This is a genomic window from Pedobacter frigidisoli (assembly GCF_004331675.1).
In the GTDB taxonomy this organism is placed as follows: Bacteria; Bacteroidota; Bacteroidia; order Sphingobacteriales; family Sphingobacteriaceae; genus Pedobacter; species Pedobacter frigidisoli.
In genome coordinates this window covers 115,343-345,755 of the sequence record NZ_SJSN01000004.1, presented here as the reverse complement: position 1 = coordinate 345,755, position 230,413 = coordinate 115,343, and the positions used below count along the sequence as shown (strand labels likewise).

Annotated in this window: 204 protein-coding genes and 9 tRNA genes (1 of these 213 only partly in view); 109 read left to right on the top strand and 104 right to left on the bottom strand. The window is 36.4% G+C overall.

Annotation, left to right across the window (positions count from 1 at the left end):
• A partial coding sequence (tnpC, locus tag EZ449_RS07190) for an IS66 family transposase (RefSeq protein WP_131557279.1) occupies positions 1–1,158 on the top strand: 1,158 nt, incomplete at its 5' end.
• 569 nt (positions 1,159–1,727) lie between these two features.
• A complete protein-coding gene (locus tag EZ449_RS07185; RefSeq protein ID WP_205942955.1) occupies positions 1,728–2,594 on the top strand; it encodes an IS110 family RNA-guided transposase in 867 nt (288 codons plus the stop codon).
• A gap of 307 nt (positions 2,595–2,901) precedes the next feature.
• Here the strand turns inward: EZ449_RS07185 and EZ449_RS07180 are convergent, their stop codons facing one another.
• The 4 genes from EZ449_RS07180 to EZ449_RS07165 form a co-directional block, all read right to left on the bottom strand.
• Positions 2,902–3,480 carry a DUF5063 domain-containing protein gene (locus tag EZ449_RS07180; RefSeq protein ID WP_131557278.1) on the bottom strand — a complete coding sequence of 193 codons (579 nt, stop codon included), beginning with the start codon at positions 3,478–3,480 and terminating at the stop codon, positions 2,902–2,904.
• Between the two features lie 129 nt (positions 3,481–3,609).
• Positions 3,610–3,846 carry a tyrosine-type recombinase/integrase gene (locus EZ449_RS23465; RefSeq protein ID WP_394347124.1) on the bottom strand — a complete coding sequence of 79 codons (237 nt, stop codon included), beginning with the start codon at positions 3,844–3,846 and terminating at the stop codon, positions 3,610–3,612.
• Complete coding sequence (locus tag EZ449_RS23270) at positions 3,819–4,463, bottom strand: tyrosine-type recombinase/integrase (protein WP_131557277.1); 645 nt, start codon at positions 4,461–4,463, stop codon at positions 3,819–3,821. Before EZ449_RS23270 ends, EZ449_RS23465 begins: the two co-directional genes overlap by 28 nt.
• Positions 4,460–4,813 carry a hypothetical protein gene (locus tag EZ449_RS07165; protein ID WP_131557276.1) on the bottom strand — a complete coding sequence of 118 codons (354 nt, stop codon included), beginning with the start codon at positions 4,811–4,813 and terminating at the stop codon, positions 4,460–4,462. Before EZ449_RS07165 ends, EZ449_RS23270 begins: the two co-directional genes overlap by 4 nt.
• 239 nt (positions 4,814–5,052) lie before the next feature.
• On the opposite strand from EZ449_RS07165, the gene EZ449_RS07160 reads away from it, so the two are divergent.
• On the top strand, positions 5,053–5,397 hold the full coding sequence (locus EZ449_RS07160) for a single-stranded DNA-binding protein (RefSeq protein WP_131557275.1): 345 nt from the start codon (positions 5,053–5,055) through the stop codon (positions 5,395–5,397).
• A gap of 50 nt (positions 5,398–5,447) precedes the next feature.
• On the opposite strand, the gene EZ449_RS07155 is transcribed toward EZ449_RS07160, so the two are convergent.
• The 7 genes from EZ449_RS07155 to EZ449_RS07125 form a co-directional block, all read right to left on the bottom strand.
• Positions 5,448–7,496: a TonB-dependent receptor gene (locus EZ449_RS07155; RefSeq protein WP_131557274.1), complete on the bottom strand. Its 2,049-nt coding sequence runs from the start codon at positions 7,494–7,496 to the stop codon at positions 5,448–5,450.
• Positions 7,497–7,573: 77 nt separating this feature from the next.
• Positions 7,574–8,896, bottom strand: coding sequence for a PQQ-dependent sugar dehydrogenase (locus EZ449_RS07150; protein ID WP_131557273.1), 1,323 nt, complete (start codon positions 8,894–8,896; stop codon positions 7,574–7,576).
• A 133-nt stretch (positions 8,897–9,029) separates the two neighbouring features.
• Positions 9,030–9,602, bottom strand: a complete 573-nt coding sequence (locus tag EZ449_RS07145) for a hypothetical protein (protein ID WP_131557272.1) — start codon at positions 9,600–9,602, stop codon at positions 9,030–9,032.
• An 8-nt stretch (positions 9,603–9,610) separates the two neighbouring features.
• Positions 9,611–10,702 carry a tetratricopeptide repeat protein gene (locus EZ449_RS07140; protein WP_131557271.1) on the bottom strand — a complete coding sequence of 364 codons (1,092 nt, stop codon included), beginning with the start codon at positions 10,700–10,702 and terminating at the stop codon, positions 9,611–9,613.
• 107 nt (positions 10,703–10,809) lie between these two features.
• A complete protein-coding gene (locus EZ449_RS07135; protein WP_225872248.1) occupies positions 10,810–12,150 on the bottom strand; it encodes an ankyrin repeat domain-containing protein in 1,341 nt (446 codons plus the stop codon).
• Positions 12,151–12,167: 17 nt separating this feature from the next.
• On the bottom strand, positions 12,168–13,367 hold the full coding sequence (locus tag EZ449_RS07130; protein ID WP_131557269.1) for an ankyrin repeat domain-containing protein: 1,200 nt from the start codon (positions 13,365–13,367) through the stop codon (positions 12,168–12,170).
• On the bottom strand, positions 13,364–14,569 hold the full coding sequence (locus EZ449_RS07125; protein ID WP_131557268.1) for an ankyrin repeat domain-containing protein: 1,206 nt from the start codon (positions 14,567–14,569) through the stop codon (positions 13,364–13,366). Before EZ449_RS07125 ends, EZ449_RS07130 begins: the two co-directional genes overlap by 4 nt.
• Positions 14,570–14,929: 360 nt before the next feature.
• Between EZ449_RS07125 and EZ449_RS07120 the strand changes: the two genes are divergently transcribed.
• Positions 14,930–17,149 carry an NADP-dependent isocitrate dehydrogenase gene (locus EZ449_RS07120; protein WP_131557267.1) on the top strand — a complete coding sequence of 740 codons (2,220 nt, stop codon included), beginning with the start codon at positions 14,930–14,932 and terminating at the stop codon, positions 17,147–17,149.
• A 245-nt stretch (positions 17,150–17,394) separates the two neighbouring features.
• Here EZ449_RS07120 and EZ449_RS07115 read toward each other — a convergent pair whose 3' ends face one another.
• Together EZ449_RS07115 and EZ449_RS07110 are read right to left on the bottom strand one after the other, a co-directional pair.
• On the bottom strand, positions 17,395–18,366 hold the full coding sequence (locus EZ449_RS07115) for a glycoside hydrolase family 43 protein (protein ID WP_131557266.1): 972 nt from the start codon (positions 18,364–18,366) through the stop codon (positions 17,395–17,397).
• Positions 18,367–18,496: 130 nt separating this feature from the next.
• The gene (locus EZ449_RS07110; RefSeq protein WP_131557265.1) at positions 18,497–18,982 is read right to left on the bottom strand and encodes a YcxB family protein; all 486 of its coding nucleotides are present in this window, start codon (positions 18,980–18,982) and stop codon (positions 18,497–18,499) included.
• Positions 18,983–19,318: 336 nt separating this feature from the next.
• Between EZ449_RS07110 and EZ449_RS07105 the strand changes: the two genes are divergently transcribed.
• Entirely contained in the window at positions 19,319–19,729 is a 411-nt protein-coding gene (locus tag EZ449_RS07105) for a hypothetical protein (RefSeq protein ID WP_131557264.1), read from the top strand.
• A gap of 103 nt (positions 19,730–19,832) precedes the next feature.
• On the opposite strand, the gene EZ449_RS07100 is transcribed toward EZ449_RS07105, so the two are convergent.
• The 4 genes from EZ449_RS07100 to EZ449_RS07085 form a co-directional block, all read right to left on the bottom strand.
• Positions 19,833–20,342, bottom strand: a complete 510-nt coding sequence (locus tag EZ449_RS07100) for a hypothetical protein (RefSeq protein WP_131557263.1) — start codon at positions 20,340–20,342, stop codon at positions 19,833–19,835.
• 2 nt (positions 20,343–20,344) lie between these two features.
• Positions 20,345–22,177 (bottom strand): DNA polymerase III subunit gamma/tau, encoded by a 1,833-nt coding sequence (locus tag EZ449_RS07095; RefSeq protein WP_131557262.1) that lies wholly within the window; start codon positions 22,175–22,177, stop codon positions 20,345–20,347.
• 98 nt (positions 22,178–22,275) lie between these two features.
• Positions 22,276–22,812 (bottom strand): hypothetical protein, encoded by a 537-nt coding sequence (locus tag EZ449_RS07090; RefSeq protein ID WP_131557261.1) that lies wholly within the window; start codon positions 22,810–22,812, stop codon positions 22,276–22,278.
• Positions 22,813–22,839: 27 nt separating this feature from the next.
• Entirely contained in the window at positions 22,840–23,712 is an 873-nt protein-coding gene (locus tag EZ449_RS07085; RefSeq protein ID WP_131557260.1) for an AraC family transcriptional regulator, read from the bottom strand.
• Positions 23,713–23,885: 173 nt separating this feature from the next.
• On the opposite strand from EZ449_RS07085, the gene EZ449_RS07080 reads away from it, so the two are divergent.
• From EZ449_RS07080 to rplI, 4 genes are all read left to right on the top strand, one after another.
• Positions 23,886–24,482, top strand: a complete 597-nt coding sequence (locus EZ449_RS07080; RefSeq protein WP_131557259.1) for a hypothetical protein — start codon at positions 23,886–23,888, stop codon at positions 24,480–24,482.
• A gap of 456 nt (positions 24,483–24,938) precedes the next feature.
• Positions 24,939–25,295: a 30S ribosomal protein S6 gene (rpsF, locus tag EZ449_RS07075; RefSeq protein ID WP_131557258.1), complete on the top strand. Its 357-nt coding sequence runs from the start codon at positions 24,939–24,941 to the stop codon at positions 25,293–25,295.
• Positions 25,295–25,558, top strand: coding sequence for a 30S ribosomal protein S18 (rpsR, locus tag EZ449_RS07070; RefSeq protein WP_010599582.1), 264 nt, complete (start codon positions 25,295–25,297; stop codon positions 25,556–25,558). The genes rpsF and rpsR overlap by 1 nt, the downstream gene beginning before the upstream one ends.
• Positions 25,559–25,571: 13 nt before the next feature.
• Positions 25,572–26,015 carry a 50S ribosomal protein L9 gene (gene rplI, locus EZ449_RS07065; RefSeq protein ID WP_131557257.1) on the top strand — a complete coding sequence of 148 codons (444 nt, stop codon included), beginning with the start codon at positions 25,572–25,574 and terminating at the stop codon, positions 26,013–26,015.
• 130 nt (positions 26,016–26,145) lie between these two features.
• On the opposite strand, the gene EZ449_RS07060 is transcribed toward rplI, so the two are convergent.
• Positions 26,146–26,850, bottom strand: a complete 705-nt coding sequence (locus EZ449_RS07060; protein WP_131557256.1) for an SDR family oxidoreductase — start codon at positions 26,848–26,850, stop codon at positions 26,146–26,148.
• A gap of 135 nt (positions 26,851–26,985) precedes the next feature.
• Between EZ449_RS07060 and mtgA the strand changes: the two genes are divergently transcribed.
• Positions 26,986–27,708, top strand: coding sequence for a monofunctional biosynthetic peptidoglycan transglycosylase (gene mtgA, locus EZ449_RS07055; RefSeq protein ID WP_131557255.1), 723 nt, complete (start codon positions 26,986–26,988; stop codon positions 27,706–27,708).
• A gap of 70 nt (positions 27,709–27,778) precedes the next feature.
• Here mtgA and EZ449_RS07050 read toward each other — a convergent pair whose 3' ends face one another.
• The 3 genes from EZ449_RS07050 to EZ449_RS07040 all read right to left on the bottom strand — a co-directional run bounded on the left by EZ449_RS07050 (position 27,779) and on the right by EZ449_RS07040 (position 31,070).
• Positions 27,779–30,196: an AsmA family protein gene (locus EZ449_RS07050; RefSeq protein WP_165499715.1), complete on the bottom strand. Its 2,418-nt coding sequence runs from the start codon at positions 30,194–30,196 to the stop codon at positions 27,779–27,781.
• A gap of 101 nt (positions 30,197–30,297) precedes the next feature.
• Positions 30,298–30,585, bottom strand: coding sequence for a YciI family protein (locus EZ449_RS07045; RefSeq protein ID WP_131557253.1), 288 nt, complete (start codon positions 30,583–30,585; stop codon positions 30,298–30,300).
• 5 nt (positions 30,586–30,590) lie between these two features.
• Complete coding sequence (locus tag EZ449_RS07040; protein WP_131557252.1) at positions 30,591–31,070, bottom strand: ABC transporter ATPase; 480 nt, start codon at positions 31,068–31,070, stop codon at positions 30,591–30,593.
• Positions 31,071–31,120: 50 nt separating this feature from the next.
• Between EZ449_RS07040 and EZ449_RS07035 the strand changes: the two genes are divergently transcribed.
• Positions 31,121–31,591, top strand: coding sequence for a hypothetical protein (locus EZ449_RS07035; protein WP_131557251.1), 471 nt, complete (start codon positions 31,121–31,123; stop codon positions 31,589–31,591).
• A gap of 160 nt (positions 31,592–31,751) precedes the next feature.
• Here the strand turns inward: EZ449_RS07035 and EZ449_RS07030 are convergent, their stop codons facing one another.
• Positions 31,752–32,540 carry a (Fe-S)-binding protein gene (locus tag EZ449_RS07030; protein WP_131557250.1) on the bottom strand — a complete coding sequence of 263 codons (789 nt, stop codon included), beginning with the start codon at positions 32,538–32,540 and terminating at the stop codon, positions 31,752–31,754.
• 101 nt (positions 32,541–32,641) lie between these two features.
• Entirely contained in the window at positions 32,642–33,937 is a 1,296-nt protein-coding gene (locus EZ449_RS07025) for a (Fe-S)-binding protein (protein ID WP_131557249.1), read from the bottom strand.
• Positions 33,938–34,164: 227 nt separating this feature from the next.
• On the opposite strand from EZ449_RS07025, the gene EZ449_RS07020 reads away from it, so the two are divergent.
• Positions 34,165–34,237, top strand: a tRNA-Phe gene (locus EZ449_RS07020).
• Between the two features lie 126 nt (positions 34,238–34,363).
• Positions 34,364–34,436, top strand: a tRNA-Phe gene (locus EZ449_RS07015).
• A gap of 85 nt (positions 34,437–34,521) precedes the next feature.
• Here EZ449_RS07015 and EZ449_RS07010 read toward each other — a convergent pair.
• The 3 genes from EZ449_RS07010 to EZ449_RS07000 form a co-directional block, all read right to left on the bottom strand.
• Positions 34,522–34,593: transfer RNA gene (locus tag EZ449_RS07010), tRNA-Cys, on the bottom strand.
• Between the two features lie 153 nt (positions 34,594–34,746).
• Positions 34,747–35,172, bottom strand: coding sequence for an SRPBCC domain-containing protein (locus tag EZ449_RS07005; RefSeq protein WP_131557248.1), 426 nt, complete (start codon positions 35,170–35,172; stop codon positions 34,747–34,749).
• A 153-nt stretch (positions 35,173–35,325) separates the two neighbouring features.
• The gene (locus EZ449_RS07000) at positions 35,326–35,487 is read right to left on the bottom strand and encodes a DUF2256 domain-containing protein (RefSeq protein WP_131557247.1); all 162 of its coding nucleotides are present in this window, start codon (positions 35,485–35,487) and stop codon (positions 35,326–35,328) included.
• Positions 35,488–35,682: 195 nt separating this feature from the next.
• Between EZ449_RS07000 and EZ449_RS06995 the strand changes: the two genes are divergently transcribed.
• Complete coding sequence (locus EZ449_RS06995; protein WP_131557246.1) at positions 35,683–37,290, top strand: S41 family peptidase; 1,608 nt, start codon at positions 35,683–35,685, stop codon at positions 37,288–37,290.
• A gap of 48 nt (positions 37,291–37,338) precedes the next feature.
• Here the strand turns inward: EZ449_RS06995 and EZ449_RS06990 are convergent, their stop codons facing one another.
• Both EZ449_RS06990 and EZ449_RS06985 read right to left on the bottom strand, forming a co-directional pair.
• Positions 37,339–37,941: an LEA type 2 family protein gene (locus EZ449_RS06990; RefSeq protein ID WP_131557245.1), complete on the bottom strand. Its 603-nt coding sequence runs from the start codon at positions 37,939–37,941 to the stop codon at positions 37,339–37,341.
• A 116-nt stretch (positions 37,942–38,057) separates the two neighbouring features.
• A complete protein-coding gene (locus EZ449_RS06985) occupies positions 38,058–38,345 on the bottom strand; it encodes a hypothetical protein (protein ID WP_131557244.1) in 288 nt (95 codons plus the stop codon).
• A gap of 99 nt (positions 38,346–38,444) precedes the next feature.
• Here EZ449_RS06985 and EZ449_RS06980 point away from each other — a divergent pair, with 99 nt between their 5' ends.
• The 6 genes from EZ449_RS06980 to EZ449_RS06955 all read left to right on the top strand — a co-directional run bounded on the left by EZ449_RS06980 (position 38,445) and on the right by EZ449_RS06955 (position 43,678).
• Positions 38,445–38,927: a GNAT family N-acetyltransferase gene (locus EZ449_RS06980; RefSeq protein WP_131557243.1), complete on the top strand. Its 483-nt coding sequence runs from the start codon at positions 38,445–38,447 to the stop codon at positions 38,925–38,927.
• Between the two features lie 94 nt (positions 38,928–39,021).
• On the top strand, positions 39,022–40,029 hold the full coding sequence (locus tag EZ449_RS06975; RefSeq protein ID WP_131557242.1) for a sensor histidine kinase: 1,008 nt from the start codon (positions 39,022–39,024) through the stop codon (positions 40,027–40,029).
• Entirely contained in the window at positions 40,029–41,231 is a 1,203-nt protein-coding gene (locus EZ449_RS06970; protein WP_131557241.1) for a serine hydrolase domain-containing protein, read from the top strand. The genes EZ449_RS06975 and EZ449_RS06970 overlap by 1 nt, the downstream gene beginning before the upstream one ends.
• Positions 41,232–41,242: 11 nt before the next feature.
• Positions 41,243–41,971, top strand: a complete 729-nt coding sequence (locus EZ449_RS06965) for a LytR/AlgR family response regulator transcription factor (protein ID WP_131557240.1) — start codon at positions 41,243–41,245, stop codon at positions 41,969–41,971.
• A 361-nt stretch (positions 41,972–42,332) separates the two neighbouring features.
• Positions 42,333–42,800: a pyrophosphohydrolase domain-containing protein gene (locus tag EZ449_RS06960; RefSeq protein ID WP_131557239.1), complete on the top strand. Its 468-nt coding sequence runs from the start codon at positions 42,333–42,335 to the stop codon at positions 42,798–42,800.
• Positions 42,801–42,820: 20 nt separating this feature from the next.
• Positions 42,821–43,678, top strand: a complete 858-nt coding sequence (locus EZ449_RS06955; protein ID WP_131557238.1) for an alpha/beta hydrolase — start codon at positions 42,821–42,823, stop codon at positions 43,676–43,678.
• Between the two features lie 9 nt (positions 43,679–43,687).
• Here the strand turns inward: EZ449_RS06955 and EZ449_RS06950 are convergent, their stop codons facing one another.
• Positions 43,688–44,407 (bottom strand): SDR family NAD(P)-dependent oxidoreductase, encoded by a 720-nt coding sequence (locus EZ449_RS06950; protein WP_131557237.1) that lies wholly within the window; start codon positions 44,405–44,407, stop codon positions 43,688–43,690.
• Between the two features lie 405 nt (positions 44,408–44,812).
• Here EZ449_RS06950 and EZ449_RS06945 point away from each other — a divergent pair, with 405 nt between their 5' ends.
• From EZ449_RS06945 to EZ449_RS06915, 7 genes are all read left to right on the top strand, one after another.
• Entirely contained in the window at positions 44,813–46,150 is a 1,338-nt protein-coding gene (locus EZ449_RS06945) for an arabinose isomerase (RefSeq protein WP_225872247.1), read from the top strand.
• Positions 46,151–46,260: 110 nt separating this feature from the next.
• On the top strand, positions 46,261–47,355 hold the full coding sequence (gene rhaT / locus EZ449_RS06940; RefSeq protein WP_131557236.1) for an L-rhamnose/proton symporter RhaT: 1,095 nt from the start codon (positions 46,261–46,263) through the stop codon (positions 47,353–47,355).
• Between the two features lie 26 nt (positions 47,356–47,381).
• Positions 47,382–49,502 (top strand): bifunctional aldolase/short-chain dehydrogenase, encoded by a 2,121-nt coding sequence (locus tag EZ449_RS06935; protein ID WP_131557235.1) that lies wholly within the window; start codon positions 47,382–47,384, stop codon positions 49,500–49,502.
• A gap of 328 nt (positions 49,503–49,830) precedes the next feature.
• Complete coding sequence (locus tag EZ449_RS06930; protein WP_131557234.1) at positions 49,831–51,114, top strand: sugar isomerase; 1,284 nt, start codon at positions 49,831–49,833, stop codon at positions 51,112–51,114.
• A 15-nt stretch (positions 51,115–51,129) separates the two neighbouring features.
• The gene (locus tag EZ449_RS06925; protein ID WP_131557233.1) at positions 51,130–52,509 is read left to right on the top strand and encodes an FGGY-family carbohydrate kinase; all 1,380 of its coding nucleotides are present in this window, start codon (positions 51,130–51,132) and stop codon (positions 52,507–52,509) included.
• 46 nt (positions 52,510–52,555) lie between these two features.
• On the top strand, positions 52,556–53,587 hold the full coding sequence (locus EZ449_RS06920) for a GntR family transcriptional regulator (protein ID WP_131557232.1): 1,032 nt from the start codon (positions 52,556–52,558) through the stop codon (positions 53,585–53,587).
• 48 nt (positions 53,588–53,635) lie between these two features.
• The gene (locus EZ449_RS06915) at positions 53,636–57,019 is read left to right on the top strand and encodes a DEAD/DEAH box helicase (protein ID WP_131557231.1); all 3,384 of its coding nucleotides are present in this window, start codon (positions 53,636–53,638) and stop codon (positions 57,017–57,019) included.
• Between the two features lie 370 nt (positions 57,020–57,389).
• Here the strand turns inward: EZ449_RS06915 and EZ449_RS06910 are convergent, their stop codons facing one another.
• Positions 57,390–58,190, bottom strand: coding sequence for an NAD(P)-binding domain-containing protein (locus EZ449_RS06910; protein WP_131557230.1), 801 nt, complete (start codon positions 58,188–58,190; stop codon positions 57,390–57,392).
• 268 nt (positions 58,191–58,458) lie between these two features.
• On the bottom strand, positions 58,459–59,040 hold the full coding sequence (locus EZ449_RS06905; RefSeq protein WP_131557229.1) for a thymidine kinase: 582 nt from the start codon (positions 59,038–59,040) through the stop codon (positions 58,459–58,461).
• A 122-nt stretch (positions 59,041–59,162) separates the two neighbouring features.
• Between EZ449_RS06905 and EZ449_RS06900 the strand changes: the two genes are divergently transcribed.
• On the top strand, positions 59,163–60,350 hold the full coding sequence (locus EZ449_RS06900) for a hypothetical protein (RefSeq protein WP_131557228.1): 1,188 nt from the start codon (positions 59,163–59,165) through the stop codon (positions 60,348–60,350).
• Between the two features lie 131 nt (positions 60,351–60,481).
• Here EZ449_RS06900 and rodA read toward each other — a convergent pair whose 3' ends face one another.
• From rodA to purH, 6 genes are all read right to left on the bottom strand, one after another.
• Positions 60,482–61,744: a rod shape-determining protein RodA gene (gene rodA / locus EZ449_RS06895; RefSeq protein WP_131557227.1), complete on the bottom strand. Its 1,263-nt coding sequence runs from the start codon at positions 61,742–61,744 to the stop codon at positions 60,482–60,484.
• 1 nt (position 61,745) lies between these two features.
• Positions 61,746–63,755 carry a penicillin-binding protein 2 gene (gene mrdA, locus EZ449_RS06890; protein ID WP_131557226.1) on the bottom strand — a complete coding sequence of 670 codons (2,010 nt, stop codon included), beginning with the start codon at positions 63,753–63,755 and terminating at the stop codon, positions 61,746–61,748.
• A complete protein-coding gene (locus EZ449_RS06885) occupies positions 63,755–64,270 on the bottom strand; it encodes a rod shape-determining protein MreD (RefSeq protein WP_131557225.1) in 516 nt (171 codons plus the stop codon). Before EZ449_RS06885 ends, mrdA begins: the two co-directional genes overlap by 1 nt.
• Complete coding sequence (mreC, locus tag EZ449_RS06880) at positions 64,263–65,102, bottom strand: rod shape-determining protein MreC (RefSeq protein WP_131557224.1); 840 nt, start codon at positions 65,100–65,102, stop codon at positions 64,263–64,265. The genes EZ449_RS06885 and mreC overlap by 8 nt, the downstream gene beginning before the upstream one ends.
• 76 nt (positions 65,103–65,178) lie before the next feature.
• On the bottom strand, positions 65,179–66,201 hold the full coding sequence (locus EZ449_RS06875) for a rod shape-determining protein (RefSeq protein WP_131557223.1): 1,023 nt from the start codon (positions 66,199–66,201) through the stop codon (positions 65,179–65,181).
• A gap of 1,070 nt (positions 66,202–67,271) precedes the next feature.
• The gene (gene purH, locus EZ449_RS06870) at positions 67,272–68,798 is read right to left on the bottom strand and encodes a bifunctional phosphoribosylaminoimidazolecarboxamide formyltransferase/IMP cyclohydrolase (RefSeq protein WP_131557222.1); all 1,527 of its coding nucleotides are present in this window, start codon (positions 68,796–68,798) and stop codon (positions 67,272–67,274) included.
• A 273-nt stretch (positions 68,799–69,071) separates the two neighbouring features.
• Between purH and EZ449_RS06865 the strand changes: the two genes are divergently transcribed.
• Positions 69,072–69,419, top strand: coding sequence for a hypothetical protein (locus tag EZ449_RS06865; protein WP_131557221.1), 348 nt, complete (start codon positions 69,072–69,074; stop codon positions 69,417–69,419).
• A gap of 278 nt (positions 69,420–69,697) precedes the next feature.
• Positions 69,698–70,072: a response regulator gene (locus tag EZ449_RS06860; RefSeq protein ID WP_131557220.1), complete on the top strand. Its 375-nt coding sequence runs from the start codon at positions 69,698–69,700 to the stop codon at positions 70,070–70,072.
• 155 nt (positions 70,073–70,227) lie between these two features.
• On the opposite strand, the gene purN is transcribed toward EZ449_RS06860, so the two are convergent.
• Entirely contained in the window at positions 70,228–70,806 is a 579-nt protein-coding gene (gene purN / locus EZ449_RS06855) for a phosphoribosylglycinamide formyltransferase (RefSeq protein ID WP_131557219.1), read from the bottom strand.
• A 243-nt stretch (positions 70,807–71,049) separates the two neighbouring features.
• Between purN and rpsT the strand changes: the two genes are divergently transcribed.
• From rpsT to EZ449_RS06790, 13 genes are all read left to right on the top strand, one after another.
• Positions 71,050–71,304 carry a 30S ribosomal protein S20 gene (rpsT, locus tag EZ449_RS06850; RefSeq protein WP_010603296.1) on the top strand — a complete coding sequence of 85 codons (255 nt, stop codon included), beginning with the start codon at positions 71,050–71,052 and terminating at the stop codon, positions 71,302–71,304.
• 73 nt (positions 71,305–71,377) lie between these two features.
• Complete coding sequence (gene radC / locus EZ449_RS06845) at positions 71,378–72,076, top strand: RadC family protein (protein ID WP_131557218.1); 699 nt, start codon at positions 71,378–71,380, stop codon at positions 72,074–72,076.
• A 210-nt stretch (positions 72,077–72,286) separates the two neighbouring features.
• Positions 72,287–73,123: an endonuclease/exonuclease/phosphatase family protein gene (locus EZ449_RS06840; protein ID WP_131557217.1), complete on the top strand. Its 837-nt coding sequence runs from the start codon at positions 72,287–72,289 to the stop codon at positions 73,121–73,123.
• An 11-nt stretch (positions 73,124–73,134) separates the two neighbouring features.
• Entirely contained in the window at positions 73,135–73,905 is a 771-nt protein-coding gene (locus EZ449_RS06835) for a prolipoprotein diacylglyceryl transferase (protein ID WP_131557216.1), read from the top strand.
• Entirely contained in the window at positions 73,898–75,292 is a 1,395-nt protein-coding gene (locus tag EZ449_RS06830) for a radical SAM protein (RefSeq protein WP_131557215.1), read from the top strand. Before EZ449_RS06835 ends, EZ449_RS06830 begins: the two co-directional genes overlap by 8 nt.
• 193 nt (positions 75,293–75,485) lie before the next feature.
• Positions 75,486–75,680 carry a hypothetical protein gene (locus tag EZ449_RS06825; protein WP_131557214.1) on the top strand — a complete coding sequence of 65 codons (195 nt, stop codon included), beginning with the start codon at positions 75,486–75,488 and terminating at the stop codon, positions 75,678–75,680.
• A 318-nt stretch (positions 75,681–75,998) separates the two neighbouring features.
• Entirely contained in the window at positions 75,999–78,398 is a 2,400-nt protein-coding gene (pheT, locus tag EZ449_RS06820; RefSeq protein WP_131557213.1) for a phenylalanine--tRNA ligase subunit beta, read from the top strand.
• A gap of 31 nt (positions 78,399–78,429) precedes the next feature.
• Positions 78,430–78,720 carry a hypothetical protein gene (locus tag EZ449_RS06815; RefSeq protein ID WP_131557212.1) on the top strand — a complete coding sequence of 97 codons (291 nt, stop codon included), beginning with the start codon at positions 78,430–78,432 and terminating at the stop codon, positions 78,718–78,720.
• A 34-nt stretch (positions 78,721–78,754) separates the two neighbouring features.
• Positions 78,755–79,045: a cell division protein ZapA gene (locus EZ449_RS06810; RefSeq protein WP_056092867.1), complete on the top strand. Its 291-nt coding sequence runs from the start codon at positions 78,755–78,757 to the stop codon at positions 79,043–79,045.
• 304 nt (positions 79,046–79,349) lie between these two features.
• Complete coding sequence (gene rny, locus EZ449_RS06805) at positions 79,350–80,921, top strand: ribonuclease Y (RefSeq protein ID WP_131557211.1); 1,572 nt, start codon at positions 79,350–79,352, stop codon at positions 80,919–80,921.
• A 392-nt stretch (positions 80,922–81,313) separates the two neighbouring features.
• Positions 81,314–81,829, top strand: a complete 516-nt coding sequence (locus EZ449_RS06800; protein WP_131557210.1) for an Mpo1 family 2-hydroxy fatty acid dioxygenase — start codon at positions 81,314–81,316, stop codon at positions 81,827–81,829.
• A 150-nt stretch (positions 81,830–81,979) separates the two neighbouring features.
• Positions 81,980–84,748, top strand: coding sequence for a TonB-dependent receptor (locus EZ449_RS06795; RefSeq protein ID WP_131557209.1), 2,769 nt, complete (start codon positions 81,980–81,982; stop codon positions 84,746–84,748).
• A gap of 36 nt (positions 84,749–84,784) precedes the next feature.
• Positions 84,785–86,296: an Ig-like domain repeat protein gene (locus EZ449_RS06790; protein WP_131557208.1), complete on the top strand. Its 1,512-nt coding sequence runs from the start codon at positions 84,785–84,787 to the stop codon at positions 86,294–86,296.
• Between the two features lie 72 nt (positions 86,297–86,368).
• Here EZ449_RS06790 and EZ449_RS06785 read toward each other — a convergent pair whose 3' ends face one another.
• Complete coding sequence (locus EZ449_RS06785) at positions 86,369–86,683, bottom strand: hypothetical protein (RefSeq protein WP_131557207.1); 315 nt, start codon at positions 86,681–86,683, stop codon at positions 86,369–86,371.
• 145 nt (positions 86,684–86,828) lie between these two features.
• On the opposite strand from EZ449_RS06785, the gene EZ449_RS22605 reads away from it, so the two are divergent.
• Positions 86,829–86,981, top strand: coding sequence for a hypothetical protein (locus EZ449_RS22605; protein ID WP_165499714.1), 153 nt, complete (start codon positions 86,829–86,831; stop codon positions 86,979–86,981).
• Here the strand turns inward: EZ449_RS22605 and EZ449_RS06780 are convergent.
• The 4 genes from EZ449_RS06780 to EZ449_RS06765 form a co-directional block, all read right to left on the bottom strand.
• Positions 86,978–87,253, bottom strand: a complete 276-nt coding sequence (locus EZ449_RS06780) for a hypothetical protein (RefSeq protein ID WP_131557206.1) — start codon at positions 87,251–87,253, stop codon at positions 86,978–86,980. The two genes, EZ449_RS22605 and EZ449_RS06780, sit on opposite strands and share 4 nt — an antisense overlap.
• 131 nt (positions 87,254–87,384) lie before the next feature.
• Positions 87,385–88,563, bottom strand: coding sequence for a hypothetical protein (locus EZ449_RS06775; RefSeq protein ID WP_317130426.1), 1,179 nt, complete (start codon positions 88,561–88,563; stop codon positions 87,385–87,387).
• Between the two features lie 148 nt (positions 88,564–88,711).
• A complete protein-coding gene (locus tag EZ449_RS06770; RefSeq protein WP_131557205.1) occupies positions 88,712–89,527 on the bottom strand; it encodes a lysophospholipid acyltransferase family protein in 816 nt (271 codons plus the stop codon).
• A 407-nt stretch (positions 89,528–89,934) separates the two neighbouring features.
• Positions 89,935–90,114 (bottom strand): hypothetical protein, encoded by a 180-nt coding sequence (locus EZ449_RS06765; protein WP_131557204.1) that lies wholly within the window; start codon positions 90,112–90,114, stop codon positions 89,935–89,937.
• Between the two features lie 208 nt (positions 90,115–90,322).
• On the opposite strand from EZ449_RS06765, the gene EZ449_RS06760 reads away from it, so the two are divergent.
• On the top strand, positions 90,323–90,673 hold the full coding sequence (locus tag EZ449_RS06760) for a response regulator (RefSeq protein ID WP_131557203.1): 351 nt from the start codon (positions 90,323–90,325) through the stop codon (positions 90,671–90,673).
• Positions 90,674–90,959: 286 nt separating this feature from the next.
• Here the strand turns inward: EZ449_RS06760 and EZ449_RS06755 are convergent, their stop codons facing one another.
• A complete protein-coding gene (locus EZ449_RS06755; protein ID WP_131557202.1) occupies positions 90,960–92,711 on the bottom strand; it encodes a lysophospholipid acyltransferase family protein in 1,752 nt (583 codons plus the stop codon).
• 175 nt (positions 92,712–92,886) lie between these two features.
• Between EZ449_RS06755 and EZ449_RS06750 the strand changes: the two genes are divergently transcribed.
• Positions 92,887–93,702 carry a ComEA family DNA-binding protein gene (locus EZ449_RS06750; protein ID WP_165499713.1) on the top strand — a complete coding sequence of 272 codons (816 nt, stop codon included), beginning with the start codon at positions 92,887–92,889 and terminating at the stop codon, positions 93,700–93,702.
• Positions 93,703–94,156: 454 nt separating this feature from the next.
• Complete coding sequence (locus tag EZ449_RS06745) at positions 94,157–95,308, top strand: acyl-CoA dehydrogenase (protein WP_131557200.1); 1,152 nt, start codon at positions 94,157–94,159, stop codon at positions 95,306–95,308.
• A 135-nt stretch (positions 95,309–95,443) separates the two neighbouring features.
• On the opposite strand, the gene EZ449_RS06740 is transcribed toward EZ449_RS06745, so the two are convergent.
• Positions 95,444–95,818 (bottom strand): hypothetical protein, encoded by a 375-nt coding sequence (locus EZ449_RS06740; protein WP_131557199.1) that lies wholly within the window; start codon positions 95,816–95,818, stop codon positions 95,444–95,446.
• A 170-nt stretch (positions 95,819–95,988) separates the two neighbouring features.
• Here EZ449_RS06740 and rpsU point away from each other — a divergent pair, with 170 nt between their 5' ends.
• The 21 genes from rpsU (at position 95,989) to EZ449_RS06635 (ending at position 115,250) form a co-directional block, all read left to right on the top strand.
• Complete coding sequence (gene rpsU, locus EZ449_RS06735; protein WP_025143268.1) at positions 95,989–96,183, top strand: 30S ribosomal protein S21; 195 nt, start codon at positions 95,989–95,991, stop codon at positions 96,181–96,183.
• Positions 96,184–96,340: 157 nt separating this feature from the next.
• A complete protein-coding gene (locus tag EZ449_RS06730; protein WP_131557198.1) occupies positions 96,341–97,225 on the top strand; it encodes a tyrosine-type recombinase/integrase in 885 nt (294 codons plus the stop codon).
• A gap of 14 nt (positions 97,226–97,239) precedes the next feature.
• Positions 97,240–97,587, top strand: a complete 348-nt coding sequence (hpf, locus tag EZ449_RS06725; RefSeq protein WP_131557197.1) for a ribosome hibernation-promoting factor, HPF/YfiA family — start codon at positions 97,240–97,242, stop codon at positions 97,585–97,587.
• Between the two features lie 231 nt (positions 97,588–97,818).
• Positions 97,819–97,891: transfer RNA gene (locus EZ449_RS06720), tRNA-Thr, on the top strand.
• Between the two features lie 37 nt (positions 97,892–97,928).
• A tRNA-Tyr gene (locus EZ449_RS06715) sits at positions 97,929–98,011 on the top strand.
• An 88-nt stretch (positions 98,012–98,099) separates the two neighbouring features.
• Positions 98,100–98,172: transfer RNA gene (locus EZ449_RS06710), tRNA-Gly, on the top strand.
• Positions 98,173–98,252: 80 nt separating this feature from the next.
• A tRNA-Thr gene (locus EZ449_RS06705) sits at positions 98,253–98,324 on the top strand.
• 125 nt (positions 98,325–98,449) lie between these two features.
• Positions 98,450–99,637 carry an elongation factor Tu gene (tuf, locus tag EZ449_RS06700; RefSeq protein ID WP_131557196.1) on the top strand — a complete coding sequence of 396 codons (1,188 nt, stop codon included), beginning with the start codon at positions 98,450–98,452 and terminating at the stop codon, positions 99,635–99,637.
• Between the two features lie 80 nt (positions 99,638–99,717).
• Positions 99,718–99,788, top strand: a tRNA-Trp gene (locus tag EZ449_RS06695).
• A 108-nt stretch (positions 99,789–99,896) separates the two neighbouring features.
• Positions 99,897–100,094: a preprotein translocase subunit SecE gene (gene secE / locus EZ449_RS06690; RefSeq protein WP_025143264.1), complete on the top strand. Its 198-nt coding sequence runs from the start codon at positions 99,897–99,899 to the stop codon at positions 100,092–100,094.
• A 9-nt stretch (positions 100,095–100,103) separates the two neighbouring features.
• Positions 100,104–100,643 carry a transcription termination/antitermination protein NusG gene (gene nusG / locus EZ449_RS06685; RefSeq protein ID WP_131557195.1) on the top strand — a complete coding sequence of 180 codons (540 nt, stop codon included), beginning with the start codon at positions 100,104–100,106 and terminating at the stop codon, positions 100,641–100,643.
• Between the two features lie 144 nt (positions 100,644–100,787).
• Positions 100,788–101,231 (top strand): 50S ribosomal protein L11, encoded by a 444-nt coding sequence (gene rplK, locus EZ449_RS06680; protein ID WP_131557194.1) that lies wholly within the window; start codon positions 100,788–100,790, stop codon positions 101,229–101,231.
• 20 nt (positions 101,232–101,251) lie between these two features.
• Complete coding sequence (rplA, locus tag EZ449_RS06675) at positions 101,252–101,950, top strand: 50S ribosomal protein L1 (protein ID WP_131557193.1); 699 nt, start codon at positions 101,252–101,254, stop codon at positions 101,948–101,950.
• 2 nt (positions 101,951–101,952) lie between these two features.
• Positions 101,953–102,474, top strand: a complete 522-nt coding sequence (gene rplJ, locus EZ449_RS06670) for a 50S ribosomal protein L10 (protein WP_131557192.1) — start codon at positions 101,953–101,955, stop codon at positions 102,472–102,474.
• Between the two features lie 63 nt (positions 102,475–102,537).
• The gene (gene rplL / locus EZ449_RS06665) at positions 102,538–102,915 is read left to right on the top strand and encodes a 50S ribosomal protein L7/L12 (protein ID WP_131557191.1); all 378 of its coding nucleotides are present in this window, start codon (positions 102,538–102,540) and stop codon (positions 102,913–102,915) included.
• Positions 102,916–103,072: 157 nt separating this feature from the next.
• The gene (gene rpoB, locus EZ449_RS06660; protein ID WP_131557190.1) at positions 103,073–106,876 is read left to right on the top strand and encodes a DNA-directed RNA polymerase subunit beta; all 3,804 of its coding nucleotides are present in this window, start codon (positions 103,073–103,075) and stop codon (positions 106,874–106,876) included.
• Between the two features lie 90 nt (positions 106,877–106,966).
• Complete coding sequence (gene rpoC, locus EZ449_RS06655) at positions 106,967–111,253, top strand: DNA-directed RNA polymerase subunit beta' (RefSeq protein WP_131557189.1); 4,287 nt, start codon at positions 106,967–106,969, stop codon at positions 111,251–111,253.
• 203 nt (positions 111,254–111,456) lie between these two features.
• Positions 111,457–112,248, top strand: coding sequence for a glycoside hydrolase family 16 protein (locus tag EZ449_RS06650; RefSeq protein ID WP_131557188.1), 792 nt, complete (start codon positions 111,457–111,459; stop codon positions 112,246–112,248).
• Positions 112,249–112,339: 91 nt separating this feature from the next.
• Positions 112,340–112,651: a DUF3467 domain-containing protein gene (locus tag EZ449_RS06645; protein ID WP_131557187.1), complete on the top strand. Its 312-nt coding sequence runs from the start codon at positions 112,340–112,342 to the stop codon at positions 112,649–112,651.
• A 77-nt stretch (positions 112,652–112,728) separates the two neighbouring features.
• Positions 112,729–113,952 (top strand): OmpP1/FadL family transporter, encoded by a 1,224-nt coding sequence (locus EZ449_RS06640; protein ID WP_131557186.1) that lies wholly within the window; start codon positions 112,729–112,731, stop codon positions 113,950–113,952.
• Between the two features lie 11 nt (positions 113,953–113,963).
• Positions 113,964–115,250, top strand: a complete 1,287-nt coding sequence (locus EZ449_RS06635; protein ID WP_131557185.1) for a G-D-S-L family lipolytic protein — start codon at positions 113,964–113,966, stop codon at positions 115,248–115,250.
• 54 nt (positions 115,251–115,304) lie between these two features.
• Here EZ449_RS06635 and miaA read toward each other — a convergent pair whose 3' ends face one another.
• The 4 genes from miaA to EZ449_RS06615 form a co-directional block, all read right to left on the bottom strand.
• Positions 115,305–116,213, bottom strand: coding sequence for a tRNA (adenosine(37)-N6)-dimethylallyltransferase MiaA (gene miaA, locus EZ449_RS06630; protein WP_131557290.1), 909 nt, complete (start codon positions 116,211–116,213; stop codon positions 115,305–115,307).
• A gap of 73 nt (positions 116,214–116,286) precedes the next feature.
• The gene (locus EZ449_RS06625; RefSeq protein ID WP_131557184.1) at positions 116,287–116,931 is read right to left on the bottom strand and encodes an IS1096 element passenger TnpR family protein; all 645 of its coding nucleotides are present in this window, start codon (positions 116,929–116,931) and stop codon (positions 116,287–116,289) included.
• Between the two features lie 97 nt (positions 116,932–117,028).
• Positions 117,029–118,483 (bottom strand): CCA tRNA nucleotidyltransferase, encoded by a 1,455-nt coding sequence (locus EZ449_RS06620; RefSeq protein WP_131557183.1) that lies wholly within the window; start codon positions 118,481–118,483, stop codon positions 117,029–117,031.
• Between the two features lie 83 nt (positions 118,484–118,566).
• Positions 118,567–119,133, bottom strand: coding sequence for an L-threonylcarbamoyladenylate synthase (locus tag EZ449_RS06615; protein ID WP_131557182.1), 567 nt, complete (start codon positions 119,131–119,133; stop codon positions 118,567–118,569).
• A 193-nt stretch (positions 119,134–119,326) separates the two neighbouring features.
• On the opposite strand from EZ449_RS06615, the gene EZ449_RS06610 reads away from it, so the two are divergent.
• The gene (locus EZ449_RS06610; protein ID WP_131557181.1) at positions 119,327–119,887 is read left to right on the top strand and encodes a DUF4136 domain-containing protein; all 561 of its coding nucleotides are present in this window, start codon (positions 119,327–119,329) and stop codon (positions 119,885–119,887) included.
• Between the two features lie 6 nt (positions 119,888–119,893).
• Here EZ449_RS06610 and EZ449_RS06605 read toward each other — a convergent pair whose 3' ends face one another.
• Positions 119,894–121,099 carry a glycosyltransferase family 4 protein gene (locus EZ449_RS06605; protein ID WP_131557180.1) on the bottom strand — a complete coding sequence of 402 codons (1,206 nt, stop codon included), beginning with the start codon at positions 121,097–121,099 and terminating at the stop codon, positions 119,894–119,896.
• A gap of 15 nt (positions 121,100–121,114) precedes the next feature.
• Positions 121,115–121,933, bottom strand: coding sequence for a 2,3,4,5-tetrahydropyridine-2,6-dicarboxylate N-succinyltransferase (locus tag EZ449_RS06600; RefSeq protein ID WP_205942954.1), 819 nt, complete (start codon positions 121,931–121,933; stop codon positions 121,115–121,117).
• A 182-nt stretch (positions 121,934–122,115) separates the two neighbouring features.
• On the opposite strand from EZ449_RS06600, the gene EZ449_RS06595 reads away from it, so the two are divergent.
• Positions 122,116–122,514: an RNA-binding S4 domain-containing protein gene (locus EZ449_RS06595; protein ID WP_131557178.1), complete on the top strand. Its 399-nt coding sequence runs from the start codon at positions 122,116–122,118 to the stop codon at positions 122,512–122,514.
• Here the strand turns inward: EZ449_RS06595 and EZ449_RS06590 are convergent.
• The 3 genes from EZ449_RS06590 to EZ449_RS06580 form a co-directional block, all read right to left on the bottom strand.
• Positions 122,511–123,281 carry an EcsC family protein gene (locus EZ449_RS06590; protein ID WP_131557177.1) on the bottom strand — a complete coding sequence of 257 codons (771 nt, stop codon included), beginning with the start codon at positions 123,279–123,281 and terminating at the stop codon, positions 122,511–122,513. The genes EZ449_RS06595 and EZ449_RS06590 overlap by 4 nt on opposite strands.
• Positions 123,282–123,333: 52 nt before the next feature.
• The gene (locus EZ449_RS06585) at positions 123,334–123,816 is read right to left on the bottom strand and encodes a nucleoside deaminase (protein ID WP_131557176.1); all 483 of its coding nucleotides are present in this window, start codon (positions 123,814–123,816) and stop codon (positions 123,334–123,336) included.
• Positions 123,817–123,882: 66 nt separating this feature from the next.
• Entirely contained in the window at positions 123,883–124,482 is a 600-nt protein-coding gene (locus EZ449_RS06580) for an OmpH family outer membrane protein (protein ID WP_131557175.1), read from the bottom strand.
• 523 nt (positions 124,483–125,005) lie between these two features.
• Here EZ449_RS06580 and gyrB point away from each other — a divergent pair.
• Both gyrB and EZ449_RS06570 read left to right on the top strand, forming a co-directional pair.
• Positions 125,006–126,964: a DNA topoisomerase (ATP-hydrolyzing) subunit B gene (gene gyrB, locus EZ449_RS06575; protein WP_131557174.1), complete on the top strand. Its 1,959-nt coding sequence runs from the start codon at positions 125,006–125,008 to the stop codon at positions 126,962–126,964.
• Positions 126,965–127,101: 137 nt separating this feature from the next.
• Positions 127,102–127,557 (top strand): hypothetical protein, encoded by a 456-nt coding sequence (locus EZ449_RS06570; protein ID WP_131557173.1) that lies wholly within the window; start codon positions 127,102–127,104, stop codon positions 127,555–127,557.
• A gap of 144 nt (positions 127,558–127,701) precedes the next feature.
• Here the strand turns inward: EZ449_RS06570 and EZ449_RS06565 are convergent, their stop codons facing one another.
• The 7 genes from EZ449_RS06565 to mdh form a co-directional block, all read right to left on the bottom strand.
• Positions 127,702–128,628: a bestrophin family protein gene (locus tag EZ449_RS06565; protein WP_131557172.1), complete on the bottom strand. Its 927-nt coding sequence runs from the start codon at positions 128,626–128,628 to the stop codon at positions 127,702–127,704.
• A 25-nt stretch (positions 128,629–128,653) separates the two neighbouring features.
• Positions 128,654–129,151, bottom strand: a complete 498-nt coding sequence (locus EZ449_RS06560) for a hypothetical protein (protein ID WP_131557171.1) — start codon at positions 129,149–129,151, stop codon at positions 128,654–128,656.
• Positions 129,152–129,574: 423 nt separating this feature from the next.
• Positions 129,575–130,930 carry a sensor histidine kinase gene (locus tag EZ449_RS06555; RefSeq protein WP_131557170.1) on the bottom strand — a complete coding sequence of 452 codons (1,356 nt, stop codon included), beginning with the start codon at positions 130,928–130,930 and terminating at the stop codon, positions 129,575–129,577.
• Positions 130,930–131,607 (bottom strand): response regulator transcription factor, encoded by a 678-nt coding sequence (locus EZ449_RS06550; protein ID WP_131557169.1) that lies wholly within the window; start codon positions 131,605–131,607, stop codon positions 130,930–130,932. The genes EZ449_RS06555 and EZ449_RS06550 overlap by 1 nt, the downstream gene beginning before the upstream one ends.
• Positions 131,608–131,775: 168 nt before the next feature.
• Entirely contained in the window at positions 131,776–132,315 is a 540-nt protein-coding gene (locus EZ449_RS06545; RefSeq protein ID WP_131557168.1) for an SRPBCC family protein, read from the bottom strand.
• Positions 132,316–132,604: 289 nt separating this feature from the next.
• Positions 132,605–133,030 carry an aspartyl protease family protein gene (locus EZ449_RS06540; RefSeq protein WP_131557167.1) on the bottom strand — a complete coding sequence of 142 codons (426 nt, stop codon included), beginning with the start codon at positions 133,028–133,030 and terminating at the stop codon, positions 132,605–132,607.
• Positions 133,031–133,188: 158 nt separating this feature from the next.
• Positions 133,189–134,127, bottom strand: coding sequence for a malate dehydrogenase (mdh, locus tag EZ449_RS06535; RefSeq protein WP_131557166.1), 939 nt, complete (start codon positions 134,125–134,127; stop codon positions 133,189–133,191).
• 244 nt (positions 134,128–134,371) lie between these two features.
• Here mdh and EZ449_RS06530 point away from each other — a divergent pair, with 244 nt between their 5' ends.
• On the top strand, positions 134,372–134,827 hold the full coding sequence (locus tag EZ449_RS06530; protein ID WP_131557165.1) for a lipocalin family protein: 456 nt from the start codon (positions 134,372–134,374) through the stop codon (positions 134,825–134,827).
• 136 nt (positions 134,828–134,963) lie between these two features.
• Here EZ449_RS06530 and EZ449_RS06525 read toward each other — a convergent pair whose 3' ends face one another.
• On the bottom strand, positions 134,964–136,100 hold the full coding sequence (locus EZ449_RS06525; RefSeq protein WP_131557164.1) for a carboxypeptidase-like regulatory domain-containing protein: 1,137 nt from the start codon (positions 136,098–136,100) through the stop codon (positions 134,964–134,966).
• A 422-nt stretch (positions 136,101–136,522) separates the two neighbouring features.
• Positions 136,523–136,966 (bottom strand): hypothetical protein, encoded by a 444-nt coding sequence (locus EZ449_RS06520; RefSeq protein WP_131557163.1) that lies wholly within the window; start codon positions 136,964–136,966, stop codon positions 136,523–136,525.
• Positions 136,967–137,420: 454 nt separating this feature from the next.
• Here EZ449_RS06520 and dnaE point away from each other — a divergent pair, with 454 nt between their 5' ends.
• From dnaE to EZ449_RS06490, 6 genes are all read left to right on the top strand, one after another.
• Entirely contained in the window at positions 137,421–141,854 is a 4,434-nt protein-coding gene (gene dnaE / locus EZ449_RS06515; RefSeq protein ID WP_131557162.1) for a DNA polymerase III subunit alpha, read from the top strand.
• Between the two features lie 165 nt (positions 141,855–142,019).
• Entirely contained in the window at positions 142,020–142,340 is a 321-nt protein-coding gene (trxA, locus tag EZ449_RS06510) for a thioredoxin (RefSeq protein WP_109923776.1), read from the top strand.
• Between the two features lie 146 nt (positions 142,341–142,486).
• On the top strand, positions 142,487–143,701 hold the full coding sequence (locus EZ449_RS06505) for a PQQ-dependent sugar dehydrogenase (RefSeq protein ID WP_225872246.1): 1,215 nt from the start codon (positions 142,487–142,489) through the stop codon (positions 143,699–143,701).
• Between the two features lie 464 nt (positions 143,702–144,165).
• Positions 144,166–145,083: a DUF58 domain-containing protein gene (locus EZ449_RS06500; protein WP_131557161.1), complete on the top strand. Its 918-nt coding sequence runs from the start codon at positions 144,166–144,168 to the stop codon at positions 145,081–145,083.
• 79 nt (positions 145,084–145,162) lie between these two features.
• Entirely contained in the window at positions 145,163–145,624 is a 462-nt protein-coding gene (locus EZ449_RS06495; protein WP_131557160.1) for a redoxin domain-containing protein, read from the top strand.
• Between the two features lie 5 nt (positions 145,625–145,629).
• On the top strand, positions 145,630–146,148 hold the full coding sequence (locus tag EZ449_RS06490) for a DsbA family protein (protein ID WP_131557159.1): 519 nt from the start codon (positions 145,630–145,632) through the stop codon (positions 146,146–146,148).
• On the opposite strand, the gene EZ449_RS06485 is transcribed toward EZ449_RS06490, so the two are convergent.
• The gene (locus tag EZ449_RS06485) at positions 146,149–147,096 is read right to left on the bottom strand and encodes a chitinase (protein WP_131557158.1); all 948 of its coding nucleotides are present in this window, start codon (positions 147,094–147,096) and stop codon (positions 146,149–146,151) included.
• 330 nt (positions 147,097–147,426) lie between these two features.
• Here EZ449_RS06485 and EZ449_RS06480 point away from each other — a divergent pair, with 330 nt between their 5' ends.
• Positions 147,427–149,163: a thiamine pyrophosphate-dependent enzyme gene (locus EZ449_RS06480; protein ID WP_131557157.1), complete on the top strand. Its 1,737-nt coding sequence runs from the start codon at positions 147,427–147,429 to the stop codon at positions 149,161–149,163.
• Positions 149,164–149,384: 221 nt separating this feature from the next.
• Here EZ449_RS06480 and hppD read toward each other — a convergent pair whose 3' ends face one another.
• Together hppD and EZ449_RS06470 are read right to left on the bottom strand one after the other, a co-directional pair.
• Positions 149,385–150,515 (bottom strand): 4-hydroxyphenylpyruvate dioxygenase, encoded by a 1,131-nt coding sequence (gene hppD, locus EZ449_RS06475; protein ID WP_131557156.1) that lies wholly within the window; start codon positions 150,513–150,515, stop codon positions 149,385–149,387.
• 211 nt (positions 150,516–150,726) lie between these two features.
• On the bottom strand, positions 150,727–151,893 hold the full coding sequence (locus tag EZ449_RS06470) for a homogentisate 1,2-dioxygenase (protein ID WP_131557155.1): 1,167 nt from the start codon (positions 151,891–151,893) through the stop codon (positions 150,727–150,729).
• Between the two features lie 272 nt (positions 151,894–152,165).
• Between EZ449_RS06470 and EZ449_RS06465 the strand changes: the two genes are divergently transcribed.
• The 4 genes from EZ449_RS06465 (at position 152,166) to EZ449_RS06450 (ending at position 155,514) form a co-directional block, all read left to right on the top strand.
• On the top strand, positions 152,166–152,621 hold the full coding sequence (locus EZ449_RS06465) for a hypothetical protein (RefSeq protein ID WP_131557154.1): 456 nt from the start codon (positions 152,166–152,168) through the stop codon (positions 152,619–152,621).
• A gap of 66 nt (positions 152,622–152,687) precedes the next feature.
• Positions 152,688–153,683 (top strand): fumarylacetoacetate hydrolase family protein, encoded by a 996-nt coding sequence (locus tag EZ449_RS06460; protein WP_131557153.1) that lies wholly within the window; start codon positions 152,688–152,690, stop codon positions 153,681–153,683.
• A gap of 317 nt (positions 153,684–154,000) precedes the next feature.
• Positions 154,001–154,888, top strand: coding sequence for a flavin reductase family protein (locus tag EZ449_RS06455; RefSeq protein ID WP_131557152.1), 888 nt, complete (start codon positions 154,001–154,003; stop codon positions 154,886–154,888).
• Between the two features lie 23 nt (positions 154,889–154,911).
• Positions 154,912–155,514 (top strand): YdeI/OmpD-associated family protein, encoded by a 603-nt coding sequence (locus tag EZ449_RS06450; protein ID WP_131557151.1) that lies wholly within the window; start codon positions 154,912–154,914, stop codon positions 155,512–155,514.
• 1 nt (position 155,515) lies between these two features.
• Here EZ449_RS06450 and EZ449_RS06445 read toward each other — a convergent pair whose 3' ends face one another.
• From EZ449_RS06445 to EZ449_RS06405, 10 genes are all read right to left on the bottom strand, one after another.
• On the bottom strand, positions 155,516–156,064 hold the full coding sequence (locus EZ449_RS06445; RefSeq protein ID WP_131557150.1) for a C40 family peptidase: 549 nt from the start codon (positions 156,062–156,064) through the stop codon (positions 155,516–155,518).
• 118 nt (positions 156,065–156,182) lie between these two features.
• Positions 156,183–156,545, bottom strand: a complete 363-nt coding sequence (locus tag EZ449_RS06440; protein ID WP_131557149.1) for a hypothetical protein — start codon at positions 156,543–156,545, stop codon at positions 156,183–156,185.
• A 102-nt stretch (positions 156,546–156,647) separates the two neighbouring features.
• Positions 156,648–157,034 carry a DUF4870 domain-containing protein gene (locus EZ449_RS06435; protein WP_131557148.1) on the bottom strand — a complete coding sequence of 129 codons (387 nt, stop codon included), beginning with the start codon at positions 157,032–157,034 and terminating at the stop codon, positions 156,648–156,650.
• A 56-nt stretch (positions 157,035–157,090) separates the two neighbouring features.
• Positions 157,091–157,792, bottom strand: coding sequence for an SDR family oxidoreductase (locus EZ449_RS06430; protein WP_131557147.1), 702 nt, complete (start codon positions 157,790–157,792; stop codon positions 157,091–157,093).
• Positions 157,793–157,835: 43 nt separating this feature from the next.
• Complete coding sequence (locus EZ449_RS06425) at positions 157,836–158,198, bottom strand: type II toxin-antitoxin system VapC family toxin (RefSeq protein WP_131557146.1); 363 nt, start codon at positions 158,196–158,198, stop codon at positions 157,836–157,838.
• On the bottom strand, positions 158,185–158,352 hold the full coding sequence (locus EZ449_RS22600; protein ID WP_165499712.1) for a hypothetical protein: 168 nt from the start codon (positions 158,350–158,352) through the stop codon (positions 158,185–158,187). The genes EZ449_RS06425 and EZ449_RS22600 overlap by 14 nt, the downstream gene beginning before the upstream one ends.
• Positions 158,353–158,410: 58 nt before the next feature.
• Complete coding sequence (locus tag EZ449_RS06420) at positions 158,411–160,189, bottom strand: aromatic amino acid hydroxylase (RefSeq protein WP_131557145.1); 1,779 nt, start codon at positions 160,187–160,189, stop codon at positions 158,411–158,413.
• Between the two features lie 448 nt (positions 160,190–160,637).
• Positions 160,638–161,138 (bottom strand): GtrA family protein, encoded by a 501-nt coding sequence (locus EZ449_RS06415; RefSeq protein WP_131557144.1) that lies wholly within the window; start codon positions 161,136–161,138, stop codon positions 160,638–160,640.
• A gap of 94 nt (positions 161,139–161,232) precedes the next feature.
• Positions 161,233–162,753 carry a catalase gene (locus EZ449_RS06410; protein ID WP_131557143.1) on the bottom strand — a complete coding sequence of 507 codons (1,521 nt, stop codon included), beginning with the start codon at positions 162,751–162,753 and terminating at the stop codon, positions 161,233–161,235.
• A 135-nt stretch (positions 162,754–162,888) separates the two neighbouring features.
• Complete coding sequence (locus EZ449_RS06405) at positions 162,889–163,578, bottom strand: CAP domain-containing protein (protein WP_131557142.1); 690 nt, start codon at positions 163,576–163,578, stop codon at positions 162,889–162,891.
• Between the two features lie 138 nt (positions 163,579–163,716).
• Between EZ449_RS06405 and EZ449_RS06400 the strand changes: the two genes are divergently transcribed.
• Positions 163,717–164,913 carry a C40 family peptidase gene (locus EZ449_RS06400; RefSeq protein ID WP_131557141.1) on the top strand — a complete coding sequence of 399 codons (1,197 nt, stop codon included), beginning with the start codon at positions 163,717–163,719 and terminating at the stop codon, positions 164,911–164,913.
• A gap of 63 nt (positions 164,914–164,976) precedes the next feature.
• Here the strand turns inward: EZ449_RS06400 and EZ449_RS06395 are convergent, their stop codons facing one another.
• From EZ449_RS06395 to EZ449_RS06365, 7 genes are all read right to left on the bottom strand, one after another.
• Positions 164,977–165,741: an SDR family NAD(P)-dependent oxidoreductase gene (locus EZ449_RS06395; RefSeq protein WP_131557140.1), complete on the bottom strand. Its 765-nt coding sequence runs from the start codon at positions 165,739–165,741 to the stop codon at positions 164,977–164,979.
• A gap of 86 nt (positions 165,742–165,827) precedes the next feature.
• On the bottom strand, positions 165,828–166,232 hold the full coding sequence (locus EZ449_RS06390) for a helix-turn-helix domain-containing protein (RefSeq protein ID WP_131557139.1): 405 nt from the start codon (positions 166,230–166,232) through the stop codon (positions 165,828–165,830).
• Between the two features lie 94 nt (positions 166,233–166,326).
• Positions 166,327–171,807 (bottom strand): AAA domain-containing protein, encoded by a 5,481-nt coding sequence (locus EZ449_RS06385; RefSeq protein ID WP_131557138.1) that lies wholly within the window; start codon positions 171,805–171,807, stop codon positions 166,327–166,329.
• An 84-nt stretch (positions 171,808–171,891) separates the two neighbouring features.
• Positions 171,892–173,106: a M48 family metalloprotease gene (locus EZ449_RS06380; RefSeq protein ID WP_131557137.1), complete on the bottom strand. Its 1,215-nt coding sequence runs from the start codon at positions 173,104–173,106 to the stop codon at positions 171,892–171,894.
• A gap of 138 nt (positions 173,107–173,244) precedes the next feature.
• A complete protein-coding gene (locus tag EZ449_RS06375) occupies positions 173,245–174,117 on the bottom strand; it encodes a DUF6252 family protein (RefSeq protein ID WP_131557136.1) in 873 nt (290 codons plus the stop codon).
• A gap of 48 nt (positions 174,118–174,165) precedes the next feature.
• Complete coding sequence (locus EZ449_RS06370; protein WP_131557135.1) at positions 174,166–174,852, bottom strand: 2'-5' RNA ligase family protein; 687 nt, start codon at positions 174,850–174,852, stop codon at positions 174,166–174,168.
• A gap of 94 nt (positions 174,853–174,946) precedes the next feature.
• Positions 174,947–176,590: a glycine--tRNA ligase gene (locus EZ449_RS06365; protein ID WP_131557134.1), complete on the bottom strand. Its 1,644-nt coding sequence runs from the start codon at positions 176,588–176,590 to the stop codon at positions 174,947–174,949.
• A 259-nt stretch (positions 176,591–176,849) separates the two neighbouring features.
• On the opposite strand from EZ449_RS06365, the gene EZ449_RS06360 reads away from it, so the two are divergent.
• From EZ449_RS06360 to EZ449_RS06340, 5 genes are all read left to right on the top strand, one after another.
• On the top strand, positions 176,850–177,770 hold the full coding sequence (locus tag EZ449_RS06360; RefSeq protein ID WP_131557133.1) for a glycerophosphodiester phosphodiesterase family protein: 921 nt from the start codon (positions 176,850–176,852) through the stop codon (positions 177,768–177,770).
• A gap of 158 nt (positions 177,771–177,928) precedes the next feature.
• Positions 177,929–178,636, top strand: a complete 708-nt coding sequence (locus tag EZ449_RS06355; RefSeq protein WP_131557132.1) for an ATP-binding cassette domain-containing protein — start codon at positions 177,929–177,931, stop codon at positions 178,634–178,636.
• A gap of 3 nt (positions 178,637–178,639) precedes the next feature.
• The gene (locus EZ449_RS06350; protein ID WP_131557131.1) at positions 178,640–179,182 is read left to right on the top strand and encodes an outer membrane beta-barrel protein; all 543 of its coding nucleotides are present in this window, start codon (positions 178,640–178,642) and stop codon (positions 179,180–179,182) included.
• A 212-nt stretch (positions 179,183–179,394) separates the two neighbouring features.
• The gene (locus EZ449_RS06345) at positions 179,395–180,090 is read left to right on the top strand and encodes a porin family protein (protein WP_131557130.1); all 696 of its coding nucleotides are present in this window, start codon (positions 179,395–179,397) and stop codon (positions 180,088–180,090) included.
• Between the two features lie 107 nt (positions 180,091–180,197).
• Positions 180,198–180,866 (top strand): porin family protein, encoded by a 669-nt coding sequence (locus EZ449_RS06340; protein WP_131557129.1) that lies wholly within the window; start codon positions 180,198–180,200, stop codon positions 180,864–180,866.
• Positions 180,867–180,919: 53 nt separating this feature from the next.
• Here EZ449_RS06340 and EZ449_RS06335 read toward each other — a convergent pair whose 3' ends face one another.
• Positions 180,920–181,972 (bottom strand): alpha-L-fucosidase, encoded by a 1,053-nt coding sequence (locus tag EZ449_RS06335; RefSeq protein ID WP_131557128.1) that lies wholly within the window; start codon positions 181,970–181,972, stop codon positions 180,920–180,922.
• Between the two features lie 134 nt (positions 181,973–182,106).
• Between EZ449_RS06335 and EZ449_RS06330 the strand changes: the two genes are divergently transcribed.
• The 7 genes from EZ449_RS06330 (at position 182,107) to EZ449_RS06300 (ending at position 188,763) form a co-directional block, all read left to right on the top strand.
• Positions 182,107–182,880: a hypothetical protein gene (locus EZ449_RS06330; RefSeq protein WP_131557127.1), complete on the top strand. Its 774-nt coding sequence runs from the start codon at positions 182,107–182,109 to the stop codon at positions 182,878–182,880.
• Positions 182,881–182,922: 42 nt separating this feature from the next.
• Entirely contained in the window at positions 182,923–183,648 is a 726-nt protein-coding gene (gldF, locus tag EZ449_RS06325; RefSeq protein WP_131557126.1) for a gliding motility-associated ABC transporter permease subunit GldF, read from the top strand.
• The gene (gene gldG, locus EZ449_RS06320) at positions 183,648–185,333 is read left to right on the top strand and encodes a gliding motility-associated ABC transporter substrate-binding protein GldG (RefSeq protein WP_131557125.1); all 1,686 of its coding nucleotides are present in this window, start codon (positions 183,648–183,650) and stop codon (positions 185,331–185,333) included. Before gldF ends, gldG begins: the two co-directional genes overlap by 1 nt.
• Before the next feature lie 33 nt (positions 185,334–185,366).
• Entirely contained in the window at positions 185,367–186,491 is a 1,125-nt protein-coding gene (gene dnaN, locus EZ449_RS06315) for a DNA polymerase III subunit beta (protein WP_131557124.1), read from the top strand.
• Between the two features lie 82 nt (positions 186,492–186,573).
• On the top strand, positions 186,574–187,245 hold the full coding sequence (locus EZ449_RS06310) for a DUF4397 domain-containing protein (RefSeq protein WP_131557123.1): 672 nt from the start codon (positions 186,574–186,576) through the stop codon (positions 187,243–187,245).
• A 59-nt stretch (positions 187,246–187,304) separates the two neighbouring features.
• Positions 187,305–188,012: a DUF4397 domain-containing protein gene (locus EZ449_RS06305; protein WP_131557122.1), complete on the top strand. Its 708-nt coding sequence runs from the start codon at positions 187,305–187,307 to the stop codon at positions 188,010–188,012.
• Positions 188,013–188,079: 67 nt separating this feature from the next.
• Positions 188,080–188,763, top strand: coding sequence for a VTT domain-containing protein (locus EZ449_RS06300; protein ID WP_131557121.1), 684 nt, complete (start codon positions 188,080–188,082; stop codon positions 188,761–188,763).
• Positions 188,764–188,785: 22 nt separating this feature from the next.
• Here EZ449_RS06300 and EZ449_RS06295 read toward each other — a convergent pair whose 3' ends face one another.
• The 7 genes from EZ449_RS06295 to EZ449_RS06265 form a co-directional block, all read right to left on the bottom strand.
• Positions 188,786–189,742 (bottom strand): zinc dependent phospholipase C family protein, encoded by a 957-nt coding sequence (locus EZ449_RS06295; protein WP_131557120.1) that lies wholly within the window; start codon positions 189,740–189,742, stop codon positions 188,786–188,788.
• A 20-nt stretch (positions 189,743–189,762) separates the two neighbouring features.
• Positions 189,763–190,125, bottom strand: coding sequence for a hypothetical protein (locus tag EZ449_RS06290; protein WP_131557119.1), 363 nt, complete (start codon positions 190,123–190,125; stop codon positions 189,763–189,765).
• Between the two features lie 6 nt (positions 190,126–190,131).
• Positions 190,132–190,584 carry a DUF1569 domain-containing protein gene (locus EZ449_RS06285; RefSeq protein WP_131557118.1) on the bottom strand — a complete coding sequence of 151 codons (453 nt, stop codon included), beginning with the start codon at positions 190,582–190,584 and terminating at the stop codon, positions 190,132–190,134.
• Positions 190,585–190,590: 6 nt separating this feature from the next.
• Positions 190,591–191,682, bottom strand: coding sequence for a DUF695 domain-containing protein (locus tag EZ449_RS06280; RefSeq protein ID WP_131557117.1), 1,092 nt, complete (start codon positions 191,680–191,682; stop codon positions 190,591–190,593).
• Positions 191,683–191,693: 11 nt separating this feature from the next.
• Positions 191,694–192,926, bottom strand: coding sequence for a DUF3999 family protein (locus EZ449_RS06275; RefSeq protein WP_225872251.1), 1,233 nt, complete (start codon positions 192,924–192,926; stop codon positions 191,694–191,696).
• Positions 192,904–195,279, bottom strand: a complete 2,376-nt coding sequence (locus EZ449_RS06270) for a DUF2339 domain-containing protein (RefSeq protein WP_131557115.1) — start codon at positions 195,277–195,279, stop codon at positions 192,904–192,906. The genes EZ449_RS06275 and EZ449_RS06270 overlap by 23 nt, the downstream gene beginning before the upstream one ends.
• Positions 195,280–195,397: 118 nt before the next feature.
• Complete coding sequence (locus EZ449_RS06265) at positions 195,398–195,958, bottom strand: hypothetical protein (protein WP_131557114.1); 561 nt, start codon at positions 195,956–195,958, stop codon at positions 195,398–195,400.
• A 114-nt stretch (positions 195,959–196,072) separates the two neighbouring features.
• On the opposite strand from EZ449_RS06265, the gene EZ449_RS06260 reads away from it, so the two are divergent.
• Entirely contained in the window at positions 196,073–196,513 is a 441-nt protein-coding gene (locus tag EZ449_RS06260; RefSeq protein ID WP_131557113.1) for a DUF4395 domain-containing protein, read from the top strand.
• Positions 196,514–197,443: 930 nt separating this feature from the next.
• On the opposite strand, the gene EZ449_RS06255 is transcribed toward EZ449_RS06260, so the two are convergent.
• On the bottom strand, positions 197,444–198,475 hold the full coding sequence (locus EZ449_RS06255; protein WP_131557112.1) for an Atu2307/SP_0267 family LLM class monooxygenase: 1,032 nt from the start codon (positions 198,473–198,475) through the stop codon (positions 197,444–197,446).
• Between the two features lie 146 nt (positions 198,476–198,621).
• Positions 198,622–199,260 (bottom strand): serine O-acetyltransferase, encoded by a 639-nt coding sequence (locus EZ449_RS06250; RefSeq protein WP_131557111.1) that lies wholly within the window; start codon positions 199,258–199,260, stop codon positions 198,622–198,624.
• Between the two features lie 501 nt (positions 199,261–199,761).
• On the opposite strand from EZ449_RS06250, the gene EZ449_RS06245 reads away from it, so the two are divergent.
• The 3 genes from EZ449_RS06245 (at position 199,762) to EZ449_RS06235 (ending at position 204,367) form a co-directional block, all read left to right on the top strand.
• Positions 199,762–200,484, top strand: a complete 723-nt coding sequence (locus tag EZ449_RS06245; RefSeq protein WP_131557110.1) for a LytR/AlgR family response regulator transcription factor — start codon at positions 199,762–199,764, stop codon at positions 200,482–200,484.
• Positions 200,485–200,547: 63 nt separating this feature from the next.
• Entirely contained in the window at positions 200,548–203,652 is a 3,105-nt protein-coding gene (locus EZ449_RS06240; RefSeq protein WP_131557109.1) for a ligand-binding sensor domain-containing protein, read from the top strand.
• Between the two features lie 148 nt (positions 203,653–203,800).
• A complete protein-coding gene (locus EZ449_RS06235) occupies positions 203,801–204,367 on the top strand; it encodes a glycosyl-4,4'-diaponeurosporenoate acyltransferase CrtO family protein (RefSeq protein ID WP_131557108.1) in 567 nt (188 codons plus the stop codon).
• 251 nt (positions 204,368–204,618) lie between these two features.
• Here the strand turns inward: EZ449_RS06235 and EZ449_RS06230 are convergent, their stop codons facing one another.
• Positions 204,619–205,701, bottom strand: a complete 1,083-nt coding sequence (locus EZ449_RS06230) for an acyltransferase family protein (protein ID WP_131557107.1) — start codon at positions 205,699–205,701, stop codon at positions 204,619–204,621.
• 268 nt (positions 205,702–205,969) lie between these two features.
• On the opposite strand from EZ449_RS06230, the gene EZ449_RS06225 reads away from it, so the two are divergent.
• The 3 genes from EZ449_RS06225 (at position 205,970) to EZ449_RS06215 (ending at position 208,871) form a co-directional block, all read left to right on the top strand.
• The gene (locus EZ449_RS06225; protein WP_225872245.1) at positions 205,970–207,769 is read left to right on the top strand and encodes an FAD-dependent oxidoreductase; all 1,800 of its coding nucleotides are present in this window, start codon (positions 205,970–205,972) and stop codon (positions 207,767–207,769) included.
• A 111-nt stretch (positions 207,770–207,880) separates the two neighbouring features.
• Positions 207,881–208,579 carry a 3-keto-disaccharide hydrolase gene (locus tag EZ449_RS06220; RefSeq protein ID WP_205942953.1) on the top strand — a complete coding sequence of 233 codons (699 nt, stop codon included), beginning with the start codon at positions 207,881–207,883 and terminating at the stop codon, positions 208,577–208,579.
• A 97-nt stretch (positions 208,580–208,676) separates the two neighbouring features.
• A complete protein-coding gene (locus EZ449_RS06215; protein WP_131557106.1) occupies positions 208,677–208,871 on the top strand; it encodes a hypothetical protein in 195 nt (64 codons plus the stop codon).
• Positions 208,872–208,882: 11 nt separating this feature from the next.
• Here the strand turns inward: EZ449_RS06215 and EZ449_RS06210 are convergent, their stop codons facing one another.
• The 7 genes from EZ449_RS06210 to EZ449_RS06180 all read right to left on the bottom strand — a co-directional run bounded on the left by EZ449_RS06210 (position 208,883) and on the right by EZ449_RS06180 (position 221,252).
• The gene (locus EZ449_RS06210; protein WP_131557105.1) at positions 208,883–210,976 is read right to left on the bottom strand and encodes a fibronectin type III domain-containing protein; all 2,094 of its coding nucleotides are present in this window, start codon (positions 210,974–210,976) and stop codon (positions 208,883–208,885) included.
• A gap of 10 nt (positions 210,977–210,986) precedes the next feature.
• The gene (locus EZ449_RS06205; protein WP_131557104.1) at positions 210,987–211,589 is read right to left on the bottom strand and encodes a hypothetical protein; all 603 of its coding nucleotides are present in this window, start codon (positions 211,587–211,589) and stop codon (positions 210,987–210,989) included.
• 8 nt (positions 211,590–211,597) lie between these two features.
• Entirely contained in the window at positions 211,598–217,165 is a 5,568-nt protein-coding gene (locus tag EZ449_RS06200) for a hypothetical protein (protein ID WP_131557103.1), read from the bottom strand.
• A gap of 4 nt (positions 217,166–217,169) precedes the next feature.
• Positions 217,170–218,840: a hypothetical protein gene (locus EZ449_RS06195; protein WP_131557102.1), complete on the bottom strand. Its 1,671-nt coding sequence runs from the start codon at positions 218,838–218,840 to the stop codon at positions 217,170–217,172.
• A 321-nt stretch (positions 218,841–219,161) separates the two neighbouring features.
• A tRNA-Arg gene (locus EZ449_RS06190) sits at positions 219,162–219,233 on the bottom strand.
• Between the two features lie 496 nt (positions 219,234–219,729).
• Positions 219,730–220,803: a sensor histidine kinase gene (locus EZ449_RS06185; protein WP_131557101.1), complete on the bottom strand. Its 1,074-nt coding sequence runs from the start codon at positions 220,801–220,803 to the stop codon at positions 219,730–219,732.
• Between the two features lie 83 nt (positions 220,804–220,886).
• A complete protein-coding gene (locus EZ449_RS06180; protein ID WP_131557100.1) occupies positions 220,887–221,252 on the bottom strand; it encodes a response regulator transcription factor in 366 nt (121 codons plus the stop codon).
• A 639-nt stretch (positions 221,253–221,891) separates the two neighbouring features.
• On the opposite strand from EZ449_RS06180, the gene mgtE reads away from it, so the two are divergent.
• Positions 221,892–223,268: a magnesium transporter gene (mgtE, locus tag EZ449_RS06175; RefSeq protein WP_131557099.1), complete on the top strand. Its 1,377-nt coding sequence runs from the start codon at positions 221,892–221,894 to the stop codon at positions 223,266–223,268.
• Positions 223,269–223,277: 9 nt separating this feature from the next.
• Positions 223,278–223,892, top strand: a complete 615-nt coding sequence (locus EZ449_RS06170) for an HAD hydrolase-like protein (RefSeq protein ID WP_131557098.1) — start codon at positions 223,278–223,280, stop codon at positions 223,890–223,892.
• A 308-nt stretch (positions 223,893–224,200) separates the two neighbouring features.
• Here EZ449_RS06170 and ychF read toward each other — a convergent pair whose 3' ends face one another.
• Positions 224,201–225,295, bottom strand: coding sequence for a redox-regulated ATPase YchF (ychF, locus tag EZ449_RS06165; protein WP_131557097.1), 1,095 nt, complete (start codon positions 225,293–225,295; stop codon positions 224,201–224,203).
• 172 nt (positions 225,296–225,467) lie between these two features.
• On the opposite strand from ychF, the gene EZ449_RS06160 reads away from it, so the two are divergent.
• On the top strand, positions 225,468–225,929 hold the full coding sequence (locus tag EZ449_RS06160; protein WP_131557096.1) for a DUF5362 family protein: 462 nt from the start codon (positions 225,468–225,470) through the stop codon (positions 225,927–225,929).
• A 252-nt stretch (positions 225,930–226,181) separates the two neighbouring features.
• On the opposite strand, the gene EZ449_RS06155 is transcribed toward EZ449_RS06160, so the two are convergent.
• Positions 226,182–226,505, bottom strand: a complete 324-nt coding sequence (locus EZ449_RS06155) for a DUF3276 family protein (RefSeq protein WP_131557286.1) — start codon at positions 226,503–226,505, stop codon at positions 226,182–226,184.
• A 79-nt stretch (positions 226,506–226,584) separates the two neighbouring features.
• Positions 226,585–228,375, bottom strand: coding sequence for an ABC transporter ATP-binding protein (locus EZ449_RS06150; RefSeq protein ID WP_131557095.1), 1,791 nt, complete (start codon positions 228,373–228,375; stop codon positions 226,585–226,587).
• 565 nt (positions 228,376–228,940) lie between these two features.
• Here EZ449_RS06150 and EZ449_RS06145 point away from each other — a divergent pair.
• Together EZ449_RS06145 and nusB are read left to right on the top strand one after the other, a co-directional pair.
• A complete protein-coding gene (locus EZ449_RS06145; protein WP_131557094.1) occupies positions 228,941–230,029 on the top strand; it encodes a Glu/Leu/Phe/Val family dehydrogenase in 1,089 nt (362 codons plus the stop codon).
• Positions 230,030–230,075: 46 nt separating this feature from the next.
• Positions 230,076–230,413: the beginning of a transcription antitermination factor NusB gene (gene nusB, locus EZ449_RS06140; RefSeq protein ID WP_131557093.1), read on the top strand. 613 nt of this gene lie beyond the right edge of the window; the window shows 338 of its 951 coding nt (coding positions 1–338); its start codon is at positions 230,076–230,078; the stop codon falls past the right edge of the window.

Sequence of the window (230,413 nt, the reverse complement as noted above, 5' to 3'; positions counted from 1 at the left end):
CGCATGCAGTTCGGACAGAAGCGTGAACGCTTTGAGGGTGATCCAAACCAGGCAATGCTTCCCTTTGAAACTCCTGTTCAGATGACCTTATTACAGCAGGAAGAGGTCAAACAAAGGATAGAATATGTGCGCAAGCGCCCAAATCACCATGGACGTGCAAAGTTACCATCCCACCTTCCCGTAGAAGAGATTGAGATCCATCCCCAGGGTGATCTTACAGAAATGGTGTGTATTGGAAAAGAGATTACAGAGGAACTGGAATGTGAACCGGCACGCTTTTTCATCAAGCGTTATATCCGCTACAAATACGCGGAAAAAAACGGCGATGGGGTAAGTATTGCAGAACTGCCCGAGCGTGTCATAGATAAGGGAATACCGGGAGCAGGTTTGCTGGCCTCCATACTTACCGACAAGTATATGGACCACCTTCCCCTTTACCGGCAGAAGCAGCGCTTCGCCAGGGAGAATATCCAAATCCCTTCTTCCACAATCGAAGGCTGGACAAAACACACAAAAACAAAGGGATATCTACAAGTCGATGAAACCCCGATAAGGGTAATGGATAGTGACAAAAAAGGCGCTTGCCATCAAGGTTATTACTGGGTCTACCATTCTCCCTTGGATGGAACCGTATTATTTGATTACAGTCCTACCCGTGGGAGTAGTGCGCCTGTACCAATCCTGGGCAGCTTCAAGGGCTACCTCCAGACTGATGGCTATGCGGTATACCAAAAATATGCACAAAGCAAAGATATCATACACCTGGCCTGCTGGGCCCATGCCCGACGTGAGTTTGAAAAAGCACTTGATAATGATAAACCAAGAGCTGAAAAAGCCTTATTGATGATCCAGAAGCTTTATGCTGTGGAACGAAAAATCAGAGAACAATACCTTTATGATGGCAGCCTTCAAATCGACAACAACCTGGTAGAAAATGCAATAAGACCGGTGAGCCTGGGCAGGAAAAACTATCTCTTTGCAGGAAGCCACGAAGCGGCGCAAAGATCAGCAATGATCTATTCTTTCTTTGCGATCTGCAAAAAACATGAGGTTAATCCCTACAAGTGGCTTAAATACACGCTGGAAAATATTATGTCCATAAACCACAAGAAAATTAAAGACCTGTATCCACAGAACTTTAAAAATATAAATGGTTAATTAAATATGTACTTTATAGGCTGCATACAATGTTTTAAGGTCAAAATAGATTTCATAAGAGCTAATTTATTGTCGCTAAGTTAAAATTTAATATGATAAATTTAGTCAGGAGGATTTGGCGCTTTATATATGCGTCCAATATTGCACATAACGGTTTAGGGATTGGAGCAGGCAGGGAATAGTAGCACGTCAGCCCAATAACTTACCGAAGATAAATAGAATTACAAATGTTCAAAATTTATTCGTCAGCCCTGCTTGTGCCAAGCACCCATGTAAAAGCAGTAATCCCGTTCCATCAATAAACAATGTAGTCTAACGTTAGTTAGCTACCAAAACAATTGAAATATGGCAACAGAAATTACTGCTTTACCGAAGTTATACATTGGTATCGACATTCACAAGAAAAGCTGGTCTATACATATCCGCACGGATATCAGCGACCATAAGAACTTTACCGTTCCATCCGAGCCATCGGTAGTCTATGATTACGTGAACAGACACTTTCCCGGTTACGAGGTGGCACTAACCTACGAGGCGGGCTGCTGTGGCTTTAGTGCAGCAAGGTTTTTATGCAGATGGGCTGGGAGGTTACGGTGGTAAACCCCGCAGATGTGCCCACCAACAATAAACAATACTATCAGAAGACCGATGCGCTTGACTGCCGCAACCTTAGTAGACAATTGTCATTGGGCGAACTGAAAGGCATCTTTGTTCCAGATGAGTGTGAGGATGAACTGAAAAGCCTGTTGCGACATCGTGCAGCCATCACCCGCCAACTGCGTGCTACAAAAGCCCACATCAAAAGTTTTCTGCTTTATCAGGGCGTCAAAATTCCTGAAGCATTTGATAGTCCCAACTGGACAAAGGCATTTTTGGGTTGGCTGAGAGAACTGGAGTGGCATTCTGCCACGGGCAAGGTGTGTTTGGATAGCAAGTTGCGTGTCTACGAATTTATCCATACAGAATATCTTCAGCTGGCCAATGAACTTCGCAGCTACTGCAGAACGTACCACAAGCAGGATTATTATCTGCTTAAAAGCATTCCCGGTATTGGAGGTTATCTAGCCTCTGCTTTGCTGGCCGAACTGGGCAATATCAGGAGATTCAATAACGAAGCGAGTTTTGCAAGTTATGTTGGCCTGATACCGATGATGCGCAACAGTGGGGGAACTGAAAATGTATTTGGGGTAACGCCACGCTGCCGTGGGCTGTTGCGGAGCTATATTGTGGAGGCGGCCTGGGTTGCCCTGAGGCTCGACCCCCAGATGCAGGCCTATTACCGGAAACATATTGGCAAGAACCCAAAAAGCATCATTGTGAAGATAGCAAGAAAACTGCTGAACCGTATTCTATCGGTGATAAAAACGGAGAAACCTTACCAGATCAACTACCAAATATTATTGCATAAAAAAGAAGATATACAACAGGAAACATAATTGTTAAAAGCTCATCAAAAAACAAAGATCCAGACTACAAAACAGGGGTGGTGAAGCATTGGGCTTTCACATCGCCAAGCAGGTAGCTGTTTTTTACAATCAATATAACCATACGGGTGCAGGTGGTGTCATGAAAATGGGCAGCCACACATAGGAGCCTGAGCTTAACGATTATCTAGGTGTTTGAGGAGCATTAATTTAGCCCCCCCAAATGTCCATTTATTGGAATATTTAAAATGATTGATTAACTTGGTTCTAGGAAAACTGCTTTACATAGGAACGCCTGTTAGCACCAGTACTTATTCTGTCAGAGTGTTTGTTTACCATCATAATAAAAGTGATGAAAATATCTCAATGCGTTAATACAATGTTGTCCCCAATGATGTGTAAAGCTCCATTTTAGTTGCCAAAGTGCATCTTCAACTGCTTCGTCAGTGCGTATTTTTTCAATCTTTATTAATTCAATTTTCAAATCTCTATAAATGTCTGCGAAGTCGTCCACCAACCAACCTTGACTTGCTTCTCTGTCAGTTATTGTCCAGCCAGCATTCGGCTTTCCATCTTTTTCGGAATATGTTGGGTCGAAAATTTCCCAATAAAATGTTTCTGCTCCAAGTTCTGAAATAAGTCCAACATTTTTATTCTCAAAAATTGTTTCTCGGTCAAAGTCGCTGTCAGCTGATGAATAATTTAATTCGATTAGGTCAAGTTTGTGTCCAGCTGAATAAAGGTCTAAAAGTGCTGTATGAGTTTTTGAATAAAATATTTCTTTGTCGATATTTTCAGTTTCAAGTAGGTCAACAAATTGTCGAGCAGCAAAAAGAAAGGTCTGAGTAGAAGTCCTTTCTAAAAATTCTCTGATTTCTGTCGATAGTTTGTCTGCCATAGTATTGGTGCTAACTCTTAAATAGGCGAAATCCATTTTTATATTATTTTTATTGTAAGTGTTTGTTGTTAAGTGTTTTAAGCTTTTTTTTGAATTTCGTTTTATGTATTGTTTAAAACCAAATATAATTCATTTTTCAGCGTTTTTTCTCAGTATTTTATCTAACGGACTTTCTATGTTTTCAATCGCGTTCTTGCTCACATGAGTATAACGTAAAGTGGTTTTTATATCATTGTGCCCTAATAGCTCTTGTATATAACGCAGGTTGGTTCCACTTTCAAGTAAGTGAGTTGCATAACTATGTCTTAAACTGTGGAAGCTACAATTATCCGGTAAGCCTAAATTTTTAAATGCATTTTTAAAAATAATCTGTGCACTTCTAGTAGAGTACCTTTTCTATTCTGAGCTTCAAAGAGCCACACTTTTGGTTTATATAATGTATAATATTTTCTTAACATAGGTAAAATTCTATTACTGAGAGGAACAATCCTATCTTTTTTTTCCTTTGCTTTGCTGATGAAAATTTGCATCCTATCGCTATTAATGTCTTTAATTTTTAGGTTAACCACTTCAGAAACTCTTAAGCCAGCGCTATAAGCTAATAATAAGATTGTTTTGTGTTTTAAGTTTTCAATTGTCAGCAAGCCACTAAGTATTTTTTCTTCACTAATTACTTTAGGGAGTTGCAGATGTTTTTTAGGTCTAGGTATTTCAATAAAGAACTTCTCTCTTTTTAATACTTGTTCGTAATAAAATTTAAGCGCATTTATTCTGCTATGAATGGTAGCTTCGGTAAGCAACAAAACTTTTATGCAATAAAGTAAATAGGCTTTTATTCTTTCCGTATCGAAATCATCTGCGTTATGGTTTTTAAACACATTTAAAAACGAATTCATTTCACCTAAATAGGTTCTTATAGTACTTTTACTATAACCTTTTAAAACTAGGGTTTGTTCCATTCTAGAAATCACAGTTTCACTCATTTCTCCTCCCTTTTTACCAACAAAAATTCCTCATCAGCTAAGCTCAAAAATCCATATTCATAACAAAATATATAGGTATTACCATTTTGGGTTTGATAGGTATGCGTATGGTAATCGAAGTTGAAACCCGCAGATAGCAATTTCTTTCGAGTTGTTTTAGCCTTGGCATCTGGATTTAACTTTGCCAAAATGGAACGGTTCTTTTTTAAGATCGAATTGATGCGCTTAAGCACAAGGCTATCTCCAATTTTAAGGTTATTGTTGTAGTTGTTGCGACAAGCGTCGTCACAGAATTTTTTGTCGGCCCTGCCTTTTAATGGCATGCCGCAATCTAAGCAGGAGCGTTCCATAATAATTTGGTTTTATATTATGGGATGATCTTTTAAATTTATAAAAATAATTTCTATTTATTTTATAATAATGATAGCCTTGGAGAGCGTTAAACGAAGCTTATTCGTCTATAAACGTTTATAAACGACTATAAATATTTACCGTACGACTAATTTTTCTTCTTGTTTGCACCTTTGTTCTGTCGGTAGTCGTGGTGATTACTGTTCGTTAAATATTTAGAAACTTAAATTTAAAAATCATGGAAAGTGTAATTAACAAAGTAGTATTAAGTGGATTTGCTGGTGCAGATGCTGAATTAAGAATTCTTTCAGGCAATCAAAAATTAGCAAGAGTTAATCTTGCTGTAAATGAATCTTACAAAAATGCTTCAGGCGAAGAAGTTAAAAAAACGCAATGGTTTACTTTAACTTTCTGGAATGCAAAAGCAGATTTAGCAGCTGCACAAATCAAGAAAGGAACACGCTTTACAATAGAAGGCAGATTACAAACAGGAAGCTATGAGGCTAAAGACGGAACCAAAAGATTTACTACTGATATTGTAGTAAGTGAGTTGGCCATTAAGGAAATAGAATTAGCAAATTAAAATAAATAATCATTACACCTCTTGCTTTTATAACCGCAGGAGGTGTAATGTTAAAGTTTTACAGATAAGCCAGTGTAAAAATTTACGCCAGCTGCAGGATTAAAATACCTGCCGTTTGCCGCATTCAAATCATTGCCCAAACTGTATTTTTCGTTAAGGATATTATTAATTCCGAAGAAGATATCAAATGGTATTTTGCCGATTTTTAGCGCCCTTATGCCAGTCTTTAATTCTAGCAGATCATATTTGCCAGCAATAACAGTATTGGCGTCGTTTAGTGGGATAGCTGAAGTATGGTTATGTTGCAAGAATAAGTAAAATCCTTTTTTAAAATTAAATTCCAAGCTGTTTACCAAAATATGCTCAGGAACTCCAGTCAGCTTATTTCCACTAAAAGTAGCATTGCCATTTACAAAATCATCAAACCTAAAATGGCTAAAGGTGTAATTGCTTCTCCATTGCAATCCTGTTAAAAATGAGGTTGTATTTTTTACGACCCAAAACATAGTTTCTAGCTCAATTCCTGTTTGTTTTGTTCCACCTGCATTAATAAAATATTCTGCATCATTTTGATTTAAGCGCCTAACAATGGCATCTTGTAAATTAAACCAGAAAATATTTCCACTGGCATAAAATCGATTATCTTTGGTTTTGTAGCGAAGTCCTATTTCATAATTCCATCCCAATTCCGCTTGTAAATCATTATTGATATTATTGTCTGATGACCTCACCTCGGCAATGGTTGGTGGCGAATAGCCTTTACTTACAGAAGTTCTGATCGAAAAATCGCTAGTTAAAAGATATGATAAGGCAAGCTTTGGCATTAGTTGTGCATCAAATTTTCTTTGCTTTTCGGCAATCGTAATAGGGAAGAAGCTTTCGTATTGATAGTTAAAAAAGTTTGTACTTGATGCCAGTTCAATTAATAACTTGCTATTAATATCGAAATTTAGCCTCAAATAAGCAAAATTTTGATTTGCCCTTAAATGATCGAAAGCTTGAATGGTGGTTGGTTCACCACCACTATTGTTAAAGTTTTTGATCTGGCTTTTTGTGCTGGCGCTTTCTAAACCTATCTGACTACTAAACTTTAGATTGTCGTTATCCTTAACATATTCCAGAAAAGTCCTTAAGCCTAAAGTGCTTTCATATCGCTTTTCATAATTGGTGATGAATGGATTCTTGAAATCGGTATAGGTAGTAAACAACGCAATAACATGTTTAAAATGATTACTGATCTGGTAAGTATTCGATATCCCTCCAAAAAAAGTTTTATTATAAATTGCAGCTTTTTGAGTTGTTGCTCCAGGAATAGTTGGCGTAGCAGGGCGGGCAAGCCTTGGATCTTGTTCTAGCTGAATGGCTGTTAATCCTCCTGGGGTTTTGTAGCTTAAATCACTATAAAACGCAAAAGCCTTTAAACTGCCAGCAGCACTATAATTCCATTGGTGCTTGGTTTGAAAATACGCTCGATCCATAGCACTGTTTTCGCGATAGCCATTGCTTTTTTGATAACCTTGACCTACACTAAAGCTGTAATTCTTAAATTGATGTTGAATGTTAAATGTTTGGTGGAAGAGGCCATAAGAGCCTGTAGTTATCGATGCGCCAACCTGATCTTGGTTTAAGCTTGGTGGATTAATGAGCACTGCTCCACCGGTATTCGCCCCAAAAATACTGGCTTCTGGTCCTTTGTAAATTTCCATTGAACCAACGGCAGAGAAATCAATCGAATTTAAGTAGGTATTTCCGCCTGCATCAGTCAAGGGGAAATCATCTACATAAATTTTAATATTTCTGATCCCGAAAGGCGAACGAAGCAAACTTCCTCGAAGTGATAAACGGTAACTTCCAGGCGATCGTTCTTCCATTCTTACCCCGGGAATGGTGTTAAATGTACTGACTAAAGAATTGCTATTTTGATTTTTAATCAGGCTGCTATCTACAAGGCTTACTGCAGAAACCGACCTTAAGATGGGTTGTGTATTGTAATAACCTTTTACAACAACTTCGTTCAGTTTTTTAACAGAATCGGTTTTAAGTTGCGCATGGCAAACAAATGAAATTAATATAAAAAGATAAGTAAAGGATATTTTCAATTTTCGGGATTTAATGATTAACGGCCATCAAGTATATAAAAATAATGTTTATATACTTGCTGGTCGTTTTTTATAATTTATTTTGCAGCAACTCTCCAAATAACACCGCTAACATCATCTGCTACTAATAAAGCGCCATCTGGTGTTTGTGTAATGCCAACAGGTCTTCCATATACTTCAGCCTTATCGACATCAGCCACGAAACCTGTTAAAAAATCCTCCAGCTTTCCTGTTGGTTTTCCGTCCTTAAATGGAACGAAAGCTACTTTATAACCTGAAATTTCCGAACGATTCCATGAGCCATGCTGACCAATAAATGCACCTCCCTGATATTTTGCCGGAAACTGAGTTGCCTTGTAAAAAGCCAAACCCAAGGAAGCCGTGTGTGCACCAACTGCAACATCTGGTGCTATTGCTTTTTTAACCATTTCTGGATTCTTATCTTTTTGGCGAGGATCTTCATTTTGACCATAGTAGGCGTATGGCCAGCCATAAAACGCTCCAGGTTTTACGCTTGTGATGTAATCTGGCACCAAATTATCGCCCAATCCATCACGCTCATTAACGGCTGTCCAAAGCATATTCGTTGTTGGCGCCCAATCTACTCCAACAGGATTTCTCAAACCGCTAGCATAAATTTTTTCTTCAGTTCCATCCAGATTGATCTCCAAAATGTTCGCTCTTCGCACCTCGTTTTCCATGCCGTTTTCACCTACATTACTTCCAGATCCAACAGTGATATAAATTTTACTTTTAGCAGCATTGGTGATCAAGTTTCTTGTCCAGTGATTGTTATATCCGCCAGCGGGAAGACTTAAAATTTTCCTTCCTGTTGAGGTAATTTTGATGTCTCCAGATTTGTACGGATATTGCCAAAGTCCATCTGTATTGGCTACATAGAACTTATCTCCAATAATTAGCATACCAAAAGGCTGGTTCAACCCACTTAAAAATGTTGTCGTAGTTTCTGGTTTTCCATCTTTATTGGCATCTCTATAAAGTAAAATGGTGTTGGCGCTTTTACCAGGAACTTCCGATTTTGCTTTCCCTGTAACGGTATTCGCAACAGCTTCAACAGTGCTTCGTTCTGAGTTGGAAAGGGCAACCAAAACATCGCCGTTTGGCGCAATATAGGTATTCCGCGGACTTTTAATATCTGATGCAAACTTGGTTACAACAAAACCCGCAGGAGCAATTGGCATTTTGCCTTCTGGCCAGCCAATAACTTTACTGAATTTATCTTTTGAGGCAGTTGTATCTGGAGCTGGCAAATTTAACTCGCCAGTTTCTGTAACCACCTCGGTTTCTTCTCCTTGCTTTTGATCTGATTTGGAATTAGATTGGCAACCAAATAATATGGCTGAGGAAAGTGCAATGGTGTAAAAAAAGTGATTTTTCATGCTGAATATTTTAGATAGGGAATTGATTTTCTGAAAATATAACATTGAAAGCCACAAGATGTTTTTGAATATGCACAACCAATAAAAAAGGAACAAACACTTGGTTAATTCCCTTTTAATTCTAGCTGATTTTTTATTTGGCCGTTTTAACCAAACTTTGATATAATTTTTCTTCAATGCTTTTGGCATTTAATAGGAGTGCAGAGAATTGTGGGTCTGATTTTACGAGTAAAAATTTTCCGTCGGGCAAAACAATGGCCGATGTTCCGCAGGATGTTGCTTCCTTAAATAATAAGCGTTTTAAAAAGCCGGGATCGGTTTCTATTTCTAATCCCTTTGATTTTATCTGACTAAAATTTTCTCCTATTTCTCGATATTGATAAATGGAAACTTTTGGTCTTTTTGCTGCCTTATCGATGATATTCTTCTGAAATGCCCAGCGCACATTATTGATAAATTCTGCATTTTGGTTGCTAAGCTCATTCCAACAAGCATCTTTATTAAAATCGTACTTGATGATAATGGTATCCCTTAAACTCAACCTTTCGTTCTGTTTTAGGAATTGGTGCAGTGAATCTATTTGTAATTCGGTGAGTGTTCCAGCCTCATAACGTTTATCTTCATCTACATAAAGTTTTGGGGTACAGCTATAAAGAAATGCGAATAAGATCAATAGGATGGGCAGTAATATGGGTTTGCGTAACATATAGGGGATTATTTATATTGGATTCTGTAAAATTTATGGGTTTCATCAAGCACTAAATTATTTTGGTCGAACCATTTCATAAAATTGTTCCAATTAGAGCTATTGGCCAATTGCCATTTATTAAATTCAATTTCCTCGTTCATCCCCAATATCCAATAATTATAGGGCTCCAAAAAATCGAGTTCCTGTAGTTTCTTCTGATAATCGAACAACACATTTGGATATTTTTTATCGCCACCATCTTTTAAATAGGTATTTAGAAATGTTGTTCTAATTTCATTTAAACTTTTTAGGTTAATTTCCTTCTGCCCTGCAACAGCCAGAATTGTATTGGCCTCATACATCATTTGAAAAGGCAATTTAAAGTTTTTGGGGTCTTTAAAAGCATCAGCAGACATTGCTATATTTTTTGAAAATGCAATACTTGCACTGTCGCCATTAATTTTGATCTGGCTTTTATAAGTATCAAAAAGAAGTTTGCTCATTTCCCTCGTCCGCTCAGAAGCCCAATCGAGGTTCATAAACAGCTCTCCGTAAATCATTCCCCAGAGCTTTTCATCAGAATCGAGAAATATTTTCGAAACCCTGTAATAATTAGCGGCATAAGTAGGTTCCATTTCAATGCCCTTTTCGTAATATTTTATGGCGTTATTGTAATCATTGGAATTAAGTTTCATGTTTCCGAGTTCGGCATAAATTTTCCCAGAATTTGGAAACTTCTTTAATCCTGCCTCATAGGTTTTCATCGCCTGTTCGGGTTTACCCAAATAATCATAAGCATTACCAAGAGTTTGATATACTTGATCGAAAACATCCTTATGTTTTAAAAGTTTGATGAGGATTTCAGCAGCTTTCTGATGATCCTTTTTGCCAGAATACGCGTAGGCTAATTCATAAGGATAATCGATATTATCTGGATCGAGCTTTTGAGATTCTTCGAGTAATTTAATGGCCTCATCAAATTTGCCTTCCTCATCCTCGAGCTTAAAGGCCGTTTGAGATTTTGATTTTGCCAAAGCCTTATCCTCTGCACTTTGGGCAAAAGATATTTGAAAGGAAAGGATCAGTAGGAGGGAGAATAATTTTGAGATTGTTTTCATTAGCGCCTGATTTAGATGAAATCTCTGATTGGCTTTAAAACCTTTCGAGAAATTTCATCTAAATATAATGGCTTCTAGCGAGCCGTTGAAATAATTTTGAATTTACTTTATCCTTTTAAAATTTTGGTTTTCTCTGCATCGAATTCTTCTTGCGATAAAATTCCTGCATCTAATAATTCCTTAAGATCGATTAGGGCTTGTTTTTTAGCGGCCATGTCGCTTTTTATAGGCTCTGCTGCGGCTTCCCCCGTCGAACTTTTAACCGTTGTCGTTAAGTTCGATGGTCCGAACTTCAATAACAGTTCCGTAATCTCATTAAATCCTTTTATGTTCGAATAATCGATCGCTTTCTGTTCTTTTACGTTTACAATACTTGGATCAGCAGATTTTTCCAATAAAAACTTAACAACATCTTTTTTACCGTTTGCAGCGGCATAATGTAAGGCGGTGTTTCCGCTTTCATCTTGAATATTTACATCAGCTCCTTTATCTAAAAGTAATTTAAGCATGTTTAAATGTCCACTTTTGGCGGCTACATGCAACATACTTTCGCCACCATATTCGTAAGAACTATTAAAGGAAAAACTTGCCGAAATGGATATGTTATTTGCCGTTTCAACCCATTCGAGGTACGAATACATCGAATCATCGTTGTTTGATAAGGGCTTTGCGTAATTTACATTTACACCATTATTTAAAAATAATTCTACAATCTCTTTTTGGTTATTGGCACAGGCGTACCAAATAGGAGAGAGGCCATTTTTAGAGGATACAAATACATCCGCACCCTTGTCGACCAATATTTTAGTGAGCATACGGTTAGCGTCGTAGCAGGCAATGAGCAAGGCCGATTCTCCTTGATGATTAACGTGATTAATGTTGCCGCCTTTATCCAAAACCAAATCTACCATTGGTGTATTCTTCGATTTAACGGCAAAAAGCAATGGCGAATTTCCATCCTTATCGGTGGTATTAATGTTTGCGCCATGATTTAAAAGCATCTGAACAATTTCTTTGTTTCTATAGCTGGTGGCGATAAGTAGAGGCGTTTGTGCCTCATTATTTTCAATATCAACCTCCATTCCTTTTTCAAGCAGCTTTTCTAAAACCTCGATTTGTCCGTTTTGGGCGGTAACATGAAGTAAGCTATTTCCTTTAAAATCATTAATATCTACCTTTGCTCCCTGATCTAAAAGATATAAAGCTGTTTGTTTCTGTTTCTGCAAGCAGGCAAAATAAAATGGTGTTTCGCCTTCATGATCGCCATAATCTAAATCGGCACCTTCATTAATTAGTATTTGTACCAAATCCAGGTAACCACGGTGTGCGGCATAATGTAAGGCCGTTCTCCCTTTTTCATCGGTGTAACCAACTTCAACTTCTTTGTTTGCCAATAAAAGCTCGGCTATTTTGCGCTTGCCGCTTTCGCAGGCAATGATAAATGACATCGACATATTTCTATCCCTTAAGATTGTTTCATTAAAAGTTCTACTGTTTTTATTTTATAATTATCATCTGATGCGAGCATTAAAGCCGTTTTATCCTCATCGTTGCTAATGCCCGCGTCTGCTCCGTTTTCTAGCAAAAGTTTCACTTTTCGATAGGTGTCTTTCGCCTTGTCGTGATCTTCGTTTACGTTGTAAGCACGAACCTTGTGTAACAGCGTATTTCCATGAGAGTCTTGTGCATTTAAATCTATATTTCCCGTTTCCAATATAGCCTGAAGTATTTCTACAGATTTTCCTGCCGCCATATCTAGCGTTGTTCTTTGCTCTCCGTAACGGTTACCGGCTTTATACAAATCTGCTCCATCATTAATCAATTGCTTTATAATAGCCTGATTGGTCTCCATGCTATCAAAATTAATCTCTGTTACGTAGTTAAACAAAACCGTTTGGCCTAAACTATTTACTTCATTTAATTCAGGTGAGGCATATTCGCTAAGTTTTAGATAAGCATCAAGGCTGTGATTCCAAATAATGGCGTAATAAAAAGCATTGTTTCCGTCATGATCTACATGGTTTGGATTTGCGCCGTGCTCCAATAAGATCGTTGCTAAATTTACTTTTCTAAACCTAAGCGCAGAAAGTAGAGCAGTTTCGTTTATCGTATTAGGTTCATCTATTTCAATCCCTTGGCCAATTAAAATATCGGTATATGCTTTAAATAAATCGTAATATGATTCGCTAGACATGCGGTATATACCTTCATCAGATTTTACCAATTGATGTAAAATGTTTTCATCCTCATGATTTCTGAAACTGGCATCACATCCAAAATTGATCAGGGCTTGAATATTTCTTAAATTCGCACTTTTAATAAATGCATAGCTTATTAAGGTGTAGCCCTTTATCTCATCGTTTATATTGGTAAAATGACCTACGAAAACATCGAAGAAATCATTTAGTTCATCATCTATTTTCCTAGAGTTGAAAAATGCATAAAAGAAACTATGATCGAAGCTATCATACTCATAAATATCGGTTTCGATTATTTTATGATGGGCAAAAAGATGCAATATATCGAACTGTTTTTCTTCAATTAAAATTTCATAAAGCATTGCCCTCAGATGGATGTTAAGATCTGAGGGCAATTTTTCTCCATTACCTAACGCAATTAAGGCATTTGAAAAATCCCTTTCTCTTATCGCTTCTTCTAATATCATTGAGCGTTCTTCATTAAAAGTTCTACTGTTTTTATTTTCAGGTTATCGTCTGATGCCAACATTAAAGCCGTTTGGTCTTGATCATTTGTTGCGGAAATATCTGCACCATGCTCAATTAAAAGTTTAACCTTTCTGTACATTTCCTTTGCCTTTTCAGGTTCGTAATTTACATTTTGAGCGCAAACTTTATGTAGAATATTGTTCCCCTTATCATCATTCCTATTCACATCTACTTGTCCAGTTGCTAGAACAGCTTCTAAAACACTAGCAGGTTTCTCGACAATTAAATCTAAGGGCGTAGTTTCTGTTGAATAATAAATACTAGGTTGATAGAGATCTGCACCATCTTCCAATAATTTAATTAAAAAAGCACACTCACTATCAGAATTATACATCATCCTGGTGTATTCGAACAATAAGGTAACCTGATTTTTATTTACAATGTCGAATTGTGGCAATGCAAACGCCCGCATAATATTGTACATTTCCATACTTTGTAGATTTGCTACAGCATAATAAAAAGCCGAGTTCCCAGTTTTATCTACATGGTTTGGATCTGCGCCTTGCTCCAAAAGGAAAGATAAAAGATGAGATTTGTTCCCCTCTACCGCAGCAATTAAAGGCGTTTTTTGAACAATGTTTTCGCCATCTACTTCAACACCCTCATTTATTAAAAGTTCGATGTAGTTTTTTCGAAGCTTATCTAATTCATTATCATTTAAATCGAATCTTTTTTGATTGTTTTTTACTACTAAATGGATGTAATTTTCCTCTGCATTGGTTTTGAAGTTCACATCGCAACCAGCATCAACCAAAATTTTGATCAGTTCTACGGCTGCCAGCTTTTCGAAAAAATATCCCAGCAAGGTTTGGGTAGCAACCTCATCATTTAAATTATCAAATTTGGAGATAAAATTTTTGAAAAATTCCAAACCATTCTCATCGGTTTTCAAATACCTTACCACCGTTTGAAAAACACTTCTGTCGAAATTTTCAAACTCATAAATATCGGTTTCAATGGTTTTATCTTTTATTAAATGAAGAATGATTTCGTACTGCTCGCCCCGAAACAAATTATCTAAAATTTGCGATTTTTGATGGGGTTGAAGTGTTTTGGGGAGTTTCTCTCCCGCTAAAAGTTTTGCTGATGCTTCGGTAAAGTTGCCTGCGTTAAAAAGTTGTTCTAAAGTTTGCTCACTCATAATTGTAATAGTTCGGTTATCGTGCCAACTGTTTAGTGTTAATAACAAACGGAAATGACTAGGAGATGTTTATGGATCAACCAAAAAATATTCATTTAGCGTTAATAAATTAATCTAAACAGCAAAAATATTAGGGGTTGATTTTTGGAGGGAATAATGTTTATAAAAGTATAAAAAAAACCTAAATCGCAATATCTTACTTTTAAAATATCAAATTATCATCTTTCGCAAACCATAAATAACATTAGTGTGTTCCTTAATTCAATCGATTATTTTATCTTTAGGCGATTTTAAACTGGTCGGTTTGCAAACCTAAATCGATCTCATAATTAACCTTATAAAGCAAAAATCAATATAAACATGTCAAATACATCAAAAATTATCTACACCAAAACCGACGAGGCGCCAATGTTGGCTACCTATTCACTTTTACCCATTGTACAAGCTTTTACCGCATCAGCTGGTATTGATGTAGAGACCAGAGATATTTCTTTAGCAGGAAGAATTTTGGCAAACTTTCCTGAGTATTTAAAAGACGATCAAAAAATTGGTGATGCATTAGCCGAACTTGGTGGCTTGGCAACAACCCCGGAAGCTAACATCATCAAATTACCAAATATTTCTGCATCAATTCCGCAATTGGTTGGTGCAATTACCGAATTAAAATCGCAAGGATTTGCACTTCCAAATTACCCTGACAACGCACAGAGTGATGAAGAAAAAGCAATCAAATTAAAATACGCAAAAGTTTTGGGCTCTGCTGTAAACCCTGTTTTGCGTGAGGGGAATTCAGATCGTAGAGCACCAAAAGCAGTTAAGAATTATGCTAAAACCAATCCACATTCTATGGGCAAATGGTCTGCAGATTCGAAAACTAAGGTAGCAAGCATGACTGAGGGCGATTTTTATGGTTCAGAGAAATCGGTAACTGTAACTGAAGCTTCTCAATTTAAAATAGAATTTGTTGGCGCTGATGGCACAGTAAAGGAATTAAAAGGTTTAACACCCTTAAAAGCGGGCGAAGTTATTGATAGTTCGGCTTTGAGTTTATCGGCTTTGAAGACTTTCGTTGCCAAAGAAATTATTGAAGCAAGAGCAGCTAACGTTTTACTATCTGCGCACTTAAAAGCAACGATGATGAAAGTTTCTGATCCACTTATTTTTGGTGCGATTGTAGAAGTTTATTTTGCTGATGTATTTACAAAATACGCCGATTTATTTAAGGAATTGAACGTTGATACCAGCAATGGTTTGGGCGATGTTTATGCAAAAATTGCTGGCAACCCTAAACAAGCAGAAGTTGAAGCTGCATTAGCTGCTACAATAGAAAACGGTCCGGCATTGGCAATGGTAAACTCTGATAAGGGAATTACCAATCTGCATGTTCCGAGTGATGTTATTGTTGATGCTTCGATGCCGGCAATGATTCGTACCTCGGGCCAAATGTGGAATGCAGCTGGTAAACCTGAAGATACCATCGCTCTAATTCCTGATCGTTGTTATGCAGGTGTTTATACTGCAACAATTGATGACTGTAAAGCACACGGCGCTTTCGATGTAACCACAATGGGTTCAGTGCCGAATGTTGGTTTAATGGCACAAAAAGCTGAGGAATATGGCTCTCATGATAAAACTTTCCAAGCTACAGCGAGTGGAACTATTCAGGTTACCGATGCTGATGGTAAGGTTTTCTTCGATCAGAAAGTAGAAAAGGGCGATATCTTCCGCATGTGCCAAACTAAGGATGCACCAATTCAGGATTGGGTTAAATTGGCCGTAAATAGAGCTCGTTTATCAGAAACGCCTGCAGTTTTTTGGTTAGATGAAAACAGAGCCCACGATAGAGAAATCATTGCAAAAGTAAATCAATACTTAAAAGATTACGATACTGCTGGTTTGGATATCCGTATTCTTGCACCAATCGAGGCAACTAAATTTACTTTAGAACGCATTCGTAAAGGCGAAGATACCATCTCAGTAACCGGAAACGTTTTGCGTGATTACTTAACGGATTTATTCCCGATTTTAGAATTAGGAACTTCTGCGAAAATGTTATCTATCGTTCCATTAATGAATGGCGGTGGTTTATTCGAAACTGGTGCTGGTGGTTCTGCTCCAAAACACATTGAACAATTTATAGCAGAGGGTTATTTGCGTTGGGATTCTCTTGGAGAATTCTTAGCGCTTCAGGCTTCCTTAGAGCATTTATCTCAGACTCAAAACAATGCAAAGGCACAAGTTTTAGCTGATGCTCTAGATGAAGCAAATGCTAAATTCTTAGCAACAGATAAATCTCCAGGCAGAAAATTAGGAACAATTGATAATCGTGGTTCACATTTCTATTTAGCTTTATATTGGGCTGAATCTTTGGCTGCACAAACGAAAGATGCTGATTTAAAAGCAAGGTTTACACCGTTGGCCAAGGCATTGCAAGAAAACGAAGCTAAAATTAACGAGGAATTAATTGCTGCTCAAGGTAAGCCACAAGAAATTGGTGGATACTATAATCCTAATGATGATTTAGCAAGCAAGGCAATGCGTCCGAGTGAAACATTGAATGCTACTTTAGCTTCTTTGTAAGTAGATATTTTTTTTAAGTTTAGGAGTCGTAGCGTTATTGCTGCGACTTTTTTTGTTTTGCACTGAACTGATTTCCGGTGCCAATGTTAATCTAATCCTTTTGCTATAGTTTTTCTCCCGCAGATCTCGGAGATTATCGCTGATAAATAGTCAAATAGTCTGCGTCGATAACGTAAATCTGTGAGCTAAAATCAATTCGCTCATTAGAGATATTGCGTAAGTATTAATGATGATTTTGTTGTTAATTATTTAGTTAAAAACCGCATAGTCGATGGATCAACTTTCATTTCAAAGCTTCCATCTTTTTGCTTCATAAACTTAGCAGAAATAATAGCAGTTGCCCTCGGCGAAACCAGCTTATTTGAATAATGGGTGTGAAACACATATTGCAGAGTTCCTTTCTGATCGGTAAAGAAATCTCCATGACCAGTACCATTATAATTGAGTGTTTTTCTACTGATAATTGGATTACGCTCAAACTTTTTCCACGGTCCGAAAGGGGAGTTGGATGTGGCATAGCCTACGGCATAATCTGGGCTGCGAAAATCGTTAGCAGAATAAAATAAATAATATAGATTTTCTTTTTTTAATACGGTTGGTCCCTCGGTTACTGGCCAGCCGGTTTTTTCTGTGTTCTCCCATGGTTGTGACGCCGTAATGCATTCCTTTAAAGTTTCGGGAATAATATCAGAAAAATCAGGTTTCATTTCCGCCACAAAAATCCGATTTCCATTGCCAAGCCTCACATGATATAGATATGTTTTTCCATCTGTATCCACAAAAATAAAGGGGTCGATTTGAAGTCCTTTACCAGGTAAAGATTTAATTTTTTTCTGCGTAAAAGGTCCGAGTGGATTATCGCTTTCGGCTACAGCAATATGTTCGTTTGCGGTATAAGCTATAAAGTATTTTTCGCCTTGCTTAAAAACCTGTGGTGCCCAAAAACCTTTACTACCATAACTTTCTCCTTTGGATAAGGCAAAACCAATGTTCTTTCCAACAGGACCAGTCCATTTCTTTAAATCTGTAGATTGATAAACCTCAAATCCCTTATCACTACTGGTTCCGTAGAGATAATAGGTACCTTTATCCAAAAATATTGTTGGATCGGCTACGTAGATAGTATCGGTATTCTTATAAATCTCAATTGATTTTTTTGCTGAAATATTACTAAAATTTAAAATAAGAATAATGAAGATTAGGAAATGATTTCTCATGATTTAGAGGGAAGTATTTTTGGGGTTTGCGTGAGTTACAGGAGTGGTATGCCTAATTTATAGTCAACCAGCTGTTTTAATTATTTCATGATTATCTAATTCAACTTAATGCATTAAATAAAGGTATATATTATTGATGAACTAGATTATTGTTAACCAAAATCTTAAAATCTTTTATCTGATCGGCATCCTCAAAATAGCGCTTAGGGATTATAATTGCAACAGCAGTATCAAGGTAGAGGTAAAAAGCTGTTGAACTTTCTTTTAGGCTTTTAACTGAATCCCACTCATTTATTCCTTGTGCATTTTTCATCTTATAGGAAATTTTATCATCAGTAAATTGAATTACTCGCTCCCCCAATATTGAGCCCTGCTCATCAGGTAAATTTTTTGTTGATTTCAGATTTCTATTAATTCCTAAGATAATACCAAAAGAACATACAATAATAATTAATAGCGTTATTGTGATGTCGAATCCATCTTTGTTTACAAAAAATAGAATCAGAGTTGTTACGACAATTCCAATTATTATGGTATTTTTTAATTTTGTCTGTTTAAAATGAAACTTATTTAGTTCATAATAATCTTGACGTGTGATATCAATTGTTATTGTCATTTAACTAGAATTTTATGAAATATATGTGAACTTATGAGGGAATAATTTATACAATATAATTTTAAGCTAATCTAAATTATTTACGTGATATTATCTTTTTTAAGGTTTGTAATAATTAATGTTTTTTATTTGTTTCTTGCTAATAGAATTGGGTTTTTCTGCGTGAGGGATAGAAGCGATATCCTTTTATTTTTTAAAATAAAAGATTTAGCGGATAGCCCGACCCTTGCGTAGCTTGGGGCACGCCCAAATGATTTTGTGAATTAACTAACTTGTAAAACAAACCTTATTCCACTCAAATTGTTATCTTCATATAAATTAAAGAAGAGCAATATCATGGCAAATAACGAAAATAAAGGATCGCAGGATAAAATACATACCACTACAGAAAATAGCGAAATCAATAAGGAAAACTTAGCTTACGATGAAGTTAAGGGAAGTTACGAGCTTGATGTAAAAGGAACTGATAAGGATTATGATCATCCTATGGGTTATGAAACAGTGGCCGTAGGAGCAAAGGATGATGATTCTACTTACGATGAGGCTAACCCTTATGTTGGCGATGAATATGCTAATGATGATGAAGTTGCCAATGATAATTTAGAGGAATTGGGCATGCATGTAGATAATGGAGAAAGTGTAAAACTTAGTCCGGAAGATGAAATTCTCGCCCGTACACCAGAAGATAATCGCGATGATTTGGATGAAGAAGGTTATCCAATTAATGACCAGCCCCAAAAGCAGTAAAGTGATCTCCATCGAAAGAATGGTGATCTAATAAAGCGATTATAAATAGAAAAGCAGGATTATACAGGAAGAGTGTAATCCTGCTTTTGTTTAAAACAATATTTTAGAGGGATTTTGAAATTAATTTCTCAATATTTTCTTTCCAAAGATTTCGATTATTAACAACGAATTTTTCAACTTCACCATCTTTCAATACCACTTCTAAGCCATTTGGAACAATGCCCAAGGTTTTATAAAATGCGATCTTTTTTATTTCATTTATCCCTATGGAGAACGCATGATTTTGTATGTTGAAACGATGTGATTTGAATTCTAACCTATCTGGTAATAAGTATAATTTTCCACCAAGGGCTTCTGCGTTTTTGAAATGGTTGGCGCCACCTGAATGAATAATATCGCTTTCATTTGAATTATTTAGTGCTGTTTGCGCTTTTACCCTTTTTGAGTTTACAAAGAAATACATCAATAAACCAAAAAATATTCCTGCTATTGGGGCTGAAATAGCGGCATAGCCAATACCAAAAATGATTGCTTCAAATATTCCAAAGAAAACAGCAAAAAATACGGCTGCAAAGATGGAATTTTTGATCACTGCTTTTTTCTCAGTCGACATGTTTATGGGTTAATATCTAAATTAAATCTTTTACGCAATTCATCGAGCTTTGGATTTTTATTTACCAGATAATCATACTTTTCACGGTTGCCATATAACCTGTTCTCTATCTTGCGTTCAACCTGTTTAAAGGTAATATCAACTGCGAAATTTTGCAGCTGATTGCGAAGAAAGTTCATCAGCTCAACCGATTCCTGCTGTACAAATTGTTCTTGGGTTTTACTTTCTACCGAAATTTCTATGAGTACAGGGCTTAATAGTTTTGGTGCAAAATTATTGAGGATGGTAAAAAGATTAATCTTATCGGTAGTTTTAAGAATTTGGATGTATTGATTCCAAATTTCCAATAGACGATCATAAGTGAAAGTTTCTCTAGCTTCTCCGGTAACCTTTTTCGGGCCAGAATCTTCATCTCCACTGGCTACCCTTTCCAAATCATTTAAGGATGGAATTAGCGTGCTCGCCGAATTTGCCTTTGGAATATTGATGCTAATGGATGTCGCTGATGAAATAGGAGCGAGTCTTGGTGTTTCTTGTGGTTTTTCTGCTAAGGGAGTACTTGTTGGAATAGTTGCCTTTTGAACTTCTGCAGGTATTGGCGATAGGTTTTCGCTCTCACCTTTAGACTTTGGTCTTTCAGCTTCTGAAGCTTTTTCAGCTACGACATTAGTTTTTTTTTTATCCTGATCTTGGTCAGTTGCTGTATTACTTGGGCTTAAAGGCTGTTGGGCTAAATGGACGACCGACCGGACGTGACACATTTTAATTAGGGCCAGCTCTACTTGTAGGCGTTGGTTTTTAGAGTTTTTATAATTTAAATCGCAAGTATTAGCCAAGTTTAGTGCCGTTAGCAAAAACGAAAGCTCGGTTTGTTTACACTGATCTAAATATTTTTGCTTGATGTTTTCGCTAACCTCTAAAAGTTTAATGGTTGCGGCATCTTTACCCACCAATAAATTACGGAAATGACTGGCAAGGCCGTTGATAAAATTATTGCCATCGAAACCATTGTTTAATATCTCATCAAACAAAAGTAGCGTTTGGCTAACTTCTGCATTGGTTAAAAAAGAAGTAAGCTTAAAAAAGTAATCGTAATCTAAAATGTTCAGGTTATCAATTACCGCTTTATAGGTGATGTTCTTGTTCGCATAACTGGCAATCTGATCGAACATCGAAAGCGCATCGCGTAACCCTCCATCTGCCTTTTGCGCTATAATGTGTAAGCCATCAGCTTCAAATGCAATGTTTTCACGTACGGCAATAGCAGCCAAATGGCTAGAGATATCCTCAACCTGAATACGGTTGAAATCAAAAATCTGACAACGCGATAAAATGGTTGGCAAGATCTTGTGTTTCTCTGTTGTAGCTAAAATAAATATGGCATAAGATGGTGGTTCTTCCAGCGTTTTCAGAAAGGCATTAAATGCATTTGCCGAAAGCATGTGAACCTCATCAATAATATAGATCTTGTATTTTCCTGCCTGTGGCGGTATGCGAACCTGCTCAATTAAACTACGAATATCATCCACAGAGTTGTTAGATGCCGCATCTAATTCATGAATATTAAACGAATGACCGGTTTGGAAAGAAACACAATTTTCACATTGTCCGCAAGCTTCCATATCTGCTGTAGGGTTGGTACAGTTAATGGTTTTTGCAAGAATACGTGCACAGGTGGTTTTACCAACTCCCCGCGGGCCACAAAATAAAAATGCTTGGGCAAGTTGATTGTTTTTGATGGCATTTTTTAGCGTACCTGTAATATGCTGCTGACCAACTACGGTTTCGAACGTGGCTGGGCGGTATTTACGGGCAGAAACAATAAAATTTTCCATCGGCACGAAAATAGGGATTTTTTAGGTTTTGTAAGATTGAAAAATGGGAATGTTGAAAAGTTGGTCATTTCTTTTTATCGATCAACAGGATGCACGTCTTACTCGAAAAATATTTTTTCCAATTGTTTTTCATAGCGTCCACCTACCTCAACTCTTGTGATATCCTCTAAAGCAATTAATAATGATGGCCTATCTAAAGATTTTTTTGTTCCAAATTCATAAAGCACAACATGTTCGCTATCCATTTCGTGTATTTGTCCAATAAAGCAAATGTCTTTATCAATATCCTCTATGTGTATAGTGATGTGACCAAACTCATTATGGACCGTTTTTAAAATACTTTCCATATCGGTTAAGTCTATAGAGATTTTTTCTGAAAGGCGCTCAGATCTATCGATGAGCTTAGTCATGCTGAAGTTTTCATTTCCATCCCATCTAATCCTTGTGATGTTATGTCTATATATAATGGAGAGGCCATCGTGAAAACAATCGTCATCAAATTTCTCCAATAGTAGAAACTCCTCATTAAAATCTAAGATATAGCCAAAGTAAGATTCGTTATAGTTATCTGTATAAAGATTGATTAAGGTCTGGTTTGATTTAAGTTGTGATATGTATTTTGTTTGAACATCCATTGATGAGTATGATTAGGGCTTATTTTATTACTTAATTACTGACTTTAATTCGTTCCGGTATTCTGATGCACTTTTACCAGTAAATTCATGAAATATCTTATTAAAGTGGCTAAAGTTATTAAAGCCACTCTCAAACGAAATTGCTGTGATACTGATGTGTTTCTCTGCAAGAAGTTTTGAGGCATGAACCACCCGATATTCATTTACAAATTTGGTGAAAGTCTTTTTGGTGATCTTCTTAAAATATCGGCAAAATGATGGAACGGTCATACTTGCCATTTCAGCAATGTCTTCCAGGCTAATCTGTTCTTGAAAGTGATCCTTAACAAAATTGAATATCATATTAATTCGGTCATTATCTTGAACTTGCATTTCCAATGAGAAGTTTAATGCATTTAAAAGCTTATAGTCGGAGGCTTGTTCCAATTCTCTTAAAACACCTAAAAGGGCTAGTAATTTCTCAAGTGGCCAGGCATTATGCATTTTCTCTAATGTAGCACCGACAAGTTTCATAGTATCCTTGCCAAATGCAATTCCATATTTAGCTTTTTCGAATAAGTTGGCAATTCCTCTGGTTTCTTTAAGGGACAAAAAATCTGTACCCAAAAAGTCGGGTTTCATTTGTATCACAACTTCAGTCTTATTTCCGGTGTTGGTATCTGTAAAACCACAATGTGGGAGATCACTACCAATTAAGATTAGGTCACCATCTGTATAATAAGATACATGGCTGCCAATTTGCCGTTTCCCTGATCCACCATTTACAAAAACCATTTCTATCTCTGGATGATAGTGCCAAAGATGCGCCATATTGTTTTCATTCTGCACATATTTAGAATATGTAAAAGAACTTCCAAATGATGGTTCAACTATTTCAAAACTAGGGCGAAGCGTTTTCATATATTATATACTAATGTAACTAAAAAATGTGCTGAATTGATAATGTTATGACACAACTACTAATTTAGGGTTAATATTGCATATATATAAGCAAATATTGATTCTTTTTTGCTTTAATACGTATAGTAATTTAGCATTATAAAATAATTGCTAACTCTTTAATCTATTTTATCATGAAAAGTATATTCAAAATCGCAGTAATTGCTGCTATATCTTTATCAAGTACAATTGCTCAAGCCAATGATGACGATTTTTCGTTAAAAGCTAAGAGTGAAAAGGAAAAAACAATAAGTTTTGTAATAAATGAAGCCAACGATTTCAGTATGTCTATTTTTGGTGAGAATAATGAAGTATTATTCGAGCAAAAGTTATATGCTGTTGCAAGCTCAACCAAGACTTATGATTTAAATGCCTTGCCAGATGGAACCTACAAAATGAAAGTAGAATCTGGATCAAAACTAGCACAATACGACGTTACAATTTACAATAACATGGCTGTGTTTTCTGCACCTAAAGTAACAGAGCTTCACAGGCCTGTAATTACTTTAACTGATGATGTGATTACCTTAAATTTCGAACAAACTAAGAAAAACCCGATAGCGGTTCAAGTACTTAATGATAGTAATGATGAGCTCTATTCTGAAGTTTTTAAGGATAAATCTAAACTAAACAAGAAATTTAATGTAAGCCGTGCAGATGGTAAGGCGTTAACATTTGTTGTAAAGTATGATAATGACGAAACTTTTGTAAAAACAATCGAAACTCGCTAATTTTTAAAATAACTAAAAAAAAGGAGATGCCTACCCAGGTTATCTCCTTTTTTATGCCATCAACTTTCAGAGATCTACGTTCGTTATTGTGTAGGGTGCCTATTCTTTATTGTTATTGGTTTGTGTTTTTTTAACCATATAAAGGATTACTGAAATTGTGTTTTAAACCCGATTTAACGAAAATACTTTTTGTTGCAATTAACCAATGATAATGTGCTGGCATGGAACAAAAAGATTGTAGTGGGAGCGGGGCTGATGTAACCGATTACCAATAAAACTGCTTTCCAAATCATCCTAGTACTTGTTTAGATTAACTTACTTTTACGGCTGATGGTATAGCATTGCTCTACATAGAAGTTTTTTCTGCTCAATCATTTGATTTTAAGAATAATATTGTTACTTTTGCAACCCCGTAATACACCTCGGGTTTAACAAATTAAAACATAATTTATAACAATGAATCAGTACGAAACTGTTATCGTTCTAACCCCATTGTTATCTGAAGAAGCTGCAAAAGAGGCATTAGCCAAATTTAAAGCAGTTCTTGTTGATAACAATGCCGAAATTATCCAAGAGGATAATTGGGGTTTGAGAAAATTAGCGTATCCAATTGAGAAAAAATCAAACGGATTCTTCAACTTAACTGAATACAAAGCTTCAGGAGATGTGATCGCAAAATTAGAGCTTCAATTAAAACGCGATGAGCGTGTGTTACGTTTCTTAACTATCCGTTTAGACAAACACGCTGTTGCTTACAATGAGAAAAAACGTAGTGGTGCGTTTAACAAAAAAACTAAGGAGGTTGCAGCGTAATGGCAAGAGAACAAATACAATACGTAACCGCCCCTAAAGTAGAGGATAACCGTAAAAAATATTGCCGTTTTAAGAAAAACGGAATTAAATATATCGATTACAAGGATGCAAATTTCTTGTTGAAGTTTATTAACGATCAAGGTAAATTATTACCACGCCGTTTAACTGGTACTTCGTTAAAATTTCAACGTAAAGTGGCTCAAGCAGTTAAGCGTGCTCGTCACATCGGTTTGTTACCTTTCGTTGCAGATCAATTAAAATAGGAGGCTCAGAGATATGGAAATTATTTTAAAACAAGATATTAAAGGCCTTGGTGAGAAAGATGATGTAGTTAATGTGAAAAACGGTTATGGCCGTAACTACTTAATCCCTCAAGGTTTTGGCGCTTTGGCTACTTCTTCTGCTAAAAAAGTTTTAGCTGAAAACTTAAAGCAAGCTGCTTTTAAACAGGATAAAATTAAGAAAGATGCTGAGGGTATCGCTGAACGTTTAACTGATGTTAAACTTTCTATCGGCGCTAAAGCTGGCGAAAGCGGAAAAATCTTTGGAGCTGTTAACACGATCCAAATCGCTGAAGCATTAAAAGCGCAAGGTTTTGATGTAGATCGTCGTCGTATTACTTTCGAAACTGAACCAAAATTTGTTGGCGAGTATGTTGCTAACTTAAACTTACACAAAGAAGTTAAAGTTCAGGTTCCTTTCGAAGTAGTAGCTGAATAAGCAATCTTTTAAAGTCATAAAAAAAGTCCTTTCAGTTTTCTGAAAGGACTTTTTTTGTGATGTAAAATGTAAAAATGTAAGATGGATGATGTGCGGAATTCCATCTTACATCTCACATTGTCCATCAAACCTATCCCTTAGGTGTTGTGGGCCTAATCTCTATCTTACTAGGTAAGGTTCTCGCTGGCATGGCCAATAAATCTACAATCAACTTACCCATATCTTCTGGTTGGATTTTCCAAGCATCGTTCTCTGCATCTGGATTATGATCGTTGAAATGACTTGCAACCGAACCTGGCATTATCGTGCTCACTTTCACGCCGTATTTTCTTAAATCTAACATTACCGATTGTGAAAAACCTGTTAACCCAAACTTACTGGCATTGTAGGCAGAACCACCTGCAAAGAAATTGGTACCTGCTAAACTAGAAATGGTGAAAATAGTTCCCTTGGTTTTCTTAATTTCCGCTACACTTGCCTTGATGCTATAAAAAACCCCTGTTAAATTGGTGTCGATGGTTTGTTGCCACAATTCAACACTCATTTCATCTATTGGTGCAAAGTGACCAACGCCTGCATTTGCTATTAAAACATCAAGCTGTCCCCATTTTTCGATCACCAGGTCTACGGCATCTTGTTGAGATTTGAAATCCTTTACATCGGCCTCGATGGCCAAAATATCTCCATAATTTACCAACGTAGATGCTGCCTCATTTGCACTGGCTATCGTTCTACTGGTAATGGCAACTTTGTAACCATTTTTTAAAAGTGCTTCGGCAATTCCAAAACCTATTCCTTTACTACCTCCCGTAATGAGGGCTACTTTTATGCTCATAATAATTCTTTTAGGTTTAACGATTGAAAACCAAATATGTTTAAATGAAAATAAATCTTGTAAAAGATCGCTTTAAGAAAAATGACAGATCAATTTCTGATTATTGGAAGATTAAGATTTTATTACCTTTGCCCCATGGCCAAAACAAGATCTACCAAAGCAAAAACGAAACGACCATTATTAAAAAAGATTACCAGTATTGCCAGTAAGGTATTCATATATTTTTTGCTGGTTTCTATAATATGGGTTCTAGCCTTGCGGTTTATAAATCCTCCGATTACCTTGTTGATGGTATTACGAAACATTGAGCGCAAAGCTGATGGTAAGCCTTTTAAAACGGAAAAGAAGTGGGTAAAATTTGAGGACATGTCTGACAATATGAAAAGAGCTGCGGTTTCTGCCGAAGATCAACTCTTTTTAAAACATATTGGTTTTGACATGAAAGCCATTGAAAAAGCTTTTGCCAGTAATGCAAAAGGAAAAAAAGTTAAAGGTGGAAGCACGATTTCTCAGCAAACAGCTAAAAATGTTTTCCTATGGCCAGGTAGATCGTGGATAAGAAAAGGTTTCGAGGCCTATTTTACATTGTTAATTGAGTTGTTTTGGAGCAAGGAGCGGATATTGGAAGTTTATCTCAACGTTATCGAAATGGGCGATGGAATTTATGGTGCAGAAGCCGCTGCACAAGAATACTACGGAAAATCGTGTACAAAACTGACTAAAAGACAAGCGGCCTTAATCGCCTCCTGTTTTCCAAATCCAAGAAGATGGACGCCCAAAAATGCGACGCCTTACATCAGGCACCGTCAATACCTTATTTTAAGAAATATGAATAGGTTAGGGCCACTTGATTTTTAAGGTAAGATGTTAAATGGAAGAGGTAAGATGGGTAGCAGTTTGCCATTGTCCACCATCCATTCTACATGTCTTAATCATGGTCTTTATTCCACCTGATCTTTATCCCACCCTTATCATCATCTATAGCTTTTAAATGTAGAACAATTCCTTTCATTCTGGCTTCGCGTTTTTCCTTATTGGTCAGGTTTTCATCACCTTTTGGATTTCTAAGCGGAATATCCAACGCAACATCGGTTCCATTACCCAAAGCGTAGGTTCCTTTAACGTTAAAGTTAATAGCGCTAGAATTTATCAGCATCGGACTTATCTCTACCTTATCGCCACGAATATTTAATGTGCCATCTAGATTTTTAATTTCAACATTCGAAAGATTTCTATTTGGAAATGCAAATTTTCCAACCTTAACCATTGGATCGAAATTTACAAGTGCAGCATTATTCAAATTGAAAACTACTTTTCCATTGATCGATCTAGGCAATATCTTTCCGGTATGCGAAATTCTACCAGAAATATTAACTAAAGAGGATAGATAACCTTTTAAGTTTTTATTGGTAATGGTATTCTGCCCGAAGTTATCGAAGGAGTAAAAGAAATCCTTTACACTTACATGGCTTATTTTTGAACTTATCTTGAAGCTATTTGAGCTTGGTTCTTGAATGATATTACCATTTAAAGCCAAAGTTCCACCTGCATGTGCAACACTGATCTTGTTGAAATATATTCCCTCACCTCTCAAGGAGATATCAGCTACCAAGTTTTTTGCTAAGAACTTATCATAAATTGCCTTACCAACTGTGAGGTTAATATTCATTTTAGATACTTCTAAAACGTTGCTGAGTTCTTTAGAGGCAGCTTTCATAGAATTACCAGACGATGATTTCTTCTTAGTAGTCCTTGGTCCTAAAAATGGCAGAAATTCATTTAGGTAAAGTTGCGGGCTATGCATTTTTAGATTTACCAGAATCTTATCAGGATCGGTATAGTAAAGGTTGGCGAAGTTGGCAATATTACAGCTCACATTCAGTTCACTTTTACCCAATTGGAAGTGCCCGTTTTGGATGGAAAGATCGTTTTGATCGAAGTTGATGTTCAAAGCACTTTTTACCAAATGAAGTTTTCTGGGAACGTATAGAATATCTGCATCGGCAATTTTAATCTTACCAGAAACTACCGGTTTTGTAAATTGAAAGTTATCGATATCGGCCTTGCAATAAAGCCTTAAATCTGCGGTACCATTTTTAAACTCAAAATCTTGTGTACCCAAAGAGTTATTTAAGTTGGATAATGGAAACTGTGAGGTAACCAAGCCTGTGGCAATCGGGCGAGCAAGGTTAGTCACTGTGAAAGTGTCTATCTTAAGCGGTGCATTGAAATATTTTGCGGTCAGTTTATGAAACTTTATGGCCGAATTCTCATCCCCGATAATGCCGCCAACCGTATCTTGATTGGTAAATGAACCATCGAAATTGGCAGCTGTTAATTTTCCGGCAGGGATAGAGATCACATTATCACGAACGGTTATGCCTACCTTAATTAATGGATCACCATATTTTCCCGATCCATCATCAATAATATTTCCCCTGATGCTGATCGGTTTTTCTATTCCAAATTTTAATAGTTTTGAGGAGATATTTGGCGATAATAAAAGTGCAACATCACGAAATAAAATATCATCAACAGCAATGCTAATGGCAAAGGCAGATTTACCGAGATCTATCTTAGCACCAATCTTAAATGGATGTCCGCCAATGTTTAAGACTTCTGGATCAAGTATTACAGCATCTTGTGCTTTGCTATAATGTGCAGATAAAGTTCCCTCTAAGGATTTATCTTTTAAGAAACTGCCTTTTCTGGTATTAAAGGCAAAGCTATTTACTTGAGTCTTTAACTTAATTTTGCCTGTCCAGCCGCTATCTGGATATTTCATGCGGCCTTGGATTTGGTCGATATTGAAATTGAAAAGCTTAAATCTTTTTTTGTTATCAACAATTAAATTAACCTTATTAAAATCGATTTTTTTTATCTCTAGGGCTGTAGATTTGGTTGATGATTTCTTTTCTGTTTTGGGCTTTGTCTTAAAAATACTGGTGTTGCTGTAGCCGCTAGAATCTGTATATAAATAAACAGAAGCATCGTTAATAGCGATCTGATTAATATTTACATTGCCCACAATGAGTGAAAGCACATTTAACGATACATCGATATCTTGTGCCTTTAATAAATCATGTTTGTGTTGCGACCATAAGCTATCGCGGAGTAAAACGCCATTTAGGGAAACCGATACACCTGGAAAGCTTTTTAAAAGCGTAGGTTCCATGCTGGTTGCCGTAATTTTACCGTTAAGATTTTTGTTTAATTGTTCCAGTATTGATGAAAGAATTTCTTTCTTATTTCTACTGATGTAAAATGCTCCAGCTAGCCATGTAAGAATGACTAGAATAATTAGAACGGATACAATTCTTAATAAAATTTTGAGCCAGCTCTTCATACACATTATTTGATTCAACCAATATAATGCTTTTTGCCAGCTAATTGTTTGGGTCACAGCAAAAAAATAAGCCAGAACCGTACCGTTGATTTTAAGATTTTTTATCCTAAAAGCGCTTCGAGATCGGGATGGTATTGTGAAGTTAAGAATTGGGTAATAGAGAAATCGGCCAGCCTGTGTTTGTAAAAAGGATCTTCCATCAAGATATTTTTTAATTCGTCTTCGTTTTTTGCCAATGCCAAAATAATTCCACCTGTACGGGGCACTTTTCGGCCCGAGGCTACAAAAACATTTTGATCGTAGTATTTCTTTAAAAATTTAACATGTGCACTCATGTGCTCATCCAATTCTTCTAGGGGAACAATATATTTTAAATCGACAATAAACATGCTGTTTATAATAAATGGGCAAAAACGGTAGAGTGCCAGCTATTTTGAAATGGAACTTCCCATTTTGTTTCCAATTCTGATAAAGTTTGTACCATATTGTTAAACACAATCGTGCTAGCAGTTACCTGTTTAATATTGACTAGGGTTTCAAAATCCTCTTTACTGTTAACTACAACTTCATCATCAACCTTATAGGCCATATTGAAACGATTGAAAAGATCAACATTGTATTCTTGTTCGATATCTTTGATTATCCGAACAGAACTATCGATAGAGCATCCCGTAACATTTGCCTGGCTTTCATCAACAGTTAAAATGATAAAAAAACCATAGCGAATTTCTGCCTTAGCCAATAATTCGTTGCCATGTGCTTTCCATTGATTGGTGAAACTTGCTAATTTATTAAGGATTTCGTTTTCTTCAGCTGAAGTAAACTTGCGGTCGCTTTGGTAAACCCAAACTCTAGATTGTGGAGAAAAACTCATGTACAAATTTAGTATTTTAATTAATTTGCTGTCGCTAAATCGTTGCCCTGATGAAAAAGTTTACACTTTGCTTGAAAATATCGCTTATTTCAGCGTTAAGCTTGTTCTTGTTCTCTTTTTCAGATCCCGAATCCATTGAGCAATATGTTGGCTTTCTTCAAAAATCATTTACTGAGCATTACGATTTCAGTCAGGAAAGTAATCAGATTAAACGTTATGAGCTTAATGTTACCAACAATGGTTTCTGTCGCTACAAGCGATATTTCACCAATGGCAAAACTGAATATTTCGCTTTTAAGCTATCAAAGTTTAAAGACATGGATTATTATGGAGACACATCATCGGGTAAATTGTATCTGCGCACCAAGGGTGATGATGTAATCGTTCAAACCTATAAGGATAGGGGTGGAGATGTTGATTCTATGGCTACGCAGGTAATTATTCCACTAAAAAACATGGAGGCAGAAGATTTAAACCTGATCAGGGAAAATTTTAATAAGATTAACCCCCAAACCCCCTGAAGGGGGCTTTTAAAAGCGAGTGAGGTAGGCATGATGTTAAGAGACACTCGTAGCAAGAAAAAATCTTTTTTTGTGGTTTTTAGCTTACCTCGTTCTCGTCCGTGGTTGGTGGCCCACCAAACATAATTGCCTGCTCCGATTCATCGGAGGGATTTAGTAATTAAAGTCCATTTGCTCTTGCTGTAATTTCTGCAATGTCCAAAACCTTCACTTCTTGTTCCTTATCTTTCAGTTTGATGCCATCGCTTAGCATCGTCATGCAAAAAGGACAACCTGCAGCAATTACCTGTGGATTGGTTTCCAATGCCTCATCAATACGCTCTACATTGATGTCTTTTTTGCCTTTTTCTGGTTCTTTAAACATTTGGGCACCACCAGCTCCGCAGCACAATCCATTGCTTTTGCAACGTTTCATTTCTACCAATTGTGCATCTAAAACTTCTAATGCCTTTCTTGGCGCTTCATAAATCCCATTTCCACGACCTAAATAACAAGGATCGTGATAAGTTATCTTTTTGCCCTTGAAACTTTCACCACCCTCAGCTTTTAGCTTTCCATCATTAATTAAATCTTGAATCAGTTGTGTATGATGAATCACTTCATAAGTTCCTCCTAAGCCAGGATATTCGTTTTTTATGGTATTGAAGCAATGCGGGCAACCGGTTACGATTTTTTTGATATTGTACGCATTCAATACCTCAATATTGGTCATGGCCTGCATCTGGAATAGGAATTCATTACCAGCACGTTTTGCAGGATCGCCGGTGCAACTTTCCTCAGTTCCTAAAACGGCATATTTCATCCCTACATGATGTAAGATCTTACAAATGTCGCGGGTTATTTTTTGCGCTCTTTCATCGTAACTTCCAGCACATCCAACCCAAAATAATATTTCTGGTTCTTCTCCTGCGGCCATTAGTTCGGCCATTGTAGGGACTTTAAATTCCATATTCTAGTATCTAGTATTTAGTATCAAGTATCAAGACTTGGGACTATAAAATATTTTTATCTTTTAGGTATTACTCCGGACTTATTACTCGAAACTCCGAACTACTTTTCATCTGCCCAATTAAAACGATCGGCAGGAGAATATTTCCAAGGTGCTTGGTTATTTTCTACGTTACTCATCATCGCATTAATGCTTGCGGGTGCCTGTGATTCTTCCATCACCGCAAAGCGACGTAATTCCATAATGATTTGTAAGGGATCTATATTTACAGGACAAGCCTCAACGCAGGCATTACAACTGGTGCAGGCCCAAATTTCCTCTCTGGTAATATAATCATCCAATAATGATTTTCCGTCTTGATGTTCTGCGCCATTTTGATCTATTCCCTTTCCGATTTCGGTAATGCGATCACGGGTATCCATCATTATTTTTCTTGGCGATAAGAGCTTGCCTGTAATATTTGCCGGGCATACCGATGTACATCTCCCACATTCGGTACAGGTGTAAGCATTCATTAAGTTTATCCAACTCAAATCTGTTGCATCCTTGGCACCAAACTTTCCGGGTTCGGTTTCTGCTGGTACAAATGATGGATCGAGCATAGCCTTAACCTCGTTGTTAACTGATGCCATGTTGGTAAATTCTCCCTTTGGTTCCAGATTCGAAAAATAGGTATTTGGAAAGGCAAATAAGATATGGAAGTGTTTTGAATAAGGTAGATAATTTAAAAACGCTAAAATACCAATGATGTGAAACCACCAGCAACTGCGTTCTACAATTACCAAAGCACTTTCCGTAGAAGGCAATAGGTTCATTAAATACTGACTAACAGGAAAGGCACCGGCATTAATGTAATGGCTAGCGCCCAATAACTGTAATTTGGCATCAGCGGCATTCATTAATAAGAAAGCACTCATTAATAAAATCTCGGTAATTAAAATATAGTTGGCATCAGATTTTGGCCACTTGGTCATTTCGACGCCGCTAAATCTTTTCAATTTAAGTACGTTTCTGCGGATTAAGAAGATAACGCATGCCGCCCAAACGGTAAAGGCGAGTATTTCAAAGGAACCAATCAGAAAATTATAAAAGCCACCTAAGCCATGAAAAACGCGATGTGTTCCGAATAGCCCGTCGATCATAATTTCCAACACCTCAATATTGATGATCACAAAGCCTATGTAAACAAAGAAATGGAGAAATGCAGGTATTGGACGGACCACCATCTTCGATTGGCCAAAAGCAACCCTCATCATGGTGATTAATCTTTTAACGGGTTGATCATTACGATCAACCGACTTTCCTAAGCGGATGTTGCGAAAAATCTTGCGTAAATTAACAGTAAACAGCGCAATTGCTGCAAGTGTTATTACTAGAAATAGAATCTGAGCCACCATGCAATATTTGATTGATATGCTAAATTAGGATATTTAATTCAAATAAATTACTATGCATGCATAAAAAAATCAGTAAAAATGTTTGTTTATACTGATTCTAAGTTAGTTTAGTCTTTTAAAATTTTGTAATTAAAATTAATTAATTGATAATCAGCACTGCCGGGAATATTTGAAAATAAAATTTTGCTTTTGAAAAAAGAACGCTACATTTGCAATCCCAAACGGATGGTGCCATAGCTCAGTCGGTAGAGCAAAGGACTGAAAATCCTTGTGTCCCTGGTTCGAATCCAGGTGGCACCACTTCCAAAAGCCTTTCAGAAATGAAAGGCTTTTTTGGTTTAAAGCCAATTTATAAACGAAAATAAATTTTAAAACGGCCCTTGCAATTGAAAAAAAGAATACTACATTTGCATTCCCAAACGGTTTGGTGCCATAGCTCAGTCGGTAGAGCAAAGGACTGAAAATCCTTGTGTCCCTGGTTCGAATCCAGGTGGCACCACATCGAAAAGCCCATTACAGAAATGTAAGGGCTTTTTTGGTTTAATGAAGATCATGTTCTCCTAAAAAAAATCTTTGTTTTATCGACGTCATGGGCGGACTCGAACCGCCGTAAAAGGTTTTGCAGACCTGTACCTATACCACTCGGCCACATGACTATTAATCAAGAACTGATGATCATCAAAGATAAAATAATTTATATTAAATCTATAGATAAAGTAGTTAATAATATGTTTATGTTTCCAAATGTTATCATGTGATTAATAATCAGTGGTTTAAGGTGTTGTAGGTAGAGAATTTTATTAGAATAATTATCCAGCTTCTGCTAGTTCCTTAACTTTTTCTAGCGCCTTTGGCCAGGTTTTTACCAGATAATCTTTCCATTCATCGTTAACATTCATATCTATAATGAGCGTTGTATGATCATTATGTTCTTCTAGGGTGTAGTTTTCTAAGGCATTTCCCCAATCTTGTAGTTCCTCTTTCCCATCTTTTAATTCACCTAAATGTTTTATCGAAAGAAATTTGTTTTGAATGTTTTCCTCAATTATAGCAACCATTCCATTACCTTTTCCATCAGTAAATAAGGCCTTGCTTCCCTTTTTCCAATCGGTTGCCGCTTGAGAGCCTTCCATAAAAGCAGCTGCCCATTTTGGATAACTTTCCACGCCAAAAAGTATCTGCCAAACTTTTTCTGCTTTGGCATTAATGTCTGTCTTAATTGTGATCTTTTCCATAATATAGTCTTTTAAACACTGTAACAGGCAGCTTGCAATTATGCATATCAAGCAAGCTTTCAAGATTAACTAATCATTCCTTTTGATTTAGTAAATACTATTAGGTAAATATCGAAAGATTTAATGAGGTTTTTAAGGTGCAAAGAAGACATTTTAAGGGGTAGAAATGGCAGATAATTCTTTCGTATCTCTGCATCTTTCACTGCAATACTTAACCTCATCCCAATTTTTGGCCCACTTCTTTCGCCATATAAAGGGGCGTTTACAAATGCTACAGATCTTTGTTGGAAGATCTTGTTTCTTAATATTTTTCATTAAATTTTACATTTATAAATAACCAATGCTCACGAAAAGATAATTTAATCGGCAGACTCTACCTATTCAACCATATATTTAATTTTCAAAATAATAATTCCGATTAAATTTAGTTTGTTAAATGGAAAAGCTATACACTTACACAACCAAATTATCTGTAAATCCGTATATCAAACATATCCTTAAAAAGTTTTCATGAGAAACAACAAAATTGTATGCACTTTAGTTCTGGCATGTCTCTTTATGGCCATTACATCTTGCAAGAAGAATACTACTGAGCCTGAAATTGTCAGCACACCATTTGCCACCCCTACAACCAATGTTGCTTCTGGCACTCGGGCTGAACTAATCAAGGATTCAATTTTTTTGTATGGAAAGGAGCTTTATTATTGGAATGCCTCATTACCAACCTACGCCGCATTTAATCCCCGTGGATTTAGCTCAAACGAAACTGAGCTTTACGCTATGACCCAATATTCAATGGATCCATCAACAGGAAAGCCCTATGAATATGTTGCTAATTCAACTGATCCAAAATATTCTTTTTTCGATTATACCGCCACTTCCGGAAAAACGGGAGCTTTAAAGGCTGATGTAAATGGATCAGCCAATGACTACGGTTTTTCGGTAATGTACAACACCACTACAGATTTGCGTGTGAAATATGTTTATCCAAATTCGCCAGCTGCACTGCAAGGATTGACACGTGGTTGCAAGTTGACCAGTATAAATGGAAGAACAACTCTAACTTATAATACCAGCAATGTTAGCTTTTTAAATGATGCTATTTTTGGAAGTAACGCCAGTGTGAGCTTAACCTTTACCGATTTGAATGGAACATCTAAAAATATAGTGGTTGCGAGTTCTACATATACTGTTAACCCAATATTATTTACCAGTGTTTATACGGTTGGTACAAAAAAAGTGGGTTACATCGTATTTAACAGTTATACAAACAATGTTTCCGCAGCCTTAAATACTACATTCGCAAATTTTGCAAACCAAGGCGTAACAGAACTAGTTGTCGATTTACGGTATAACGGTGGAGGTTATGTATCTACAGCTACGCAAATTATTAATCTTGCCGCACCCACCGCACAAACCGGTAGCACAATGTTTACCTATTATTATAATAGTTATCTACAGGGACTAACTACAAATGCTGCAAGAAAAGCATCAGTATTAATTAACCAACCTCTGCTTGATGGTTCTGGAAATCTTCAGAACTTTACTACAGGTGTAAACGGAAAATACGCCACATATGCCGACTTAAACTATTCGCCATCAGCGGCTGATAATATCGAGAAATTTGCAAAATCTGGTTCCTTGACTTTAAGCAGGGTATATTTTATTGTTACCGGTTCTACAGCTTCCGCCAGTGAACTCACCATTAATAGCTTAAAACCAGTTATGGATGTTAAACTGATTGGAGCAACCACATATGGCAAGCCAGTTGGGTTTTTCCCCGTAAGGATCGATAAGATAGATATGTACATTCCAGAGTTTGAAACTAAGAATCAAGCGGGTGTTGGAGGTTATTACTCAGGATTAACCGTAGATAAGGAAGCTTACGAGGACTTAACCAAAGCATGGGGCGATGAAACTGAAACCTTATTGGGATATGCATTACTATACGCCAAGTCTGGTAGTTTCATTAGCACCGGAACAAAAACAGGGAGTTTAGGCGCTACCTCTACGATAATGCAAACAAAACTATCTTCTGATGAAATTAAATCAGTTACAGAAAGTCTTGATCAAAATGGATTTAAAGGAATGGTGATGACTCCCGACAGGAAATTCTAAATGCACAAAAAAGCCCTAAATAATTTTGAGGGCTTTTTTGTACTGTTTTTACAGCAAAATTTTACTGCTAATATCTTTATTAATGGTAATGTACCCTGGATATTTTACTGGAGTACCTCCTAACATGAATGTTGGTTTAATCTTAATCGTTAATAAACCAAGTTTTTCATCTTTTGATGAAGATCCTTTTTGAGCCGCTTTCATAATATCATTGAAAACATTTCCGTTAGAGATTAATCCATAGATATTACTGATTAATTGAACAGGAACGGTTACGGTTTGTCCGTGGGCAATACTAACATTCTGATTGATAACACCTTCAGCTAAATCGGTATTGTTGACCAATATTTTGTACTCAAACTGATTAATGGCAGCAAGATTTGCCGACGGATTAGTGATTTCGAGATTAAGGTTGGCTTTTAATGGAATGTCTTTTCTTAACAAACCAAGGGCAACACCTGGTAAACTTGTTAAACTAAAGCTCTGCTGCTCCATCAGTTTTTTAACATCTGTGCCGGCGATGGATACTTGTTGAACGCCTGTAATTTTATAGGTGCAGTCTTCTAACGCTTTAATTTGTTGCGCTTGCCTGTTAATGCCGCAACCAAAGAGGCCGACAGTTAAAAGACAGATCAATAATTTCTGTTTCATTTTGTGTGTATTAAGTAATAGAGATTATGCCCGTAATTAATGGGCATTTCTATAGTGCAAACATAACGCCAAAATAATTAATCTATTTCAGTGGTTGCACTTTATTCTATCTTAACTTAGGCACTCGGTGTAACTGTCTCAATTTTATCAGCATGGTCATCGTCCGAATTATCCTTATTTTCGTTAACCTCAGTAACCTCCTCCTTTTCATCGGCATCTATTTTCTCTTCTGGTTTTTTGTGCACTTCCTTATCTTCCTCGCTTGATGAATCATCTTTAGTTATTGTAGATTCTTCTTTTTCTGCTGACGGAACTACGGTTTCAATTTCCAATTGTATATCATCAGTTGGTTTTGGGTGCGAATTCGTTTGCGCTTCATTTGTTTTATCCTTTTCGTTTTCCATGATAGTATCTGTTTCTTTATTAAATGATTTGTGTAGCTAATTTGTTTGATTTTTCTTTAAAGCTTATCGCTGGATTTTTAACTTTGAAGAAAAAACGCCATGGCCATTACCTACCGGAAAATTGAGGAAAAAGATAACACCGAACTTGCAGAAGTAATCAGAACCATTCTTCGAGAATTTAAAATCGATAAGCCTGGTACAGTTTATACAGATCCAACAACAGATCACTTATTTAATGTCTTTACGGCTAAACAGTCCGATTATTGGGTTGCAGAAGAAGATGGACTTTTAATTGGAGGCTGTGGAATTTATCCCACTTCTGGCTTGCCCGATGGTTGTGTGGAACTGGTAAAGCTTTATACTTCGGCTGCAGCTAGGGGAAAAGGTGTTGGCAAAATGTTGATGCAGAAAAGCATTGAGTCTGCCCAACATTTCGGTTATAATGAGGTGTATTTGGAATCTTTTCCAGAACTTAAAACAGCAATTTCTATGTATGAAAAAGTTGGATTTAAGAAATTATCTGCACCATTGGGAAATTCAGGCCATTTTGCATGTAATGTTTGGATGTTGTTGGTGCTGTAACCAATATTTACTGTAAACAAGGTGTTGGGATAATTTTTTAAGGTGTTGGAATAACAATATTCCATCAAAGCCACACATTCTCTAGCTTTAAACCATGAAGAAAATCAAAATTATTTCCATTCACATCCTTTGCTGGGTCTTGGTTTTAGCTTATTTCTATGGAGAAATTTTAATTAAGGGCGTAACGCTTCGTGCGGCAGCCTTTGATATTTCCATGAATTTCATCCAAATTGTGGAATTTTACGTTTGCTATTTATGGCTGTATCCATCGTTTCTAAAACGAGGTAAAATTCCTCAACTTATTTTAGGAATTCTATTTACCATGGCTTTATTCATCGCTATGCGGTATTTTATAGAACAAGTTTTATATTTCCAATGGTTTGGGATGAAGAATTATTCTGAAGATACACCAATGGCAAAGTATATCTCAGATAACATTTATTATAGCATTTCTTTTTTGGTTATTCCTGCTGCGGTTTTCAGTGTTGAGCAGAATTTTAAGTCTGAGATTTCAAATCGAAAGTTGAAAGATGAAGTAGTTAAATCGGAATTGGCCTTTCTTAAATCGCAGATTAATCCGCATTTTTTATACAACACTTTAAATTACGTGTATTCTTTGGCCATTCCAGTTTCAGATAAATTGGCTAATGCGGTTTTGCGTCTATCAGATTTGATGCGTTATACCTTAAATGAAAGTCCGGATGGAAAGGTAACCTTAACCAAAGAGGTTGAATATTTGGAAAGTTACATCGAGTTATTTAAGATGCGTTTTGAACCCAATTTTTATGTAGAATTTACAACTGATGGGATTGCAAATCAGAAAGTTGCAGCCTTAATGTTGATTCCATTTGTAGAAAATGCCTTTAAACATGGCGTGGTAAATGATGAAAAACAGCCTATTCGCATTAAGTTAAAAGTTCAAAATAATAGATTGAGTTTTGAAGTGAGCAATAAAATCAGTCATGCACAAAAGGACCATTCAAGTGGCGTTGGTTTGGTGAATATTCAACGGAGATTGGATTTGATTTACCCGGAGAAACATGATTTATTGGTTTCTAACAATGGAAATACTTACAAAACCACTTTAATCTTGAATATCTGATGATTAATTCTCTAAGCAAACGCTCCACATTATTTGTTCTATTAATTAGCCTGTCTTTATTTTCGGCTTGTGCACCTATTCGGGCTACTCGATGGTGGCAGCCAGATTTAGCAGACAGTTCTAAATTTAGAAATGCAAGAATATTGCCAGCAAAAGAACCATTCCGTTTTATTGCTGGAGCCAATCAAATCCAACATCAGCAGTTAAAAATTTATTTGGACACCTTTCTCAACCGAACCAACACCAACGCATTTCTGATTATCAAAAACGATACAATCATTTATGAGCGTTTTGCCGAAAACGTAAATCAGAATACATTGCATCCAAGTTTCTCGGTAGCAAAATCATTCGTTGCTACCTTAATGGGAATTTCCATTGATAAAGGCATTATTCATTCATCAAACGATCTGGTTATTAAATATTTGCCTACTTTAGAAAAGAATGATGAACGTTTTAAAAAGCTTACCATTCAGCATGTGTTGGATATGCGCTCTGCAATAGATTATGATGAAAATAAAGAAACACCATTTTCTGCAATTACAAAGTTATATTATGGCAGCTCGTTAAATAATCAGATTGCTAACCTAAAGATGAAGGGTGAGCCAGGATTAAAATTTGAATACCAAAGTGTAAATACGCAGATTCTGTCGGCAATTTTAGAAAAGGCAAGTGGAAGACAAATTCAGGATCTGCTAGCCGAATATTTGTGGCAACCTTTAGGCGCCGAATCTAATGCGCTTTGGAGTTTAGATAACCAAAAAACCGCCAAAGCTTTTTGCTGCTTTAATGCAACGGCGATAGATTTTGCCAAACTTGGTAGGCTGTATCTTAAAAATGGAAACTGGGATGGAAATCAAATTATATCCAAAAGGTGGATGGATACTACAACAAATCCAGATACACTCGATCAGCTGGGTTATAAAAATCAATGGTGGGCTTGTTATGATTTTCGCTATTTTAAGGATTTGGAAAGCGCCAATGCTGCACTTGCTAAATTGAAAATTAGTGCGGATATTAAAAAAACAAAATACAATGGTTACTATTTTAAGGTAAAGGCAAATGATTATACTGCTGAGGGAATTCTTGGTCAGTTTGTATATGTTAATCCAAAAAATAAAGTCATAATTGTGAGGATGGGGAACTATCCGAATAGACAAATAAACTTTGAAAATTTTATTCCAAAAATAGGACGACAACTTTAAATTTTTAAACTATGATCCGTTGCCTTGCTGTTGATGATGAATCTTATGCATCTGATATTATCGCTGCCTTTATTACCAAAACACCTTTTTTAGAATTGGTTGGAACCACGACCAACGCCTTTGAAGCTTTAAATTTGGTAAACGAAGGGAAAGTCGATTTAGTGTTTTTGGATATTCAGATGCCAGAATTAACTGGAATTCAGTTTCTTAAAATCTGCGGTGGTAAATGTAAGGTAATCCTCACCACGGCCTATCCAGAATATGCGCTAGAGGGTTTTGATCTGGATGTTGTAGATTATCTTTTAAAACCAATTTCCTACGAGCGTTTTTATAAAGCCGCTACAAAAGCGCAACAAATTTTAGCACCAATTGTGCCTGTTCAGCAGGAAATAGTTGCTCCATATCCTCAGGGAAATGATTTTATCTTCATTAAAGGCGACACAAAGAATAAATTCATCAAGGTTAACTACGACGAAATCCTTTATATTGAGGGATTGAAAAACTATGTATCAGTATACACGGCAAGCCAACGAATCGTCACTTATCAGGCTTTGCGGGAGCTGGAAGTCGAATTGCCAAAACCACCTTTTTACCGCATCCATAAATCGTACATCATTTCGATAGAAAAAATAAAAATGATCGATGGAAATACGGTTTACATCAACGATCAATCCATCCCGATAGGAGAAACTTACAAGGAAGAATTTTTTAAGGTAGTGCGTGAAGGGAAGAAAGGTTAAGTGTTAGAATTGTTCAATTGTTCTATTGTTTGAACTGTTGAAACTGGTTAATTATTTAATCGGTGAATTAAGGAAAATGTAAGCTCGGATTGTTTTCAAACTATGAGTGGTTTCCCCCGCTCGAGGGGGCAGGGGAGGATTTTTGAATCCAACACTTCAATCATACTTAATTCTTCTTTGCGAAAGCTTTGAACCCTTTGCGTTAAAAACCTTTTTGTGCCAAAAGGTTTTAACCATATTTAAAGTTTGAAATTAGATAAACGCCATGTCGATTAAGCAATTAAAACATTTAACCGACTAACCCTTAATATTTACTTCTATTTTTTTAAGTTTGCCGCAGAAGATTAAATCAAACGATACCATGCAAGAAACGAATTCCTTAAACCAAGTTGCCGAATTTCATACCACTTTTAAGCATCCTATTTTAGAAACGCCAATTATTCCATCGAAGCAAAGGGCAAACCTTCGAATTTCGCTATTGGCTGAAGAATTAAAGGAATTGCAGGAAGCTGTAGAAAACGACGATTTAGTGGAAGTTGCAGATGCACTTTGCGATTTACAGTACGTTCTGGCTGGAGCAATTCATGAATTTGGTTTGGGCGGAAAGTTTAAAACATTGTTTGATGAAGTTCATCGTTCTAACATGAGCAAAGCCTGCAAAACTGTAGAGGAGGCGGAGCAAACCATCAAACATTATTTCGATAAGGATCAAACGGAATCTTACTACAAGGAAATTGATGGACTGTTCTTGGTTTTCAGAAAAGGGGATGATAAAACGCTAAAATCAATCAACTATTCTCCCGCAGATATTAAAGGACTTTTGGTTTAATTGTTATTTATAACTGAGGATTGAAGACATTAAAACAGATTGTAAAAGAGATCAGCACCTCTGCCAATGAGCCTGGGCCGAGTAGAGATACCCTTATTCGTAAGTTCGTGCTTTATTCTCCAAAAATGCCCTTGCGCTTACATCAAGAGCAACTGATAGCCGAATCCAAACAATTTAGTTTACAGGTATTTGATGAATATTTTACCCAAGATAATGTTACAGTCAACTGTTTCAGTTGGGGGAATGGCAAAAGGAAAATATTGCTCACCCACGGTTGGGCATCAAAGGCGTTAGATTTTTACGAACTTATTGTAGAGCTGCAGAAGTTAGAGGATGTAGAAATTATTACTTTCGATGCACCGGGGAATGGAAGTTCTATATCCGAACTTTCTAACCTCATTCTCTACCGCGATTCGGTAAAGGCAATCTTTGATCAATACGAAGAAATCGAATTTGTTATCGGTCACTCTTTGGGCGGAATGGCAAATATTTTAGCTTTGCAAGATTTGGAGTTTAAGCCTAAGTTGCTCATCAGCATTGCGCCGTTAATCAGGTTAAAAGAGAATTTCGAGCAAAGTTTAGATTCCTTAATGGTGAGTAAATCAGATCAGGAGATTTTCTTTAAAAACTTTGCTGTTGAGGTTAAGGTTCCTGCCAGTTATTTCAACCTTTTGGATCTTTACCATTTGGATAAATCCATCAAACATATTCTAGCTTTCGATCCTGATGATCATATTTCACCCTATCCTTTTCTCGAAGAATTTCTAGATAAGAATAAAGAAATAAAATCGACTAGCTTTAATGATATTGGACATTTCAAGATTGTTAAAGCGCCAGAAGTGATTACACTTGTTATCAATGCAATTAGCGAAAACTGATTACGCTGTTTAAAGATTAGTTCTCAGGCTTCCCATACCGCCATCAATATTAATGATTTGTCCGGTAATCCAATTACTTTCATCGGCAAGTAAAAAAGTAATTGCTGCCGCAATATCTTCTGGGTTGCCATATTTTCCCAGTGGATGTCTTTTTGCAGAAGCAGCTTTCTTGTCATCACTATTTAACAAGCTAGCGGCCAATCTGGTATCAGTAAGTGATGGCGCCACAGCATTTACCCTAACTTTAATCGCTGAAAATTCTGCAGCCAGTGATTTAGTCAGTCCCTCAACACCAGCCTTTGCTGCTGCAATACTGCTGTGAAAACCCATTCCTGTTTGTGCCGCAACCGAACTGATTAAAACGATAGAAGATGCACCAGCAGCCTTAAGGTTTTTCAAGGCTTGTTGAATCACTTTTGCCGCACCAATTACATTTAAACGGTAATCATTTATAAAATCATCTTCCGAAACTCTACCGAAAGGCTTTAGCGTAATGCTTCCTACAGAATAAACAAGTCCATGTAATTCGGTTGGTAAAAATGTGGTTAGGTCATCTAGTTTTTCCAGTACATCGAGGTTGAGGTGCTTTATGCCCGCTGGCCATTCTTCGCTGCTCGTTCTCGAGGCGTTGTAAACTGTAGCACCTTTTTCTACAAGGTCTTTTATCAAGGCTAAACCAATGCCCGAGCTTCCGCCAACTACCAATATGTTCTTATTACTGAAATCCATGCTAGCTATACTTCAAAAACAACACTTTAGTTTTACTTGTGCAGAATTTTACAATCCTACACTCGTAAAATGATTTTTTTTGGCTTTCCCTCAACCCCCAATTTGTAATTTTTTGATAGACCTTTTGATTATCCCTACCATAATTGACTTGTTTCAGAAAGCTTTCCATAATTTAGGATGTCTCAACATCAGCGCTAACCCGATATAGATACCATTGGAAATACTTCACCGACAAATATCATTTCAAGAGCTGCTGAATTCAAGATAGATTTATCGCCATCAGTTATAAAAAAATAATTTCAAAGCTTAAAAATCAAAATCATGACTAAACATAATTTTAAAATCGGTTTATTCGGCATAGGTTTAGATACCTACTGACCACAATTCGATGGACTTGAAAACCGCTTGATTGGTTACCTCAATGAAGCAGAGAATAGGTTGAATGCTTTTGGAGCTGAGGTTTTAAATTTAGGATTGATAGATAATGCTGAAAAAGCCTTTACCGCCGGGCATGATTTTAAAAAGGGCGATGTTGATGTGATTTTTTTGTACGTCACTACTTATGCGCTTTCATCAACGGTATTACCCGTGGTTAGGAGGGCAAAAGTTCCCGTTATTGTTTTGAATTTGGCACCAGAAAAGGCAATCAATTATAAAACCTTTAACAACTTAAATGATCGTACAAAAATGACTGGCGAGTGGTTAGCCTTTTGCTCCGCTTGTCCCGTGCCAGAAATTGCCAATGTTTTTAAGCGCTCGGGAATTCAGTTTCATCAAATTACGGGAGTTTTAAATGATGCGGAAACCTGGACGGAGATTGGTGAATGGGTCGAGGCCGCAAAAGTAGCGCACATCATGAGCAACAATACCCTTGGCTTAATGGGTAATTATTACAGCGGCATGTTGGATATCTACTCAGACATTACCTTGCAGTGCGCCGTTTTTGGAAATCATGTTGAGATTATTGAACCCGATGAACTTACCGATCTGGCTAGCCGAGTTTCTCCATCAGAAATAGACGAGAAGGTGGAAGAGTTTTTTGCTGTTTTCGAAGTAGATCCATCTTGCGAAAAAAATGAAATAGAAAATGCAGCTAAAACTGCCGTTGCCTTAGACAAATTGGTTGCAAAATATACACTTGGGTCTTTAGCCTATTACCACAAAGGCACAGGAAATGCCAATGCGGCAACCATGAGCTCAATTATATTAGGCAATTCATTGCTTACTGCAAATGGGGTTCCCGTTGCTGGCGAGTATGAGATCAAAAATGCACAGGCCATGAAGATTATGGATAGCTTTGGCGTTGGCGGCTCCTTTACAGAATATTATGCCATGGATTTTCAGGATGATATCGTACTCATGGGGCACGATGGACCAGGCCATTTGGCCATAGCCCAAGGCAAGATAAAAGTAAAACCACTTCAGGTTTACCATGGCAAAGTGGGTAGCGGGTTATCGGTAGAAATGTCGGTTAAACATGGAGCAGTAACCTTACTTTCTGTAGTTGAAAATAGCGGTAAAATCTTTTTTTTAATTGCCCATGGAGAATCAGTTGCCGGTCCGATATTAGAGATTGGAAATACCAATAGCCGATACAGATTTCCAATTGGGGCAAAAGAGTTTGTAGGTGATTGGAATGCCAACGGACCAGCACATCATTGTGCGGTTGGTATCGGGCATATTGGGGCTAAATTAGAGAAATTGGCGAGTTTGCTGGGCATCGAATCTATCAAAATTTGCTAATCAAAATGCGTTGATCAGTCTGGCCAATTTACGGCAACAGCATAACAGTGCATAACAGTTAAACTTTATCGATTTTCTATTTTAGACCAACCAAATATCAAAAAAAGAGCATGCAAGCAATTCTAGGCGTATTTTTTCATTTTATCGGAGGTTTCGCATCCGGTAGTTTTTACATACCATATAAGAAAGTTAAAGGTTGGGCTTGGGAGAGTTATTGGATCGTTGGCGGGATTTTTTCTTGGCTTATCGTTCCACCTTTGGCCGCTTATTTAACCATTCCAAATTTTACGGATATTATTGTTGCCACGGATGGGAAAATCTTAATGTTAACCTATTTCTTCGGGATACTTTGGGGTATTGGAGGCCTAACTTACGGATTGGGCGTTCGCTACCTTGGCGTTTCTTTAGGTAGTAGCATCATTTTGGGTTTGTGCATGGTGCTGGGCTCCATCCTGCCATCCATTTATTTTGATGTTTTTCCTCAAGCTGGTAAGGATACTTTTTCCATGTTCCTGCATACCGATTGGGGTAGGATGGTGCTGTTAGGGCTGTTGGTCTGTGTACTCGGAATTATCATCTGCGGTAGGGCAGGTATGTTAAAGGAACGAGAAATTAAAACCGATGTTACCGATCCTCATGGATTAGAAGTTAAAACGGAATTTAAATTCGGGTTAGGCTTATTCGTTGGTATTGTATCTGGCGTTTTAAGTGCTTGTTTCAACTTCGGTATCGAAGCTGGCAAGCCAATGGCTGATGTTGCAAATGCAGTTTGGAAAGCTGCAAATCCAGCAGAAACAGGGAACTTTCTCTTCTCCAATAACGTTACCTATATCATTGTACTTTGGGGCGGATTAACCACCAACTTTATTTGGTGCATGGTTTTAAACGCCAGAAATAAAACATTCGGCGATTATACCAATGCAAAAACGCCGCTATTAAAAAACTACATTTTTTCTGCACTCGCCGGAACAACTTGGTTCCTACAATTCTTCTTCTACGGAATGGGAGAGAGCAAAATGGGCAATGGCGCAAGTTCTTGGATCTTGCACATGGCATTCATCATCCTAATCGCAAACATTTGGGGCTTGGTATTAAAGGAATGGAAAGGTGTATCGAAAAAAACGCTGGTAACGGTTATAGTGGGTATCGTGACGATCATTGTATCGGTGCTAATTGTAGGTTACGGCAATTCAATTAAAGGTTAAATCATAAAAAAATAAAAAATACTATAATGTCAATCGAAACGAAAAGTTATAATCACGTAAGCTATTTGTGGAATGAAGATGAAGCCGCAAAACTGGCTGGAGATGAAGTTGCATTACTAATTTACCGCTCTAATTTATTGGGTGCCGATTTACGCTTAACCAATTATGGTGGCGGAAATACATCGTGTAAATTAATGGAAACGGATCCGCTTACAGGTTTGGAAACCGAAGTAATGTGGGTGAAAGGTTCTGGTGGCGATTTGGGAACATTGAAAAAAAGCGGCTTGGCTGCACTTTATGTAGATCGCTTACGCAGTCTTAAAAATATTTACCGTGGTGTAGAACATGAAGATGAAATGGTGGAATTGTTTAACCACTGCATTTTCGATCTAAGTTCAAAAGCGCCGTCAATCGATACACCATTACATGGCTTCTTACCATTTAAACATATCGATCACTTACATCCAGATGCTGCAATAGCTATTGCGGCTGCAAAAGACGGTAAGAAAATTACACAAGAACTTTTCGGAGGTACTATCGGCTGGGTAGAATGGAAGAAACCAGGTTTTGAGCTTGGTTTGCAATTGAAACAATGTCTTGATGAAAATCCAGGCATTCGTGGAATTATGTTAGGATCTCACGGTTTATTCACTTGGGGCGATACGGCTTACGAAAGTTATTTGAATACCTTAGAAGTTATCGAAATCTGTTCCGATTATCTTGCTCAAAACTACGGCAAGAAAGGTCCGGTTTTCGGCGGACAAAAAATAGAGAGTGCTGATGGGGAAAAACGTAAAAAACAAGCAGCTACTTTAGCGCCGATTTTACGTGGATTATGCTCTTCTAAACAACACATGATTGGTCATTTCACTGATGATGCTCGAGTTTTAGAATTTACTAACTCCAACGATCTTGGTCGCCTGGCACCAATGGGAACCAGTTGTCCTGATCACTTTTTAAGAACGAAGATTAGTCCGTTGGTTTTAGATTTAAAAACTGATGCCGATTTAAGTGATACAAAAGCTATTAAGGAAACTTTATTGCCAGCTTTTGAAGCTTACCGAGCAATGTACACGGATTATTACGAAACTTGTAAACACGATAATAGTCCAGCCATTCGCGATACCAATCCGGTAGTAATTCTATATCCTGGAATTGGGATGTTTACTTTTTCAAAGGATAAACAAACCGCAAGGGTTGCTGCAGAATTTTATATCAATGCGATAAACGTAATGAAAGGTGCTGAAGCGATTTCGGAATATACTTCATTGCCACACCAAGAAGCTTTTAATATCGAATATTGGTTGTTAGAGGAAGCGAAATTACAGCGCATGCCTAAGCCAAAACCACTAACTGGAAAAATTGCCTTAATTACAGGTAGTGCCGGCGGAATTGGTAAGGCAATTGCTAAAAAGTTTGTTGCAGAAGGTGGCGTAGTCATCTTAAACGATATGAATGCTGAACGTTTACAAGAAGCGGGAGCTGAATTCGAAAAACAATTTGGAAAGGATTCTTACAGCACTACGGTTTTAAATGTAACCAGTCAGGATGATATAAATGGTGCTTTTGATGCTGCGGCATTGGCTTTCGGCGGTATTGATATTGTGGTGAACAATGCTGGATTATCCATTTCAAAAACCATTGGCGATCACACGGAAAAAGATTGGGATTTATTATATGATGTTTTGGTTAAAGGCCAATTTTTCATTACCCAAGCTGCAACAAATACGATGCAAAAGCAAGATATTGGTGGCGATATCATTAATATTGTAAGCAAGAATTCGTTGGTGAGCGGTCCGAATAACGCAGGTTACGGAAGTGCGAAAGCAGCGCAATTACATTTAAGCAGGCTAAATGCTGCAGAATTGGGTGCAGATAATATCCGTGTTAACGTGGTAAACCCCGATGCGGTAATTAGTGATAGCAATATCTGGGCTGGTGGCTGGGCAGAAGGTAGAGCCAAAGCTTATGGCGTTACCGTTGCCGAATTGCCTGCATATTATGCAAAACGTACTTTATTAAATCAGATTATTTTACCAGATGATATTGCCAATGCATGCTTCGCCTTTGTTGGTGGCTTGCTTAGCAAATCAACAGGAAATATGCTAAATGTTGATGGTGGAGTAGCCATGGCATTTGCAAGATAATCCCTCGGTCTGTGTCCCCACAGACAGAAATGAGGTAAATAGTCTGTGAAGACACACACCATGGTGGTAAGTAAAATGCCCCTCGATCTGTGTCGCACAAACAGAAATAATGGAAATGGTTTGTGGAGACACGGATTATGTAAGAAAAAAAGTAATAGGATTTATGATCCTAAGTTTTAAAATTAAGTTTTAGTAAGTTGTTCCCTCGATCTGTGGCCTGCTACAGATCGAAAATGACTTTTTTATATATCATCATCCCATTAATGAATGATGATCCAAAAAGGCACCTTTTGCCTCAATTATTAACCTGATAAAACCAAGTATTCTCATGAATATCGAGCAGAACCAAATAGAAAAACACAACGACTCCTCATTAACCTCACATCAGCGTAAACTTAATTTTTTGAAAGAAGATTGGTCGCATGTTGATTTAGAAAGCGTTATCCAAAAACTAGTTGATTTTCAAATTGCAATTCCATCTTGGGCATTAGGAACAGGTGGAACGCGTTTTGGACGTTTTGCGATTACGGGCGGAGAGCCACGCACGATCGAAGAAAAAATTGAAGATGTTGGTTTATTACATGCATTAAACGGTGCAAGTGGCGCAATCTCCCTTCACATTCCATGGGATATTCCACAAAATGCAGAAAGCTTAAAAAGCTTGGCTTCTAGCTACGGTTTAAGGTTCGATGCCATGAATTCAAATACCTTTCAAGATCAGGCGGGTTCGGCGCATAGCTATAAATTTGGTTCGTTACAAAATGTAAATAAGACCATTCGCAAGCAAGCGATTGAACATAATATTGAGGTAATCAAACAAGGGATTTCCCTAGGATCTGATGCTTTAACAGTATGGCTTGCCGACGGTTCGTGCTTTCCTGGCCAATTAAATTTCCGCAAGGCTTTTGAAAATACTTTAGAAAGTTTGGAAGAGATTTACGCTGCCTTGCCAGAGAACTGGAAAATGTTTGTGGAGTATAAAGCTTTCGAACCTAACTTTTATTCAACAACAGTTGGAGATTGGGGACAATCATTGCTTTATGCAAGCAAATTGGGCAAAAAGGCTTATACCTTGGTCGATTTAGGTCACCATTTGCCCAATGCGAATATCGAACAAATTGTGGCATTGCTTTTAATGGAAGGGAAATTAGGTGGCTTCCACTTTAACGATTCTAAATATGGAGATGATGATTTAACCGCAGGAAGCATCAAGCCTTATCAATTGTTCTTGATTTTTAATGAACTGGTAGAGGGAATGGATGCCAAAGGGATGAATCACGCTAAAGATTTAGGTTGGATGATTGATGCATCTCACAATGTGAAAGATCCTTTGGAGGATTTATTGCAATCTGTTGAAGCGATTATGATTGCTTATGCCCAGGCTTTATTGGTTGATCGTAAGGCGCTTAATGCCGCTCAGGATAATAATGATGTAGCAAAAGCACAAGAAATTTTACAACACACTTTCCGTAGCGATTTAAGGGCTTTAGTTGCTGAGGCAAGACTGAGAGCTGGAGCAGCATTATCTCCAATTGGCTTATATCGCGAATTGGATGTTAGAAAAAACTTGGTTAATGGTCGTGGTGTAAATACTGTTGCTACAGGATTGTAATTTAGAAACCAAGAAATGCCGAAGCCTGTTATTGCGATATTTGATGTTGGGAAAACGAACAAAAAACTTTTCCTTATTGATGAAAACTATCAAATCGTTTACGAACGTTCAGCCCGTTTTGTAGAGACTGTAGATGAAGATGGCGAGCCTTGTGAAAACCTCGATAGTTTAAAGTCCTCTGTTTACGATTCGCTGAATCAGGTTTTGCAAATGAAGGAATTTGATATTAAGGCAGTAAACTTTTCTACTTATGGTGCTAGTTTCGTTTATCTCGATGAAAATGGAGAACCACTAACGCCGTTGTATAATTACCTTAAGGAATATCCAGAGGCACTTAAAAATGAATTTTATGCAAAATATGGTGGCGAGGAAAAGATTTCTTTGGAAACGGCCTCGCCAATTTTAGGAAGCTTAAATTCTGGAATGCAGCTTTACCGGCTTAAACATGAAAAGCCTGAAGTATTCGATAAAATAAAATGGGCGCTCCATCTTCCACAATATTTAAGCTACCTGATTACGGGTAAGGCCGTGGCAGATATCACCAGTATTGGCTGCCATACCCAACTTTGGGATTTTAACAAAAACCAATACCACAATTGGGTTTCGGAAGAAGAAATTAATGAAAAATTTGGAGAATTTACCGCGGCAGATTCGAGTATCGAAACCAAATTTGAAGGTTCAAGCTTTAAGGTAGGTGTAGGTTTGCACGATAGTTCTGCCGCTTTAATTCCTTATCTGGCAAACTTCAATACGCCATTTGTATTGATTTCCACCGGAACTTGGTGCATCAGTTTAAATCCTTTTAATCAAGATCCCTTAACCAAGGAAGAGCTTAAACAAGACTGCCTTTGTTACATGCATTTTAAGGGGAAACCGATAAAGGCATCGAGAATTTTTGCAGGATATGAGCATGAGATCCAATTAAAGCGAATTGCCGATCATTTCGATCGTGCGGCTTATCTTTTTAAACACCTAAAGTTTAATCCGAGTTTAATCTTAAAATTAGCCAATAAAATACCCGAAAATCAAAGCGATCAAACGAAATTTTCTGCAGTTTCGGCTTTTGGCGAAAGAGAGTTGAGTATCTTTCAAACTGCAGAAGAAGCTTATCATCAATTGATTTTCGATTTGATTAAACAACAGATTTATTCCCTTAAACTGATTTTAAATACGGGTGTCCGCAGAATTTTTGTGGATGGTGGTTTCGGCAAAAATGCAATTTACATGCACCTTTTGGCTACTTCTATTCCCGATATTGAGGTTTATGCTTCTTCGGTATCTCAAGCAACGGCTATTGGAACGGCCTTGGCAATAAACGATGCCTGGAACTCAAACCCTGCCCCAACAGATATGATTCAACTCAAATATTATTCTGCAATTCAGCGAACGATATAATTTATACTAGATTTTTATTATATTAGAAATCCTAGCCATCACTATTTTGAAACCAGAAGATTTAGTTTCCTACATCCAGATTGATGAATATTCATCAACCCCAAAGTATAAACAGCTTACCAATGCTATTTTGGGGGCCATTGAGGCTGGAAAACTTAAAAAGGGAAGTCTTTTGCCCTCGATTAATGAACTGAGTTTTAGCTTGGAAATGTCGCGAGATACGGCAGAAAAAGGTTATAGAAACCTGCGTAAATTGGGTGTTGTAGATTCGGTTCCGGGTAAGGGTTACTTTATTATCAATACCGATTTTTCTAGAAAACTTAAGGTCTGTTTGCTTTTTAACAAGCTGAGTACGCATAAAAAGATCATTTACGATTCCTTTACTAAAGCGATTGGCGAAAATGCAGCAATAGATTTTTACATCTACAACAACGATTTTGTATTCTTCAAGAAAATGATTTCTACCAAACTTGATGAATATACGCACTTCGTCATCATTCCCCATTTTTTAGAGGGTGGAGAAAATGCTTCGGAGATTATCAATACCATTCCAAAGGAAAAACTCGTTATTTTGGACAAGCTTTTGCCCGGAATTACTGGCGATTTTGCGGCGGCCTACCAAAACTTTGCCCAAGATATTTATGCTGCATTAGAGCAAGCGCTCGATCGATTATCCCAATACAATACGCTCAAGATTATCTTCCCAAAAAACAGTTATTATCCCCACGAAATATTAACTGGGTTTTATCGGTTTTGCCAACAATATGCCTTCAACCATAAGGTAATCCATAATATTAAGGAAGAGGAAATTAGTGCTGGTGAAGTATATATCAATTTAATGGAGGATGACCTGGTTACTTTAATCGAAAGACTAATTGTTCAAAAGCTAGAGATTGGAAAAGATGTTGGCGTAATTTCTTATAACGAGACGCCACTTAAAAGGATTATTTTGGATGGAATTACAACCATTTCTACCGATTTCAATGCGCTTGGTTCTCAAGCTGCGGCGTTTGTATTAAATGGCGAAACTGGTAAAATTGAAGTTCCTTTTTACCTCAATTTGCGTAAATCACTTTAGGCTTTGCTTCAGATAATTTGCTATTTTTACCTCAATATTTTTTTTTAAATGAGGGAAGAGCAAGCAGGTGATCAATCAATAGCAATAAATCCATACGATTATATTCTGCGAGATTTTAACCTGAAAAATCTGAATGCAATTGTTATTCTCAAGCATTTAAATCAACAAATCCATACCGATAGTAGAGGTTTTTTTACCCTTTTTCCAGAGCAGATAGAGATTGATTTCGGAGCATTTAGCTTTCCCGATTCGTCAATTTATTTCCCCGTTGTTCAAGTTCAGCAAAATGAGGATTCGGTAAAGCTTTCTTGTAGATGTGTTACGCCAAAAAATAAACTTTGCGAACATCAGGCTCAGGTACTTTACAATATTCTGCAACGACCAGATTTACTTATTTTCTTTGATGAAAACCTTCGTAGGCAAAAGCTTTCTAAAATTGCCATCGATTATGGTTTAGAAAAGGAGAAAAATCTCGATTCACTTTTCAATTTAAAGCATGTAAATGGTGAAGTAGAGATAAAGCCCAAAATGGATTCCCTACAGCCTTTTGATAAGGAGGCGCAGCAGCAATTACAAAATATTTTACTGCCAACGGCTAATACAAAACCTACCAAAAAGATAAAAGAAGCGGGTAAAATGATTTTGGTTTTGGGCCAACATCGTTATTACAACAATTTAACTTTAGCGCTGTTCGAAGCTGAAACCACAAAAAGTGGAAAGCTTAAAAACCCCTTGAAAAGCATTAATCAAGCCGATTTATTATTTAAGGAAGCCGATAGTGATGTGCTAAAATTTTATAGCGGCGTTGCTACTTTTCAGCAAAATTACAATACCGATCAGGCTGAAGCAGAAATCGAAGCTTTAAGGGCGATTGCAAAAAATCCTCTAAATATTCCCATCTATCTTCAGGATGCAAAGCAATCTTCAACCATCCAGGCTGCCTCAATTGCTCCCGTAAATGTGCATGTGCTTGATGTTGATTTGCGTTTAACGGTAAATCAAAAAGACGATTTTTACGAAATTACTGGGCGATTAATTATTGATGGTAAATCTTATGAATTGGATAGTTTGGTGCTTGTTCATCAATATTTTATCCAACTTAAAGATCAACTTTACCTCGTTACCCGACTAGATTTTTTACGTGTAATTGGTTTCTTTAAAAAGCAGAGCAATCGATTAATTCTGCATAAATCTAAATATCCAGAATTTCAGAAAACTATTTTAATTCAATTAGAGGGCAGTATTCAAGTAGATTATTCCTACTTAAAACCAGCAACAAAAAGTCAGATTGAGGAAAAGGGTTTTGATTTGGAGAATGAGCAGCTGATTTATCTATCCGAATCGGAAGAATTTATTCTCATTACGCCAGTGATGCGTTATGGAAATCAAGAGATTCCTGTGCTTTCCAAAAAGCAAATTCAAGCGCAAGATAAGCTCGGAAATGTTTTCACGATTCATCGTGATGAGGACGTTGAGCTTCAGTTCATTGGAAATATTTTAAAACAGCATCCCTACTTTTATGATCAGGAAACCAGCGATTCTTTTTACCTGCACCGTAAAAGATTTTTGGAGGAGGCTTGGTTTTTAGATGCTTTTGAAACTTGGCGCAGTAAGGGCATTCATATTCTTGGCTTCAATCAGCTAAAGAACAACAAGCTTAACGAGCACAAACCCGAAATCAATATCGAGGTTTTAAGTGGAACAGATTGGTTCGAAACCAAGGTGAAAGTTAAGTTTGGTAAACAACAAGTAGCGCTGAAACATCTGCATAAATCCATCAGAAACAAAAGTAAATTTGTTACCCTTGATGATGGTACACAAGGAATTTTGCCGCATCAGTGGATAGAAAAATTTGCGGCCTACTTTAATGCTGGCGAGGTAACCGATGAAAGTATTTTAACGCACAAGATTAAATTTTCATCAATAAATGATCTTTATGAAGATGCCTTGTTGGATGGTGATGTGAAAAATGAGCTAAAATTATACAAACAAAAATTTGAGGGAACAGATGCCATTCAAGAGGTCGAAGTACCAAAAACGCTTACTGCAACCTTGCGCCATTACCAAAAAGATGGTTTAAATTGGCTTAATTTCTTGGATGATTTCAACTTTGGCTCTTGCTTAGCCGATGATATGGGACTGGGAAAAACCATTCAAATTTTGGCTTTCATTTTATCGCAAAGAGAAAAAGTAACGCACAATGTTAATCTCGTTGTCGTTCCGGCATCTTTAATTTTTAACTGGAAAGCGGAGGTAGAAAAGTTTGCTCCATCCATTAAGGTGAAAACAATTTATGGCAACGAACGAACCAAGACTACCGATAGCTTTGATGATTACGAGATCATTATTACTTCGTATGGAACGTTACTTTCCGATATTCGTTTCTTAAAAGATTACCGTTTTAATTATCTCTTTTTGGATGAATCTCAAAATATAAAAAATCCAGAATCGCAAAGATATAAGGCCGTTCGCATGCTGCAATCGCGTAATAAGGTGGTAATGACGGGTACACCAATCGAGAATAATACGTTCGATTTATATGGACAGCTATCTTTCGCTTGTCCTGGTTTGTTTGGCAGCAAGCAACAATTTGCTGATTTATACTCCACACCAATAGATCAGTTTAAGGATAGCAAAAGAGCTGAGGAACTTCAAAAAAAGATTAAGCCTTTTATTCTCCGCCGCACAAAAGAACAGGTTGCAAAAGAACTTCCAGATAAAACAGAAATCATTTTATACTGTGAAATGGGTGAGGAGCAACGTGAGGTTTACGAAGCAAACAAAAAGGAAATTCAGGATTTTATTTTGAACAAAACGGAAGATGAATTGCCAAAAAACTCAATGCATGTGCTCAAGAGTATTACACAGTTGAGACAGATTTGCAATTCTGCCGCCTTGCTTGCCGATGGAAAATCTTACCTGCAAGCTTCATCTAAAATTGAGGTTTTGGTAGAGCAGATAGAAAGCAAAGTTGGAAAGCACAAGATTTTGGTGTTTTCTCAATTTGTTACCATGCTCGATCTGATCAAAAAACAATTGGAAAACCGTGACATTAAGTATGAATATTTAACTGGACAAACCAAAAAACGCGAAGAGGTAGTAACTTCATTTCAGCAGAATGATGATATTTCCGTTTTCTTAATTAGTTTAAAGGCTGGCGGCACCGGACTAAATTTAACAGAAGCAGATTATGTTTACATTGTCGATCCTTGGTGGAATCCAGCGGTTGAAAACCAGGCCATAGATAGGGCCTATAGAATCGGCCAGCATAAAAATGTAATGGCGGTGCGATTAATTTGTCCGGATACGATCGAAGAAAAAATTATGAAGCTGCAGGCCACAAAGAAAGATTTAGTTAAAAATCTTATCCAAACCGATGGCGGAATATTTAAAAATTTAACAAAGAAAGAATTGTTGGGTTTGTTGAGTTAATTCGTCTTATTAAGTTTTGTTAGGTTCGAAATTGGGTAAACTTCGTCAGTCTTGTAAATAAATCTCGAGTGAAACTGTCGAAGTCCTGCTGCGCTTTTGGCCTTTAAGACTTCGGAAGTTAACTCGACTTACGAAGTTTTGTTGGGTTTTGTGATGGGTAAACTTCGTCAGTCTTATCGATGAAATTGTCGAAGTCCTGCTGCGCTTTTGGCCTTTGAGACTTCGCAAGTTAACTCGTCTTACGAAGTTTTGTTAGGTTTGAGAGATGGTGAACTTCGTTAGACTTGTAAATAAATCTCGAGTGAAACTGTCGAAGTCCTGCTGCGCTTTTGGCCTTTGAGACTTCGCAAGTTGATTCTCCACACCAAAATCAAATACTTTCTACATAATCATAATTCAAATACTTTGGAACATTTAGGCTTTCCACAATCTTCCAATCTTTCTTTTCCGTAATAAATGTAGGTTCAATCAATCCAGATTCCTTAGCTGCAGCACTATAAAACTCCATTTTTGTAGGATGGTTTGGCGCACACGCATTATAAATTTTTCCAAATGCCTGTTTCTCCAAAAGCTTACAGGCAATACCTATTGCATCAGTTTGATGGATTAAATTTACTGGCGCTAAACCATTTGGAACATCCGTTTTACCCGCAAAAAATCGCCCAGGGTTTCTGTTCGGTCCAATCAATCCTGCAAAACGAATAATGGCATAATCTGTAGAACGATACTCTTTTACAAGCAACTCAGCCGCTAGAACAACTTTGCCAGAATCGGTATCAGGATTTGTATCGCTTTCTTCGTTTACAATCAAATTTTCATCACTGTAGACACTCGTGGAGCTTACCAAAACAACCTTTTTAGTTTTATCTTTTGCAGCTGCTAAAATCGATTTTATTTTATCGGGATAACTGTTCAATTCAGTTGAGTTTCTTTTTGGTGGAATGCAGATAAAAAGCACATCGGTTTCAAAAAAAACTGGATCGGCAGATATACGCTCGGTTGTAAAATTAATCAAGAAAGGACTTATGTTTTCTTCGGCCAGGGTTGCCAGTTTTGTTGGAGTGGTGGTAGAACCTTTAACCTGATAACCCAATTGGATAAGCTTTTTTGCAAAGGGTAAACCGAACCAGCCACAGCCTAAAATGGAAACAGTTTTAATATCTTTCATCATACTTAATTTTTTGAAAATTATTGTTCTGTAATTCTTGGCGGCTTTCAGCCCCGCCATTTGCTATAGTCCCGATGAAATATCGGGAGCTGCCGCTTTTGTCGGGTTTATAATTTGTGTTTCTGCATTTGGCCATTAAAGTTGGCAGTTTTTGGCCATTTAGCCCCGGGTGTAGCGGTACCCTGCAGGGCAAGGAACGAAGCCCAGAGCGTACAAGCGAAACACGGGAACAAACTTTGATTTTTGAACAGGCTTTGCGCTTCAAAAAGAATTATCCTTTTTCCAAATTGTAACAAGCCCTGCAACGTGGCTCGTAACTTTCTTTTTCGCCAAGTAAAACCGTACTCTCGTTAGCAACGGTTCTATAACTGTAAAGCGCCGGGTTTCCGCAACAAACGCAAACCGCATTTACTTTTGTAACGTGCTCTGCAATAGCCATTAACGCTGGCATCGGCCCGAAAGGTTTACCTGTAAAATCCATGTCTAAGCCTGCAACAATAACACGTATTCCTTTAAGGGCGAGTTTGTTGCAAACTTCAGGAAGTTCATCGTCAAAAAATTGAGCCTCATCGATTCCAACCACTTGTGTATTCGTTCCAAGTAATAAAATGGCAGAGGCACTATCAACAGGTGTAGAGTTGATGGAATTTAAATCGTGGGAAACCACCGCGGTTTCATGGTAACGTGTATCTGTTCTGGGCTTAAAAATCTCTACATTCAATTTAGCAATTTGGGCTCTTTTTAACCTGCGAATGAGTTCCTCGGTTTTGCCAGAAAACATGGAGCCGCAAACCACTTCAATACTTCCTGAAAATTCACCTCTTCTTCTAAAATTTTGTTCGCTAAATAACATCCCCGATTTTTTATTTCCCTACGTCTTCTCTATAAATTTAAACCGAACAAATATCATAATTATGTGTTATTTTTGAACACATAGTTACCAACATAAATCGACCAAAAATTCGTTATAAATTCATGATGAACCAACAAGATATTTTCAGAAAGATCGGCAGCATTTTAACAGAATTGAATGAGCAATATCAGTTTTTAGCTCAAAATCCTGAACAATTAAATGATTTAGAGGTTGAACTTTTTTTAGCCAACGCCGATTTTTTGGCAGACCATGTTCGGATCTCACAAAAATTAAACACAAATAGTAAGCAAAAAACAGATTCGAAAATTTTATCGACTGTTGAGCAAGCTCCACCAACCATTGCCGATGAACTGAAAGTTCTTCAAGGTTATAAACCGATGGAAGAATGTTTTGATCCACCAGCACTTGCCGAGGTTGCCGCTGCTGAAGAAGAGGAAGAACGGGTGGATGTTCAGCAGGAACAAGAGGTTTTGGATGATGAAAAAATCAAGGAGGAAACAGCTGAAAAGATATTGGCGCATGACTTTTTTAAACCAGATCATGATGATCATAGCTTTGAGTTTGTTTTAGGTAACCATACTGAAGATGATAAATTTGATTACGAGGCCAAAAATGTTGAAGAGATTTTCGATAGACCTTTAAGTAGAGCTGAGGAAGAAATTTTAGCACAAAAGAAAAAAATACACGAAAAAGAGGAGAGCCCCTTAACAGTTGAAGAAAATATACCAGCAGAGGATGATGAGATTGGTCCAGAGCCATTTCTAATCTCAAACCAGGAAGAAGAGGCAGAAGCAGTACAGCCTAAATTTGAGGAGCCTGTTGTTGAAATCCCTAAAATTGAAGTAGAATCGAAATCCATCGAAGCCTTAAAAGATGTTGAAATGGATGAACCAATACTCTCGCCGCCAATAGCTGTAGAAAGACCAGCTTTTACGCCAGAGGCCATTCCAGTTAGACCAGTAACTCAAACTATATCATCAACTCCGCCACCTAGCTTAAATGATTTATTGGCAAAAACAAATGGTAAGAGTGATGAATCTTTCAAAGCGCCAATTGTCGATTTAAAACAAGGCATTAGCTTAAACGAAAAGTTGCTTTTTATTAAGGATCTTTTTAAAGGTTACAACTTAGCTTACTCTGAAGCTATTGATATTGTAAACAAGATGAATAGCTTTGAAGCTGCTGATGGGTTTTTGCAAAATAATTATGCCGTTAAAAACGATTGGGCGAATAAACAGGGAACAGTAGATCAGTTTTACGAATTGTTGAATAGGAGATTTAGTAAGTAAGCGGAAAGGCCAAGGCTAAAAGACTAAAGATGGCAGTTTGGGCCACAATTGACTTTCGTTTTATTGGCTTATTGCCACTTTACAGCGCTATGTTTTCGCTTTAAGATTTGATCTTTCTTCTTTTAGCTTTCTTAAAAGAATCCCATTCTGTTCGAATCCAATTTCAGGAAGATAAAAAGTAAGATTGTAAAACTCCAAAGAGACGAACCTCCGTAACTGATAAATGGAAGTGGTATACCAATAACAGGTATGATTCCGATCGTCATCCCGATATTGATAAATACGTGGAAGAATAGGATACACGCTACACAATACCCATATACACGAGAGAATGTAGATCTTTGCCGCTCTGCCAGATTAACTAGCCTTAGCAAAAGAAAAATATACAATCCAATAACTACCGAACAACCTAAAAATCCCCATTCCTCACCAATAGTAGAGAAGATAAAGTCGGTACTTTGTTCAGGAACATAACCATATTTAGTTTGTGTTCCCTGCAAAAATCCACGACCAGTTGCCTGCCCAGAACCGATGGCAATTTGAGATTGTATTACATTGTATCCTGCTCCTCTATTATCGGTTTTAAGGCCAAGCATTAGCTCAATTCTACTGCGTTGATGTGGTGCAAGAACTTTCTCGTATGCTACCTTAATTAAGAAAAGATAGGCAATTGCAAAAACGGTTACCAATATCGTAGAGAAAATAATTTTCTGCTTTCTTCTATTGTTATAGATAAAAAGCCCGGCAATAGCGGTAATGATGATGATTAAGATATAAGTTGGCACTAAGAAATCTGCTACAAAAAGTACAATCATGCCCAAGAAAATAAGCAAGAAGTATCCCGATAAACCCTCGCGATAAAGTGGGAACATAAAAGCAAGAAAAACCAATGCCGATCCGGTATCGGGTTGTAACATAATCAAAACCAAGGGTGCTCCTACAATTAATCCAGCAATCATAATTGTCTTAAAATCCCTAAATTTTGGGTTAAAAGCACCAACATACCTGGCAAGTAAAAGGGCTGTTCCAAACTTGGCAAATTCTGCTGGCTGCAACTTAAAGGAGCCGATGGCAATCCAAGCTTGGTTACCTGCAACCTTATTTCCGATAACGAGTACTGCCATTAACAGTAATAATGTTCCACCATAAATAAAAGGGGAGAAAACGTTAAATAGCCTGCCATCGAACAATAAAATGGATAAACCTAAAACTAACCCAGTTATCACATATATTAATTGCTTGCCGTACAGCGTATTAAAGCCAAATACCGCAGATTGTTCGGGTGGAACTGAGGCGAAAATATTGACAAAACCTATAGTGCAAAGGGCTACGTAGATTAAAACGGTAATCCAATCTACATTAAAAAAGAAACGGTTTCCCTGTTGCTGTTGCATTTTATTTTTTGATTACAGGTTTATCAGTAATTACTGCTTTTAAGGCTTTAGGTTTTGCAGCAACTGTTCTTTTTAGGGTTGCGGCCTTAATCTTCAAGCTGTCTTTTATTCTTCTAGTCGAATCTGTTTTTTTATTCAATAAGCTATCGGCTTTTGTCAGCTTTCCTGGTTTTGCTTTTTCCTTTAAAGCAGGCAATAAATTCGTATTTGCGAATGCACTTACTGTGTACCCGTTAGATTTAGGTTTAATGCTATCCGTTAAATATTTTTCTACAATAAAACTTGATATTGGAGCAGCATAACTTCCACCAAAACCACCATTTTCTACAATTACAGCTATTGCGATTTTAGGATTATCGCGAGGGGCAAAGCCAATAAAAACCGAGTGGTTTTTCCCATGTGGATTTTGCACTGTTCCAGTTTTTCCGCACATTGTAATTCCTGGGATTTGAGATTCTTTCGCTGTTCCGTACGGTGCATTTACTGCCTCGAACATTCCCTGAATTACAGGCTCAAAATACTTTTCATCTACACCAACATAATTTTTTACAACGTATTCTTTTTTTACAACATTTTTATCGCCAATGCCTTTTATTAAGTGCGGTCGAAGGTAATAACCTCGATTGGCAATTGCGGCCATTACGTTTGCCATTTGCAAAGGGGTAGACGTAATTTCACCCTGACCAATAGATTGCGAAATTACCGTGGTGTAACCCCAACGCTTACCGTAGATTTTATCGTAATGATCGTTTTTGTAAAAAATCCCCGCTTTCTCGAAAGGCATATCGATACCCAGTTTCTGCCCAAAGCCCCATTTAGAAATCTGTTCATGCCAGTGCGCATAAGTTTCACGCTGTTTTTTCATTCCATTTTTGGTAATAATATTCTGAAAAACATGACAAAAATAAGTGTTGCAGCTTCTGGCAATTCCACGCTGCATATTTATTGTTCCATCAACGTGTTCACATTTAACCTTATGGTTTCCGGCCATGTAGTAGCCTGGACAGAAGAAAGTTGTACTTGGGTCTATGGCGCCATCCTGTAATGCTACCAAGGCATCTACCGGTTTAAATGAAGAACCGGGTGAGTATTGACCCGCAATAGGCCGTACAATTTGAGGCCGATATGGGTTGGCCAATAAGCTCATGTAGTTTTTTCCCCAATCTTTTCCAACAAATTGATTGGGATCATAACCTGGGCTGCTTACAAATGCAAGTATTTCGCCGGTAGCTGGTTCGATGGCTACAATCGCACCAACCTTATTTCTCATCAATTCTTCGCCCAATCTTTGTATTCTAATATCTAGGGATGAAATTAGTCGTTCTCCAGAAACGGCGTTTACATCATACTTGCCGTTGGCATAACTTCCCTGGGCTACATTTTTGGCATCGTATAAGGTATTGACTACTCCTTTTTCTCCACGAAGAAAGTCTTCATAAGATCTTTCTAGTCCACTTTTGCCAATAAAATCGCCAGGCTTGTAATAGCCCTCAGATTTTTCAATATCCTCAGGACTTACTTCTTTTACATAGCCAAAAAGTTGACCTGCAATACTATCTGGGAAGTGTCGCACCGTTCTATCTTGGGTTAAAAAGCCAGGAAAACGGTACATAATTTCTTGTAAACGGGCATAACTCTGTACCGAAATTTGCCTTTCGAAAAATGTAGATTGATAATTGGATTGCGTTCTGGCTTTTTTTAACTTTTTTCGAACATCATCTATGGTGATATCCAAAGCAGTTGCCAGTGCCAGTGTATCAAATGGTTTCACCTCATTGGGGGTAACCATTAAATCGTAAACAGGCTCGTTCTGAACAATTACTTTCATGTTGCGATCTAAAATGGCACCACGAGCAGGATATTTATATTTCTTTTTAAGCACATTACTCTCCGCAGAAATAAATGCCGAATCGCTAATAATTTGGATATAGAATAACTTCCCCAATAAAATGAGGGCGATTACAATAAATAATCCTTGAACGATATATTTTCGATTAAACAGTTGATCCATTAGCGGGAAGTTCTTTTATAGAATATAAATTCTACCAAGAAAATAATAAGCAGTGTAAAGATACAACTTAAGCCGCATCTCATTAAGGTATAACCAATTTCGGTTAGCTTAAATGTTTCTAAAAAGAACAGCACTATATGATGTGCAATAACGCAAAGAAAAGCATAAAGAGAAAACCATTGGAAACCCATATAACTTAATGAGGGTTCGGGGTCGTCAATTGCATCACGGTTTAAACTGATGGAAATAAATGAAATTCTAACAAAGGCCAAAACTACACAAGCTGTAGCATGAACACCCATGGTATCGTAAAAGGCATCGAGCGTTAAGCCCGTACCGAAAGCCAATAAATACAGTAGGATATTTGGGATGCCAAAGGGAAGAAGTAATAAAAAAAGCACGTAAATAAATGGTGTAGAAAGATCATAGAAGCCCATATTCTTGAGCAGGAAGACCTGAACAAAAAGCAATAAAAACCACCTGATTGTATTTATAATTATTATTCTACTATTCATTCGGCTTAACTAGGCTTTCGAGGGCTTTCTGCTCTTCGGCCTTTTTATATTTTACCACATAAACATATTGCAACGTGCCAAAATCGGTAAATAAATTTAATTCTCCCGATAGGAAATTATCATTGGTTGCCACGTTGGGCTTAACAATTCTTCCAACAAGGATGCCCGCAGGGAAAGAGCCATAACCAGAAGTAATAATGGTATCGCCAACGTACATTTTAATGTGGTTTGGTACTTCTTTTACAAAAGCTTTTTTAATATCGAAATTGCCATCGCCCCAAACTAACGATCCTAAGGCATTGTTCTTTTTAAGGGTTACACTAATTTTAGTGTCCTTATGTAAAAGCGATTGAATGGTTGCCAAGTGCTCAGAAACATCACGTATAAAACCAACAACACCTCTTTGAGGAGCAATTACAGCCATTCCATTCTTAATTCCATCTACACTACCCTTGTTAATCGTCATGATGTTATTGCGTAGCGTAATCGAGTTTTTAACTACTTTTGCTGCTAGATAGGTATACTCTTGGTTGGTAACCGTATCTATAACCTTAACATCCTTTGCGGTATCAACGGTGGTTAAGGTTAGTAATTGTGTTTTCAGTTTTGCATTTTCAGCCGCAAGACTATCGTTCACCATTCCTAAATTAAGGTATCTCTTAAAAATGTTTAGTCGCTCATAAGCTGTACCTACAATTTCGTTCGATGAATTTAAGGTAACACTACGCTGATAAGCATTATTTTTAACGGTTAGGTAAATCCCAATCGTAAAAAAAACAAAAAATAAGAAAAATGCGTTGTATCTGCTAACGAAAATCCAAAGGTTACGCATATGTGGAGGTAAAATGGGAGATGGAAGATGGAAGATGGTTAAAGTCCATTTTCCATCATACCTTTTCCATGTTAAATTATTGCATTAAGAATTTATAGCCACCAATATTTTTAAGGGCGATGCCCGTTCCACGAACAACTGCACGTAAGGGATCTTCGGCAACGTGAACAGGTAATTTAGTTTTAGCTGCAACACGTTTATCTAAGCCTCTTAATAATGCACCACCACCGGTTAAGTAAATGCCAGTTTGGTAAATATCAGCAGAAAGTTCTGGAGGTGTAATCTCCAATGCCTTTAAAATCGCTTCTTCAATTTTTGAGATTGATTTATCTAAACAGTGCGCAATTTCGGTATAAGAAACAGTAATCTGTTTTGGAACGCCTGTCATTAAATCACGTCCTTGTACTGCGAAATCTGCAGGTGGATCTTGTAATTCTGGTAAAGCTGCACCAACTTCGATCTTAATTTTTTCTGCAGTACGATCACCAATCATAATGTTGTGTTGGCGACGGATGTAGTTCACAATATCAGAGTCGAAGTTATCTCCCGCAACGCGGATAGATTGATCGCAAACGATACCCGATAAGGCGATAACCGCAATTTCGGTTGTACCACCGCCTATATCGATAATCATGTTGCCCATTGGTTCCTCTACATCAATTCCAATACCTACGGCAGCAGCCATTGGCTCGTGGATTAAGTAAACCTCTTTTGCGCCAGCAATCTCAGCAGAGTCACGTACAGCACGTTTCTCTACCTCAGTAATACCCGATGGAATACAGATAACCATACGTAAAGATGGAAACATCCAACCTTTACCACCGTTAAGCATACGGATCATACCTTTAATCATGGCTTCAGCAGCATTGAAATCGGCAATTACGCCATCTTTTAATGGGCGAACTGTTTTAATATTGTCGTGGGTTTTACCCTCCATTTGCATCGCTTGGCGACCAATGGCGATAACTTTGTTTGTAGTACGATCGAAAGCAACAATAGATGGTTCATCTACAACCACTTTATCGTTATGTATAATTAGGGTATTCGCAGTGCCTAAATCAATGGCAACTTCTTGCGTAAACCAGTTAAATAATCCCATGTATAAGGTATGTTATTTTGTATTTATCAATTTAAACTATTTCCTATGTACCAAATAGTTTTTTATTATTTAATTGTTTAAATCATCTTAAAGCATGTTATTATTCTCTCCAGGATAATAGCATAAATGAGATTTTTAAAATTTATTGTTTAATGTATAGCTTCAAAATTATCAACCCGATTTACTTAGGTCTTAATAAGGTGTGCAAAGATACAAAAGGCAATTCAATTTATAAGAACGGTGAAATAATAAAAAATGGTGTGTTGAGCAAAAAATAACTTTTGCCTTTGCTATTAATTACGGAGCGGATAAGGCTAAATGTAAGCAAAAGCCAAATGGTTTAGCCGAATTTTCTCAATATAACAATAGGTTATAAAAATGTAGGTAAACTTTCAAAATTTATAGCGACCTTTTCTTTGAGCCATCTAAAGAAAACCGGGCGTACTAGCCTCCAAATACAGTTTGATTTTTATAGGGAAATATTTTATTTTTATATGAATACCTGCTTTTGGGTATTTTTGATATTTATATAACTACTTGATCTTCAATTTTGTATATTTAACTCGTTAAAATTAAATCAACGGGACGATTTAGGTTAAACATTTTAAAAATTTAATGCAGGTAGTAATCTCTATCTGCATTTTTTTTGTTAAAAAAAAACACGCTCCCAAGGGAGCGTGAAAGACTAATCCAAATCAAATCATTTGGGACGACAGAAGAATTAGCCTTATATTTTTAATACTATTGAACGAAATTATGTCAGTTGTTTTAGGAACGTGTAAATATTTGGCCTCTCAAAGATGTAAAATTATAATTTAAAACAACCACTCCTAATTTAAACAAATAGGGAATATCTGTCAGTATCCAAGATGGATTCGTCAAGTGTTAAGTGCATTTAAGTGTACAGGAAACTAATAGCAACGTTGTAATTTTTAGTATACCTACAGATTAGTTTGTTGCTTAAATTATAAGGTATGGATCAACAGAGGTTCAAACCAAAATAATCTCCCTCTATTTAAAAAAGGGAGACTATCGTAGTTACTTCAACGTCCTTTCGAACAGATATGTTTCTAGTGTTTGAAATGCCTAACGCCAGTGGTAACCATTGCAATGCCCATTTCGTTCGCTTTTGCAACTGAATCAGCATCCTTAATGGAGCCACCTGGTTGTAAAACTGCTGTAATTCCAGCCTCAGCAGCAATTTCTACGCAATCTGGGAAAGGAAAGAAAGCATCAGATGCCATTGAACATCCCTTAACGCTGAACCCGAAAGATATAGCCTTATCTATCGCCTGTCTCAATGCATCAACACGTGATGTTTGTCCAACACCGCTGGCAATTAAAACATCATCCTTAACCAAAACGATGGTATTCGATTTGGTGTGTTTTACAATTTTATTGGCGAAGTATAAGTCTTTTAACTCTTGTTCAGTTGGCGCTTTATCCGTAACAGTAGTCATCTGATCAGGACCCTCGATAATTAAATCCTTATCCTGCTCAATTACGCCGTTTAATAATGTCTTAAATTGTTTTTTGCTCAGCGCTACCTCGTTGCGCTGTAAGATAACGCGGTTTTTCTTTTTGCTAAATAACTCAATAGCTTCAGGCTGATAAGATGGAGCAATTAAAACCTCGAAAAATAAGTTGTTTATTTCTTGAGCGGTTTCTAGATCAACTTCAACATTGGTAATTAAAACACCACCGAAAGCCGAAACTGGATCACAGGCCAAGGCATCAAGCCAAGCTTGTTTAACGGTAGCACGAGAGGCAATACCACAAGCATTTGTATGTTTTAAGATTGCAAAAGTTGGGTCTTCAAATTCATCAATTAATGCAACAGCAGCATCCACATCAACTAAATTATTATAGGAAAGTTCCTTTCCGTTTAGCTTGATAAACATGGCATCTAAATCGCCATAAAAAATACCACCTTGATGAGGGTTTTCTCCATAACGTAAAGTTTTAGCCGTATTTACACTTTGTTTAAAAACATCAAGCGGTTCTTCAGTATTGAAATAATTAAAAATAGCGGTATCGTAGTGAGAAGAAGTATGGAATGCAATTTTAGCATAAGTTTTACGCTGTGCTAGAGTTGTTTCACCGTTTTGTTCTTCCAATTGCGCCAGCAGGGTAGGGTAATCATTTTTCGATGCGATGATTACCACATCGTTAAAGTTCTTTGCCGCCGCACGGATTAGTGAAATACCACCAATATCGATCTTCTCGATAATTTCTTCTGCAGTTCCACCAGCTTTTAAGGTTTCTTCAAAAGGATATAAATCAACAATCACCAAGTCGATTTCAGGAATTTCATATTCAGCAATTTGTTCCTGATCGCCAGCTAAGCCTCTGCGATTTAAAATACCGCCAAAAACTTTTGGATGTAAGGTTTTAACACGACCACCTAAAATTGATGGATAACCGGTTAAATCCTCAACAGCAGTAACTGGAAGATCTAGGTCTTTAATAAATTGTTCTGTTCCACCGGTAGAGAATAATTGTACACCTTGAGCGGCTAACAATTTTACCAACGGCTCCAAACCATCTTTATAATATACTGAAATTAAGGCGTTTTTAATCTTAATGGGCTGACTCATTCTACTGTAATTTTTGAGCCGCAAAGGTAATAAAACACGACGATTTATTATTAGGTTTTCATCGTAAAAAAATCCAACTTAATTATTAATCATGCCGACAATGCCGTAAAGGCTATCAAGGTTGATGAATACGAGGCTATAATGTTTCAAGATGGCAATATTCTGATCGCAATAGTAGTATTTGGTAAATTATTTAATGAAGTAGTATCTATTTCCCCAAATTCCTCAATTCGGGAATATTGCTTGTAATAACGGGAAATTTATTTCGCAACGATGTTTGTTAGAAACTCACATTTAGTTAGTATTAATAGAACAGAGAAGTTGACGGTTCAAGCTACTTTGCCAAATCTGAAACGTTTCTTGGATCGTGATATTCAGCGTAATGTCGCGGATAGAGTATTGTACATGGGAGCAATCGCATATAAATTTATCAGTAAAAATGAATCAGCTCTTTACAGTATTGAGCCTCGTGTAACTTACAGAGGTGTTGAAAATTATAAGAATATTTTAGATGCAGGTGCAAATCTTCAGTTCTTTGGCGATAAATTATTAATGAGTGCCATGCACCACAGTACCAATAGCGTACCATTGGTGCCGGAACTACCTATAAAAATATCTTAACCATTCTTACACAGTATACTACGAATACCTCCGATCTTCAAAACTACAGCAATGGGGAATTTGAGATTGCCCTGAAGTACAACTTTAGATAAGCTTACACTATTGAGGCGACCCTCGATTAAACTGTAGAACTGAATTTACGATTACAAAATACTTCATGTTGTTCAACTTAATTTTGAAGTTGATTTGAGAATTATTAAGAGAATAAATAATGCATCCGAAATAAATCGGATGCATTACTGTTTTCAACATATTTATAAACATCAGAAAATAGCCGAATGAAAATTCTTGTTGCAGATGACCATCAGATTGTTCGATATGGCCTTAAACTTATGGTGAAAAGTATATGGCCACGAGCAAGGGTGGAGGCAGAGAATTTAGATGCAGCAGTAAACTTAATATCAAGCAACAATATTAGTTTAATGATTTTTGATGTAAATATGCCAGATGAGGAAAAATTAGAAGAGTTGATCCGTTTCATTGTTAAGGAAGCGAAAGCTGTTATTTTTTCGGGTTATGAAAAAACGAGCCCATGTATTGAGCTTTTGCTTGCCGCAGGCGCAAATGCTTTTATTTTTAAGGATTCTTCCGTGGTAGAAATTAAAGAAATTTTGGCCTCGTTGTTTATGAATTCTGGGCCGGAGATGAGTTGAACATTTTTGGGCCTCAATATTCGAATACAGAATATGCCAACTATGAATAGCTAAAAAATCTATCTAAATGACTGTTTATACTTGTGGATCAAATTCAGCAGGGACGTGATGGCTCAGCCTAATCCTCAAGCAGCAAAGCGAATGCCCTAAGCAAATTATTTCTTAATTTTCTTTACAACCGTTTCAACAATTCTTGGATAGTGTTGGTGCTCTAGTTGTTGGCCCTTAAATTTTACCATTTCCAAATTATCACTTTTATCGATTTTATATCTGGCTTGGTAAATATATTCACCCTCGTCATAGTTTTCATCAACGTAGTGAATGGTAATTCCACCCTCTGTTCCGCCCGCTGCCATCACGGCATGGTGAACATGGTCGCCATACATGCCCTTTCCGCCAAATTTAGGCAGAATAGATGGGTGTATGTTAATGATTCTTCCAGGGTAAACAGCAATCAGGTTTTGAGGAATGAGCCATAAAAAACCGGCCAAAACAATAAAATCGATATCAAGATTTTTGAGCAGATCTATAATTTCATCTGTTTTGTAAAACTCATGTTTATCGAAAATGTGCGTGGGAATTTCAAAGTTATCAGCTCTTTGCAGTACGTAGGCATCAGCATTATTGGTTAATACCAAAGAAATCTCTATATCATTACTTCTTTTGAAATGCTCCATCAGTTTTTGGGCATTAGAGCCCGAACCAGAAGCAAAGATGGCAATTCGTTTTTTCACTCAATAATCGTTTTCCCCAAAAATAGTATTTTTACGCCTGTTTTCTGTATAGATGTTAATTTTTATTCTGTTGTTTTAACGTGCTATAAATGAATAATTTTATTGTATTTTTGCAGTTCGGAAATGAGGTTAAATCTTGACGAATAAAAAAGTTAAAATGTTTTGTATTTTAAAAACATAAACTCTATATTTGCAACCCGAATTATAGGAAACGAATAAGAAAAAATAAAAGGCTAAATAGAAATGGCAAATCATAAATCTTCATTAAAAAGAATTAGAGCAAACGCTACAAAACGTTTACGTAACAGATATCAGGCAAAAACTACTCGTACTTTCATCAAGAGATTACGTGCTGCAGAAGATAAAAAATCTGCATCAGATTTATTGCCTAAAGTAATCTCTATGTTAGATCGTTTAGCTAAAAAGAACATTATCCACAAAAACAAAGCGGCTAACAACAAATCGAAATTAACGAAATTCGTTAACGGTTTAGCATAATCCACTTTTTTTACGATATTAATAAAGGCATCCCAACCAAAAGTTGGGATGCTTTTTTTTTGCGTAAAAAATTATGGAAGACTACGAACAAAAACTAGGAATCAAACTGTGGGCCGAAGAAGATCGTCCGAGAGAAAAATTGCTGCTCCATGGTCGCCGGCATTTAACAGACGCAGAGCTGATTGCCATTTTAATTGGCTCGGGAAATAGGAACGAAACCGCCGTTGATTTAAGTAAACGGATTTTGGCTTTCTATGAAAATAATCTAACCAAGTTGGGAAAAGCATCTATCCAAGATCTATCCAAATTTAAGGGAATTGGCGAGGCCAAAGCAATTTCTATAGTTGCCGCGTTGGAATTAGGTTTGCGTAGAAAGGAAACGCAGGAAGAACAGCTTACCCAAATTATCGCTTCGAGCGATGTTCACAAATACCTCCACCATACTTTTGCCGATCTGAACCATGAAGAATTCTGGATTCTGTTGCTCAATAGATCCAATCACATTATCGGCAAATATTTAATCAGTAAGGGCGGACAGGCGGGAACCGTTGCCGACCCGAAAATTATCTTCAAGGTTGCGCTAGAGAATAACGCAGCAAACATTGTTTTGGCGCACAATCATCCATCGGGAAATTTAAAGCCTAGTGAAAGCGATAATAAACTTACGAAAGATTTAGTGGCATCGGGAATTATGCTCGGACTTTACGTAGTTGATCATTTAATATTTACCAATAATGGTTATTACAGCTATAAGGATGAGGATGTAATTTAAGGTATCAAATTATGGCGACCGTCACCCTGATGCTATACTTATCCGATTTATTTCAGGGTCTTATGACTTGGCGGCTTGGCATTCTGTATAATTAATGCATAGAAAAGCTTTGATGAATGGTTTTGGTACATTGTATAACAATTTGACTACTTAAAATTCAATTAACACTAAATTAGTATTATTGGCAAATTGAAAATTATAAATCACCTCATGAAAACTTTTAAAATCCTATTATCACTTCTGCTTCTATCTACAATAACATTGGCCCAAAAAAAGGGGGAGCCAATTAATATCATCACTTATAATATTCGTTTAAATGTTGCCTCTGATGGCGTAAATGCCTGGCCAAACCGTAAAGACAATGTTAAGGCTTTGGTTAAATTTCACGATGCGGACATTCTTTGCGTACAAGAAGCTTTGCCTGAACAATTTGATGCTTTACTTGAAAAATCAAACTTCGATGTGGTTGGTGTTGGTCGTGAAGATGGAAAACGAAAAGGCGAATTTTCTGCAGTATATTTCGATAAGGATCGATTTACCAAAAAAGACGGTGGAACTTTTTGGCTTTCAGAAACACCAGAAGTACCATCAAAAGGCTGGGATGCTGCACTAAATAGAGTTTGTAGCTGGGTAAGGCTTTACGACAAAGTCAATAAAAAAGAATTCTTGGTTTTTAATACCCATTACGATCATATTGGCGTTAAGGCTAGGGTTGAATCTGCTAAATTATTAAAGCTAAAAATTCAGCAAATTGCACCAACTTTACCTGTAGTCTTTACTGGAGATTTAAACGTAACGCCCGAAACCGAGGCCATCGCTACTATAAAATCTTTCTTAATTGATGCAAAAGAGATTAGTCAAGAGCCTGCTTACGGTCCTAATGGAACTTTTAATGCTTTTGATTTTAACAGCGATCTCAAAAATAGAATTGATTACATCTTTGTAAATAAGGGTTTTAAAGTTCAGAAATTTGCTGTTTTAAGCGATAGTAAGGATAAAAAATATCCATCAGATCATTTACCAGTCTTTGCCAGGCTTTGGTTTTAATTATATCAATATTGAAATCTAATTCTCCATTTCCATTCCAGTTTGAGCTTTTTGGTAATCAATATCATTACCATTATATTTTCGAAACACTTGCTTTTATAATTGGTGTTCGGGTTTACTATTATTTAAAGAAAGGTATTGTCGATCCAATTTCTGATGAGAACAGATTATGGATCATGTTGGGTGCTATGTTGGGCGCCCTGATTGGATCTCGAGTTGTAGCCGTACTGGAAACACCAGAAGTATTAAGTCATCTAAGTTTTTCTGTGCTCTATCAGAGTAAAACCATTGTGGGCGGCTTGCTTGGTGGATTATTTGGTGTTGAAATTATCAAGAAAATCATCGGTGTAAAAATAGCTTCGGGCGATATTTATGTTGTTCCAATTTTGGTGGCATTATTTATCGGTCGCATTGGCTGTTTTTCGATGGGTATTGATGAACCGACTTATGGTATTCCAACTACTTCTTTTACTGGAATGGATTTGGGAGATGGTATAATGCGGCATCCGATTATGCTTTATGAAATGATTTTTCTCATAGCGCTTTACTTTCTTTTCAGATCAGTTAAAAATAGAAACCTCATCAATGGCGATCGCTTCAAATTATTTATGGTACTCTATTTTCTCTTTCGTTTTTTGATCGAATTTATAAAGCCTTATCAATCATTATTATTAAATTTAAGTAGCATTCATTGGTCGGCTTTGCTGATTTTTGTTTATTATTATAAATTCATTATTAGAATTTCGAAGTCCATTTTCATTAAAAATCAGAAGCATGGCTAATACGAGAGATTATATTTATTACGATTACACCAAGAGCCTGTGTCCACAATGCCTCATGCTTTGCGATGCAAAAATCGTTTTTCAGGATGCAAAGGTTTTTATGCTGAAAAATTGTAGAACGCATGGCGATAGCAAGGTTATGATTGCTGATGATGTGGAATATTATAAGCAGATTAGAAATTACAATAAGCAATCGGAAATGCCGCTGAAGTTTAATACCAAGGTGCATTACGGTTGTCCGTACGATTGTGGGCTTTGCACTGATCATGAGCAGCATTCTTGTTTAACCGTGATTGAGGTAACCGATCGCTGCAATTTGGCCTGCCCAACTTGTTATGCCATGTCGTCGCCAAGTTATGGTCGGCACCGTACACTAACAGAGATCGAACGAATGATGAACGTAGTGGTTGAAAATGAGGGTGAGCCTGATGTGGTTCAGCTTTCTGGTGGCGAGCCAACCGTTCATCCAGAATTTTTTAAGATTCTAGATCTTGCCAAAACCAAGCCCATCAAACATTTAATGGTGAATACCAATGGAATTAGGATTGCAAAGGATATTAAATTTGTGGAGAAGCTTGCCACTTACATGCCTGATTTTGAAATCTATTTGCAGTTTGATAGTTTCAGTCCAGAGGTGTTGACCAAAATGAGGGGCGAGGATTTAACCGAAGTAAGAAGAAAAGCCATCGAGCATTTAAACCAATATAATGTTTCTACAACTCTGGTGGTAACCCTGCAAAATGGATTGAATGATCACGAAATTGGCGATATTTTAGACTATGCACTCAAACAGCGATGTGTGCGTGGTGTAACTTTTCAGCCTACGCAAGTTGCAGGTAGAAATGATGATTATAATGATCAAAAAGGCAGGATAACGTTAACCGAGGTTCGCAGGAAGATTTACGAACAATACCCAACCTTTACGCCGCAAGATTTAATTCCAGTTCCTTGTAACCCTGATGCGCTTTGCATGGCTTATGCCTTAAAAATTGGCGACGAGGTTATTCCAATGACGCATTTAATCAACCCCGAAGATTTACTCAATAACTCCAAAAATACCATCGTTTTTGAGCACGATGAAAAGCTAAAAGAACACATGTTGAATTTATTTAGCACTGGTGTTTCTGTAGATTGTGCTGAAGATACTTTTGGCGAATTGATGTGTTGCTTGCCAAGGGTAAAATCTGATAATTTGAGTTACGATAATCTCTTTCGCATCATCATTATGAATTTTATGGACCCACTTGATTTCGATGTTCGGGCCGTTAAAAAATCTTGTGTGCACATAGTTTCTGATAAATATAAAATGGTACCTTTTGAAACGATGAATATTTTTTATCGGGATAACAAGATCGATACCATCAGGGAAAAACTAAATATGAATTGATATGATTATTGTATTGTTGTTTTTATATGGACTTGCCATAGTCGGTTTATTCATTGGCGGCATAATTACTATTATTGTTAAATCATCAAACAATGAACCTACAAAACTCGGGGTCCAAATGCTAATTGCATCGATAATTATGCTTGTAATTGGTGGGGGAGCTTGCGCAGTATTGCTTGCTAACGGATAAAATATGGAATTATTTGTACTTTATTGGATTGCAGTAATAATCCTATTTGTAGTTGGAGTAATCCAAGTAATTATAAAATCTTCCAAAAACGAACCTGTAAAACCTGGCTTAAAGCTAATTATAGCTTCTGTGGTTATGTTAGTGATTGGAGCTGGAGCTTGTGCGGTGATTTTATCGAACTTGAATATTGGACGTTAAGGTTTTAATTGTCGTCATTTCGAGCGAAGCCGAGAAATCTTTTAAGCTAATGTTCGCCTTGTTTCAAAGATCTCTCTGTTTCGCTGCGCTTCAATCGAGATGACGGATTTTTTATTACTTCAAGATTTCTTGTTTAGCTTTCTGCTTTGGGCTTTAAATAATATCTTTGCGTTTTATGAAATTGAGTATCACTCGAGATTTATCGTGATACCTGATACTTGCTACTGACAAATGAAACCATCATGATTTTGCCGATGCAACGCAGAAGACAACAAAATCGTGATCGCCTCATTACAATAAAAAACAATAAATAACTAAATGAAAATATCATATAACTGGTTAAAACAATTCGTTCAAATAGATAAAACGCCTGCCGAGCTTTCATTAATCTTAACCGATGTTGGTTTAGAGGTAGAAAGTGTAGATAAGGTTCAGCCTATTGTGGGTGGATTGGAGGGTTTGGTTATTGGCGAGGTTTTAACCTGCGTTCAACATCCTAATGCCGATCGTTTACGGGTAACTACTGTAAATGTTGGTGGCAAGGAAAATCTTCAAATTGTTTGTGGTGCACCAAATGTTGGCGCCGGACAAAAAGTGGTAGTCGCCACGGTTGGTACAACTGTTTATCCTTTGGAGGGCGAGCCTTTTAAAATTAAGGAATCAAAAATAAGAGGAGAGGTTTCGCAAGGGATGATTTGTGCAGAGGATGAAATTGGTTTAGGCAAATCTCACGATGGAATTATGATTTTGGATGATGATACCGAAATCGGAATTCGTGCTAAAGACCATTTTAAAATGGATGATGATTTTGTTTTCGAAATTGGTTTAACGCCAAATCGTGCCGATGCAGCATCTCATTTAGGTGTGGCTAGAGATTTAGCGGCTTATTTCAGAAGTGAATATGAAATGCCTGATCTTTCTGCTTTCAAAACTGATAACGAAAATTTGGTAATTCCTGTTGAGGTCGAAGATTCGGAAGCTTGTCCGCGTTACAGCAGCTTGACTATTTCTGGCGTTACTGTAACGGAATCTCCAGAGTGGTTGAAAGATAAATTAAAGGTTATTGGACTTCGCCCGATTAATAATGTAGTGGATATTACCAACTATGTTTTGCATGGTTTAGGTAAGCCGTTACATGCTTTCGATGCTGATAAAATTGCGGGTGGAAAAGTAATCGTAAAAAAAGTTGCAGAGGGAACACCTTTTATAACGCTCGATGATGTAGAGCGCAAAATAAGTGCAGATGATTTAATGATTTGCAATGCAGATGCGCCAATGTGTATCGCAGGCGTTTTTGGTGGAAAAACTTCAGGTGTTGATACACAAACTAAAAACATCTTTTTGGAAAGTGCTTATTTCAACTCGGTTTCGGTACGCAAAACTGCGAAGAGACATGGGTTAAAAACAGATGCCTCGTTCCGTTACGAGCGTGGAACAGATCCAGAAATTACAGTTACAGCATTGAAGTATGCGGCTTTATTAATCAAGGAAATGGCAGGTGGAGAAATCTCATCATCAGTTTCTGATATTTATCCAAGCCATATTAAGCCGTTTGAATTCGAGGTAAGTTATAGCAACATCAATAAATTAATTGGGGCGAATATTCCATCCGCAGAAATCAAACACATCATTACCGCGTTAGGAATTACCGCAACCAGTACTTCTGATGATACTTTGGCACTTAGGGTTCCATCTTTTAAGGTTGATGTAACCCGCGAATGCGACATTACCGAAGAGGTTTTGCGTATTTATGGTTACAACAACATCGAAATTCCATCAAAGGTAAATGCATCATTATCTTATAGCATTAAGCCTGAAAAGGAAAATACGCACAATGTAATTGCTGATCTATTATCGGCAAATGGTTATGCGGAGATCATGTGTAACTCGTTAACAAAATCTACTTTCTCTAAAAATTTAGATGAAGCCGTATTTATTTTAAATCCACTAAGTAGCGATTTAAATGTGATGCGACAAAACTTGTTGATGCCAGCTTTGGAGAGTGTTGCCTACAACCAAAACCGCAAAAATGCTGATGTGAAATTTTTCGAATTCGGCAAAACCTATCATTTGATCAATGAGAAGTATGTGGAGCGACCAAGGTTATTATTATTAATCTCTGGAGCAAAACAAGGAGAGCAATGGAACCAAAATTCTAAATCAGCAAGTTTCTACAATTTGAAATCCGCTGTTGATGCGATCATTTCTCGTTTAGGAATTTCGAGTTATCAAACCGATACTTTGAAAGATGAAAACTTCGCTTATGGCATTAAATATTTCCGTGGAGATAAAGCCTTGGTAAGTTTTGGTGCTGCAAGTAAGGCCGATCGTAAGGTTGCTGATGTAAATGCAGAAGTTTTCTATGCAGATTTTGATTGGGCTGGTTTGTTAGATATCGTGAAGAAAAATAAAATCGTAAACAAAGAGGTTTCTAAATATCCGCAGGTGCGTAGAGATTTATCGTTGTTGATCGATCAGGCAGTAACTTTCGATACCCTAAAAGGAATTGCTTTTAAAACGGATAAAAAGCTGATCAAGGAAGTTGGTGTCTTTGATGTTTATGTTGGTGATAAATTACCAGTGGGTAAAAAATCTTATGCATTGAATTTTATTCTGCAGGATGAGGAGCAAACCTTAACCGATAAGCAGATTGAAAACACCATGCAGAAACTAATCGCGAATTTAACCCAGCAAGCGGGTGCAGAAATTAGGAAATAAAATATAAATTCGTATTTTTAGAAATAAATTCATGACTTCTGTTGCAGATCAATTAGATAAGGTATTACAAAAAGCAGCTCGATTAATCGAGTTATGTAATGCACTACAAGAAGAAAATGATTTATTAAAGCTTGAAAATCAATCGTTAAAAGTTGCGCTTGATACTTCGAAAGGCAAAAATGTAGAGCTTGATGAAAAATTAAGGGTTACAAAATTGGCTAAAAGTATAGAGGGCACAAGTGAGAAGTCGCTTGATATTAAACAAAAGATTAACGATTTTGTGCGGGAGATTGATAAAAGTATCGCATTACTTAAAAAATAAAATGATGCGTGGTAATCAGAAACTAAGCTAACAAATGGGAGAAATCTCGATTAAAATAACCATTTCCGACCGTATTTATCCCCTAAAGGTGAATACAGAAGAGGAAGAAATTGTGAGACGGGCAGCTAAAATGATCAATGAGCGCATAAAAGATTATCAAGATAATTATGCGGTTAGAGATAAGCAGGATCTTCTTTCTATGGCAGTTTTGCATTACGCAACCGCCGTATTAAGGACTGAAAATAAAGTGCAAAACCAAGATACTGCTGTTGCCGATAAAGTTGAAGAATTGGATGTTTTACTCAATGGTTTTTTCACCAAATAAAGGTTCGTTCTTTAGGCGACTCGTCACTCTGAACTTGTTTCAGAGCCTTAATTAATAAAATGCTGAAATGAATTTCAGCATGACGACAGCTTATGATAATTAGCATAAAAACATAGCCGCGGCTAGTTTTTTGAGTTTCAAAATTTATAAAACTTAACACTTCAATATCTATGGGGTTAAGAGGGCGTATTTCATCTGCTTTATGCACCTGAAAATGGCTTAAATCCCAATTATGCTTAGTTGAGGTTTAAAATAATGAGACTTATAAAAATTAGCAGCGGTTTTTTTTTACTTAAAAAACAAAATGGAGATAACGGAAATTCTAGGATACATATTTGCCCTAATAGCAGGCTTAGGTATCGGTATAGCAGTAGGTAGGTTCCTACTACGTAACTTATTAAAGGGGCAAGAAGTTGCAGCCCAAAATAAAGTTAAAAAGATTTTAAAAGATGCAGAGAACAATGCAGAAATCTTAAAAAAGAATAAACTTTTAGAAGCAAAAGAGAAGTTTTTGCAATTGAAAGCAGAGCATGAGCAAGAAGTGAATGCGAAGAATAATAACATCAACCAGCGTGAAAATACCATGAAGCAGAAAGAGCAATCGGTAAATCAGCGTATGGAAAACTTCAACAAAAAGGAACAAGATTTAGATAAACAAAAGGTTAATCTAGAGAAGCAGACTGAAATTGCTGTTAAAAAACAAGAAGAAGTTGAGGTATTAAAAAATCAACATTTAACACAGCTGGAAACCATTGCTGGCCTATCTGCTGAGGAAGCTAAAAACCAGTTGGTAGATAATTTAAAGGAAGTTGCTCGCACTCAAGCCATGATCCAGATTAAGGATATTGTGGATGAGGCAAAACTTACTGCCAGTAAAGAAGCTAAGAAAGTGGTTATTCAAACCATTCAACGTACAGCAACTGAAGCTGCGATTGAAAATTCGGTTTCTATTTTCCATATTGAAAGTGACGAGATTAAAGGTCGCGTGATTGGTAGAGAGGGTAGAAATATCCGTGCTTTAGAAGCGGCTACAGGTATCGAGATTATTGTTGATGATACGCCTGAGGCCATTATTTTATCGGGTTTCGACCCAGTAAGAAGAGAGATTGCCCGCTTGGCTTTACACCGTTTGGTAACAGATGGTCGTATTCACCCAGCTCGTATTGAAGAGGTGGTGGCTAAAACCAAAAAACAAATTGAAGATGAGATTGTAGAAATCGGCGAACGTACGGTTATTGATTTAGGTATCCACGGTTTACATCCTGAATTGATTCGTATGGTTGGACGTATGCGTTACCGTTCGTCTTACGGACAAAATCTTTTACATCACTCGCGTGAGGTGGCTAATTTCTGTGCTACAATGGCAGCAGAATTGGGCTTAAATGCGAAGATGGCAAAACGTGCTGGATTACTACATGATATTGGTAAAGTGCCTGATGATAATCCTGAATTGCCTCACGCAATTTTGGGGATGCAATTGGCCGAAAAATATAAGGAACATCCTGAAATTTGTAATGCAATTGGTGCCCACCACGATGAAATCGAAATGACATCGATGATTTCTCCAATTATTCAGGCTTGTGATGCCATTTCAGGTGCTCGTCCGGGTGCACGTAGAGAAGTGGTAGAAAGTTACATTAAACGTTTGAAAGATCTTGAAGAACTGGCTTTATCTTACCCAGGTGTAGAGAAAACATTTGCTATCCAAGCAGGAAGAGAACTTCGGGTGATTGTAGAAAGTGAAAGAATTACAGATGCACAGGCAGAATTATTGGCTGCAGATATTTCAACTCGTATTCAAACAGAGATGACTTATCCAGGACAGATTAAGGTTACCGTAATTAGAGAAACACGTTCAGTAGCTTTTGCTAAGTAAGGAAGATAATTCCACTGATTTTACGCTAAGGCGATTGATTACACAGATTATAAAGCGATGGAGTTTTCCATCGCTTTTTTCGTTTTAGTTCTCCCGCAGACTAAAAAGATTAACGCAGATTTTAATTAGTAAGTAATTTTGTATTGCTATCTATTATCCCGTCTTTTAGATTGAAACGCAGTGGAAAGGAGAAATCTTTTAAGTTTGTTTTTAACGACGTGTTAAGTCCAAAGATTTCTCGGCTTCGCTCGAAATGACGTCGGATGAGATAGTCGACGTTAACTGGGATAGCTGGAATTGTATTAGCCATTCTTTTTCAATCTCCATTTATCCATGTAATCTGTGGTTGAAAATTAGCTAAACCACACAAATATTTTTCATATTTTTACATTATGAGCAAGCCAACTATCCAAATAGAACCAAAACGTCCTGTTGATGTACTTTTTGATAAGTATGCCGAGAGCCATCAAAACCCAACCAATAAGTTGGTGCATTGGATTTGTGTTCCATTAATTGTATTCAGTTTGCTTGGTTTAATTTGGCAAATTCCATTTCCTCATCTTGGTTTCTTAGGGAATTATAATGGGTTTTTTAATTGGGCATCTTTTCTTTTGGCTTTTAGCTTATACTACTATTTCACACTCTCACCCGTATTGTTTTTTCTAATGATTTGGGTAGTAGGCTTAATGAGTTACATCATTGTAAAGATTGAACAAGCTGTGGGTTTGGGCAGTGGAACTGCTTATGCCATTTATGCGGCCATATTTGTCGCGGCTTGGGTTGGTCAATTTATCGGACATAAAATTGAAGGTAAAAAACCATCATTTTTAGATGATGTTAAGTTCCTGTTAATTGGTCCGATTTGGTTATTGCATTTCATTTGCAAGAAGGCAGGCATTAAGTACTAAACCTAAAGTGGGTAACATTAAATTAACCTTTAGCTAAACAAAGCTTAATTAACATCTAACATAGAGCTAACATTGTGGTAATAGCTTTGCCTAAAATAAAACACAGGCAAATTGGACTTAATCACAATTTTTAAAAGATCGGCATTAACAATGTTGATTTCATTTCTAAGCATAGTAGCTTATGCGCAAACAGGTAAAATTTCTGGTAAAATAACAGATAAAACTACAGGCCAAACCTTAGTCGGTTTGTCGGTATTAATTGAAGGAACCTCAATCGGTACTACAAGTGATGCAGATGGAAATTACACTTTAAATACTGTAAAAGCTGGAACTTACAGAATAAGCTTTTCTTTTATTTCGTTTAAAAAACAAATAATCCCAAATGTTATCGTTACTTCAGGAAAAACAACAATGATTAATGTTGTTATGGAAGATGATCAATCTACCTTGAATGATGTTGTTGTTACAGGTACTAGAAAAACTGGTACCGAAGTATCACTTTTAGCTGAGCTAAAAAAATCTCAATCTATAGCGAATGGTGTTTCATCACAAACAATCCAGCGATCAGGAGATTCTGATGCAGCACAAGTTGTTAAGCGTGTTCCAGGTATCACAATCGTTGATAATCGTTTCATAAATATTCGTGGTTTATCAGAGCGTTACAATAATGTTCAATTAAATAATGTAACTGCTCCAAGTTTAGAAACTGATGTTAGATCTTTTTCTTTTGATTTAATCCCAAGCAATCAAATAGATCGTGTACTGGTTTACAAGAGCCCTTCTGCAGATATTCCAGCCGATTTTGCTGGCGGTGTAGTTAAAGTTTTTCTTAAGAGTATTCCTGATGATGACCGATTGACCATTGATTATGGTACGAGTTATCGCCAAAATGCAACTTTTAAAGATTTTAAGAGAACCAATACTGGAAGCCTGTATTTCACGGGTTTCAATACTGGAGATAATGATTTGCCCGTAAACTTCCCTTCGAATCTAAACAATGCCAATGCTAGTCAACTAAATGCAGCAGGTCATGCCCTAAGAAACAATTGGGTTCCAGATGCCAATACCGCAAACTTAGATCAGAAACTAAATATTTATGGTAGTAAACGTTTTAATATCAACAATAAACTATTGGGTAACATTACGGCAATTACTTATAGCAATAGTAAAACAAATAATGCAGTTTTTAGAGGGAACTATGAAGTTTACGATCCCATCTCACAAATTGCTGAAGAAAATTACAGATATAACGATAATCAATATACTTACAATGTACGTTTAGGTATCGTGCATAATTGGGCTTTTAAACTTGATAATAACAACACATTCGAATTTAAAAACTTATATAATCAGTTGGGTACATCGCAGTATGTGAGTCGTATGGGTGAAGAAAAACAACAGTCTTATGCCAATTATGCATCTAACGTATTGTATCGTGGCATATATTCTGGTCAATTGTCTGGAGCTCATAAATTCAATAATGAAACGACAAAGTTTGATTGGGTTGCGGGTTATAGTAAATCTTTTAGAGATCAACCAGATTATTCACGTTACAGGACGCTTTCTAACGGTGATGGAACTTTCAATATTTTTGTTCCAACGGGCGGTGCTCAACCCGAATTCTTAGGAAGATTTTATTCGAAAATGAATGAGGACATAAAGACGGGTGCATTCAATGTTGAACAAGCCTTGGCTCCTAAATCAGAAGGATTTAAACCTTCAGTAAAAGTTGGTGGTTACTATGAAGATAAACAACGAACATTCTCATCAAGAAATATTGGTTACGTAAGGGCTAACTCTTTAAATTTTGACCAGTCTTTACTGAAAGGATCAATTGAAGAACTTTTTGACTGGAAAAATATTAATACCACTACAGGAATAAGATTAGATGAGAAATCAAACCCTTATGATAATTATGATGCTTCGAACAAACTATTTGCAGGGTTTGCCAATCTTGTTTTGCCTTATAAAGATAAATTAACAATTGTAGCAGGTGCACGAGTAGAAAATAATGTTCAGAAATTGAACAGTTTTGATGCTGGTGGTCCTGTAAATGTTAACAATGACATCACAAGGGTTCTTCCTTCTGCAAATGTACAATTCAATGTTACTGAGAAATCTCTATTTAGGTTAGCTTATGGTAAAACACTAAACCGACCTGAATTTAGAGAAATTGCTCCATTTTCATTCTATGATTTTGATCAAAACTTTAATGTTGCTGGTAACCCAAATTTAAAAACAGCAAAAATTGATAATTACGATCTGAAATATGAATTCTACCCTTCTACAAGTGAGTTAATCAGTATATCAGGTTTTTATAAAAAATTTAAAGATGCAATTGAGATGACTGCGATACCTGGTTCCAATGCACAGTCTTTTAATTTTAACAACGCTCAAAACGTAAGAAACGTGGGTGTCGAATTAGAAATGCGTAAATCATTGGCAGGTATTAGCGAAAGTAAATTCTTAAATGATATTACATTTACCTTAAACGCATCTTACATCAATAGTAAGGTAATGTTCGACGGTGCTAATGCTATTGGCCAATCTAACGATCGTCCAATGCAAGGCCAATCCCCATACATTGTAAATGCAGCTATATTTTATAATAACATAAAGTCGAAATTTCAAGTCAATTTGCTTTATAATGTTTCTGGAAAACGTATTGCATTTGTAGGTACTGATTTGATCAGGGACATTTATGAGATGCCAAGAAATGTGGTTGATTTAGTCGTAACTAAAAACTTCACCGACAAACTTTCTTTGAAAGCCAACTTTAGCGATTTGCTAAATCAAAATTTCACCCTTATGCAAGATGGAAATCAAGATGGAAAGTTTGATCAGAATGTAGATCAAGTTACTGCGCAATTTAAAAGTGGTCGTCAATTCGGATTAACACTTTCTTACAAAGTATTTTAACAAAACTCAAGAGATATAAAAAACAAAAAAATGAATATGAAAAAGCTTTATAAGCCAAAATTTGATGCAAACGCCCTTAAGACAATGATGTTTGTTTTGGCAGGAACATTAATCTTTAGTTCATGTAAAAAAACTACCATCATTGAATATAATGAGGCTGGTTCTAATACTGGAACGGTTACAAACCCTACAACTGGATTCACTAAGCCTGTTGTAGAAGTGGCTGCTGGTAGTATTACCGTTAATACAAAATGGACTAAAGACAATATTTACAGACTTAATGGGTTTGTTAGAGTAGGTAGAGATGCCAAAAACAAAGCTGGTTTAGCTGCAATTGAAAGTATTACCTTAACAATTGAAGCTGGTACAGTAATTATCGGAGATAGGGAAACAAAGGGCACTTTGGTAGTGCAACGAGGTAATAAGTTAATCGCTGAAGGTACAGCATCTCAACCAATCATTTTTACTTCGGAGCGTGCTCCAGGGTTGCGTGAACCAGGTGATTGGGGTGGTGTGGTATTATGTGGAAAAGCTACTAATAACCAAGCTGGAGGCGAGGCAGAATTAGAAGGTGCTTATGAAGGTTGGCATGGTGGTACAAATGATGCAGATAACTCTGGAATCTTAAAATATGTAAGAATTGATTATGCTGGTACACCTATAAATCCAAATCAAGAGGTTAACTCTCTAACAATGGGTTCTGTTGGAACAGGAACTGTAATTGATTTCGTGCAATGTTCATACGGTTTAGATGATGCATTTGAATGGTTTGGTGGAACGGTTAACGCAAAACATTTAATTGCATATCGCGGTCTTGATGATGATTTTGATGTTGATTTTGGATTCCGCGGTACTGTTCAGTTTGCTGTTGGTATTCGTGATGCAAATTCTGCCGATCAATCAGGTTCAAATGGTTTTGAAGTAGATAACGATGGAACTGGTTCAAGTGTTGCGCCTTACACGTCTCCTCAGTTTTCTAACGTAACTCTTATCGGGCCAAAGAAAGACAGAACAAAAACCATTTCAACTCAATTTCAAAATGCTATGCATTTGAGAAGAAATAATAAAATAAAAATTTACAACTCTGTATTCACAGCGTATCCAAATGGATTATTTATAGATGGTGCAACAACTTTAGCCAATGCAGCAAATGGCGAACTTGTTCTTAAGAATAATGTTCTCGCAGGTGTAGATGGTTGGGGTGCTAATGGTTATGGTACTGGGGGCACAACTACATTTCCTAATCCAATTGGTGTTGAAACTAAATCAACCGGTAATGTTGGTGCTCAAACAATTGATGTCTGGTTCAAGACAGCTTCATTTGCAAACGAAACTTATGCTAAATGGGAAGATATAGGTATTGATGGTAGTATTTTTGATTTAGGAGCTACACCGAAATTAACTTTAAACACGGGATCTATTTTATTAGCGGGTGCAAATTTTACAGGTTTAACTGGTTTTGATGTTGTAACACACCGTGGTGCATTCGGAACTACAGATTGGACTACAGGTTGGGCCAGCTTTACACCACAAACAAATACTTATTAATAAATATTTTAGTATAACTAATTACAAAAAAATGCCAGATAGCGATATCTGGCATTTTTTGTTTACAACAATTTATTTTTTATCGGTAACTTCTTTTTCAACCGCTTTAGTCTTTTTTACAGTTTCTTTGGTAGCCATAACTGGTTTTTGTTTTTCAACTAGAGCTTTCTCTTCTTTTATAAAGGGAGCCATTGAATCATCTTTAACCGAAATGCTAACTCTTTTTGATAGTTGTTTAGCAAATTTCTCGATCACTTTATCTGTTTTTTTTGCCTTGCCAAACGGGGCAACAACTTCGTTAAATGCTACAGCTAATTTCGATTCTAATTCTTTTCGTGCTTTTTTGCTTGCCGAGGGGGTTTTTGACTTGGATTTATTCTTTTTCATCTAAAACTTATGTATATCCTCAAAGATAAAATATCCAAAAGTTAAATTAATATTATGATTATGTTAACTGTTAAGCGAGCGGTTAACATATAAAATATTTCAGATAACTTAGTCTAAAGAGATTAGTTAGTTTTTAATCAAGCCTATGAATTATCCAATAATAATCGGAGTTGCAGTTTTGGTAGTTATTTTGATTATTTATCTGATCATCCGAAACCAAAAAGATAAGAAAAATTTTGAGGAGGATGTTATTCAGTCAGAATTACCACCAGAAAAAGACGATAAGGAAAATATCTAAAAGCTATTTCCTGGCGCAATTTCGCCTCCTAAATCCAAAGTGTTTTGAAATCCCTCTAAGTATTGCAATAAATGTCTTTCTGCATTTGCATAAGAGGTAAACGTAGATGCGGGTTCGTAGGCATCAGAATCGCTTTTACTTTTGTAGAACAAACTGATTTGAAATACAAAAACACTATCATCATTAATAGGCGACATAATTCTAGCCTTAACGCCGTGACCATGTACCTCAACAAAAAACTCTTTTAAAATGGTATAGATAACAGCAGACATAGGGTATAAATTTAGAATCAAACTAAATATTAAAAGTCTAAAATTAACTTAAAATGCGAGCCATTTAACTTGTTGTTGATATGATAACATTTTCTTAATATTAATTTAATATGATTTTAAACTGAATATTGCTATTTAATTGGCTCATAAGCATATACCACTTCATATTTGATGTTCTTTAATTTCGTAGAAATTTGCCCTATTTTTAAATCTTCACTTTGTGGAGTTGGTTCGCAGAAAGAATAATTCTTGCCTTTGTAAACAATAGATTCTCCAACTGGTTTATCAAATTGTACAGCCATTGTTAAGTGGGTAGGGTAAAGGAGGGCAATCATCGGTAAATTGTATATTTCCTTTACGAGGTAAAAAAACAATGCTGCCCGATCATCACAGTCGCTATATTTATTCAATAAGGTTTGTTCTGGAGATAAACGTTTTTCCATACCAAAGTTTTGTTCATCATTTTCATACAGAAAGGCATACCGCGTAAATCTCATTAGGTAATCCACACCGTTTTTCTGGTCTAATTGCTTTAAGTTTTCCTTTAATATTGGAATTAACGAGCTGTAGGTTTCCCTGCTTAGAGGAATATTAAAATAATTTTCGAAAGTTACACCTGGGTAATTCTTAAATATTGCCTGTACATCTTCACTTACCTTTAATTTAAAGTGAAAAATTTTCTGCTTATAACTAAACTGCACGTCTTTTTCCTCATAGCTTTCTGGTTTAAAATCTGGCATTCTCGTTACTTTGTAAGAAAAAGAGTTTTTGGCCTCTGGAATTGAAATTTCTACAGGTTTATAAACATCTGCTTGCTTAAAGAGCTTTCCATAATCGTGATAATTTAGGCACATGTACTTTTTGTTATCAATTGTAAAAAATGGAATATCGCTTATGTCTTCTTCATTTCTGACGTAAAAAATCACTTGGTTATTGCCAATCGCCAATCTTGCATCGTAACCACATTTGCTTAGTAAAAACCATTTATATAGCGTGTAGCGAAAATAATTTTCGCTTTTTGGAGATATATATTCTGCCGTTTTGCGTACCAACTGATAATAAATCCAATCATTTAAGTGATGTTTTTCCTGATAAGCCTTTAATGAGGAAATGAGATTAGTATAATTACTTAATGATATGTTTTTATAAAACTTTGCAACTTCAAGTCCAGATGCTTTTTCATCTACTTGAAGAATTGCTGAAGTATCGATAGAGAAATTAAAGGTGCGATCATAAAAATCAAAAGCATAGTTTTGTCCTTTGCTGATGGTAGGAAGCATCAAGCCGCTGGAGAACAAAAAAATGCTCAAGAAATATGTATATATGCTCCTTTTCAAATCCCTAATATATTTGGTTACATTAAATTTACTTATAATTAACACAAAAGCAACAATTTCTTTATGTGAATAAGTAAAAAAACCTTAATAGGAATTTAACATTGAGAAATTTAAATGGTTGCTAAGTTTTTGCTTTACCTAGCGAATAAAGACCATTTCTGAGGTGTTTTAAGAGGGATATATTACAGTTTTTGCAATCAATTTCACTTATTAATACTGGTTTACCAATGCTGATTTTAAGCTGATGTCCGTTTTTGTTAAACAACTCTGAAATTAGCTTTGCCGTTTGTAATGATGGATGTATCAATTTTAAAAGGCTGAAGAAGAGCCCATTATTTCCGTGGAAATAAATGGGCAGAATTGGAACGTTGGCCTTTGAAATTATCTTTCCAACTACAGGATGCCATTCTCTATCGGTAATCTGATTTTTTCTAACCCTATAAGATGAAACCTCTCCAGCAGGAAATATGGCAACTGGGTTTCCATTCTTTAAGGTGTTTAAGGTTATTTTAATTCCGCTAATGCTGGATGCATCTTGGACTTTTTCAAAAGGATTTACAGCAATGATGCTTTTTTCGAGATTAGGGATTTTCTTGATTAAGAAGTTTCCCATAAACATGGTCTCGGGCCTATATTTAGTTAGCGTGCTTAAAATTGCAAGTGATTCTATAGCGCCGTAAGGATGATTTGCTATTGCAATGAAAGCTCCATCTTTGGGGATATTTGCCAAATCTTCATTATTAACCTTAACCGTTACACCCAAAACTTTAAGAATGTGATTGGCAAACTCTGCACCTTCTAATTCATTTGCATCTTTTATAATTCCATTAAACTCATTAATCTTTAAAAATCTCATTAAGAAACTCGCTAGGCCCGGAATAGGGATATTACAAATACCAGCTGCTTTAGAAAAATTTTCCTTAGATATTAGTGTCATAGGGTGTACATGAAAGTTGATTGACTTGAAGCAACTTTATAATAAATAATTGAGCTAAATACAAGATGCGAAACGGCTGATGTTATTTAATTTCAGCTGCTTAGCGTAGCTCATAAAGAGTATCTAAAGATAATGGAATTATGTTAACATCAGCGTAATATTTCATTAAGAAATTACTAATTTTTGTGGAAAAGCAGCATATTTTTCAAAAGAAAAAAATAATTAGGATTAAATTTTTAAAATAAAATAATGGTAAATAGGAATGAAAAATATATATTTGCCATCGCAAGGGGTGAGAGCCTTGCATCACAATCATTAGATTGAGAGCGTTAATTTAGATAAAGGTTACAACAGCGATTGTTGTAACCTTTTTTTTCGCACTAGATTAATCAACAATTGATAACTGTTTATTTTAGAATATCTATCGTTCCATCACCCTTTAACCTAAAAAAGTATTGTACAAATTTTCTGTATTTGGATATATCTATTTTAGCCACAATGCCACTATTCCCTTTTTCATCCTTAATATCATCGCCCACCTCAATCGAATCTAATTGATTCTTTGTTAAATTTTTCTTAACCAACATATCCCTAATATTTAAGTAAAATGTAATTTACGTATTAATACTTGCATATCAGTTTTTTAGGTCAATTATAACAGCAACGTATGATTTCTGCATGCTCAAATTTTGAACTATATAGCGTACTAATATCTTTTTAAAGCGTAGATATACTGATTGGAGGCGGTTTTCTTTTGCATAGGTTTACTAGCACTTAATAATAAACTAAAACGCTATCAAAAGAATTCTATTTATTGTTGATGAACAATCATTACAGGAAATTGTACAACTAGTTTTTAAAGAAAATTATATCGTAAAAGGTATTATTTCTAGCAGGAATCTCGAAGAAGTAATTTCGAATTTTAACCCGGATATTATTTTGCTCGATGTAGATTTTGGTGGTGCTGATGGTAGAGTGGTTTGTAGATATCTAAAAGGTTACCAACCCACAGCGCACATACCAATTGTTTTGATTACTGCAAATACCGTTACAGATAGTGACTATCGTTGTGAGCCTAATTCCATAGTTGAAAAGCCTTTTGATATTGAAGTATTAAAATCAATCGTGGCTGAGATGATTAATTAAGTTAATAAATAACTTTTGAGAGTTGTTTACAGGAGGTTATCACAGCAATGTGGTAGCCTTTTTTAGTTATCCATTTATGCTTAATGGGAGAAATTATTTTTGAATTACTTGCTATAAATTTGCTTGGTGCTGTTGAAAATGCAAGTTTAATAACTTTGTGTTAATACTGATTTAATAAGCTGCCCTTACTTTTGTGGCATAAATTACTTGGTTAGTATTTATAAAGTTTAGGTTAGTTGATAAGAAAAAACCCAGATGGATGTCTGGGTTTTTTTGTTTCTAATTATTATAAGTTCTTGCCTAATTTCTCTAACATTTCGGGCGGAATGTTGTGCGTATCTACTACTAGGAAACCATCCAAACAATCAGAAAATTTCGGATCTATGTTAAACGAAATGATCTTAGCGTTAAGGTTCATATACTGCCTTAATAATACAGGAATCTTAATGTGTGAGTTTTCTATATCCCCAATAATACTGTCTAAATCCTTAAAAGATTCACTACTATCTACCAAGGTATCGGTTGAAATGGGCAGAAGATCTGCCTTAAATTTATTGCGTGGTTTAACATATTTAGCCATTTCATAATCGAAGTGGTTTTTGGTGATGTAATCAACAATTAAAGCCTTACTAAATTTCGAGAAGTTATTGCTAATGCTTACCGGCCCAAACATGTATCTATACTGTGGGTTATCGATTAAGTATTTCAAAATACCCTTCCACAACAAAAATAGGGGAAGAGGCTTACCTTGATATTCTTTTCTAATCCACGATCTGCCCAATTCAATTCCTTGCCTCAGCATTGGATAAAACTGATCTTTCATCTTAAATAACTCCGAAAGGTAGAATCCTCGACGGCCCATGCTTTCCAAAATCTCATCACCTTTACCAATACGATAGGCGCCAACTATATTTTCTAAATCCTTATCCCAAATAAATAGGTGATTATAGTAAATGTCATAATTATCTAGATCGATTTTCTTGTTGGTTCCTTCACCTACCTCACGGAAAGTGATTTCACGCAAACGACCAATCTCTCGTAAAATATTCGGTATTTTTAAGGTTGGAACAATGTAAACCTCATAGTTTTTCTCTGTCCATACTTTAAAATCAGCCAAGGTATCTACGTCACCCTTAATTAAAACCCTCGAGGTTTCTTCAATAATATCAGCAGCTTTTTTCTTAATCTTAAATAAATTCAACGGATTAAATAATTTTTTCTCTGTATCCAATCCAATGCCTAGGGCATAGGTGCGTGCACGCAAAAAATCCATTAATTTATTGCCACTGTTCATGTGCGAAACCTCCGATGGGGCAATAGGCTTACCTATTCTAACTTTAATGGTCAGTCCTTGCTTATTTAAAAATTCAGATGGTAGTTTCGCAGTTCGCAAAGTTGGGTGTATGAAACTTAGTATATTAAAGAAAACACCATTATTGCCATGAAAATAGATTGGAACAACTGGTACCTTTGCCTTGGCAATTAACTTACCAACCACCGGATGCCACATTCTATCGGTAACTTGTTGTGCATCTAATTTAAAGGTCGAAACCTCACCCGCAGGGAAAATTCCAATTGGTGTTCCGCTTCTTAATAAATCAAAAGTCATTTTCAGGCCACTAATACTAGATGAGTGCTGAACATTTTCAAAAGGATTTACGGCAACAAAAAACTCATCCAAATTGGGTATTTTCTTCAAAATGAAATTAACCATTACCTTTGCATCAGGCCTAACGGTGCACAAAAGCTTAACTAGGGCCAATCCTTCTACTCCGCCATAAGGATGGTTTGCAATAGCAATAAATGGTCCTGTTTTTGGAATGCAGTTTAAATCATCATCATCAAAATCGATGGAAACACCAATCGTTTCTAATATTTTATCTACAAATTCTAAACCCTTAAAATGCTGGTTTTGAGAAAAAACATCGTTAATGTCGTTCAACTTCATGATCTCCATCATTAAGCCTGCTAAACCTGGCACACCGAGTTTATCTAACTTTGTCGCCTTAGCAAACTCAGAGGTAGTTATGATCTTCATATAAAATTCTTAGTTGTTGATATGCAAAACCCTAGGGTTTTGCAATTCCAAAAATAAGATTTATATTTATAATACACACGTCATATCGCAAATGAGAATTTGGCTCAATAAACATTTCGGTTTCAATAAGAGCGAATTCAACGGATTGCTGGCGCTGGTTTTTATTATTATTCTTTTGAAAACTATACCTATTATATACTATAGTTATCAAACAATAGAGAAAGACGATCCAAATCTTCTCTCCCAAATAAAAAAAATAGAGGTTACCGATCAAGAAAATTTTCATAAAACAAGAGATCGAATAGAAAGTTCACAACCTTTAAAAAAGGCGCAACTTTTTAATTTCGATCCAAATAGCCTAAGTATTGATGGTTGGCAAAGCTTGGGCTTATCCTTTAAACAAGCTCAATCGATTGTGAATTATACTAAAAAAGGTGGAAAGTTTTATAAGTCCGAAGATCTACAGAAAATGTACACCATTTCTCCAGAAATGTATCAGAAACTTTTGCCATATGTTAAAATAGAAAATCAGCCGAGTGGTTATACAAAGAAAGATTTCACTTTTGAGAAAAAAGAATATGTTAAAAAATCGCCAGTAATTGTAGATATTAATAAAGCCGATTCTGCACAGCTTGAAGAGATAAAGGGAATTGGTGGTGCTTTCGCAACCCGAATATTAAAATATAGGGAGCGGTTAGGTGGTTTCTACAAAAAAGAACAATTAATGGAAGTATACGGACTAGATTCTATAAAGTATGGTGAAATTAAGGATCAGATCTCGATGAGCAGCATAACCCTAAAAACAGTAAATATCAATACGGCACAGTTCAACGATTTAAAAACCAATCCTTATCTATCGTACAAACAAATTAACGCCATTATTCAATATAGAAAACAACACGGTAATTATACTAATCCTGGCGATTTGAAAAAAATATTAATCATAAATCAGCAAATTATCGATAAAATTACACCATACATTTCTTTTTAAAACTGGCTGCTCATCAATTATTTTTTGGATTAATACAACGAAATTCTAACTTCAACTATAATTTGTAAAGCAGTTTCAGTATTAATCGGTTCGGAAAGTCCTGCTTTGCACTTCAATCTTTTTCGTTAACGTAATTGCAGACTTTGTCGAAAGTTCAACCAAAAAGGATTTCTGTTGCAATCAGGTTTATTTACTAAAAGCAGCGCAAGCAACAAAAACATTTTCACCGAATACGGTCATTCTTTAGGTTAAATCCCTAGCTCAACTAAGTTATTTTTAAAAAGTTGTAAGAAATTAATTATCCATTAAGGCAATAATTTAAGGGTTTAAAATTAATCGATAAGCTAATTGTACCAAATACCATTTCATTCTGTAATTACACAAACATTTAATGGTAATTAACTATAAAATAAATGTTTATAATTGCCCAAACTAACTATAAAATATAAATTTAATGAGCGTAAGCTTTAATTTTTCCGAAACAGAAACTCAACAAAATGTAAAGGCCATGGTCCGCGATTTTGCAGAGAAAAACATTCGTCCAAATATAATGGAATGGGATGAGGCACAGCATTTTCCCGTAGCATTATTTAAACAATTGGGAGAATTAGGCTTAATGGGTGTTTTAGTGCCCGAAGAATACGGAGGCTCCGGTCTAGGCTACCAAGAGTATGTTGATGTAATTGTAGAGGTTTCTAGAGTTTGTGGCTCCATTGGTTTATCGCTGGCGGCGCATAACTCACTTTGTACTGGCCATATTTTGGCTTTTGCAAATGAAGAGCAGAAACAAAGGTGGTTGCCTAAATTGGCCACAGCAGAATGGATTGGCGCTTGGGGGTTAACAGAAGCTAACACAGGTTCTGATGCTTTAAGAATGATGACTACAGCTGTTGAAGATGGCGACGATTACATTATAAATGGTACCAAAAACTGGATTACCCATGGTAAAAGTGGCGATGTTGCGGTTGTAATGGTGCGAACAGGAGAGCAAGGGAGTTCTAAAGGAATTTCGGCAATCGTTGTAGAACGTGGAACACCTGGCTTCTCGGCAGGCAAAAAAGAGAATAAGCTAGGCATGCGAGCATCAGAAACTACAGAAATGATTTTTGATAACTGTCGCGTTCCAAAAGCGAATTTATTGGGAAATGTTGGTGAGGGATTTAAACAAGCCATGAAAGTTTTAGATGGAGGCAGAATCTCAATCGCTGCACTAGCTTTAGGCATAGCTAAAGGTGCATTCGATGCAGCAGTTTCTTATTCGAAACAACGCCAGCAATTTGGTCAGCCAATTTCTAGCTTTCAGGCCATAAGCTTTAAACTTGCCGATATGGCAACAGAAATAGAAGCCGCGGAATTATTAATCCGTCAGGCTGCAGATTTAAAGAACAGACATTTACCAATGACAAAAGAATCGGCAATGGCAAAATATTTTGCTTCAGAGGTTTCGGTTAGAGTAGCTACAGAAGCAGTACAGATATTTGGAGGTTATGGTTATACCAAAGACTTCCCCGTAGAAAAATTTTACCGTGATAGCAAATTATGTACAATAGGCGAGGGAACTTCCGAAATACAAAAGATTGTTATTGCCAGAGAGATTTTAAATTGAGCTAAAAACAGCCCAGCAAAAAGCTAGATAATTAAAACAACAAACCAAATATATTATGCGCAATCCGGAAGGTTTAACCGCCTCCGGATTTTTTTTGTTTAAAACAAGTTAGTATGAAAATGGTTTCCCAAAACCCTATTTCGCTGTTACAATACTATCAACAACATATTCGCTAAAGCCTCTCCACGGTAAAGCATGGTTATATTGTTTATAATGAAGCTCATAAAATTTACCACTATTGGCCATCATCTTTTCGGCAATTTCCTTATTGGAAATGGAAAACTCAAATTCGTTACTTTGAACACTTCCAGTTGTTCTCGATCTTATTCCGCTCTGAATAATTTTGCCTTCGTAGGTTTTAAAGATATATCCTTTCTTTACTACGTAGTTTAACTCTCCAGCTTTTACGCCCTCGCCAAAAACAAAGAAATAGCGATAATAGCAAACTGCCGCTAAAATGATGATTACTAAAACCGCAATGATGGAAATTACTTTTTTACCAGCTGTCATATATATTATAATGAATAAACTAAATGTAGATAAAGATTGGAATAAATCAGTTATTTGAACTAAAAATTTTCTTTTTAAAAATCTTTCTCATTTTCAATAAATTACTTACATTTGCAGCCCCGATAACACGGGAAAATTTAAAAAACCACGAGAGGAGGTATTTCAGCGTTATGATCATTATTAACATTAAAGACGGCGAATCATTAGATAAAGCCCTAAAACGTTTCAAGAAAAAGTTTGAAAAAACTGGTGTATTGAGAGAACTACGTAGTCGCCAAGCATACGAGAAAAAATCCGTTGCTCGCCGTACTGAAATTAAACATGCTGTTTACATTCAGAATATGAATCTAGATACAACTTCTTAGTTGTTCACGATATAAATACATTGAAGTCCCGATCTTTAGGTCGGGACTTTTTTGTTTTTAAACTGAATCGAAATCTTTACAATAAACAATTTGTTAATGATTTCTTTATATCAAAACTATTTGTAACTTCATATTAACGCCTTGAAAAAGATATTGAATGTTGCTAAAAAGTTTTATTACATATTTAACTCACGAGAAGCGCTATTCTCAGCATACCATTACCTCCTATCAAACTGATTTAGGTCAGTTTGAGGAGTATATCAAAAATACTTTCGAATTAAGTTTTCCCGAAGTTAAGCATACACACTTAAGAAGTTATATGGTCGATTTGATGGAGAATAAAACCTCAGAAAATACCATCAACAGAAAAATATCAACTTTAAGAAGTTTTTACAAGTTTTTACTAAGGGAAGAGAAAATTCAGCAAAATCCAACGGTTTTGATTAAAGCCCCAAAGATTCCAAAACGACTTCCCGTATTTGTCGAAGCTCAAAAAATGGACCAGCTCTTAGATTCAGAAAATTATTTTGACGAAAGTTTCAGTTCTGTTCGTGATCATTTGGTAATGGAACTGCTTTTTGGAACAGGAATGCGTTTAGCGGAACTAATTCAGCTAAAAGATTCGGATGTTGACACTTTTTCTGGCACCATTAAGGTTTTAGGTAAAAGAAATAAGGAAAGAATTATCCCAATAAATAAACAACTTATCAATCAGGTAAATACTTATATTGAATTAAAAAAGTTGCAGAATTTCGACAACAATTTGCTTAACTTAATCGTTTCCAATACAGGTGCATCATCATACCCAAAACTGATATACCGCATTGTTACCTCAAACCTAAACCACATATCAACCAATGAAAAGAAAAGTCCCCACGTTTTACGGCACAGTTATGCGACTACCTTGCTTAATGCAGGTGCAGATTTAAATGCTATTAAAGAGCTTTTGGGGCATGCTAGCTTAGCTGCAACCCAGGTTTACACACACAATTCAATTGAAAGATTAAAAACAATTTATAAACAAGCCCATCCAAAGGCGTAAAAAAAGGAGGAAAAATGAAAATCGGAGTTCAATCAATCCACTTCAGTGCAGACAGTAAGTTGTTAGAGTTTATACAGAAAAAGGCAAATAAGTTAGATCAGTTTTTCGATCAGATTATTAGCGGTGAGGTGTATTTAAAATTAGAGAACGTAGAAGACGAGGCAAACAAGATTAGTGAGATAAAACTCATTGTGCCGGGTGGAACCCTATTTGCTAAAGAACAATGTAAATCATTTGAGGAAGCTACAGATTTGGCTATTGAATCGCTAAGAAAGCAGATCACGAAGCACAAAGATAAAACTCGTGCAAAATTAAGTGAGCATAAAGCAATTTTAAGCGAAAGCGAAGCCACTGATTACTAAGTGAATATTATTATAAAACATAATTTTATACATAGCGGACTACCTAGTCCGCTATTTTTTTTTCAAATTTATTTTGAAGTGAAATATAATTGTGTAGATTTGCATTCCCTTTCGGAAACGGCGTTATGCCAATAAGAAAAGGTTAGTTCTTTTAAAAGATTAAAGTTTTTAAAAAACACGCTAATAATATGAAAAATGAAGATTTTTCGTATCATTGCACAAAAATTAAAAGCCTCCTTAGCTCAGCTGGTAGAGCAACTGACTTGTAATCAGTAGGTCATTGGTTCGATTCCGATAGGAGGCTCTTTTTGTTTTAAGGTGTTGCATTTTGAAATAAAGTAGGGGGGATTCCAGAGCGGCCAAATGGGACAGACTGTAACTCTGTTATCGCAAGATTTCGAAGGTTCGAATCCTTCTCCCCCCACATTTTAATGTATGAATGATTAAATTTTGAGTAATAGAATGTTTACATTCACTCCTTGAATAATTCTATCAATCAATCATTAAAAAAAGCGGAAGTAGCTCAGTTGGTAGAGCGATAGCCTTCCAAGCTATAGGTCGCGAGTTCGAACCTCGTCTTCCGCTCTAAAAAAAGTGAGCAGTTGGCGGCTAACAGTTAACAGTTTATAACTGTAAATTGAAAACTGTTAACTGAAAACTAAAAAGCCGACTTAGCTCAGCGGTAGAGCACTTCCTTGGTAAGGAAGAGGTCATGGGTTCAATTCCCATAGTTGGCTCAGGATAATAAAGCTTTGTTAAATCTGTTAATATACAGGGTAGACAAGGTTTTTTGTGTTGCATTGCAATAAAACAATAAATAAAAAATAATAAAAAGTTAACCTACTAATTAGTTATAAATAAAATGGCAAAAGAAAAATTTGACCGTAGTAAACCGCACTTAAACATCGGTACAATCGGTCACGTCGATCACGGTAAAACAACTTTAACAGCAGCTATTACAAAAGTTTTAGCTGATGCAGGTTTATCTGAGGCACGTTCATTCGATTCAATTGACTCAGCTCCTGAGGAAAAAGAAAGAGGTATTACTATTAATACTGCGCACGTTGAGTATTCAACTGCAAACCGTCACTACGCACACGTAGATTGTCCAGGTCACGCGGATTATGTTAAAAACATGGTTACAGGTGCGGCTCAAATGGATGGTGCTATTATCGTTGTTGCTGCTACTGATGGTCCAATGCCACAAACTCGTGAGCACATCTTATTGGCTCGTCAGGTTGGTGTACCTTCATTGGTTGTATTCATGAACAAAGTGGATATGGTTGATGATCCTGAATTATTAGAATTAGTAGAAATGGAAGTTCGTGAATTATTATCGTTCTACGATTTCCCTGGTGATGATATTCCTGTTATTCAAGGTTCTGCTTTAGGTGGTTTGAACGGTGATGCTAAATGGGTTGGAAAAATTATGGAATTAATGGATGCTGTTGATAGCTATATTCCAATTCCTCCACGTTTAACTGAACTTCCATTCTTAATGCCTGTTGAAGATGTATTCTCGATCACTGGTCGTGGTACTGTTGCAACTGGTCGTATTGAGCGTGGTGTAATCAACTCTGGAGATCCAGTTGAAATCTTAGGTATGGGTGCTGAGAACTTAAAATCTACAGTTACTGGTGTTGAGATGTTCCGTAAGATCTTAGATTATGGTGAAGCTGGTGATAACGTAGGTTTATTGTTACGTGGTATTGAGAAAACTGATATCCGTCGTGGTATGGTAATCTGCAAACCAGGTTCAGTAACTCCACACGCCGATTTCAAAGCTGAGATCTATGTTTTATCAAAAGCAGAAGGTGGTCGTCACACTCCATTCTTCAACAAATACCGTCCACAATTCTATTTCCGTACTACAGATGTAACTGGTGAGATTTCATTAGCTGAAGGAACTGAAATGGTAATGCCAGGTGATAACGTTACAATCTCTGTAAAATTGATTTCTCCTATCGCAATGGAAAAAGGCTTACGTTTCGCTATCCGTGAAGGTGGTAGAACTGTAGGTGCTGGTCAGGTAACTGAAATTGTAAAATAAATCCAAAAACCCTTAAAGGGCTTAAAGGAAAATAAAGAAAGCAAGGTCTTGAGGTAACTTAAGTACTTTGCTTTCTAATTACGGGAATAGTTCAACGGTAGAATAGAGGTCTCCAAAACCTTTGATCAGGGTTCGAATCCTTGTTCCCGTGCTTAAAATAATGATTGATTTTTGAATGAATGAATGATTGATTTTGAAGGATTATCTTCAGATATTACCATTCACTCACTCACTCATTCTCTCATTCAATAATTTTGATATGGCTAAAGTAGTTGAGTTTATAAAAGAATCATACGATGAAATGACCAATAAGGTTACATGGCCTACTTGGGGTGAACTGCAAAGTTCTGCGATTCTTGTTTTAGTGGCTTCTTTAATTATTGCATTGGTTATTTTTGCAATGGATAAGGGATCTACATTTGTATTGGATACTTTTTATAAATCACTTTCTAATTAATATTTACTAATGAGCGATCTAAAGTGGTATGTTGTAAGGGCTGTTAGCGGTAAAGAAAAGAAAGTAAAACAGTACATTGATGCTGAGATTAGTCGTTTAGGTTTCTCTCATTTGGTTCCTCAGGTTTTAATACCTATGGAGAAATATTACCAAATGAAAGATGGAAAAAAAATTGCAAAAGAACGTAATTTTTATCCAGGCTATGTTTTGGTTGAAACTACTCTAGATGGTGAGCTAGAACACATTATCAAAGGTATAAATAGCGTTATCGGTTTCTTAGGGGATAAAGCTGGCAATCCAATTCCAATGCGCCAAGCAGAAGTTAACCGTATTTTAGGTGTGGTTGATGAAATGAGCGAACAAGGTGAAACAATGAATGTTCCGTATTATGTTGGCGAAGGCATCAAGGTTATGGATGGTCCTTTCAATGGTTTCTCTGGTGTTATCGAAGAAGTAAACGAAGAGAAGAAGAAATTGAAAGTGATGGTTAAGATTTTTGGTCGTAAAACACCACTTGAACTTAACTATATGCAAGTAGAAAAAGAGTAAGAAATTTATTTTCAAAATATATTGTAGGACTGCAAGATTATCCATATCTTTGCAGTCCTTTTAGTTTTATAGGAATTGAAGGGAATAAAATGTTACATGCTTCCAATATTTAACATTGAGTTTTAAATAAACAATAAACACAAAATGGCAAAAGAAGTCAGTGCAATGATCAAATTACAGATCAAAGGCGGAGCTGCAAATCCATCGCCACCAGTAGGGCCTGCATTAGGTGCTAAGGGTGTTAACATTATGGAGTTTTGCAAACAGTACAACGCTCGTACCCAAGATAAAGCAGGTAAAGTATTGCCAGTTGTAATTACTGTTTATGCTGATAAGTCATTCGAATTCATCATCAAAACCCCTCCTGTAGCTATCCAATTAAAAGATGCTACTAAATTAACGAGTGGTTCTGCTGAGCCTAACCGTAAAAAAGTTGGGTCGGTGACCTGGGACCAAATTAAAGTTATTGCTGAAGATAAGATGCCTGATTTAAATGCATTTACAATCGAATCTGCAATGAGTATGGTTGCTGGAACAGCACGCAGTATGGGAATCACCGTTTCTGGTGACGCACCCTGGAACAATTAATTAAAAAACAGTTTACAACAGTGGCGAAATTAACTAAAAATCAAAAAAAGGCACATGCTAAAATAGAAGCTGGTAAAGCTTATACTTTACAGGCTGCCGCTGCTTTGGTAAAAGAGATCACTACTACTAAATTTGATGCATCAGTTGATATTGATGTTTCTTTAGGTGTAGATCCACGTAAAGCCAATCAAATGGTTCGTGGTATTGCTACTTTACCACACGGAACAGGTAAAACTGTACGTGTTTTAGCTTTAGTAACTCCTGATAAGGAAGAAGAAGCAAGAGCAGCTGGCGCAGATTTCGTAGGTTTAGACGAATATGTGGCTAAAATTGAAGCTGGTTGGACCGATGTAGACATTATTATCACAACACCGGCTTGTATGGCTAAGGTAGGTAAATTGGGCCGTGTTTTAGGTCCAAGGAACTTAATGCCAAATCCAAAATCTGGTACAGTAACTAACGATGTTGGTAAAGCTGTAACAGAGGTTAAAGCAGGTAAGATTGATTTTAAGGTTGACAAAAGCGGTATTATACACGCTTCAATAGGGAAAGTATCATTCCCAGCAGATAAAATTTATGAAAACGCTATGGAGATCATCTCTGTAATTTCTAAATTGAAACCATCTGCTGCAAAAGGAACTTATTTTAAAAGCATTCACGTGTCTTCTACAATGAGTCCTGGTATTGCAATTGAAACCAAATCAGTAGCGGGGATTTAATCATGAACAGAGAAGAAAAAAACGAAGTAGTTTTAGAACTACAAGGACAAATGCAGGAGTATGGCAATTTTTACATTGCTGATACCACTAGCCTTTCTGTTGAGCAGGTTAATAATATCCGACGCAAGTGTTTTGAAGGTGATATCACTATGAAAGTTGCTAAAAACTCTTTAATTCGCAAAGCGATTGAAGGTTTAGATGGCGATGCATCTGAGATATACGAAGCCCTTAAAGGTTCATCATCATTATTATTCTCAAAAACAGCAAATGCTCCGGCTAAGTTGATTAAAGCTTTGAGAAGAACATCTGATAAGCCATTGCTTAAAGCAGCATATATAGATTCATCAGTATACGTTGGCGATGACCAATTGAATAACTTAGTAAGCTTAAAATCGAGAGAAGAGCTTGTTGGAGAAATCATTGGATTATTACAATCACCAGCTAAGAATGTTATATCTGCACTTAAATCAAGCGGAGGCAAGATTGCAGGAATTGTTAAAACTCTACAAGAAAGAGAAGGTTAACGAACACCTTAAGTTCGCAATTAAACAAAATTATTTTACGTAAAAATTTAAAATCTTAATAAAATGGCAGATTTAAAATCGTTTGCTGAGCAATTAGTAAACTTAACCGTTAAAGAAGTTAACGAATTAGCTCAAATCTTAAAAGACGAGTATGGTATCGAGCCTGCAGCTGCTGCTGTAGTTGCTGGTCCTGCTGCTGGTGGTGATGCACCTGCTGCTGCTGCAGAAAAAACAGCTTTTGATGTAATCTTAAAAGAAGCTGGTGGCGCTAAATTAGCAGTTGTTAAACTGGTAAAAGACTTAACTGGCCTTGGTTTGAAAGAAGCAAAAGACTTAGTTGATGGAGCACCAAAAGAATTAAAAACTGGTGTTACTAAAGACGAAGCAGAAGCTCTTAAAAAACAATTAGAAGAAGCTGGAGCAGTAGTTGAAATTAAGTAATCACTTAATTTAGCTAAGCTAAAAATGTATTAGACACCGACTGAAAATGTTGGTGTCTTTACCTGTTTATAAACATCTCATTTTGTTTGGTTAATGAGAATGCTTTAAACCGAAACCAAACAAATAGTTTATTCTTAAACTAAAATCTTTTAGTCCATTGGCAAAGACAGTCGAACAAAGAGTAAATTTTGCAACTAGTAAGCACATTATAGACTATCCGGATTTTCTGGATGTGCAATTGCAATCATTCAGAGAATTTTTCCAGATAGATACTACATCAGACGATCGCTCTAGCGAAGGTTTGTTTAAAGTGTTTGCTGAAAACTTTCCAATAACAGATTCAAGAAATATCTTCGTATTAGAATTTCTTGATTATTTTGTTGATCCGCCACGTTACGATATACACGAGTGTATTGAGCGTGGATTAACCTACAATGTTCCATTAAAAGCAAAGCTAAAGCTTTCTTGTAACGATGTTGAACATGAAGATTTTGAAACCATTATTCAGGATGTGTATTTAGGTACTATCCCGTATATGACACCAAAAGGTACATTTGTTATCAACGGTGCAGAACGTGTTATCGTTTCGCAATTACACCGTTCTCCTGGAGTGTTCTTCGGCCAAAGCCGTCACACTAACGGAACCAAATTGTATTCTGCACGTGTTATTCCTTTCAAAGGTTCATGGATCGAGTTTGCTACAGACGTTAATAACGTAATGTATGCTTACATCGATCGTAAGAAAAAATTCCCGGTTACCACTTTATTACGTGCTATCGGTTACGATTCTGATAAAGATATCTTAGAACTTTTCGATCTTGCTGACGAAGTAAAGGTTAGTAAATCAGGTTTGAAGAAATACATCGGTCGTAAACTGGCTGCAAGAGTATTGAAGAAATGGGTTGAAGATTTTGTAGATGAAGATACAGGTGAAGTAGTTTCTATCGACCGTAATGAAGTGATTCTTGAAAGAGAAACCGTTCTTGAAGACGAACACATTGATATGGTTATTGAGGCAGGCGTAAAAAGCATCATCCTTTCGAAAGAAGATGGCGCAAGTCAGGCTGATTATACCATTATATATAATACATTACAAAAAGATACATCAAACTCAGAAAAAGAGGCTGTAGAAAACATCTATCGTGCTTTGCGTAACGCAGAACCACCTGATGAGGAAACAGCTCGTGGTATCATTGATCGTTTATTCTTCTCGGATAAACGTTACGATTTAGGTGATGTTGGTCGTTACCGCATTAACCGTAAATTGAAAATGAATACTCCTGATGAGGTAAAGGTTTTAACAAAAGCGGATATTATCGCAATTGTTAAATACTTGATCAAATTGATCAACTCAAAAGAAGAAGTAGATGATATCGATCACTTGTCTAACCGTCGTGTACGTACGGTAGGTGAGCAATTGTACGCACAATTTGGTGTTGGTTTGGCTCGTATGGCTAGAACAATCCGTGAGCGTATGAACATTCGTGATAATGAGGTTTTCACCCCAACAGATTTAATTAATGCCCGTACCTTATCGTCGGTAATTAATTCATTCTTTGGTACCAACCAACTTTCACAGTTTATGGATCAAACCAATCCTTTGGCAGAAATTACGCACAAACGTCGTTTGTCAGCTTTAGGCCCAGGTGGTTTATCACGTGAACGTGCTGGTTTCGAGGTTCGTGATGTGCATTATACTCACTATGGTCGTTTATGTACCATTGAAACTCCAGAGGGACCAAACATTGGTTTAATTTCATCACTTTGTGTGCATGCAAAGATCAATAGTTTAGGTTTCATTGAAACACCGTACAAACGTGTTGAAGATGGTAAAGTAGTTGTTGATTCTGATGTTATTTATTTATCTGCAGAAGATGAAGATGGTAAAACCATTGCTCAAGCTAATGCAGAATATGATGATAAAGGTGTATTTACAACTCCACGTGTTAAAGCACGTTACGAGGGTGACTTCCCGATTATTGAGCCTGAGAAATTAGACTTAATGGATGTTGCACCAAATCAGATTACTTCAATCGCTGCTTCGTTAATTCCATTCTTGGAACATGATGATGCGAATAGAGCGTTGATGGGATCGAACATGCAACGTCAGGCGGTACCATTGTTACGTCCTGAAGCTCCAATTGTTGGTACAGGTTTAGAAGGTCGCGTTGCTCGTGACTCAAGAACTCTGATCAATGCTGAAGGTAACGGTGTTGTTGAATATGTAGATGCTAACGAAATCACTATTAAATACGAACGTAACGAAGATGATCGTTTAGTTTCATTTGAAGGTGATAGCAAAACTTACCGTTTAATTAAGTTCAAAAAAACCAATCAGAATACTTGTATCAACTTAAAACCAATCGTTAAGAAAGGTCAGAAAGTTACTAAAGGACAAGTGCTTTGCGAGGGTTATGCAACTCAAAACGGTGAATTAGCATTGGGTAGAAACTTGAAAGTGGCTTTCATGCCTTGGCAAGGTTTCAACTTTGAGGATGCGATTGTTATTAATGAACGTATTGTTCGTGATGATATTTTCACTTCATTACATATTGAAGAATTTGAATTAGAAGTACGTGATACAAAACGTGGAGAAGAGGAATTAACACCAGATATCCCTAACGTTTCTGAAGAAGCGACTAAAGATTTAGATGAAAACGGTATAATCCGTATTGGTGCTGATGTAAAAGAAGGTGATATTTTAATTGGTAAGATCACTCCAAAAGGAGAATCTGATCCATCACCTGAAGAGAAATTACTACGTGCAATCTTTGGTGATAAAGCAGGTGATGTTAAAGATGCGTCTTTAAAAACTCCTCCTTCTATCCAAGGTGTGGTAATTGATACTAAATTATTCAGCCGTGCTAAGAAAACTACAAAAGCAGAAGAGAAATCGGCAATTGAGAAATTAGACAAAGGATATACAAGTATCACAGAGAAATTAAAAGCAGAGTTAGTAGATAAATTATTCACAATTGTAAACGGAAAGACATCGCAAGGTGTATTCAATATTTACAAAGAATTATTGGTTGCTAAAGGCGCTAAATTTACTCAGAAAATTTTAGCAGATCTTGAATTTGCTCACATTAGCCCTAACAAATGGACTACTGATGATGACAAAAATGAGATGATTAAATTATTGCTTCATAACTACGGTATCCGTGTTAACGAAGAACTAGGATCTTACAAACGCGATAAATTTGCGATCAGTGTAGGTGATGAGCTTCCATCGGGAATTGTACAAATGGCAAAAGTTTATGTTGCTAAAAAACGTAAGTTAAAAGTAGGTGATAAAATGGCAGGTCGCCACGGTAATAAAGGTATTGTTGCACGTATTGTACGTGATGAAGATATGCCTTTCTTAGCTGATGGTACTCCAGTTGATATTGTGTTGAACCCATTGGGTGTACCTTCACGTATGAACCTTGGTCAAATCTACGAAACTATTTTGGCGTGGGCTGGTCAGGAATTGGGTGTAAAATTTGCAACTCCGATTTTTGATGGTGCTACACACCAAGAGGTTGAAGAATGGATTGCTAAAGCGGGAGTTCCTGCTTCAGGAAAAACCTACTTATACAATGGTTTAACAGGTGAGCGTTTCGATCAGACTACAACAGTAGGTATTATCTACATGTTGAAATTAGGTCACATGGTTGATGATAAGATGCACGCCCGTTCAATCGGACCATACTCATTAATTACACAACAACCATTGGGTGGTAAAGCTCAATTTGGTGGTCAGCGTTTTGGTGAGATGGAGGTTTGGGCATTAGAGGCATTCGGTGCAGCTAATATTCTTCAAGAGATCTTAACCGTTAAGTCGGATGATGTTATCGGAAGAGCCAAAACTTACGAAGCCATTGTTAAAGGTGAAAACCTACCAACTCCAGGTGTGCCAGAATCGTTTAACGTATTGGTGCATGAGTTACGCGGTTTAGGTTTAGATATTACGTTAGACTAAGAATGATGTAAAATGTATTATGGAAGATGGATTAGGTTTCATCTTCCATCTTCCATCTCACATCTTACATTTTAACCTTAAAAGAGAGATATGTCTTACAAAAAGGATAATAAATTAAAAAGCAATTTCACATCAATCACTATTAGCTTATCGTCGCCAGAAATTATTTTGGAACGCTCAAGCGGTGAGGTGTTGAAGCCAGAAACCATTAATTACCGTACTTACAAACCTGAACGTGATGGTTTGTTCTGTGAGCGTATTTTTGGTCCGGTAAAAGATTACGAATGTCATTGCGGTAAATATAAACGTATCCGTTATAAAGGTATTGTTTGTGATCGTTGTGGTGTTGAAGTAACTGAAAAGAAAGTACGTAGAGAACGTATGGGGCACATCGCTTTGGTGGTTCCTGTTGCGCATATCTGGTATTTCCGTTCTTTACCAAACAAAATCGGTTATTTATTAGGTTTGCCTACTAAAAAATTAGATTTAATTATCTATTACGAGCGTTACGTAGTTATCCAATCCGGTTTAATGGAAGAGGATGGCATTAAGTATATGGACTTCTTAACGGAAGAAGAATACTTAGATATCTTAGATAAATTACCTAAAGAAAATCAATATTTAGATGATAAGGATCCTAATAAATTCATCGCCAAAATGGGTGCTGAAGCATTAGAAGATCTTTTGAAACGTATTAACTTAGATACTTTATCTTACGATTTACGTCATCAAGCTGCTAACGAAACTTCTCAACAACGTAAAAATGAGGCTTTAAAACGTCTACAGGTTGTTGAAGCTTTCCGTGGTGCTAATACACGTATTGAGAATCGCCCAGAGTGGATGATTGTTAAAATTGTTCCGGTGATTCCACCAGAATTACGTCCTTTAGTTCCACTAGAAGGTGGTCGTTTCGCTACTTCAGATTTAAATGATTTATACCGTCGTGTAATTATCCGTAACAACCGTTTAAAACGTTTGATCGAGATTAAAGCACCAGAGGTAATTTTACGTAACGAGAAACGTATGTTGCAGGAAGCTGTAGATTCGTTATTCGATAACTCACGTAAAGTTAATGCGGTTAAAACTGAAGGTAACCGTGCTTTGAAATCACTTTCAGATATCTTGAAAGGTAAACAAGGTCGTTTCCGTCAGAATTTACTAGGTAAACGTGTGGATTATTCGGCTCGTTCTGTAATTGTTGTAGGGCCTAGCCTTAAATTACACGAGTGTGGTATTCCTAAAGATATGGCTGCTGAGCTTTACAAACCATTCATTATTCGTAAGATGATTGAACGTGGTGTTGTAAAAACAGTTAAATCTGCAAAGAAAATCGTTGATAGAAAAGATCCATTAGTTTGGGATATTCTAGAAAATGTATTAAAAGGTCACCCGGTATTATTAAACCGTGCACCTACCTTACACAGATTAGGTATTCAGGCTTTCCAGCCAAAATTAATTGAAGGAAAAGCAATCCAATTACACCCATTAGTTTGTACTGCATTCAACGCCGATTTTGATGGTGACCAGATGGCTGTGCATTTACCATTAGGTAATGCCGCAATTTTGGAAGCCCAAGTATTGATGTTGGCAGCACATAACATCTTAAACCCTGCAAACGGTACACCAATTACAGTACCATCTCAGGATATGGTTTTAGGTCTTTATTATATTACTAAAGGCCGTAGAACAGATGAAACTCGTGTTGTAAAAGGACAAGACTCGAATTTTTATTCTCCAGAGGAAGTGATTATCGCTTACAATGAGAAAGAATTAGATCTTCATGCTTTTATTAAAGTAAGAGTAAACGTTAAGCAAAGTGACGGTTCTATCGTTAATAAATTAACTGAAACCACTGTTGGTAGAGTTTTATTCAACCAAATGGTTCCTGAAGAAGTTGGTTATATCAATGAGCTATTAACTAAAAAATCTTTAAGAGATATTATTGGTGAAGTAGTAAAAATGACTGGTATGGCTCGTTCTTCTCAATTCTTAGATGATATCAAGGAATTAGGATTCCGTATGGCTTTCCAAGGAGGTTTATCGTTCAACTTACAAGACGTAAACATTCCGGTAGAAAAACATACTTTATTAGAACAAGCAGCTGCTGAGGTTGAAGAGGTAAGAAACAACTATAACATGGGTTTCATTACCAATAACGAACGTTACAATCAGATTATCGATATCTGGACTCGTATCAACAACAGGTTAACTACTTTCGTTATGACTCAGTTATCTTCGGATAATCAAGGTTTTAACTCAGTTTACATGATGCTTGATTCTGGTGCACGTGGTTCGAAAGAGCAGATTCGTCAGCTTTGCGGAATGCGTGGATTGATGGCTAAGCCTCAGAAATCTGGTTCAGGTGGTGATATTATTGAAAATCCAATTTTATCAAACTTTAAAGAAGGTTTATCGGTATTAGAGTACTTTATCTCTACTCACGGTGCTCGTAAAGGTTTGGCAGATACGGCGTTAAAAACAGCTGATGCTGGTTACTTAACTCGTCGTTTGCATGATGTTGCACAAGATATGATTGTTAATTCTGTTGATTGTGGTACTTTAAGAGGTATGTATACTACAGCATTAAAAGATCAGGAAGATATCGTTGAGCCATTATATGATAGGATTTTAGGTCGTACTTCATTACATGATGTTTACAATCCTTTGGATAACTCATTACTAGTAAGTGCTGGTGAAGATATTAATGAAGATGTTGCAAAATTAATCGAAGAGTCTCCATTAGAAGGTATCGAAATTCGTTCGGTATTAACTTGTGAGAACAAGAGAGGTGTTTGCGCATTATGTTATGGTCGTAACTTAGCATCTGGTAAACGTGTTCAAAGAGGTGAGGCAGTTGGTGTAATTGCGGCACAATCAATTGGTGAGCCGGGTACACAGTTAACGCTTCGTACTTTCCACGTGGGTGGTACTGCATCAAACATTGCTGCAGAATCAAACATCGTAGCTAAGTTTGATGGTGTTATCGAGTTCGAAAACATTCGTACCGTTGATACAAAAACAGAAGACGGTATTGTTCAAGTTGTATTAGGTCGTTCTGGTGAGTTTAAAATTGTTGAGCCAGGAACTGGACGTATCATTGTAACCAATAACATTCCTTACGGTGCATTCTTGTTCGTAAAAGAAGGTGATAAATTGGCCAAAGGTGATAAGATCTGTTCATGGGATCCATACAACGCGGTTATTCTTTCAGAATTTGCCGGTAAAGCACAGTTTGATGCAATTATAGAAGGTGTTACTTTCCGTGAAGAATCAGATGAGCAAACTGGTCACCGTGAAAAAGTGATTATCGATACACGTGATAAAACTAAAAACCCTTCGGTACAAATCGTTGATCAAAAAGGCGAGTTTATTAAAGGATATAACATTCCAGTAGGTGCCCACGTTTCAGTTGATGAAGGTGAAGCTATCCAAACTGGACAGATTATAGCTAAAATACCACGTGCAACTGGTAAAACCCGAGATATTACAGGTGGTTTACCACGTGTAACGGAATTATTCGAAGCACGTAATCCATCTAACCCAGCTGTAGTAACTGAGATTGATGGTGTGGTAACTTTAGGTGGTGTTAAACGTGGTAATCGTGAGATCACAATCGAATCTAAAGATGGTGAAGTTAAAAAATACCTAGTTCCATTGTCTAAACACATCCTTGTTCAGGATAATGACTTTGTGAAAGCAGGTATGCCTTTATCAGATGGTTCAATTTCTCCTGCAGATATCTTATCAATTAAAGGCCCAGCGGCGGTTCAAGAATACTTAGTAAATGGTATTCAAGAGGTTTATCGTTTGCAAGGTGTGAAAATTAACGATAAGCATTTCGAGGTAATTGTTCACCAAATGATGCAGAAAGTTCACATTGAAGATCCAGGTGATACTATTTTCTTAGAAAACAATGCTGTTGATCGTTGGGATTTTGCTGACGAGAACGATGGTATGTACGACAAGAAAGTTGTTGAAGATGCAGGTGATTCTAATGATTTCAAACCAGGTCAAATTGTTTCATTACGTAGATTAAGAGATGAAAATTCTCAATTGAAACGTAAAGATTTAAAACAGATTACGGTTAGAGATGCAAGACCAGCTACAGCAAGTTCTATCTTACAAGGTATTACTCGTGCATCATTAGGTACTAAATCGTTCATTTCTGCAGCTTCGTTCCAGGAAACTACGAAAGTATTAAATGAGGCAGCAATTGCAGGTAAACGTGATAACATGTTAGGCTTGAAAGAAAACGTAATTGTTGGTCACTTAATTCCATCAGGAACAGGTGTACGTGGTTACGAAAGAATCATTGTTGGTTCTCAAGAAGAATACGATAAATTACTAGCTTCAAAACAAGAAGAAGTAGAAGCTTAGATTTTAATCTAACAATAATTTTGAGCCTCCCGATTTTACATCGGGAGGCTTTTTTGTTGATCTAAAACCGTATTCATTTTGTTACCTTTTGGCAAACGTTTGCGTTAATTAACCCAACTCTTCCATTAATTTAATTCTGTTATGTTTGCTTTTAGTCGCTATAAATAGGTGCTGAATACTTTAATTAGGAATAAAAAAATATTATGAAACAATACCTGTGGCTTGGATTATTTTCGGTACTACTTTTTGCTTGTTCTGTAAATAAGCAGTATAATAAACGAGCATCTTGGGAAGAAAATTTTAATCAAAAGAATTCGTTCGATACTAAAACATGGTCTAAAATTCCACGGGGGAACTCCGATTGGAGCAGGCACATGAGTAACAATGACAGTTGTTATGCACTAAGAAAAGGTAAAATGATTCTTAGAGGGATCACAAATAATGATTTTTCAAAAGATACTTCACGTTATTTAACAGGTGGCATCTACACTAAAAGCAAGGTAGCTTTTGGTATGGGCCGGTTAGAAATTAGAGCCAAGTTAAATGGAGCTAAGGGAGCATGGCCAGCAATTTGGATGCTGGCAGAAAATAGTAAATGGCCAGATGGAGGGGAAATAGATATCATGGAAAGATTAAATTTTGATGCTATTGCTTACCAAACCATTCATAGTTCCTACACAGTTACCCTGAACAAAAAAGATAATCCAAAATCCAGCCAATCGGCTAAAATTAACCCTGAAGAATTTAATACTTATGCTGTAGAGAAATATCCAGACAGTTTAGTGTTTTTTATAAATGACAAAAAAACTTTTACCTATCCTAAAATGGTTAATCTAGCGCAAGGTCAATTTCCTTTTAATCGTCAGAACTACTATTTATTAATCGATATGCAATTGGGTGGAAGCTGGGTAGGTAAAATAAAAAATGAAGACTTGCCTGTAGAAATGGAGATAGATTGGGTGAGGTTCTATAAGTTTAAGCATGATGTGAAATAATAAAGGCTATTTGATTTCTGTCGAGAGCTCCGACTATCAAAATATTAAATTAACTAACCCTATTGTTTATAAAAACACTTAGTTTTGTTATATGGAAGAACAACAAAACGAAAATCAACTTAATATAGAGCTATCAGAAGAAATTGCCGAAGGTATATTCTCTAACCTCGCAATTATTACGCATTCAAATACAGAATTTGTATTGGATTTTATCCGCGTAATGCCTGGTATCCCAAAGGCAAAAGTTAAATCTAGAATAATACTAACTCCAGAACATGCTAAACGTCTTTTAAATGCATTGGATGATAATATTCAAAAATTCGAAGCAGTTAACGGTCGAATTAAAACTCAAGAAGAGCCTCCATTCCCCATGGGATTTGGTGGGCCAACGGCTCAAGCTTAAGCCTCTCAAAAATCTTACAAATAATTAGTTGTATACTATGTTAGCATAGTATACATTTGTGCTATAACCATATATAAATGAAAAAAATTTTATTGAGCGTATTACTCTCTGTTCCACTTTGGGTTTTAGGACAGGGTTTTCAGGTTAATTTACAAGGACAGAAACAAATTGGAATGGCTGGTGCAGGATCTGCATTGCCGTTAGATGAGGCTTCTGTATTTTACAATCCTGGAGCAGTAACTTTCTTAGAAAAGAACTCCATTTCAGCAGGCGTAAACCCACTGCTTTTCAAATCAGCTTTTAAACAGTCAGGATCAAACATCACAGAAGATGTAAAAAATAAAATAGCACCTCCATTTGAGTTTTATGCAGTTTGGGGACCAAAGTCTAACAAATGGAAATTGGGATTAGGTGTTTACACGCCATTTGGTGGATTGGTAGATTGGGGTGATAATTGGTCCGGCAAATACGCTTTAACATCATTAAATCTTAAGGCAATTTATTTTCAACCAACTTTAAGTATTAAGATTACTGATCGTATTGGCATTGGAGCAGGCTTCGTTTACAACCATGGAGATGTAAATCTTCAAAGAGCACTTCCTGTTAACTTTCCTGATGGACGCTCTGGCCATGTAACTTTAGATGGAACCGGAACGGGATATGGATGGAATGCTGGTTTATACATTAAAACATTAAGCAATATTTCGTTTGCAATTGTTCACAAATCAAAAGTGATTACAAAATTAGATGGTGGAAGTGCAGAGTTTGATGTTCCAAATTCATTAAGAACATCTTTTCCAGCGGGTAATACATTTAATGCTGAATTGCCATTGCCTTCAACAACAACCTTGGGTGTTGGAATTCCGTTATCAAAAAGTACTACCTTAGCATTTGATGCAAGTTGGGTACAGTGGCATATTTATCAAGATCTTTCTTTTGATTATGCTACAAATACTTCTGCATTAGCTGATACAAAATCAGCCCGTAATTATCGTGATGGTTCTTCATTTAAGTTAGGTGTTAATCACCAAGCATCTGATAAGTTAGCTTTAAGAGCTGGTATTGGTTATGCTTTTTCACCTGTGCAGGATGGTTATGTAACGCCAGAAGCGCCAGATGCTGATCGCTATATCTTAAGTGCTGGTGTTGGTTATGCGCCAACTAGTCATTTCGAGGTGAATGCTTCGTTCTTTTTTGAGGATGTAAAATCACGCAAGCAAAAAAATCTAGAGACTGGCTTAGATGGTACATTTAAAACTTTAGTTTATGCACCAGGTCTTTCGTTAACTTATAAATGGTAAGAGAAATTACAATGAAAAAATATATATTAAATAGCATTGTCGCTGCTACCATTTTATTCGCAGCTTCTTGTAAACCAGAAATTGAAACACCTGCGGGTACAACCGCGGGAAACGCAAATTTTAGTAAATATATTGCAGTAGGTAACTCATTAACATCTGGTTTTGCCGATGGGGGTTTATATTTAGAGGGGCAACAAGTAGCCTATCCTAATTTAATTGCTGCAAAAATGGCTACAGTTGGAGGTGGTGCATTTACTTCTCCATTTTTTACTGAAGCACAGTCTAATGGCTCTGGATATCTTAAATTATCGGCTCTGGTTAATGGTTCACCTACCTTAACTAATGTTACGGATAAATTAGCTTACCGCGATGCAGCCATGCATTTGGCGAAGTATACAGGGGAATTGCAAAACTTAGGCATTCCGGGTATGCGTGTTGATTTAGCTTTTGCAGCTCCTTATGGTGCAGCTAATCCTTATATGGAAAGATTGTTAACCGATTCACAAGTTGGAACGGTAAGTTATTTCCAGTTTATTCAGGGTAGAAACCATACTTTCTTTTCATTATGGTTGGGTAATAACGATGCATTGGGATGGGCAACTAATGGTGGTGTAACAACTGACGCAACGAACGTTCTAACTGATAAATCTACTTTTGCCTTATTGTATTCTAATTTGGTAAATGCCTTAACTGCTGGCGGACAAAAAGGTGTAGTTGGAACCATTCCCGATGTAACTGCTATTCCTTATTTTAACACCGTAACGGTGGCTGCTTTATTAAATGCAGCGAAAGCAATTAACCCAGCTGCTGCAGCAATTTATATTCAAACGAGCACTGGTGCACCAAGAATAGCAACAGCGGAAGATCTAATTCGTTTGCCATTTCAATCATCAGGTTTATTTGGAGTTCCAAATGCTTTAGGTTATCCTTACGGTTTAGATCCGCGTAATCCTATTGCAAATAACTGGGTATTGGATAAAGATGAAATTGTAAAAGTTAAGGATTTCGTAAACAGTTACAATAGCAGCATTAAATCTCTAGCAACAAGCAAGGGATTGGCTATTGCAGATACCTATACTTATCTAAATCAAGTTAAAGCCGGTATTGCAATACAAGGTGTAAATATTAATTCAGCATTTATAACTGGTGGAGCTTTTTCTTTGGATGGCGTTCACTTAACCCCACGAGGAAATGCCGTTATTGGAAATGTATTTATTGATGCGATTAATTCTACTTATGTATCGACTATTCCAACAATAGATATTAGTCAATATAGAGGAGTTAAATTTCCTAATTAGTTATATTCTTCTTCAATGAAAAAGGGTTTCGACAATTAATGTCGAAACCCTTTTTTATGTAAGCTGCTCTTCAATAAATTTTATAATACTTGTCTTTTCATTAGGTTCGAACCAATTTATTTCCTCATCTCTTCTAAACCAAGTGAGCTGACGTTTGGCAAATCGACGTGTGTTTTGTTTGATCGAATTAATCGCATCTTCCAAGGATATTTTATCTTCCAAATAATCGAAGATTTCACTGTATCCAACGGTATTTAATGCGTTATATTTTCGAAATTCCTGCAGTAATTTTACTTCCTCTAAAAGTCCGTCAGCAATCATTTGATCGACACGTTTATTAATTCTATCGTATAAAATTTTACGATCGGTATTTAAGCCAACTTTAATAATATTAAAAGGCCTAACTTTTTTGGTGGCCGATAGCATTGATGACAGTTTCTTTCCAAGGGATAAGTAAACTTCCAATCCTCTAATCATCCTTTGAGGGTTATTCTGGTCTACTTTAGCAAAGTACTCTGGGTCCAGTTCTGAAAGTTGCTTTTGAATAGGAGCCAAGCCCTCCTCTTCAAATTGTTTATTTAACTTCTCTCGGATAGATAAATCAATATTTGGCATTTCATCCAATCCATTAATTAGTGCATTAACATATAAACCTGAGCCGCCAACCATGATTGCTATTTCATGGTCTTCGAAAATTTGATTCAATGTTTTTAACCCTTCAAGTTCAAAATCTCCAGTGCTAAATAGTTGGGTTACAGAATGAGAATTAATGAAGTGGTGTTTGGCTTCAGAAAGTTCTTCGGCACTTGGTTTAGCTGTGCCAATTTCCATTTCCTTAAAAAATTGTCGAGAATCTGCAGAGATAATTTCTGTCCCAAAATATTGAGCCAATTGAATAGCCAATGCTGTTTTTCCGATAGCAGTTGGGCCAACAATCGATATTAAGGTTTTTGGATGTAGCATAGTTGTGTATAAAATAAAAGCTGCCAAATTTAAGTATTTGGCAGCTTTCTTATTGGTAGTGTTGTTTTATAGACTAGTAATCGTCTTTATGACTATCCTCTTCGAAGTTGTCGCCATCAGAAAATTCATCACCAAATTCGTCGCTTTCACTCTCTTCATCCTCGTCTGCCTCTGATTCGTTAATTCCCATTTCTCCCATTGCTTCCAATTCATCTGTATCTTCTGGAATAAAGTTCAGTTCGTTTAGGAAATCAAATTCGCTTGCTGCTGCCACTGCGGCAATATCTGTTGCTCCAACAGAATTTTTATCTATTATTCTAGGCGCTTCACCACTGCTTTTAGCCAAAAATGGATATTCGATATTTGGATCAGGATCTAAAACGATTTTCACCAACTCTACATGAAACTCGTAAGGGCGATCAAAATTATAGATGTAGTAAAATTTTTGGTGAGGATCTTCTATAAAACCACTCAGCTTAGAATTTTCCATTAACACTACTCGATCTTTTTTACGCTCACTTGGCAAATAGGCAATCTCATCGCCCTTTAACCAATTATCTGTACTCACGTAAAAAGAAGAAGATTTTTCGGCATTATAACCTGTAGATTTATGAATAGCCTTATGCAGGTCTTCAAATGTTTGGTTTGATTTAATGTCGATCTCTCTCACAACATCATCAAAATCTTCGAAAGTAATTCTAAACTTGTAAATAGCCATTATTGTATTTTGGAATCGTAAAAATAAAGTTAATTTATTTTACCACAACATCATCAGTCATAAAATATGGCAATAAGATAATGTTTTGGCAATTAAATTATTTATTAACAGGATTTAATCCCATTTGTTTTGCTTGATTTAGCATAAAATTAAACGCCTCATTATAATCATTTGTGATCTCTCCTTCGAGAATAGCCTCACGGATTGCATTTTTAATTAAGCCCACTTCTTTACCGGCATCTAACCCAAATGTTTCCATAATATCATTGCCCGAAATAGGAGGTTGCCAGTTTCTAATTTTATCGCGTTCTTCTACATCCTTGAGTTTTTGTTTAACAAGCTCAAAGTTGTTTCTGTATTTTGTTTTTTTGTATTCGTTTTTGGTTGTTACATCTGCATTGCAAAGCATCATTAAGCTTTCAATTTCTTCTCCAGCATCAAAAAGTAATCGTCTAACGGCAGAATCGGTAACTACTTCTTGGGCCAAAACGATGGGGCGTAAATGAAGCTGCACCAATTTTTGAACATACTTCATTTTCTCATTTAGCGGCAGTTTAAGCTGAGTGAAAATTTTGGGAACCATTCTAGCTCCACGATCCTCATGCCCGTGGAATGTCCACCCGTGCCCTTCTTCAAAACGTTTAGTTGCTGGTTTTGCAATATCATGAAGTATTGCCGCCCAACGTAACCATAAATCATTTGTATCGGCGCAAATGTTATCCAAAACTTCCAATGTATGATAAAAATTATCTTTATGTCCTTTTCCTTTTATAATCTCGACTCCATAAAGCTGAGCCATTTGAGGGAAAATGATATGTAGTAAGCCAGTATTGAATAAATGTATAAATCCGATGGATGGTTTATGTGATAAGATAATTTTATTCATCTCATCAGTAATTCTTTCTTTTGAAACAATGCTAATGCGATGTTTTTGAGTTTTTATTGCGTTTAAAGCTGCATCATCAATATGGAAATTTAATTGTGATGCAAAACGAATTGCTCTCATCATCCGCAATGGATCATCAGAAAAAGTAATTTCCGGATCGAGTGGCGTACGAATAAGTTTATTTTCTAAATCCTTGATGCCATCGAACGGATCTAAAAGTTCTCCAAATTGATTCGCATTGAGATTAATCGCCAACGCATTGATGGTGAAATCTCGGCGAAGTTGATCGTCTTCCAGTGTGCCATCTTCTACAATTGGTTTACGTGAATCTGAGCGATACGATTCTCTTCTTGCACCAACAAATTCTACTTCTAAGTCGTGATATTTAATATTAGCAGTACCGAAATTTTTAAAAATCGCAACTTTTGTATTCAATTTTTTTGCAACAGCCTCAGCATAACTAATTCCGCTACCCACAACAACAACATCAATATCTTTAGATGGTCGTTTCAAGAATAAATCACGAACAAAACCTCCGATAACATAAGCCTCTATTTGGTTTTTATCTGCGATAGCGCTTAATGTTTTAAAAATTGGATTTTGTAGGTGACCGCTTAAATCTCCTAAAGGAGATTTTTCACTTCCATCGCTTGAATTAGATTGCATAAGTAAAGTTAATTTTCAAAAATACGAAAAACATTTTTGAGTATAGCGAATAGCTTTAAAAGCATTTTATCGCTCCAATATTTTTACTTGCGAATAAACTCAAACTGGCCGCTTGCTGACAATTTCATAATGGTTGATGGTTTTTTAATACTTCGATTTTCTTGTTCGAAATCGACAACATAATCAACAGCATCGATAATTTCTGGATCAATATCATCAAAAAATTTTGGGGAGGCATTTCCGCTCAAATTTGCCGAAGTAGATACTATGGGCTTTCTGAAACGCTGAATTAATGGAGTACAAAAATCATGTTTAACAATTCTAATTCCAACACTACCATCTGCATTTATAACATTGTGCGCCAAATTTTTTGCTCCAGAGAAAATAATGGTTAAAGGATGCTCAGCATATTCGATTAGGTCGTAAGCAACATCAGGAATTTCTGCAACGTAGCTTTGCAGCTTGCTATCCACATCTAATAGTACAATGAGGCTTTTTTCAGCAGGACGATTTTTAATATTTAATAATTTTTCTACCGCATCAGGATTGGTCGCATCGCAACCTAAGCCCCAAATGGTATCGGTAGGGTATAAGATCACACCACCAGATTTTAGAATTTCGAAAGCCTTATTAATTTCATCTCTTAGCATGTTACAAAGGTAATTCTTTAATCAATATGTTAAATGTTGTAAAAGTTCAATTATTTAACATTTGGCTAAAAACAAACTGAATTTCCTTGCGTTTTTAGGTTAACAATCTGATTGTAAAAATTTTAGCGTAGGTTTTATTTTGATATTCAAAATCGTTATATTTATTACAGGTTATTTAGATAAACAACGCACAATGAAAACAGCAAAGAAATTATTAATGTTATTTACGGTTGTAATAGCATTAGCAGGGTGTTCAACCCTCCGCACCGCTTCAGATTATGATAAAAATGTAGATATGAGCGGCTACAAAACCTATAACTTTTACGATAAGGGCATTGCAAGGGTAAAGCTTAATAATCTTGATAAAAGAAGATTAATGGCAGCTGTTGAATCGGAAATGAATGCAAAGGGATTTACCAAATCAGATAAGCCAGATTTATTGGTGAATTTGGTTGTAGTGGCTAGAGAAAAAACTGACATTTATGGTCCTGGTTACTACGGTGGCTGGGGTTGGGGTGGAGGCTGGGGCTGGCGAGGTGGTTGGGGAGGCTGGGGCGGACCTAGCTATGTTAACCAATACATTGAGGGCACCATTATTATCGATTTCTTAGATCCAGCTAAAAAGATTTTATTCTGGCATGGAAGAGGATCAGGATTTAATTTAGACAGTTTCAACAAAAGAGAAGAGCGCATGTACACTGGTGTAAAAGAGATTTTGGCACAATATCCACCGAATGTTACTGCTGCTAAATAGTTAGTATTAGCTTAAAATATTTCTGTAGCAATTCATTAATTGCTGCGTTACCAAAGGGCTGTTGAATTTTTGAACAAATTCCAGCCCTTTTTCTTTCATCTCTTTTTGCAGTGATGGGTTGTTTAGAATTTTATTAAGGGCTGCTGTCAAACCGTCAACATCAGTTGGATTTACATACAAACTCTTCGGGCCACCAGCTTCTTCCAAGCATGAACCTGTAGCCGCAATCACGGGGATTTGGGAAAACAAAGCTTCGATAATTGGGATACCAAAACCCTCATAAAATGATGGATAAGCAAATACTTTAGCCATTTGATAAATCCCTGGCAAATCGGCAAAAGGAATGTTTTGTAAGAATACAATTCTACTTCTTAGTCCGAGTTTTTCGATTTCTTTTTCAACTGTTTTAAAGTATGAAGCTTGCTTTCCAATCACTACAAGCTTATATTCTTCAGCAACACCTTTTAACGCTTGAACCAATAATTTAAGGTTTTTACGTTCTTCAATTGTACCAACATTTAATATGTAATGATCAGGAAGTTTATAGGTTGCACGAATTCTACTTAGCGTAGTTTGAGGGAAAGGCGTTTTAAAACTGTCGTCGCAACTTTGGTAAATTACCTCAATCTTATCAGGATCTGTCCCGTAAAATTCTACGATGTCTGCTTTAGTTTTTTCGCTGATGGCAATAATTTTATCGGCTCTTTTGCAAGCAGATTTGCATTTCCAATCATATATTTTCCGATCTATAAATTTATAATATCGTGGAAAACGAAGGAATATTAAATCATGAATGGTTACCACAGATTTAATTCTGGAATGCTGTATGGCGAATGGAATTTCATGACTTAAGCCATGATAAATTTTAACTTCATCACTGGCTAAATCTTTTAAAATGTTTAAACTTCTCCAAAGGAAATTTCCATTTTGAGGGAGTTTAAATTCGATATTTGACTTTTTGAAAAAAGTATCGATCTGCTTAGCCGATTTAACTTTTGAAGCATAAACGAAGTATTCGTTTTCTGGAAATTGATCTGCTAAATGTTCAATTAAAGACCGACTGTAGTTGCCTAAGCCCGTTAGGTTATTTGCTGCTCTTTTGCCATCGAAGCCAATTATTAGCGGAAAGTCTAAAGCCGAAAGACCAAAGCTTGATTGATCAAGTTCTAGACTTTCGGCTTTTTGAATTTGCTTTTCGCTTTCAGCTTTCACCTTTTTGCTTTCAGCTTATACTGCTACATTGTTTTCTCTTAACGCATCGTTAAGGGAGGTTTTCTTATCTGTACTTTCTTTGCGTTTACCAATAATTAAAGCACATGGAACTTGGAAATCTCCAGCAGGAAATTTCTTTGTGTAACTACCGGGAATCACTACAGAACGAGCAGGAACATATCCTTTATATTCTACAGGAGTTGGTCCAGTTACGTCAATAATTTTTGTTGATGCTGTTAAAACTACGTTTGCACCTAAAACAACTTCTCTCTCTAATTTTACACCTTCTACTACAATCGCTCTTGATCCTAAAAAGCAATCATCCTCTATAATAACTGGAGCAGCTTGAACGGGTTCTAAAACACCGCCAATACCAACACCACCACTTAAATGAACACGTTTACCAATCTGTGCACAAGATCCTACAGTTGCCCAAGTATCTACCATTGTACCTTCATCAACATAAGCGCCAATGTTTACGTACGATGGCATCATGATTACGCCTTTAGCTAAAAACGAACCATAACGAGCACTTGCCATTGGCACCACGCGAACGCCGGTTGCTTTGTAGTCAGTTTTTAATTCCATTTTATCGTGATAAACAAATGGTCCGCTTTTGATTTCTTTCATCTCGCGAATCGGGAAATACAAAATTACCGCTTTCTTTACCCACTCATTAATGCCCCAAGAGTTTAAAACAGGTTCTGCAACACGAATTTCACCTTTATCTAATCCTTGAATTACAGTTTCAATGGCTTCGCAATAGTTGCTATATTTTAAAAGGGATCTATCTTCCCAAGCGGCTTCAATTAATTTCTTTAAATCTGAATACATGATGTTTTTAAATTTTACGCAAAATAAATCAATTTTTACTTATTAAGTGGTTAATTGATTAAATTGTTTTGTACAAGGGTTACTGGTTGCTGTTTAAATTGATTAACAATTGGAAAAAAGCCTAAGCAATTAACCGATTTATCAGTTTAAACAGTTAACCTAATTATGTACTTTTGATGTTTATGGGAGAAACAGAAAAACTTAGAATTGATAAATATTTGTGGGCGATTAGGCTGTTTAAAACTAGGAGTTTGGCTACCGATGCCTGTAAAGCTGGAAGAATAAAACTTAAGGGGCAAAACATAAAACCCTCGGCAATAGTAAAAATTGGAGATGTTTATCAAGTATCAAAAGGGATAGAAAAGAAGATTATCGAAGTTGTAGAATTCTCTTATAATAGAACTGATTCGCCAACTGCCTTAACGAAATATAAGGACTTAACCCCTGTTGAAGAGACGCATGCCTTTAAATCTGCATTTCATGCTCCAAGCTTAAAACGTGATAGGGGAACCGGTCGCCCAACCAAAAAAGATAGAAGAGAAACCGACGATTTAATTGGCGGAATGTTTGAGGAAGATTAATCAGTAGGCAGTTGTTTGTCTTCAGTTTCCTGTTTACTTATAACTGCATATTGCAAATTGAAATGCCTCATTCTATAGCTCATCATTGCTGTTTTGCCCAGTTTTTCAATCAATTTATAATTCGCAACAGCACCAACAGCTGCACCCACAAAAGGAAGCATTTGTGCTAATTTTGCCAGGTCAATATAATCTCGATATTGTTGTTGAAAGGTAAGCCAATCAAACTCATCGATATTTGTTGGCAACTGATGCGCTGTGTTGTCCCAATCCTGCATTTTTATAAACACATTTTTGCTTTCTTCCTTGCTAGAAAAAGCCAACTGAAAAATGTGAAGCATAAATAAGCGTTCACGGTAATCCTTAACTTCATAACCATAAATTGCTGCGATATCAAAAAGCATTTTCATTTTTATGCCGAGTAATAATGGGAAATCTGCCAAGCTCATTAAGAAACCGCCGGCTCCAGTAATTCCACCTTCGACTGCACCAGTTTTTTTATAGTTTTCGATTTTCTTTTTTACCAATGCTTCGCGATGCATTAAAGTTAAATCGATAATTGGTTCGGAGGTGGTAAAAGTTGATCCGAAAAGTACAGCTTTTACCATTTGCTTTATTGCTACAGTAATTGCGTTATGGACTTTATCGGGTATGTAGCTATTTATTTTTTTCTGAACCTTGTCGGTAACCTTACTAAAAAGTGATGGTTTTTGTAAGATCTTAAATCTCCAAAAGTCCATCTCACTCGTTATTTTTTGTTCGTAAGTCATAGCCCTTTTTTATATCAGACGTTTGCTTAACCTCATTTGTTTCAAAAGCAAACTAATATTGTATTCGCATAGGTGAGGTTTCCCAAAGTTTAAAAGCCTCGATGGCCTCGTCTCTCATCATTTGCACTACGGGTAAAGTCCTTTTCTCCATTGGTTTATCTAGCTCCTCGTAAATAAATTGATCATCGAAACCAATTTTCGCAGCATCTGCTTTGGTATTGGCATAATAAATGGTTTTAATCCGCGACCAATAAATTGCGCCCAAACACATTGGACATGGCTCGCAACTGGTGTAAATTACACAACCACTTAAATCGAAAGTATTTAATTCCTGGCAAGCCAATCGAATAGCCGAAACCTCAGCATGTGCCGTTGGGTCGTTAGTTGTAGTTACTTTATTTGCCGATTTAGCAATTAACTTACCGTCTTTTACAACCACCGCACCAAAAGGACCGCCAATGTTTTCGCTTACATTTTCTATAGATAGCGCAATGGCTATGCGCATAAATTCTTCGTGTTGATTTTCGTTTTCCATTGTAAATATTAAAGCAAAAAAAATGCCCCGATTAACGGGGCATTCTCATTATTTATTTTAATAAGATTATTTTTTGCTGTATTCAGCGTTTAATCCCTTAATAACTTCAGATGTAACATCTAAGCTTTCATCTGCAAATAAAATTGCACTGTTTGCTTTAGAATAAGTTAAAACCATCTTATAGCCTTTTTCTTTAGCATAACCTTTTAAATAGGTTGCAACTTTATCGTAAAGTTTTTCGTTTTCTGTAGCCTGCTCATTTTGCAAAGCACCACCAGCATTTTGTTGGTAGGTTTGTAATTCTTGTTGTTTACGAGCTAAACGTTCTTCGGTTGCCTTACGTTGATCTGCAGATAAAGTTTGTGCAGATTGTTGGTATTGAGCAACTTCTCTTTGAAATGCTTGTCCTTTAGCTTGCATATCTGATTGTGCATTTTTAGTTTTACCCTCAAATTTCACTTTAAGATCTTTAAAATATTCATACTTCGTTAACAAAGAATCAGAGTTAACGAATACAATTTTCTCTGCTGGAGAAACTGCGGCTGTAGTGCTATCTGTTTTTTTAGTTTCAGTTGTTTTAGCGTCTTTGTTTTGACATGCAGAAAAAGCTGTGATTAGTGCAGCTGATGCAAATAAACCAAAGGTTTTAAAGGTTCTTCTTTCCATTATTGTTTAATAAATTTCAGCAAAGATAAAAATGATAATTAAGTATGCAATAAATACTTTTGATGCGTAAACTTTTCGGTAATAATTGTTTATAAATAGTTTAACGAACTTTATATGCTTATTATTACTTGGAAAGCAATTGCAGCATTCCATTTTAAAGCTTATCCCGCCAACCGCTTTACTTCTCCCAAGAAAAATCGGGAGTCGTGCTCGCTTTTGTCGGGTTTAGGTGGCACAGCTTACCCAAAAATTTGCGGTTGCAGGGTGCAGAACTAGCCCAATGACTACTAGTTTTGTTAAATAAACCCGATGGAAATGGAAAGCGCCCGATTCTTCTTCGGGCCTTGTAATGCACAGCGGGACTAACAGTAAATTGAAACGCAGGTTTTGCTTTCCAAAACCTTATTTAAACTGCTTGTAATGCGTTTTATCTGCAAGTTACCAGCACCTCAAAACTTATCCACATATTAGTTTAATTGCCAAAATTTCCGTATTTTTGATCCTTATAGTTTTTAATTAAAATATGAGCGAAGAACAGGATTTAAAGTCAAATTATTCGGCAGATAATATACAGGTTTTAGAAGGTTTAGAAGCGGTGCGTAAGCGCCCTTCGATGTATATAGGTGATACTGGTGTAAAGGGTTTGCACCATTTGGTTTACGAGGTTGTAGATAACTCAATTGATGAGGCTTTGGCTGGTCATGCGGACACAATCGATGTAAGAATTTTAGAAGGAAACTCGATTAGGGTTGAAGATAACGGTCGTGGTATTCCAACCGGGATCAATACAAAAGAGAATAAATCGGCACTAGAAATCGTAATGACGGTTTTACACGCAGGTGGTAAGTTCGATAAAGATACTTACAAAGTTTCTGGTGGTTTACACGGTGTTGGGGTAAGTTGCGTTAACGCATTATCTACACATTTAACGGCTGAAGTTCACCGTGAAGGTAAAATTTGGATGCAGGAATATAACATTGGTAAGCCTTTATACGATGTAAAGGAAACTGGTGTAACGGATAAAAGAGGTACAATTGTAACTTTTACGCCAGATGCTACAATTTTTACACAGACGACTGAATATAAGTATGATACATTGGCTGGTCGTTTACGTGAATTGGCTTTTTTGAATAAGGGAATTAAATTAACGTTGACTGATGAGCGTGAAAAACTTGACGATGGAACTTACTTTTCTGAAGTTTTCCAATCTGAAGGTGGTTTAAAAGAGTTTGTTTCATTTTTGGATGGAACCCGTGCTTCTTTCTTGCCAGAGCCAATTTATATCGATGGTATTAAAAATGGTGTTCCGGTTGAGTTGGCTTTCCAATACAATGATAGCTATTCGGAAAATGTTCACTCTTATGTAAACAACATTAACACGCATGAAGGTGGAACACACATTGCAGGTTTCCGTAGGGGTTTAACCCGTACCTTAAAAAGTTATGCTGATAAATCTGGCTTGTTGAAAAACCTGAAAATGGAAATCACCGGCGATGACTTTAGAGAGGGTTTAACAGCTGTGGTTTCGGTTAAGGTTCAAGAACCTCAATTTGAAGGACAAACCAAAACGAAATTGGGTAATACCGAAGTTATGGGTGCGGTGGATATCGCCGTTGGTGAGGCATTGGGTGCTTATTTGGAAGAAAATCCGAAAGAAGCTAAAATGATCGTTAACAAAGTTATTTTGGCTGCAACTGCTCGTGCTGCTGCTCGTAAAGCTCGTGAAATGGTTCAGCGTAAGAGTGTAATGGGTGGTTCTGGCTTGCCAGGAAAACTAGCCGATTGCTCTGACAGTGATCCAGTAAAATGTGAAATTTACTTGGTAGAGGGAGATTCGGCAGGTGGAACTGCTAAACAAGGTCGTGATAGAAACATTCAAGCCATTTTGCCTTTAAAAGGTAAAATCTTGAACGTTGAAAAAGCGATGGAGCACAAAATCTACGAAAACGACGAGATAAAAAATATGTTCACGGCAATTGGTGTGAGCATTGGTACGCCAGAAGATGATAAGGCTTTAAACATGACGAAACTTCGTTATCATAAAATCGTTATTATGACGGATGCGGATATTGATGGTAGTCACATTACGACCTTGATTTTAACATTCTTCTATCGTTACATGAGGGCATTAATTGAGGCTGGTTATGTTTATATCGCATCGCCACCACTTTACCAAGTTAAAAAGGGTAAGGATTTTGAATACTGCTGGAATGATGTACAACGTGATGCGGCCGTACAACGCATTAAAGGAAACGGTAAGGAAGATAGTGTACACATACAACGTTATAAAGGTTTAGGTGAAATGAATGCTGAACAACTTTGGGATACTACACTGAATCCTGCAACGCGTACTTTATTACAGGCTACAATTGAAAGTGCTGCAGAATGCGACCATACTTTCTCTATGTTAATGGGCGATGAAGTTGCGCCACGTAGAGAATTTATTGAGCGTAACGCGAAATATGCGAAGATTGATGCTTAATTTGAGCTGGAAGCTCAGAAGATAAAAGTGAAATATGTAAACCCCACATCAAGTTAAAGACTTGAGGTGGGGTTTTTTTTGCATCGAAATTTATGATGTATTTTTCTTAGATTTATTTACACACAAATAAAATCAAAATGAAAAAGACACTCATTATCTTTTTGCTGCTGGCAGGCTCGAAGTTTGCCAGCGCACAGCACAAACCGCACAAGTTAAATCATGCTACAACAGTTTTAAAGGTTAGTAAACTCATAGCATCCGTAAAGGTAAATGCTAATGCTACTCCAGTCACTGTAGTCAAGAATGGAAACACAGCTTTAATTGTAAATTCAGATGGAACACATTCTACTGTAATTAATAACGGCAACACCTCTACTATTGTAAATTCGAACGGAACTCATTCTACTGTTATAGATAACGGAAATACAGCCATTATTGTAAATGCCAATGGAACACATTCTACAGTGATAAAAAATGGTAATACATCTACCATAGTTAATTCAAATGGTACACATTCTACTGTTATAAATAATGGAGCGACTTCTATAGTAGTTAATCCAGATGGTAGCCATTCGATAATGATAAATCAATAAAATAATCAAAAAAGGCCATTCTAAATTTTTCTCGAATGGCCTTTAGTCATCACTATAAATGCCATTAAAGCTTCTCTCCATCCAGAGAGAAGACTTGGCACTAACTAACTATTCCAAACAGAATAGAACTAAGAATTAAGGTTGCTACAGAATATAATAAGAGCCAACCGGCGCCAATTCTGTTTGAGGTTTGTCCTCGTAAGTCTTATTATCATCCAACATTTGGCAAAGGTCTCTTTCAATTGTTCTGCAAATTGTTGTTGTTGGAGTATCTGTAGGTTTGTTCTCAAATGGATCTTGAAGATGAACAGCCATTTTCTCAACCAATAAAAAGAATGCCGCTATCGCCACAACTAGTGGAATTTCCATGAATCCGAAATATTCTATCAAGCCAAAAGGCAATAAAACGATGAACAAATGGATAGACATATTGATGTACTTACTGTAGGTTACAGGGAAAACAGTATTCTTGATTCTTTCTGAGCCACCCATATGGTTACACAAACCTGTTAGGGTCTTATCAATTTCTATTTGTTGATATTTATTGATCCATCCCTCGTTCAATGCTTTTTTCAAATCCATTGCATGGAGCTCCAATATGGTCACGGTAACATTTTTTCGCCTTTTGATGAATGCAATTTCTTCTGCCGATACATATTCCTCTAATCCTTTTCGAGGGTTAAAACCGCGTAAAGATTGACTTAAGGCATAACACCAAGCAATTTGTCTTTTTATAAAGCGCTCCTTAAAAGCTTCCACCTCATCCAAATTGTAAGGGTTTTCTACGAAAGACAATATTTGGCGGGAGACGGTTCTGGAATCGTTAACTATGGAACCCCAAAGAATCCGAGCCTCCCACCATCTATCGTACGCTTGGTTAGAACGAAATGCCAGCAGAAGTGAAATTATTGTTCCTAATAATGCAGGTACCGCAACAGGAATGGAAATACGTGTAACATGAAAATTCTGATATAAAACTACAATACCAACTGAGTAGGCGATAACAAAAAGTAGTTCTTTTTTAATCTTTCCGAATATATAGGTGAGCGGAATATTATTTCGTAACAGCATGGTATAAATTTTTAATGTTGATTAATTAAGCATTTGCTTCTTGCAAAATTGCTTCCTGTATTTTTGTATCGATAAGGTTTTCAGATGAATGAACCGTCATGATGTTTAACTCCAACACCTCACAGCCACAACGGGCAGTTAAGAATTTTGGATCGATGCTGAATTTATTAATAGGTTTAAAAGTGTAGCCTTTTAAGTAAGCAACACATTCTACATCGAAAGCCTCAATAAAGTTTTTAAATGCTGCAACCGTACTACCATAGAAATATTCAATGCCAATTGTATTTATTTTAGCTGAGTATTTTGATTTAGATTGGTTAAGTTGCTGATAAAATTCATCGCTCACATTTTCGTAATCGCGGCTTCTGCGACTCAACATTAACATATCTGTAATAGAATCCGATAACTTAAAAGCATGTACAAAGATGATATTCAAAGTTTCATTTGGTTGGTTCTGAACAAGCGCATCGATAATTTTGGTACTTTCTAGATTAAAATCCGTTGGAATTAGTATTGTTTTCATGGCCTTATCTTGTTTAAATGATTTGATTAATTATTTATACAAGTTTAGCCCGATGTTATTACAGCGAAATAAGAGGGAGATTAAAATGAGATTAGAATTTACTTAATTAAAGAGCTTAAGGGAGTAATTCTGTGAGATTTTTTTGAAGCGCAAGGCTTATACGAAAAATTAAAATTAGTTCCTGTGTTCCGCTTGTACGCTTCGCTTCGTCATGCTTCCTTGCTGCAGGGTACCGCTGCACCCAGGGCTAGGTGGCCAATTAGTGCTTTCCTTAACGTTTGGGTGGCAAGCCGTTGTGCCTAAACCCGAGAGTAGCGAACATACCAATTTTTCATTGGTGTAAAGCGAATGGCGGGACTGTATAATCCTAAGAACTACCGAACCATTAATTTTCAAAAAAATAATGTAAAGATAAATTTAAACCTAGGGGAGTTTTGTGGGCAATAGAATCTTAATCTCGGTACCAATACCCTCTTGCGATTTTATGGCAATGCTGCCTCGATGTAATCGGATAATATTTAGGGATAGGGGCAAGCCGACACCATAACCCTTAAAATTATTGGTGTTAGACGCTCTATAAAAAGGCTCGAAAATGTGCTGGATATCAGTTTGAGGTATTCCAATGCCTTGATCGGTTATGGCAATTGACAACATATTGGCATTACTTTCTAAGCTAATCCTTACTAGTTTATCGTTCGAATATTTGCAGGCGTTACTTACGATGTTGGATATGGCAAGCTTAACTAGGTTTTTATTAACCCTTAAATTTAGCAGTTGATCATCTTCAGGAAGCTTATCGAAATCTATTTCAATTTTACTATCTGGGTGAACCTGATTAACAGAAGCTTTAATTTCCCAGAGTAACTCGTCCATTCTAACCAGTTCCCAAGGCTGATTTTTACCGTTGAAACCAGATTGCGCCAAGCCTAAAAGACTGGTTAAAATATGTTCTAAACGTTCGGCCTCATCTTTAATTTTTACTAGCGCAAGATGCTGTTTTTGAGCATCATCATTAGCTTTCATAGCCAGTTCTACTTCGCCGCTGATAATGGTCAATGGCGTTCGAAGTTCGTGAGAGGCATTGCTGATAAAATTATTTTGTGTTTCAAAAGCAGTTTCCAAGCGGTTAAGCATGTTGTTAAAGGTTTCTGCCAATTGAGACATTTCATCGCTACCTTTTTTAACATCTAAGCGCATGTGCAAATTTTCGGCCTTAATCTTTTTTACGCTTTTAATCACATTTCGTAAGGGTACCAGCATGTAATTGGAAAATTTCCATCCGACAACGAAAGATAAAATTACAGAAAGAAAGAAGCCGATAATTAAAATCTTCTGTAAATCCTTGAGTTCGCGAAAACCAAAAGGATCGTTAGCAGAAATAATTACGATATAGCCCTGCTTTTCGTTTTTGAAGAATTTACCGGCATAAAAATGGTTTTCTACACGGTAACGGGCTGTATATCCCGCTTTAATTCTGTTATAAAAGCTTGCAGGCAGTTCGCGATCAATACCATTTTTGGTGTTTCCAGCTTCAATTATAAATTCTCTTTCTGATGGAAGACGCTCTAAATATTGATTACGCATTTTGGCAATAACATCGTTATTATCATCTTCGTACAGCTTTATCTGGGCAGCAATGTTTACCCTAGCTTCTAATCTTTTATAGAAATCCTCGAATGCAAACTCATTAGAGAAGTACCAAACAAAACCACTTAACAAAGAAATAATTACTGCCGAAAGGATGGCAAAAAGCAAGGTAATTTTCTTGGCGATTCCCATTATTTATCTTTTAAAACGTAACCTAACCCAACTGCGGTATGAATAAGTTTCTGATCTGAGTTTTTATCGACTTTTTTACGGAGATAATTTACATAAACATCTACCACGTTGGTTCCGAGGTTGAAATCTATATCCCAAACGCTTTCTAAAATATCTATCCGAGAAAGGATTTTGCCTTTATTTTTGGCCATATACTCGAGTAAGCGATATTCTGTTGCCGTAAGTATTAATTCCTGCTGATTTCTGCTTACGGTTTTAGCACTCAGGTTGATTTGCAAATCTGCAACATTAATTACTTGATCTTGAGAGGATATTCCACTATATCGCCTTAGTAGCATTCTAATTCTGGCAAAAAGCTCAGCAAATTTAAATGGTTTTACGAGGTAATCATCAGCACCATTATCCAAGCCATTTACCACGTTTTCTGTTGTTCCGAGTGCGGTAAGCATTATAATTGGTGTATTGGCCTTTTGATCTTTAATGATTTTGCAAAGCTCTAAACCATTTATTCCAGGAAGCATAATATCGAGAATGATCAAATCGAATTGATTTTCTAGTGCCATTTTTTTACCGATTAAGCCATCGGGTGCAACACTAACGCTGAAACCCTCATCTGTTAAGCCTCTCGAAATTACGGAAACTACATTTGGCTCATCTTCTACGAGTAATAAGTTCATCTATGGCAAGTAATCTAAAAATTAGGGGAATACAAAATCTATATCCAATAGAAATCGCTTTTAATGATTTTTTAACGTAGTAAAGATACAATTGTTTGAGTGAGCTAAAAATGGGGACAAAAAAAAGCCACTCAACATATTTGAAAGGCTAATGAAGATTGAATTATTTTAATTTCCTTTCTCTGATTTCTCCTTTAATGATTTTAATCCGCTTTCGAAATCTTTGCCGATCATTTTGTCCATTCCACCCATTACGAGGCACATCCACTTACTGATGATGTTGTTTTCTCCGCTCATGGTCCAAGTTACTTTATTGGCGCTTCCTTCTGGGGTGATATCAAATTTTGTATCGGCTAAACTTTCGAAAGGTTCAATGAATTTCAACTCAACATCTACATTTTTATTTGGTGTTAATGATTTTATTTTCATGTAACCCGAACCTGTTTCCTTGCCTTTCCAATTATATTGATGACCAGGTGTGATGGGCGAGCCTGAAAAGCTAGTTTCGGCAGTTGGTTCCATTTTAGCCCAAGGATTCCATTTGTAGAATTCATTGAAATCTGCGATGTTTTTGTAGATAACGCTATCTGGTGCATTGATAGTAGTTGAACGACTTACTGAATAGGTTTTTGGGAGAAACATGGCGCCCACTAAAATAATTACCGCCAGTACGACAATAATACCGATAAAGACTTTTAAAAATTTCATATCTGATTTGTTTGGTTAATTAAATCTAATAAGAAACCAAGTGATATCAAAATGATTATTTAAATCAAGTTATGGTGTAGAAAGTTTTGGCCGCAGATTCGCAGATTAGATTTTTAGTTCTTATCGATTACGCGTTATGGTATGTTGCCGAGGTTTTAACCGCAGATTCGCAGATTAATATTTTTAATTAATACCTTACCAGTTAAAACCTGCGAATCTGCGGCTACATTATTGAAAATCTACAGCTACTTTACAGCTGCACGGTATTTATAATTTGTGGCTAATGCAGTTATTTATAAAGCCTTAAAATCATTTTATCATAATTGATAACGGCTCTATGTTTCATTAAAATGTCGCCGCCAAGGATACTTATAATAGGTGGATGTCCAAATTGCTGATAGGTTTCACTAACAGATTGCAGATCGAAAGCTACAGTTTCGTAGTTCTTAATTTTAAGCGGTCCGATTTTTATTTCGGGAATTGTTGCTTGTATTGTTGTAGTGGTGGTGAATAAGGTCGCTGCACTAATCTCGTCGGATACGTTTAACGTTTCGGAAAGATGCTGTTCTATTAACGATTTATCGAATACACTTCTCGATGCTCCAGTATCTAATACGGCGAAGTGCTTTTCCTTAAAAACAACAACTTCCACCAAAAGGTGGAAGCCATCGTCTTGTAAGTTTATCAGTTTTAATGGGATTGAAATTGATTTCATTTCATGTTTTTACCACCTAAGACATCTTAGGACACCTGAGTTGGGCGGTTAATGTTTATTGATGATAGAAATGGGTAGAAACCATAATACTAAGTTTCCCTCTCATTCGAGAGGGAAAGCACTATTTAAGTTTAACCAAAAATTTTAAAGGTTGAGGATTAGACCAATTTCATTTCTGCAAGCACGCTATTCATATTTCTAACGGCGTCGGCACTTTTATTAAATGCAGCTTGTTCCTCTTCAGTTAATTTAAAATCGATGATTTTTTCCCAACCGCTGCGGCCAATAATTACTGGAACACCTAAGCAAATATCTTCCTGTCCGTATTCTCCTTCTAATGAAACGCAGCAAGTAAATAGTTTCTTTTCGTCGCGTAAAATGGCTTCAACTAATGCAGCTCCAGCGGCACCCGGCGCATACCAAGCGGATGTTCCGATTAAACCGGTTAGTGTTGCGCCACCAACCATCGTATCGGCTGCAACTTTATCAAGCGTAGCTTTATCCAATAAATTACTTACTGGTAAACTTTGGTAAGTAGCTAAACGTGTCAACGGAATCATGGTGGTATCACCATGACCGCCAATTACAAATCCTTGTAAATCATTAGGATTGCAATCTAAAGCTTGTGATAAATAGAATTTAAATCGTGAGCTATCTAAGGTTCCACCCATACCAATGATGCGGTTTTTAGGCAAACCAAGAGATTTTAAGGCTAAGTAAGTCATAGTGTCCATTGGATTACTAATCACAATGAAGATTGCTTCTGGAGAGAATTTCAATATATTTTCGGCAACGCCTTTAACGATTCCAGCATTAATGCCGATTAAATCTTCACGCGTCATGCCGGGTTTACGGGGTAGGCCCGAAGTAATTACCACTACATCAGATCCGGCGGTTTTACTATAATCGCCCGTTACCCCAGTAATTTTTGTATCGAAGCCTAAAAGAGTAGCAGTTTGCATCATATCGATGGCTTTACCTTCGGCAAATCCCTCTTTAATATCCAATAGAACAAGTTCGTTTGCTAATTCTTTTCTGGCAATATTATCTGCACAGGTGGCACCAACTGCGCCTGCGCCCACAACCGTTACTTTCATATATTTTAATTTAAAGGTTTGCTATCGTTAAATATTAATCGAAGGTAGAAATAAATATAAGGTTTAATAATTCTTTTCAAAATTTATATGTAACCAGAAGCTATGCCATTATTGCTATGACACTTCAAAGGGCAACATCAAGAATTGAGGTGATAACATAACAATTTGCGTTGTCAACATAATGGAGTTGTAGGAAATTCAAAACCATATTGATGTTTTTTTGGTTAGCTATTAAAAAATCATCATGGAAAATAAACCTATTAGTAATATAGATCTTAAGGCGTTTGAGGGTAAATGGTATTCTTTATATTCTATTCCAACTTTGATGGATAAGAATTGGAAACAAACTACGGAGACTTATACCTTAAAAGACGATGATCATTTTGATGTTTTAACCACCTACCATAAGGAGGGAAACCCAGAAGAAAAATCGATTACCTCAAAATTGTTTTTTGATGAAGAGAAACCTGATGGTGATATGAAAGCTCAATTTTTATGGCCTTTTAAAATTGGCTATTGGATTATAGAATTGGCTGATGATTACAGTTACGTTGTAGTTGGGCATCCTGATGAGAAATACCTTTTTATTATGACTAGGGAGCCTAAAATGGAAGCTGATTTATTGGTTGATATTATTGAAAGATGCAGGGAAAAAGGTTATGATGTAAGTGAATTGGTAAGTCAGGAGCATTTCAGTTAACTGTTTTTAAATGCTTTTTTCTTTCGTTGATGCCTCACTAACTGAAAAAAACTAATTTGATTGGAAAGATGAGAAACTAGTTAAATTCATTTATAGGATTTAAAATCCCGACCAGCAGTAGTGATCTAATTGTTTCCTAAGGTTGATATTCAAAAGGTAATTGATCGCCTAAACGCTTTTCTGACCAAAGACCGCGAATAAGAAATGTTTGATAACCACTGTAAACACTGCCTCTTGCATCAATTATAGCCTCTTTTAAATGCAATAATAGCTGAGAACTTTTACCGGTCGCATCAATAGGTAAGAGGTTACGGTCATCTGGGTAGCTATCGATGATTACTTTACTTTCTCCTCTAACTATTTCTAAACTAGCCTTTTTTGGTCGGTAGACAATATTTAAACCGTTGAATTTGTATGAAACAAATGAGCTATCTACACGGTTAACTAAGCTGGAAAATTTGGCCGGGTTAGGATTCCTGTAAATTCTTTCATCGAATATGTTACTACTTTTTATAAGCTGGTTTGCAATAAATCCCTCTTGTAAAACGGTGTTATTATATGCTGATCTCAAAAAATGCATTAACGACCCTTGATAAGCTGCCAACCTATTTTTAGCCCATATTTTTTTCTGCTCAGGCGTTCCCTCTATCTCTTCAAAACTACTATCACCATCATATGAGGTGATGCGTGTTTTAGCATTATATTCAAAAGCTCGAAGAAGATATTTGATTCTGTAACCTAGCAGCTTATTTTCAATGATTAATAATTCATCAGCACTAACTTTTAAGATAAGATCATATGGTGGATTAATCTTTTTGCCAATAAAGTTCAGAATTTCAGAATTTAGGATTACACATTTTTTTTTGTCGATCGATTTACCTAAAAACTGTTCTTTAAATATGCTATAATACCACTTGCGATCATCATCTGAGATGATGTTTACCTCATTTAGCGTTATCGGTTTTTCTTTTAAAATAATTGCAAGGTTAATGGATTTGTCATGAATAGTAATGGCCAGCGAGGGTGTTTCAAATCCAAGCATTTTTGAAGATATGGAGTAGTTGCCGGCAGTAATTCCTATGAACGTAAATTGACCTGTTTCGCTAGTTTTAGTAACCTTTTGAGAGCCGCTGATAAATACGGTAGCGTTTTGTATAGGTTTATGCTGCTCATCTTCAACAATTCCCGAAATGGTGTATGCTTCTTGGGAAATTAGATTAGTACTTGCGAATAGCATTAAGATAAAAAGCAGCTGGAAAGCTAGAGATTTCATTTGCGTCTAATTATAATTTGTTGCTGTTTGATAAAAATAAGAAAAAGGAACACATTCTAACTATTTTCAAAGCGAGCATAGCGCATAAATGTTTTGAACTTAATGTTAAGGTTCAAAGATTTCTCAACTTCGTTCGAAATGACGGATTTATTCAGGATTAAGTTATCCAAACCCGATATTCGTGGATGCCGTTTTTTTTCTTCGGCAGAAACATTAGCGGGACCAAACCCAACCGAAGAATTACTGCTATTGCTTTCCAAATTATTTAAATGATTTCGCAAAAAGGTAGATTGTATAAGTTTTTTATAGGATCTAAAATCCTAAGATCAAGGTCGGGTTTTGTAATCCCGACCAGCGTTTATCGAGTATTATTAAACGCAGGTTGAGGGTTAAATAGTGTTAAATCAGGTCAAAACAAAAAGCTAAATCTTTTTTCCTTGGTTGCAAAATGATATAAAAATTCTTCTCCCTCCTTTATTTATGGTAGCGAATGAAGCAATTTTGTTATTCTCCAATAATATGAAACAGATAAATTTATCGCTACATTTTACGCTGTAAATAAAATCTTTTTCTGAACTTTCTACTAAAATTGTTTGTTCACTTAAAGAAATATTCTTATAGCTTTCGATTTTTAATTTACCAGTAATTAACTCAGTTCTTAATGCGTTTAATTGCATTTCGATTAATTCTATTTCTTTTGACTCTGTAATCTCACAAAGATATTTTTTTATAATTGCTTCATTTTGTATTTCCCCCTTTGCGACATCATTAATAAATGCTTGGGCAATACTTATATTGCTGTGTTGTTTTGTAGCTGTACATAGAATTGCGAACATTCCTAAAAAGAGCAATTTAATTAGTTTCATGATCGATTTGGTTAGCGGTATGTGCGTATCTCTGCTTAGCCAAGATAAATAAAATACAAGAGAATTAAAACTTACTTCTTGTATTTAGGTGTTGAGGATCTAAATTTTTAAATTAAACTTAGGTTTTTCAATATGCTGAATTGGAAATTATCTAACTTGATGAATAGGATGCTAAAATTATATTATTAATGACTAAAACGAACCTAAATCCTAAATCTGAGTGGTTATATCAAATTCTTACAGTTTTAAGTTAGCATTATTTAACCAAAAGTAAATAAACGCACATAAGTTTCGTGCCTCAATATGACAGCAAGGTTGGATGCCATTACAACAATCTCGTCCTTAAAACTTATCCTAATCTTTTGTTGATAAAATCCTGACAACATCAACCTTCAAAATCCTTATTTTTGAAGAACCGTGATATTCTGAAACGGTTAATTCTTTACCATACAATATGTACTTAATTTTTGATACTGAAACCACGGGTTTGCCACGTAATTACAATGCCCCAATTACCGATACGGATAATTGGCCGCGTTGTATTCAAATTGCATGGCAACTGCACGATGAGATGGGGCGGCTGGTTGAACATCAGGATTATTTGGTTAAGCCAGAGGGTTTTAATATTCCTTATGATGCGGAAAGAATTCACGGAATTTCTACTGATTTAGCTGCTGAACAAGGGATAACATTGGCCGAGGTTTTGGAGAAATTCAATATCGCACTGTCAAAATCGAAGTTTATAGTAGGCCAGAATGTTGGCTTTGATGTAAACATTATGGGTTGCGAATTTCATCGTTTTGGCCTTGAAAATAGAATGGCAGAAATGCCGGTTTTAGATACCTGTACAGAAATTACGGCCAGTTTGTTAAAGCTGCCAGGAGGTAGAGGCGGCAAGTTTAAATTGCCAACCTTAACCGAGTTGCACTCTTATTTATTTGGCGTTCCTTTTAATGAGGCGCACAATGCAACTGCTGATGTGGAGGCAACTACACGCTGCTTTTTGGAATTGATTAAAAAGGAAGTTTTTACAAAAGAAGAATTACTGGTTGACGTTGAATATTTTCCATGTTTTAGGGAGATAAATCCAGCATCAATTCCGAGTTTTGGCATACAGCATGTTAACTTAAAATCGGCCTCTGATGAGATTCGCAAGCGCTTGCAAAAAGCAGAGGGTGGCGGCGTTTCTAGACAAGAGCTGGCTGAAAATAAACAGGAACTTGCTGCGGCAACTTTTGTGCATTTGCACAACCATACGCAGTTTTCGGTGTTGCAAAGTACCATCAGCATTCCTGCATTAATAAAAGCAACTGCTGCACAGAAAATGCCCGCTGTCGCCATGACGGATCATGCAAATATGATGGGTGCTTTTCATTTCGTTAATGCAGTTTTAAATCATAATAAAGCTGCAGAAGCTAAAAACGCGGAAGCGATTGAAGCAGGTCAACGCCCTACCGAAGTAGTCATGACGCCAATTATTGGTGTAGAATTTTTCGTTTGTGATGATCATCTGAACAGAACAACCAAAGATAATGGCTACCAGATGGTGCTTTTGGCAAAGAACAAAAATGGCTATCATAATTTAGCTAAAATGTCTTCAATTGCCTATACAAAGGGCTTTTATTATGTTCCAAGGATTGATAGAAACGTAATTGAAACTTATAAGGATGATATTATTGTATTATCTGGAAACTTATCTGGAGAGATTTCGAACAAGCTTCTAAACATGGGCGAAAATCAGGCCGAGGAAGCTTTGATTTGGTGGAAAGAGCAATTTGGAGAAGATTTTTATGTGGAGGTGATGCGCCACAATCAGGAGGATGAGGATCGAGTAAATACATCCTTAATTGCTTTGGCTAAAAAGCACGAGGTGAAACTGGTTGCTACCAATAATACTTATTACATCAACAAAAAAGATGCAAATGCGCATGATATTTTGCTTTGTGTAAAAGATGGAGAAAAGCAGGCAACACCAATTGGCCGTGGCCGCGGCTACCGCTATGGCTTGCCTAATCAAGAATATTATTTCAAATCGGGCGATGAAATGAAAGCGCTTTTTGCTGATTTGCCCGAGGCGATTTTAAACATACAAGAGATTGTAGATAAGATTGAAATCTACAAGCTCGCCCGCGAGGTTTTATTACCGAAGTTTGATATTCCAGAACAGTTTTTAGTGGTTGAGGATGAAAGTGATGGTGGAAAACGGGGAGAAAATAAATTTTTAAGGCACCTTACTTATGAGGGCGCTAAAAAACGTTATGGCGAATTAAAGCCAGAGGTTATTGATCGGTTAGATTTTGAATTGGCAACGATTGAGAAAACGGGTTACCCCGGTTATTTCTTAATTGTACAAGATTTTATTGCAGAAGCCCGTAGAAGAGATGTTTCCGTTGGTCCTGGTCGTGGTTCTGCTGCAGGTTCTGTTGTGGCTTACTGTTTATGGATCACCAACATCGACCCCCTTAAGTATGACCTCCTTTTTGAGCGGTTCTTAAATCCAGATCGTGTTTCCATGCCGGATATCGACATCGATTTTGATGATGAGGGTCGTGGTCGCGTAATGGAATACGTAATCAATAAGTACGGTTCTAGTCAGGTAGCGCAAATCATTACTTACGGAACCATGGCGGCGAAATCTTCCATCCGTGATACGGCAAGGGTTTTAGATTTACCATTGTTCGAGGCCGATAAAATTGCCAAGCTCATTCCGAATATGAAATTGGCAAAGATCTTCACACTCGATGAAAAGAGTTTGAAAGATGCCTTACGTCCGGATGAGTACGAGCGAGTTCAGGAGCTAAAGGCGATGGGGCTTTTGAAAGATTTAAGTGCCGAAACCATTCAGCAGGCGCAGGTTTTAGAGGGCTCGTTAAGGAATACAGGAATCCACGCTTGCGGTGTAATTATTACGCCAAGTGATATTACCAATTTCGTTCCTGTGGCTACGGCCAAGGATTCTGATTTATATGTTACCCAATTTGATAACTCGGTTGTAGAAAGTGCCGGTTTGTTAAAGATGGATTTCTTGGGCTTAAAAACGCTTACGCTAATTAAGGATACGGTTAAATTGGTGAAGAAAAGGCATGGCATTAACCTCGATCCAGATACTTTCCCAATTGATGATGTATTGACTTATGAGCTTTTCCAACGTGGCGAAACCATTGGTATTTTCCAATATGAAAGTCCGGGGATGCAGAAGTACATGAAAGAGTTAAAGCCAACGGTTTTCGACGATTTAATTGCCATGAATGCCTTATACCGCCCAGGACCAATGGAGTATATTCCTAGTTTCGTAAAGCGGAAGAACGGTGAGGAAGAGATTAAGTATGATTTAGATGCTTGTGAGGAATACCTAAAGGAGACTTACGGTATTACGGTTTACCAGGAGCAGGTAATGCTTTTATCGCAAAAATTGGCTGGATTTACCAAAGGTGAGGCCGATGTTTTGCGTAAGGCGATGGGTAAAAAGCAAAAGGAAGTGCTGGATAAAATGAAACCTAAATTCGTTAAGCAGGCTGCGGAGAAAGGTCATGATGCGGTTACTTTAGAAAAAATTTGGAAAGATTGGGAGGCATTTGCATCTTATGCGTTTAACAAATCGCACTCTACCTGTTATGCGTGGATTGCTTATCAAACGGCCTATTTAAAAGCACATTATCCTGCAGAATACATGGCTGCGGTACTTTCCAATAACATGAGTGATATTAAACAGGTTGCTTTCTTTATGGAAGAATGTCGCCAGATGGGCGTTACCGTTTTGGGGCCGGATGTTAACGAATCTGATCTTAAATTCTCGGTGAACATTAGGGGTGAGGTTCGTTTCGGGATGTCGGCTGTAAAAGGTGTAGGCGAGAAAGCGGTAGAAAGCATTATCGAAGAAAGGTTAGAAAACGGGGCGTATTCGTCAGTTTACGATTTTGCAAAGCGATCTAATACCAGAATTGTAAATAAAAAAGCTTATGAAAGTTTTGTTTACAGTGGTGCTTTTGATGCTTTTGGCGGACATAGGGCTCAGTTTTTCTACATCGGTCCGAATGATAAAATGAATGGCATTGAGAAGATTATCAAGTATGCAAATGATTTTCAGAACAATGAAAATACATCGCAAGCTTCACTGTTTGGTGGTTCAAAGGCCGATTTAATTTTAGAGCCAACATTACCAGTTTCGCCAGAATGGGCATTAATGGATCGCTTGAAATATGAAAAAGATGCTATCGGGATTTTTCTTTCTGGTCACCCTTTGGATAATTATAAATTAGAGCTCGATAAGTTCTGTACGCATGGTGTGAGGCAATTGAGCATCATCAATAAAGTGAGGATGGGCGATACTAACGAAGAAGTTTTGGCGGAATTTGTAAAGCTACAAAACCGGGAGCTTTGCGTGGGTGGTTTAGTGGTTTCGGCATCGCAAAGAATTACCAAAACAGGTAAGCCATTCGGGACTTTCGTTTTTGAGGATTACGAGGACGCTTCGGAAATGGCTTTATTTGGAGAGGATTTCTTAAAATTTAAGTCGTTTTTAACTGAGGGATATTTCTTACAAATTAGGGGTAGGGTTGGAGAAAGATTTGGAAAAGCAGGCGATTGGGAGTTTAAGATCACAGCAATAAATCTAATGTCAGAATTAAGAGATAAATTGGCGAAGAGCTTAACTATCCAAGTACCCATTGAGCGGGTTAATGATGAATTGATGCGAGAGATTGAAGCAATATTAGCAGACAATAAGGCAAATTCTGAGCAACAGAACTGCCAACTTAACTTCGCTATTTTTGATAGGGAAAAAGAGATTATGCTGGATATGCCATCCAAAAATTTAAAAATAAATCCGAACAACAAGTTCTTAGAACAATTGTTGGGATTGAATGTTGTAAACTACAAGCTTAACTAAGGTTTATCGCCTTGCGAGGCACGAAGCAATCTTGGTTAAAAATGAGATTGCTTCGTGCCTCGCAATGGTGAATGAGTAGATACCCTCAAAGTAATGTCAAATTGACATTAGCGAGTAGTTGGCATTACAATTGAATACATATATTTGAACATAAAAAAAATAATTATGGCATTAGAAATCACAGATGCAAACTTCGAGGAGCTTGTATTAAAATCAGATAAACCCGTATTAGTAGATTTTTGGGCAGAATGGTGTGGCCCTTGTCGCATGGTTGGTCCAGTAGTAGAAGAAATCGCTAAAGAATATGATGGTAAAGCTATCGTTGGAAAAGTAAACGTAGATAACAATCCTCAAATTTCGATGCAATTTGGTATCCGTAACATCCCAGCTTTATTATACTTTAAAGATGGTCAAGTTGTTGATAAACAAGTTGGAGCGGTTCCAAAATCAGTTTTAGCTGAAAAATTGAACAAGCAATTAGCTTAAATAAAAGTTGAGGGTATAAGGTAAAGGGTTTAAATTAAATCCGATGCTCATACTTCACTAATAATATTACAAAAACCCGAGTTCATTTATAGGAATCGGGTTTTTTTATGCAAAAATATTTTTGTTTCTTTAATTAAATTCTAATCATGTCTATGAACCTATTCAACAATAAAACATTAGGTCTGTTATTAGCAGGCTTGGCGTTAAACTGTGCAAATGTTGCGTGTGTTTCCGCGCAAAATCCAGTGGAAACCAATAAGCCATCAGCAGATTATAAACCAGCTTTCGAGGGGCAAACTCGAATTGCCGGCGTAAAAACCAGTACTGCGCTTGATATCTCGATCTTAAATGAAAGTTTGGAAAATCCTTGGGCAATTTCTGTGCTACCAAATGGTGGTTTTTTAATTACCCAAAAGCAAGGAACAATGGTAATTCTAACTGCCGATGGAAAATCCAGCAAAAAAATTACTGGCCTGCCTAAAGTTGATGCTTCAGGGCAAGGTGGTTTATTGGATGTAACCATCGATCCTAATTTTGCTAAGAACAGAATGGTTTATTGGGCATACTCAGAACCACAAGATAAAGGTGTACTTCTTGCAATTGCAAAGGGAAAATTAGCGGCAAATGAAACATCTATTGAAAATCAAACCGTTATCTATCGTGCAACCCCATCTTATGGAGGTAAATTGCAATATGGATCTAGAATAGTATTTGATAAAAGCGGAAACTTATTTGTAAGTACAGGAGAGCGTTCTGGTGGCGACATCAGAATTCAGGCACAATATTTAAATTCATCATTAGGAAAAATTCTTCACCTTACTACTGATGGTAAAGCGGTTGCAAACGGTCCTTTCGCTGGCAAGGCAGATGCACGACCAGAAATTTATGCATTGGGCTTGCGTAATCCTGATGGTTTGGCCATTAATCCTCAAACAGGCGATTTATGGGAAGCAGAATTTGGACCTAAAGGCGGCGATGAAGTGAATTTAATTAAGCCCGGCAAAAATTATGGCTGGCCAATTATTACTTATGGAACCGAATACAGCGGAAAACAAGTAGGCGATGGTATTCAGCAAAAAGAAGGAATGGAGCAACCAGTTTATTTCTGGAATCCGAGTATTTCGCCAGGCTGCATTACATTTTATAATGGAACGAGCATACCCGAGTGGAAAGGGAACTTATTCGTTGGTGGCTTGGGTGGGTCCCACATCATCCGTTTGGTTATTAAAAACAATAAGGTTGTTGGCGAAGAAAGATTGTTAGAGGGTAAAGGTGAACGTTTCCGAGACATGGTGGAGAAAGATGGAGCGCTTTATTCTGTTACTGATAACGGCAAACTTTATAAGATTGCAAAGAAATAAAATTTTCGATTGCATATTTTTCTTGATGGTTGGTGTCTCACCGACCATTTTTTTCTAGTCTCGGCAGGTGAGGACACCAGCCGATAGATTAAATATTCTACAATTCTTCCTGTATTTTAGTTCCTAAACCAACCGTAATTCACTTCTCATTTCGTCTGGTGTGGCACCAGCCGATGGAACCGCTTATTTTAACCTCTTAGGTTTTTAAAACCTGCGAGGTTTGAGAAAGAAAATATTTACACCTTTGGATTTTACCCTAAATAGTTGCACAACCTAATCCACCTAAACCCGACAAAGTGAAAAACCCGCAATTCCGGTTTTTCACCGGAAGAGGATTTGCAACGATGGTGGGAACAGATTGTGCTAAGAACTTCTGTCTTTGCTTTCCAAAACATTTTTTAATTAAGTTAACGAGAATGCGATTATGGTCTTTTAATTCGTAAATCTTTTATTAGCTTTACTTCATGCAGGCAGTTAATTACGAAAATGAAACAAGCTTCGGTAACCTCGAATTATTGGCTCATCAAGTTGTAGAGGGTTTTATTACAGGTTTGCATAAGAGTCCGTTTCATGGTTTCTCGGTAGAATTTGCAGAGCATCGGCAGTATAATATTGGCGATAATGTAAAAAATATCGATTGGAAACTATATGCCAAAACCGATAAGCTTTACAGCAAACGTTTTGAGGAAGAAACCAATCTGAGGTGTCAATTTGTGATTGATGTCTCTTCATCGATGTACTTTCCGGAGCCAAGAAATAATAAACTTACTTTTTCTATTCAGGCAACGGCTTCCTTAATGTACTTGCTGAAAAAGCAACGGGATGCGTTTGGATTAAGTTTATTTACTGATGAAATTTTATTGAATTCTCCAGCAAAATCGACCACTGTTCACCAGAAATATTTATTTGCACAACTAGAAGAGCTACTACAAAAACCAAAAGTAAATGCACAAACCAATTTAAGTGAAGCCTTACACCAAGTTGCCGAACTGATTCACAAACGCTCTTTGGTAATTATATTTAGCGATTTGTTTAATACGCAGACCAGTCCAGAAAAAACTGATCAACTTTTCGATGCTTTGCAGCATTTGAAATTCAATAAACACGAAGTTGTAGTCTTTAATGTGGTGGATAAATCTAAAGAAGTAGATTTTGATTTCGAGAATCGGCCATATCAATTTATCGATATGGAAACTGGCGATACTATTAAAGTTCATACAAACCAAGTTAAAGAGAATTACAAGGCCGCAGTTTCCTCTTACCGGCAAGAGATTGCGCTTAAATGTGCTCAATATAAAATTGATTTAATTGACGCCGACATGAATGATGGATTTTATCCGATTCTGCAGTCCTACTTAATTAAAAGACAAAAGTTAGGTTAGTCTTTAATTTCCCCACGAAAAACAACATGCACCCTAAGCTGTTACAATAAAGAAAGTTTTAAATTTTAAACGCTATAATATGTTAGAAAAAGGCGCCACAGCACCAGATTTTGAATTAAATGCTACCCCCGATCAAAAAATAAAACTTAAGGATTTTAAGGGTAAGAATGTAATATTGGCTTTTTATCCAGCAGATTGGAGCCCTGTTTGCAGCGATCAAATGGCTCTGTACAATGAAATGTTGAAATATTTTAGCAAATACGACGCACAGATTTTCGGAATTTCTGTAGATAGTGTTTGGTGCCATTTGGCATTTGAACAAGATCGCAAATTACATTTTCCGCTTCTAGCCGATTTTGAACCGAAAGGCAAAGTTTCAAAAGCTTATGGCGTGTACGATGAAGAAGTGGGGGAAAGTAAGCGGGCATTATTTGTAATTGATAAAGAGGGAAAAATAGCTTGGAGTTATCTATCACCCACAGCTGTAAATCCTGGGGCAGATGGAATTTTAGATGCATTGGAAGAATTGACAAAGAAATAATTATTATGAGCACATTAAAACCAGAAGTAAGTAGCCACGATCATATTCAGGGCGCAGCATCGGCAGCGATAACAATTGTAGAGTTTGGCGATTATCAATGCCCGTACTGTGGCGATGCCTATCCAATAGTAAAGGAAATTCAAGATGCGTTTGGCGATCAAATTAGATTGGCCTTTCGTAATTTTCCGTTACAAGAATCCCATGAATTTGCTTACGGAGCTGCTGTTGCGGCAGAAGCTGCGGCTTTACAGGATAAGTTTTGGGAAATGCATGATGCGCTTTATGAAAATCAGTACCGAATTAACGCTGATCTATTTGAAGAGCTGGCAGAAACTATTGGTTTGGATTTGGAACGGTTTCAGCAAGATGTTGAAGCAGCTAATGTTAAACAAAAAGTTGAAGCTGACTTTGAAAGTGGTGTTCGAAGTGGCGTAAATGGTACACCATCTTTTTACGTAAATGGAACTAAATTCGACGGTAATGCTTCTGATTTGTACCAAATGCTTAAAGAAAGTACATCATAATTAACCTGAGAATGGCGTCATTTGTGCACATGAACAGGCACAATTGTCGTCAATAATCTTAAATTTCTTTAAAAAGTATTGGTAAAATCCAATTCGATCTAGCATCGGTGCAGTATCTTCTCCTTTACCACACTCTAACTTCCCGTTGATAATATTGATGGTTAGTCCAAAACCTGAAGTATATCCATTCTGCTTATCAGCTGATGTTTGATTCCAATTTCCAGTCATTACCTGATGGGCTGATGGCTTCGATCCTTGTGGCGTCATCCAAAAGAAAATAGCAGTTTCGAATGCTAAAACCGGATTTATGCTGATTAAACTAGGATTATTTAAAAGTGTATTCTTGTCGCCGAAAATACAATCAGATGTAAACCCATAGTTGCCATTGTAGCTTAATTGCAAAGGACCACGACCATAATATTTCTTTCCCGCAACTGCTGGATAAATAATATTTTCGGTAAAGTAAGCGGCATTAGTATCAATTTCATTAATCAACATTAATCCATCATTAAATTGATTATTGATGCCATTTCGGGTTTCATGGGCGATGTGAGCAAAGAAAGCCGCAAGCTCTTTCTTGTTGATATTGGATTCTTTGTTAGTACAAAAATCGCCATAATCTACGTCAATACTACTGTAAGGCTTTGCTTTTGCCCAAACTTCATTCCAATCCTTATCTTGGCGAACTAATGTCGTTTTGTTTGCCCGTTTATCTGTTCGGGTAATTTTATAAATCCAATCTCCACGTTTTTCAACCTTAATTTTTATAAAGGAAATCTCCGAAAAGGCTTTTGTAAATGCAGTATAAGTATAGAACTTGTTTCGTAGCGGAAAGCAATTATTAAAATCCTTTTCAGAAATAATTTCTTTTTGAATGGCTTGAACTTTTACCAAGCCAAAGGAAAAAAACAACAACAAAATGGCAAATGATTTATACAACACTTTCATAATTAACGCTAAATATCAAGATACAAAAAACCTCATGTATTTTGCAATACATGAGGTATCAGATAAGGGTAACCGGAAAACTAAAAAACTAATTATGAGTTTTTAGAATTTAACAAAACGGAAATCGCTTCTTGTGTTTTGTTAATTCAAAGGTGCATTTCAATTATGAAGTTTTAGTGAAGAAAAACTCATTTCCTAAATAATTCCTTTCAACGTCTTTTCTAAGTCAGATTCTGATTTTTTCAATTTGTAACCTAAAACAATATCGTCAATTCCTGTATTTATATGATGTCATCGTCGTGCTGATGTTGATTTGTTAAAAATACTTTTATGGGTAAAAACGTTGCTGAACAATTAGTAGAGATGCTAGTTGAAGTTGGTGTAAAAAGAGTTTATGCCGTTACTGGAGATAGTTTAAACTATTTCAATGATGCCGTTAGGAGAAATGGTAAAATTAAATGGATTCATGTTCGCAATGAGGAAGTTGGTGCATTTGCTGCTGCTGCCGAAGCTGAATTGGATGGAATTGCGTGTTGTGCGGGAAGCTGTGGACCTGGACACGTTCATTTAATTAACGGACTTTATGATGCCCATCGATCTCATGTTCCTGTAATTGCCATTGCCTCCACCATCCCAACGGGAGAATTTGGAATGGAATTTTTTCAGGAAACCAATACCATAAAATTGTTTGATGATTGTAGCTATTATAATCAGGTAGCCACAACAGCCGAACAAGCGCCAAGAATGTTCCAGACTGCAATTCAACATGCCATTCATAAAAAAGGTGTTTCTGTTTTTGGTTTGCCCGGCGATGTTGCCCAAATGGATGCCGTTGAAAGTGTAACTTCCATGCAGTTGTTTAATAATAAGCCAGTTATTCGCCCATCGGATAATGAATTAAAAGATTTATCGAATTTCTTAAATTCAGAAAAGAAGATCATGTTGTATTGTGGTATTGGCGCTGCCGATGCACATGATGAAGTGGTGGCTTTAGCGGCAAAATTAAAGGCTCCAGTTGGGTTTTCTTTCCGTGGGAAAATGGGCATTCAATATGATAATCATTACGAGGTTGGTATGACGGGTTTGCTTGGGCAGCCATCTGGTTACCATGCCATGCATGAAGCTGATGTGGTATTGCTTCTGGGAACGGATTTTCCTTATGTAAACTTCATGCCTGTTAAAAATAAAATTATCCAAATTGATGAAAAACCAGAACGATTAGGCAGAAGAGCTAAACTTACGATGGGTTTGTGCGGAGATATTAGTGATACCATAAAAGCCTTATTGCCATTTTTAGAGGAAAAGAACGATGATGGCTTCTTGAAATCGCAGCTTGAATTTTATCAGAAAGTGAAAGAAAGTCAGCAAGTATATGTAAAAGACCAAGGTGAGGAAAATAAAATACAACCAGAGTTTGTAGCTGAAACTATTAATCGCTTAGCGGCTAATGATGCCATTTTTACTGTGGATACAGGGATGTGTTGCGTTTGGGGCGCCCGATTTATAGATGGTACTGGCGAACGCAAAATGTTAGGCTCTTTTAATCATGGTTCTATGGCCAATGCAATGCCAATGGCAATTGGAGCATCGTTAGCTCACCCAGAAAAACAAGTTATTGCCTTATGTGGTGATGGAGGTTTGTCGATGCTTTTGGGCGATTTAGCAACGATTAAACAATATAATTTACCAATTAAACTGATCGTTTTTAATAACAGGGCTTTGGGTATGGTAAAATTAGAAATGGAAGTTGATGGTTTGCCTGACAATGAAACGGATATGATTAATCCTGATTTTGCATTGGTTGCACAAGCTATGGGTTTCAAGGGTTTAACAGCTTCTAAACCTGAAGAGGTTGAAAATGCAATTGCCAATGCTTTTGCAGAAAATGGACCAGTTTTGTTAAATATTATGACTAACCCAAATGCATTAGCAATGCCACCAAAAATAGAGTGGGCTCAAATAAAAGGTATGACAGAATCGATCGCTAAATTAATGTTAGGCGGAAAAATGACAGAGGTTTTGGATACGATAAAATCGAATTATAAACATTTGGGGGAGGTTTTGTAAAGTCTTTCTACCCGCCCAACATTTACCACCCCTTCACCCCTCCTAAAATAGGAGGGGAATTGTAAGTGCTTGGGGGAAATATCATGTATAATTTTTGGTAAGTGGTTTTAAACAAGTCGTTTAAATCATGCTTTAACAATTTCAATATGCAATGTCCAGCTCCCCTCCTTACTTTCAAGGAGGGGTACGGGGGTGGTTTCCTTTTCTGTGACAAATCTTATTTACAAATTTCCCCTTAATTCTTGCTCACGCTCCAAGGATTCAAAAAGTGCCTTAAAGTTCCCTGCACCAAAACTTTGTGCGCCTTTACGTTGAATGATCTCAAAAAATAAAGTCGGGCGATCTTCTACTGGTTTGGTGAAAATTTGCAACAAATAACCTTCTTCATCACAGTCAACCAAAATACCTAAGCTTTCTAATAAGGATATCTCTTCATCGATTTTGCCAACACGTTGAGGCATCATATCGTAGTAAGCTTCTGGTGGTGCGCTTAAAAATTCTACCCCACGAGCTTTAAGTTCTTTTACAGTTTGAACAATATCCTTTGTGGCAACCGCAATATGTTGAACCCCTTCACCCTCGTAATATTCTAAATATTCTTCAATCTGCGATTTCTTTTTACCCTCAGCAGGCTCATTGATAGGGAATTTAGAGAAGCCATTTCCATTGCTCATTACCTTGCTCATTAAGGCAGAATATTCTGTATTGATTTGTTTATCATCAAAAGAAAGAATGTTAACAAAACCCATTACATCTTCATACCACTTAACGGCATCATTCATACGATTCCAGCCCACGTTGCCCACACAATGGTCGATGTATAACAGGCCAGCATCGGTAGGGTTATAATCACTTACCAATTTACGATAGCCCGGCATAAAGGTTCCTGTGTAGTTTTTACGCTCAATAAACATGTGGATGGTTTCTCCATAAGTGTAAATTCCACTCATTTTAATCTCACCATTTTCATCGCTTAAGGTTTGTGGTTCCAAATATGGTTTTGCTCCTCGCTTTGTAGTTTCCTCAAAAGCACTGTAAGCATCATCTACCCAGAGGGCCAAAACTTTTACTCCATCACCATGTTTTTTTACATGTTCAGAAATTGGATGATCAGACTTTAATGCACTTGTTAAAATCAACCTGATTTTTCCTTGTTGTAAAACATAAGAGGCACGATCGCGAACGCCTGTTTCAGGCCCAGCATAGGCCAAACTCTGAAAGCCAAAAGCAGTTTTGTAATAGTGCGCTGCCTGCTTCGCATTACCCACATAAAATTCTATATAATCTGTTCCATTGATGGGCAGAAAATCTTGTGCTTTAGCTATTTTTTCTGCAAATGTTAGTGTTTCCATATTTGTTTTTGATGTTCCGGAGTCCGATTTGGATGTCCGAAGATTTAAGTTTTAATAAGTCGGAAGTCGGGCGTCCGAGGTCGGAAGATTTTAGTTTTTAATAGTCAGAGTCAAAATTTTTTTCTAGATCCAATGCGTTATACTATCGGTCCCCGACCTCCAACTTTTGTTTTTTTACGTCGCATCATCGGACTTCCGTCTTCCGACCAATTTATTCTACATTAATCTGCCAACTTTTGTGATAGTTCTCATCCTCGATATCCAATGCATCTTGTGTAAGCATTAAAGGTTTAAAGGGATCAATCATCACGGCCAATTCATCAGTTTTTTCTTTACCAATCGATTTTTCTACCGTTCCGGGATGCGGGCCATGAGGAATGCCTCCAGGATGTAAAGTGATTTGGCCTTTTACCACGCTTTTGCGACTCATAAAATCTCCATCGACATAATACAGCACTTCATCACTATCTACATTGCTATGGTTGTATGGTGCAGGAATAGAATCTGGATGGTAATCGTATTTTCGAGGAACAAACGAACAAACTACGAAGTTGTGCCCCTCAAAGGTTTGGTGTACTGGTGGCGGTTGGTGTAATCGGCCAGTTATTGGTTCGAAATCATGGATAGAAAAGGCGTAAGGATAATGGTAGCCATCCCAGCCTACATAATCAAAAGGATGTGTGCCGTAAGTGTATGGATAAATTAATCCTTGTTTTTTAATCAGCACTTTAAAATCGCCATATTCATCATTGGTTTGCAGGTTTTCAGGCAACCTTAAATCTCTTTCGCAATAGGGCGAATGTTCCATTAATTGTCCGTATTGATTGAGGTACCTTTTTGGCGGCCTTATCGGACTAAAGCTTTCCACAATGAAAAGTCGATTGTCTTCATAATCGAACTCCAACTGATAAATGGTTCCTCGAGGAATGATCAAATAATCGCCATAAGCAAACTTGATTTCTCCAAAGCCAGTTTTCAACTTCCCCGAACCTTCATGAATGAAAATCATTTCATCAGCCTGACTATTCTTATAAAAATAATCTGTCATCGATTTTCGAGGAGCAGCCAAAACAATGTGTAAATCGCTATTGACCAGAACAGGCTTGCGACTTTTTAAATAATCATCCTCTGCTTTAATATTAAAACCGATTAAGCTGGTGTGCTTTAGATGTTTTTCGCGGGCAATTTTTGGCTCCACGCTATAAGGCTCACCCAAATGTTTTACTATAGTTGGCGGATGGCAATGGTAAACCAGAGAATACAAACTCGAAAAACCCTCGGTAGATACCAATTCCTCGGCATAAAGATTTCCATCGGGCTTGCGAAAAACCGTATGACGTTTAGCAGGAATTTGCCCTAATTTATGATAAACAGGCATAATATATAAGTTATGGTTAGAAGAAAATTCTAAGAAATAAACAATTAAAACGGCAATGCGTTTCAATTAAAAGAAAAGGGTAGGATTTACAGAGAATATTGGGCCATGATTAACTTAGAAAGAATTTTATAGCGACGAGCAGCGATGGCGTCGTTAACTAGATTGATATGTAATGCTTTTAATATCATGGTCTTAATGATCGCAAGGTAAGTATTTTATTTAAAAGTTGAAATTTTAATTACCTTTAATTTCAAACTACAATCGTCCCCGATATGAAATTCATTTTTACCCTTATTGTTTTTTTAGCATTAAGTTATTGCGGCTTTTCTCAGCAAAAAGCCAAGTACAAAATCAAAATTATCGAAAGTAATGGAAGAGTTTCCAGAGGTTCTTTTTATGCTGCCGCAGACGATGGACTTACCATTATCGGAAACCGAAAAGATACCTTAAAATTTAGTGCTGACAGTATTGTTGCCTTACATGTTCAACGAAAAGGGTTTGTTGCGCCGTTGGCTATTGCTGGCGGCTTAACATTTTTTGTGTTGGCCGCAAAAAGTGATAAACTGGTAGAATCCTTAGTGTTAATTGCTGCGGGTGTACCAGTTGGGGTTTCAGCGGGATCGCTAATTGGGGGTATATTGGGTAATCGCAAACACTACAAAAATCTAAGTGCGAAAGATTTTCCTTTGATTAAGCCAAATCTCCAGCAATATACTATATTAAAATAATGCCAATATTCTTATTCGAGATTATGTATTTTTTTTAGCTTTACCACGTATTTTAACCAAATCTATATGAAATTAGTATCCTATAAAACTGAAGACAGAGAGCATCTTGGTGTTTTTATAAACGGGCATATTTACAATTTAAATAGCTGTGATAAGCTCCTGCCAGATAATATGAATGAGTTTTTGCAAGGTGGAGAAGTACTGATGGAGCGAGCAAAGAAAGTAGATGCTCAAATAAAAGATGGAAGTTTAGTAGCCAAGGAGGAGATTTTTTACGAGATTTTGGCACCCGTTCCGCACCCTACAAGTTGTAGAGATGGTTATGCCTTTAGGCAACATGTTGCAGCTGCCAGGCGTAATCGCAAGGTTGATATGATCTCTCAATTTGATGAATATCCGATATTTTATTTTACCAATCATAATGCTATTCAGGGTACAGGTGAAATAGAGTGCATGCCAGATCATTTCGAAAAACTAGATTTCGAATTAGAATTGGCAATTGTTATTGGTAAAAAAGGTAGAAATATTAAGGCTGCAGAAGCTGATGAATATATTGCAGGTTACATGGTGATGAACGACATGAGTGCCAGAACTTTGCAGATGGAAGAAATGCTCTTGAATCTTGGTCCAGCTAAGGGAAAAGATTTTTCGACAGTTATTGGTCCTTGGTTGGTTACTCCAGATGAATTGGAACAACATAAAGTTGCAGCAAAAGATGGTCATGTGGGTAACGCCTATGATTTAAAAATGACTTGTCGTGTAAATGGTGTAGAGGTTTCTAGAGGCAATGCCGCAGATATGGATTGGACTTTTGCCGAGATTATAGAGCGTTGTGCTTATGGGGTAGATATTCTTCCTGGTGATGTTATTGGTTCGGGAACTGTTGGTACGGGCTGCTTCTTGGAATTAAACGGCACAGGTTTGCTGAATGATCCAAATTATAAAACACAGTGGTTGCAACCAGGTGATGTTGTTGAAATGGAAATTACAGGTCTTGGAGCGCTTACGAATAATATTACCAAAGCGGATACTGATTTTTCTATTTTGGCGCTAAAAAAATAAACTTATTATGAGGAATTTGGAAAGCAGTTTCCTGCCCATTTCGGTTCCTGTAGCCCTGCCATTCGCTTTACTCAGCCCGATGAAGCGTGTGCAACAAGCAAGCATACCTTTAAAAAATAAAACAGGTGCTTAAATCGGGCTTTCGTGTTCGCTTCTGTCAGGTTTAAATTACTTAGGTAAACCTTTCCTAAACCCGACAGGAGCGATTATCTCCCGATTTTTCATTGGGAATAAAAGCAAATGGCGGGACTAACATTAAAAAGAGCTACTGCAACTGATTTTCAAAAAATAGCTAATCACCACAAATTTCAAATAAATTGTTAACCTTAAAAACTAAAGATTTAACTGCGGTACAATTGCAAGATTATTTGCAATATGCGATTGCGCCTCGGCCAATTTGTTTTGCCTCTACTATAGATGCTGAAGGAAATATAAATTTAAGTCCATTCAGTTTCTTTAACATGTTTAGTACAAAACCGCCGATTTGTATCTTCTCTCCAGCAAGGCGAGTGCGGGATAATACCACTAAACATACTTTAGATAACGTATTGCAGGTTAAAGAATGTGTGATCAATATTGTGAATTACGATATGGTGCAGCAAATGAGCTTAGCGAGTACAGAATATGCAAAAGGTGTAAATGAATTTGAGAAAGCAGGTTTTACCATGCTTAAATCTGATTTAGTAACTCCGCCACGAGTTGCCGAAGCACCCGTTCAATTTGAATGTGTAATTAATGATGTGATTGCTTTGGGAGATAATCATGGAGCTGGAAATTTGGTTTTAGCCGAAATAAAACTGATTCACATTAATGAAAGTATCTTGGATGATCATGGAAAAATCGATCAACAGAAAATAGATTTGGTGGCCCGTTTGGGTGGCGATTGGTATTGCAGGGTAACTGAAAGTAATCTTTTTAAGGTTGCGAAACCATTAGCAAAATTGGGCATTGGAGTAGATCGTTTGCCAAAGTCAGTCCGTTTATCGAAAGTTTTAACGGGTAACGATTTAGGCATGCTCGGAAATGTAGAACATTTGCCTAGTGATGAGGAAATAGACATTGTTGGTGCACATCCAGAAGTTAAGGAAATATTAGACGCGACCATTGGAGATGCACAGAATAGAGAACGAGAACTTCATGAGTTGGCAAAAAGCTATCTTATCGGCGGAAATGTTGAATTTGCTTTAAAGATAGTTTTACTATAAATTTAAAAAGCTAAAATTTAATTATGCATACCATTGTACAAGTAGATCAATATATCATAAATTCCGCAGAATTCTTTATTCCGATTTTAGATCATTTACGAAATCTAATTCATAAAGCTGATGCTAGAATTGAGGAAAGAATGAAATGGAGTATGCCTTTTTTCGAACTTAAAGGTCCGATTTGCCACATTGCTGCCTTTAAAAACCATTGTGCTTTTGGCTTTTGGAAAGGCGCTTTAATGAATGATGCTTACGGAATTTTTAAGGATGAAGCGACAATGGGAAAATTAGGTAAAATTACATCATTTGAAGATTTACCTGCTGATGAAATCTTGATTGCATACATTCAACAAGCCATTCAGCTGAATGAGGATGGCATAAAGTTGCCAGCAAAACCTAAGACTAATCAAAAGCCAGATATAAAAGTGCCAGATTATTTTATTGAAGCATTGCAGGAAGATTCGAAAGCGATGGCCGTGTTTCAAAATTTTACGCCATCTAAAAAGAAAGACTACATATTGTGGTTAGAGGAAGCCAAAACTGAAGCAACAAAACAAAAGCGATTATTACAATCATTGGAGTGGATTGCGGACGGAAAATCAAGAATGTGGAAGTACGAAAAATAATCTACAAAATGCTTACGGCTTTTAGAAACCGATCTTTGTAATGCCCGTTAAGTTCGGTAATGGTTACACTATGTGCCTTACCAGAAGAAGCGTGGATAAATTTAATTCCATTTTCATCGATAGAATAAATAATTCCAACGTGACCAATTGTTCTCACTCGAGAGTTGGTGCCGGTAAAAATTAATACATCGCCAACTTTTGCATTTTCTAAGGTTGTTTCTTTGCCTGTACCGCTAAATTCTCTTGACGATCTTGGTACCTTAAAACCGAAATTACTAAAAACATAACTTACAAAACCAGAGCAATCAAAGCCAACTTTTGGGTTGCTTGTAGCATAACGATAAGGTATGCCCAACATGCTTTTTGCAAAATCAATTAATGTGGTAGAACTTGTTGTGCCACTATTGTTGTTAATTACCGTAGCGTTTTTCGGAAAACTAGCTACCAGTTTTTTAACTAAATCCTGGTATTGTTGTGGAAGTATTGTTTGAGCTTTTCCTGCAGTTGCAGACAAAATGAAAAACAGAATTGGTATTATTATTTTCTTCATATGTTGGTGCCAAAGATAGAAAAATAATTTAAGGCACCTCAAAATGTTGAAAACCAGTTAAAACAAAAGAAGCCCAAGCGTTAACTTGAGCTCCATAGTTTTGTTTTATAATCTATTATTAGATATTAGGGAACATCGTTTGAGCTTTCTCGCCAATTAACGGCATAGGCTTTTTCTGACCTTGAATCGCACCGATTAAACCGATAATCCAGATAATAAAAAGAACCAAATAAAGCGCACTGAATACATATCCTAATGCTACCGATGGAATAATTCTTAAAACAATATTGCCAGCAATACCAACAATAACATATAAGATGTTGATTAAAAGAGATTGTCTTAATTGGTATGTGCTTAAATCAGTTTTTTTATCCTTGTACATTGCAAAGTAAGCAACTAACCAAAGAATTCCGAAATAGCTAACGATTGATGCCGCTTTGCCATCTTCTGTTGTTGTTGTGAAGTTTTTGTTTGTTTCCATATATTAAAATTTAGTTTAAGTGTTTTGGATTTAATAATAGGGAAATTGCTACGAAGTAATAAAAATTAATTAGAAATAAAAAATTTAACTTTTATTTTATGTTTAAATGCTTGCAAATAAAGTCTGAGCCTTTTCGCCAATAAATGGAATAGGATTTTTCTCACCTTGTATGGCACCAACAAATCCAATAATCCAAAGTACAAAAAAGCCAAACTGTAAAATTCTCAGAAAGTAAATAGCACCAAAAATTCCAGTAGCAAAAATTAAGGGGACTACAAATGCTCCAATTGCCCAACTCAAAACGGTTGTTGCAATATGAAATAATAGGGTTTGTCTAAGTTGATAACGGCTCAATTCGGTTTGGTGATCCTTATACATGGCGAAGTAGGCGATTAGCCAACCTACAAACCAAAAATAACTTACAATTGCTGCAGTTTTGCCATTATCAGCCGATGCTGAATTTTGATTAAAGGGATTATTTGTTTCCATAGGGGGATTTAGTTTTATAAGTCTCAAGGTAGTGAATTATCTGTTCAAACCAATTTCTATGGCGTAGTAACCGCAACAGGTAAAATTTTCCCGTTAAAATATTTATGACCTGTTTTAGCAAAATCTGCAATATATTTTCCCATTTCAAAAGCCATAACAGGGCTTTGGTAACCTGGAAAAGCAGCTTCAAGCATTTCGGTTTGAGCAGATCCTAACGCTAGGCAGTTTATTTTAATACCGGTATCTGCCAATTCAAAAGCTAAACATTCGGTTAAAGTATGTAAAGCCGCCTTACTTGCAGAGTAAGCTGAAAGTCCGGGGAATTTTACGCTTCCTTGAAACCCGCCCATGCTACCAATGTTCACAATATGACCGCCACTTTGCATTAAGGGTAAAACGTTTTGGATCATTTTAAAATGGGCAATTACGTTACTTTGCAGCATTTCACCTAAATCTTGCTCGGTGGTTTCTAAGAAGGGCTTGTTAATTAAAGAACCTGCATTGTTAATCAAGATATCAATATTTCCTAACCGTTCTTTAAGGAATGGAACCAACGCGGTGTAATCATCATTAACAATATCAAATTCTACAGGAAGTAATGTGCAATCTGGATTTATGCCTTTGGCGATTTCTAAAAGCTTACGCAATTTATCTGCAGAGCGAGCTATGGCTACAATTTTATTTTCTTTTTGTAGGCTAAATTCTAAGGCAGTTTCAAAACCGATTCCGCTACTTGCACCAGTAATTATAATGTTCATTCTATTTTTTTGATTGATATCAGCTGAAAATGGCTGTTGTTTGCTAAATTAAAATTAGTTCGATATCAACTATCGACTTAAAGCCTTTATCGGAGGTAACTAGTGGGATTTGCAAAAATTTTGAAGTGGCAGCGATTATTGCATCAGGAGTTTTTACTCCATATTGCTGACGAATTGAGATCGCAATATTTTTTATTTCAGAATTCAATTCAATTATTACGCAATCTTCTAACAAAGATTTTAGTCCTAATCTCTCGTTCTCCTTAAGCAAATGCCAGCCTAATAATTCAATTTCAGATATTACTGAAACGATTGCAGTTCCATCTAAAAAGGGTTCGATTTTTTCTAAACCTTCGTGAACATTAATAAGAAAGTTTGTATCAGCAACAAAACTAAATGAACTCATTCCTTATTTTTGTTTGATAATCAACGCCGTCAAGTCCACGCTGAAGTTTGCCGAAGTGCTTACGTAAGCTTTTCTTTGCAGCTCCTTCTGAAACCTTTTTTATTGCTTCTTGCACTTTTTCTTTAGTAACAGGTTGCTGAATTTCAATTATCATATTCAAATTTAATCAATTAAAATTAATTTACGGCAGGCTAAACTTATTTGAATTTCGACTATTCCACAACTAATTGGCTTACCGGATGCTTAATTACATGCAAGCCATCATTAATCAATTTGGTGTGATCAGCTTCTTTTCCAGCTTTAATCTCTAAATAAAATTGTATTTCCTTTTCTAGTTGGTGGTAGATTTTTTTATGAAATACAATTTCCAGAATCTCCAATGCGCATAACCAATCTTGCCTGTGGTTGGCTTTTAGCTGATTGAAAATCTCTGAAAGCTGTTCTAGATTTTCTCCACTTTCCCTTATCTCTCGAACTGTTTTGTAAAGCTGATGCAACTTGGTTGTTTTATCGTCGTAAGAAATTTTATGCGTTTTCTCCTCGCTAATTAATGTAATTTCTTCGTAAGCATCTTTATCAGCAGCACCATTAAAAACTGAAATAATTTTTTCTCCAACTGCCATATCATAATTGCCCCATTCTGGTTTAAACAATATGTTATTATTGTTTCCACTAACAGTACAATCGGTAAATGTTATCAAAAGGACTTTGTCTTTCTCTCGCAGAATATTAATAACCTCACCCTCTACAGTAATTCCACTTTCGAAAATCATTTTGGTTCTGTTGGCCAAATCATATCCAACGGTTTTTATATCTTCATCGCTATAATCTTCCAATGGTTTTGTTGCATCTTTCAATTTTCCAACAGGCGAAGAAAAGCCGTCCTGATGGTAATTTTTTCCATGTGATGTTAGCTGTTTTCCAATAAAGGCCAACGCCGATGGACCTGTTGTTTTTATAAAAGTAACATCTTCTGCAGCGCTCACACCAATATCTGTAAACACACCGCTAACCTGTAAGCCAGAGCTATAAACGGCTGTGGCCACGTTTTTGCAAGCAATGGCTTTCATAATACTTTCCGTTCCGCCACGCCTAAAGGCCATGGTATCGGCAAATTGCTCTAAAACATCTATCAGATTTTGGAAAGTTTCGGTCACAAAAAGTTGAGGTTGTGTTTTGGTTATATCGTAAGGATAATTAATCGTGTACATATTGTACCAAAGCTTCTCCACATTTTCTTGCATGCAAGAAGCACTTTCACCAATTGATGAAAGTAAGCCAGCACCATAAATTTTCGGGTTTTCCAAAGTTCCGATTAGGCCGTATTCCACTGTCCACCAATGTAATCGCCCTAATAAGGCCATTTCCGATGGCTCGCCCATATTCTCATTAATGTAACGCAATTCTTTTTCGGCTTTGGCTATTTGATATTCATCAGCATCTGCCGCTTCCTTTAAAATCGAGAGTTTTCTAATGGCTTCATAAAGTTCGAAATCCTTTGCCGAAAACATGGCTTTCGCACCAATAGAACCAAAATAACTTAGGTAATTATTATAATCGGTATCGGCAATTATTGGCGCATGGCCCGCACTTTCATGAATAATATCTGGTGCTGGCGTGTATTCGATATGGTTAATCTGGCGAATATCTGCAGCAATAACCAATACTCGATATGCCTGATATTCCATGAAGGCGGCAGGTGGAATAAAACCATCAACCGTAACAGCGCCCCAACCGATTTTGCCTAAGTTATCGTTCATGGTTTGCAAATCTGGAATATATTCAATGCTTAAACCAGCGCTTTGCAGACCTTTTATATAAGGGTAATATGCAACATTTTTAAGGTAGCTATAATTCTGACGCATTACATAGCGCCAAACTGCCTGATCGATTGGCGTATATTTTTCGTAGTTCTGTGCCACGATAAACTGTTTCAAGTGCTTCGGCAGTTTTGCTACTTGAGCATTGTTAAAATCATTAAAATTGCTCATTCGATATAATAAAAAAGTTAGTTGCAGACTAAGTTAGCTGGTTGAAATTACCTAAGCAAGAAAGCCGCAGGATAAATTAACAGGTAGGCGTAAAGAATGTTTTGTCTCATTTGCTAGGCCCGTATTGAGGCGGTGTTTAATTTTGATTTTTTGGAAAGGTGCTGTAGTTTTTCATAGGGAAATCCTGTCGGGCTGTTCGCTAAATTTTTTCAGCAAGAAAAATGCTAAAAAAGATACCGCTGCCATCCCGTTTATAAACATCAGAAAGTGCTCATCGCGAGGTTTATAGGCAATTCGCTACAAACCGAAAATAGCAGTAGTACCCAGGCCACCTAAACCCGACCATAGTGGAAAGCCCGTAAACCCGATTTTTTCAATCGGGAGCGGACTTGCAACGAGGGCGGGACTGCAGAAACCGAAGAATTACTGCAATTGCTTTCCAAATAAATTATTTGTTTTTACCACCAATCTTCTTCACGCTAAAGGTAAAGTAATGTTGATATAAGTAACTGAAAAGCGCCATTAAAACTGAAACTGCAATTCTGGATAGCAAGGACAAAGTTGGATAATCTCTTAAAAGTTCGAGTAAAAACTTCAATAACACATAATTTGCAAGTATATTAATGAATTGTAGATTTAAAAACCTAAATAGCTGAACTCTTCCCTTTAATTCGCTATGGGTAAAAATTACGTATTTGTTAAGTAAAAAACTGGTTGGTATAGCAATGCAATAATCCACTAATAATGATGCAGTTTCTCTTTGAAGAACGATAACGCCAAAATCTACCTCCTTGGTTTTGAAAATAAAAAAGTAGGCAAAATAATAGCTTAATATTCCCAATAGCAAGGTGCCACCACCTGTTGCCAAATACCTAAAATTATGAAGCGAAATGAACTTTTTAAACGGCGGGTAAAAAAAATCTATAATAGCTAAAATCGCCTGACGCATGGATAATTAATATTGTGTAGCGCAAAGGTAGTTTTTTGTTGCAAAAAAAAAGAGCCTTGATTTTTTCAAGGCTCTTAGTATAGTTTCGAATAAATTACTCGTTTGTTGCTTTGTGTGCAGGATCGGGGTGAACCATGCCTTCCATCGCTTGATCTAAATTTAAATCTAAACCTTTTGCAATGCCTAAGCCTAAACTCATATCGGCCCTAAACCAATGGCAAAGTTGGCGATTAATAATTTCATCTTTCTTAACGCCATTAATTCCACCCATGGCACCAACAATGTTCGCAATGGTATTCTTCTTGGCTTCTGGATCCATTAAACGGAAAAGATTTCCGGGTTGTGTATAATGGTCGTTTTCACCCTCCGCATTTCTATCATATTGATCGGCCATTAACGATTCCATTGGCCAAGCTGGCTGCTTGTAGCTTTCATCAACCTCAATATCATCGAAGCTATTTGGGAAATAATTTGGGTTAGAACCGCCATTGCCATTTACGGCCATTAAGCCATCGCGTTGGTAATTGTTAGTCATAAATGGGCAACGGTTTACTGGTATTTGCTCGTAGTTTCCACCTAAACGATAGCGTTGCGCATCGGGATAAGAAAGAATTCTACCTTGCAGCATTTTATCTGGCGAATAATAAATTCCATCTACCACGTGTGCAGGTGCAAAAGCAGCTTGCTCTACGTGTGCGTAGTAATTGTCAGGATTTTCGTTCAATTCCAATTCTCCAACCTCAATTAAAGGATAATCGCCATGTGGCCATACCTTTGTTAAATCGAATGGGTTTAAATGATAGGTTTTAGCATCATCAAAAGGCATAATTTGAACTTTTAAAGTCCATTTTGGAAATTCGCCTTTTTCAATCGATTCGAATAAATCGCGTTGAGAATGATCAGGATCTTGCGATTTCATATCAACAGCTTCATCATTTGTAAAGTTTTGAATTCCCTGTTTAGTCTTGAAGTGAAATTTTACGTAGAAACGTTCATTCTGATCATTGTAGAACGAAAAGGTGTGGCTACCGAAACCATCCATGTGGCGGTAAGAAAACGGAGTTCCTCTATCGCTCATCAAAATTAAAACCTGGTGTAAACTTTCTGGGTTTAAGCTCCAAAAATCCCACATCATGGTTGGGCTTTTCATATTGGTTTGAGGATCGCGTTTCTGTGTATGAATAAAATCGCCAAACTTTTTAGGATCCTTAACGAAGAAAACAGGTGTATTATTTCCAACTAAATCCCAATTTCCATCTTCAGTGTAAAACTTTAATGCAAATCCACGTGGATCACGCTCACTATCTGCCGATCCTTTTTCGCCACCAACGGTAGAGAAACGAAGAAATGTTTTGGTTTGCTTACCAATTTCCGAGAAAAGCTTTGCTTTTGTATATTTTGTAATATCGTGGGTAACGGTAAAAGTACCATAAGCACCAGAACCTTTTGCGTGTACAACACGTTCAGGAATCCGCTCGCGGTTAAAGTGAGCCATTTTTTCATGTAAAATGAAATCCTGAATCAAGATAGGACCGCGAGGTCCAACGGTCATGCTATCTTCGTTACTCGCATAAGGAATACCGGATGCACTTGTTAGTTTTTTCTTTTCGCTCATCGTTTAAGTTTTATTATGTTTTGCGATATAAAAGTGAGGTAATTTACTGGACAAATCAAACTGTTAATGTCTATTTGAACATAGATATTATTGATATGTTAGCGCTATTCATCAATAAAATAAATTTAAGAAATTTTACTGATTGTTTGTATAAAATAAAGGTTGCGCAACAAAATCTATAACAGCACACCAAGTGTAAGATGGGTGTTTTTGTATACTTACACCAACGGTATTGAGCTTGTATTTTTGATCTAACAAATTAAAACGATGCCCTAAAGCAGGAACCCCACAATCTAGCAACAAATGGCAAACAATATCTAAGCTATTGGAATAGCCAAAATCTATGTTTTCGCTCATTGCCTTATTTGGGAAATATTTACTTAAGCGCTTAGCAAAGGTGTCACCATTGCTACTTTCATGTGAGCCTAAATTATTTCTATTTAAATCTTGGGCATGACTTCGGCTCACCAACGTTAATTTCTCATCGGGATAAAACATTTGGAGGTTTTTTATGCCACGCATGTGTTTAAGCAGTGAGATATAGTATGGGTTTGTTCTGGTGATTTTTAATTCGTTGTAGTTTCTATATTTCCTAACTTTTGCATTGTAGTTATTGATATAATCCTCTAAAAAGGTATAATAGAACTTTTCTCCATCAATGCGGATGAGGTTCATGTACATTACAATATTTTTTTCTTCATCGGTTAGGTACGATGCATTGGCTGCTGTGTTGGCCTTACGAAATTCGGCATCCGTCCAGTTTTGGGCATGAGATAATTTTGCCACAAACAACGGCAGAAAAATAATTAATAAAGCTTTATACATGGGATGATTTTCATGGATAACGACAAATGAATTTTTTTATTTTTATCGTTTTAGAATTTAACATAATTACGCTTGGTAAGCAATTAGTTACAGGTTTGGGGATTTCCGAAATCTTATAATCCGTATTTTTGGCTAATTATGAAAAAACTAATTATTCTGTTTTGGTTTTTTGGAATATCAATATCATTAAAAGCACAAATTGATACCACGACACTCAGAGTCATATCAAATCAGATAAAAAAGGAATTTGCTCCTGATAGGCGTTCGGTTTATTTTAACGCTCTAATTAAAGGTGATAGTATTTTAATTGAAAGTACATCTCAAGATGCTTTAAATGCTTTTGATAAACAGGTGCAAGAAGTAAAAGGCTTTGTAAAAGTTAGTTCATTATTGCCATCAAAAAACTTAAGCGGAATGGAATATGGACTGGCAAATCTGTCGGTTTGTAATAATCGCTCTGCGCCACAGAACTCAGCAGAAATGCTTACCCAGATGATTTTAGGTACTCCGGTACAAGTATTAAAAAAACAAGGTGGTTACTATTTAGTTAGAACACCCGATGGTTATTTATCTTATACTGATGGTACTGCGGTTAGTTTAATGAATAAGGCTGATTTCGAGGCATGGAAAAAATCTAAAAGGATAATTTACATGCAAGATTTTGGTCATGCTTTTAGTGAAACAAATACCAACTCTATGCGAGTTTCTGATTTGGTTAAAGGCAATATTCTTCAAGTTATTGGAGACGAAAAAAGATTCTACAAAGTGATTTTTCCTGATAAACGAATTGGTTATATTAAAAAAGCTGACGCAAAAATATTCAATGAATGGGAGAAAGCAGCTAATCCTAATGCTAATAGAATTCTTGAAACAGCTAAAACATTACTCGGAGTACCCTATTTATGGGGAGGAACCTCAACCAAAGGTGTAGATTGTAGTGGTTTTACAAAGATGAGTTATTTTCTAAATGGCATTATTATTCCTAGAGATGCCTCTCAACAAGCTTTGGTTGGCGCTGCTGTAGATGTTTTGGAAAGTGATTCGATTAGTGTTGAGAAATGTCTTAAAAACTTGCAACCAGGAGATTTAATGTTTTTTTCTGCAGCAAAACGAAGAGGCTTAAATGGTGGAAGGGTTTCGCACACTGCTATTTACATAGGGAATGGAGAGTTTATTCAAGCTGCGGGAATGGTTAAGATAAATAGTATTATATCAACTGCACCCAATTATGATAGCCATCAAAGTAAAACTTTGGTTAGCGCAAGAAGATTCTTAACAGAAATTGGTCAACCTGAAATCACTAGGGTAGATCAGCACAGCTGGTACGGGAAATAGTGTGTAATTTGAACTTGTCGAAAAACTTTTTGAATTTCGACAAGCTCAATTTAACAGTTAAACTTACAAAAACATACCGCCAGAAATCTCAATGCGTTGCGCATTGATCCACCTTGCATCTTCTGTACATAAAAAGGCAACAACTCCGCCAATATCATCTGGTAAACCAACACGGCCTAGCGCAGTTTGTGAGGCAATCATTTTATTCATTTGCTCGTTATCTCTAACTGCTCCACCATTAAAATCTGTTTCAATTGCGCCCGGAGCAACAATGTTTGAACGAATGCCTTTAGCACCTAATTCTTTAGCTTGGTATTTTGTTAATACTTCCATTGCGCCTTTCAAAGCTCCGTAAGCAGAAGCACCTGGTAAGCTAAATCTTGCTAAACCACTTGAAATATTAACAATTCCAGCACCATCGTTTAAAATTGGCAAGGCCTTTTGTGTAATAAAGAAAGGGCCTTTGAAGTGAATGTTTACCAAATTGTCAAAATCTTCGACCTTTGTTTCAGCAAATAAGGCATGGTGACCAGTACCTGCATTGTTGATTAAGAAATCGAATTTTTCTGCATTAAAAACAGATTTTAATGTTGATTTTACTTCTGTGAAAAAAGCGTCGAAAGTTGTAGCATCAGATACATCTAATTGCAAAGCTGCGGCATTTACACCAAGTTTTTTAATTTCCTCTACAGTATTTTCTGCATCTTCTTTTTTCGATTGATAAGTAACGATGACATCAATCCCTTTAGCAGCAATTTTCAGCGCTGCGTTTTTTCCTAATCCTCGGCTACCACCGGTTATTAAGGCAATTTTATTTTGTGTTTCCATTTTCTATTTATTTGTTTAACAAAATTAAATGGAAATTGGCTGTAAAAATGGTGAGTAGTTAAGTTAAAATGGTGACACCTTAAGTTTTATATGGTGACAATTTCCTTATTTGCCAGTGAGTTGAAATATTCTTCGCGATATTGTTTTGGCGTTTGGCCGGCAAAATGCTTAAAAAACTTGGTGAAGTTAGATGGATCGTAAGTAAGTATTCTTGCAATTTCGGCAATTGGAGTGCTCAAATTTTGCAACATAGATTTCGAAATTTCCATTAAACGCTCTTCAAAAAAATAACAGGGAGAATGTCCTGTAGCAGATTTTATGGTGTTACTTAAGTGCGTTGGATGAACATGTATTAAATCGGCAAAATCCCTAACCTCGAACATTTCTGTTGCACGGCCAGAAACGATATCATCAAGGTGTTTATCTAATTCCCTTAAATAATCTGCTGCGATTTCATGTTGACGGGCAAAAAACTTTTGAGGGATTTTCATAAAATGATCTTAATGTTTAAACAAATATAGTATTGCAGCAAATGAATTGGAAATTTGTATTCTCCTTGAAAATTATTATGACTAAAGATTGTTTTTAATCAATATTGTTTTGAATTTTGTATCCTTTACCTAATTTCTCTTTCACAAGCTTTTCTCTTTCCTTTTGTGCTATTTCTGGCGAACTAAAGGTTTTAATATTCACTTGCCCTTTTGTGCCAATTCTTCCAAATCTGATAATGAGTTTAGACTCTTCGGTAGCAGATTCCCAAAATTTGTTGCTACCCATATCTGAATATACCAATCGATCAAAAATAAGTTGCTCATAGCCAATAATAGGTTCACTTTTTGGTGCAGCCTTAGGTGAATTTTCCTCCTCCTGATTTGGGTTTTCAACAGGCGAAATTTTATCAAAGGTTGGCAGTTCTAGGTTTTCCTCAATCTGATCGACCGGTTTTTCATTGATTCGCTTTAAAATTAATTCCATCATTTTCTGCGGATTTTGCAACCAATCTTTAGCATACAAATGCATGGTTCGCCAACCAAAGGATTTTAAAATTGCTGGTCTTTGATAGTATTGTTCCAAAAGATTTTGATTTCCATAATGTGCCTCATCATCAATTAAAATACTTAAAATATAAGCGTCATCATTAGGATGAAGTTTAACAGCAAGCGAACATTTGAATGTACTTTGTCCAACATTCTCTTTCACTTCGAAGCCTTTAGCCAATAATTCGTCTTTAATTTGTTTCAACACCACTGAGCTTTTGGAAACTGCAATTTCTTTTTTGTTGAATACCAAACTATCGAGTATGGCCCTCGCCATCTCCATATTGCCAGTGCTTACACTTTCTGCATATTGTAAAAACCTACGGAAATAATTTGCGCCCTCATTGTATTCGTTGGTGATGTTATGGTACTTGATGCTGCTAATTACCGCCATGTGTTTTTTGGCACGACTGAAAATTACATTCAACCTTTTCTCACCACCTTTTTTATTAACCGGCCCAAAATTCATTAAGATTTTTTTGCGGGCATCGTAACCATAACAAACACTCATGATTATGATATCACGTTCATCTCCTTGAATATTTTCAAGGTTCTTGATGATTAATCCCACAAACTGCTCATCTTGAGTTCTATTGTAAGCTTCTTCCAAAAGCAATTCGAATTCTTTATCCGTAGCGGCTAAACTCGTTAAAGCATTTTCTATGGTGTGCTGCTGCTCCTGACTAAAAGCCACAATACCAATACTTTCCTCAACACCGCGTTTTAAAAGTTCTCTAACTAAATTGGCGATATAGTTTGCCTCATCCTGATTATTTCTTTTTTCATAAACACTATTTGGATGAAAGTGAAAACTGATACTTCGATCGAAAAGTGCATCTGCATATTTGCTTGCATCTTCTGCTTGTGTTACTTCTAAAACTGCTTTTTCTTGGTGATGAACTGTTTTATCGGGAATGGTTAGCAGCCCAGCTTCATAAAAGGCATGGTTGCTATAACTGATCAAGGTTTCGTAATGGCTGCGATAATGCCAGCTCAACATGGTACTATCTAATTTTCTACTTCCCTGAACCAGTAAGCTATCAGCATCGGTACTTAAAAGTTCGCTATCCTCGTCATCTTCATAAGCTTCCAAATCATCGGGATCTTCTGCTTTTGCCGAGAAAAAGTTTGTGGGCGGCATTTGTTTGTCATCGCCAACAATAATGGTTTGCGGACTTCTGTATAGCGCCGGAATTCCCTCTTCCAGCGTAATCTGACTGGCTTCATCGAAAATTACAACATCGAAATAATTAATATCCAAAGGCAAACTATCGCTCACACTTAAAGGACTCATCAGCCAAACGGGTTTAATATCCTTAAGCACTAAACAACTTTCCTTGGCGCTTAATTCCCTGATGCTTTTATAGCGCATGCTTTTGCTAAACTCATTCTCCAAGATTTTTCTTCCCTCGTTGTAGTCTTTTTTAAATGCTTTTTGCTGCGGATTTAATTGACTTAAAGCCATGTTGCCAAGCTCGATATGTTCCAGAAAACGATGCCTGATTGATGCTCGTATTTGTTCTGCATTAAGCTTTAATAACTTTTTATAACCACTCTGAATCTGATTCACTGCTTTCTCAATTGCCTGGATATCAGTTGCTGCAAAAACCTTATTGTACTGGTAAAATTGTTTTAATGTTTTGCTCGCCATCGAAGCTTCGGTTTCGGCAGGCGTAATAGCAACCCTATTGAGCAAGTTCTTAACATTTTCTGATGCCTTGCTGTAATCTTTAAGTGCTGGCAACAAATCCAATAAGCTTTCGCTATTCATTAAGATACTTTCCAGTTCATCTCTCAATTCATCAAAAGATTTATTTTCGCTTTCTGCTAAACACTCGTTTAACTTTGCTGATAAAATGTTGAGGCTAGGATAGAGTTTATTTAATTTTTTGATCAAATCTGCAGCATTCGGATGCGCAATTAGGTAATCGATTTCTTGATCGCCACGCTTTTGCCTAATGGTTTTGATGTTTAAAATGGCATCATCGATTCCCGCTAAGTGATAGTTTTGTTGAAGTAAATTTTGAGTGTTCGATAAATTATTCTGCGCATCGTACTCATTTTTTAGCTGTTGTAAAATGCTGGTAAAACTTGGCTTAATTTGATGCTGACTGAAATTATAACTCTGCTGCAACTGCTTTTTTAAATTTCTCCATCCACCGTTTAAAAAACTCAAAAATGAACCCTCGTTATTCTCAGCCAGTTCCAATGCACTTGTCAAGTCTTGTCGGCTAAGCTTTTGGATCCAATTTTGATTTTGGGCTGTTGCATGCTGCAAATTTTGTTTTTGCTGCTGATATTGATTTACCTCACGATCAAAATTGCAGGCTTTTTCCGTACTAGGATCTAACAGTTCGATATTATTATATTCTACAAAAGGGTAGAGTAATAACGCATCTTCCGAAACGGCCAACATTTGAGTTAAATAGGTGCAATGTTCAGGACTAATGTCGTTTTGATGGATGAAACTATCAATTTCATTTAGTGATAATTGTAAATCCTTGATTAAATTTTCGAGGTAATTTAATGGATTTTCCTGATTGTAAACTTGATCATTAAGTTTACTTAATGGATGATCTGCGAAAGCTGGTTCAGCACCAATTTCTTCTAACTGTTTACTGAGTTCAACAATCATTTCACCAAAAGAAATCCATTCCTTGTACGCAGGAAGCAACTCTTCTTGCTTGGGTTGCAACGGCAAAATCTGATTTTTAAGTTCAATTACCCGATCAATTAATTCACGCAAAGGCAAACCTGCAGTTTCTGGAATTTCGTTATGGTGCTCGTGAAATTGTTGCAAAACAGCCAAGTGTAAATTCAAGTCGTTAATTAATTCGATCCTTGTTTGTTTTATTAAAGGAAGATCTTTTTTGTGGTGAATGAAATCTTCATAAGTGGCTTTTAAGTTTTTAATAAATTCCCGTTTATCGCCTTGGCTATCGTGAATGTAGCAGCAAAGCTCATCTAAACCATTCTGTTTTAGGCGATGAAAAACTACATCGAGCGCAGCTCTTTTCTCACAAACAAATAAAATATTCTTTCCCTGAGCCAAGAAATCTGCAATTAGGTTGGTAATGGTTTGGCTTTTTCCAGTTCCCGGCGGACCTTGAATAATATAACTATCGCCGTTTCGGCTCTGTAAAATCGCTTTCGTTTGAGTAGGGTCGGCTGTTATTACATGGTTCCAATCATCAATCTTATTTAAATCGATGTGATGTTCCTTAATTTGCCTTGGCTGATTGCTGAATAAAGATTCGAAAACCTCATGCTGAACCGTGTTGTCGATTACATGATTGTAATCGCGAACCAAACTCATTTTTTTATAATTGAAATTTCCCAAAACCATGTTGCAGGTATCGAAATCCCAACTGTAAGGATTACTGGCATTTTCAGTTAATTCGAAAAGTTCTCTCCCATTATCGTTATTTCCAGTAAGCTGTTGCGATGCCAACTTAATATCATCATTAATCAAAAATTCCAAGAACGACGGTTTTGATTCTACTCTTTGTTTAAAAATTTCTAATCCGAGTGGTTTAAAATGCTCTGTTTGATAGCTGTAGCCAATGTTTTTGTAACTTTCTAAACCCGAACTTTTTCTTAAGCGCTTTTTATAATTGCCAACGGTTTGTTTGGCTACGCTGTGGATTAATTTTATGAGTGGTTTTTCTATATACTGAAGTTGAATGCCTTGATTAGCACTATCGATTTGTGATTTCAGGATTTGGTAAAATTGCTCGATGCTCATTTCATCCAGATCAACAAAATCGGGCAATTTAATTCCGTAAAGCTCACGAAGCTGGTTTGCTAGAACAGGATTAACCTCCGCTGCATTATCCAGAACCTGCATGGTGTAATGATCTTCCTTTAGCTTTTTGCTCTTTTTCAATTCGACAGGAATCATCAATAACGGACTTTGAATACGCTCGCTGGCATTTTCCTTTAAATTGTGCCAGTTTAAAAAGGTAATTACCAATTTAAGTTGACTAAAACCATATTCCTGTATATCTCGTTGACTTTCTACCCTTATTTTATCAAGTGCGCTAGGCAAATAACTGTGATCTTCGAAGCGTAAATATTTGTTCAGCACAATCTCTTTCATGCCTTTTACCTTACCGGAAATATCACTATTCCAAGTGAAAAGTAAATCGGGGCGAATACTTTGGTAATGCAAAACCATCGGAACACTGCTTACCGTGAGGTTTACAAAACGCATATTGGGCTTGTAAAAAAGCAATCGATTTCTTCTGCTGGTATCAAATAATCTGTTACGTAACTTGTTAAGGATGAATTGACTTCGTTCTTTAAGTTCTTTATTTACCCAGCCTGCAACATTACTTAAATCGATCTGTTTTTCTATATCATAATCTCGATAAAACTTTAATTTATGGATAACATCATATAGATCCTGACTTCTCTTAGCCCGATCGAGCTCGGTCATTTCCTTAATTAAAGCGCTAATTGTCGGATGTATTCTGGAGTTATACTGAACCGGATTTTGGCGATATTTAGTAAAGGTTTTAACATCATCCTTGTCATACAGGTTTAAACTTAAGGCTAAACTTCCCAACACTAAGCCAAGGCAGAATATATCAGTTTGGGCATCATGATGATTAATCAGAATCTCAAAACAATTGTATCCTAAAATGTATGATGGATGTTCTAAATCCTTATGTTGATCAAAATGAATGTGCATACTTTCGGTATTGTAAGTGCCCTGATCAACATCGGCTTCCAAGGTTTCTCTATGAACAATATCAAACTGTGTAGAATAAACGGATTTAAAAAGGTCGACTATTTTTGCTGCATTATAACTTGGTTTCAGAGTGAGATTTTCATCAATATCTAATCTGTTATTGGTTATGAAAAGTGCATTTTCCTTATGAAATGGCGCAACTTCGTTTATTTCGTGAAAGCTCAAAACTTCTTCAAACAATGGTAATGCAAAGGCAATAATATCATCCGTTGCATATTGTCCTCTATCAAACGCGGTATCTAAAAAGGTTTTGAAAGTAGTTCTATCTAATGGCATAATGGTGTTTCTGTTGGTAACGGCAAAATAATTAGGGACGTTTTATCGATTGAGATAGGGGATTGATGTGCAAAGAATCAATTATTATCCATCATAAATTTGTTCGCTATCACTTTCCTTAACTTCGTAGTAAGCCGCAAGCATTTTTTGCTTGTATTGTTGCAGTTTTTTATCGCTAAACTTCAGTTCTTTTTTAACCACCTCATCGTAAGCATCTTTTAACTGAAGATCTTCTGCAAACTGAAAAGCCCAACCCGATGGAATTTCCTCTAAAGCTGGATCTACCAAGGCGAAATCCATTAAAACATAGCTGAAATAATCCTTAATACTTGGATGTGCATTTCTCAATGTTTCGATAATTTCCTCATTTAGCAACACGTTATCATCGTTTATAAAATTTGGGAAATATTGTTTTGATTGACTTAAAACCATTGTAGATTTAAACCATTTTGGCTTCAATAATAGCTGAATAAACTTTTTTGTGAGCTGAGAAAGATCTTCCTGTTTAAAAATATCCAATTGATCGATATCAATAAATCCCTCAATCATCTTCGCTATTTCTTTTTCCGAATCTTCTTTTTTAAGGTGCCAAAGTTGAATAGCCTTTGCACGAATAAAGTTTTCAGGGTGAGAAGTTCCAATCGTTTTAAAGTTGTTGTCCTGAAATAAAATCTCGTCTGCCTGTTTTAAGTAACTTTCTACATTCACATTTTCTAGTCCAGTAGATGCCTTGACCAAACTTGTGATGATTGGGTCGATATTTTCGAGAACGGAATAGGCGCCACGATCGCAAAAGATCTCCGTGTATAACCTAAACAATCTGGCCGTTTCAAAATAGGCCGCATCACTTGCGTAATTATTGGCAATTGAAGTGATGATTCGGTCTGCAACTTCCAAATCGCCATCGAGCACGGTGTACAGTTTAATGTGCGTTAACTCATGCGAAAGCACCGCCAATAACTCTTGTTCGTTTAAAATTTTAGTAATAGAACCACTGAAAACGATGTGCGCCTCATTATTTAAATACACAATGTTGGCGTTTAATTCATCGGTATATTGAGCCTGATAGACTGTAACGGGGAGCTGCTCTAACCCTAATTTCTGTTTAGCAAGGTTTACCTTTTCGTAAATAAAGGCATCAGCAGTTTCATCAAACTTGTAAGTATTTTTTAATAACTCGGTTTTGAATTGCTGCAACTGATCTTCCTTGTTTTTATCGACAGCGAAATAATTCCAGGTTTTGGTTTGCTTTTTAAAATAATCGCGTACTTTTTTATGATAATTGATGGCTAGGAGCATAGAAAAAATTTTACGTTTCAAGGTACAATTTTCTATATCAGCTATCGAAAGAAATGGAAAGAAAAATTTTGAGTTCTTGTAAAAAAGAAAGCCGCTGATTGATATAACCAACGGCAAAAGATTTGAGTATAAATAATGTTATTTCCTACTAAGAGGCATATCAAAAACACCATCAGTAACATTTACCGAATTTTTGATGTTGGAATCTTGGTTGGGCCCCTTAAAGTTAAAAGTTCCCTTTAGTTTTCCTCCAGCTTCACTGGTAATAATTAAAGCTCCAGTTTCAGCATAAAATGAGCCAGTTGCAGTTTGATCTTTCATGTAAACACCGGTTCCATCTTTTGCGATATCATAAGAGCCTATGCCTTTGTAACCGATTATAGAGATTGCAACACGCTTGTCGCCATTTACACTCACAATGGTTAGTAGATTGCCAATCGGTGTATTTGCTGTAATGGCTTCTCCGGTAAAGCCAGTCGAAGTCCCATCTATTTTTGCAGTTAAATTATTTGTGCTGCTGTTTGTTTCAGGGAGTTTTTGAGGTACCAAACTAATATTAAACTGACCCTCGGTAATATTTTTATTTACTAAAGTTGAATAATTTTTACCTGTAAACTCGAAAGTTCCCTTAATAATTTTATTCTCAGTATAACTTGTAATTTTTATAGTTCCGATCTCATAACCTTGGTAAGCGTCTTGTAGTCCTGCTATGCCTAAAAGATAAATGGCCATGTTATTATCAGCAACTTTATATGTCCCAGTCCCCATAAAATCATTGATCATTAAACTAAAGCCACTAGTGCCTTTGTTGCCTAAGATCTGCAAGGTTGTTTTTGTGCCAACAACATAAAATTGAGCGGTAGCGAGTGTGCATTCTAATAATACGCCATCAATTTTTCCGCTCATGGCAGATTTGTCCCATTCTGGATGGTAATCAATTTCTTTTTTGCAAGATGAGGTAAAGATGAGGCATAATGATGCCAAAAGAATTAATCTAAAATAAATTTTCACGAGCGTTGTTCTGTTTGGTTAATTAATTAGTTTGCGAAGATAAAGAAATTAATCAATCTTCAAATCGAACTCATGAAGCTTCTTTACAAACCTCTCTCTTTGATACCAATCATTATAAACCAGCTCGATTTTGCTTACCTCAAACGTCCCAAAATCATAATCGCGGTATTTTTCCATTAGCGCCAATAATTCTGTTTTATAGGTTAACTCACTTCTAAACCGAACAATTGTAGAATGTGCGGTTTGTATGGCATAACGCTTATCTATACTTTGTTGTAAATCTGAATTTTTAAATCCAGTTCTTAAATCATCTCTGATTTCATTCAGTGTATCAGTCAAAAATCCCTGAATTAAAATACAAGATGGTGATGCCGTTAATCCTTTAAATTGAATTTTGAAGTTTTTATGATTCTCTAAAACTTGATTAATCAGATCTACATAATCTTCAACATTAATATCCTCCAATTTAAAACCAACATAACAAGAAATAATAGACATTACAGTAATGTGGAGGTCTGAATTTTCATAGTAATATTGACCGGGCTCAATCGCTTTTACCTCACTCAGAAAATGCTGAATATTAGCTTTTGTAGTTTCATCTGGTCTAATTACCAAAGTAATTCCAAAGCGGTAATCATCATCTGAATCAATTAAATGGTCAATTTCATAATTTCCAGAATCGATTTTGGCGATAGATTCTGTATAGAGTTTATTGTAGTGATCGGCTAGGTTCATTTTTTTCCATAAAAAAGTCGCAGGCTTTAAACTCTGCGACTAAGTATATTTACAATTCCAACTTAAATGTTCTTAGGTTTCTAAGGTGGTAAATCTATGCTAATAGTGTTTTCCAACTCACTGCATTACCTACAATTGAAGTTAAATCTGCAATGGCAACACGCTCTTGCTCCATACTATCGCGATGACGAATGGTAACCGTATTATCTTCTAAACTTTGGTGATCAATTGTAATACAGAAAGGCGTACCTACAGCATCCTGACGGCGGTAACGTTTACCAATTGCATCTTTCTCCTCATAAATACAATTGAAATCGAATTTCAATGTATCCATAATTTCGCGAGCTTTTTCTGGTAAGCCATCTTTCTTAGTTAAAGGGAAAACGGCAACTTTGTATGGCGCCAAAGCAGGATGCAAACGTAATAAAGTACGACTATCCTGCTTATCTTCGGTGCTTAAATCTTGTTCCTCAAAAGCATTAATCATCGTTAACAAGAACATACGGTCTAAACCGATAGATGTTTCGATAACATAAGGAACATAATTTCCATAAGGCTTACCATCATCATTTAAATCGTTATCGAAATACTGCAATTTCTTGCCAGAAAATTGTTCATGTTGCTTTAAATCGAAATCCGTTCTGCTGTGAATACCCTCAACCTCTTTAAATCCGAATGGGAATTCGAACTCAATATCAGTTGCGGCATTTGCATAGTGCGCCAATTTCACGTGATCGTGGTAACGGTATTTTTCAGGCGGAGTTCCTAAAGCCATGTGCCATTTCAATCGAGCCTCTTTCCAATACTCAAACCATTTTTTGTCTTCTCCTGGGCGAACGAAAAATTGCATTTCCATTTGCTCAAACTCACGCATACGCATAATGAATTGGCGAGCAATAACCTCGTTTCTGAAAGCTTTACCAATCTGTGCAATACCGAAAGGAATTTTCATTCTTCCAGATTTCTGTACGTTCAAAAAGTTCACAAAAATACCTTGTGCCGTTTCAGGACGAAGATAAACTTCATCGCTGCCTTCTGCCATGGCACCAAACTGAGTGCTAAACATCAGGTTAAACTGGCGAACATCCGTCCAATTAGAAGTTTTAGAAATCGGACAAATTACTTTATAATCAACAATTAAATCTTTTAGCTGTGCTAAGTTTTCTGATTTAAGTGCGAGGTTCATTTCAACCTCAAGCGCTAAACCTTTCTTAACAAATTTCCAGCTCGCTTCATCAACAAAAGGATATTTCGCGTTGTCTAAAATCCCTTCTTCATCTTTAAAACTTGGAATCCAGCTTGCTTGTCCTTCATCACTTAATCCTAAAATTTCTTGTTGAAATTCTTCAAACTTAGCCTTGTTTTCTGCAGAGAAATTCGCTAATTCCGAATATAATTCATCAATTTTATTCTCTAATAATTGGTCGGCACGGTAACGTTTTTTCGAATCCTTGTTGTCAATCATCGGGTCGTTAAAACCATCAACGTGTCCGCTTGCTTTCCAAACTTTCGGGTGCATAAAAATCGCAGAGTCGATGCCTACAATGTTTTCATGCATCTGCACCATGGCTTTCCACCAATACGTTTTAATATTGTTTTTTAACTCGGCACCCAATTGGCCGTAATCGTAAACGGCACTTAAGCCATCATATATTTCGCTGCTTTGGAATACAAAACCGTATTCTTTAGCGTGTGATATTACATTTTTAAACTGTTCGTCGTTATTCTTTTGAGCCATAATGGAGGCAAAGATAATAAATAAGGTAAAAGGTAAGAGGTAAAAGGTAAAAGGTTTTTGACTAGGATTTTAAGGATTATTGGATTTTAAGATTTTGATTAGAACTCAATAAGCTTACATGTTCTTAAATGTCTTATATGGTTCAAGAATTTTTAGAAAAGCAATAGTAGCTAATCAGCCGCGAGGGCTGATGCTACTGCTCGCTACAATCAATTCCATTTTACCTCTTACATCATCCATTTTTTCCTATTTTTGAAACATGAAATTTCAATATTTACTTTTCTTTGCTTTAATTGCAATTTTCACATCATGCAAGCAAGAAGAAAAAGCACGTCATTATATTAAATTTAATAAAATCGAAGAACTATATCAATTCTTAAAATGGTCGCCAGAAAATCGCTTCCCATTAATTAGTGCCCACCGCGGCGGACCAATGCCTGGTTTCCCTGAAAATTGCATCGAGACTTTTAACAATGCAACAACTTATAATCCGGTAATTGTTGAATTTGATATCGCTTACAGCAAAGATTCTGTGATGGTGATTATGCATGATGATAAACTGGATAGAACATCAACAGGAAAAGGAGCGATAGGGAATTATACTTATGAGGACCTAAAAGCTTTCAATTTAAAAGATGATGATGGGAAAGAAACCAGTTTCAAGATCCCAACTTTAGATAGCGTTTTAAGTTGGAGCAAAGGCAAGGTTTTGCTTACCATCGATTTAAAGAAAGGTGTTTCTTATGCCAAAGTGATTGAAAAAGTTAAGCAATATCAAGTAGAAAGCAATTCGATTATCATTACCTACACAGCCGATCAAGCAAAAGAAGTTCATCAATTAGCACCCGATTTAATGATTTCGGCCTCTGTTCAAAAGAAAGCAGAGCTAAAAAGACTTAACGATTTGGGTATTCCAAATAATAGAATTGTAGCTTTCGTTGGGGTGAGTGCACCAGATAAAGAACTTTATAATTTTCTGCATGCAAAAGGAATTACAACCATTTTAGGTACAATGGGCAATATTGATAAAAGCGCCATCAGCAGTCCAGCAAGAATGGTTTATTATCATTTGGTAAATAATGGTGCCGATATTTTATCAGGAGATAATCTGCCACAGGCATCAACAGAGTTGGATAAATTTAGGTATAACAAAAAGTTGAGTTCGGCTCACGTTAATTAAATACAATATCGTTTTTGCGAGGCACGAAGCAATCTTAAAGCTTCGGGTTAATATCAATTATAGTAGGTTTGCTTCGTGCCTCGCAATGACGAACTGGTTAAAGACTTCGTGTACTTTGCGAATAACTTTGTGTTCTTTGCGGTTAAATATTAAACAGTATGAGTATTTCAGTAAACAAACTTTCTAAGCATTACGATAAGCAAAAAGCGGTTGATTCAATAAGCTTTGAGGCAAAACCTGGCCGGATTTTAGGTTTTCTAGGACCAAACGGCGCAGGGAAATCTACTACGATGCGAATGCTAACAGGTTATGTGGAGCCTACATCGGGCGAAGCTGAAATCTCCAATAAAAACATAATAACACAACCCATCGAAGCAAAAAAACTGATCGGTTATTTGCCAGAGAATACGCCGCTTTACACCGATATGTATGTAAAGGAGTTTTTAAACTTTGTGGGGCAAACCTATGAGCTTAAAAATTTACCAGCTAGAATTGATGAAGTGATTAAATTGGTTGGTTTGACGCCAGAGCAGCATAAAAAAATCGGAATGCTGTCTAAGGGTTATCGCCAAAGGGTTGGTTTGGCGCAGGCTATCATTCACAATCCCGAGGTTTTAATTTTAGATGAACCAACTTCAGGTTTAGATCCAAATCAACTGGTTGATATTAGGGCATTGATAAAAGAGTTGGGGAAAAACAAAACCGTCGTTATTTCCACACATATTATGCAAGAGGTGGAAGCCATTTGCGATGATATCATCATCATAAATAAAGGCAAGATTGTAGCAAACGATTCTTTGGAGGGAATCAAAAAAACTTACCAGCAAAATTCATTAGAAGATATTTTTAGAAAACTTACCGCTTAGCTTATGTTTAAGATTCCAATCTTTTTAGTTGCCTTTGTACTTTTGTTTTCCTTAAATCTAACGGCACAAACCACACCAAATATTGGCATCGGTGCTGAAGTTGGCTTGCCGTCGGGCAATTTCACTAACATATCTGGAATAGGAGTTGGCGCATCCATCAAGGCAGATTTTCCAATTGCCTCGGAATTTGCTATAACTTTAAACGTGTGCTACATGAACTTTTTCGGAAAGAAGAATCAGTTTATAAATACTCAGGATTTAACATATATCCCCTTAAAAGCAGGTTTAAAATATCAAATTAGCGAGGGCTTTTATGCCGAGGGACAATTGGGCGCTGCTCTGCCCTTAAACGACGGACAAAAAACCGTTTTCGTTTGGTCGCCAGGATTCGGAAATCAATTCAGGCTATCTGGAAACAACAAGTTGGATTTAGGCATTAGGTACGAAGCTTGGTCGAGTAAAAACGATACCAACATTATCGCACTAAATACATCGAATACAAAGGGGTTTGTTGGCTTAAGGGTTGCTTACGTTTTTGGATTGTAGTTTTTTATATTCAGACTAATATACTGGGATTTTATTCCCCAATCTGTTGAAATATTTCAACGAAATTTTTAGTTATAGTTATTAGCTAAAACTTTTAAGAATATTTTTTTACCTCACTATCAGTTATTTATATGTAATTATTAATTTGTTAGTTGCCGATTTTTTTTATTGGCATTAGAGTTGTATTCGAATACGAAATAATTAACAATCAAATGAAAAAAACATTACTTTCTTTATTAATGGTAGCTGGCATAGGATATGCAGCTTCAGCTCAAACAAACAACGCCATCAAAATTGGTGTTAAAGCAGGTGTAAATTTTCCAACATTTAGCGTTAGTGGATTAGAAACCAATAATGAAACTTTTAAAACGAATACTTCTTTCTATGTAGGAGGAACTGTAGACATTCCTGTTTCTGAAATTTTTTCAGTTCAACCAGGTTTATCCCTTATTGGAAAAGGCGCTAAACAAGAGTATTCTGAATCAGGAATGGTCGCTGGACAAACTTATTCAGCAACCGAAACTTCAAAACGAAGTTTAATGTATTTAGAATTACCTGTAAATCTTATTGCTAATTTTGCAGTAGGCCAAGGTAAAATATTCGTTGGTGCTGGTCCTTACTACGCTATGGCTATCAGTGGAAAAGACAAAGATTCTTCAGCAGGAACAATTAATGGAACATCAAGTAGCGAATCTAGTGAAAGCGATGTTAAATTTGGGTCTAACAGTGATTCGGATATGAAACGTGGCGATTTTGGTGTTAACTTTTTAGCTGGCTATCAATTAAACAGCGGTGTAAATATTCATGCTGGTTACGGCTTAGGGTTAAGCGATATCTCTAACGAAAACTCAAGCCAATTTAAGGCTACAAACAGAGTATTTTCTGTAGGTGTTGGATTTTCTTTCTAAATACAAATTTAAAAATTGTCGAAGCCTCCAATTTATTGGGGGCTTTTTTGGTTTTTGAAAAATAATTAAGCTTATGTATATTTAGGGGATTTAAGAATCGACATTCCATGAAGAAAATAGTTGCTTTCGTAATTTTAACTTGCTGTACTTTGAATGTTCTGGCGCAGAGAAAACCCTTAAAAATTGGAGTAAAAGCAGGAGTTACTTTTCCAAAAATCAATACATCAAATGAGGCTATTGCTTCTGATGGCGGTGGAATAAGTGAAAGCAAAATTTATACTTCCTTTTATTTTGGAGCTACAGTTGATGTTCCAATAAGTAAAGCCATTTTATTTCAGCCAGGTTTTTCAGTAACAGGAAAAGGCGCAAAGGCTTCTTATGTTTACAATCTTCCGAACACAGCCACATCGGGAAAAATTAGATTAACATATTTAGAAATCCCTTTAAATGTTTTAGTAAATATTCCAGCAGGAAAGGGAAATGTATTTGTAGGGTTGGGCCCATACGTTGCTTATGCCCTAGCAGGAACCATAAAATACACTTTTACTAGGAGTGATGAGGTTTATCCCAATAAACAAAACATTAATTTTGGATCTGATCAAGATTTTAAGCGCCTTGATGTAGGCGGAAATGCATTGGTCGGCTATAAATTGGTTTCAGGAATAAATATCCACGCGGACTGTAGTGCAAGCGCAATTAACATTTCCAGCTCAAATGATACTTATTTAAAAGCTAAAAATCTTGTTTATTCCATTGGGGTGGGTTTTTATTTATAATCGTAAATAAATAAGATTTCCCAGTAACAATCGAGAAATCTTAATGCAGAAAACTATTTAACGAGGTTTAACTTTTTGCCAAGATCTTTTAATAATTCAATATCCCTTTCCCTCATTTTTCCATCTCTGTTCGGTGGACAATTTAAAATTAGAATATTATTTTGGGCAGTAGCCTTATTATAATTGTTGGCAAGTGTTTCTATAGATTTATAGGTGGTATCCTTGGTATTAAAAAACCATCTAGAACTCATACAAATGGTCGATTCCCAAGGCATGTAATATGGCTTATTATCGTGGTTAAAAACCTTAGGATCGGGGTTTGCTGGCAAGTACGGATCCCCTAACCTAAAATCACTTGGAAAATATCTAATAGGATAGTTCTCCTTTTGCTTATCGGGTAAAATCGTATGTGCGTCTTCATTATTAGGCAAGCCAATATTCCAATTTATTCCAATTTGGCAAGCAGGTGCTTTTGATTTTATGGTATTATAGATTGCTTGCGTAGGCCAACGTTTGTTCGTTTTTAGCCAACCACCATCAAACCAAAATTCTACAATATTTACCTTTTCCTTTTTGGTTAAATCTAATAATTCATTTATCTGATTAATCATATACTTGTTATATGTATCATCTAGATTTACATTTTCTACATCTCCATTTTGCTTCCTATCCCATAAAGAATAATATAAACCTAGCCCGATATTATATTTTTTGCATGCTTTGGCAAGGTTAGAAACAACATTTGTTTTATTGCTCGATGCTTGAACGTCATAGTCCGTGTACTTGCTATCCCACAGACAAAAACCGTCGTGGTGTTTGGTAACTAAAATTACATATTTCATTCCTGCATTCTTGGCAGTTTTAACCCACTGTTCGGCATCAATATTTTTTGGATTGTAAGAAACGGCAGGCAGTGAGCCGTCAGACCATTCTTCATCGTGAAAGGTGTTTATCCCAAAATGAATAAACATTCCATATTTTCTGTTGATTTGTTCTAATTGATACTTGTTAGGTTGGGAAGCCGAAATTGGCAAAATGCTGGTCTTTTGAGCAAAGCTTGCCATGAAAAGAAATAACAACGCAAATGATAATAATAACTTTTTCATTGATGGGAGATTTGGTTTAAACTAAATAGCTTAGATAGTCGTAAATATATTTATTTTCAAAATTTAGGTTCGTAAAATAGGAGTTACAGAATGGTTTGACCAAAAGATTCCTTATTTTTAAGGTTAATATTATTATGCTTCAATATATCTTTTTTCTGTTTTTATATCCTGGGTTATTGCTATTAAGCGTTTTTGTAGGTGCTCGTTATGCATCTCATCGCTTACGGCTAAATAAATCGTGGAAAAATATCGGACTAGAATCTAGCTTAATGAGTATTTATGCACTGCTTTTATCTTTTGCACTGGCCGGTTCGAGTACACACGCAAATCAGCGTAATGATGAGATTGACGCCGTTGCAGATAAATTTTCTTTGGTAGTTAAGAAATCAAAATATTACGAAGTTCAGCTCCGTAAAGGAGTTCAAGATTATTTGAAGGCATTTTTTGCCATTCATAATGATAACCTTAACCCTAATGCAAAAGAAACCGGAAAGATTATCCATGAAGTGATTTTAAATGATCAGAAGCTTGATTATTTTCTAACAGATTATCAGAAAAAACACCCAGAAAGTCGATCGGAAATCTCTGAAATCACTTCGAACACGAGTAATTTACGTTCGGCATATATTCGTTTAACTCAAAATTATGGGAAGACAACGCCATCTTTAATTATGAGTATTCTAATTTTATATTCGTTAATGATGGGTTTTTTGATTGGTTTTATGAAGAAAGTTCATAGCAATCAAACCTTTATTGTAACAAGTATTTTTATTATCATCAGCGCAGTGATGATTGGTGCCATTTGGGATCAAGATCATCCTGGTGTTGGTTTTATTAAGCCGAATTATGAAAGCATTAACGATGTAAGCGATTTATTTAAGGCTTATTTACTTCGTGATCATGTTTAATTTTGCAGGAATAAATGGTTAACTTCGGCGTTTTAATAGCACATGTACGCAGTTTTTAAACGCGAGTTATTCAGTTTTCTAAGTTCGATGGTTGCTTATATCACCATCGGAATTTTTTTGTTGGTTTCTGGGCTCTTACTTTGGTTTTTCCCCGATACTTCCATTCTCGATTATGGCTATGCAGAACTCAGCGGGTTCTTCAGCTTGGTGCCTTACCTTTTTATGTTCTTAATTCCGGCAATTACCATGCGGTCTTTTGCAGAAGAAAGACGGGAAGGGACTTATGAACTTTTAATTACCCGGCCAATTAAGCTTTGGCAAATTATCGCTGCCAAATATTTTGCCAGTTTGGTGTTGGTGCTTTTTGCCTTAATTCCAACATTAATTTATTACTATTCAATTTCTAAACTTGGTTTCCCCGAAGGGAATATAGATGCTGGAGCCGTAATCGGATCGTACATCGGCTTATTTTTGTTAGGCGCATCTTTTACAGCAATTGGCATTTTCGCTTCTTCGTTAACAAAAAATCAGGTAATTGCGTTTGTAATTTCTGCAGGCTTGTGTGCCTTTGCCTTTCTAGGGTTTGATTATTCTAGCCAAGTTATCGCTTTGCAGCAATATGAATCTTCCATCACAAATTTGGGCATTAACCAACATTATACCTCAATCAGTCGTGGGGTGTTAGATACCCGCGATTTGATTTATTTCATCTCTTTCACCATGCTCTTTTTATTGTTTACCAAATTAGTAATGGGAGGGAAGCGATAATGGGAAGAAAAAACAAATGGATCAATTTTATTATTGTTTTAGCGTTTTTAATTCTACTGAATATCGTTAGCCAATTTGCTTTTCATCGTTTTGATTTTACGGATGATAAAAGGTTTACCTTAAGCGAAAAAACGAAGTCGTTGCTGGAGAAAAATCAAAAACCAGTAATTATTACCGTGTTTTTAAATGGAGAACTTCCGCCAGCCTTTAAGCGATTACAAAATGCGGTTAGTGATATTTTATCAGATTATAAAGCCTATTCCAAATCAGATTTAAAAGTTGTTTTTGTAGATCCAATAGCTGGATTAAGCCAAGCAGATCAAGATACCGTGATCAATAATTTATACCAACAAGGTATAGAAGCAACAAATTTAAGTGTTAAAACCGAGGCAGGATTAACGCAGAAATTGGTATTTCCAATGGCTATGATCGAAAGTAATGGCAATCAGCTTCCTGTTAAACTTTTTCAAAATTTGGATATGAGTGGCAGTTATGAAGATAATATTAACCGTTCTATCGAAAATCTGGAATATGTTTTTACCTCAAGCTTAAAGAAAGTGGTAACAGGTAGCAATGCTTTAATCGGTTTTACCAGAGCAAACGGAGAATTGCCAGATGCGCAGTTATACGATGCCACCAGAACACTTTCGAGCAGTTACGCCGTTGGCCCGATAGATTTAAATACAATTGAAAAAGCTGGTTTAGATAAATTAGCCATGTTGATTATTGCAAAGCCAACAAAACCTTTTACAGAAACCGAAAAATATAAAATCAGCTATTTTGTAATGAAAGGCGGTCGCGTACTCTGGAGTATCGATCAGGTAAATGCAGAATTGGATAGTTTAAGGGGAAGAAGCGGGCAAATGGCTAGCAGCCGCAATTTGAATTTGGATGATATGCTTTTTATGTATGGCGCCAGAATAAATTACAACATCATTAGCGATCCGGCTAATGCTGCGGAAATTCCTGTTTCTACCGGAGTTGTTGGTGGGCAAAATCAAATGGAATTGGTACCTTGGATGTATTACCCGATTTTATTGCCAGATACCGTTCATAGTGTGGTGAAAAAATTAGATGGAGTAAAATCAGAATTTCCAAGCACAGTAGATACGATTGGCGCAAAAGGAGTGACAAAATCTTACATATTAACTACCTCCTTTTTTAATAAGGTTTACAATGTTCCCAAATTATTCAGCTTGCAAATGGTTGGCGAACAGCTAGATCCAGCAGCTTTTAAAAGTGTTCCACAAAATGTTGGGGTGATGTTGGAGGGAAGTTTCCCATCTGTTTTTGCTGGCAGGCCATTACCCGCAGGTATTTCTGCACCTTACACTGTTAATGCAAATAGCCAGCCTACCAAAATGATTGTGATTGGTGATGGCGATATCTTTAAAAACCAGGTTTCTGAAAAAGATGGGACGCCATTTCCCTTGGGATTTGATCGTTACTCGCAAAAAACTTTTGGTAATAAGGCTTTATTGTTAAATATTGCAGATTATTTCACTGATGAGGACAATCTAATTACCTTGCGAAATAAGGATGTGAAGATAAGATTATTGGATAAAGCCAAAATTAAACTCGAAAAAACAAAATGGCAGCTTATAAATGTTGGAGCACCATTATTATTGTTGATATTCTTTGCAATTTTTCAACATTATCACCGCAAATACAAGTACGCTAAATAATTTTTATATTTTTGAAGAAGACTAATTGATATTATGAGATTTATTGTATCCACATCAACTTTATTAAAACACTTACAAACTGTAAATGGTGCATCGAGCAGCAGTACAGTTTTACCCATACTAGAAAATTTTCTTTTCGAAATTAAAGACGGAAACTTAACGATCTCTGCTACCGATTTGCAAACCAGCATGACAACTGCTTTGGCTGTAGAATCTAAAGAAGAAGGTAAAGTTGCTGTTCCATCTAAAATTTTATTAGATACGCTTAAAACCTTGCCCGATCAGCCAATTGCTTTTAATATCGATGATACTACTTTTGCAATTGAGATTAGCGCAGGTGATGGTAAATATAAATTAAGTGGTGAAAATGGTGATGATTTTCCTAAAATTCCAGTGGTTGAAAATGCTTCATCGGTAAACTTACCTGCTTCGGTGTTAACGGAGGCAATTACCAAAACCATATTTGCGGTTAGTAACGATGAGTTACGTCCGGCGATGACTGGTGTGTTTTGCCAATTATCTCCACAACACATTACATTCGTAGCTACTGATGCACACAAATTGGTACGTTACCGTAGAATGGACAGCAAAGCTGATAAAGCGACATCTTTCATTTTGCCAAAGAAAGCTTTAACCCTTTTAAAAGCAGCGTTACCTTCTACAGATATCAATGTATCAGTAGATTACAATGCAACAAGTGCGTTCTTCAAGTTCGAAAATATTAACTTGGTGTGTCGTTTAATAGACGAGCGCTATCCAGATTATGAGGCAGTTATCCCTCAGAATAATCCAAATAAATTAATAATCGATAGAAGTTTGTTTTTAAATACATTGCGTCGTGTTGTAATTTTCGCAAATAAGACTACACACCAAGTAAGGTTAAAAATCAGCGGCAGCGAATTAAATATCTCTTCAGAAGATTTAGATTTTGCTAATGAGGCACATGAGCGTTTAAGTTGCCAATATGATGGTGAAGATTTAGAAATAGGCTTTAATGCTCGTTTCCTAATCGAAATGTTAAGTAATTTAAGTGGTGATGAAGTGACATTAGAACTTTCTACACCGAATAGAGCTGGTCTTTTAATTCCTCAAACCAATGATGAAAATGAAGATGTTTTAATGTTGGTGATGCCAGTAATGCTGAATAACAGTTACTAAACTACTAATTTTTTAGTTTTCATAGATAAATGGCTTGGTTTTTGAACCAAGCCATTTTTGTTTAGACCAAATACAACTATCTATGAAACACGCTACCAACCAACTAACTTCTTATATTCTATTTATGAGCATTGCAATAAGCGTCTTTTCTTGCAAAAAGCATAACCCTGATGAAGTTGCAATTGGCGAGGCTAAAATGAAAGTTGTTAATGCGGTACAAACAGAGGTTAACCAAGATGTGTATGTTGATGATACTAAACTTACAACTGTGGCTTTGGCATTTGGCGAAACAAGCAACTACATTAAAATCCCATCAGGAAATAGAAGTGTCTCTTTTAAAGGTTCAACAAATCCTACAAATGCAGCTTTAAATTTTACTCCATCCATCACCTATACAACATTTTTGGTGAGTAATAGAGCTGGTGTAAGGGAAATTGTGAATTATGAAGATAACTTGAGCAATAACGAGCCCACAAAAGCCAAAATCAAGCTGATTAGTCTAACATCTTTCTTTAATACAGGCATAAATGTTAGCGTACAGGCAGGAACACAATTTGTAAACAACTTAGCTTTTAAAGAAGCATCAACCTATTTTACAGTAGAAGCTGGGATGAATTTGAGGTACACCGTCGTAGGTTCTGGAATTGTTAAAACATTAGATGGAACAAATCTAGAGGCTGGTAAAATTTATACCATCTGGTTCAGTGGTACAACATCAGCTTCGCTAGATGCGCACATTATAACCGATAATTAATTTCAATGTTTAATATGCTTTCCACTATCTTTACGTTTTACTAGCATATCGATTTTTGTATGAAGAACCCAACGTTTCTGTTTCCCAAAATATTTCTTTTGTTTTTTATTGCACTAGTTATAAGTTCATGTATAAAGAATGATGGTTCGATTATAGGTGATGCAAAAGTGCGGGTTTTTAATACCGTTATCTCTGATACAACTCGCAATTTCTATTTCAATAATGCTTTATTTAATAGCGTTTCAGCTGTTTCTGCACTCGCAACAAGTACAAATTCTTCATATTTTGTTGTAGAAGCCGAAAAGGAGTACACGATAGATTCACGTAACACTATTACAGGAGTTTCAAATAGCTCATCAAAAGAAACATTTGCGTTAGGAAAAAATTATTCAATCTATTACACTAAATCGGATAGTTTACCAACAACAAAGCCCAAAATGTTTATCTATCAAGACACGGTTAGACAGAATTTGAATGTGGCTCAAGTGATGTTTATAAATTATGGATACACATTGGGTTCGAAAGTTATGATTACTGATAGAACAAAAAGTTTTACAGAAACACTGGGTTATGGAGAGAAATCAGGTTATAGACAAATTATAGAAGTAGGTAGGAGCAAAACTTCTCTTGTACTTAATCTTATTGATTCTACTGGAGTAGAGGATACAATTTCTTACACGAACTTTGCTAAAGGCAAGGTTTATACCGTTATTATTGAAGGCGCAAAAAACGGCAAATTAAAAGAACGTTTAGTTCCTAATAATTAAATCTTTAAAGATTTAACAATTAATCACCCTATATCCCTACTTTTGCCAAAGATAAAACTTACTGCACTTGGAATTTTTCGACTTACTCATACAATTACTGACTAATACAAAAGAAACTTTAGAGGTAATTATGCAGGAATACAAAACCTGGACTTATCTGATCCTTTTCATCATCATTTTTGCCGAAACTGGGTTTGTTGTCTTGCCATTTTTACCTGGAGATTCCATGTTATTCGCTGTTGGGGCTCTAGTTGCTGGCGAAGGAACAGGTTTAAATATCTGGTTTATGCTTTTAATTTTGATTGTTGCAGCTATATTAGGCAATACCGTAAATTACCAATTGGGTAGATATTTCGGAGTTAAGGTTTTTAAAGAGAATAATAAAATTCTTAAACTGAAGTATTATCATCAGTCTCACGAATATTTCGAAAAACATGGTGCTAAAGCCATTATATTCAGTCGTTTCTTACCCATTATTAGAACGATCGCACCTTTTGTAGCTGGAGCTTCGAGAATGTCGTTTGGTAAATTTACCTATTACAACGTAGTAGGGGGAATTGCCTGGATTACAAGCTTACTATTCGCCGGATATTTGTTAGGAAAAATTCCATTTGTAGAGAAGAATTTTGAAATTTTAGTGTTGATTATTGCCGTTGGAACATTCTTGCCGGTTATTTACGGCGCTTTAAAATCTATTTTCTCAAAGAAAAAAGTTGAGGAACTTATTGAAGAAGAGATAAAAGAGGATTAGTAAGCCAGTAATTTACTTTTTATTAAAGTTCTCTTCCAATCGGAACGCCCTTTTGAAATTTCTTTTCTAAATCATTTTCCATTTTCTTTTCTTCGGGTTCCAAATCTATTTTAATAAGGTTTTTTAACTCTGGCTGACCTGCATCTACCCAAGCCGAATACCAAAACGAGCCGATTTCTAAAATGGCAGAACGCATTTGTTTCTCTACCATGTTCTCCATTTTATCGTGATAAGCTTTTGAATATGCTGTAGAATATTGTTTGAGTACAGTATTATTTCTCTCGCTGAAACTATATTTTTTATCCGATGGAAAAGAGTTAGCTAACTGTGCCTCGAAAGTTAAAACAGTATCAACTAAACTATGTGTATGTTTAAGAATTTTCCAGCCCTCTTTTAATGGGTTTTCGATATAAATGGCCTTACCAACGATGAAGTTATAATTGGTAGAGAATAATTCAGGTAAACGACTTTCCCAAAAGGCATGAATGCCAACCTGATTGGTTAATTGCCCGTTATGATTATTTGTGGTATGGAGCGGAACATGCGCATCACCAAGGTAATGCCCTAAATCTGCAGAGTATTTTAGAATTTTAATCGAATCTCTTGTTTTAAAAGCTTTAACCAAGCTATAATAAGTGCGTTGTATTTGCCAAGGTACAATGCCGTTTGCATTTAAATGTTTTAAGCCATATTTAGCCAAAGCATCGTTATATTTTTCAGGAATGCTGTCGATATCTTTCTCATAATTTTCTACATCAAGATAATGTCGTGGTGCTTCCAAGGTATCAGCATATCGGCGTTTGTCAGGGTCTACTGCATGTTCAGTAATGTATTTGATGTTCTTTTTATAGAAACCAATCATACCTGTTGGCAAGGTAAATATTGCCAAGTTGTTAATTCTTTGGTGTGCAAAGAATCCCCAGGAGGTACAAAGAAAGAGCGGGATGATTAACGCAATTAAAATCGTTAATCTTTTCATAATGGAAGATAGTAAATCTTTTAGTGTTTTTTATGCATTCTACTTTTACTTAACATTCCACCTAAAATAGAGATTGGGGCAAAGATGACGATTCCTAAAATTTGCGTCCAATGGTTTCCGTCAGATTCAAGAAGCGAAAATGCTGCAAAACCTGCAATAATTATAGCAAGAATATGATTTACATTCAGGTTTTTAGTTTGAGATGTGAACTGAGTAAAATAACCTGCTATAACTGAAAATAAAGCGCCATAAATTGCCGTGAAAATAATGAAGAGATTTTTCGCATCGGAATGCGGTTTTTGCCCTGAAATTTTGAAAAGTAGGAGTGATGATACTACAAAAATGGCATAGCCGATGATAACACCTAAAATTTTTCTAATCATTTTTAACTAAGCTCCAAATTGATTTAAATGATGGTCTAAATGTTTATAAAACATATTATTCCACTCCGTTTTATTTAGCTTTACAAAGGAATGAGATTCTTTGCCATCGAAATAATTTTCGCCTAATTCCTGGGTTTTATTTAAATAATCTATCAAACGATTTTTCTCTTTCTCGAATTCTTTTTCATCCGTAATTATAAATGATGGCGCAGTTTGGCTATTTCTTTTGTAAGGTTTTTCGCTCACGACAATGTTTTTTACGAAAGCTTTCATAATCAGTTTCATAAAAGCATTTGGCTTTGGGTGTTTGTCATCATAAACTAATTCATAGCTCACATTGCAATGCGCCAACATTTGAGAAACATTCATTTTGCCCCAAAGTTGAGGCGAGGCAGGCGTTAATTTATTAATTCTTGCGATTACTTCGCTGGTTATTTCGGGTTGGAAAATGTTTTTCATGTTTGTTTAATTTCCTTTAAATCTATCAAATGATTTCCAGTATTTATCTCTATATATTTCATGTGAAATATCAAATTTATCAGCATATCTGATTTCAATTTCATGCATTACTTTAGATGGTTTTCTAAAATCTTTACATGCGAAAAAAATCTCTCTTATACCGTTTGCGGTTTCTCTGCCAATATTTAAATATCCGTCAGAATCTTTTAAAAGACTTAAAATTTCATCCTCAAAATCATTTAAAAGTTGGTAGTCGGTTTTGTTCGGCATGCCATTCTCATTTGCAGAAAACTTAACTTCAATATTTAATATCCAGGGATGAGAGGCCTTGCTATCCCAATTAAGTAAGTCTGTATTTACCACCGCTAATAAAGGATTTCCATTTTTTAGTGTGGCCTCCAACATGTTATATTGGTCGTTTTCTGTATCATGCCGAATTCCATCATATCTTTCAATAAATTCTTTTTCCCGCCAGATTAAAAAATCTTTTAACTTCTCTATTGGAATTAATTCCTGAGTAGCTTGGTCTTTGCCAATCACGCTAATTTTATCGATAGTTGTGGCAAAGTTTAATTCGCCAAGAAAATTATCTAAAAAGATGTAAGTTCCATTCGTAATGTGGTCTTTATTTTCTTCGTTAAAATCACTATGAATAACGGAAACATCAATTTCATCAGGAAAATTAGCCTTTTCAGTGTAATAAAAACTCAGATTATCTTTGTTGAAGTTTAAATCGCCCATTTTAATATTGACATCAGCTATATTTAAAGCAGGCTTAAGTGCAGTAAATAGCCATCCTTTAATCTTGGGCGCATCAGCAACTAAATCTTCTACAAAAGCGATGTTGGAAATAATACCGTCGGCAGTAAGGACCAATTCAGCAGTTTCGTTATTTACCATTCCCGCCAAAAAATAGAAGCCATCTTTTAACTCTTTTAATTTAGGGGATAGTTTATCGAAAAAATCTTTTTCAATATTATGACCATCTTTAACTACTTTGAAAAAGGATTCTGCATTCTGCTGAAACCAATTCCAAAAGTCTTGGTTTGATTTAACAGGCTCTTCTTTCGACCCGAATATTTTCTTCAAAAAACTCATTATACTAATTTTTAATTCCTCAACATTTTAAATGAAAACCAACCCAACAATGCTATAATAACTGCCATTAAAACCCAAAGCCAGGCTTTATTTTCGAATAATGGTTTTTCAGCTATGATAGAATATGCAGGATTATGTTGTTCATGCCCGATAGTTACAGAAGTTAAATCTGCAGGGATTTTACTCTCAAATTTCTCAATCTCATAACTTGGCGATGTCGCTTTTTCATTTCCATAATACAAAGCGTAAGTGTATTTGGGATTATCGAAACGGGCAATTATTTCGTAAACATTGCCTTTAAGTTCCAATCCGCTTAGTCGCAGCGGCTTGTTATCATTGTTCTGAACAGTAATTTTTAACCTCGATGTAATGGTGTTTTCGAAATGATATTCAGGTTTTTCCAATGAACTAATTGTGCCCTCGTAAAGATTGGCATAGTTGTATTGGATGCCTTTATCAGTTTTGAAACTATCGGTTACATATTCAATTTTAATCGAACGATAAAAATCGAAATCACTTTGCGCATTCAGTTTTAAATAGGATAGTGGAACGGGATTTTCTAAAACAACATCAATGACAGTTTCCTTGATAGTAGCATCATTTTTGATATCAAAAGTTTTATACTTTACATCTTGGTAGGTTCCTTTTATGGTATCGGTTTTCGAAATTTTTGCCTCCAATAATTCAGGTTGAACAGGACTTTTCAATGCAACTCTAAAATACTGATATTTTGAATCAGGGAAACTCAATTTGGTAAACTGATAATCGGTATCATCATTTTTGATAGAAAGGATACGGTAATCTTTCAAGATTGAAAACCATGTTTGGTTATCATTACTGCCCTCTAGTGTTACTTGCCAATCGAAATTACCTTGCTTGAAAGATAAATTAATCTGGTTAATGGTATTCGTTGCATCAGATTGAAAAGTGTAATAATAACCGTTTGGATTTGAACTTTGGTTGATTCGTTTAAAGGCACTTTCCTTGGTATTAACCTTATAAGCTCGTTGCTTTAAGAGATACGGAACTTCAATGGTATCTTTTCCGTTGATGCCGAAAATCCTTAAATCCTCAAAGCCTGCATTCGCATTTTTATACAATTGGTCTGGCAGTTTCATGCTGTGCCAAACCGAATTTACACCAGTTATATCTCGTTTAAATTTGTAGGTATTGGTTTGTGCTTTTGCGATAGCAATACTTAGTAAAAGCAATAAAAGCAGGTTAATTTTCAACTTTAACATCATCAATAATTAAATGTTTGTATTTGTTATAAAGGAATGAAATGATGAGCAAAAGCACACCTAATGATACAAAAACGATGGTTTTTGCGATTGTGCCTAAAGAATAAATATCGTAAAAGAATAGTTTGATAAGCGTAATACCAAACAAAACCATTGCGCCAATGCGCAAGTGTTTTTTGTTTTTCGCTAATCCCATTCCGATTAAGAACAATGAATAAACGCCCCAGAGAATACTCAAGCCCAATTTATAACTTTCTTGGGTGTCCGATAATTCCAAAATGTTAATTAACTCGCTGCTAATAACCCATAAAATGGAAATATACAAAAGGTAATCGAACATGGTTTTGAAATCTTTTTTAAGCAGACCTGATTTTTGTAATTGATAACATTGAACAATCAGCAACGCAAAAAAGGCCATTGAAATATATCTTATGCCAATATTGAAAGAACTGATGCTGAAGTATTTGCTATCTGGAAATAAATAATTATCTCTAAGCCCGCTTAAAGTGTAAAGTCCATGAGTAAGGAATAGCACCACAACCAATAAATTGATAATCAAATTTGCAATTGCGAGTTCGCTATTCTTCAATTTTTTAATATTGAAATAAGTTAATGCTGAAGCAAAAAACAGTGTATAAATGTAAATCCAGGCAGTTTTAAGCGTGTCATAATTGTAATTAAACTCATAGCTCGGGTCATCAGTACCAATTCTTGGATGCATTGTAATTCTTGTGGATTGTATCAGATTATCGAAGTATTTAGAAATCTCTAATCTAAACGTTACATAAACGGTTAAAAGCAAGATTGATGGGATAGCGTAACTCAAAATCTGCCTCATCCAAGGCCATTCGGCAGGCTTTTCGGTTTCTTTTTTGCTCACGCTGAACATCCAGATAAAACTTCCGATGAAAATACAAGCGGTTAAGAAGCAAACATTTAATATTGGTGTGATTGCTGAATCGTTGCCATAGTAATCAAAGTAGCTGGTCCAATCTTGTAGCAAACTAAGAAATGCCAGAAATATCAATGGAAAAGATAGCTTCTCGTAAATCGCAATGTTTTTAACCCGAGCCAGGTAAAATAGCACTGCGGCCTCAACCGTCCAGAAAATTGTTACCCAACCGCCATTAAGTTGAACAGGAACGGCGATAGTAATAAAAGTTATTACCATTGCCAAAATCAGGTAGAAAAGATTTCTATCGGCTAGTTCTTTTTTATAGATAATTAAACTTACCACAAAGTGGATAACGGCATTGGCAAGTGTAAACAAGCCCAATAATTCTACGCTATTCTTGTTTTCTGAAAGGATGAAATAACCGATTCCGTAATAAATAAATGAATTTAAAAGTAGAATAACTACATCGCTGAAGCCAAAAATTTCTTTTCGGGTTACCTTATAAGCGAGGTTGGTCATGTAAAACGTGAGGAAGAATAAGGTCGAAAAGAGTAATGATAATCCAAAGAATTTATTGTCTGAACCTAAGTCCATTCGCCACGAAACAAAAATTAACCAGGTTAAACCAAAAGAGGCATAAAACAAAGGTTTCCAGTATTTCTTGAAGCTCAAAATTAGAATTCCGATGTTAATGATGACCATGTACGTAAACAGCACGCCAACTTTTCCAGAACCATCACTCAGTAAAAATGGAACTGCATATGCGCCAACCAAACCGATATGAGCGATAACCTGTTTGTTGTATTTTATGGCTGCTACCACTGTAAATGATGTAAAAACAACCATCAAAATAAATGCTAAAGCCTGTGGAATGAGCGAATAGAAATCGTAGGCCGCATAAGTAATAAAGTACATAATGGCAATTGCGCCACTCACTAAAACCGCCGAAAAGTTTTCGTATTTCTCTTTTAATTTGATGGCAAAAGCCATTAAACCCGCACCAACTGCATAGCCTAAAACTATCCTGGTTAGCGGACTAATCATATCATGGTCGATAGCGTATTTTGCACCAATACCCACACCAAGAATTAAAATCAGGATTCCGATTTTACTGATTAAATTTTCTCCGATAAACTTTTCAAAATCGGATTTAACCATGTTTTCACGCTTAAACTTATCGGCAAAATTGCTTTGCGGTTGATTTACTCGTGGTGGAAATGGGCTTGGAACTGGTTGCTGCGCAATGGTATTTTGATTTATTGCACCTGGCGGAGTATTTCTTGGCGGAGGCGCAATTACAACAGGAGGCACTTTTTGCGCTTCAACAATGTGACTTGTTCCAGATTGGAGTGCTTTAACTTGTTGTTTTAAAGCTTCAATTTCAGCTTCGAAACCTTGTTGTCTAAGTAATAAATTCTCCAGCCTAATTAAAAGCAGGTTTAACTGTTCGGAATTATCCATTCTATATTGTTGATGCGTAATTTGCGTTATTAAATATAGGGATGAATTCTACAAGGTTAAGGAAAATATTTTATTGAGTAAAATATAACATGGGTTCCTGTGAAAAGAGGAGGGTATATTATGGGTTTCCGCGTTTTACAACATGAACAATATATCTACAGTTATTGGCTAAAAGGGTGTCTTTTGCCGTCGCTGAAATTGGTAAATCTTTTGGCATATTCCACACTAGGCTTCCATAAGTGTCGCAATTGGTTTTCTGATCGTATGTATGCTCTACCGACATGTCAATCATTCCTTTCCGGGTGATGCTAAAACCGCTTATTTTTCCTTTCTTGATTGCATAAAATGCACTTTCAAGTTTTGGAAGTATAAATCCTGGCATGTTACTGAAGTTAATGTTTTTTTGAATAAAATGATTTTCTTTTTCATCGTCGTGTAAGAAATCAAACGATTCAATGTCTTCGGGATGATCGATTTGAGCGCTTCTATAATTTATGATCGTATCCATATGTTTAATAATCAAATCATTCAAGTTTTTATAAGCGGGTAGATCAGCAATAATGGCTTGATCGAAATTTGCTTGCTGAACCAGATCGATTTGCTGACTTCTATTTTTGCATGAAACCGTTGCTGAAATAAGGATGATAAGCGTAATAACTAAGGCGTTTTTAGTTCGCATTACTGTGGAGATTTTGAGTTCGTTAAATAATCAAATTACTTTATAGATGTAAAATTATCAAAATGTTGGTTAATAAATAGGTGAGTTCTCTATTTTTGATTTAAATAAATTTCTATGGAATTATCCTGCCCAATATCAGCTGAAAGAGTGAATGAAAATGTTGTGAGAATTGTAGCTTTTATAGTTGCTTTGATCGCAATCGGCTGTATTTCATATTCAAATTATTGGGCAATATTGGTTCTGACTATCGATTTTGCCTTAAGGGCTTTTACCTCGGGGAAGTTTAGTTTGCTGAAAATCATTGCCATCAAGATTTCGAAAGCTTTGAATTTAAAGCCTAAGATGACAGATTTAGCACCTAAAAAATTCGCGGCAACCATGGGCTTTGTTTTTTGCCTCTTGATTACCGCGACATTTATATTTAACTTTTTTACCGCTGCCTTAATCCTGACTTCGATAATGATAATTTTTGCATTACTCGAAAGCTTATTAGGTATTTGCGTCGGCTGTTATGTTTATACTTTTCTACAATTACTGAAAAGGAGCAAGGCTTAAATTATTTTTTTCAACACTTTTCTAACTCGGCGCAATTTTATTCCTTTGCCTTGGTTTGTGTCCTCACGAATCAATTAATTTGTTTCGATTCGTGGAGACACGAACCGAGGCACAAGAGCAAGGCTTAAATTATTTTTTTCAACACTTTTCTAACTTCAGGCGTAATTTTATTCCTCTGCCTTGGTTTGTGTCTTCACGAACTAATTAATTTGTTTCGATTCGTGGAGATACGAACCGAGGCACAAGATACTTTTCTACAATTACTGAAAAGGAGCAAGGCTTAAATTATTTTTTTCAACACTTTTCTAACTCGGCGCAATTTTATTCCTCTGCCTTGGTTTGTGTCCTCACGAACCAATCAATTCGTTTCGATTCGTGAAGACATGAACCGAGGCATAAGAGTATGGTTTAGATTAATTTTTTAATGCTTTTCTAACTTCAGGCGTAATTTTATTCCTCTGCCTTGGTTTGTGTCCTCACGAACCAATTAATTTGTTTCGATTCGAGGAGATACGAACCGAGGCACAAGAGTATGGTTTAGATCAATTTTTTAATGCTTTTCTAACTTCAGGCGTAATTTTATTCCTCTGCCTTGGTTTGTGTCCTCACGAACTAATTAATTTGTTTCGATTCGTGGAGACACGAACCGAGGCACAAGAGCAAGGCTTAAATTATTTTTTTCAACACTTTTCTAACTTCAGGCGTAATTTTATTCCTTTGCCTTGGTTGGTGTCCTCACGAACCAATTAATTTGTTTCGATTCGTGAAGATATGAACCGAGGCATAAGAGTATGGTTTAGATTAATTTTTTAATGCTTTTCTAACTTCAGGCGTAATTTTATTCCTCTGCCTTGGTTTGTATCCTCACGAACTAATCAATTTGTTTCGATTCGTGAAGATATGAACCGAGGCATAAGAGTATGGTTTAGACTAATTTTTTAATGCTTTTCTAACTTCAGGCGCAATTTTATTCCCGAAAATTTCTATCGATTTCATCATGGCTGCGTGTGATGGTCCACCAACATCCATGTGGGCAGAGAAGCGGGTTAAACCAAAAGTTTCCTCCATTGCTAAAATTTTATCTACTGATTCGTTTGCATCGCCAATAATTAAAGCGCCATTGCTGCTTCTCCCAGCCTCAAATTGGTTTCTTTGGAAAGGAGCCCAACCACGGGTTTTTCCAATTCTATTCATTTGTGCCGAGTATAACGGGAAATAATAATCTGAAACTTCCTGACTGTTTTCGCCGAATAATGAGTGCATGTGAACACCGACTTCGAATTTATTAATATCATGCCCATAAGCCTGATAAACTTTTTTATAATAATCGAATAGTGGTTTGAATTGAGTGGGTTGTCCGCCAATGATGGCAAACATCACTGGCAAACCTAATCTACCAGCTCTTTCAACCGATTCAGGTGTTCCGCCAACAGCCACCCAGATTTTTAAATTATCATTAACAGCTCGAGGCAGAATCTCTTGATCGACCAATTCAGGACGGAATTTCCCTTTCCAGGTAATCTTAGGCTCTTTATTGATTTTTAAAAGCAGCTCTAATTTTTCCTCGTAAAGTTCATCGTAATCCTGAAGATTGTAACCGAACAAGGGAAAAGATTCTATGAAACTTCCGCGACCAGCCATTAATTCTGCTCGGCCATTTGAAATCAAATCTACTGTTGCAAAATTTTGGTAAAGTTTTACAGGGTCTGATGAACTCAAAACCGAAACCGCACTGCTCAACTTAATGTTTTTGGTCACCGTTGCTGCCGCTGCCAAAATAATTTCAGGACTCGATACCGCATAATCAGGACGATGGTGCTCACCGATTCCGTAGAAATCTAATCCAACTTCATCCATCAATTTAATTTCTTCTATAATTTCCTGAAGTCTTTGTTGAGCGGATTGAATTTCTCCCTTTGCATTGATTTGCAAATCGCCGAACATACCTATACCTAATTCCATAATTGCTAAAATTTATGAAGCAAAGTTAATAAGTTGGGGGTAGAGAATTTTTGATGTATGGTAAGAAAATAAAATTTGTGGGGAATCTGGAGTTAAAAATAGATTTGGCTTAATATAGAAATCTGAGCCTGATATAATAAATCAATCTACCAAGTTTTATTTATCAAGCCATACAACGGATCTTCCTCCGATAAAATGGGTCTTGATGGTAAATCATGTTTTACCTTTACACCATTTCTTTTAATAATATAAGCCGGTACGCCAACAACAACACAGTTTTCTGGTACATTCTTTACCACAACTGCATTGGCACCAACTGTAGAATTACTTCCAATGGATACATCTCCGATAACTTTAGCGCCAGCCTTTATATTTACATTATCGTTTAAAACTGGTGATTCTGCATCGTTAAAGCCAATGGTAACTTGCTGATTGATCCAACAATCTTTTCCGATGGATTTGGCCGCAATAATTGTTGCAAAACCGTGCTGGATAAATAGTCCATATCCAATACTTTTTGTAGAGATAAATAGTGTATCCATTCTTGGGCATAAAAAATTTAGCGCTAAGGAAACGTGCCCAATTCTGTAATAAAATAAATTTCTGTATTCTGGATAAAACGTCATTAGGTACAGAAAGCCAATTTGTACACCCTCATCAATTTGACTTAACTTTAGCCACCTATCGATTTCATATTTTATGCCCAATCTTTGGCTGCTGAGGTTTAAAAGAATGATATGAGGAATAAGCCGGATCGAACTTATTGCAACTAAGATTTTTTTCATGTTAGGGCGTATAATTAATGTGAAAATAAAAAATATCTTACAAATAATTACTATATCTTAAATTTAATTTACAGTTTGGTAAGAATCTGTCTTATAACTTAGTATGTTTTTTACTTTACATAAATAGGTTACGTATATAGATTTAATAAGCAATGACTGTAAGCTGTTGTAAGTGCATTTTAATAGTCAATTCGTTTACTAAATTTCTTCTTCTGGTACTCTTAGTGATTTTAAAAATATCCAATTTGTTTTTTACCAATCGATACCATTTATATTCGCTCATTTAGATAATACATTCACTCATCTAAACATACATTCTGCTAGGTTACTAAAAATGTAAACTCTTTTTAATGCTTATTTACCTTTAATCATGATGGGGGTTATGCAGGTTCCATTCAAATCAATAATGGTATTGCAACAAAAAAGGTGATTTAAATTAAACCTTAATATGATTTGTATTGACAGATTTAATAAACGAAATTTAAGACCAAATCCTAAACAATGTTAAGAGCAGTTATATTGGATGATGAGATTAGGGGCAGTAAATTATTAAGTCATAAGCTTGAGGAATTTGCTGAGGTTTTATCAGTTTCGGCAGTTTTTAACGATCCAATACTGGCACTTGCTGCAATGGAGGAAATAAAACCAGATGTTCTTTTTTTAGATGTTGAAATGCCTGGTTTAAATGGTTTTCAATTCCTCGAAAGTTTGGGCACTTTTAGCTTTGAGGTGATCTTTACAACTGCTTTTGATCATTATACCCTCGAAGCGCTGCGTTTAAGTGCAGTCGATTATCTTTTAAAGCCCGTTGATCAGGAAGAATTGCAAAAGGCAGTTGGAAGACTGCGAAAGCGTGTTGCCGATAAACCCGTTGTAAGGAACGAAAAGGTTGCGAAATTGGGAAGTCACCGAATGGCGCTAAACACAGCAGAAGGGGTTTATCTGGTAGAACGATCGAACATTACCAGGGTAGAGGCCATGAGCAATTACAGTGTGTTTATCTTAGCAGATTCTAGAAAGATCGTGGTATCTAAAACATTAAAGGAATATGAAAACATGCTCGATGATGAACATTTTATGCGCATTAACCGATCGGTAATTGTCAATTTAGATTATGTAGTGAAATATAGAAAGGGAGACGGCGGAACACTGGAGTTTGTTGATGGGGCAGAGGTAGAAGTTTCCTCACTTAGAAAGGATGAACTGATGAAAAGATTATTCTAGTACCTCAAAGAGAATCAGTAAATTAAACTTTTTAAAAAACAATTAAGCATCATAATATTAGGCATGAAATGTTGGTTTATCTATTTTGCCTTGATGGTTTTTGGTCTGGTTGCCAGCTCGCAAGAATTTCCTGCCTTAAAGTTCAATCAACTTACCGTAAAAGATGGCTTAAGCACTAATGCCATCCGTTGCGTTTACATTGCAAATAATGGTATCGTTTGGATTGCAACCTCTAAGGGCTTAAATAGGTACGATGGAACGGGAGTTGCGGTTTATCATCATAACGATGATGATAGTACTTCCATTGCTAATGATGCCATAGAGTATATTGTTGGCGATCGCGATAACCACCTCTGGTTAGGTACATTAAATGGGTTGTCACACTTCGATCCAAACACTGGAAAATCTGTAAATTATCACCACCAAGAGGGCAATAAAAATAGTTTGTCTACAAATGAAAAATGTTATCCTTTTTTAGATAGTAAGGGGCAATTATGGTTGGCAACTTGGGCCGGTGTGCAACGGTTTAACTTTAAAACCAAGCAATTTATTACCTATACAGCCCCAGCTGTTAATTTGCCAGATCCAAATCATTATCATAATACCTTTACTGTAATTAAGGAAGATAATAAACATAGAATTTGGGCGCTAAGTGCCTTTGGTATTTATCTTGTTAATGAAAAAGAACAAAAATTAGAGCTTTATAGTCAAGGTAACTCAAATCTCAATACCGCCTTTCATCAAGCTAGTAATGGTAAAATTTATATGGGTGCAACTGGAGATGGTATCAAAAAGTTTGCGCCTGATTCCAAAATTTATGAAACATTAATCCCATCACTTTTTAAGGAACGTGATACCAAGATTTTTGATATTGCCGAATGGACTGATAATGAGCAGCAAAATTGGCTTTGCATTGGTGCTGCAGGCGGTTTTGTTCTGCAAGATTTAAAAAGCAATCGTTATAAGGAATATCGTTTCGATAATTTAAATCCATCATCATTAAAAGGCTTCACGATTTATCACATCGCAAAAGATAAGCAGAATAGACTTTGGTTATCAACAGATGAAGGAATCAATATCATTGATCCTTATTTACAAAATTTCGAGAATCTTCCACTTTACCAGCAATCAGGCTTCATTAACCCGAAGCTTTTTGGCTTACCAAATAACATGTTGGAGGCAAATGGAAAATTTTACCTTACGGGATACTTTGCAAAGGGAGTTTATGTTTACGATCAAAAATGGAATCTAAAGGAGCACTTTGAAAAGATACCAGCATTTTCTAAAAGCAACCTCAGTAAATCGGTTAACAGCATTTACAAAGATGCAAAAGGAAGTTTATGGTTTAGCACCGATTCTGGTTTGGTTAAGAAAACCTCGAACAAATACGACCATTATTTTCTACCTAATGTAGATTTAAGCAACAAAGCTAATCTTGCGATATCTAAAATATATAAAAGAAAGGATGGACTTTTTTGGCTCAGGGCTCGACAAAATGGGATTTATATTTTCGACCCAATAAAAGGTAGGTTTTTAAAGAATTACCGGCCCGATGGAAAAAAAATAGATGGAGTGGTATATGCGTGTTATCTCGATCAAAATGATGTGCTTTGGGTGGGTGCAACCCGTGGCATTAGCTATTATTTACCAAAACAAGATTTGTTTAAGAAAGTTGTGGTGCGAGATATTAGTGGTAAGGAGGTTACCGTTACATGGGTTACCGATTTAACGCAAGATAAAGACAATACAATATGGGCAGTATCTGATGTTGGTTTAGTTAAAGTTAATAAAACTACAGGAACTGGTTTATTGATTAACTCAAAAATGGGGCTACCAGAAAATTACCTCAAACGGATTTTGGTGGATTCGTTAGGTAATTTATGGATACCGTCGCAACAGGGCATAATAAAATACGATCGAAAAAAGAAATTCACTTTTTTTAATATTAATAACGGCTTGCCTTTTCAATATGAAGGGCACGGTTTTTTTGAAAAAGATAGTCAAGGGAATTTTTTGCTAGGTTTTAGTGGTTTCGTAACCCGTTTTAATCCATACCGGGTAAAAACAAATACCATGGTGCCGAAAGTGGTATTAATGAGTGTAAGTGCAGATGGGAAAAAACAATTGGTAGGCTTTAAAGGCGGGGCAACAAACATAACGCTTGCTCCTGGTACCAAGCTTATTAACATTCATTTCTCAGTGGCAAATTACACCGCACCCCAAGAAAACAATTATTACTATCGATTTGGAAACGACGCTCATTGGCAGCGTGTTAAAAATGGTGATATTGCTCTAGGGAGCCTACCTGAGGGTAGCTACACCTTATTTATCAAAGGAAGTAATAATGACAATGTGTTTAGTAAAGAAGAAAAAATACACATTTCCGTTCAGCCGCATTGGTATGAAACCTTAATTTTTGAGATTTTTGTTGCCTTGACTATTGTAGCAATAATAACTTTCATCGTTCGAAAAAGGATCGATTTTATTCGCACCGAATCACTATTTAAACAGAAACTTGTAGAGAGTGAATTAACCGCAATAAGGGCTCAAATGAATCCGCATTTCATTTTCAATGTCCTCAATTCAATAGAATCTTTTATTGTTGATAATGATGCTAAGCAAGCCAGTTTAATGGTGCAAAAATTTGCCAGCCTTTGTCGGTTGGTACTCGAGAATTCTACCCAAAGTTTAGTGCCAGCCGATAGAGAATGGAAAGCGATTAAGTTGTACACAGAATTGGAAGCCGTTCGATTTAGCAACCAATTCGCCTTTAGCTTTAGGTATGATGAGCATATAGATATGAGCAGGCTATCTGTACCACCTATGTTGTTTCAACCATTGATAGAAAATGCTATTCATCATGGTTTAAGAAACTATCCGGAAGCTGATGGATTGGTTACGGTAACACTTACACAAAACGATGATGTGGTCCGGTTTACAGTGACAGACAATGGAATTGGGTTAGATAAGGCAAAACGCCAAAAAGTAAATAACCTATTGAAACAAAAGTCGTTAGCCATAAAAGGTATTGAAGAAAGAATTGAGGCTATTAATGCACTTACTACTGCCGCAAGTGCTTCTTTTGAAATTAAGGAAGTTATCGAGGATGGAAAATCAGGCACCATCGCTGTACTTATACTTCCTGCTACTTACCTCAACGAACTGTAATCACATATTAAAAACTCCACAATTAGAAGCAATTAGATTTGTTTGAATGATAAATATTAAAACACTTCATCTATATTGATCTTTTTTTTTTGTCAAGTAGGTTTCTCAATTCTTCATACCCCAGTCATAAACTGTATTTTTAATCCAGATGAAAGTTTTTTTTAGTCAGCTAATAAATATTTTCTGGACAATATTAGGTTTTAGCATCATCGTTTGGTATTGGTATGTTTACTGGGATCCCTTGCTATTTTCTGTTTTTATTTTGTTAAGATTAGTAATGGCTTGTTTCAAATTAAGCTTATATCAAATCAGCATCAACCGAGCACTATATGAGCGATTTGGCATTCGGATAGTTCGAAGATTTGTTCAAGATGGCGATGTTGTTAATAATTTTTATAGACAAACTCCGAACACTGATAAGATGACAAAAAAGAATTCTTACGAGAAGCTGCTGAATAAAACAACTATGTATGAGCGATTTCATCTTTTCTGCCTAATGTTCTTTGCCTTAAGTGATTTGTTGGCAGTAATTAACAAGAACTATACTGCGGCAGTGCTAATTTTAATAGGTAACATCATTTATAATCTTTATCCTATCATGCTTCAGCAATATAATCGAATACGTATTTCTAAATTAATAGCGAGAAAAAGCTCATGTTTAATCCAATCTAATGCACCTAGATTGGGAAAAATAGAGGGCGCTATCATCCCATAGATACGCCCTCATTGAATACTTGATTTATTGTTGTGAATATAATATGTTGCAATGAAAAGTAAAATATAATATTTTAAATTGCTATAAATTCCGGTATTTATACGCTTAAATATTTTTAATATCTTGAAAATTATTTCTTTAGATGGTCATGTCTGTAGAAGTTATTGCTGTTATCAGCTAGGGCGCTAATAATAATTTGACAGTGATATAATACTGTCGATTTAAATTTTAAAACCTAAACAATAGCTTTTTTATCTGGCCTCCATTCTCTTTTTGAGTTGTTTGCGGATTGGAATATCAACTAGGATGAGAACTAAATAAGCGAATATGATTAATGCCACAACACCAACCGCCATTACAATAATCATCTCATTCATTATAGGTTTTTTACTTTCTACATAACTCATAAATAGCCAAATGAAAGGATAGTGTACCATGTAAAGTGGATAAGAAATTTCGCCTGAGAACCGGCAAATCCATGTTGATTTTTTTATTGAGCTAGCCCCAGCGCCCAATGCAATAACTAATGGAAGAAAAAATATAACTACTACTGGCTCTACTATGAAATTAAATTTTTCTGAGTAAGGGATCAAAAAAACCAATGTTAAAAGTATTCCGATCGAAGCAAAGCCGAGTTTTGAAGGGATCTTCCAGTTGGAACGATAAATTAAAATACCTGCAACGAATGAGTAAAATACTCTTGCCCCACCTCCGAAGAAATTATCGCCACCCCAGCCAACAGAAAGGTTGCCTGATTTATAAGCTTCATACGCCAGTAATATTGCAGCAATTGCTGTAAGCAACCACAATGTTTTATTTTTTAACTTAATTAAAAAGAAAGCATAGAAAAGATTTGCTACATATTCCCAAAAAAGTGACCATGTTGGCGGGTTTAAATGAAAGAAATTAAAATACCGCTCATGAACAAGTGGATATGGGATCATTAAACAAGAAGCAACAAACATCCAAAAACTTTTACCCTCATAGGTAGCAAAAAGATTACTCATCGGATCGAACGCAAACGCAACAATCCCAATAATTGAGCCTATAATAACCAAGGGATGCAGGCGGATAAGTCTGAGTTTTAAAAAAGTTATTAAACCTATGCTTTTTAGTTTCTGGTCATAAGCATAAGCAATCACAAAGCCAGAAAGGCAAAAGAAAAAATCTACAGCTAAGTAAGCATGAGCAATAAAATTATCTTTATAATCTGGTACGGCAATTTCCATGAAGTGAAAAATCACTACGGCTACAGCTGCTAAACCACGGAGGCCATCCAAAATTTCAAAATGCGGTTTTGATGATAGTAGGGATGCGGGTACGGTTTGATTCATAAGTCTAATTCGGATGGCGTCGAAGATAGTGATAAAATATTTTTGCAGATTTCCTTTCTCGATAATTATCTTTTATAAAACACACAAAAATTATTTTGCGTGAAATTAGATCAAGTTTGTATCGATTATGTTTAGGATAGTTAATAATTCATGATTAACTTCTTTTTGCTGCTGTCTAATTCCTCTAATCGATAAATAGTTTGATGAAATTGATGTAATTGGTAGGAGTAATGACTAAGCTAGAATTTATTATATTTACCATAGAGATATGGCAAATAATAATATTAAAGTGCGTAAGGGTTTAAAGGATGGAGATAAAAAATCCTTAACCATTCAGCAGCATGTACAATTGCTAATTCTTTATGGCCTTAGGTTTTTAATGATGATTTCTAAGCGAAATTACGGATCATCCTTAAAGTTCATAATTCTCGCCATCGCAATATTCTCAGTCGGTTTAGATGCCGCTGCCCAAGCAATTGTTAAAACGCAAAAGGCTGATGTAATCATTTATGGTGGTACTGCCGCTGCAATTACCGCTGCGGTGCAAGTAACAAAGATGGGCCGCTCAGTGATCGTGGTTTCTCCCGATAATCACCTAGGTGGGCTTTCTTCTTCTGGTCTCGGATTTACTGATACAGGAAATAAGAGCGTGATTGGAGGTCTCGCTAGAGAATTTTACCACCGTGTCTACCTCCACTATCAGCAAGATTCAGCTTGGAAATGGCAACGTAAAAGTGAGTACGGTAACAAGGGACAAGGAACTCCCGCTATTGATGGTAAAGACCGAACCATGTGGATTTTTGAACCTCATGTTGCCGAAAAAGTAATGGAGGATTTTGTTAAGGAAAACCACATTCGTGTATTCAGAAATAGTTGGCTTAATAGAGCATCTGGTGTGAAGATGAAAGCAGGTAAGATTACAGAAATCTCAATGCTTAATGGGGAAAAATTCCAGGGAAAGGTGTTTATAGATGCAACCTACGAAGGAGACTTAATGGCAGCAGCTGGCATAACCTATCATGTAGGGAGAGAACCAAATAGCCGTTACGGCGAAACATGGAACGGTGTGCAAGCAATGGTTTTTCAGCATGAACACCATTTTGCAAAAGCCATAGATCCTTATAAAATCCCTGGGAATCCTAATAGCGGATTTCTCCCAGAGATTAACAGTACGCCTATCGGAATTAACGGTGCGGAAGACAAAAAGCTTCAAGCCTACTGTTTTAGGATGTGCCTGACCAACAAAACTGAAAATAGGATAGCTTTTCCAAAGCCCGATCGTTATAATCCGCAAGATTACGAACTGCTGATCCGTGTATTTGATAGCGGATGGAGAGCACTTTTTAATAAATATGACCCACTGCCCAACCACAAAACTGATACGAACAACCACGGCCCGTTTAGTACAGATTTTATTGGGATGAACTATGATTATCCTGAGGCTGTTTACGAAAAAAGAAATAAAATTATAAAGGCGCATGCAGATTACCAGAAAGGGCTAATGTACTTTATGTGCACCGACCAAAGAGTGCCCAAAGACCTCCAGCAAAAACTAAATACTTGGGGGCTTGCAAAGGATGAATTTAAGGATAATGAAAATTGGCCCTATCAGATTTATGTTCGAGAAGCAAGGCGCATGATATCTGATTATGTGATGACTGAAAATGAAGTGCTAGGAAAAAGATCTGTACCTTTTCCCATTGCCATGGGCTCTTATGCGTTAGATTCGCATAATGTACAAAGGTATATTACTACTGAAGGCTTTGTTCAAAATGAGGGAGATATCGGGGTGAAGGCGCCAGCGCCGTATGGAATTTCCTATGGGGCTATCGTTCCAAAGCAACAGCAATGTACAAACCTTTTGGTTCCAGTGTGCCTTTCCGCATCGCACATTGCCTATGGTTCGGTAAGGATGGAGCCCGTTTTTATGATTTTAGGAGAATCTGCTGCCACAGCTGCAGTGCTCGCCATAGCTAAAAAAACATCGGTGCAAGAGGTAGATTATAAAGAACTAAAGGCCCTGCTACTGAAACAGAAGCAATTGCTCAGGTTTGGAGTGCCAAATTAGAATTAAAGCGTAAAAATTTAGACGGCGCTACATTATAATAATTTGTATTGTTTCTGGCTTGTAGCGAGATAGATATGTTTTGTTACCTTACCCTATTATTAAAACGAGATAATGATGATTTTAAAAATTCAACAAATTTTCAAACGATTACTTTTTATTTTGACAATATCTTTTTTCAGCATTTCTGTATATGCTCAAAGAAATAAGCTACAGCCTCTATTTAATGGAAAGGATCTTGTTGGCTGGTCAAAATATATCGATAAGCGGGGTTTAAATAATGATCCTAAGCATGTAATCTCTGTAAAAGATAGCCTTATTCACGTTACTGGTGAGGAATTTGGTTACATCGCTACGAATAAAAGTTATAAAAATTTCCGACTATTAATTGAATTTAAATGGGGCGAGCAAAAGTTTTCGCCAAGAGAAAACGATCGGAGAGATGCAGGAATTTGTTTTTATGTTAATGAGCATGATAATAGAATTTGGCCTAAGTCTGCGGAGTTTCAGATACAGGAAGGCGATGTTGGTGATCTTTGGCTAATTGACAATGTAACTGGCTATGTTGATGGATTGCAAACCCAGCCAAAGGATTATGCGAGGATTACTAAAAAGAAAGATGCTGAACGCCCAAAAGGAGAATGGAATGCACTTGAGCTAATTTGTATGAATGGTAAAGTCCAGTTTATTGTTAACGGCGTGGTGGTTAACGAAGGCGAAAGGTTAAGTGTATCCGATGGCAGAATACTGCTTCAATCGGAAGGTGCAGAATTATATTACCGAAATATCAAAATTGAGGAATTCGAACTTTAAGCGCTAACTCAAAAACGTTAACGCATTTCTATACCGTAAAAATACCCGATTTTTAGGAAGTGTAGCAATAGGCATCATTATTGAAAACCGAAAATCCATGTGGAGATCAATAAGCCAAAGTAGCCCATTAGTCGAGCTTGAGAAAGTTAGCCTTGGCGACATTCTAGAATACGATGGAGTATTGGGTGAAGTTACAGATATAGAGATTTTTAAATCCAATTGCGAAGTTCACTTCTATTTTAAACGAGCTGGTGATTATCAAACAGTCTTGATTATTAAACGCTTGGAATAAACTTATATCTTTCACATCGTTATTGCTATTGGAGCAGAAAGCACACTCACGTTTCCATTTGGTAACTGCAAACGTAACGCATACTTAATGGCTTCGCCTTTTCTAAATTCCACATCTGTAAAATCAGCTTTTAGGTTTTCTATCAAAGTATATTGTTCTAACTGATCCTGACCATAACTTTTATAAAGCATAAGTTTAGCTCCAATTGGTAATGGAATGTTTTTATCCCATGAAATGGAAATCCCTTTATCTGTCTTTTTAGCTGAAAGCATCAAATTAGGAAGTTCGACACCTCTAATTGGTAACAATATTTTTTGAGGAAAAGATTGCTCTGAAAGTAAACCAGAACTATCTACGGCAACCAAAGAATACCATAATATCTCTTTCTCTGGAAGTTTAAGGTCTATGAATACGCTATCAGACTTTAAAAGCGTAGCAATCTTCTCGAAAGTAGTATCTGCTTTTCTGTAAACATAATATTCTTTCAAATCACTACTATTACTGGCCATGAATTTTATTTTTACACTATTTTCTTGCGTTAAAAAATCGGTGATTTGAGGGGCAGTAGGCGGAATATAATCTGGTTTTTTCACCTCAACTATTGTAGAGTATACACTTGGATTATTGGTTTTATCAAAAGCTATAATTTTGTAATAAGCATGTTTGGTTAGCGAATTTACATCAACCATATCCATATAGTTATTATCTAATACCTGCGCCTTGTTAATTACGCTAAATTCTTCCTTAGAATTATTTGCTCTATAAATGTTGTAACCTGCTAAATCTTCTTCTCTTCCCATATCCCAATGTAGTTTCACCACACCCAACGAATCGATAAGTGCAGTTAAGCCGGTTGGTTTAATTGGAGCGGTACTATCTGCAATTACCACGTAGGTAGGTAACGATCTTGCTGCATTTCCAGCAGTATCAATTGAAGATACCAGGTAAAAATTTCGTTGATGAACATTTGCATTTAAGTCAAAGGCAAGGGTATCTCCAACAGCATACAACTTTTCATCAACAGGTTCATAGGGTCCTTCATAGTTTTCACTTCTTCCGATTATAAAACCAGCAAGATCTTTATCCTTAAAAGGTTTTTTCCAAGAGATTTTTACTTTTTTTCCGCCCTGTGATACGGCAAGCACTTTTGATGGTGCAGCAGGTGGCGTTAAATCTCTGCCTTTCACTGTAATTTCTGTCCAATCTGCAGTTTCACCGAAAGCTGTAATACCCCTTATTCTGTAAGAATAGGGAACATAGTTTTGAGGAATACTATCCATAAATACAATACTTTCATCATCCTTAACATCGTTTGGGTTATCTGGATTTACAAAAGGCGTAGCTGTTCTATTTAAATACGGTTTATTTCCTGTTTTTCGTTCGATTTGATAGGCCGTATATTTAGAATCTCCTTCTAATCTGTTCCAAAATAACCTTACATTTTTATCAAGTCCAATGGCATCTACAGATTGGAGCACTTCCGCTTTAACATGGTTGGTTGTATTAACCATGGTGGCGCTTTCCTCGAGGACAAAGCCCTTATCCTTTTTAATATCCGATTTGAGGTAATAAATATAAGTTTTGCCATTAGCAGCTGTGTTATCGGCAAACCTTAGTGCGAGTGCATTGGCAATTGCAGGGTACAAATCTGCCAAATAAGTAGCATAAACAAAACGATTAGATTGATCTGCCTCAAGTAGATCCAAACTTTCTAAATTTTTTGTGGTTTGATTACCACTTAGCGCCCCTCCATATAAAATTTGTGCAGCCATAGCAGCTGTTGTATCATTTTGTTTGAAATGCTTTTTCATAGCCTCCAGTGTCATGGGTTTTAGCAGGGAAGTGTTTAATTTCTTTTCTCCCTCCAGGGCATTAGTGGTCAAATTGAGCTCAGCCCGATATACATCAACACCAGCTTTTCTAATCGCCATCCATAGAGGGTAATTAGGAGCTGTCCAACGCAACACTACAGAATCGCCGATGTATTTACTAACCACCAGTAATTTATTTACATACTTAACACTATCTTTTTGTTTAATTTCTTGCGCATTCGTGGTTAGTGCTAATGCACATAACGTTGAGATAAAAAAAATCAGCTTATGCATAACTTAAAATTTAATAGGTTAATGAAAATGTTCTTACAAATCGGGTGTTATACAGCCAATAAGCTTGATTCGCAGGATCAACTTGTAATGGAATTGGTTTGGTAACACCAATATCAATGCTTATGCTTGCAGGCCGCTCATATTGATAAGGAACATAGCCTGGTTTATTATCAACAAAATATCTGTAGGCAGGTAAAATTCTATCCCTTAAAATTGATAGAGCAACTGTTGGATTTTCCTTATAATATTCTCCCGATGGGGCCATGTATTTAATTAATGGAACATTTTTATAATAATTGCTGTATACATGAACTGTTATTATTTCTGCATAAAATGGAGAAAAATACCCAAATCTACTTGAAATTGGGCTGATGGAATTTACAAGTGCGCTTGAGGCCGAACCAGAATAGGCTGCGCTATAACTGCTCGATATATTATCGGTTACATTGTTAGCATAGCTAGATTGCGTGTTTTTTACGCTTGCTATTACAATGCTTTCGGTAACATTGCTATTCAATGCCGATTTTGATATATTATTATTCATTTTTATTTGTGCTTGCAGGGCAAGAGAAATAAAAACAGACGATGCCATAATTATGATGTGCTTTTTCATCTCTTTATTTATTTAGGGTTGATAAGGGTGGGTTGAAAGTTGCCTGTAGTTATCATAAAACCAGCATTATTATCGATAAAGCGTTTAAAAGGATTTAATTTTGCCTCAAAATCTTTAGTTTCTCCTTGTGTTAATGCTTTCTTTGTTGCAATGGGGGAGGTAACGTTACGCTGCTTTATTCTGGTTTGTGCACCAGCATAATGTGCCGGATCCCAAAAACGAGCTTCTTTAACCTTAGGCAAAATATCATATTCGAAATTTACACCTACCGGAAATTCTGCATATAAATTGAGCATGTAAAAATTTCTTGAAACTTCCCTAACGTGTTTATTAATCCAGGTATTCGTTTGAAGTTGTTCTCTAAATTCTAAAAGTGGTGGAATGATGTAGTTAACTGCTGCTCCTGGATAATTCCAGCCTTGTAACTCATACTCATCAAACTCTTCGCTAGAATTGATACTGAAATTAGAGAGATTCCATTGCTCGGCATTCAGTTTTTTATTTACGTTGAAAGCATTTACCTTTTCTTCCAATGTTTGATATTTAGACGTTTTAAAATATAACGTGTACATCACTTCTTCTTTGGTTCGCATGCTGGCTGAGGCCTTGCTGACTGCATTTTCTATTGTATTTCCATCGCCAAGCTGCAACGTAGTAGCATTGGCACTTTGCTGTAAATTTTGGTTTACCGTTACGCCAAGGGCAGCGTTGTTAAACGCATTGTTGCTTGGTGGATTTGGATTCGAATTAGAAGATATGTTAAAGTTGGTATTGCCTATAAATAATGGTGCAGCATTCTGTCCACCAAGATTTGTATTTAAATTTCCCATTACCATAGTCATCACCATTGGTGTAATGCGATGCACAATTTGCATTCTATACATTGTACTAGGTTTTAAGTTGGTAGGAATTGCATAAGTAATTTTATTTCCCTCCATACTTACCGGCACTTCGATTGTATCAGTTAAAGACCTAAAAATCGCCAAGGTTTTACTGCTGGCCGAACCAGATTGATTATTTGCCGCCAAGCAAGGCAATGCCAGTTTTAACCAAATGTAGCCTCGGCTTTCATGTTTTGGCGTAAAAAATTGTTGCCCCTTAAATGGATAGCTTCCAACAACAATTTGTACACCATCTGCGGCTCCTTGTAGGTTTTTAGGGCAATCACCTGTGGTAAAAGTTACTTTCTCTTCTTGTCCTGAACCGGCAATTAATACCCATCGGTTATTTTCCCATTTGTAACCTTCTGCATTTACAATCAAATCCATTTTGGTATTTCCAGGCAATGCCTCTTGCCATCCAAAAAAGACAGCCTCCTTATCTCTTTTTAAGGATAATTTTGCATTTCCTCCATTATTATCATTTACATCATTGGTGTAATTTGCAGAGAAACCAGCACCATTAAGGGTTATGCTTCTAATTACAGCTTTGAATTTGAGATTTTTTTCATTGCCATCATCATCAATAGAAGCCACTTCAAATTCTCTATTTACATAGTAATTTAGGGCCGCACTCATATCAGAAAGTATAGAGACCTTTTTCTCATCGTTCGATGGCTTTAATTCAGAAATAATAGGTAAACCTGCAAACGGATTAACTTCTATTGTACATTTTTTCCCAACGCTTGCCTTGAATCTCATATTTCCCGAAACGAGATTATTCAATACACTATATCTTGCATTAACCCAGCCTTCTAGCCAAGTTGGGTTGGGCAAACCCACATTTACACCTGCCGTTACGCCTAAACTGCCAGCGCTTACCTTGCCCTCGAAAAACCATGCATCAATATATAATCCAAATTCTCCGTAAACGTATGCCTCTGCTCTGCCAGTGGCATAGTAGCCATCTAAACCAATTTTAGTTTCGCCATCGCATTCTATCTTTTTATTTCGTGTATTAATCAAGGCCACATCGAAATTAAAGCCAGCATTAAGTTTCAAATAAAAGATTAAAAACCTTAAATCTATATTTATAAGATCCTGTTTGGCACCGAAGAAGAAACCGCTTGGGTTCTCCATATTTCCACCTGGGAATATTTGAGACATTAATTTACCCATCCTAGGAGAATAGCTCATGTCCTTATTTCCAACATTCATGTAGAACGATCCCTTAAAAATTTTCATCATCTCAATGGATGTCCATGTACTTTCGGTACCTGCATCACCAATTTTAAAGTGGTAACCATCTGGTGCAGAGAGAATAGATAATTCTGAATGCGCCTTAATGATCTCTAAGTAATTCATGTCAACAATTGCCTTTGCACTAAATACGCTATGCTGAAAATCGTACAAAATATCTGCGCCAGCTTTAACCATTGCATTCTGAAGATTGCTAAATCCAGGTGGTGGCGCAAAAAGTGCTCCCGTAGCATTAATTTTCAATACCTGCATGGCAAAGTTTTCGTAGTTAAAAGTTGCCTCTAAATCACCCATCATCAATAGCATTGTGCCATCGCTTGTGCCTAAATTTACGCCAGCCTTAAAACCTAACGAACCTTTACTCGGGTTGTATAAACTCCTAACAGGATCAGTGGTATAGGTATAACTTACCGAGCGTTTAGGATCTGTAGTAGGTATAAGGTTATAATAAGCACCACCACCAAAACCAAAAATGCTAATGCCTGGGCCCACTACTATACCAGGGGTTGGCAAGTTCAAGCGGGCATCTAAGAAGAAGTAATTAAATTCACGTTTACCAAATAAGCCCCTAGCAGTGATTTCAAAACCTTTTAAAAATCCAACCTTTAAGAATCCATCAACACCATCTCCCCATTTCTGGTCGTTTTCAAAAAATCCTAATTTACCTTTTACATCAAATGATGCTATTTTACCTTCAACAGTTATAGAATCTGCTCTAACCCTGCTAAAACCAAAACTAACCTTGCCCTTATTTAATGTAAACTTACCAAATACGCTAAATGCAACCTCTGCCTTTGGCAAACTTGCCATATCGGCCAAATTAATAGATATTGGGAAACTCAAGCCAATTTCGCCTGCCTCACCCGTAGCTAATGATGGCGCTTTAGAAAGCGTAATTGGAAAACCGCCAACAAATTTTGGGGGACTACTTTGCCCGAACGTTACTGTTCCTTGTTCAAAATATGGATCTTTGGTGCCAAATTTTAAATTTTGAAACGATACCAAATCAAAGTCGACTTTACCAACAATTGGAATTTTGGTAACGATTGATAGCGCACCATTCATTGTTAACATTGCACTTGTAGTTATGCCTGTACCTGCATTAACCTCAATTTTACTATTATCCAATTTAAATCTTGCAAACCACATTGGCACCTCTAATTCGTTAGTTTGCGCAATTGTGAAATTATATTTTAGCCCACTAGCATCGCTAGATATGGTACTTGAATATCGGAGTTGGGATGAAGCTTTTGATTGATTGGTAAATGGTAACATTACTTTACCGGCTATACGTCCGTTTACAAACGAATTATATTTAAAATTCACCTTTACGGTATCTAGAGAGCAGCTCCACGTAGATAAAGAGCCACCGCCCATTAGAAAAACGCCGACTGCTTCCAAATTTCCTGTTACGCCACGGTTATCGATAATTAAGTTTTGAGATTGAATACTCAGCGTGCTTGCATTCTCTTGCGTAAGCACAGGAGGAAGTTCTACAGCTAATTTTGGAGCAAAAAACCCTCGCCATTGAGCTACATTACTTTCCTGATAATTTTGAGGCATATTGCTCGGATTTCTAGCATCCGAATGATCGTAAAAAAGTGTAGTTGGATTGAAAACAAAATCGGTATTGTTGGCCATTTGGAAAGCAGGCAGAGTTACTGATGCAATCCAATCGTTCCACGAAACGGCATCAGCAATTATTGTAGCCTTAGCTGCTCCTCCAGCTTTTGCTTTAATCAAGTTTTGAGGGAAACTGTATTCTCCCTGTATGCGTAACCTCGAAAAACCCTGCTTATCAAAAACTACATAAGTGCCAGAATCTGTCGGTAATGCTCCATTCTTTCTTGCTTTCAAGGAAATTTCACTTCCAGATACATTTATACTCAAATCTTCTGAAAGATATAATCGTCCTTGTCCGCATAATCCTGATGGGTTGAAACAGATATTTGAAGCACCCAATGCCGCAACATTTGGCATGGCATCGGGCATATTTAATACAAACCCTGCATCGAATACAGCTTGGCGGGCATCAAAAACCATTTGTGTAATTGCTAGAACCATCTTTTTGTTACCAATGGTATTATCAATCCCTAGTGGAAGTTTATACCCAATTTGGTCTGATGGATTTAGATTGCTAAACAGCTTTTGAGGATCGGCCATTTGATTACTAAAATCACCCAAACTTGCAGTATTTAATGTAGAGTTTGGTTTGTTCGGATCGTAGGTTGGTATTAAACTAGCAGCTCCCTCTGATAATACCGCGATTGCCTGACCAGAAATAACCTGTTTTGTTGAATTTATCTTTACATCCTTAAAGGTTACTAAAATGGGCATACCACTTAAAAAACTTGGTAATTTTATAGTTCCACTTCCGGTAAGTCCATCTGCATTGGCACTAATTAAGTTTTTAACCACTAAATCAAACTCGCCAATCTTAATGGTTCCTATTTCTTGGAGCGTTTTATTGCTAACATCCATTGCTGTTTGGCTAGCAATCGAGGTTTTGCAATTACAATCAATAACCCTCGTTTGTGCTGTAGGGGCGACTACATTAGCTATTATTTCCTGCGTTTTTTCTTTTCCATAAGTAAAGGATATTACTTCACTTCTGCCCTGATTTCTAAAAACGGCATTGTTGGATGGATCAAAGGCTTGAACCATCATTGCATATTTCCTGCCTGGAGTTAATTGAGGACTTGCTGGATTAAAAATTTCCATATTAGTCATCACTTCCTTATCGAAAAAATACGGCTGTCTTGCCGTCATCATCGCATCATTGGGGTTTTTATTTCCCAATACTTCTACCATGCGGATCCTGTATTGTATTCCAGGCGGAGTGCCAACTGGTGTATTCCACCTTAAGGGGATAATTTGTCCTGCATCAGAAGAAACTACTTCTTCATCTCTCGGACTTAAAATTATTGGTGGCTCTAAGCTGCTCACTGAGAATGAATTACTACAGCCTGCAGGTTCATCGGCACTTAATGGAATATTATTATCATCGTAATTATATGCTCTAATACAAAGTTGATATCTCCCTTCGGGCAAACCTCCCTTATTTATAAATTCATTTTGTGTAATTCCAGAATATTCTAGTTGGTTATAATTGAAGAAATAGGAAATATCATTGCCATTTAACATTCTAGCTTCTCCAGGGCCTAGTTCTATCGGGCTACTACTTCTGTAGCCTGGCTTTACCCGAATTACAATTCCATTATCTCCAGTTACCGTACCCCTCAATTGTATTTTTTGATTGGTTGATGAATTATTTGTAATGGAAATAACCATTAAATGAGGCTTTGAAGCGTAATCTGTAAATTTTGTAGGGTATGGAGGCAATATCTGAATGGAAACATTAACCTGAGCTATTGCCTTGATCTGCAATAAAATCAGGCAAATAATTGTAATCCATTTAAATGAGGAAAAATTTTTCATACGATTAAAAATTAAATTGGTAAATCAGCTCAGCTCGTGTCTCGGTAAAATTCGGCTGAAACGGATTGGCAGCCTTAGATTTATTGTTGGTAAGAAAGACGTTGAATGCAACTCTTTGCCTAGTCGTGACTTTATAAGCTAAATTTCCATTCGCGTTGGTAATGAAACTATCTGAACCTGTACTGCTATTGGTTTTGGTTAGTGTGCAGCTTAATCCGGTTTGCATCTTATCTTTTAAAAAAGTTTTGTTGCCACCTACTGTAGCACCAGTAAATGTGTTTTTCAAATTTTGACCACTCAGCTTGGTGTTATTTAAATTAGCAAACAGACTAAGCTTCTTTTTAGGGAAGGTAATGTTGTAATTAATAAAGTATTGATTGGTGCTAATATTTCTTGAGGTAGATTGTGCACTAAAAAAATTGTTAAAGTCTTTTAAACTATTAAAACTCGCAGAGGCTGATATTACATGCGTTGCCTCAGGTCTAACCAAAAAGTACCTTGGCATTATGCCAATAGTTTGCGTGGTTTGAACAATTCGCAACGAATCTGCAAACAAAGCTGTTTGTGGCGTTTGGTTATCAGAGAAGTTGGTGTAAATTAAATCTAACCCAAGTTCTTTTGTAATTTCGACCCCAGCATTTGCTGAAGCAATAAGCCTTTTGTTTTCTGCCCGTTTTTGTTTTTTTAAGTTATCGTGCTGAAAACCTATGCTGCCATTAATTCGAACTTTTCCCTTAAATAAATTAGCGTTAGGGCTAATTGTCCAATTCTCTAAATCTGAATTAAAAAAGTAAGCGCCCATTGTCTTGAAATCTGGCTCAATCCTTTTATAATTTATCTTAACTCCATAATTCTTTTCTCGATATCCAATTCCACCAGAAAATGCAGTGTAGTATTCGCTTGTTGCGTTTAGCGTGAAAATGTTATTGACCTTTTGTAAAAAATCATTCTTTATCGAATCGATACTAATTGGAGAATTGATATCATTCGTATACAAACTAACCGCACCCGTACTCTCTATAAACAGTTTTTTAAAGAAGGTAAACTTTAAAGAATACCCTAAAACATTATTCTTAGCCGGCGAAACTAAATCAAATGCATTAGGTAAATTAGATGGTTTAGTATTGTCGTCGTCTTTGGCGCTTAAATAACTTAGTTCGAAAAAATTATCTGCAGAACCATACCCTAGTTTAGCAGCGTATCCCTTTCTTGAGAATGAAAATGGAACTAAAGCTTGGCTTGTGGTATCAATGGTTGTTGCTCTGTTTAACCGTCCATACATAAAACCAACTCTTAGTTTGCCTGGGTTAAGTTCAAAACCTGCACCGAGCATAGTATGGCCGCCCAAAGTGTAAGGAGAAAAAGAAACATTTCGATAACCCGCATGAAGCGTAATCCATTTGTAAGTCGGGCTTAATCCATATTGATTAAATGGTTGCGTAAAAGATTTATCTGATTCGCTGATGCTAAAGTTTACCGGGATTTGCAGACCATAAATATCGAAAGTAGGACTGCCACTTAGCAAAAACGCTGTAGGCCGCCTACGATTTTGAATACCAGTGGCATTATAAAACATTCCCCTTGCTTCAATGCTTCCAGAATATGAAAATGGTTTTGCATCCTTTATATTCGAGAAATCTTGTGCATTTACAGATTCGGCAAATAGTAAAGCCATGAGCAGGCAACATAAGATTGAGAGGGATCGCTGTGCTATATTCATGATCTATTTTCAATTAAAATGTAAATAAGCACAAATTGATAGCGCAGATTTATCCTAATGAGTGAAATAGTAGTTTGATTGAGCGAAAGGTAATTTGTAGTGAGTGGCTTCGTTTTGCCAATCGCATAAGCTGTTAAAGATCAGTTGTTAAACTAAATTGGAATATTACAGTTTTTTATTTTGGAATTTCTTATCGAGGATTGAAGAAGTTTTAGGTTGCTTCTAAATAACAAAAAAACTGCATCCTAATTTTTAGAATGCAGTTCTTTTTTTTAGTGCTCCCGACGAGATTCGAACTCATATCGATGGTACCGGAAACCATAATTCTATCCATTGAACTACGGGAGCATAAGGCTGCAAATATAGAAAATGAAAATGTTAGTTTCTTGTAATATATGAGCTAAAATTGAGATTATTTAGGGCATGTTAAAACAACGAGTTAGCTTATCTGTCGATTTTTCAAATAACGTTGAACCTCATTTTTAGTTGTGTTAAAGTATAAAATTATCCTTTCCACTATTTCTTCCTATTAATAAGTGTTAATGTTTTCAGTGAAGAGGAAATTAAAACTTACAAAGCCAAAAACGATTTCTATTTAGTAGGAAATCGAGTTTACGCTGCATTTTTGCTTACCTCGGCAGGTGTAATTGTTATCGATCCGATAGATTCAGTGAAAGTTGACGGAAACATTCTTTTGCTAGGGTAGATGTAAAGCTCAGGTTGGCTGATCTAAGTTAATTGATAGCAAAACCTTAACTGTTTACATAATTTAAACTCAGATGATATTAGGCCTAGTTGTTGTAATTCGATATCGAAGTGAAATATTTTTCTATTCTTTTGATGTTTAGTTTTTTAGGTAGACTTTAAATGTTGAGCCTTTACCGATCTCACTTTCCACAACGATTTTGCCGCCAGATAAATTAACTATTTCCCTTACCAAATGGAGCCCAACTCCCGTGCCTTCCACATCGTTTGCTATTCGCACATATTTGCTGAAAATTTTCTCAAGATCTTCCTGAGCTATTCCCCGACCATTATCGCCAACCGAAATAATGAAATAATCATCTTCTAAAGTTGTTTTGATAACGATCTCTGGTACACGCTCCGAATCCCTATATTTAATGCTGTTGTTAACCAGATTGTAAATAATGCTTCTTAACTTTCGGCGCACAAAGAATATCTCTGAGTAGTTTATTTCCAGCTTGATCTTAGCTTTCGATTCCAAGATCTGTGATGCCAAGGTCAATCGAACATCTTCTAAGATTTGTTCAATGTCCAATAGTTCATCTACTGTTTTGTAATGATGATCAGATTTTCTGGAATCGGTTAAATCTATTACTATGCCTTTTATTTTAAAGAGACCATTCTCAATTTTTTCGAGTAAAATGGGAAATTTTTCCATTCCTTTCTCAGGTATTTTTTTAAGCATCTCGATGGTGAGGCCCAAACTTGTTAATGGTGTTTTGATATCATGAGAAATAGTGTCCAAAAGCAATTCGTGTTCCATAATCAGTTTCTCCTGTTCCTTAAGATCCCGAATTCTTAACGTTATATCAATGAAAGTAATAATTACGCCATTCGTTTTTTTATTACTCTGTACAATATAGGGTAAAATATTCATCTGATACCAACGCATATCGGTGGTTTGGATCTCCTTTTCCAAAAGCTCCCCAGATTTGATTACCTGGTCAATATTATCAATGATACTTGGGAAACGAAAGTTATCCTTAATATCACCTATAGATTTGCCAACATCATTAATATGAAGTTTAAACTGCTTCATTGCAGGAGGTGTAAACTTGCGCAGCACAAGATTTGCATCTACAAATAGCTGGGGAATAATGGTGTTGCGAAAATAATTTTCAAGTTCGTCATTGAGCTCTATCAATTCGTTAATCTTCTGATCTTTATTTTGCATTGTCTTGTAACTTTTTAAATTGAGAATCGTTTTATTCTATTAGTTAAATGGGAGAATCCTGAGCCTGTTTATAAGTCAAGAAACTAAGGATGAACATTTATTAAGCTGTGAATGGTATGTAAAAATAGGCTGAGCTCAAATGGCTTTTGTATGAAAGCGTCAGCCTTGCATCCCATTTTCACCTGCTCGGTACTTGCATGTGCGCTCATAATGATGATAGGGATATGATCGTAAACACTATTATGCTTAAGCTTATTGCAAACGTTAAGACCAGATCCATCTGGTAACATAATATCGAGTAAAAACAGATCAGGCAATTCATTTTGATCTCTACTCATAAAATCTAATATACTTCCAAAAGAAGCTACCTTGTAATCTTCGGCCACTAATAGCCATTCCACAACTTCTCTGATATCCTTGTCATCTTCCAGAACAAATATTTTCGCCATAAACTAAATTCTAGATAATACAACATGTAACCAGTTATTTAGTTTGAGAAAAATGGTATTGTATGCCATGCCAGATAAATCGTAAAGGATTTATATCGGCTCTTCGAAAATAATTATTTATATATTATTGTCTTTCTATTAGCGATGTATTAAATGAGTTACGTGCTAATACATTCGTGTATAGCCTTAATATAATGGGCAATGAAGCGCCATAAGCGCTGAAAATCGCAAAAGTTAACAATGCTGATCTATATAGTTAGACCTAATATTCTGCGTAAAAAGAATGCGATGAATAAATATAAAAACCTGCTGAGTTACAATGAGTAATTGCGTATGAATGTTTGTGGGATTTTAACTGAAAAATCTGTTACAAAATAGCTTAACCATTTTGCTAGCTGGAGTATTAAAAGGGAGAAAAGCCTAAGTTAAATAAACCCTATTGTAGCGACATACTTTTGAGTTTTTCAACGAAAAAGATATAGCGGAAAGAGGGGCTGAGAAAACCGAAGGATTGCTGCACTTGCTTTACCTAAAATTAACGTGCTGTTAACGCTATAATTGGCTTTTTAAAAAATAAAAATGCACCTTTGCGAACCGTTAATAGAGGTTTAGGCATGTAATAAATTAATTAAATTGTTTATGGAAGATTTGGTTGTAGAGGAGATTCAGGAACTGCTTGAAAAAGAGAATGATAAGGCGTTAAAGCAATATCTTGATAAACTGAATATCTCTGATGTTGAAGAATTAATTGATGAGCTTCCACAACATGCAGCCAAATTTATTGAGACCATTTCCTTAAACCGGGCCGTTAACGTTTTTCGTATTCTCGATTTTCCTACGCAAGAACGTATCATTAAAAAACTATCTGGCAATAAGCTCAATCAAATTATTAAGGATTTGCCTCCTGATGATCGTACAGCACTTTTCAGCGAACTAAAGGGCGATGTAGTAAAGAAAATGATAACGCTTCTTCCGCCAGAAGAACGTAAAGAATCGCTTGCTTTATTGGGTTACAAGGAAGATAGTATTGGGCGTTTAATGACGCCGGATTATATTGCCGTGAAGCCAGAATGGTCTATAACGCATGTATTGGCCCATATTCGCCGTTATGGAAAAAATTCTGAAACCATTGATGTTGTGTATGTAATTGATAATGATGGCGTTTTGCTTGATGACATCAGAATCCGTGAGGTTTTATTGGCTAGTCCTGATGCTATTATTGGTGAATTAACCGATAGGCGTTTTATTGCCTTGAACGCGAACGATCCACAGGAATATGCGATTAACATCTTTAGAATGAATAATCGAGTTGCACTTCCCGTGGTTGACGAAAATAACATTCTTTTAGGTATTGTAACTGTTGATGATATTTTGTGGATTGCCAACGAGGAATATACCGAGGATATGCATAAAATTGGGGGTACCGAGGCTTTGGATGAACCTTATCTGGATACTTCCATTTTTAATTTAGTAAGGAAAAGGGTTGGTTGGCTTGCCGTATTAATGATTGGCGAAATGCTTACCGCTACGGCAATGGGTTTTTTCGAAGGACAAATACACAAAGCAACGGTGCTCGCCCTTTTTATTCCGCTGATTATCTCATGCGGTGGTAATAGTGGTTCGCAGGCATCAACACTAATTATACAAGCCATGGCTTTAGGCGAAGTAACCATTAAAGACTGGTGGCTAGTGATGCGGAGAGAAATCACTTCTGGTTTTTTACTTGGCCTATGTTTGGGTTTGGTAGGCTTTCTCCGAATTTTCGTCTGGCATATTATTGCACCAAATATCTACGGCGAACATTGGATTTTAATCGCCGCAACCATCAGTGTATCGCTTGTATTTGTGGTTTTATGGGGTTCGTTAAGTGGCTCTATGCTACCTATTTTACTTAAGAAACTGGGCGCCGATCCAGCTACTTCTTCTGCACCTTTTGTGGCAACGCTTGTAGATGTTACTGGCCTAATTATATACTTCAGTTTCGCGGTACTGTTTTTAAATGGCGTTCTACTTTAATTTTAAAATATGGAAAATAAAATTACAACACTTTTTACCGATATCGGTGGCGTATTATTAACCAATGGATGGGATAGAAGAGCAAGGGGCGAAGCTGCGGTACTTTTTAACCTCGATTCGGTGGAAATAGAGGAACGCCACCATTTAACTTTCGATACTTATGAGGTTGGTAAAATTACCCTAGATGAATATTTGGAAAGATTGGTCTTTTACGAGGAACGTTCTTTTTCTTACGATGATTTTAAGGAATTTATGTTCGAGAAATCGTTGCCTTATCCAGAGATGATCGAATTGATTTGCAGTTTAAAAAAGAAATACAACCTTAAAGTGGCTGTAATTAGCAATGAAGGCAGAGAACTCAATCAATATCGAATCAATACTTTTAAACTTAATGAGTTTGTAGATTTTTTTGTTTCCTCTAGCTTTGTGCATTTTCGTAAGCCCGATGCCGATATTTTTAAGGTTGCCATAGATATTTCTCAAAGTGATGTAGCGACAAGTTTGTACATAGATGATAGAATGCTTTTCGTTCAAGTTGCCGAAGGGTTGGGTTTAAAGGGCATTCATCATACAGATTACGAAGATACAAAGGCACAGTTAGCAGCTTTTGGATTAGTGGTTTAGTTACTATTCAGTAACTAAAAAAAGATCAACAATTAGTTTTGCGGCCGTCATGCTGAATTTAATTCAGCATCTTTCATGCTATGAGCACCTTGCTTTTAAGCCCCTGAATCAAGTTCAGGGTGACGACCGTTTATATATGGCGACAATAGTGCGGTTATCTGAAACTAATAATGGTTAGATTGCTTTGTTGCTCACGATTGAGGAATGATAGTGGTAGCAGAATAATATTTCTACGTTTCCATGGTAAAATCAACACAAAAAAAGCCACTCTCTCGAATGGCTTTATGCTTTTAAAAGTCCCGTAGTGGTTAAACATTAAACCTAAAATGCATAATGTCTCCATCTTCTACGATATAGGTTTTGCCTTCTACGCCTAATTTACCAGCTTCCTTACAAGCATTTTCAGATCCAAGCGTTACAAAATCTACATATTTAATTACCTCAGCACGAATAAAACCTTTTTCAAAATCCGTATGGATTACACCAGCAGCTTGTGGTGCTGTAAACCCTTTGGTAATGGTCCAAGCCCTAACCTCAGTTACACCAGCAGTAAAATAAGTGTAAAGGTTTAATAATTTGTAAGCTGTTCTTATCAATTTGTTTACACCAGATTCCGTTAAGCCTAGATCGGCTAAAAATTCCTCACGTTCCTCGTAGCTATCCAGTTCAGCTATTTCCGATTCGATTTTTGCAGAGATTACCAAAACTTCAGCTTTCTCATCAGCAACATTTGCCTTAACCAAATCAACGTATTTGTTTCCAGTAATTACCGATGCCTCATCAACATTACAAACATACATGACAGGTTTTTGGGTTAATAAACCCAAATCCTCAATAAAATCAAAATCATCTTGAGGAAGAGTAGCTGTACGAATAGATTTACCACTTTCTAAATGTGCCTTCACAACCGTTAAAATATCGAAAGTTCGTTTGGCATCTTTATCAGTTTTAGCCATTTTTTCTACTTTCTGAATACGTTTATCAACGGTGTCCAAATCTTTCAATTGTAACTCTGTATCAATGATTTCTCTATCGCGAATTGGATCAACAGAACCGTCAACGTGGATCACATTTCCATCATCGAAACAACGCAAAACGTGTATAATGGCATTTGTAGCACGGATATTTCCTAAAAACTGATTACCCAAACCTTCACCCTTCGATGCACCTTTTACTAACCCAGCAATATCAACAATCTCGATCGTATTCGGTTGAACCTTATTTGGTTTAACCAATTCAGCAAGTTTGGTTAATCTATCATCTGGTACAGTAATTACACCAACATTTGGCTCAATTGTACAAAAAGGAAAGTTTGCAGCTTGCGCTTTTGCATTCGATAAACAGTTAAAAAGAGTCGATTTGCCAACATTTGGTAAACCTACAATACCACATTGTAATGCCATTTATGTTATATTCTTTAGTATATATTCTAGTTTTGCGATTCGCGTTTAGCGGTTTCTAATCTACGCTTTAGCCTTAAAATCGGGCAAAGATAAGCTTTTAAAACCTTTAATTAAAGGCTACCATTTGTGGTAGATAGATATTTTATCTAAGTTTATCGAAAATTAATAGATTATGGAAGAATTGGATCAGCAGAAACCCGAAGAAGTGAAATTGGTAGTGAGCGAAGAAATGCGCAGTTATATCTACGATGTAACAAAATGGGCAAAATTTCTATCAATTGTGGGTTTTGTATTTGCTGCCTTATTAATCTTGGGTGCCTTTAGTATTCCCGCAATGATTTCTAGTAATCCAGCGCTTGCCGCAAAAATGAGTTCACTAGGTCAGGGTGGTTCTACCCTCGTTACCATTATATACTTAGCCTTAGGTTTATTTTACTTTTACCCAAGCCTACTGCTTTTCCGAATTTCTAATAAAGGAAAACAAGGCGTTTTATTTGGCGATCAAGAAAGTTTAGATTCGGCATTCTCGAACGTAAAATCCTTATTTAAATTTTGGGGAATTATAACAATCGTTGTTATTGTGGGCTATTTTCTATTGGTGTTTTTGGTTGGTGCTGGAATGGCTGTAGCTTAAAGAAACCAATTAATTTATTTGGAAAGCAGATGCAGTACTCATCTTAACGTTAGTCCCGCTATGCATTCCAAGCCGTATCCGTCAGTGTTTTTTTGTAGGCCGATTGGTGCTGCAACGGAATCCGGGCTTTACATTGCTATCGGGTTTAAGAAATAAATTAGGTGCTTTCCTAAACCTAGCAGTGCGCAAAATTTCTGTTTACAAAAAAAAGTCCCGATTTTCATCGAGACTTTATATTGAAATTATAATTACTTAAAAAGAAAAATCGTCGTTTGCTTTATTGCTATGCTCTCCATTTTCTGAGTATTCGTAGCGTTTTTCTACAACATCTTGGTGAGTTTTAATATATTCTACTGTTTCTGTTAATCCTTCAGTAAATTTTTCGAAATCTTCTTTATATAAAAAGATTTTATGCTTTACGAATACACCGTCTTCTAATCTTTTCTTGCTCTCGGTAACTGTTAAATAATAATCACCAGAGCGAGTAGCTTTCACGTCGAAGAAATAAGTTCTCTTGCCTGCTCTTACTTTCTTTGAAAAAACTTCTTCTCTTTCCTTGTTGTCGAATTCTCCCATGGTTGGTATTGATGTTGGTTTTTGGTTTCGGTAAATATAAAGCAAATATTTAAAGTTCAAAATACAATTTTAATACAATTTAAACAGTCCGTGTTTCTTCTTCTAAAAGTTGGTTGTTGTAGAGTTCGGTATAACTGCCATTTAGGCTAAGTAATTCATTGTGTGTGCCTTGCTCAATGATTTTTCCATCATCCAAAACCAAAATCTTATCGGCATTTTTTATTGTAGAAATGCGGTGGGCAATTAAAATACTGGTTTTTCCATTCATTAATTTACCCAAATTTTGTAAAATTTCTTCCTCTGTTTTGGTGTCAACAGCAGAAAGACAATCATCAAAGATTAAAATTTTAGGAGATTTTATTAATGCCCTGGCAATAGATACGCGTTGTTTTTGCCCTCCAGAAAGTGTAATTCCTCTTTCCCCAAGCATCGTTTCGAACTTTTCCTCAAAATCGATAATGTTGTTATAAACCGATGCGTTTTTTGCAGCATCGTAAACTTCATCATCAGTAACCCTATCCAAACCAAAGGCAATATTGTTTTTAATGGTATCAGAAAATAGAAAAACCTCTTGCGGCACAAAACCAATTTGGCTGCGGTAATCTTTTAGATTCAAAGATTTTAAATTTTGCCCATCAATATTTATGGCGCCGTTTTCTACATCGTACATACGCATAATTAAATTCGCCAAAGTAGATTTCCCCGATCCGGTTTTGCCAATAATTGCGACAAACTCTCCACTTTTTATTTCAAAACTTACGTTTTTCAACGCCTCAATTCCTGTATCTGGGTACGTGAAACTTACATTCTTGAATTTAATATTTCCAGTCAAAATCCTCTCTTCAGTTTCTGTCGATTGAATATCAGATGGAATATCCAAAAACTCGTTAATTCTTTTCTGTGATGCCGCCGCCCTTTGGATGAGCGAAGTTACCCAGCCTAACATCGTTACCGGAAAAGTTAATTGATTAATGTAAATGATAAACTCTGCAATATTTCCGGCTGTAATGCTACCATTCATCACTTGTATCCCACCTATATATATGGTTAAAATGGTACTTAAGCCAATTAATAAAAGCATGGTTGGGTAAAATAGTGCAGAAACCTTTACCAAACTCATCGAATCCTTTTTGTATTCATTGCTTTGGATTTCGAACATATTACGGGTATAATCCTCGCGTACGTAAGATTTAATAATCCTGATTCCAGAGAAGCGCTCTTGAACAAAACTCGAAAGATCTGACAATCGCTCTTGAATTTTTCCGCTTTTCTTAAAGATTAAAGTATTTACATAATATATAATAATCACTAAAAAAGGTAGCGGTAAAAGACAATAAATGGCCAATTTGGAATTCACATCAAACATCGACCAAATAATCAATATCGATAAAACGAAAGTATTAATCGTGTACATAATCGCCGGACCAACATACATCCTTACTCGATTTACATCTTCCGTAGCTCGATTCATCAAGTCGCCCGTATTATTTCTGCGATAAAAGCCCAGGCTGAGCTTTTGATAATGCTGGTAAATGTCGTTCTTCATATCAAACTCAATGTGCCTCGACATGAGGATGATGGTTTGACGCATAAAGAACAAGAATAATCCCCTTAAAACATATAACGCAATAACCAACAGGCCGAAATATAATAGGTTGCTGCTAAAGATATCGTAGATAATTTCTTGGCGATTGAAACCGTTAAATAGATTGTAAACTTGTACGTTTTCGGTAATTAAATCTACCGCATAACCAATAACCTGAGCGGGTACAACACCGAAAATATTCGAGATTACTACAAAAATACTCCCAGGAATTATCCACCATTTGTATTTAAGAAAGTACTTGTTTAACCTGCTCAGATGTTTCATGCCTTGCAAATTTAGTCAAATTTGTTATTTCATTTGGCAAAATGGAAACCAAGTTATTAAGGTTTAATAGATAATGACACTTTTAAGCTATTTCGAAAAACAGGCTCCGGTTTTTCATCGATTGCCATAGTCCCGCTGTACCTCCAAATCCCGATGAAATATCGGGAGCTTTCCGTACCATCGGGTTTATTTAACCAAAAATTGTAATTTTTAGTTGGGTTTTAGAATAGCCTAAATTTAAATGCAAAGCAAACCTTTGCAAGGTAATTTGCTAATTTCACCCTCGCCTGGTGTTGCCAAGCACCATAAGCCTAAGTTAAATAAACCCGACAATAACGAAAATACTTTTTGTGGAAAAAATGCCCAAAAACCAAAAAAGTTAACAAAAAGATTGTAGTAAATGGCGGGACTGCCCTAACCGAAATGAGCTGCAACTGATTTTCAAATTATTAAAGCCAATTCCTTTAATATTCACTGCTACATTTAATTTTTGTTATAGTTTAGTTAAATAGGTGTAATAACGGTTTTTTATTTTAATTTTGCAGCAGGTTAGCCGAACGTTCATATGCCATCAAATTCTTCGTCAGATTCATCCATTTTAGAGCAATTGAGTGCTTACGGGCATAAAAAATTGGTTTTCTGTAATGATCCCGATACAGGTTTAAAAGCGATTATTGCAATACACGATACCACTTTAGGCCCGGCATTGGGCGGAACTCGCATGTGGAGTTACGCTACAGAGGGCGAAGCTTTAGAAGATGCCTTACGTTTATCACGAGGAATGACCTACAAAGCAGCCATTACGGGATTAAATCTTGGTGGCGGAAAAGGCGTCATCATCGGCGACTCTAGAAAAGATAAAACTGAAACCTTAATGCGTAGCTATGGCAGGTTTATTAAAAACCTTAATGGCGAATTTATTACGGCAGAGGAAATGGGGACCAACACCCGCGATATGGAATATATCCGCATGGAAACCAATTACGTTACCGGTGTACCCGAATCAATTGGTGGCGCTGGTAATCCGGCTCCGTTTACAGCCCAAGGCGTATATTTAGGTATTAAAGCAAGTGTGAAAGAAGTTTTTGGAACTGATATGCTTGCCGGAAGAACAATAGTTGTGCAAGGAATTGGTAATGTTGGAGAACATTTAGTGGCTTTGCTAAGAAAGGAAAACGCCGAAGTTTTAATTAGCGATATTAACCAAGAGCAGTTGACTTATGTTGCCCGAAAGTACAAGGCCAAACCGATTGAGGCTGATAAGATTTTTGGCATAGATGCTGATGTTTATGCGCCATGTGCGATGGGAGCGACCGTTAATAATAAAACAATACAAAAAATGAAGTTTGCAATTATTGCAGGCTCGGCAAATAACCAGTTAAAAGATGAGGTTTTAGATAGCGAATTGCTATTAAAAAAGGGAATTCTTTTTGCGCCAGATTACCTAATTAATGCTGGTGGTTTAATATCTTGCTATTCTGAATGGACTGGTTTCGGTAAAAAGCGTACTGTTCAGCTTACAGAGAATATTTATGATGCTACACGTAGCGTTATAAAGTTAAGTAAGGCCGAAGATATATCAACAAATATTGCTGCCAATCGCATAGCTGAAAAGCGAATAGCAGATGTTAAAAAAATTAAATCGTCATATTAAATAATTATTAAAATAGGTTTTATAAACCGCACTCGTTCTTACATTCATGTTAAATAGAAGGCACTTAAGGATCAAAGCTTTGCAAAATATTTTTGCTTGGCACATGGCAGACAAAAAAGACATTAAAGGTGATTTGAAAACTTTAATGCAGAGCATCGATAGTGTGTACGAAATGTACATTTGGATGTTATCGCTAATGGTAGAAGTTACCGAATTTACGGCAAATGATGCTGCCGAGCGGGCAAATAAACATTTAAAAACTGCAGAGGATTTAAATCCAAACATGAAATTGCTTAACAATAAGTTTAGCGTTTTAATGCAGCAAAACCCTGAGTATGTTTCAGCGGTTAAAAAGTATAAGGTAGATTGGGGCTTCGATCCAGA

Coding starts and splice junctions, on each gene's coding strand:
- EZ449_RS07185 (WP_205942955.1), top strand. CDS start 1,728: ATGCAGATGGGCTGGGAGGTTACGGTGGTAAACCCCGCAGATGTGCCC.
- EZ449_RS07180 (WP_131557278.1), bottom strand. CDS start 3,480: ATGGCAGACAAACTATCGACAGAAATCAGAGAATTTTTAGAAAGGACT.
- EZ449_RS23270 (WP_131557277.1), bottom strand. CDS start 4,463: ATGAGTGAAACTGTGATTTCTAGAATGGAACAAACCCTAGTTTTAAAA.
- EZ449_RS07165 (WP_131557276.1), bottom strand. CDS start 4,813: ATGGAACGCTCCTGCTTAGATTGCGGCATGCCATTAAAAGGCAGGGCC.
- EZ449_RS07160 (WP_131557275.1), top strand. CDS start 5,053: ATGGAAAGTGTAATTAACAAAGTAGTATTAAGTGGATTTGCTGGTGCA.
- EZ449_RS07150 (WP_131557273.1), bottom strand. CDS start 8,896: ATGAAAAATCACTTTTTTTACACCATTGCACTTTCCTCAGCCATATTA.
- EZ449_RS07145 (WP_131557272.1), bottom strand. CDS start 9,602: ATGTTACGCAAACCCATATTACTGCCCATCCTATTGATCTTATTCGCA.
- EZ449_RS07140 (WP_131557271.1), bottom strand. CDS start 10,702: ATGAAAACAATCTCAAAATTATTCTCCCTCCTACTGATCCTTTCCTTT.
- EZ449_RS07135 (WP_225872248.1), bottom strand. CDS start 12,150: ATGTCATTTATCATTGCCTGCGAAAGCGGCAAGCGCAAAATAGCCGAG.
- EZ449_RS07130 (WP_131557269.1), bottom strand. CDS start 13,367: ATGATATTAGAAGAAGCGATAAGAGAAAGGGATTTTTCAAATGCCTTA.
- EZ449_RS07125 (WP_131557268.1), bottom strand. CDS start 14,569: ATGAGTGAGCAAACTTTAGAACAACTTTTTAACGCAGGCAACTTTACC.
- EZ449_RS07120 (WP_131557267.1), top strand. CDS start 14,930: ATGTCAAATACATCAAAAATTATCTACACCAAAACCGACGAGGCGCCA.
- EZ449_RS07115 (WP_131557266.1), bottom strand. CDS start 18,366: ATGAGAAATCATTTCCTAATCTTCATTATTCTTATTTTAAATTTTAGT.
- EZ449_RS07110 (WP_131557265.1), bottom strand. CDS start 18,982: ATGACAATAACAATTGATATCACACGTCAAGATTATTATGAACTAAAT.
- EZ449_RS07105 (WP_131557264.1), top strand. CDS start 19,319: ATGGCAAATAACGAAAATAAAGGATCGCAGGATAAAATACATACCACT.
- EZ449_RS07100 (WP_131557263.1), bottom strand. CDS start 20,342: ATGTCGACTGAGAAAAAAGCAGTGATCAAAAATTCCATCTTTGCAGCC.
- EZ449_RS07095 (WP_131557262.1), bottom strand. CDS start 22,177: ATGGAAAATTTTATTGTTTCTGCCCGTAAATACCGCCCAGCCACGTTC.
- EZ449_RS07090 (WP_131557261.1), bottom strand. CDS start 22,812: ATGGATGTTCAAACAAAATACATATCACAACTTAAATCAAACCAGACC.
- EZ449_RS07085 (WP_131557260.1), bottom strand. CDS start 23,712: ATGAAAACGCTTCGCCCTAGTTTTGAAATAGTTGAACCATCATTTGGA.
- EZ449_RS07080 (WP_131557259.1), top strand. CDS start 23,886: ATGAAAAGTATATTCAAAATCGCAGTAATTGCTGCTATATCTTTATCA.
- rpsF (WP_131557258.1), top strand. CDS start 24,939: ATGAATCAGTACGAAACTGTTATCGTTCTAACCCCATTGTTATCTGAA.
- rpsR (WP_010599582.1), top strand. CDS start 25,295: ATGGCAAGAGAACAAATACAATACGTAACCGCCCCTAAAGTAGAGGAT.
- rplI (WP_131557257.1), top strand. CDS start 25,572: ATGGAAATTATTTTAAAACAAGATATTAAAGGCCTTGGTGAGAAAGAT.
- EZ449_RS07060 (WP_131557256.1), bottom strand. CDS start 26,850: ATGAGCATAAAAGTAGCCCTCATTACGGGAGGTAGTAAAGGAATAGGT.
- mtgA (WP_131557255.1), top strand. CDS start 26,986: ATGGCCAAAACAAGATCTACCAAAGCAAAAACGAAACGACCATTATTA.
- EZ449_RS07050 (WP_165499715.1), bottom strand. CDS start 30,196: ATGAAGAGCTGGCTCAAAATTTTATTAAGAATTGTATCCGTTCTAATT.
- EZ449_RS07045 (WP_131557253.1), bottom strand. CDS start 30,585: ATGTTTATTGTCGATTTAAAATATATTGTTCCCCTAGAAGAATTGGAT.
- EZ449_RS07040 (WP_131557252.1), bottom strand. CDS start 31,070: ATGAGTTTTTCTCCACAATCTAGAGTTTGGGTTTACCAAAGCGACCGC.
- EZ449_RS07035 (WP_131557251.1), top strand. CDS start 31,121: ATGAAAAAGTTTACACTTTGCTTGAAAATATCGCTTATTTCAGCGTTA.
- EZ449_RS07030 (WP_131557250.1), bottom strand. CDS start 32,540: ATGGAATTTAAAGTCCCTACAATGGCCGAACTAATGGCCGCAGGAGAA.
- EZ449_RS07025 (WP_131557249.1), bottom strand. CDS start 33,937: ATGGTGGCTCAGATTCTATTTCTAGTAATAACACTTGCAGCAATTGCG.
- EZ449_RS07005 (WP_131557248.1), bottom strand. CDS start 35,172: ATGGAAAAGATCACAATTAAGACAGACATTAATGCCAAAGCAGAAAAA.
- EZ449_RS07000 (WP_131557247.1), bottom strand. CDS start 35,487: ATGAAAAATATTAAGAAACAAGATCTTCCAACAAAGATCTGTAGCATT.
- EZ449_RS06995 (WP_131557246.1), top strand. CDS start 35,683: ATGAGAAACAACAAAATTGTATGCACTTTAGTTCTGGCATGTCTCTTT.
- EZ449_RS06990 (WP_131557245.1), bottom strand. CDS start 37,941: ATGAAACAGAAATTATTGATCTGTCTTTTAACTGTCGGCCTCTTTGGT.
- EZ449_RS06985 (WP_131557244.1), bottom strand. CDS start 38,345: ATGGAAAACGAAAAGGATAAAACAAATGAAGCGCAAACGAATTCGCAC.
- EZ449_RS06980 (WP_131557243.1), top strand. CDS start 38,445: ATGGCCATTACCTACCGGAAAATTGAGGAAAAAGATAACACCGAACTT.
- EZ449_RS06975 (WP_131557242.1), top strand. CDS start 39,022: ATGAAGAAAATCAAAATTATTTCCATTCACATCCTTTGCTGGGTCTTG.
- EZ449_RS06970 (WP_131557241.1), top strand. CDS start 40,029: ATGATTAATTCTCTAAGCAAACGCTCCACATTATTTGTTCTATTAATT.
- EZ449_RS06965 (WP_131557240.1), top strand. CDS start 41,243: ATGATCCGTTGCCTTGCTGTTGATGATGAATCTTATGCATCTGATATT.
- EZ449_RS06960 (WP_131557239.1), top strand. CDS start 42,333: ATGCAAGAAACGAATTCCTTAAACCAAGTTGCCGAATTTCATACCACT.
- EZ449_RS06950 (WP_131557237.1), bottom strand. CDS start 44,407: ATGGATTTCAGTAATAAGAACATATTGGTAGTTGGCGGAAGCTCGGGC.
- rhaT (WP_131557236.1), top strand. CDS start 46,261: ATGCAAGCAATTCTAGGCGTATTTTTTCATTTTATCGGAGGTTTCGCA.
- EZ449_RS06935 (WP_131557235.1), top strand. CDS start 47,382: ATGTCAATCGAAACGAAAAGTTATAATCACGTAAGCTATTTGTGGAAT.
- EZ449_RS06930 (WP_131557234.1), top strand. CDS start 49,831: ATGAATATCGAGCAGAACCAAATAGAAAAACACAACGACTCCTCATTA.
- EZ449_RS06925 (WP_131557233.1), top strand. CDS start 51,130: ATGCCGAAGCCTGTTATTGCGATATTTGATGTTGGGAAAACGAACAAA.
- EZ449_RS06915 (WP_131557231.1), top strand. CDS start 53,636: ATGAGGGAAGAGCAAGCAGGTGATCAATCAATAGCAATAAATCCATAC.
- EZ449_RS06910 (WP_131557230.1), bottom strand. CDS start 58,190: ATGATGAAAGATATTAAAACTGTTTCCATTTTAGGCTGTGGCTGGTTC.
- EZ449_RS06905 (WP_131557229.1), bottom strand. CDS start 59,040: ATGTTATTTAGCGAACAAAATTTTAGAAGAAGAGGTGAATTTTCAGGA.
- EZ449_RS06900 (WP_131557228.1), top strand. CDS start 59,163: ATGATGAACCAACAAGATATTTTCAGAAAGATCGGCAGCATTTTAACA.
- rodA (WP_131557227.1), bottom strand. CDS start 61,744: ATGCAACAGCAACAGGGAAACCGTTTCTTTTTTAATGTAGATTGGATT.
- mrdA (WP_131557226.1), bottom strand. CDS start 63,755: ATGGATCAACTGTTTAATCGAAAATATATCGTTCAAGGATTATTTATT.
- EZ449_RS06885 (WP_131557225.1), bottom strand. CDS start 64,270: ATGAATAGTAGAATAATAATTATAAATACAATCAGGTGGTTTTTATTG.
- mreC (WP_131557224.1), bottom strand. CDS start 65,102: ATGCGTAACCTTTGGATTTTCGTTAGCAGATACAACGCATTTTTCTTA.
- EZ449_RS06875 (WP_131557223.1), bottom strand. CDS start 66,201: ATGGGATTATTTAACTGGTTTACGCAAGAAGTTGCCATTGATTTAGGC.
- purH (WP_131557222.1), bottom strand. CDS start 68,798: ATGAGTCAGCCCATTAAGATTAAAAACGCCTTAATTTCAGTATATTAT.
- EZ449_RS06865 (WP_131557221.1), top strand. CDS start 69,072: ATGTTTGTTAGAAACTCACATTTAGTTAGTATTAATAGAACAGAGAAG.
- EZ449_RS06860 (WP_131557220.1), top strand. CDS start 69,698: ATGAAAATTCTTGTTGCAGATGACCATCAGATTGTTCGATATGGCCTT.
- rpsT (WP_010603296.1), top strand. CDS start 71,050: ATGGCAAATCATAAATCTTCATTAAAAAGAATTAGAGCAAACGCTACA.
- radC (WP_131557218.1), top strand. CDS start 71,378: ATGGAAGACTACGAACAAAAACTAGGAATCAAACTGTGGGCCGAAGAA.
- EZ449_RS06840 (WP_131557217.1), top strand. CDS start 72,287: ATGAAAACTTTTAAAATCCTATTATCACTTCTGCTTCTATCTACAATA.
- EZ449_RS06830 (WP_131557215.1), top strand. CDS start 73,898: ATGGCTAATACGAGAGATTATATTTATTACGATTACACCAAGAGCCTG.
- EZ449_RS06825 (WP_131557214.1), top strand. CDS start 75,486: ATGGAATTATTTGTACTTTATTGGATTGCAGTAATAATCCTATTTGTA.
- pheT (WP_131557213.1), top strand. CDS start 75,999: ATGAAAATATCATATAACTGGTTAAAACAATTCGTTCAAATAGATAAA.
- EZ449_RS06815 (WP_131557212.1), top strand. CDS start 78,430: ATGACTTCTGTTGCAGATCAATTAGATAAGGTATTACAAAAAGCAGCT.
- EZ449_RS06810 (WP_056092867.1), top strand. CDS start 78,755: ATGGGAGAAATCTCGATTAAAATAACCATTTCCGACCGTATTTATCCC.
- rny (WP_131557211.1), top strand. CDS start 79,350: ATGGAGATAACGGAAATTCTAGGATACATATTTGCCCTAATAGCAGGC.
- EZ449_RS06800 (WP_131557210.1), top strand. CDS start 81,314: ATGAGCAAGCCAACTATCCAAATAGAACCAAAACGTCCTGTTGATGTA.
- EZ449_RS06795 (WP_131557209.1), top strand. CDS start 81,980: ATGTTGATTTCATTTCTAAGCATAGTAGCTTATGCGCAAACAGGTAAA.
- EZ449_RS06790 (WP_131557208.1), top strand. CDS start 84,785: ATGAAAAAGCTTTATAAGCCAAAATTTGATGCAAACGCCCTTAAGACA.
- EZ449_RS06785 (WP_131557207.1), bottom strand. CDS start 86,683: ATGAAAAAGAATAAATCCAAGTCAAAAACCCCCTCGGCAAGCAAAAAA.
- EZ449_RS22605 (WP_165499714.1), top strand. CDS start 86,829: ATGAATTATCCAATAATAATCGGAGTTGCAGTTTTGGTAGTTATTTTG.
- EZ449_RS06780 (WP_131557206.1), bottom strand. CDS start 87,253: ATGTCTGCTGTTATCTATACCATTTTAAAAGAGTTTTTTGTTGAGGTA.
- EZ449_RS06770 (WP_131557205.1), bottom strand. CDS start 89,527: ATGACACTAATATCTAAGGAAAATTTTTCTAAAGCAGCTGGTATTTGT.
- EZ449_RS06765 (WP_131557204.1), bottom strand. CDS start 90,114: ATGTTGGTTAAGAAAAATTTAACAAAGAATCAATTAGATTCGATTGAG.
- EZ449_RS06755 (WP_131557202.1), bottom strand. CDS start 92,711: ATGAAGATCATAACTACCTCTGAGTTTGCTAAGGCGACAAAGTTAGAT.
- EZ449_RS06745 (WP_131557200.1), top strand. CDS start 94,157: ATGAGCGTAAGCTTTAATTTTTCCGAAACAGAAACTCAACAAAATGTA.
- EZ449_RS06740 (WP_131557199.1), bottom strand. CDS start 95,818: ATGACAGCTGGTAAAAAAGTAATTTCCATCATTGCGGTTTTAGTAATC.
- rpsU (WP_025143268.1), top strand. CDS start 95,989: ATGATCATTATTAACATTAAAGACGGCGAATCATTAGATAAAGCCCTA.
- EZ449_RS06730 (WP_131557198.1), top strand. CDS start 96,341: ATGTTGCTAAAAAGTTTTATTACATATTTAACTCACGAGAAGCGCTAT.
- hpf (WP_131557197.1), top strand. CDS start 97,240: ATGAAAATCGGAGTTCAATCAATCCACTTCAGTGCAGACAGTAAGTTG.
- tuf (WP_131557196.1), top strand. CDS start 98,450: ATGGCAAAAGAAAAATTTGACCGTAGTAAACCGCACTTAAACATCGGT.
- secE (WP_025143264.1), top strand. CDS start 99,897: ATGGCTAAAGTAGTTGAGTTTATAAAAGAATCATACGATGAAATGACC.
- nusG (WP_131557195.1), top strand. CDS start 100,104: ATGAGCGATCTAAAGTGGTATGTTGTAAGGGCTGTTAGCGGTAAAGAA.
- rplK (WP_131557194.1), top strand. CDS start 100,788: ATGGCAAAAGAAGTCAGTGCAATGATCAAATTACAGATCAAAGGCGGA.
- rplJ (WP_131557192.1), top strand. CDS start 101,953: ATGAACAGAGAAGAAAAAAACGAAGTAGTTTTAGAACTACAAGGACAA.
- rplL (WP_131557191.1), top strand. CDS start 102,538: ATGGCAGATTTAAAATCGTTTGCTGAGCAATTAGTAAACTTAACCGTT.
- rpoC (WP_131557189.1), top strand. CDS start 106,967: ATGTCTTACAAAAAGGATAATAAATTAAAAAGCAATTTCACATCAATC.
- EZ449_RS06650 (WP_131557188.1), top strand. CDS start 111,457: ATGAAACAATACCTGTGGCTTGGATTATTTTCGGTACTACTTTTTGCT.
- EZ449_RS06645 (WP_131557187.1), top strand. CDS start 112,340: ATGGAAGAACAACAAAACGAAAATCAACTTAATATAGAGCTATCAGAA.
- EZ449_RS06640 (WP_131557186.1), top strand. CDS start 112,729: ATGAAAAAAATTTTATTGAGCGTATTACTCTCTGTTCCACTTTGGGTT.
- EZ449_RS06635 (WP_131557185.1), top strand. CDS start 113,964: ATGAAAAAATATATATTAAATAGCATTGTCGCTGCTACCATTTTATTC.
- miaA (WP_131557290.1), bottom strand. CDS start 116,213: ATGCTACATCCAAAAACCTTAATATCGATTGTTGGCCCAACTGCTATC.
- EZ449_RS06625 (WP_131557184.1), bottom strand. CDS start 116,931: ATGGCTATTTACAAGTTTAGAATTACTTTCGAAGATTTTGATGATGTT.
- EZ449_RS06620 (WP_131557183.1), bottom strand. CDS start 118,483: ATGCAATCTAATTCAAGCGATGGAAGTGAAAAATCTCCTTTAGGAGAT.
- EZ449_RS06615 (WP_131557182.1), bottom strand. CDS start 119,133: ATGCTAAGAGATGAAATTAATAAGGCTTTCGAAATTCTAAAATCTGGT.
- EZ449_RS06610 (WP_131557181.1), top strand. CDS start 119,327: ATGAAAACAGCAAAGAAATTATTAATGTTATTTACGGTTGTAATAGCA.
- EZ449_RS06600 (WP_205942954.1), bottom strand. CDS start 121,933: ATGTATTCAGATTTAAAGAAATTAATTGAAGCCGCTTGGGAAGATAGA.
- EZ449_RS06595 (WP_131557178.1), top strand. CDS start 122,116: ATGGGAGAAACAGAAAAACTTAGAATTGATAAATATTTGTGGGCGATT.
- EZ449_RS06590 (WP_131557177.1), bottom strand. CDS start 123,281: ATGACTTACGAACAAAAAATAACGAGTGAGATGGACTTTTGGAGATTT.
- EZ449_RS06585 (WP_131557176.1), bottom strand. CDS start 123,816: ATGGAAAACGAAAATCAACACGAAGAATTTATGCGCATAGCCATTGCG.
- EZ449_RS06580 (WP_131557175.1), bottom strand. CDS start 124,482: ATGGAAAGAAGAACCTTTAAAACCTTTGGTTTATTTGCATCAGCTGCA.
- gyrB (WP_131557174.1), top strand. CDS start 125,006: ATGAGCGAAGAACAGGATTTAAAGTCAAATTATTCGGCAGATAATATA.
- EZ449_RS06570 (WP_131557173.1), top strand. CDS start 127,102: ATGAAAAAGACACTCATTATCTTTTTGCTGCTGGCAGGCTCGAAGTTT.
- EZ449_RS06565 (WP_131557172.1), bottom strand. CDS start 128,628: ATGCTGTTACGAAATAATATTCCGCTCACCTATATATTCGGAAAGATT.
- EZ449_RS06560 (WP_131557171.1), bottom strand. CDS start 129,151: ATGAAAACAATACTAATTCCAACGGATTTTAATCTAGAAAGTACCAAA.
- EZ449_RS06555 (WP_131557170.1), bottom strand. CDS start 130,930: ATGGGAATCGCCAAGAAAATTACCTTGCTTTTTGCCATCCTTTCGGCA.
- EZ449_RS06550 (WP_131557169.1), bottom strand. CDS start 131,607: ATGAACTTATTACTCGTAGAAGATGAGCCAAATGTAGTTTCCGTAATT.
- EZ449_RS06545 (WP_131557168.1), bottom strand. CDS start 132,315: ATGAAATTTTTAAAAGTCTTTATCGGTATTATTGTCGTACTGGCGGTA.
- EZ449_RS06540 (WP_131557167.1), bottom strand. CDS start 133,030: ATGAAATCAATTTCAATCCCATTAAAACTGATAAACTTACAAGACGAT.
- mdh (WP_131557166.1), bottom strand. CDS start 134,127: ATGAAAGTAACGGTTGTGGGCGCAGGCGCAGTTGGTGCCACCTGTGCA.
- EZ449_RS06530 (WP_131557165.1), top strand. CDS start 134,372: ATGGAAAATAAACCTATTAGTAATATAGATCTTAAGGCGTTTGAGGGT.
- EZ449_RS06525 (WP_131557164.1), bottom strand. CDS start 136,100: ATGAAATCTCTAGCTTTCCAGCTGCTTTTTATCTTAATGCTATTCGCA.
- EZ449_RS06520 (WP_131557163.1), bottom strand. CDS start 136,966: ATGAAACTAATTAAATTGCTCTTTTTAGGAATGTTCGCAATTCTATGT.
- dnaE (WP_131557162.1), top strand. CDS start 137,421: ATGTACTTAATTTTTGATACTGAAACCACGGGTTTGCCACGTAATTAC.
- trxA (WP_109923776.1), top strand. CDS start 142,020: ATGGCATTAGAAATCACAGATGCAAACTTCGAGGAGCTTGTATTAAAA.
- EZ449_RS06505 (WP_225872246.1), top strand. CDS start 142,487: ATGTCTATGAACCTATTCAACAATAAAACATTAGGTCTGTTATTAGCA.
- EZ449_RS06500 (WP_131557161.1), top strand. CDS start 144,166: ATGCAGGCAGTTAATTACGAAAATGAAACAAGCTTCGGTAACCTCGAA.
- EZ449_RS06495 (WP_131557160.1), top strand. CDS start 145,163: ATGTTAGAAAAAGGCGCCACAGCACCAGATTTTGAATTAAATGCTACC.
- EZ449_RS06490 (WP_131557159.1), top strand. CDS start 145,630: ATGAGCACATTAAAACCAGAAGTAAGTAGCCACGATCATATTCAGGGC.
- EZ449_RS06485 (WP_131557158.1), bottom strand. CDS start 147,096: ATGAAAGTGTTGTATAAATCATTTGCCATTTTGTTGTTGTTTTTTTCC.
- EZ449_RS06480 (WP_131557157.1), top strand. CDS start 147,427: ATGGGTAAAAACGTTGCTGAACAATTAGTAGAGATGCTAGTTGAAGTT.
- hppD (WP_131557156.1), bottom strand. CDS start 150,515: ATGGAAACACTAACATTTGCAGAAAAAATAGCTAAAGCACAAGATTTT.
- EZ449_RS06470 (WP_131557155.1), bottom strand. CDS start 151,893: ATGCCTGTTTATCATAAATTAGGGCAAATTCCTGCTAAACGTCATACG.
- EZ449_RS06465 (WP_131557154.1), top strand. CDS start 152,166: ATGAAATTCATTTTTACCCTTATTGTTTTTTTAGCATTAAGTTATTGC.
- EZ449_RS06460 (WP_131557153.1), top strand. CDS start 152,688: ATGAAATTAGTATCCTATAAAACTGAAGACAGAGAGCATCTTGGTGTT.
- EZ449_RS06450 (WP_131557151.1), top strand. CDS start 154,912: ATGCATACCATTGTACAAGTAGATCAATATATCATAAATTCCGCAGAA.
- EZ449_RS06445 (WP_131557150.1), bottom strand. CDS start 156,064: ATGAAGAAAATAATAATACCAATTCTGTTTTTCATTTTGTCTGCAACT.
- EZ449_RS06440 (WP_131557149.1), bottom strand. CDS start 156,545: ATGGAAACAAACAAAAACTTCACAACAACAACAGAAGATGGCAAAGCG.
- EZ449_RS06435 (WP_131557148.1), bottom strand. CDS start 157,034: ATGGAAACAAATAATCCCTTTAATCAAAATTCAGCATCGGCTGATAAT.
- EZ449_RS06430 (WP_131557147.1), bottom strand. CDS start 157,792: ATGAACATTATAATTACTGGTGCAAGTAGCGGAATCGGTTTTGAAACT.
- EZ449_RS06425 (WP_131557146.1), bottom strand. CDS start 158,198: ATGAGTTCATTTAGTTTTGTTGCTGATACAAACTTTCTTATTAATGTT.
- EZ449_RS22600 (WP_165499712.1), bottom strand. CDS start 158,352: ATGATAATTGAAATTCAGCAACCTGTTACTAAAGAAAAAGTGCAAGAA.
- EZ449_RS06420 (WP_131557145.1), bottom strand. CDS start 160,189: ATGAGCAATTTTAATGATTTTAACAATGCTCAAGTAGCAAAACTGCCG.
- EZ449_RS06415 (WP_131557144.1), bottom strand. CDS start 161,138: ATGCGTCAGGCGATTTTAGCTATTATAGATTTTTTTTACCCGCCGTTT.
- EZ449_RS06410 (WP_131557143.1), bottom strand. CDS start 162,753: ATGAGCGAAAAGAAAAAACTAACAAGTGCATCCGGTATTCCTTATGCG.
- EZ449_RS06405 (WP_131557142.1), bottom strand. CDS start 163,578: ATGTATAAAGCTTTATTAATTATTTTTCTGCCGTTGTTTGTGGCAAAA.
- EZ449_RS06400 (WP_131557141.1), top strand. CDS start 163,717: ATGAAAAAACTAATTATTCTGTTTTGGTTTTTTGGAATATCAATATCA.
- EZ449_RS06395 (WP_131557140.1), bottom strand. CDS start 165,741: ATGGAAACACAAAATAAAATTGCCTTAATAACCGGTGGTAGCCGAGGA.
- EZ449_RS06390 (WP_131557139.1), bottom strand. CDS start 166,232: ATGAAAATCCCTCAAAAGTTTTTTGCCCGTCAACATGAAATCGCAGCA.
- EZ449_RS06385 (WP_131557138.1), bottom strand. CDS start 171,807: ATGCCATTAGATAGAACTACTTTCAAAACCTTTTTAGATACCGCGTTT.
- EZ449_RS06380 (WP_131557137.1), bottom strand. CDS start 173,106: ATGCTCCTAGCCATCAATTATCATAAAAAAGTACGCGATTATTTTAAA.
- EZ449_RS06370 (WP_131557135.1), bottom strand. CDS start 174,852: ATGAACCTAGCCGATCACTACAATAAACTCTATACAGAATCTATCGCC.
- EZ449_RS06365 (WP_131557134.1), bottom strand. CDS start 176,590: ATGGCTCAAAAGAATAACGACGAACAGTTTAAAAATGTAATATCACAC.
- EZ449_RS06360 (WP_131557133.1), top strand. CDS start 176,850: ATGAAATTTCAATATTTACTTTTCTTTGCTTTAATTGCAATTTTCACA.
- EZ449_RS06355 (WP_131557132.1), top strand. CDS start 177,929: ATGAGTATTTCAGTAAACAAACTTTCTAAGCATTACGATAAGCAAAAA.
- EZ449_RS06350 (WP_131557131.1), top strand. CDS start 178,640: ATGTTTAAGATTCCAATCTTTTTAGTTGCCTTTGTACTTTTGTTTTCC.
- EZ449_RS06345 (WP_131557130.1), top strand. CDS start 179,395: ATGAAAAAAACATTACTTTCTTTATTAATGGTAGCTGGCATAGGATAT.
- EZ449_RS06340 (WP_131557129.1), top strand. CDS start 180,198: ATGAAGAAAATAGTTGCTTTCGTAATTTTAACTTGCTGTACTTTGAAT.
- EZ449_RS06335 (WP_131557128.1), bottom strand. CDS start 181,972: ATGAAAAAGTTATTATTATCATTTGCGTTGTTATTTCTTTTCATGGCA.
- EZ449_RS06330 (WP_131557127.1), top strand. CDS start 182,107: ATGCTTCAATATATCTTTTTTCTGTTTTTATATCCTGGGTTATTGCTA.
- gldF (WP_131557126.1), top strand. CDS start 182,923: ATGTACGCAGTTTTTAAACGCGAGTTATTCAGTTTTCTAAGTTCGATG.
- gldG (WP_131557125.1), top strand. CDS start 183,648: ATGGGAAGAAAAAACAAATGGATCAATTTTATTATTGTTTTAGCGTTT.
- dnaN (WP_131557124.1), top strand. CDS start 185,367: ATGAGATTTATTGTATCCACATCAACTTTATTAAAACACTTACAAACT.
- EZ449_RS06310 (WP_131557123.1), top strand. CDS start 186,574: ATGAAACACGCTACCAACCAACTAACTTCTTATATTCTATTTATGAGC.
- EZ449_RS06305 (WP_131557122.1), top strand. CDS start 187,305: ATGAAGAACCCAACGTTTCTGTTTCCCAAAATATTTCTTTTGTTTTTT.
- EZ449_RS06295 (WP_131557120.1), bottom strand. CDS start 189,742: ATGAAAAGATTAACGATTTTAATTGCGTTAATCATCCCGCTCTTTCTT.
- EZ449_RS06290 (WP_131557119.1), bottom strand. CDS start 190,125: ATGATTAGAAAAATTTTAGGTGTTATCATCGGCTATGCCATTTTTGTA.
- EZ449_RS06285 (WP_131557118.1), bottom strand. CDS start 190,584: ATGAAAAACATTTTCCAACCCGAAATAACCAGCGAAGTAATCGCAAGA.
- EZ449_RS06280 (WP_131557117.1), bottom strand. CDS start 191,682: ATGAGTTTTTTGAAGAAAATATTCGGGTCGAAAGAAGAGCCTGTTAAA.
- EZ449_RS06275 (WP_225872251.1), bottom strand. CDS start 192,926: ATGATGTTAAAGTTGAAAATTAACCTGCTTTTATTGCTTTTACTAAGT.
- EZ449_RS06270 (WP_131557115.1), bottom strand. CDS start 195,279: ATGGATAATTCCGAACAGTTAAACCTGCTTTTAATTAGGCTGGAGAAT.
- EZ449_RS06265 (WP_131557114.1), bottom strand. CDS start 195,958: ATGCGAACTAAAAACGCCTTAGTTATTACGCTTATCATCCTTATTTCA.
- EZ449_RS06260 (WP_131557113.1), top strand. CDS start 196,073: ATGGAATTATCCTGCCCAATATCAGCTGAAAGAGTGAATGAAAATGTT.
- EZ449_RS06255 (WP_131557112.1), bottom strand. CDS start 198,475: ATGGAATTAGGTATAGGTATGTTCGGCGATTTGCAAATCAATGCAAAG.
- EZ449_RS06250 (WP_131557111.1), bottom strand. CDS start 199,260: ATGAAAAAAATCTTAGTTGCAATAAGTTCGATCCGGCTTATTCCTCAT.
- EZ449_RS06245 (WP_131557110.1), top strand. CDS start 199,762: ATGTTAAGAGCAGTTATATTGGATGATGAGATTAGGGGCAGTAAATTA.
- EZ449_RS06240 (WP_131557109.1), top strand. CDS start 200,548: ATGAAATGTTGGTTTATCTATTTTGCCTTGATGGTTTTTGGTCTGGTT.
- EZ449_RS06235 (WP_131557108.1), top strand. CDS start 203,801: ATGAAAGTTTTTTTTAGTCAGCTAATAAATATTTTCTGGACAATATTA.
- EZ449_RS06230 (WP_131557107.1), bottom strand. CDS start 205,701: ATGAATCAAACCGTACCCGCATCCCTACTATCATCAAAACCGCATTTT.
- EZ449_RS06225 (WP_225872245.1), top strand. CDS start 205,970: ATGGCAAATAATAATATTAAAGTGCGTAAGGGTTTAAAGGATGGAGAT.
- EZ449_RS06220 (WP_205942953.1), top strand. CDS start 207,881: ATGATGATTTTAAAAATTCAACAAATTTTCAAACGATTACTTTTTATT.
- EZ449_RS06215 (WP_131557106.1), top strand. CDS start 208,677: ATGTGGAGATCAATAAGCCAAAGTAGCCCATTAGTCGAGCTTGAGAAA.
- EZ449_RS06210 (WP_131557105.1), bottom strand. CDS start 210,976: ATGCATAAGCTGATTTTTTTTATCTCAACGTTATGTGCATTAGCACTA.
- EZ449_RS06205 (WP_131557104.1), bottom strand. CDS start 211,589: ATGAAAAAGCACATCATAATTATGGCATCGTCTGTTTTTATTTCTCTT.
- EZ449_RS06200 (WP_131557103.1), bottom strand. CDS start 217,165: ATGAAAAATTTTTCCTCATTTAAATGGATTACAATTATTTGCCTGATT.
- EZ449_RS06195 (WP_131557102.1), bottom strand. CDS start 218,840: ATGGCTTTACTATTTGCCGAATCTGTAAATGCACAAGATTTCTCGAAT.
- EZ449_RS06185 (WP_131557101.1), bottom strand. CDS start 220,803: ATGCAAAATAAAGATCAGAAGATTAACGAATTGATAGAGCTCAATGAC.
- EZ449_RS06180 (WP_131557100.1), bottom strand. CDS start 221,252: ATGGCGAAAATATTTGTTCTGGAAGATGACAAGGATATCAGAGAAGTT.
- mgtE (WP_131557099.1), top strand. CDS start 221,892: ATGGAAGATTTGGTTGTAGAGGAGATTCAGGAACTGCTTGAAAAAGAG.
- EZ449_RS06170 (WP_131557098.1), top strand. CDS start 223,278: ATGGAAAATAAAATTACAACACTTTTTACCGATATCGGTGGCGTATTA.
- ychF (WP_131557097.1), bottom strand. CDS start 225,295: ATGGCATTACAATGTGGTATTGTAGGTTTACCAAATGTTGGCAAATCG.
- EZ449_RS06160 (WP_131557096.1), top strand. CDS start 225,468: ATGGAAGAATTGGATCAGCAGAAACCCGAAGAAGTGAAATTGGTAGTG.
- EZ449_RS06155 (WP_131557286.1), bottom strand. CDS start 226,505: ATGGGAGAATTCGACAACAAGGAAAGAGAAGAAGTTTTTTCAAAGAAA.
- EZ449_RS06150 (WP_131557095.1), bottom strand. CDS start 228,375: ATGAAACATCTGAGCAGGTTAAACAAGTACTTTCTTAAATACAAATGG.
- EZ449_RS06145 (WP_131557094.1), top strand. CDS start 228,941: ATGCCATCAAATTCTTCGTCAGATTCATCCATTTTAGAGCAATTGAGT.